Below are 230686 nucleotides of genomic sequence, written 5' to 3'. Positions count from 1 at the left end.
CCCTTAAGACTGTAGAACGTCATTTAGTCGATTTAGACGTCCTCTGATACTACTATCAATAACCATATCGCCCGTACGAATAATAAAACCAGAAATGAGCGATTTATCAATATGACATTTTAGTTTTACTTTTCGTGATAAACGTTTTTCGACAGCGACAGAAATTTTATTAAGTTGTTCTTCGGTTAGCTCATTGGCAGAAATTACATCAACGTCTGCTTGTGCATCTTTATCTAAACAGTATTGCTCAAACAATGTTAACACTTCAGGAAGAAGCGATAAGCGTTTGTTTTCAGCCATAACCTTAATAAAATTAGTGCTATACTCATCAAGTACATCTTTACAGATATTGATGAGTAAGTTAGCCACTGAATCGGTTTTCATGTCAGATGTTAAAACACTTCTGATTTGGGCATCTTTGCTCACTTCAGCGGTTAACACTAACATTTTATGCCATGATTCGATGCTGTTTTTTTCAACAGCAAAGTCGAAAGCGGCTTTAGCATAAGGGCGAGCAATCGTAATTAAGTCAGCCATTGCTCTATTCTCCTTATAGTTCAGCTACGAGTTTATCAATGATGTCGCTGTTAGCGGCTTCATTAACAGAACGTTCAATAATTTTTTCTGCACCGGCAATAGCGAGTGTAGCGACTTGTTGTTTAAGCTCTTCTCTAGCGCGTTTACGCTCAGCTTCAACTTCAGCAAGCCCTTGAGCAACAATCCTTTCTTTTTCACGAGAAGCTTCTTGTTGTGCTTCTTCAAGAATGGCTGCTTTGCGTTTATTCGCTTGCTCAATAATTGCATTAGCCTCAACCTTAGCCTGTTGCATTATGTCAGATGTATTTGCTTTGGCTAATTCCAAATCTTTTTTTGCTGTTTCTGCTGAAGCTAGTCCTTCCGCTATCTCTTTTTGGCGTTTTTCAATCGCTCGGATAACCGGAGGCCAAACAAACTTCATACAGAACCAAACAAACAATACAAATGTAATTGCTTGGCCGAGGAGAGTTGCGTTCATATTCATGAGACAATTCCTCTTAAGTTATTATTAACCAGCAACAGCAAAAATGACATATAACGCAATACCCACACAAATCATAGGGATCGCATCAACTAAGCCCATAACGATAAAGAATTGTGTACGTAACATAGGCATTAATTCTGGTTGGCGAGCAGCACCTTCTAAGAATTTACCACCTAGTAGACCAATACCAACTGCACCACCGATCGCAGCTAATCCCATCATTATGCCAGCGGCTACAAATAACATACTCATACTATCCATTATATACTCCAGTTTATTATCTAAAGAAAAGTTAAAATTAATGATCTTCGGTTGTTGAGGCCATTGCCAAATAGACAATAGTCAATACCATAAAAATAAATGCTTGTAAGGTGATTATCAAAATATGGAAGATAGCCCATGGTAATGATAGTACCCATTGTGACCACCAAGGCAATAATGCTGCTATTAAGATGAAGATAAGTTCACCAGCATACATATTACCGAAGAGTCGTAATCCTAAAGAAACAGGTTTAGCTAATAAGCTAACAAGTTCAAGGACTAAGTTAATTGGCGCAAATGCCCAATGATTAAATGGATGCAAGGTATATTCTTTAATAAATCCTGAAATACCTTTATATTTGATTGAATAAATGATGATGAGTGCAAAGACACCTAATGACATTGACATGGTAATACTAACATCAGCTGTCGGTACGACTCTTAAATGAGATAGACCTAAATATTGCCCTGCGTAAGGTAGAAAATCGACCGGGATAAGATCCATTAAATTCATTAAGAATACCCAGATAAACACAGTAAGTGCTAAAGGGGCGATGAGTTTATTTTGACCAGTAAACATATCTTTGACAGTATTATTAACAAATTCAAAGATCATCTCTACCGCACATTGAAGTTTACTTGGTACACCACTCGTCGCTTTCCTTGCTACACGATGGAAGATCCATAAGAAAAGCACACCCAGTACAATTGAAAAGAACAACGAATCAAGATTAAAGGTCCAAAAACCAGAACCGACTTGCAAGTTCTCCAGATGGTGTTTTATATAAGCTTGCGGTGAAGCTGGAGAGGAAACTGCCATATAACCCTCTTACCTATTTCTAAAAATGAACACTACAGATTTTGTCTTACTTAAAAGGTACGAACAATCACTGCAATAACCGAAGCTATTATTTTAACCCCAATCACCTATAATAAGTCAACAACTGATTAAAAAAATAAAGAATTTAGACACTTTTTCATAATATTGTGTAAATATTGAAAGTATTACTAAATCAGTCCAATAAAGCTATTATTCCTCAATAGCCGAATGAATGATAAAAAAACAGTCTAATTTGAGGCTTCAACTGCACAGGCAATTTGTTCCGCTAATTTTTGCACCTCAGATCGGTTGCTTCCTTCAACCATCACACGAATAAGTGGTTCGGTGCCTGATTTACGAATTAAAACACGCCCTTCATTACCGAGTTGCTTTTCTGCTTGTTCAATTGTAGATTTTACTGTCGCATTAGTTAATGGGTCATGTTTTCCGGCAAAACGGATATTTATTAATACTTGAGGTAGCATTGTCATGCCACTACATAAATCGGCTAATGACATATCATTGCGTATCATGGCAGCGAGCACCTGTAACCCAGCAACAATTCCATCACCAGTAGTGGTTTTATCCAGTAATAGAACATGACCTGAATTTTCTGCGCCTAATCGCCAATTCTTTGCAACCAACATTTCAAGCACATAGCGGTCGCCAACTTTTGCTCTTACAAACGGAATACCAAGATTTTTAAGGGCGATTTCTAACCCCATGTTACTCATTAAGGTACCGACAACACCACCTTTGAGCTGACCTTGCCTTAAAGCTTCACGGGCAATAATGTAAATAATTAAATCACCGTCAACTTTATTCCCTTGATGATCAACCATAATAATACGATCGCCATCACCATCGAGGGCAAAACCTAAATCGGCTTTCTCTTCAAGAACTCGTTTGGTTAATGCTTTTACATCAGTTGCACCACAATTTTCATTAATATTGACGCCATCAGGATCACAGCCAATTTTAATTACTGTCGCACCGAGCTCACGCAGTACTTTGGGGGCGATGTGGTAGGTGGCACCATTGGCACAATCCACCACGATTTTTAAACCTGCTAAACTTAAATCGTGATCAAAGGTACTTTTGCAAAATTCGATATAGCGACCAGCGGCATCAGTAATTCGGCTAGCCCGACCAAGTTGTTTTGATTCAACACAATCGATCTGTTTTTCGAGTTGTGCTTCGATTTCTAACTCAATAGCATCATCGAGTTTGCGACCTTCAGTTGAGAAAAATTTAATGCCATTGTCATAAAAAGGATTGTGGGATGCAGAAATAACCACACCCGCATCAGCGCGAAAGGTACGAGTTAGATAAGCAATGGCTGGCGTTGGCATTGGACCAGTAAAAGCGGCGGCAACCCCGGCTGAGGCAAATCCGGCTTCTAATGCCGATTCAAGCATATAACCTGAAATACGGGTATCTTTACCAATGAGGACTTTTTTAACACCATCTTTAGCTAGTACTCGCCCAGCGGCCCAACCTAATTTGAGCGCAAAATCAGGAGTAATAGGATACTCGCCAACTTTTCCACGAATACCATCTGTACCAAAATATTTCCGATTAGACATGTTATTTCCTCATACTGAAATTGTTTATTTGACCAATTGCCAGTTTTATAATGTTAAGTTATTTTTTATTTTATAAAAAATGCAAGCTAAGTAAACTTATTCTCGATTGTCGTTAGCAAATTTTAATAGCACTTGGCTCTCTTTAATAAAACGTTCGGCATAACGACCAAACCATTGGGTTACTTGATTGAAATTCTCAATGAATTTGGTTTTATCTCTTTGTTCAATTAGTTTAACCATTTGTCCAAAACATTGGTAATAGCGTTTAATTAATTCAATATTATCATCTGACGCCATAATGATATCTGCATAAAGTACCGGATCTTGAGCAAACAAGCGACCAACCATCATTAATTCCAAGCGATAAATAGGTGAAGAGAGGGTAATTAATTGTTCTAGATCTGCGTGTTCTCGTTGTAAATTTACGCCATAGGAAAACGAAGTAAAATGGCGTAATGCTTGAATAAACGACATACATTTATCATGCTCTTTCGCATCAATAGCACATAAGTTGGCTCCCCAAATCCGCATCTGTTCAATTAACCATTGGTACTGTTCAGGATATCGACCTTGGCAGTAAACAATAACTTGTTTGGCTAAATTTGGCACATCGGGACCAAACATCGGGTGCAAGCCAACCACAGGACCGGTATGTTTAGCCAACATCGCTTGTAAAGGTTTAACTTTGATTGAAGTAAAATCAGTTAAAATACAATCTTTAGGTAATGGAGGTAATTGTTCAATAATTTCACATGTTTTGTTGATAGGTACGGTAACAATAACGGCAGCAGCATCAGCAACGACTTCGGCTGCTTGATGCATGGTTTTTGAACCCAAGGTTTTGACTGTATAACCTGACAGGGTAAATAGTCGGGCAAATAGTCTACCCATTTGTCCATTACCACCAATGATGACAATCGATCCTTTGCCAGTGTAAACCTTTTTAAAACCTTTGTCGTTTTCACTTATATAAGATTCACGCATCAAGCGGCGTAAAATATCTTCAATTAACGCTGATGAAATGCCTAAATTTTCAGCTTCTTGTTTGCGTTTAGCTATCATATCCGCTTCACGTTTAGGATCGTAAATCGGAATTCCATGCTCGCTTTTCACTTCGCCCACTTTGGCGACTAATGCTAATCGTTGATTAATTAAAGATAAAATTGATTGATCAACTTCATCAATTTTATCGCGCAATGCAAGTAATTCCTTTGACATATTCGGTTATCTCTTTATCACAAGTTATAGCTTTTACTGTAATTGCTTAACAGTATAACGTATTTTTGGTAGCATGGGTCAATTGCAAAATTAAATCAAATACAATAAATTTATGATTAAAGTTATCTCATTTAATATTAATAGTCTACGCGCTAGGATCCATCAATTAGCCGCGATAATTGATAAGCATCAACCTGATATAATTGGATTACAAGAGACTAAAGTTCACAATGATCAATTTCCAGTTGAGGAACTTGCACACTTTGGTTATCACTTACATTATCACGGTCAAAAAGGACATTATGGCGTAGCATTATTGACTAAGCAAAAACCATTATCGGTACAATGTGGTTTTCCGACCGATGAGGAAGGCGCACAATGTCGATTAATTTTAGCGGAGTTGCCAACTAGCCAAGGTAATTTAATGGTTATTAATGGCTATTTTCCCCAAGGTGAAAGTTTACATCATGAAATTAAATATCCGGCTAAACGCAAATTTTATCGAGATTTAATCGAATATATACAATCTCAACAACTTAATAGTCAATTATCACTTATTATGGGCGATATGAATATATGCCCAACGGATTTAGATATTGGTATTACTGAAGATAGTCGTAAACGATGGTTAAGAACGGGTAAATGTTCATTTTTGCCGGAAGAGCGTGAATGGATAAATAATTTAATGGCATTGGGTTATACCGATACTTATCGCCATGCTAACCCAGATTCACAAAGATATTCATGGTTTGATTATCGTTCGAAAGGTTTTGCTAGCGAAACTGGATTAAGAATTGATTTAATACTAGCTAGCCAAAAGCTTATGCAATATTGTGGTCAAACCGGTATCGATTACGATATTCGAGGAATGGAAAAACCGTCAGATCATGCGCCAATTTGGGCTCAATTTGATTTAGATTAATTTTTTTACCATAAGGATAATAGTATGCAAAGCAACTCGATTTTATCGGTCAAAGATCTTAACCAAATCGTTAAAGATTTGCTTTCTGATGCTATTGGACAGATTTGGTTAGTCGGTGAAATTTCCAATTTTTCTCGCCCAGCTTCAGGCCATTGGTATTTTACCTTAAAAGATGAAGTTGCCCAAGTGCGTTGTGCTATGTTTCGTAATAGCAATTTTCGTACTGGATTTACCCCACAAAATGGTCAACAAGTGTTAGTTAATGCTTCGGTAACACTTTATGAAGCCCGTGGTGACTATCAATTAGTTATTAATCAATTACAACCAGCTGGCGCAGGCTTGTTACAACAAAAATTTGAACAGTTAAAACAAAAACTGTCAGAAGAAGGGTTATTTGATGCGGTTTATAAAAAGGCGTTACCTGATAATATTCGTACAGTCGGTATTATTACCTCATCAACAGGCGCAGCGCTACATGATATTTGTCAGATATTAAACCGCCGCGATCCAAGTTTACAGGTGATTATCTATCCTACGCAGGTACAAGGTAGCGAAGCGCCAGCCCAAATAGCCAGAATGATCCAAATTGCTAATGTTCGCCAAGAATGTGATGTATTAATTGTCGGTCGCGGTGGTGGCTCAATTGAAGATCTTTGGGCATTTAATGAAGAAGTTGTGGCAAGGGCTATTTTTGCAAGCCAGTTACCGATTGTCAGTGCTGTTGGTCATGAAGTTGATTTTACCATTGCTGATTTTGTTGCGGATGTCCGCGCAGCTACACCATCGGCAGCAGCTGAGTTGGTTAGTCGTGATAAATTAGAACAGATTAAAAGTTTACAAGTTCAAGAGCAATATCTATGTATGGCGATTGATTACTATTTAATGCGTCGACGAGAATTTTTAAATAAGCGTTATCAGCGATTACAGGCACAGCACCCACAAGCAAAATTAGCAAAACAATTAAATCGTTTATTAACTGGTCGTCATGCCTTATTTGAAAATATTCAGCAATACTTATTAAGGCAATCTTATCGCCATAATCTACTTGATAAACGTTTGGTCGCGGTTTCACCACAACATAAAATTGTTTACTATGGCCAACGCCTTGAACAAAAACAGCAACAACTGCTTAATTTAATACAAAAAAGGCTGACAGATGCTAAGCATCAATTTGTACTAAAAACATCTCAGCTCAATAGTGTAAGTCCACTTGCGACTTTAGATCGTGGTTACTCAGTAACCACCGATCAGCAACAAAAAGTAATACGCAGTGTTGAACAGGTATCGATTGGTGATTTTATTTCAACGCAATTGAAAACGGGTAGATTAATTAGTCAAGTTGTTGAGATTGACAAAAAGGCTTATTGATAATAATCGTGTTTAAGTTTTAAAAATTAACTCCTGATAATTTAATCGGAAATTAGCGTTTTATTCAGTTATTTTCTTTTTATTAATAATCTACATTTTTAATAAAATTTAATGTTGGAAATTGGATAAAATTGCACCTTAAATAGTATTAAGGATATAATATCCAAAAAATTTATAAAAAATATTAAGAGAATAAAGTGGTTATGCATCCTCCAATAGGTATTGATTTAGGTACTACCAATAGTTTAATTTGTGTTTGGCAAAATGGTCAATCGACGCTTATTCCCAACGCGATCGGCAAAGTGGTTACACCATCGGTAGTCAGCATTGATGAAGATAATTCTATTTTAGTCGGTCATGCTGCTTTATCCCGTTTAACCACGCATCCAAGTCGTAGTGCTGCGGCATTTAAACGTTTTTTAGGATCGAGTAAAGTATTTACGTTAGGTGATCAAAAATTTACGCCAACCGAGCTTTCAGCATTAGTTTTAAAATCACTAAAAGCGGATGCTGAAGCTTTCTTAAAACAAGAAATTCGAGATGTGGTGATTTCAGTTCCCGCCTATTTTAATGACGAGCAACGTAAACAGACCCGCTTTGCTGCCGAGCTTGCGGGATTAAATGCGGTACGTCTAATTAATGAGCCAACGGCTGCTTCAATGGCGTATGGATTACATGAAGAACAATCAGGTAATACCTTAGTTTTTGACTTAGGTGGTGGTACTTTTGATGTGACCGTATTGGAATATGCTATGCCTATCATTGAGGTACATGCATCAGCTGGTGACAACTACTTAGGCGGTGAAGATTTTACCCATGAAATTGTTAAGGCATGCCTAAGCGAATGGCAACTGAAACAAGAAGATATTCCAGTTGATGACTATGCGCGTTTATTAGATTTGGCTGAACAGTTAAAGTGTAAGCTAAGTGGTGAACAGATGCATAATTTGACTTGGTTCTGGCAAGACAAGCAATGGCAATTTTCATTAAACGAAGTAAGAGCTAAATCAATTTGGTTACCTTTGCTTAATCGATTACGAGCACCTGTTGAACAGGCATTAAGTGATGCTCGCTTAAAAGCTAATGAACTTGAACATATTGTCTTAGTTGGCGGTTCATCACAATTGGGTGTGGTTCGTGAGTTAGTGACAAAGTTATTTGGTAAACTCCCTTATCGTCATATCAATCCAACAACTATCGTGGCACAAGGTGCTGCCGTTCAGGCTGCTTGTCGTTTGCGTGATGCTGATGTTGAAGAAGTTATTTTAACCGATGTCTGTCCATATACACTGGGAATTGCAAGTTGTTCTAACAATATTAATGGCTTGTTTTCACCGATTATTGAACGCAATACGGTTGTACCAACTTCAAAAGTAAAAACGTTTTATACTTCAGGCCCACAGCAAAAAAGCATTATGCTTTCGATTTATCAAGGTGAAAATCCTCTAGTTGAAAATAATGTTCTAATTGATCAGTTTGAAGTGCCATTAACTCCTATGGAAAAAATTCAAGGGATTGATGTTCGCTTTAGTTATGATTTAAATGGGTTGCTTGAAGTCGATGTTGTGTTATTGGAAACCGGTGCATTGCATGGCAAAGTGATTGATCATAGTCCGATTGGATTAACCGATAAACAAAAGCAAGAAAGCCATGACAGATTAGCGGCAATTAAAATTCATCCGCGTGATGAAATGCCTAATCGAACCTTATTAGCGCGATTAGAGCGAGCATGGGCTCAGGCATTGGGTGATGAGAGACTACTCATCCAGTCGTATATTGAAGCTTTTCTGGAAGTCCTAGAACAGCAAAATCAAGAAGAAATCGAAAAAATACGTAACGAAATAGAGAAGGATCTTAACGAGCTTAATCGATAAGTTTTGTAAAATTATCCCCTTTATCAATTAGAAAATAGCGTTGTAAAGGGGATATTGAGATATCTTATCTTTGCTTATTATTCTGTTATTGGTGGTCCATAACGGTTGGTCTCATCGACAGATGAAAGCCAACATGGCGACAATAGAATTGGTAGTGCAAGTGAGGCTGATATAAAATAAAAGATGCCGCTATTATAATAACAGTCATTTAAGCGTCGTTTTATCGCAAAAATAATATTGATTATTGCAACTCCCCATAATATATCAGTAATAGTATTATCTAAATTTGTTTGGCTCGCACTTATTAGTAGTAAAAGAATAAGTAAACAAGAAAAGCTCATCTGTTTTAAGAAGCCAATTAAATTGGTTCGACCATTCCAGCGCCAAATTTGCCACCACTTATTGGCTGGAAACGCTTTAGATTTAAGTTTTTTCTGGTGATCCATATTTTTGGCTAGCAGCAATGTTGAGCATAACTTAAGTGTAATATCACTATTATGTTTAATTTCTATAAGTTTTTCGATATCTTCTTTTTCATATATCGCATCATCTTTATTGAGTTTTTGATTTAAATTTTTTAAGGTGTCTATTTTTTGCAATTCATCATTATCTTTTTTGAGAGATGATGGAATAGATATTTTTAACCTAAATGATTCGACGATTTTTTGTAACTGGGTATTATCACCAGCTAGCTTTTGTAGTATTTCTTTTAGTTTTGTTTTTTGATTGGCTTTGTCAAAAACAATTGAATACAGTAACATTAAACCAGCGACAGATTTGTTTGCTAGTTTATTTGCCCATCTTTGTTCAACTATTTGCTCAATTTCATCCCAATTAATTTCATCTGATGCGTAGATAACTGCTTCAATTGAATTTGGGTAATTAACCAACATAGAGCTAATCTGTCGATTATCACTATCGATAAGATTATATAATTCCGTATCATTTTGCCATTGGCCAGACTTAAAGGTATCTATAAGTGACGCAAGAGGATCATTTTCAGAGAGTAAAAATAAGTTATCTTTCTCTCGAATAAAGTTGGCAGCTTTAATTGGTGAATCTGCAATACTGATGATTAATAAACAGTAACGATACCATTGCCAATAGGCATTGTTATCAGCAGCAATAATTGATTGATTAGGTGATTGGGGTAAGGTGTTGTCTCCTCTAAATTCATAGTAGATAGGCCAATCAAACATCTCCATATTTCGATAAGCTACATTGTCATATAAATGTAATTTAGCGATAAATGGGATATCATCGAATCTATCGAGCCATAACCGAGCATATAAAAATAGCTCCCCCTCTTCAACATTCGGATCAAATTCAGTCGGAATAACTGCATTTTCATCACTTTGATACAACCACTCTGTGAACTCTTGTACTGGTGATAGATTGGTTAGCCACTCAAGGTTTTGTCTAGCTTGACGCTGTAAATTTTGTAAAATAAATTGTTCAAATTTATCTTCACATGATTCAGCTAAGATCTCTTGCAATAGTTTTTTATTACCGTGACGTAACATGATTGCATGTCGGTATAAGCGGTATAATCGGCTATTACCATCATCACATAATAAGGCATATATGACTTGTCGATAATTCCAATTATTATCGACAGCCCAGCTTATAACAGCTGCAATTTCATCACTAAAATCTTGTTTGTTTAGTTCCAGTAATCGAAAAAGGGTAGATGGTGTAAGTTGAGGAATACTAAATATATAGTTTTCAGGATTTTCTTTTTTTAAACAATAAGATTGATTTAATGCAAGAATTAATAATGGCAGATATTCAAACTGATTTTTAGCACACCACAACATTAACCAACCGGTAGCTTTTTCTTGATATTGTGGTAGATGATAGAGTTCTAGCCAAAGTAATAAGGCATTATGTTCGTCTTCAAGCAGTGAATATTGCATTGCGGCGACTGCTTTCCACTCTTCCTGCTTTTGTTGGTCTTGATTAGGATCTGCAATACAACTTAAAGCATAGTCTAATAATCCTCTATTTGGGGTTTTACTAAAATAATGCCAATTGGCTAGTTCTTGCATAAATTCGGAATCATCAGGCAAGTAAACCACGCTATGAATAGATAAATATTCGTTTAATTCCTGAGATGGTTTTTCCCAGAAAAGCCATCTAGCACAACGAGCATAATCGATGGTTACATTTTGTACGGTTTTATTCGTTCTTGGTAAGCTGTCATAATCAAAAAAATCACCACGATCAATATGATCAAAAAAATTGGTATACATCTCAATGTTGGTGGGAGAATGATTAATGATTTGCTGACGCCAGCGTAAATTATCTGCTAATACTTTCACACAAGATAGTGATATCGTTAATGTGTCATAACTGATGTCTAACATCTGCCATTTAGCAATTTCCATTATAGACATTGGGTAATCATAAAATGAAGCAACAAATTTATGCCACTCATTAACATTATGACAGCGAAACGGATCGTCGAGTAACGCCTGATAATTATCACAGATTTCTTTGACTTGTCGCTCTTCTTCGGTAAGTGGTGTAATAACTTCTTCAGTAGGCTGTTCTTGATTTAAATCATCAGCCATTGATTCGGGTGATTTTGCATACTGCATAGCTGATTCATAGGCTTCGCGTAGCGCTTTAAAACCATCAGGATCAGTTTCTGGATGATATTCCGGCAGTTTTGCTCGATAAGCTTGTCGAATCAGCGCGATATCGGTAGTTTTCTCAATTGCTAATAATTGCCAAAAATTGTTATTCATGACCAATCATACTCCATTAATGATTCAGGTTTTTCCAATTCTTCTATCTCAATATACCAAGGCAGGTGATGATGAGGGGAATCTTCATTGTTATATAATTTATTCATGGTCCATACTTGTGATGAGCGGCATAATTCACAACGCAATATTTCTAAATTTTCTTTGTTAGAAAGTGATTTCCAATATTGATAACCAATAAACCAGCCAGAATAATAACTTTGCCAGGACGAATAATAGTATTGTGCGCGCAGTGCAATTCGATAAAAAATCCAGAGGGCTTCTTGTTCAGTAATAAATTTATTAGTGGTGCCGTTACGTAATATATAGCCCATACGAGCATAATCCCAACTACGGATGCCACCAACTCCACATTCTAAATAACTCTTTTCAACAAGTTCTAGTAAGACTTTTTGGTAATTAGTATGTTTCTCGGTGTATTTCAACCAATCGATTGCTGATAGGCGAGGGTACATAAAGTAGTGGTTAGATAAAGCTGGTGCATGACCATTGTCGATCATATTAAAGACCATTGCTAATAGCGTTTCTCGCGAATCAATGTCCCAGTCTTTTTTCAAATCGGTATATTTATCCTCAGGAAAAAAAAAGGGTGATGTATAACTAGCGCCACACTCTTTATTTAATGCAACCATTGGTGCCGATAGACCATATAACCAATCGATATAATCTTGATTCATAGTTTTATTCCATTAAATTTTTATACAACTTCTTATTAAAAGATAACAGATTTTATAAAAAAATAAATATTTGTTCTAACAAATAGCCTTATTATTATATTGATATCTATCAATCAAAATTATCGAAAAATTTTTACATTTGCTAACCATAAAATTATGTTGCAAATCACTATCTACAAGGCATAATGACACGTATTCATCAGTGTTTGAATTTTACTGAGCAGTAAATAAAAGGAGTAATAATGAAAAAATTTGTTTTAGTCGCCGCGTTAGTTTCGGGAGCGTTAATGTTGCAAGGTTGTGTTGCTGCCGTTATTGGTGTTGGTGCAGGAGCTACTGCAAAAGTGGCTACCGATCCGCGTACAGCTGGAACGCAAGTTGATGATACAACCCTCAATACCAGAATGAATACAAAATTAAAAGAAAATGCTCCTTTCTTTATCGGTTCCCGTATTTCTTCGAGCACTTATATGGGTAACATTATTTTAACTGGTCAAGCGAATGCTGAGCAAATCGAAAAGGCTGAACGTCTTGCTTATCGAGTCGAAGGTGTTAAAAAAGTTTATAACCAAATCCGCGCCAGTGAGCCAGTTGGTGCAGCAACTATCAGTAATGATATGTGGATCACCACAAAAGTTAAATCTCAATTGGTGATGAATTCCCAAACCAAAGCCCGCAATATTAAAGTTGTTACTGAAGATGGCGAAGTATTTTTAATCGGTATTGTAAGCAGCGAAGAAGGGCAAGAAGCTGCATCGTTGGCAAGTAAAGTTGCTGGTGTGAGGAAAGTGGTAACATTATTTACCCAACGATAATTATTTAGATTTGTTAATAGGGAGAATTTATCCTCCCTTTTCTATGTCATTGACTCTTAATTCGTTCAATCAATTTATCCAACCCTTGTAGCCTAGATTGGCTCAATTCATCAGTGATTTTTAATTGCTTTAATATTGCATGAAAATCAAGCGCTTTAATCTGTTCCGCTGTCTTATTATTGGCAATAATAATTAAAACTGTGAGTAATCCTTTAACAATTCTACCTTCACTATCACCCTGAAAAATAAAAGTATTATCAGATTGTTTATTGGCTGTTAGCCATACCCGGTTTTCACAACCATAAACCTGATTAGTCTCAATTTTTTTTTCATCAGCAAAATCCGGTAATTGTTTTGCTAAAGCTATCAATTGTCGATAACGATCTTGCCAGTTATATTGCTTGGAAAATAATTCAAATAGTGTTTGTTGTGATAGCATAATTAAAACCAGTTATATGTTGAAGATTGGGTTTAAAGATAGTCATTATTAATAGATAGTAGTTACTAATTACTAATATAGTCGTTATTAAAAGATAATCGTTAGCGACTAACATGTTAAGCTACGTTAATAGCTCAATAGCATTTTGTAGTGCGCTAATAAAACTATCAATATCTTGCTGATTATTATATGGCATTAGTGAAATGCGCATAACCCCATGACAACCAAGTTTATCCATCAGAGGCTTGGCACATAATTCACCGGTACGGATAGCGATATTTTGTTCGCTCAATAAAATAGCGATATCATTATGGTGAATATTTTCTATAGTAAAGCTTATTATTGGACTATTTTTAACCTGGTAGAACTGGATATGCTTTAATTGCGCTAATTTTGATTCGGCATAATTTACCAACTGTTTTAAATAACAATCTAATTGTGCTTCATCCCATTTTTTTAACCATGATAACGTTGCTTGAAAGCCGAGGATTCCGGCGATATTTTGTGTACCGGCTTCGAATTTATAAGGCAGTTCTTCAACTTCAAATCCTAAAAATGAGGCGCTTTTCAACATTTTACCGCCACCTTGCCAAACGTCCATCTGCTCAAGCAAATGTTGTTTTCCGTATAGTACGCCAAGCCCCGTTGGGCCATATAACTTATGGGCAGAAAAAGCGTAAAAGTCGATATTTAATGCGGTAACATCAATTGGCTGATGTACCACGCCTTGTGCACCATCTACCACTAAAATCGCATTATATTGGTGGACTAGCTGACTAATTTTCGCTAAATCAGGACAAAAACCAGTAACATTAGACATTTGGGTGATGGCTACGATTTTGGTTCTGCTTGATAGTAATGATGAAAGCTCATTAACCTCAGCAGACCATTTGATGAGTTTTGCCCCAGTTTGTTTGGCGACGATGAGCCAAGGTAATAGATTACTATGGTGCTCTAATTCACTGACAATAATTTCATCATTAACTTGTAGCAAAGGCCTTGCATAGCTCTGAGCAATTATGTTTATTGATTCAGTGGTTCCTCGTGTCCAAATAATTTCATGGCTTGATTGGCTATGAATAAAATCAGCAACACTCTGCCGCGCTTCATCAATAGCGGCTGTCACCTTTAGCGCATCTTGGTGTAAACTACGCTGAGCAGTTGCGGTGTGATGTGCATAATATTCAACGGTTGCATTGATCATGGTTTGCGGTTTTAACGCGGTAGCGGCCGAATCAAGATAGACGTTGTTATCTAGAGCAGGAAAATCTGCTCTAAAAATTTCAGCTAGCGGATGTTTATTGTGTAAGTTCAAGTCCAGCAATCCCATTCCAATAACCATTACAGTCTCGTTTATGTTCAATATGTAGCGGGTTGGTGCCGTCTTCATTAGCTCTAAATTGTTTAACGATATCAAGCGTCTGAATACCAAGTGGTGAAATACGCACAATATCAACTAAGCCATGCATATCCTTTAAATTGTTCCCTAAATTGTAACAATAACCACTTTGCGTTTGAATGCCGTTTAATACAAATACTTTCTGTTGTTCTTGTGAAAATACTTCTCGTCCAACTGGATATTTAATACAGCAAGTTTCACATTTATCTTTTGGTCTATCTTCTGATCTGGCGGTAAAGCAACGCGCAGAGTAAGCTAAGGGTAAATAGCCATAACTAAATACTTCGACCTCAAAATTACGATCAATTTTCAAAGAATCAAATTGTTTTAGCACATTACTCAGCCAATCTCGAGACAGTTCGACCGGCATACACCAACGCACCATACCTTGCTTTTGTAATAATTTTAGCGTTAATGCGTTATAACAGTTTATAGCTGGGCCGGCGACAAACGGTAAGTTATTGTCATGGGCAATATTAATTGCCGCCAAATCATTCGCTTCAACTAGGAAGTCACCATTATTGACTAACTGTCTTAAATCAGTCAGTTCTGAAGGCGCTTCAAGTAACGCAAGAGTAGAAAGTACCACTTGCTTACCTGACTTAGTAATTTCTTTAGCTAAATCTAGCCAATTAGGTACTTTCATTTCACGGCGTTTGGTACAAACTGTTTCGCCCATATAAATAATATCCGCTTCACTTTCCTTAGCGGCTTGATAAAAGGCTTCGGTTTCGATTTTAGGCCAATAATAAAGTATTGGTCCTAATGCGTATTTCATAGTTTTGCTCACTATATTTAAATTTCTAAATAGTCAATTTTTTATAGCTAATCTCTGATACTAATGTGAAAAATCACCTAGATGAGTATCGAGTTTTATTTTGGTTGTAAATTTTAATATTAAAGCTGGTCAATTATTGCCATTTACGGTGATAAGCACCTAATGTTGTTTGGGTCCCTTCGGAAACAGATCCTAAAGTATCCATCCAATTTTTTTCAGCTTGGAAGGCTTGAGGATTCGCTTTATAGCGATCAATAGCTTGTCGCCATACTTTCGTGACCTGTTCAACATAAGCGGGGCTGCGTTGTCTTCCTTCAATTTTAACCGAAGCAATATTGGCCGCAAATAGGTCTGGTAACAGTTCAATGGTATTTAAACTAGTCGGTTCTTCAATCGGATGATAAAGCGCATCGCCAACAAAATAACGCCCTTTACAAAGTGTTGGGTAGCCAGCATTTTCCCCTTTTTTATGGCAATCAATTAAAACATTATTGAGTCGTGATTCGAGCCCTTTATCGGTCTCTTCCCAACGGACAAACTTTGCTGGCGAGCAAGCGCCAACGGTATTGGGTGATTCGCCGGTTAAGTATGACGATAGATAGCAGCGACCTTCAGCCATAATACATAAACTACCAAATGCAAAAACTTCCAAAGGCACAGGCGAAACCTGTGATAATTGTTTTACTTGATGCATAGATAACACCCGAGGTAACACAATACGATGTACTTGAAAGTTATTATGATAAAACTTAATTGATTCTTCATTAGTTGAAGAAGCTTGTACCGAAACATGACGCTCAAGATTTGGATACTTCTGAGCTGCATAATCAAGCATCGCCAAATCAGCAATGATTAAAGCATCAGCGCCAATGTTGGCAGCAGTATCAACAGCATATTGCCAGCGCTCAAAATTTTCGGGGTGAGCAAATGTATTAATAGCGATATGTAACTTTTTACCGCGTTTATGAACATAATCTGCTGCTTCAACTAATCGTTTTTCATTAAAATTTAAACCAGCAAAATGGCGAGCGTTGGTATCATCTTTCAAACCAATATAAACTGCGTCAGCACCATTATCAATCGCCACTTTGAGCGATGGTAATGAACCAGCAGGGCAAAGAAGTTCCATATTTACACCTTTAAATTCTGCATTTTATTCGTTGTGTATTATGCAATAATTCTTATTTTAAAGCGAATAGAAAGCGGTTTGTTTATCGCAAAAAGCAATTAAAAACTAATGAAAATTTGATTAATTACATAATGACAACAAATTGATCGAAATAATTTAGATAACTGTCAAGAAAATCGTGAATAACTCGATAAAGCAACGTATTAATTTCCTTAATATTGTGGTTTAGGTCAGTAAATAAATTCAATGCGCTTTCGAGTTTACTAAGGTTTTTACTTGATTTTAAGTGACTCATACATGCATTTATCGCTTTGGACATTGCATTTTGTAATAATTGGTAATTATTATTTTCCTAGTCAGTATATGGTTTTGGTTTATCGTCTTCAATATATTGTCAGTTTATTTTTTATCCTCAAAATGACTTAAAATATAGTTAAAGACAAACTGATGCAACCTTGAATAACGCTGTTTTTTAGTATGACAGAGTAAGACTTTCCAATAAATTGGATCATCAAAGCGACGTTCAACAATATTTTGGTTAGAGTAAATATCTAAGATTGGTGATGGTAAAATCGTTATAAATTTGGAATTGGTTGCTAAAAGTAATAAAAAGTCCCAAGATGCAGACATCGTATATTTTTGTGGCTGAATATTATATTCGCTAAATTTTTTCATTAATTTATGATGGATCATAAAACTTGGTTCAAAAATTGCTAACATTTGATCATTTAAATCTGACCATGTTAGCGTCTGTTTTTGTGCAAGGGGATGCTCGTGATTAAAAAAGACAGATAACTCACTTTGTTGTATTAGATGTTCATCAATGATAGTTGAACTAATATTAGTCGGGTCGAGCAAAATAGCAAAATCAAGCTCATCAACCATACACATTTGACTTAATTCATAGGCGCCTTTTTCGATAATTTCAACTTCTATATTGGGATGATTAATAATTAAATCAGCGATCACTGAAGAAAATACCACACCTAAAATTAATGGTGGAATACCTATTCTTACTTTGCCTTTCAATTGACCCGCATCCTCACGAATGGCAGTCAACATATCGTTATATTGAGTAATTAGTTTTTGAACTTGTTCGTAAAAAAGCTCACCGGTAGGAGTCAAACCTTGTAAACGACCTTTATATCTCTCAAACAGTTCTACTTTTTCTGATTCCTCAAAAGATTTAATAAATTGACTTAACGCCGGTTGGGATATGTAAAGTCTTTTTGCTGCCAAAGACAAATTAAAATCGGCTTTGATGATTGCAACAAAATACTGAAAATGTCGAATATCCATACGTTTGTTACCTTTAATAATTCCTATTTAATAAAATCTATAAGATTAACTTATAGATTGTATAATAAATCAGACTTGGACAGAGGTAAATCAATCATCTAGCATAAGTTAAATTTATCATATAAGTAAAAGGATGATCTTATGCAAGATGTTGTCATTGTATCAGCGGTACGCACACCAATTGGCAGTTTTGGTGGGGTTTTTAATAATGTCCCTGTAGTTGATTTAGGTGCTATAGCGTTAAAAGAGGCGATGAAAAGAATAAATCTTGATCCTAAAGAGATAGATGAAGTTATATTAGGAAATGTGTTACAAGCAGGACTCGGTCAAAATGTGGCAAGACAGATTGCAATTAAAAGTAGGATACCTGAAGAAGTCTCAAGTTTTACAGTTAACAAAGTCTGTGGTTCAGGATTAAAAACCGTGCAACTTGCGGCACAAGCCATCGCAACAGGTGAAGCCGATGTTGTAATTGCAGGTGGTGCTGAAAATATGAGTTTATCGCCATATGTGATCCCGAATGCTCGCTTTGGCCTAAAAATGGGTAATGCGCAAATGATCGATACAATGATTTGTGATGGATTAACAGACGCCTTTAATCATTACCACATGGGAATCACTGCCGAAAATGTTGCTGAGCAATATGGTATTTCACGGCAAGCTCAGGATGAATTAGCTTTAGCTAGTCAGAAAAAAGCAGCAATAGCATTACAGACTAACCGTTTTAAAGATGAAATTGTTCCGGTAACCATTGCTAATAAAAAAGGCGAAACGACCGTAATTGAAACTGATGAATATCCAAAACCAAATACCACAATGGAAAAATTAGCCTCTTTACGAACTGCCTTCAAAAAAGATGGTACTGTTACCGCAGGTAATGCATCAGGTATTAATGATGGTGCGGCAATTTTAATTTTAATGAGTCGCAAAAAAGCAGAAAAATTAGAACTAGAACCGTTAGTCACAATTAAAAGCTGTGCAGCGGCGGGGGTAGCTCCAGAAGTGATGGGAATTGGCCCAATTCCAGCTACCCGAAAAGCGTTAGATAAAGCTGGTTTGACTATTAATGATATCGATTTATTTGAAGCTAATGAAGCCTTTGCTGCACAAGCATTAGCAGTTTGTAATACCTTAAATATTCCAACAGAAAAAGTGAACGTTAATGGTGGCGCAATAGCACTTGGCCATCCAATTGGTGCCAGTGGAGCTAGAATTTTAGTGTCACTTATTTATGAAATGAAAAAGCGAAAAGTCAAAAATGGCTTAGCCACGCTCTGTATTGGCGGTGGTCAAGGTATTGCGATGGTGGTTTCTCAATAGGGCAAGTTTTATGGATAAAGTAGTAAGTATTGAGCAAGCACTATCATCAATCAAAGATGAAACCACTATGATGGTCGGTGGCTTTATGGCTAGTGGATCACCAGAAACATTGATTGATTATTTATGCCAAACAGCGGTGAAAAACTTAACGTTAATTTGCAATGATACTGGCTTGATTGATCAAGGCGTCGGTAAGATGGTTATGTTAAAAAAGTTCAGAAAAATTATTGCTTCACACATTGGTTTGAATAAAGAAACCGGAAGGCAAATGAATGCCGGCGAAACGCAAGTCGAATTAATTCCGCAAGGTACTCTTGCCGAGCGTATTCGCTGTGCCGGTTATGGATTAGGCGGTGTTTTAACCCCAACTGGGATAGGAACATTAGTAGAAGAAGGTAAGAAAAAAATTGAAGTTGATGGTAAACAATATTTACTAGAAACACCATTATTTGCTGATGTTGCTTTACTTTATGCGGCAAAAGTCGATCGAGCTGGCAATATTGTTTATAAAGGGGCAATGAATAACTTTAATAACGTTATGGCAAGTGCCGCTAAACTGACTATCGTTGAAGCTGGCCAAATTGTGGATATTGGCGAACTAAATCCACAAGAAATTGCGACACCGGGTATTTTCATTGATTATATCGTCAAAGGAAGAGGCTGCTAATGGATAAGGAACAGTTACAAAATTATATTGCATCCCGTGTTGCTAAAGAGTTATCCGATGGCGATATCGTCAATTTAGGTATTGGACTACCAACGCGAGTAGCTAATTTTATTCCTGAAAATATTGAAGTTATTCTTCAATCTGAAAATGGTTTTTTAGGATTAGGCCCTACACCAACGGCGGACAATTATGACCCAAGCATCATTAATGCCGGCGGTCAACCTGTAACCATTTTACCAGGAGGTTGTTTTTTTGATAGTGCAACATCTTTCGGAATTATCCGTGGTGGTCATATTGATGTATCTGTCCTAGGTGCATTACAAGTTGATGAGAAGGGTAATATTGCCAATTATATGATCCCAGGAAAAATGGTGCCAGGCATGGGTGGCGCAATGGACCTTGTTACAGGAGCCAAAAAAGTCATTGTAGCAATGGAACATACAGCTAAGGGCGCACATAAAATATTAAAAGAGTGCTCTTTACCATTGACTGCTGTTAATGCTGTTGACCTAATTATTACAGAAATGGGCGTTATTAAAGTAACCGCAGAAGGACTAAAATTAATTGAAATTAATCCTGAATATACGGTTGAAGATATCAAGGCGGCTACAGAGGCACCTCTAATTATTGAATTATAGTTGTTGATTGCAATTATTATTAATTTTTTACACATCCTAAAGCAAAAATCATTAGTTTCGGCTAATGATTTTTTTATCTTCTATCAATATAAATAACTTTAGCCTTGCTGATAGCAATCTATTGCATAGCATACTTCTCATAATAATGGGTATTAGCTTTATTGAAGGATTTTTCAAATTGTTATTAGCAAGAGTGATTGAGGGGAGATACTGTTCCATTATTGTTTAAACGCTATGAGGGCAAAGATGTCTAATTTGATAACGCATTTTACTATGTAGATTGCTGGAAATTTTTCAAACCAAGTTAATCAAATGACTTTAGGTTGACGCTTTGATTGTAGGGGGATTAAAGATGAGTGTTATCTTTGAGTTTTGCTAGAAAACTCGATACCTTATATCAAAATTAGTAACGTTATTTTTTAAATATTGGTTAGATCAAGTGAGATCTTGGCCATCTTCGTTAATTTTGGTTTAAAATAATCCTAGTGTTACTGCACAAATAAAACCATTATGATTAAATTCAAAAAGTATCGAATAAGATCCCATATCATATAATATCCAACGTTTAATATAGCCAAGAAAATAATTTGGTTTGTCATCATCTATTATTGATGGTTCTCCCAACAAATTGATAAGCATTTGTTTATTATATTCTGGACCAATACCATCAAGTATTTTCCCTTGGCATATAGAATAACTGTCTGTTTTTTCGAAATAAAAACGAATATAACGTATTACTTCACTGCAACCGATAAGAATCCCGGTGTTAAAAAATTTATAATATTTAGTTCTTTCGGGATCATTCCATTCTGTAAGATTTTCTGAAATTTCAGGTTTCTCTTGCATAGATGATAATAAATTTAAAAACTCTGCAGAAATTTCAGTTTTCCCTATAACGTTGATAAATTCTTGCCATTCAATCATTTAATTCATCCTTATTCTCTATTTCTTAATATGATTTTATCTATCACATCTTCAACTTGTTTGGGATGATATCCGGTTTCTATCCTATTTTTTTGAAGGGTTTTTGTATCGCTTTTAATCGTTGCAGAAAGTTTTCTGCATCTTTCTTGATTTGTTCGCGGTATTTTTACCATTATATGTAGGTTCAGCTTTGCGAACATCGTTAGGAACTTTAATTATAGTTGCCAATTATATTGTTTTTTTGTTTCTTCGGAAGTTAATTTCCATCCTTTATCTAATTTCTGTTATTTCGTTAAAGCACCAAATGATGGGGGCATGCTGATTATTAGGATTCAGACGCTGAGCTAAGAACTACAAGCTAAAATAAAATCCTCACGGCTGAGTGAAGTGACTCCCAATAGTTGGACAACCAATTACTGAGGGTCTTTTTATGTCAAAATATAGTCGAGATTTAAAAATTATCATAGCTAATGAATTCTTATCAGGAGAATCATCGAAAATTCTTTCAAAAAAATATGCGATATCTTCTAGTCAGATTCGGTATTGGTCCCAAGTGGTTGCGATTCATGGTGATAACGCCTTTCAACCAACACCTCATTTACGTCATGCCGAAGCAAGATTACAAGCACTAAAATTAATGTGGACAAATAATTGGTCTCTCGGGCACACTAGTGCTATGCTTAATTTAAGTTCCCCCGGTCTTCTATTTGTTTGGCTTGATAGATATCATAAAAAAGGTTTCCGAGGGCTTGAATATCGTTCCAGAGGAAGACCCTGTATGAAGCGAACCCGTATTGAACCCACTCACAGTGATGATGAAAAAACAATTGAAGAATTAAAAGAGGAAATTGCTTATCTACGAGCAGAAATTGCTGTTCTAAAAAAGTTGGAAGAGCTGAAGCAAGCAAAACGTCAACAAACAAAGAAAAAACGTTAGTTGTTTTAGCTCTTAAATATCAGTATTCCTTAAAACATTTACTATCAGCAACAAAACTGGCAAAAAGTGTTTTTTATTATCATGTTAATAGGTTGAAAACCCCGTCTGCTTATGAAAATGAGTTAAAACGTATTGAATCGATTTACCATGAACATAAAGGGCGTTATGGTTATCGGCGAATTCATTTAGCGTTGATAAATGAAGGAATTAAACTCAATCATAAAATGGTACAACGATTAATGGGTCAACTTAATCTCAAATCGACAGTAAGACCTAAAAAATATCGTTCTTATCGTGGAGAGACTGGTAAAACAGTAGCTAATTATCTTAAAAGAGATTTTGAATCATCGAAACCAAATGAAAAATGGGTAACGGATGTCACAGAATTTAAGGTAAATGAACAGAAAATTTACCTATCGCCCATTATCGATTTATATAATCAAGAAGTAATCGCTTATAAAGTAGCTAAAAATGCACGTTTGACCTTGGTGACAGATATGCTTCAAAAAGGGATATCACGATTAAAACAGTGTGAAAAACCGTTACTACATAGTGACCAAGGCTGGCAATATAGAAATCACCATTATCAGAAACTACTAGCTAATAATGGCATCAAACAAAGTATGTCCAGAAAAGGAAATTGTTTAGATAATGCGGTAGCTGAAAACTTTTTTGGTCTATTAAAATCAGAAATGTACCATGGACAATGCTTTCAAGATGCAGATGAATTGATTGAAAAAATAGAAGAATATATAGAATACTACAACACCAAACGGATTAAAGCCAAATTAAAAGGCCTGACTCCGGTTGAATTTCGAAATCAGGCCTTACAAGCCGCTTAATAAAAGTGTCCAACTTTATGGGGTCACTTCATGAGGTGGGATTTATTCATTAGTAGATGGTTTCACACTGTATGCTTGATAGTTTTATTTTTCTTAAAAAAACACCCATTTTTTTTAAATACCAATTGAAATCTGGAATATCTTCCCCAAATAAATACTGACGATTTATTGACAATGACATAGATAAATAGTAAGGGTAAATTAATAAATTACCCCCTGATTCATTCTCATAAACCATCACTATACCGACTTTATCCATAACATTATGAGAGTTTATAAACTCGTCTAAATTGAACAGACTCATGTCTATATTCAACCAGTTATAATCATCAATATCATTTGGCGATAGATAAGTAACCATATTTTGATAATAAATATTCCAGCCACTATTTATTAGGCATTTTAATATCTCTTTAGGAGAATATTCTTGTGCAAAATTTATATCTATGCTGACTTGCATTCCTATATTAATATTCCTTAAAAGTATGTTCTTTGATGTTAACCAGTCTTTAACATGCTGATAGATTAGTGTGTAAAAATACAGAGCTAAATACGTATCATTTCCATTCAATACAAGTTTGTGCATGATCTTACCAATCACTACTCTATTTCATGAGCAGCATATTTATTATTTAATAAATCTTCCGCTTTAGCGACAAGTTTATTAAAAATAGCTAGGAACAAATGCTATTATTTCGTCTTTACTCGCGCACCATTATCATACAAATTTAGAAGAGCATTTACATTAACAGGAGCTATTGCAGAATCAATAATATTAAGTTTTAGAAGATTAAACTGTATCTCTTCATGACGAAGACCTTCTGCTTTCTAAGTATCAATTGTTTAGTATTAAGGTGTATTGCCCGCTTACTATTTTTTAGTATCACGTTGATTATATTTATTATAGGAGTTACTTTGATTTGATTGTGAGCGATTAAAGACTAACATTACTTTTTTATTTTGATTGAATATTCGATACCCTATCTCAAAACTAATAACGCATGTTTTTCAAGTTTCTGTGTAGATTAAGTTAGAACTAATATACTCACATCTAATTTTTTCTTTTATTGGCATAAAATATTCATTAGTAAAAGCTATTTACGGCTGAATAAACTCGGATTCACTACAGATAAGTCCATCACGATTAACACTAAAAAGATAAGTTAATTTTCTAACTTGCTAAGGAGATCACATAATTGACAAATAACTGATCCAGTTCAGTAATAGAGCACAGTAGAACTGAGGCTTAAAGTGAAATTTTATTCACTTAATTCTATGACATTAATATCATTGCATATTAATTTGATCATGTAATCACCATAAATATTTATGATATGACAGGGGGCTCCAGAATTATAACTATAAGGATAAATTTCCAAATCTTTAGGATCAAGTGCTCTATATTCATGAGAAATATCAATAGTATCTCCAATCTCTTGAAGGTCATTATATTGACTCTCTATTGACATAAACAAAATTACATTAAATTCAATTTGAATAATTTTATCTAAAGCAATTGCTTTAACTTTCAACTGATTATTCGATACATTTAATTCACAAATCCAGCTAATTGATAACTTTCCTATATCTAACATAATTTATTAACCTTATTTAAAATTTGTTGTTTCTGTTGGATGTAACTCATGAGATAAATTTCTTGGAATTTCAGAGCCATTTGAATCAAATTTCTGTCCTTCAAATAGTTTTCTTGCTTCATTTGGTGAGCACCGGTACCACTAACACCTTTTTTATCCCCCTTATTATACGAATCATTTTTATCTTTCTTATCATTATCATCAGGTGGTAAATTTGCACTACTACTTGTAGTTGATAAATTACTAGCTGAAGCATAATTATTGGTATTATTTTTTTATAACAAGCTTTATTCTTCAAATATTGATTGTAGTAAAGTTCACAAGTCCTTAATACAGCATTTACATAATTTTCATTACCACCTAGTTCAATTACCTCTAAATCCATTAATTTTTTATTGATTTATGTTTAAACTCTCTAAAAAGGCTCGTGCTTCTTCAGCATTGTCAAATAAACCTTTTGATATAAGTACTTCTTGAACAGTATTGGTAATTGGTTCACCGCCGAGTTTACTTGGGCAAATTATTTGCCAAGTAACCATAGCAACAGAGCGGATGCTAGTTGGGATAGAATACTGATGGTTTGTTTTTCTGCTTCGGTTAAATCTTTGACTTCTTTGCCATATAGTTGTTTGCGGATAATATCTGCTGCAACTTCACCGACCACTGCACCGGCTCCACCAGATAATGCTGAGTTACCTTGTAGTTCAGCCACTACTGCACCAAGTATTGCATGGGCAACTAACCTCGCGGTTTCGTTATCACCGGCTTGTATTTTTATCTGCTCAGCTAACCATGGTGCACTGGCGCCAGCTAAGCCGCCGGTGATAATGCCGGTAATAATTGATACGGCTGAGTCAACGCCTTTACTAAAGTCATTGCCCATTTTGCCATCTTTTGAGACCGGCATCTTTATGAATAGTGCGTTCGAGCTCTTTTACCTGTTCTCCTAACTCTTTTAAGCTAGTGACAATGTTTAATCTGGTCTGCTCATCCTCTTTATTAAAGATTGGTTGGAGTTTGCTATAGGCATTTTCGGTATCATGACTGAGTTCATTAATATCTTGTGTTTGTTTATCTTGGTCTCGAATGATTAACTCACCGACACTGATTGCCGAATGCGTAATATTCGAGAAGTCATAAATGGGGGGGATAGCTTCAACGGCGCGCAAGTCAACCCCAGACCACAACTGACCATTAAAGGCCGCTGGCTGGAAGCCTTCGGCTTTACTAGGTCAGCCAGTCATCATCGATGCGCAGCAAGGGTTGTTGATTATCAGGAGTAAGATGTTGGTATAGACGCCAAAGTAAGATCCCCACGGGTTAGGTGGCAATTTTTACATATTGCGATTAATCGTGCTCATAGCGTTCATCTTGAATAATATAAGACTCTGCTATTTTGCCTTATACAACCTAAGCCATCTTCTGTTATCCTATAGATAAGTTTCCTGATGGTAAGGCTGAAAATAAGTTAGTTCATTTATAAAAAGTGATTTATAGCATTCATTCTTTCCACATCTTCTTTTAATACTATTTTTGCTCTATCACTCAGTCCCCCTGAATTTTTCTCTGCAAAATGTTTAAGTAATAAAAATGTTTCCTTGGTAATATAACCCTTGACCTCATGACCAACCAATATTCCTAAGGCTTCAATTAAAGATTCTTTAGGTTTTAATTTTAATTCTTTAACTAGTTCTGCCTCTGCTTCAGGGGAGATTCTATTTAAAGCAATACAGGCGGCATAAATATAATCTAGTGCATCAATTTCATCACTAATTTCAATGTGCGAATATTTTATTACATTAAGTAAACCAGAAATCATTAATTGCTTTTCTTCAAATGAAAAATCTCTATTTTTATATGCTTTCCATTCAGCGAAATTAAACGCTGGACATTTTAAATAATGTAATGCACATAGTCCTACTAATATGCTGCCAATATCTTCTCTTTCAGGACATAGGGTAAAAATTTGCCCCAAGGACAAATTTGGCATGTCCTCTATAGAATGGAGAATAAAATCAACTTCAGTAATTGCTCCTGGTTTTGAAAGATCTATTTTTTTTAATTTATTAAGAATAATCAATTGAGAACCTCGTTAGTAGTTATGGTTTTAATATTTATATTTGATAAGTGTAATTCTATTACATTTAAATTTAAAAATAAAAAAATAGACCTGTTTTATACTTTATTGCATTATCAACTTGAGTTAATAATTGAATCAACGCTTCGCTATTATTTGATACTATTGAATTTTGAATAATACTTTTAGCCTTTATAAGCTTATCAAGATCGATTATCTTTTCATCTTCATAATCATCAATGTTTATATCTAATTCATTATTAAGTTGATTAATAACATTACTCTCTAACAGATTTGTATAATTATCTTCATCAGGAATTAACTCAATCAAATCACCATCCACACAATTATCCAAATCTAGGCTTTCCATTGCACTTTTATTTACTGGAACGGATATATATTTCATACTATTTATTCTAAGACAATATTTTTGCACTTTTATTCTCTCTGACTAATGATCGTATATTGTTAGTTGAAGCATTAGGCGGTAGTTTAGTCGTCTGGCAAGTCAAAGAACCACTCGTCCCCTTACCAACTAAAAACCACCTCACGCAAAGCACGTAGCTGTGAATCCTACGAACGTTATTATACCGCAGGGCATTAATGCCACCCCAAGCCCCTAACTGACGATTAAAGGCAGTTGACTTAAACAACTCGACTTCTACACCGGACTGCTATTTATCGTAAAAGTGGAGCAGAATAAACTGATTATTGAGCTGGCTGTTGCGGATTTTGTGAAACAAAAAAGATCCCAGTTTTTACGCGGTGATCTTTTAATTAGCCATGTTTAATTAATTTTTACCATGAGCTCTTCTAAAATACGTTTTACTGGTGGGCTGGCTTTTCCTAATAAAGTTTCTATTTTTGATAATAACCAATCTTTCTTTAAATTATCCAAACTTGATAAATTTAAAAACCTTAATGAATCAACACAAGTAATAAATAAATCGTCATCATCTGTATTAATAAGATCTAAAATTATTTCTAATTCGTAAGGGTTATGCAAATCATCTAAACATTCTACAAGTCTCTTTTGCCAAAAAACAGGCTTAGAATTTAATTGCTTTAGTAATAAATCCCAGTCGTTATTATCAAATTGTTTAAGTATTTCAGTGGACTCTAAAATAGCACAATCATACCAATAATCACCTGGTTCACTTTCATGGCTAAAATCAGATATACAAGTATCAAATTTATTATACATATTTTATCTCTTTCATTTTATAGGACTAAAACCTGGCGTTGGTTTTCCTCCAACAGGATAACCGGCCGTGATATTATTACCACTTTTAATCACATCGATTTCCACCCCATTAACTGTTCCTCGATGAAGAGTCTCTCCAGTTGAAGGTCTTACACCAATAGGTTTAGTATTCCCAATTTAATTAATAGAATCGATTATACTTTTATCTGGCCAATTATCAGGGAATAAAGTACTTGTTTTTATTTTTGACAAATTATTAAAGGAAGCAGGCTTGAGCAGCTCGGCTTTACTACTGGCCAAGTGGTTACGATCACCGCTAAAGAAGCTAAGTTAATTATCGAACTTGCGAACTAGACCTAGAAACGGATAAAAATAAGATCCACACTAATTAGGTGGAGATATTGTAGATCTAGTTTATTCAACTTCTTTTTTATAAAAACTAAATTTATTAGATCGTGGAGATTCTTCAATTAATAATCTTTTACAAGATGGACATTCGTATACTTCAATGCTCTCTTGATTAAAAGAATCCATGAACTTTTCAGAAGTAAATTCTTCCTTTTCTGAGAATATATCGATTATGTCCCATAAAACATTTTGTGAAATGAGATCATAAGCAAAGTCTTCATCAAATGAGCCAATATTCATTACGTGCCCACATTTGCATGCAATTTTCGGCATAACTAATCCTAATTATTTTCTATCATAATGATGTATCGTACCTTTTGAATCTTGGAAAAATAGAGTTTTAATATTTTGAGCATTTGGTTTACCTCATAATCTTGAGGCCATACCCTGCATTTCATTTCCAGATAGATTCATTTGTAAAATAACGCCAGCTAGGCCACCAGTTGATCCTCGCCAAAATATTAGACAGAGCCTACCTCTATCATTTTTTCGTTTTGGTAATATTGTTGTTGATATTGCTGCGGTGATACCCAGCCATTGGCTGAATGACGGCGTATCCGATTATAATAGATTTCAATATATTCAAATAGTGCTTTATTAGCCTGCTTCCTCGTTTTGTAGTAACAGTCATGAATAATATGTGTTTTGAGTGTATGAAAAAAACTCTCAACAACCGCATTATCAAAGCAGTTGCCTCTTCGACTCATGCTTTGCCTTAGCCCATATTGTAACAATAATTGCTTGAAATCAGCACTGCAATATTGGCTTCCTTGGTCACTATGAATGAGTACATTTTTAGGAAAGTGACGCCGAAATAAAGCTTGTTTTAATGTATTACACACTAAATGGCGGTCTATGTAGCGACTGGTTTGCCTAGCAATCACTTTTCGTCCATATAAATCGATAATCACCGACAAATATAACCAACCTTCACCCGTTTTAATATAAGTAATATCGGTTACCCATGTTTTATTAGGCTTATCAGGATTAAATTGCCTATCTAACATGTTGGGCGCAATATTGTGATGAGCCTTGTCTGTTTTATGCTTGAATTTACGTGCTGCTTTACTCCGTAATCCCAATTGTTGCAAAACACGGCTAATTGTCCTTTCTGAAACTTGATAGCCTGCTTCTCTTGCATCATGAAGCAGGCTTGGCGCACCCAAACGGGCTTTATGTTGCCAATACTGCTTTTGGATATACTCGCTGAGTTTAGCTGATTTGTTTGCTCTTTTTAACCAAGCATAATAACCCGATGAACTGACACCAAGTAATGAGCATATCCTAGTAACGGGATAGCAGGTTAAATGATTTTTCATATAAGCGTACTTCATCGACTTGGATTGTTGATGAAGTACACATGCGCCTTTTTTAGTATATCATTAGCCATTTTCAGTTCTTTAATCTCTTTTTCTAACGCCATAATCCGCTGTTGCTCAGCGGTTAACTCTCGACGGCTGGTTTTATTCGGGGAAAGTTGCCTAATCCATTTATCTAGGGTTGATTTACCCACACCTAGATGATTGGCAAGTTCGCTGATAGAAAGGTCTGCATTAGATAACGCATAATCCACTGATTGTTGTTTGAATTCGATATTAAATTTTTTGACCATGATATTTGTCTCCTATGATTTTTGTTTATATCATAGAGGCGACTTTTGTCCACTTTTTTGGCGAGGATCAATCTGCTCATCCTCGTTATTCAAGATAGAGAACATGATGACTTCCTTCTAAACTATTATAGAGATCAACCGCCTCTTGCCCCTCGGCAATAAACTCTACATCTATCGGAGCAGGTGGATTATTAGGATCTCTATAGTTCCCTTCTAAAAAGGCTTTATATTGTTCCAGAACATATAAAAGCTGTTCCCTAGTAAGGATAACCTGTTGCCTTTCAACATATTCAGTACCAATAAAAACGTAATCGCCGGTAATTAATACCCAATGAGCATTACCAACACCAAACATGCCGTCCGGTGCTCGACTATTTGCTAAATCGGTTAGATTATTAATCCAGATATTGACTGAGTTAACTGAGTATTGAATTTCATCTGATAGCAAAGATGCAATCTCACATACACCGTAACCTTGTTTAGGTGTATATCGAATATTTTCCTCAGGCAACATTCCTGATGGACAGAATTCATCATAAAAATCCGACCAATATAAATATATTTTTCTATTTTTCATACATTATTTACCTTTATTATAAATCGGCCACGCCGTTGCGCCAGTACCATTTGGCATTTTATAGAAACCTTGCATTTTTATTCCACTTGAAGATATTCCTATCCACCTCTCTTTATTATTAGGATCTGGTTTTGAATTTTCAAAAGCACTTTTTATTTCCTTTTCAATTTGACGTTTAGACCAATGCTTAGGGAAGAATGTTGTTTCAGCCTGCTTTTCATACCACTTACCTGTAGCAGGATCTCTGACCGATATATATCCTGTCGTGACACCATTTGTATCTGCTTCACCTGTCCACTTATCTACTTTAATATTTGGATCTTTTAAATAATGTCCTCCTGTACCAACCTTTTTGCCACTTTCATAAGTCTTAATCTCACCATTTAAAATGTGATCAATATTGATTATTACCTCAGTATCTTTACCTGCTTGTTGTTGAACTAACTCGGTCGGTGTTGGTTGAAGTCTTCGAGATACTTGGGTTTTATCCCGGATTACCTGTCACCATTAAGATTGAGCAGAATAAGTTAATTATTAAACTTGCGAGCCAGATCTAAGATATTAAAAAAGCCCTCTGATTTATCAAAGGGCTTTTGAGTTATTACTACTCTAATTCGGTTATACTTGCCGATCCGGTTTTTATTTCTTTTGGTAATGTATAAACTATTTCCTTTATATTTTTCGGTAGCTCTCTTAAAGATAATGGACTCAGCGGTTTTGCAACTAAAAAATAACTATTATTTTCATAATTAACATCATAACTAAATAAGCCCCTTGAAGCTGCATCAATATAACTTCTTAAATATTGTTCTCTTTTAATTTGATTGAGAAACTCAGGCAAATTATCCTCAATAATTTCAATACCACATCGTTTTTTTAAATCAAAAAAATAATCATATAGTTCTTCATAATTCTTAATCGAATCAGCTACTTTTTCAGGTACCGCGGTTGTACCACCCGAAGTAAAGTGTGCTAGATTGCCATTATAAAATGCAGCAAACCAGTCAAGATCGGTAGTGCTTATAAACTCATCAGTCATTCTCATTATTTTTCAACTCCAAATACGTTTGCACAATTTTCACAACGAGGCACGGGGTTCCCATTACGAGGACGTACAGCTTGATTAAATTGAATATCTTTTAATTTAAGATTAGGATTATTTAATAACAATTCGTTAGCTGCTCCAAATTCAGCACAAGCACCTAATACGTTACCACATGAAGTTTTAACACCTAACCCACCTAATTTATCAGCATAAGCTTATAGTTCTGGCGCTATTTTAGTGGGATCAGTTCCACTTGATGCAGTAACATCAGGATCGGGGATTAAGTTTTCGAACCCACTTTTTATTTCCCTTTCAGTTTTATACTTAAGTTAGATGATAAAGTTAATAAAGATAATTTTTATATTACCTAAATTTTAGTTCTCTATTCTTAAGACCCGTCACTAGCCCCATCATTTGATGGGTTCCCTTTTATATCAAAAGTCCAACGCGCTTCGTGTTTAGTCCACTAATTTAGTTTATTGAGGTGTATTTGTAAAAATAATTGAGGAGTGTATACGGTCTTATTGATATTTGAATATGAATGAACTGGTCATAATTTGGGGGAATTATGCGTAAAAGAATTGACTATGACTAAGGCACATTCTACCCTAAAAATCACCGTTACTAAAATCCAAACGGTAAAACCACCACTGAAGCACTGCATAACGGTCGGTTACAGCCCCAACGGAGGCAATTCACCCTAGACCGCAACTGACCATTAAAGACCGCTGGCTAGAAGCCTTCGGCTTTACTACCGGTCAGCCAGTCATCATCGATGCGCAACAGGGGTTGTTGATTATTAAACTTGAGATGCTGACTTAGAAGTCAAAATAAGATCCCAGTTTAAAATTGGGATCTTAGGTTTTAGATATTGATTAATTCACCATATTGTTCAGGCGTAACTTGAATTTTGTAGTTTCTTGTATCCAAATCAATAGACTTTCTTAGGTATTCATTAAAAGTCCATTGTGTTGTTTCAACCGTTTCTTCATTTTCATCGTAATGATAAACTAAATTTGGATTATCCGATTTTGTAAGTAAAAAATAAAATTGAGTTTCCCATACAATAGAAATGAAAAATGGCTTTTGTTTAGTTAACTCATAATGTTGTAACTTTTTTAACTGATCAGTGAAACCAGCTTGAAATAAGACATGTCCCCGGACACTCCACTGATCTCGATAAAATAATAAGGGAACATCACCAAATAATCCGCCACTACAACGCCCCATACAACGAAGAAAATCATATAGCTGATCTGTGACTTTGATATCATAAAGTCGTTCAATCTTAGCTAGTTCGTCATCTGAATAGCCTTTAATAAAGTTAGTATCAATAGGTAATTCAGGATACACTGAATGTAAATAGGTTATTAGTTTTTCATTAATCATTGATATTTTCCTGTTGTTCCCTGAAAAATATTTATATTAAAATTTTTATTGGCTTCAGCAAAATGTTGAACTAACTCGGTCGGTGTTGGTGATGGTTTAAAGTCTTCGAGATACTCTCCTACTTTACTTTCTGTACTCGTCGTTCCCTTTCCAGCATTCGATTTCCTGAAAACTGGTTAATCTGATCTATGTGGCGGTACTCTGACCACTTTGTTGATGGTTGATGTATTGGGACAAACATATCTTATGGTGGAAATTATAACTACTGTCACCCATACGTATTATTTTGTCTCCTGCTACGGCTAACTCTCTGCCCACATGAGTAAGACCATCGTCAGAAGTAGATATATCGCCCTTCGTCTGAATGGGTTTGTTCAAGAGGTTTAATGTAGAGCAAATTACTAACTGATTCAATATGGGATTTTTAATTAAAAAAATCATACTTAGCAAAAAGATGACGGATATCATTAATAACATATTATTTTCTTATATCTTCCTCAGTAACCCAGACAAGCTACACACCCAGTTTTGAAACTGGAAACTCATGTTTATTTCTTGTACATTCTAGGAAAATATTAGATCCCAGTAATGTAAAGGGATCTAGTTGCTAGGATTGATATATTACGTCGTAATTATTACCTAATTCTATTTGTAATTTTTCTTGTAAACATTTCCCTTTTTCTTTAAAAGCTATTTCTTCATTAATAGTTTTAAATCCAGATTCTAAGGGGGTATATGAATTCAACGTTTTATCATAGTCATCTGACCACTTATTTAACTCATTTTTGAGAGAATCACTGATTAGTAAGGAATCAGGATCAATATTTCCAACTTCATTATCCGAATCAATCCACAATGGATAACATTCATAATCAGCCATTAATTTTATTTTCTTCATTTACTTACTCCCCGAGGATTTGCTCCAACAATAAATCCATTACTTCCAGTTGTAACAGCTATTCTTTATTTTTGTTCATTAATCGTAATTTCATAAATTGGTCGTCCTGTTCCTTTTCCTTGATAACCAATAATCTTTCCTTTGGATACAGTGTCTATAACTACATTAGGTATTTGTGATTCTGAAACCCCTATTTTTGCAAAATCACAGGCATGACGTTCTACAATATGTTGGAGCCCTGCTGATGAATTACCTGTCTCAAGAAAAACTATTTTACCATCAGCTAATTTTTCAACTTTCAAAATATTTTCAGGTGAGAATTTAACGCCATTCTTAGACATTTCTTCCAGATATTGTTGATTTATCGTCCCCTTTCCAGCATTCCCCAAGCCTTTCTCATTTACTACATGTTCATCAAAATTACTATTTTTATTAACCTGTTGATTTGCTGCATGATTATTATTTATATTATCCTTTGTTTCTTTATAATCACCAAATCCTTGCTCAACATTATTTTTACCATACTGATTTTCAAAATATTCTTTGTCTAATTTGTTAACATCAGATAATGCCTCATCCAATTTACCTGCTTTATTGGCATTTGAAATAACTTTATCTGATTTATTAATAATTTTTTCTGTCTTACGTACATTTCCCAATCCTTTAGGCGGTGTAATTATACCAATTAACAATGCCACTGAATTCTCTAGAGCTATCTAATCACCATTAGCAGCTTTAACAAAATTATCTTTAATTGCATCCCATGCTTGGCCGTTAATGATCGCATTTACTGCGTTTGCTACTGTTTGATCTGCTTTTCTTAGTTGGTTATAGCATCAACGGCGGGCAACCCAACACAACTCACCATTAAAGGCCGCTGGCTGGAAGCCTTCGGCTTTACTACCGGTCAGCCAGTCATCATCGATGCGCAACAGGGGTTATTGATTATTAAACTTGAGATGCTGAATTAGAAGTCAAAATAAGATCCCAGTTTAAAATTGAGATCTTAGGTTTTAGATATTGATTAATTCACCAGAATAATCAAATGTCATATTTTGTATATAATGTCGAGTGTCAATATTTACTGAATGTCTTAAATACTCATAAAAAGTTTTATTTGTCTGTTTTATCGTTTCTTCATTTTCATCATAGTGATAAACCAAATTTGGGTTATCTGAATCAGTTAACAAAAAGAAATACTGGGTTTCAGATTCAAATGAAAATGCAAACGGTTTTTGTTTAACTAATTCCCATTGTTGTAATGCACATAGATCTTCACAAAAAGAATATTGAAAAAGAACATGAGAACGTACAGTGTTATTTGGTCGATAAAACATCAAGGGATCATCACCAAAAAATCCACCACTACAACGCCCCATACAGGATAAAAAATGGTAGAGTTGTCCTCTAATCTTAATATCATAAAGGCGTTCTATCTTATTTATTTCGTCATCTAAATACCCTTTTATGTAGCTAATATCAATAGGTAATTCAGGATAAACTGAATGTAAATAATTGATTAGTTCCCGATTAATCATGGCCTTTTTCCTGTTGTTTCTTGATACATATGTATATTGGCATTTTCGCCCATTTCTTCAGCAAACTTAACTCCTGAACCATTACAACCATTACACATGCCAGGTTTTATTTTTGAAGTATTTTCAACTGATACTTTAATATCCACTTTTTGCCCTGCATAGTTATCTTTAGGGTAACTCATTAATTTATGTTCAGCATGGTTAAGGTTAGTTTGTGTTGCTGATGACGGATAATTACGGATGCTTTGCGAGTCTTCAACAATGACTTTGTAATTTACGCCATTAATATTAACAGAAGTTGGAGCATTCCCTTTACAGGATTTACCACTTACAGCCAATACATATTCAGTTTTACCATTTACAGTAATGGAACCTGTGAGATAGAAATATTATCTACTTTATTCCCTTTTACATATGCCCCTAATTGCCCTCTGATTTCGGAAACATTTAATGGCTTATCATCAATTTTTGATAAATCACTAACTTTGTAATTAGGCAAAATATCATTACCTTTTAACGTGCTCGTCCCCTTTCCGGCATTCCCCAAGCCTTTCTCATTTACTACATGTTCATCAAAATTACTATTTTTATTAGCCTGTTGATTTGCTGCATGATTATTATTTATAAATTGATACGGCTGAGTCAACGCCTTTACTAAAGTCATTGCTCATTTTGCCATCTTTTGAGTCTTTACCGGCATCTTTATGAATAGTGCGTTCGAGCTCTTTGACCTGCTCTCCTAACTCTTTTAAGCTAGTAACAATGTTTTATTTGGTCTGCTCATCCACGTTATTCAAGATAGAAAACTTGATGACTTCCTTCTAAGCTATTATAGAGATCAACCGCCTCTTGCTCCTCAGCAATAAACTCTACATCTATCGGAGCGAGTGGATTATTAGGATCTCTATAGTTCCCTTCTAAAAAGGCTTTATATTGTTCCAGAACATATAAAAGCTGTTCTCTAGTAAGGATCACCTGTTGCTCTTCAACATATTCATTACCAATAAAAACGTAATCGCCGGTAATTAATACCCAATGAGCATTACCAACAGCAAACATGCCGTCCGGTGCTTCACTATTTGCTAAATCGGTTAGATTATTAATCCAGATATTGACTGAGTTAACTGAGTATTGGATTTCATCAAATAGAAAACATGCAATCTCACATACACCGTAACCTTGTTTAGGTGTATATCGAATATTTTCCTCAGGCAACATTCCTGATGGACAGAATCCATCATAAAAATCTATCCAATCAAAATATATTTTTCTATTTTTCATACATTATTTACCCTTATTATAAACCGGCCACGCTGTTGCGCCTGTACCATTAGGTTTTTTGTAATATCCTTCCATTGTTACTCCACTTGAAGACTTTCCTATCCACCTTCCTTTATATTTAGGATGTGGTTTTGAATTTTCAAAAGCACTTTTTATTTCCTTTTCAGTTTGACGTTTAGACCAATGCTTAGGGAAGAATGTTGTTTCCCCCTTCTTTTTATACCACTTACCTGTAGCAGGATCTCCGACCTTTATATATCCTTTCGTGACACCATTTGCATCGGCTTCACCTGTCCATTTATATACTTGAATATTTGGATCCTTTAAATAATGCCCTCCTGTTCCAACCTTCGTGCCGTCTCTATAAGTCTTAATCTCACCATTTAAAATGTGATCGGTATTGATTGTTACCTGAGTATCTTTACCTGCTTGTTGTTGAACTAAGTCGGTCGGTGTTGGTTGAAGTCTTCGAGATACTTGGGTTTTATCCCGGATTACCTGTCACCATTAAGATTGAGCAGAATAAGTTAATTATTGAACTTGCTATGCAGCTCTAAAAGATAATAAGTCAGATCCCCACAGGGTGGGGATCTTTTTAATAGAAGTCGGGCTCGACTAAACCTTCTGATTTTATGATTTCAAGGAAACGGTTATAGGCATTCTCGTCTCTTTCTATCAGATTATCTAGTAAAGCTTCTTTGATCAAAGCCCAGTGGTGAATACTTTTTGCATTATTTTCAAAATATACGGAGTTAAAACTTATATCAGACTCAATAATCGAAATTTCATTTGACTTATATGCAATCAATCCACCATAACCTCTTGGAAGCCCATAAAAATAAGTTTCATCATCAAACCAATAAATTGAAAAAATATCAATAATTGTTCCATCTTGCTCTTTTATTTTCATTTAATCTTATCCTTTATTAAATTAATTACATCATTAGGATCTGCTGTAACTCTTTGAGGTGTAGTAATTTTTATATCATAAGCTTTTTCAGTATTAGAGTTATATTGATAATGTATTGTTATTGATGAACCATTTGATAGTTTATGAGTTACTTGCATTTTCTGGAATCCCACATCTGTAGGAAAACGAGGATCAGTATTCATTCCTTGTAATTTTCCACCACTTGCTGGATTCTCCTGAACCTGTTTCCAAAGCACCTGCTCATTCAAATCTCGTGGTTTTGTGACTTGTGTTCCTAGCTTTGCAGTTGAGATATTTTCAGCATTTTTGATTAATTGTTGCTGCTCTACTGTTAAATGAGAGAGATTATTCCCAATCGTCCCCTTTTCAGCTAACTTACTAGGAGTTAACTATGGCTAAGGCACAGTCTAAGCTAAAATCAGGCACTTGCAAAGCTCTGGCACCGCAACCCACCGAACGATTTTACACCATTGGTTACACGCCCCAAGGCATAAAACCCAACCCCAGACCTCAGCTCACCATTAAAGGACGCTGGCTTGAGCAGCTCGGCTTTACCACTGGCCAAGTGGTTACAATCATCGCTAAAGAAGGCAAGTTAATTATCGAACTTGCGAAGTAGATCTAAGAACAGATAAAAAGAGGATCCTAGTTTAAAGCACTAGGATCTTATTTTGTTCAGACTTTATAAGAACTACTAATTTTTATTTAACAGGTTCTAATGAAACGGCCATTTCTAAAGCAATTTGATTATATTTTTGACCAAAATTGAGCATTGCCTCTGGTTTAAGTTCATCAAGAGCATAGACGATACTTGTTATATGCCCCTCTTTAAAAAAATCTGAGTCTTCTTCTTGATTAGTATAAATACCAATAGATTGGATAGTTCCATCATCAAGTAATAGATCAATAGTATTATTAAAATCCGAAGGATCTTGCCTTGTTACATAAGCTCTTTTTATTATCCCAGACAAGAATAACAAGGGCATTTTCCCTCGGTTGATACTATCCCACCATTCTTGTGATCCAAAAAGGCCATAAGTCCCATTCAATCCGACATAAGGCCTTGATCGATCCAGTGTTAAAGCTTGAGTAAGAGAAACATATTCAGGATCAGCCTTTAACTCTTCGGAAAGAAGATATACTAATTTCATGGGTACTTTTGTGTTTTCTAACTTTAATAGCATAATTCTTTCCTCTTATTGAACCTTTTCAAAATGAACAATATTTTTATTAAAAATCTCGATTCCTTTACCTTGTCCAAGCTGGGTTGTCATTTGTCCACCTTCAACCTTAAATCCGGTATTAGTATCCATCCATTTTCCGGTTTGGGTCGACATGTTAGGTAATTCTTTTGCTGCCGCTGAATTCGCTGCAATACCTATTTTTTCAAGCTCAGAGAATGTGCCTGGTTTAACGGTTATTTTTATGGTTACTCCATCGTATTTTGATGAGTAACCTAATACTGGTGAAACAGAGGTTTCTGTTGTGGCTGGCATTACACCGGTATTTAAAAATTTCTCGTATTGTTTTTGCGACATAGTCCGATAAACAATCTCATTTCCATATGCATCATATTGCTGTACTGGATTGAACGGATTTTTAGACTGCGTTGCAGGAACACCAACAGCTTGTTTTCCTGCCTGAGTCGTTCCACTCGTGCCCTTTCCAGCATTCGATTTGCTGAAAAACGGTTAAGCCTACCTATGCGGTGATACTGTGGTTACTTTGCTTATGGTTGATGAACTGGGATAGAGCTATGTTGCGGTAAACAATATGACAACTGGCACCCACACCCTTTATGTTGCCGCCCACCGTGGTTAAGGAACCGCCCTCATCGAGCACACCATTATTGGCAGCAAAAATATCACTGCCCCCAGTATGAGCGTTTTCAGATAGTTTAATTCGTAGTAGGTTATCAATATATTCACTACAGGAGCTTTTGTTACGCACATAAGGCTTATCAAAAGGGTAACTAATGTTAGCAATATCATATGATTTCCTTATGTTTTCAGAAGCGTTCTGATTGAGTTGAACTCCCAACTTTTAGGCTGGGAGTTGGCTTCATTGCTTACGAATAACGTTCTCTTAGCCTCGACATATAATGTTCTACTGTTGCTTTATCCTTGGGATATGCTTCAACATAACTATCTGAAATCACTTGCATGAGTTTGATGAAGTGCTGAGGGGTAATTGTAGCACTCTCATATTCCCCAAGAAAAAAAATAACTTCTACAAATTCGCTAGGATCATCCCAATCTTTATCTAATGAATAGCCTGTTCCTTCTGAAGGAAAAAAACCCGATCCTTCACTAGCCATTTTTACGAATGAAATATAACTCATTTTATCATTCGATAAAGTTGAATAAATTATATCATATAAGTCTCTTCCTTCGTTTTGATATAAGTAATCTTGATTTTGTATCAACCAACTTAATTGTTCATCCTTCATTTTGAACCTCTTGGTGGTATAGTAAGAAATGCTTTATTAATTTTACCTATTTTAGCATATCGAGTTACTTGGAACCAGTAACCATCAACTTTGACAGAATACTGCCTATTATTTGGATTCTGTTTAAAATAGCTTTCTGCTTATTGGGCTGCTTTATTTGACATATTTGTAACTTTTGTTTCAGATAATATGTTAGTGTCATAAGTTGTTTTCCTTTGTACATCTTTATATCCAGTAACTTTTCCCGCATTTGGACCATTTCCAGCTATAGTTGGGATCTGGTATTGATACTCAACTAACCCTGGATAGCTTTTATCTGTATACTTGGGGCCAACAATCTTAGCACCTGTCATTTCTACCGATTCTAAAAATGCGTCTTGCTTATGCGCCCTGAGATTTGTCCCTTAGGACGGTTTAATATACCTAATTGATTATTATGTTTAGTCACATCTGTAATAAAGCTATCTGGTATTAACTGGTTAGCTGTATTTACAGCCTGAGCTGTGTTGCCTGTCCCCTGTCCCCTTTCCAGTATTCCCCAAGCCTTTCTCATTTACTACATGTTCATCAAAATTACTATTTTTATTAACCTGTTGATTTGCTGCATGATTATTATTTATATTATCCTTTGTTTCTTTATAATCACCAAATCCTTGCTCAACATTATTTTTACCATACTGATTTTCAAAATATTCTTTGTCTAATTTGTTAACATCAGATAATGCCTCATCCAATTTACCTGCTTTATTGGCATTTGAAATAACTTTATCTGATTTATTAATAATTTTTTCTGTCTTACGTACATTTCCCAATCCTTTAGGCGCTGTAATTATACCAATTAACAATGCCGCTAAATTCTCTAGGCTATCTGATCACCATTAGCAGCTTTAACAAAATTATCTTTAATTGCATCCCATGCTTGGCCGTTAATGATCGCATTTACGGCGTTTGCTACTGTTTAATTTGCTTTTCTCAGTTGGTTATAGCCTCAACGGTGGGCAACCCAACCCAACCCAAGACCACAGCTCACCATTAAAGGACGCTGGCTGGAACCCTTCGGCTTTACTACCTGTCAGCCAGTCATCATCGATGCGCAGCAAGGGTTGTTGATTATCAGGATTGAGGGGCTGAGCTAAGAGGTAAAATAAAATCCCCATGGGTTAGGTGGGATTTAGCGATCTTAATCAGTAAAACTGATAGACCAGGAGCCCCGCAAACTGCGGGGTATTCTACTGAATATCAAAATTAAACCTTTCCTCTAGACCAGATTTTATATCTTGCTCCCGAACTAATTCAAAAATTTTCACAATTTGATTAAAAGTATCACCTAAATATTTTTTTGAATAATCCGAGTTCTTCCAAATAATTAGAACAGGGCGCTCTACGTCATAACTTAAGCAGTCCCATAAAGCATCCAGATTCTCACCATAATATTTACTAAAGCTCAGTAAAAAAGCTATTTCTTTATGAAAATCAGATTCCGAATGAATATTTTCTCCATTTAATGTTATTAGTTTCATGATTATTTCCATCGTCCAATTTGTGTTGCGGTTTTATAGTGATCGGTCGTTATATACAGTAAACCGTCATTTGAATACAATAGCCTTGTTCCTTGTTGGTTACTTCTGGACATTGTATTACTTAGACCAATATCAGCTTCATACCAAATACGACCAGGGGCAGTAGGTAATACTCCTGTCGTATTATGAAAAATATCTCCACCAATTTGTCCCCCTGGTACAGTATTGTTTAGCGCCTTTCCAGGTGCCCAACCTTGTTGTACAGCCTGAGTTTTATTTACATAATTTGGAGGTAACTGCCCAGTGTTTCTCAAACTTTCAACAACATTATTAGTTGATTCAGTTGTATTAAGATCTAATTTCAATTTTTCGTAGTTTGCAGCATTATGAGCTGATGAACCTAAATTATTAGTAGTAACTTGCTCCGTCGTCCCCTTTCCAGCATTTGAACTATGGGCTTGTCTAATTACATATCTATCCCCCCCCTTTCCTTAAAATTTTGAGGGAAAGGGGTATTAGAGGTAAGCTAATAAAGTATGTATTACACATATAAACTAATGGTATTTAATAACAATCAATTGATACTAAATGTAAAAACCTGACGTCGATCATTTTCTATCAAGGTTAATTCATCTACTTTACTAAAAAATTGTTGATCATTCACAATAGCAATAATTCCCTTAACAATAGCCTTCATAGCATAATAAGCATATTTTCCTCCAACTAAAATCCCAAAAGTTTCATCTTGTTCTATTACTTTAGGAATAATATCTTTTGGTAAGGTTATTATTTTTCCAAAATCACCATCATTGCTATCACTTAAAAAAGCCATCTCATTTATACCACCTAAAATATAAAAATAAGCTTTTAATTCAATAAAACCATCCATTTTCTTTAAAATGGCATCCTCAATTGACAATAACATGCCCCCTCCCTATTTTCATTTAGAATTTGTAAAAATTGCCTGTCCTGTGAATTTACTTTTAAATTCAGCTATTGGAGTAAAATATTGGCGCCCGCCTGCTGGATCTCTGATTGCTACAACTGGCTGCCCATTTCTGACTGTTATTCCATCAACAACAACAGCGTGATAGCCTCTATCTAATTTCATCGCTACAATAGCAGGATTCCCATTAGAAGTTACGGATGAAAGTGTTTCTATTGATGCCTTTGAAATAAACCTAGCATCATTTAGACCTTGTTTATTTAAAGCTGAAACCAAATCAGTCATTCGTGCGCCATCAGATCCGACTTTTGAATCAATTATAAGCTTATTCAGATCATATTCAATTCCTGCTGTATCTAATACCAACGCCGCCACCGTAGCTTTTTTCATCACGGTCACTGTGCTGGGTATTGACCGCACCAATCACATTGACATCGTGATTAGCGGTCAGGTTGATATCATTGCCAGCTTTAACTTCACTGCCTTTTAAGGTGATATCGCCACCTTGTTGATTTTTATCTCCGCTGGCAATGATATTAATATTACGACCGGCTGAAACCCCACTGCTAATTACATTATGTTGTTCCTGATTAACTTCACGCTCAGTACGTTGCGTACCAACCATCGCACTTATACCGATTGATGCCTGTGATTGTCCTTGCTGATTTTTCAATTGCAAATCTTCAATCGCTTCAATGGCACTTAAGGCTGATTTAATCGATTGCAGGGCGAGTATTTTGTCGTTATCTTGATGTTTCGCGTGTTTAACCGCTTGTGCCGCTTCATACATATCGGCAGCCGTTCCGGTTAATGCTACGGTTAACCCCGATTTTTCGTATTTATACTCTTCTTTATAGGTGGTTTTGGCATCTAACGCTTCGATATTAACATTTTCACCTTGTAACTTAATATCTTGTTTAGCGATAACGTCACTGCCTTTAATCGCAATATCTTTCCCTGCTTGAATATTGACACTACCATCGGTGCTACCCACCACACTACCAACATAGGCTTGCTCAGTATCAGTTTGTTTTAGGTTTTCTTTTTCTTTACCTATCGTAAAGCCAATACCACCACTGCCCATTAGCCCCGATTTTTTCTTAATCGTTTGCTCTTTGCGGTAATAGGACTCTTCCGCCGCATCAATCTTAATATCGTTGCCGGCTTTTAAGTTGACGTCATTGGTGCCCACCACTTGGCTGCCAGTCACTGATAGATTGTTACCGGCATTTATTGTTACGCTATCACCATAAAGTTCACTGCTTTTTTGGGTGGCGTTGTCTATCTCAATATGGCTGGTAGTTGATTCTTTACTCAGTAAGCTTTTGCTAGTTGTTTTATGATGGTCGGTTAATTGAAGCCGCTCTTGATCACTAGTGATAGCTATATCATGTTTAGCTCGTAAGTTTAACGATTTATTACAGGAAATCTCGGCCGATTTAATTCTAATATCGTTACCCACTATTAAGTTTAAATCGTTTAGACATTTTGAAATTTTTCAGCCTAGATTAATAAGATATACTTTATATTTTATTCTTTGGTAGTGGTAGTAAAGATGAGCATTACTTTTTTGTTTTGATTCAATATTTGATATCTTATCTCAAAACTAGTAACGCTTTTTTTAATATTGATCAGATTAAGTCGGAACTTATATACTTATACCTAATTTCTTCATTTATTGGCATAAAATATTCATTAGTAAAAGCTACTTACGGCTGAGTGAAGTCGGATTCATTACAGATAAATTCATCACGATTAACACTAAAATGGTAAGCTAATTTTTCAACTTACTAAGTAGGGCACATAATTGAAAAAAAACTATTCCTGTTCTGCGATGGAGATCGCAGAACTGAGACTTTAAAGAAAAAATTTATTCACTTAATTCTATAACATTAATATCATTGCATATTAATTTGATCATGTAATCACCATAAATATTTAGGATATGACAGGGATCGCCGGAATTATAACTATATGGATAAATTTCCATATCTTTAGAATCAAGTGCTCTATATTCATGTGAAATATCAATAGTATCTCCAATCTCTTGAATTTCATTATATTGACTCTCTATTGACATAAACAAAATTACATTAAATTCAATTTGAATAATTTTATCCAAAGCAATTGCTTTAACTTTCAACTGATTATTCGATACATTTAATTCACAAATCCAGCTAATTGATAACTTTCCTATATCTAACATAATTTATTAACCTTATTTAAAATTTATTGTTTCTGTTGGATGTAACTCATGAGATAAATTTCTTGGAATTTCAGAGCCACTTGAATCCAATCTCTGTCCTTTATTTATAGTGGAACCATTCTGACCATATTTTGGTGCTGCAGTTCTAACTACTCGACCAGTATTCCAGTTAATATCAACTTTTGAGCCATCTTTAGCTTTAAATTTTTGCCAACCATTAGGGCTAATTTTACCACTGCTAAAACCCTGTCCTTCAAGTAGTTTTCTTGCTTCTTCTGGTGATTTGCCATTTAAACTAGGGAGTTCCGAAGCAGCACCGTTACCACCGACACCTTTTTTATCATCCTTGTTAGACGAATTATTTTTATCTTTCTTATCATTATCATCATCTGGCTGTAAATTTGCACCACCACTTGCGGTTGATGAATCACCAGCCGAGGCATAATCACTGGTCTTATTTTTTTTATTACTAGCTTTTTTCTTCAAATACTCATTGTAGTAAGTGTCATAAGTCTTTACTACAGCGTTTTCAAAATTTTCATCACCAGTGGGATCAACTAAAGCTAATTCAATTAATTTTCTTTGTTCTAAGGTTAAACCTCCTAAAAAAGCTTCTGCCTCTTCAGTATCAGCAATTAAACCTCTTGCTATTAACACATCTACAGCAGTAATGGTAACTGGCTCGCCGAGTGCACTTGGGCGAATTACTTGCCAAGCAACCCTAGGAATTAGAAGTAAATTATTATTCTCAACCGCATTTTTACTGCTACTAATAGCCGCACTGGCATCGCCAAAATTACCACCGCCAGCAGCTACTGCCAGACCGGACGCTAGTTGAGATAGTGCGCTGATGGTTTGTTTTTCTTCTTCGGTTAAATCTTTGACCTCTTTGCCATACAGTTGTTTGCGGATGATATCTGCTGCAACTTCACCGGCCACTGCACCGGCTCCACCGGCAAGTCCTGAGTTGCCTTGTAGCTCAGCGACTACTGCACCAAGTATTGCATGGGCAATTAAGTTGCTGGCAATATCATCGGTTTGCCATTTACCATCTTCACCCATATGCCCGGTGTGTAGTTTTATCTGCTCAGCCAACCATGGAGCGCTGGCGCCAGCTAGGCCGCCAGTTATATCGCCGGTGATAATGCCGGTAATAATGGCGGTCGCCGTGTCTATGCCTTTACTGACATCACTGCCCATGGTACCAAGATTTTTTTGTGCGTTATTTATGACAATATTATCAACCTCATCATGATAATATTGAGCATAAATTTCATCATAGCTTTTTGGCTGATAATTAGGGTCTTGCTCTGCTCTTGCCTGCTCTTTTATTGCCTCTTCTTTTGCTGCGGCATCTAACTTATCTAGTTTATCTTTATTGTTGTCTAAGTCTTTTTGCGCTTGTATTCGGTCATACTTTTGTGTGATGCTTTTTGCTTGTTGGGCGATATCTTTTATTAGCTCAACGGTTTCTATTTTATCCAGCTCTTTTTGCTTATCAAAAATCTGTTTTAGTGAATTATTGGCACTTTCGGTATCCCGACTTAAATCAGCAATATTTTGTTGTTGTTCATCTTGATTACGGATGATTAATTGACCTTGCTCTACCGCGGATTTGGTAGTGCTCGATGCTGAATCACTGTTTTGGTAAGCTGTCGGCATGCCCGGACCGCCGGTACCGCCACTGACCGATACATGCGTAACGTTAAAGTCGGCTTTGTTTTCGATATCACTAAAGCTTATTGTGCCGGTATCGAGCCTGTTTTTGCGGGTATCGTCTGCCTCAGAGGCAATCACCGCCCCTTTTAAGTCAGTGTTATTGCCCACCGTGATATCATATCCGCCTTTGCCGGCAACATCCCTAATTGGTAATTATATTTTTTAGATAATAGTTATTTTGAGTTGGTTTATTGAGATGTATTGGTAAAAATAATCGGGGTGTGTATACCGTTTCATGACTATTTGAACGCTATGATGAAAAAGGTGCTCATTTGATAGCACCTCTTTATATGTAGACATTTTGAAATTTTCAGCTCAAGTTAATAAGACAAACTTTATGTCTTATTCTTTGGTAGTGTTAGTAAAGATGACCGTTACTTTTTTATTTTGATTGAATATTCGATACTTTATCTCAAAACTAGTAACGCTTTTTTAAATATTGATCAGATTAAGTCGGAACTTATATACTTATACCTAATTCCTTCATTTATTGGCATAAAATATTCATTAGCAAAAGCTACTTACGGCTGAGTGAAGTCGGATTCATTACAGATAAATTCATCACGATTAACACTAAAAAGGTAAGCTAATTTTTCAACTTACTAAGTAAAGCACATAATTAATAAATAATTGCTCCATTTCTGCGATAAAAATCGCAGAAATGGCAAACAGTAAAAAAAGATATTGAGGAATTAGCGACAACGACTAAATGCTAATCTTAGCCCTGCACCAATTTCTTCTAGTGAACTATTGATAGGCAAAACTACATCATCACTTTTGGGCAAACCTCCTCCCCAACCTTCTAGCTTTTCATGAATAGAAGGAGAAATAGTTAAAACGCCATCTCTAATTTCAATTGAGCATTGCATCATCTTTTTAAATAACGCTCGTTTGGTTTTATAACCATATTTGTCCATTAAATTAGCAACCCAATTATTATAGCGTTGATTGACATTATCTCTATCAAAAAAAGTAGCTATCTCACTTTGTTCTATTTTTCGGCTTTTAGACAAAGATAATAGTGTCGCCTGACCCAATTCTTCGTTAGACGCATTTTTTGATAAGCATAGATTTTCACCATCAGGATCTCTAGCTCGTCGATTATATCCAGAAAAAGTACTAATATTGATAAAATCTTGATTTTCATACGCTTCTGCATAAAACCACTCTTGTTTTGTAAAATCCATTATTTCACCTCTGTTACAATAAGTTTAACACCGCGGCTTTTGCCATAATCAATAACGTTGGATATATATGCCCGGTGTGCAGTTTTATCTGCTCAGCCAGCCATGGAGCGCTGGCGCCAGCTAAGCCGCCGGTTATATCGCCGGTGATAATGCCGGTAATAATGGCGGTCGCCGTGTCTATGCCTTTACTGACATCACTGCCCATGGTACCGATATTGTTACCTTTTTGCTTATTTGCTTCTAACTGTGTATCAACAGCCGCGTAATACCAATAATCCTGATTATCCGTATAAAATTTTTCAAAGGAAATTTTTGCCTTGTCTTCATCGCTTAAATCATTATATTGTTTCAATGCTTCTGCTTTGGATAATGCAAGTGTAAAAACGATAAAAATAATATTCCCATTGGTTAAGACGGGAATTGTTTTTAATCTTTTACCAATGGCTCTAATTGTAAAAGGTGATTTTTAGCTCGCTCAATTAATGCCATTAACTCATCATAATTAAATGTTAAAACACGTTGTGGATCGCTTGGATAAATTACAAATTCTAAATTTTGCTTATCTTCAGATAAACAAAGTTCACCCCAAATATCTCCATCATAGAGAAGCTCAGCATTAAAACTATCGCTTTCAATGGAACTCCCAACGCTATAATCCAACATAATATTCATATTCCTTCTATTTTTTATTAGGCTCTCTAAATCCAATTAATTTAGTGCCATCCTCATTAAATCTTAAAGTCCTACCATCTGGAGACGTTGCATGTATTACTTTAATAATTTGTTTGTTTTCTGTTGCTGTTGTTCGAGTTATTATTGTTTTAGGATTTGACAATATATCATCCACAATATTCTGAGCTTCTTTATTTAAAACAGATGCTTTCTGACTTGAATAAGTATAAAGGCTTCCTTCTCGACCACCGTGTTTTTGTAAAGCTCGTCCTGCATCAGTTAGCCCATTTCTATTAACAGAAGCTGCTGCTTGACTCAATTGGTCTACAATTGGGAGCGTTTCTGTTGCATTTGTTGAGGGGTTTGATTATAACATTATCGGCCTGCTCTGTATTTGTTTTTACACCAGTGCCCTTTCCAGCACTTTTAGCGGAAGATCCTTTGGTGACAATATTTGTTTCAGGTGTTTTATTAAGAAACTCTTTTAGTTTTTTAGCTAGTCCAGGCGTAAGTTCTCCACTTTTTTCCATTGCCATTAACGCTGATAGTTCTTTTAATTGCGCTTTAGATAATGACTTAGCCAATTCAGCCGCACTCATTCCCAACCCGGCAGCAGGCATTGCTTCTGCGCCAATAGTTTCCATCACCCAAATTGCTACTTGATTTGCGCATAATACTGGATTAACGGAACAAGCAGCCATTCCAGCTTCTGCTGCTGCAATAGTGGCTGGAGCTACAATAAGCGTTCCCAAAACTATTACTTGTGGCGTACCACCTTCTATTATCATTTCATTATAACTATCTATTCCTTCCTTGATAACCTGCTGTTCACAAGCCGTATCTCCGTTACATGTCGCTTCTGCGACTTTAACAATAGCTAAACCAAAATTATTATTCTCAACCGCATTTTTACTACTACTAATAGCCGCACTGGCATCACCAATATTACCACCGCCGGCAGCTACGGCAAGGCCGGATGCTAGTTGAGATAGTGCGCTGATGGTTTGTTTTTCTTCTTCGGTTAAATCTTTGACTTCTTTGCCATACAGTTGTTTGCGGATGATATCTGCCGCAACTTCACCCACCACAGCACCGGCTCCACCAGATAATGCTGAGTTGCCTTGTAGTTCAGCCACTACCGCACCAAGTATTGCATGGGCAACTAACCTCGCGGTTTCGTTATCACCGGCTTGTATCTTTATCTACTCAGCTAACCATGGTGCACTGGCGCCAGCAAGGCCGCCGGTCATATCGCCGGTGATAATGCCGGTAATAATTGATACGGCTGAGTCAACGCCTTTACTAAAGTCATTGCCCATTTTGCCATCTTGTGAGTCTTTACCGGCATCTTTATGAATAGTGCGTTCGAGCTCTTTAACCTGTTCGCCTAACTCTTTTAAGCTAGTGACAATGTTTAATCTGGTCTGCTCATCTTCTTTATTAAAGATTGGTTTGAGTTTGCTATGGGCATTTTCGGTATCATGACTGAGTTCATTAATATCTTGTATTTGCTTATCTTGGTCACGAATGATTAACTCACCGTCACTGATTGCCGCATGGGTAATATTCGAGGCTTCATCGTTATGGTCATAAATGGTTGGTTGACCACTGGTTGGTGAAAAACCGCCACTATCCTGTCCTTTACTTACCCCAACAGAGCCAGAGATGCTGCTGACATCATATTCCGCTTTGTTCTCAATATCAGTAAAGCCAATAGTGCCGGTATCTAAGCGATTTTTTGACGGGTCAGCTTTTGAGGCTATCACCGCGCCATTTAATTGGGTATGTTCGCCCACGGTAATATCATAACCACCACTGCCGGCAAATATGCCCGATTGCTCGTTAACCGATTCATAATCACTTTTCATTTTATCTTGGGCAAAGTTAGCACTAGCACTACTTGTTCCATAGCAAAATGGTGGTACGCAGATGCTGGCACTTGCACCAACAGAGGTGTGTTTAGCATCGTATTTTTCTTTATCTTGTTCACTACTGATGGTTAAGTGACGGCCTATATCGGCAATAACTTGCTCACCAGATAACTCCGCGCCCGTTAAAATAACATCACGACCACTCTGGATGTTAAGTGTACTACTGGCGGTGATGGTGCTGTTGTGATTGATATCACTGGTACCGTTTTCTTTACCTTTGGATTGACTGGCGGCTAACTCAATTGAAAAACCATTTTGCCCGCCCACTAATCCAAAGCCAACACCGGCTCCGTAGTGACTGCCTGAATCCGTGCTTTTCAATTTTTCAGTGCTGTGGGCGGCATCAAATTTGATATCATTCCCCGCATTGAGATTGATGTTTTGTCCGGTAATATCAACGCCTTTCCCTTCAATGTTCTCTTCTGCATTGATATTCACATTTTGACCCGCATGGATCACCGTGCCAGTTTGGGCATTGTTGTGATACTCTGTTTTTTGTTTTGAGTTATCTGCCGTTACACTTACATTGACTTTAATTAAAGAGGCAGAACCACCATCACCATCATTAGCATTATTTTCAGCATTTACGGTTGGTCGGTTTATTTCCGCTGAGGAATCAGCCGCCGTTAAATTAGCTTGTGCGGCATTCACCCCAGCTTGTGCCATATAAATCGCCGCTAAACGTTTGTCTTCCTTATTTTCAATTGCTTTGGCGGCCTTTTCAATTGACTGTGCCGCTGTAACCGCATAGCCGGAGGTGGAAACCGTGACACCATATTGTTTATTACTGCTCTGCGTTTTTTGGTGCAGACTGTCTTCACTGGTTTCCATAATGACATTTTTACCCGTGAGGTTGACAGATTTACCGGCACTAATATCAACACCCGCCAGTTTGACATCATCACCTGCAACGACATTAATATTGCCTTTCGTACTGTTAAGTCCACTGCGGATATTACTTTGGGTTGCTTTATCTTCTAACTCTTTATATCGTGAATGTTGGTAACCCACTGTGCCACTATAGCCATCGCCACCAAGCTCACCAATCACTTTATGGTAACCTTTATTTTCACTGTGTGATTGATTGGTGCTGGCGCTAATATCTACATGGCCGTTGGCTGCATGTAAATTAATATCATATTGCGAGTTTAATAGGCTTCCTTTTATGTCGATATTGCCTTCACGGCTATTGATGGCAATGTTATTTGCCGTGAGCGTGGAGGCATTTTGACCCACTACATCACTATTACTTCGATTACCAGAACTTTCACTTCCATATGGTAAGATACCCGCACCATGATTTGGACTGCCGTTGATAAATCGTACCGATGAACCCGCTGTCGGTGCCGCTGTCGTGGCACTCCAATTTTTACTCGTTGTTTTACTGTGCTCCGATTGTTTATCTGCCGAGGTTTCAATAGCAACATGACGATTAGCATCGATAATAATTGCTTCTCCTGCGGTTAAGTCACTTCCTTTAATGACAACATCGCCATGCGTTAGTTGCCCTTGTACATCCCTTTCCTGACTATTACACGGTGGGCTATATCAGAATCCGCCATCAGCACAAAGCAACACCCGCCAAAACCCTCTTCAGCAAACACCCAGCAGGCGATTGGCTGGAGGACGCCGGCTTTACCACCGGGCAACCCGTCACCATCACAGCTAAAAAAGGGAAGTTGATTGTTGAAATTGCGAGGTAGATCCAGAGTTGATAAATAATTAATCCAGCTCTGCGAGCTCTGTCGCAGGACTAGATTAATATTCATTATTTTTAATATTTCATTGATATTTTTTAGGTATATTAGCTAACTGTTCATTTAGAGACCAACTATTTGGTTGGCACTTTTTACAATTCCATTTTGCCCCGCCATCTAACCATTTTTTTCTATAACTTTTAATTCCAATCAAAGTACAATCTTCATAACCAAATTCCACGCCACAACAATCACAAATATTATATGTTGGCGTTTGTTCATCAATTCCCCATTGAGGTTCATTTTGCTTAAGGCCGCAAACACGGCAGATATATGCTTCATTATTATTTTTGTGCATTAAAATACTCCAAATTAGTTTTATATCCATGTTCAGCCGGATTAGGCTTAAACATTGTTTTAGGCGTACCATCTGCATTTTTTACAGCAAAAATATTAGAGCTAGGATTGTAAAAAACTGTATCGCCATTTTTTCTAGTAATAACTAGCGTGCCAGCTGGTGGATTATTAACAAAATTATGTGTCGCATCTACATATTGTTTTGCATTTTGGAATTCTGGAAATTCTAACTTATGTTTATCCCAATGACTATAAGCATTTTCGACAGGATCTTTTTTATTGGTTTCTGTCCAAATTTGATCATCTTTTTGCTTTCCTGTACCAACAGTATCACTAGCTTTGTTATTCAAAGAATCAGTTGGTTTTTCCACTCCACTACCAGCTTTAATTTCGGGAATACTCCCTTTTACAGCAATATCATCAACCTTATTAACAATATTACCGGGTTTACCTATATTGGTATTTGGTTGCGTAAAATTTACTCCTCCATACAAACCAGCCAATGAAGATACAATTCCATGTGCAGCCATAACATATTTATACTGTTGAGCAACATCTTTTACATCTCTACCTGTCTCTTTTGCAATTGCTTCAATTGAAATTAAATGAATAATGCTGTTGGGATCTAAACCGACTAATGCTTCGTTAAGATTTTTTGAGTCTTCTCTATATAAATCAACATTTGTTAAACTTCTAGCAACCTCTTTTTCATATTCATTCTGCATTTCCCATGCTTCTTGCAGCAATCCTTTACAAGCTGAGCTTGAGATGTTACCCAATGAACAATTATCCTGTAAAATTTGATCTCGTTCTTTATCTAGTTTATTGAGATTTTCTAATTCTTTCTTTTCATCTTCTGTTAATTCCTCACCTAGATAGTTTGGCTTTATCCAAGTCAAATAAGCTTTTCGCTTAGCTTCATTTACACTCAAATAATTATTCTCAACCGCATTTTTACTACTACTAATAGCTGCACTGGCATCACCAATATTACCACCGCCAGCAGCAACCGCAAGGCCGGATGCTAGTTGAGATAGTGCGCTGATGGTTTGTTTTTCTTCTTCGGTTAAATCTTTGACTTCTTTGCCATACAGTTGTTTGCGGATGATATCTGCTGCAACTTCACCGGCCACTGCACCAACACCTCCTGATAATGCTGAGTTGCCTTGTAGCTCAGCCACTACCGCACCAAGTATTGCATGAGCAACTAACCTCGCGGTTTCGTTATCACCGGCTTGTATCTTTATCTGCTCAGCTAGCCATGGTGCGCTGGCGCCAGCAAGGCCGCCGGTCATATCGCCGGTGATAATGCCGGTAATAATCGATACGGCGGAGTCAACGCCTTTACTAAAGTCATTGCCCATTTTGCCATCTTGTGAGTCTTTACCGGCATCTTTATGAATAGTACGTTCGAGCTCTTTAACCTGTTCTCCTAACTCTTTTAAGCTAGTGACAATGTTTAATCTGGTCTGTTCATCCTCTTTATTAAAGATTGGTTTGAGTTTGCTATGGGCATTTTCGGTATCATGACTGAGTTCATTAATATATTGTGTTTGTTTATCTTGGTCACGAATGATTAACTCACCGTCACTGATTGCCGCATGGGTAATATTCGAGGCTTCATCGTTATGGTCATAAATGGGGGGTTATAGCCTCAACGGCGGGCAACCCAACCCCAGACAACAACTGACCATTAAAGGCCGCTGGCTGGAAGCATTCGGCTTTACTACCGCTCAGCCAGTCATCATCGATGCGCAGCAGGGGTTGTTGATTATCAGGGTTGAGGGGCTGAGCTAAGAGGTAAAATAAGATCCCCGCGGATTAAGGCGGGGATTAAGGAAAAAATATGAGTAAAAAATTAGATATTCGCCGCTTTATTAATAGCAAATTAATCGAGATAGCTCTAGAAGTCCATGCGTAGCATGATTATTGGTAAACATATACGTTATATTATTCTCTATCCTTCTTAACTCAATACCCATAAGTTACATTACCATCGAAGTTAGAGATATCACACTTCGACTGTTTGATTAGGCTTAGCGTATATCTTTATTTCTTATACATTCTCGGAAAGTATTCGTTTATTTTATCATTATCAAGCAATCTATCATTGGTAAAATCAACCGTGTCAGAAACAGCTATTCCATGGCGGATTTCTTCTGGAAAATCCTCAATTGAGGCATATACAGTTGGCATTAAATACCTAAAATAGTCTCCCATTTTAGTTTTGCCATCATAACCAACAGGGTAATCTTCTCCTTCAACACTACCTTCAATTCCATGATAAACAAAAAAACCTTTTCGTGATGGTAAATTAATTTCACTCAATTCTTTGGGCTGTTTAGCATTTACCCAATCTTCAATTTCTTTTCTAGATTTTGTATTCCTATGAACAAGAGAGGAATACAAATCTAGTATTGTTTGACCTCTTTTATTGGGAGGATAGTTAATGAACTTTTCTGATTCTTCCCATTTATATTCATTAAGCTCATCTAATAAGCTTTCAAAATCATCAATTGATAAAAGCGCATTGGGTAACCAGCCCCAACAATTATTGACCATTACTGCAACTCGACCTAATTTATCCATTGCAAACCAAGTAAAAATAGTTCCAAAACCTGGTTCCCAGATGTCTCTAGATATTTTCATTATTTTGTTCCTTTTGGCCATGTAACTTTACAGTTATTACATGTCTCAACAATTACCTTTTCTGAGTTCATATTACCGTTTTCTTGTCGATAAACTTTAGGACGTATAGCTTGTGTGAACTTAATATTTTCAGGTTTAGCTCCTTGTCGTATTAAGGAATCAGCGGCTGACACTTCAGCGCATGCACCCGCTTTGTTTTTACAAAAGCTTGTAAACTCACCTATCTTCACACCTAATTGTTTTTCAATATAATTTACTGTTGTTGGATGTAATGAGTCTGCTGTTATTGTTTTATTACTGAATCCTACAGCTGTTTTTCCTGTCTTTGGATCAAAAGCACCTATCATTGTAGCAACTTTTTCTGCTTGAGTGTTAGATTTAAACTTATTAATTTCACTAATTAATTCCTGTTGAGCCTTATTGGCAAATACTTGTTCTTCTTGTGTTAAATATTTGCCAAAGTTAGAAGACTCATTACCTTTTTGGCTAGTTGCAACATTATCTTTAATTTTATTGGTATCAACAGAATTCCCCTTTCCGGCAATATCATCAACCTTATTAACAATATTACCGGGTTTACCTATATTGGTATTTGGTTGCGTAAAATTTACTCCTCCATACAAACCAGCCAATGAAGATACAATTCCATGTGCAGCCATAACATATTTATACTGTTGAGCAACATCTTTTACATCTCTACCTGTCTCTTTTGCAATTGCTTCAATTGAAATTAAATGAATAATGCTGTTGGGATCTAAACCGACTAATGCTTCGTTAAGATTTTTTGAGTCTTCTCTATATAAATCAGCATTTGTTAAACTTCTAGCAACCTCTTTTTCATATTCATTCTGCATTTCCCATGCTTCTTGCAGCAATCCTTTACAAGCTGAGCTTGAGATGTTACCCAATGAACAATTATCCTGTAAAATTTGATCTCGTTCTTTATCTAGTTTATTGAGATTTTCTAATTCTTTCTTTTCATCTTCTGTTAATTCCTCACCTAGATAGTTTGGCTTTATCCAAGTCAAATAAGCTTTTCGCTTAGCTTCATTTACACTCAAATAATTATTCTCAACCGCATTTTTACCCCCGGCAATAGCGGTATTTACATCTTGAGTATCGCCACCTAAGGCTGCGGTTGCCAGACCAGTGGCAAGCTGGGTTAAGGCACTGATGGTTTGTCTTTCTTCTTGACTTAATTTATCAATATCTTTATCAGGATAGAGTATACCTGCTATTATCTCGGCACCTCGTTCGCTGCCTGCTGCCCCTAAGCCACCGGCGATAGCCGAATTTCCTTGAAGCTGCGCCACCACAGCCCCCAAGATGGCATGACTGATGGTATTGGCCGCATAATCTATTTCTGTTTTTCCTGTTTCCGGATTGTAGTGTTCGGTCGCTTGTTTTATAGCACTCGCAATTTTTGGCGCTAATGCGCCTGCTGCGGCGCCGGTCATATCACCTGAGATAATGCCATTAATTAAGCTTACCGCCATTTCAACACCTTGACGCATGTCACTACCCATGGCTGACATGCCTTCATTCATGGCTTTGTCATAAGCTTTTTTATAAATTTCTTCTTTCTCTTTCTCGGTAAGAATTCCACCATTTTCGTTATTTTTATCTGCTTTCGCTTCTGCTTCCTCAAGCGCTTTTTTCGCTTTGGCGGTGGCTTGTATCTTATCTATATTATTGAGCATCGTCAGCGTTTGACCACCAATCTCACTGACTAACCGTGTTTGGTCAATAATGCTCTGCTCTTTATCTTTGTTAAAGATGTGTTTGAGTTGATGATTTGCATTTTCAGTATCCCGACTTAAGCTATTAATATCTTGCTGTTGACCCTCTTGGTCACGAACAATAAGCGTTCCTTCTGATACCGCTGAGTGAGTGGTTGATTTTTTGTTACCTTCATTGTTATAACTACTTGGTGGCGTAGGCATACCGCTGGTGTTAATCCCTGCGCTACTACTACTGACTTTGAAGTCGGCTTTGTTTTCGATATCACTAAAACTAATGGTGCCGGTATCGAGCCTGTTTTTGCTGGTATCGTCTGCCTCAGAGGCAATCACCGCACCTTTTAAGTCTGTATTATTACCAACAGTAATATCATATCCGCCTTTACCAGCAATTATGCCCGACTGGTCAGTCACGCTTTTCCATTTGCTGTCCATTTTGGTTGAACTACCCGAAGCATTTACACTGCTGGTACCACCATAGGAAAAGCTTCCACCGACTGACGTCGAACTATTTTTTTGATGGTATTCATCACTATCTTGTTGGGAAGTAATGTTTAAGTCATGTCCGATGTTGGCAACAACAGTATCGCCTTTTACTTGACCTGCACTAATGTTAACGTCATTACCCGAGACAATTGTCAGTTTATTACCTGCTTCAACAATACTTTCCGTCCAATCTGTACCGTTACCTTTTTCTCGGGATTTACTTTGACTTGCATTTGCTGATACATTAAATCCATTCTTTTCGCCTCCAAAGTTGTAGCCAACACTTACTGAGCCACTACTACTTTTTTCTTTACGATCAGTTTTTTCAGTATTTTCTTGGCCTATTATGTTTATATCATGCTTAGCATTCAGTGTGGTATCATGCCCAGCTTGTATTTGGCTACCGATAATATTAATATCACCACTATCTTTTTCTCCATTACCGGTCGCAATAATTGTAGCATTATGACCGGCTGATATTGATGAGCTAACCACGGTATGTTGTTCTTGATTAACTGTTCGCTTTGTTTTCTCACTGCCAATACTAACATTGATACCAACTGAGGCACTAGGTGTATTGTTTTGTAAATTTGAAGCGGTTTCAAGGGCAGCATTGCCAGCCTGTAAGCCGGCTTTAATATCCATCAATGCTTTAGTTTTGCTATTCGTTTGTTGGCTTGCTTGTTGTCGCGTTTGATTAGCTTGGTAGATATCACTTGCGGTACCTGTTATCGCAACAGTTACCCCCGTTTTTTTGTATTTGTATTCTTCGTTATAGGTGGTTTTAGCATCTAACGCTTCGATATTAACATTTTCACCTTGTAACTTAATATCTTGTTTAGCGATAACGTCACTGCCTTTAATCGCAATATCTTTCCCTGCTTGAATATTGACACTACCATCGGTGCTACCCACCACACTACCGACATAGGCTTGCTCAGTATCAGTTTGTTTTAGGCTCTCTTTTTCTTTACCTATCGTAAAGCCAATACCACCACTGCCCATTAGCCCCGATTTTTTCTTAATCGTTTGCTCTTTGCGGTAATAGGACTCTTCCGCCGCATCAATCTTAATATCGTTGCCGGCTTTTAAGTTGACGTCATTGGTGCCCACTACTTGGCTGCCGGTCACTGATAGATTGTTACCGGCATTTATTGTTACGCTATCACCATAAAGTTCACTGCCTTTTTGTTTGTTGTTGTCAATAATCGTTCGGGTTTTTTCACTGCTACTTTTCAAGAAACCTTTCGTTTTGCTTTTATGAAATTCATCTAAATCAAAGTGCTCCTGGGACGCTTCAATGCTGATATCGTTTCCTGCTTGTAAGCCGAGATGACCACCGGCGGTTATCCCAACCGTTTTAGCTTTAATATCATTACCTGCCACCAGCTGAATATTGTTGGCCGCCATAATTTCAGTGCCGACCACGCCTTTTTCATCTGTTCTGCGATAATCTTTTTTGCTAGTAATATCAAATTTTTCTTCAATATCGGCAGTGGTTAATCCAATATCATGCCCAGCCTGTAACCATGTAGTTCCCTCTTTACCGCTGTTAACGATATAACCCGCCTTAGCATTAATATCATGTCCAGCATTAATCACAATATTGCCATTGTTGACTTGAATTGTGCTCGCCTGATCGATATTGGTCAGCAGATTTCGCTCGCGGGTTTGTGTGCGGGTGCTTGATAATAAATTGATATCGTTATCGGCGGATAGGTAAACTAATTTGTCACCGACTAATTTGCCATAGTTAATAATGTCATTTTGGGCATCAATTTCAACACGACCACCATAAATCGTCCCTTTATTGGTCACATTATAGCCATCTAATAGCGCATCTTGTTTGGCCGCGATTAATCCAGTGTTATTGAGTTGTTCACCTTTGACAAAAACATTATCACCGGCAATCACCGCCCCATCAGTACCTAATTGCGGGCGGTTTACGATGTAAACTTGGGGCACTAATACCTCGGTTGGTTGACCGTTAACCATAACGGTTTTTTTCACCAACAAGACGATATCGGTTGTTAATGCGCGCATTTGTTCGCCGGTTAACTCAAGTCCGATGGCAATGCCAAATTCTTGAGCAAAACTGACCCCAGCATCCATTAATGCCTGATACTGTTCAAGGTCAGATTGATAACCTTGTAAATAACGGTGACCGGTTAAACCAACAATTTGTTGTTGAATAAGTTGTTGTTCATAGTAACCATCTCCTAACCGTTTTAATACTGAATCAGGATCAGCCGTTAAACGCTTAAGCATATAATCAGAGCTTAACCATTTTTTACGATTAGTAAAACGCGGATCAGTTTCAACAAGATAATTTTTGTTGGTATCTTTATTCACAATCCATAAACTATTGTCCGGTAAGGTTAAGTTTGGCTCATAGACACTAATGGTTTTGCTCGGCGTGATATCATTACTCACTTGCGGTACCGGCTCATTAGTTGCGGTATGCTGACGCTCTTGATTAGTCAGATCTTCTTCAATATTGGTATCAGGTTTGGACTCAATGGTAGTAATTGAGCCTTGCGGATGGTAAGCATCGGCTTTTATTTTATTTTTATCCGATTGATTTGAATTAATGGCAATGCTTTGCGCTGAAACCACTTTCGCTTGTTGGCTAAGGGTATCATTGACCGTTTTATCCACCACAACGGAGTTGTGGCTGTTTTCCACATTAACTTCACTGCGTGGTTGCTCGGTCAGTTTTGTTTTTTCAAATATTTGATGATCGACAATATTTTTATTTAAGGCATTATCAATAAAAATTTCATCGGGTTTTGTATAGTCACCTTTATCTTGAAATGAATATTTATCTTGCTTTAACCTTTTATGCAGATAGACTTTGCCTGAATAAACATATTTAGTTATCGCTTCTTGAGATTGATTATTCAATTGAGCGGCATTAATATTGACAGTTTTGCCGGCAACTATTTTACTGTCTTGATTATTGATGGTTTGTCCACGAATAATCACATTACCCGCAGCACTGATTTTGCTGGGGTCTGTCTCTAATATAACCGTACGATATGTATGTTTAATGACATTATATTCCCATGAATCTCCCTGACCATTTACACCTTTAGAGGGAACACTCATGCGTTGCAAGCGGCCTGTGTGTCTTAAATGCTCAGGAATATCATTCCACCAATAATAACATCTATGATGATGGCCATTACTTTGGCAAGCTATACCGGGCATATATTTTGTATGGATACGATATGTCACTTCATCAGGTGAATATTTTATTTGACCATCCCCGGCTGAAGTTTGGAAGTAGGTTTCGGTTTCTGGTGGTTCATCACTTTTACGCATTTCAGTGACAATATGGTCATTGATATTGTTAAGTTGATTGGCCGCAATAGATAAATCACCATGCGCTTCAATGGTGGCCGAGTGATTATTGATTTGCTTGGCCATGCCTGTCACATTCCAGTTTTCATCAAGGCCGCCACCAATAATAAAATTCCCTAAACTGAGTAATTGTGCATGAGTATAATTATTTAAGGTCTCCACACCTAAATGGAAGTTTTGCCGGGCGGCAATCACCGGCGCGAGGTTGTTTTTTGCTAAGTTATTTAACCAGTTGGCATGAATGGCTAAGTTATCGGCATAAATCCGACCACCGCCTAAGTTATCGAGTTTATTGGTTCGCATCACGGCGGTGGTTGCATCAATTAACCCGTGATTTGTCACATTTTGGTGTTTTAACGCCAGATATTCAGCACTAATTTCCGCTTGTTGCTCATTGGTTAACTGCTGGCTCTCTAAGGAAACTTGCTTACCTGCGGTGATTTTATTTTTGTTGATGATGTCGTTTTGTGTGCGAATCGACAGATGTCCGTTGGCTGACAATTGCGTTTCATTAACAAACGTCTCTTCTAAATCAAGCGATAAATTGTTTTTACTCTGAATGTTTCCATTACCACGATATGCTTTCGTTTTTAAATAGATATCATTGGCCAGTAACTGCCCTTGCGTGTTATCAAAATGTTGGGCATCAATAATGAGTTTTTCATTAGCGGTGAGTTTGCTATGTTGATTATTCAAATTGGGACTGGTCAGTACGATGTCGTTAGCCAGATATTCCGCTTGTTGATTGTTAAGCGAGCCGGCTTTGACGTCAATTAACCCATTGGTTTTTAATGACGCCAATTGATTATCTACATCGGCTGAATTTAATAAAATAGCCCGATTAGTGAGCAAGTTAGCATGTGAGTTATTGATATGATTGCTCGCTTGCATATCAATTACGCCATTTGCCGTTAGCTGCGCATCACGATTATCTAAACTATCGGTTGCCGTTAGTTTGATATCTTGTTCCGATAAAATGGTCGCTTGCTGATTATTTTGCGCCACTGCCTGAAGCGTAAGATTACCTTTAGCCTGCAATTGAGCCTGCTGGTTATTAATCTGCTGGGCATTAATATTGAGTGCTTTTTCAGTTAGAATATTCGCGTGTTGGTTATCAATATATTGGCTATTAAGGATTAAATCCCCTTTGGAAAAGAGTTGCGCCTGCTGATTATTCAGCTGCCCGCTGGTGATATTAAGCCCTTTTTCCCCCGCCAAAAGTAACGCTGATTCATTATTTAACTGATTGGCTTTTACGGTGATTTGTGACTGAGACTGCAACGATGCTTTGCTATTATTCAGTGTGTCAGCCTGAATATCAATAGCATTTTCAGCAACCAAAATCGCATTATTATTATCCATTTGCTGGCTGTTAATGGTGATGGCCTGGTCGGCTTTGATAGTGCCTTCACGATTATTTAACTCGTCGGCAACCAGCGTGACCGATTGATTACTGAATAATTTTCCCTGGCTGTTATCAAGCTTATCAGCATCAATGGTTATAGTTTCTTTTGCACTAAGCACGGCCTGCTGATTGTCAATTTGCTTAGCATGAATCTTGAGTGATTGATGACTGGCTAATTGAGCGGCAATATTGGCGAACTGCTGCGCATTAATGCTGATGGCTTTTTTAGCTACCCATATGGCTTTATTATTGTTAAGTGTTATGGCGCTGACGTTGATATTCCCCTCTGCGCCTATTTCACTCTCAGTTGTATCTATCGTGTCAGCGTGTATGGAGATGTCTTGGTCACTGATGAGTGAGGCGTTATTATTCTTTACGGTTTGTGCGGTAATATCAATATTCCCTAAACTGTAAATGTCTGATGCTGAGCTATTAAGTGTGTTAGCTTTAAGCTGCATCTGCCCCAGTGATGTTAACTGAGCATCTTGCAATGATAATTGCTGGTCACCGGTAATATTCATTTTGCCTTTGCTGGCAATGGTTGCGTTATTCAGGGCGGCTTGTTGGCTGCTGAAAGTGAAATCCCCTTCAGTCACATAATTGGCCCGGTCACTGTCAGCGGATTGCGTTTGGATATCAATCCCTTGTTTAGCTTTGATTTCACTATCTTCATTATTGAAAATTTGGCTTATGAGGTTTATTTTACCGCCGGAAAAAAAGGCACTATATTGGTTATCAAGACGATGGGCATTGATATCAATAGATTGATTGCCGGAAAACTGGGCATGGGTATTGCTCATCTCATCAGCCTGAATATTGATACCCTGTTCGCTGATAAGCAAAGCATTATCATTGCTTAATTGATGTTGAGCATGAATGTCTATGCCGGCTTTGCTCTGCATCTGCGTAGCGTGATTATCAATGTTAGTAGCATCAATAATCAGCCCACCCTCGGTTAACCATGCTGCGTCACGATTATTGAATTGCTCAGCAGTAATATCGATATTTTGTTTGGCTTCAATGGTTGCGTTTTGGTTATTAAACTGTTTAGCAAACAGCGAAATGGCCCCTTCACTTAACCAACTGCCGTTTTGGTTATTTAGCGCATTAACATGCATGCCCATTCCCAATTTGGCATACATCATCGAGCTTGCGCTTTCAGCCTGCCCCGCCACAACCGTTAATATCTGATTCGTCACCAGTTGAGCCCGGTTAAATGCGGCAAAAGCTAACGCTTGAATAGTTAAATCGTTGGCAGATTTGATAACCGCATCATCGGCTTTAAGATTGGTTGCCGATAGCTGAATTTGGCCGTTAGATAAAATTTCACTATGGTTTAATTGCTGCTGCGCACCTTTTAAGGTAATGTCCCCCTTAGCACCGATAGTGGCATTACTCAGGTCAATGTTGTCACTGTCAATAACCATTTGCTGACCTGAATATAAACTAGCGGCGTGTGCAGCAAGTTGCTCGGCTACGTTTAAATTCAGCCCTTGCTCAGCCTGTAATACCCCGTTATGATTACTCAATTGTTTGCTATCAATGGATAACGTCTGGTCAGAAATTAACTGACCATTATCGTTATTCATCGTTAAGGCACGTATGGCTAATTGGCCTTTGGCGATAAGGGTACTGAATTGATTATCAAATAATCCGTTAATAGTAATATTGGTGTGATTACCGCTTTGCCATGTTGCTTGTTGGTTTTGTAAGTTATCACCGGTAAAGGTTAAATCTCGACCACTAATTAAGTGGGCATAGTTGTTATTTAACGAGGTAAACTGGTAGTTAATTGTACCAACAGCATTGATTTTGCTCGATTGGTTGTCGATGTGATTGGCGGTTACGTTGATATCATTATTCGTTAACCAATTTGATTGCTGACTTTGTAGCGCATCAGCAGTAATATCAATATTATTTAACGCCCTGATTTGTGAATGATTTAACTGTAAATTATTCGCCTTGAGTGATAGTGCACCGGTGGTGATGAGTTTAAGATGTTGTGCATAATAGTTATTGGCATTTATAGCAATTGACTGTTTCGCTTGTAAATCAGCCTGATTTGTCGATAACGTTTGGCCGTTAACCTGTAAGGTTTGCTCGGTAACCAGTGCAAGTTCATCCGCATTTACCTTATCCCCAGACAGCAAAATAGCACCTTTAGCACTCAATGTGGCTTTTTGCAGCGCAATATCATTGGCATCAATGGTTAATTTGCCGTTAGTTAAGAGGTTCGCTTCCTGACTTTGTACCTGGTTTGCCTTGAGGTTAATATCTTCTTGCGCAATAAAGGTACCCTTGTTATTGGTTAATTTATCCGTTACTAAGGTAATGCCTTTTTGGGTTTGCAAGGTGGCATGGGAGGTATCAATTGCGGCGGAGTGATTTAAATTAAGTTGTTGCTCGGTTTGTAATTGCGCCGATTTAAGTGAAAGTTGCTCACTGTTGAGTTTTATCTCGTGTGCGTAAGTTTGGCTATTATCCAGATTAACACTCTGCTTGGCATTTAAAGCTAATTTTTGACTGGCTTTATTTTGTCCATTTAAGGCAATCTTGTTGGCATCAGCTTCAATATTGCCAGCTTGGGTTAGTTTACCTTGCGTATCAACCCCAGCGATGATAGCACTTTTTTGGCTACTATTAATCTGCTTGGCATTAAGTTTTATATCATTTTTCGCCATTAATGTGCCATCATTACTGATGGTTTTACCACTACTTAAGGTGACTTTTTGTTTACTGTAAATCTGTTTTTGATTGTCAATATCATTCCGACTACGCAGCTCGATATCTTGCTGAGCCTGTATGGCACCACGGTTGGTGATTTTACCATCTGCACTAATACTAAGCGTACTTACACTGGCGCCCAATTCACCCGCATTATGCACCCCAACCCCTTTTTCGGTCCCCACCATTCGGATGGCGCCGGCATACATGCCGCCTAGCTGTGATACATCAATTGAGACTTCTGGTTTGTCATGCTCACCACTATCTGCCAATGGGGTGATGGTTTTACCATCCTGACTGACCTGATTTTTACCGGTGACCACATTAAGTTCATTCGCCCAAATCGCTGAATTGACCGATACCGTACGGGAAATCAAGTCTGTATAACTTTGCCCGGTGCTATCAAGCCCTTTACCGGTGACCACTATCTGACCTTGCTCGACCCGATAACCAGTTAATTCGCCATTTTGCATGATAGGCTTACCGGTCGTTAACGTTGAACGACTGGCATTAATAAATCCACAACCATTACAGGTTATCCCCGAGGGGTTAGCGATAACCACCTGCGCCTTTTGCCCGGCCACTTCAATCACCCCATTTAATTGGCTAGGGTTGCGTGAATTAACTTCATTTAAGATGATTTTTGCCGGACCACTACTTTTTAAAAACTCATTACCTTGCACATAACCGGCAATTTGTGTCTGACTTATTTTGCCGTTGTTATTTAATATCGCCCCTCTCTCCGATACATCAAATTGCCGGTATTTATTGTGTGATACCCCTTTACTGTTGGGCGTTTGGATATTGACCTGCGTGATACCATTGGCTGTTGAAATAACCTGTGGCCGTTGGTTTTTAGCCGCCTGATTGTCCGCAACAATATCACTGCCGTATGCCGGTAAGCTAAGCGTGACAAAGCCTAAAGATAATGAAACGAATAAGGTTATGGGTTTAAGCGTGGAAAAGCGCCCTTTAACCGTGAGCGGTTTTTCATCGGTTGCAGCTTTTTGATGACCTTTGCTGGTGGTGGCTATTTCTGCAACCACCATTTGCATACCACGTTTTTTATTAAAAATGACACGATATAAATTCTTATTCATAACCTATTCCTTACTGACTTTATACTTCTTATTTTTACTTGATATTCGGTATAGCTAATTGTTAGGACTTACTTTATTTTTAGAAATCTATTGCTGCAGATTGCTTTGTATATCTTTGTATATCTTTATTATTATTTTAATAGTTCCAGTTAACATTAAAGCCTAATGCTAATGGATTGGTGTGGAAACCTTTGGGTTTGTGAATCGGTTTGCCGGCAAAAAGGTCATAATAAAAACCATAATTATTTCCTCGTATGCCTATTACGCCACCGGTTAGGTGTCGACCTAATAAGTATTCACTTTTGGCACCTGAGACTTCACCTGTATCGATGCCTAAGTACGGCTCATGATTAAAGGGGGCTTGCCAGACTAGTTCATTACGGATATACCAACCATGATCTGCTCTTAAGGTTAGCTCGCCATCAAAACCGCGCACCGACCAACGTCCACCAATGGAAAATTGATCCGGTGAAGTTAAATGATCGCCTCGTGTATATTGACCCTGATAGTCAAAACGATAACGAAACGGTTGTTGTTTGATATTGAAAGGAATATTGGCTGAGAAGTTAATGAGAAAAATATTAGCTAAAGCACTGCTGTCATATTCGCCATTATTCTCTTCTGGCGCTTTTTTAGCATTAAACCATCTAACCCCTTTTTGATAAGTTACCCCAGCATCTAAGGTGATATCGTTAATATAATGTCGATGCTGTAAACCTAATTGCCAGTTGGTGGTTTTACGCTGTTGAAGCTCCATTTCAGTATCATTGATATAGTTATGAGACTCACGAAGCGTAATACCATAACTTAAGGTGGTTTTTTGCGACTCATTACGATGAATGACTCGGCTTAATTGAATATTGGCATTGCGACTGCGACCACTATACTCAAAATTTTCATTTTGCCCGGCAATGGTTTGATGATATTTATTGCCTGATAATGAGGTGCTGAGCAACCAATAACCAAACGGGATTGAATAGGATAATAGAAAGTTACGTGAACCATACTTGCCTTTACCATTAATATCATGGCCACCTGAGGCGTAAAAAGAATCACTTAACGATAATAAGTTATCTAAATATAGGGTAGCGCCACCTTGGTCACGCCCAGTGGTTTTGGTGCCCGAATCATCAACTGATAAGCCTAAGCGCCACATTTTACTTTGTCGGCGGGAGATAACTACATCACTTTCACCCGGTTTGTCTCCCGGTACCAGTTCCATTTGTGTCGATACAGTCGGCAAGCGTTGTAAGTTTTCCAGACCTTGCTCAATATCGCGCAGATTAAGTGTGTGATTTTCTCTTACCGGCATAGCGGTATATAACTGCGCATATTTATCGCTATCATCACTGTAGTAGAGCTTTCTGACCTTACCTTCAACCAATAATAGCTGTAATGTTCCGGATGTCAGGTCTTGTTCTGGCACAACTACGCGAGTGGTAATATAACCATAGCTAACCAATCGGTCCTGAATTTTACTCATCAGTAAACTAATACCTTCTGCTCCTAGGCAATGATGGTCTGCCTGACGTGCTAGTTTATTGATAGGAATAAACCAAGGTAACTTATCTCTTTCCAATAATTGCACTTGCTCGATGTTAAAGCATAAAGGTTCAGTTGGAAAAATGATTTCACCGGTTTCGTTGCTGGGAGCTAATAGATGAATGTCGGGTGATGAAGGGGTTAATGTATCTTGAATGGCTTTATCACGCTCTTGTTGATGGATAAGCTGCTGATCACTAACTTGATTGATAAGCTGTCGATTGTTAAGTTGCTGCGTGGGTGGTGGCTCAGCTAACGTAACCATCGTGGGTAAAACTATGAGACTACATGCCAATAAATACCTTTTCATTAATAAATCCATAAAATTAACAATGAAACATCATTACACACAAATCTATACCAAATAATGTTAACATTGAACCGATTCAATGTCGATGCAAAAAATTGAGATTCATCATTTTATGATGATTTTTAATGTTTTATTTAATAGGATTTGCTTTGCTTATTATTTGATCCGCTTGTATTTTAGGCATTTTTAATGCATTTTATAAGTTATTTTTTATTGTCGATTTATTATTAGTGCGAATTTAAAGATAACCATTAATAACTCTGTATTATCTAATTGTTGTTGTTAATCACAACAAAACATTAAATTGATTCTAAATAGATTTTGCGAAAAAGTTTATGTAAAATTGATTTTGTCATTTCCTTTAAGCAACAATGGCTAGCAAAGCTAATACAAAACCTTTATACTATGCGGCAATTTTTAGCGTAAATTTTAGTAAGATTTACGTTTTACTAAATCAACCCGTTCTTTAACATCATCAATTGGAAAAAAATTATGCATCCGATGCTGAATATCGCTATTCGTGCTGCTCGTAAAGCAGGTAATGTGGCCATTAAGGCTTATGAAAATCCAAGTTCAATCGAAATTGACACTAAAGGTGCTAACGATTTTGCTACTAACGCCGATCGTGCTGCTGAAGCTTTAATTATCGAAACGATCAAGAAAGCGTATCCTGATCATACGATTATTGCTGAAGAAAGCGGATTAGCTAAAGGTAATGATGCTGACACGCAATGGATTATCGACCCAATTGATGGTACCACCAATTTTATTAAGAATATTCCTCATTTTGCGGTTTCTATCGCGGCTCGTGTTAAAGGTAAAACGGAAGTTGCTGTCGTTTATAATCCGATGAGTAATGAACTCTTCACGGCTGCTCGCGGTAAAGGTGCGCAGTTAAATGGTTACCGTATTCGAGTAAGTAATGCGAAAGATTTAGAGGGTAGTGTGCTTGCAACAGCTTTTCCTTTTAAAGCTAAACAACACAGTAATTGTTATTTCGCGGTATTGCAAAAGTTATTTACTAAGTGTGGTGATTTTCGTCGTACAGGTTCAGCCGCGTTAGATCTGGCTTATGTAGCATCAGGACGCTTAGATGGCTTTTTTGAAATCGGCCTAAAACCATGGGATATTGCCGCAGGTGAGCTGATTTTACGTGAAGCTGGTGGTGTGGTTACCGATTTTGCGGGCGGTAATAACTATATGGTTTCTGGTAATATTGTGGCTGGAAATCCAAGAATCGTTAAAGATCTGCTTGTTTCTACTCAAAACGATTGGCCAGAAAATTTGCGTAATTAGTTTTACTTTCTTTATCTAAATGCGGGGCTGTCTTATCCCTGCATTTTGTCTTTATACCGTTTATCAAAAAAAATAAATTTGCCATTGGTCATTGTGGATCAGTTATTGCTGTCATGGAACAATTAACTTGTAAGCCTTGATTGTTTAAATAGTCACTACCCCAAGTATACATTGATTCGAGGACTGGTTTGATACTTTTGCCAAAGTTGGTTAAAGAATATTCTACTTTAGGTGGTACGACGGGATAAACGTGTCGATTAATTAGGCCATTTGCTTCAAGTTCACGTAGCTGTTGGGTTAGCATTTTAGGTGTAGCGGTTGGAATTTCTTTCTGTAATTGTGAAAATCTCAAGGTGATTTCGGTCATTAGTTTCCATAAAATGAGCGATTTATATTTACCACCAATCATATTAATTGTGGCATCAACTGGACAACGGGTGATAGATTGATGCTCTTTTTCACAGCAATTTTTGTTTATTGAATCATTTTGCATTTGGTTATCTCAATAGTATCTTTTTGGGTAGTATATATCAAAAAAGTGCATTCTTGTTAAAAGGATAATTATTATTACAATAGCTATCTAAACCAGACCAAAAATTAAGGGATGTGTTAAATGAAAACTGTCGAATACCATTTTTTTGTTGAAGAGATGAGCTGCGCATCATGCGTTAGTCGTGTAGAAAAAGCATTAAGAAAGATTGATGGCGTGATTGATGTTAGTGTTAACCTAGCAACCGAAAAGGCCACCGTTGAGGCCAATGCCAATGTTAAATTAGACACTTTAATGGCTGCGGTAGATAAAGCCGGTTACCACGCGGTGAAGATTACCGAGCCGGAAATTCACGCCAAAGATATAAATAAGCAAGCGTCACTCTGGCCGATTATTATCTCGGTTATCTTAGCGATTCCTTTTGTGTTGCCGATGTTACTTGAGCCATTTGGCATTCATTGGATGATGCCAGCTTGGTTGCAATTAGTGATTGCCTCGGTTGTGCAATTTGGGCTTGGTGCTAAGTTTTATCGTAGTGGTTTTAATGCTGCTAAGGCGTTGTCCGGTAATATGGATCTGTTAGTGGCTATTGGTACCAGTGCGGCTTATGGATTGTCACTTTATCAGCTTATTATTGGTAATAACGATCATCTCTATTTCGAGTCATCGGTGGTTATTATTACGTTAATCTTGATTGGTAAATGGTTAGAGTCAAGAGCTAAACATCAAACGACCCAAGCGATTGAAGCACTTTCCGCGCTGCGCCCGGAAGTTGCATTAGTTCGACAAGGTGATCAAGAGGTAAGTTTGCCGATAAGTCAGGTTAAGGTTGATGATGTGGTTGTGATCAAACCAGGTGAACGAATTCCAGTAGATGGTGTGGTTATTGACGGCGCATCGAGTTGTGATGAATCTATGTTGACGGGGGAAAGTTTCCCGGTTAGTAAAACCCTCAATAGTATCGTAACCGGTGGTACAATTAATGGCGAAGGGTTATTAATGGTAAAAACCACGGCCGTTCAAGCTGATTCTACGTTGTCGAAAATTATTGCTATGGTCGAGTCTGCCCAAGCGAAAAAAGCGCCAATTCAGCGTATTGTGGATCGGATTAGTGCTATTTTTGTTCCCGTGATTTTATTGATTGCACTGATTACACTGCTTGCTTGGGGCTTTATTTCTCATGATTGGCAACAAGCTTTGCTACATGCGGTCGCCGTGTTAGTGATTGCTTGCCCATGTGCATTAGGATTGGCGACACCAACTGCGATAATGGTTGGTACGGGTGTTGCTGCTCGCCATGGTATTTTGATTAAAGATGCCGAGGCGCTTGAAACCTTACATAACATTAATACGGTAGCATTTGATAAAACTGGCACATTAACCATTGGTAAACCAGAATTAGTTGAACTGGATGTGATGGGCAGAGAAACTGCCGATCAAATTCTCGCACTAGCGGCATCAATGCAAGCTGGAAGTGAGCATCCACTCGCTAAAGCAATTTTAGCGAAAGCTAAATCGTATAATTATGCGCAAAATATTACCTCGGTTGCAGGTTCAGGGGTAATGGCAACCATTGATAATCATGAATATTATTTGGGTAGTTTGCGTTGGATGAAATCGTTAAATGCCTATTTTGTGGATATGCAGGATAAAATTAATGAGCTTACCAAAAAAGGCTATACAATCTCATTTTTAGCTAAACAGCAATCGGAAAATGGTGTTGTGATATTAGCCTTATTTGGTTTTGCCGATGTGATTAAATCGGAAGCGAAAAGCGCCATTGATGCATTACATCAATTAAACGTAAATACGGTTATGTTAACTGGTGATAATCAACAAGCGGCTAATTATGTAGCACAGCAATTACATTTAGATAAAGTTATTGCTGAGGTTTTACCACAAGATAAAGCTAATTATATTTATCAATTACAAAAAGAGAGCCAAAACCTTAGCAATAGCAATCATAAAGTGGCAATGGTGGGTGATGGTATTAATGATGCACCAGCTTTAGCAGCAGCTGATATTGGTATTGCTATGGGAACGGGGACTGATGTCGCGATGCATGCAGCAAGTATAACCTTGATGCGCGGCAATCTATTTTTAATTGCTGATGCTATTGATATCTCAAGAAGAACCTACAATAAAATTAAACAAAACTTATTTTGGGCATTTTTCTACAATTTAATTGGCATTCCACTTGCGGCCTTCGGCTTCTTAAATCCAATGATAGCTGGCGCAGCTATGGCACTTAGCAGTGTAAGTGTGGTGACTAATGCTTTATTGTTAAAACGGTGGCAAGCGCGTTCTGAAGCAAAATAGTTTTCTTTTGAATAAATGCACCATAAATGCTTTATGGTGATAAAACAGATCTTAAAACATGCCATCAATTCAAATATTATCTGCATTGATGGAATGATGGCACATCTTTCTAAATTAAAGATAATGACAATTTGCATCTCTACTTTCTAGAGAGTAAGGTCTTAGCATTCCTTAAATCAGTTTTATCAAATGGAGTACCTCGGTTAAGGAAGAGAATGCACATGGTGATCATACTTACTATACAGCAAATGATTATTTTAGGTGATTTGTTGACTGCTTTGGTTGTAGCCATTATTGGAATTATGATGAATGTAGATGCATAAAATTAAAGCAAATGCACTAGTCAAAGCAAGCATTACCACTATTGAGCAGCCAATCACCTCACTATGATTGCGCCGACGAATGGAAGTTGTTGAGTGTTTACACTACAACATGTTTAATAATTATGAACCAAACTGTGGATGATTAACTAAACTAGAATAGGCTATGATGTATTTACTAATGGGAAACGAGTTCTTTTTGATGTTTTTAAAATTAGGAAAAATAAATAAATTCAACAGAGCAAGCTTAAAAAGTATTAAAACTGTTTTAAACAGAAATGAATAAGTGGGAAAGCTATTGGTGTGAGTTACAGTATGCGAATCCAGAAGTTGATTATACCGAAGAACTAAAAAAGAAATTGATGCCATTTACGAAAAATATGTAACGGTAAGATAAGAATAAGAGGTAATTGTGGAAATTTGGCCTATTTTAGAAAATGAATTAATTAGATATCGTGATTTATCTTCGTCTATTAGAAAAATATTGATGAAATATGAGGTTGAGTGTTCAGAACTTATTTTAAAGATGAAAGAAAAGACTTTTGATGAGAGTCAGGAACTCTTTAATAAATTGTATGATATTCAACAAAAATTATCGATAGCTATGTATAAATATGAATTTAATTTAAACGATCGTTTAAAAGACTTTGTCTATCATTTTGATCGAGATGATATTCATTCAAGAAGATATTGGTATGAAAAATTTAATGATGGATTAATTTGGCCTGATGACTGAAGTCAATTGTGACCTAATTATTAAGGATTTTATTTTTATTTATTCCTAGATCTGCATTACAAGTTTAATAATTAACGGATTATCTTCAATTTTGACGACAACCGCTTTCCCAACATAAAAGCCTATCAGCTCAAATAAGTATCCTTTAATACGGTGATCTGGGGTTGGATTTTATCCCTTAGGGCGTGTAACCAATGATGTAAAATAGTTCGGTGAGTTGCCGTGACTTATTTTTGCAAATACATGATTTTAAATTAAATTGTGACTTAACCGTAATTAATATATAGTATTTTAGGTGAAAAACGCTGCAACTCCATAAAGGAAAAAACTGAAGCAATCGGGATTTGGATGTAGTGCAACATTAATGTCTTAAATAGGACAAATGAAAACGATGCTGAAAAACATATTTTTAACAAGTTATCAAAGAATCCTAATGTTGAGATTTTTCATCTAATTTTATGTAAAAAAACAGGCAAAAATAATAACTATTGAGGTTAAATAGGATTATGCTAACGAAACAAAGACTCAAATATTAAAAGATAAAGTTACTCGCTCTGGAAAAGAAAGATAATAAAAATTGATGGCTCGTCTGTTTCAGAACAATATACAATTGATTATTAGTAAAACACATGTATCGCTATGGAAGTTAGGAAAATGAATAAAACACCAAAAGAGGAAGTTATATCCGATATAGCTAAAGTAATTGGACCTTTGTTTGAACAAAAAGGATTTGTGCAAAAGAAAAACATATTTGAATTTCATGATAGTAACACTAACAATATATATCAATATGAAATACTTCTTTCGAAAAGCAAGGGCTATTTTTCACTACATTTATGCCTAAGTGTATTTAATGAACCATTTATGAAAGAAGTGAATGAAATACTTAAAAAGGTATTGTTAGATAAGGATTATGATTATCCTAAAAGTTGGGATGATAAGATGATAAAACAATCAATCAAGCAAAGAATTAGCGATTTTCGTTTAGGGGCGGTAACGGATTGGCGCGATTTTAAAGAGGAAAATGAATCTTTGGCTGACTTTAATGATCGATTTTCTATTTGGGTTACTGCCTTTAATGATATTAATGAAATCCCTAATTGGAAAGCGCAACTAGTGCAAAGTGTTTTATTTACTGAAAAATGGATTTCGGATATTCAATCTAATCAGGAACAATGGATTATTAATAATACATACTATTCTGCTCTGTACCTTTTGAAAAAACAAAACCGAATTATCGAATTAAATGAAAAATATAATTATTTGTTAAAGGGAGGCTTTTATAAAAATGAGCTTATTTTCTTTTATAAGTATTTAACTGAATTGTAAAAGCTAAGCGAAACAGGGAGTTTCGACTCAAATAAGACAATGAATTATTGGGTGCTTTTCATTGTCGTCAATTATTTAAAAATGCATCTTCTACTATGAAAAATGAATAAAATGAATAAAACACCAAAAGACGAAGTTATATCCGATATAGCAAAAGTAATTGGGCCTTTGTTTGAACAAAAAGGATTTGTGCAAAAGAAAAATATATTTGAATTTCATGATAGTAACACTAACAATATATATCAATATGAAATATGGCTTTCGAAAAGTTCGGGATATTTTTCACTACATTTATGCCTAAGTGTATTTAATGAACCATTTATGAAAGAAGTGAATGAAATACTTAAAAAGGTATTGTTAGATAAGGATTATGATTATCCTAAAAGTTGGGATGATAAGATGGTAAAACAATCAATCAAGCAAAGACTTAGCGATTTTCGTTTAGGGGCGGTAACGGATTGGCGCGATTTTAAAGAGGAAAATGAATCTTTGTCTGACTTTAGGGATCGATTTTCTATTTGGGTTACTGCCTTTAATGATATTAATGAAATCCCTAATTGGAAAGCGCAACTAGTGCAAAGTGCTTTATTTACTGAAAAATGGATTTCGGATATTCAATCTAATCCGGAACAATGGATAATTAACCATACAGCATACCCAGCTCTATACCTTTTGAAAAAACAAAACCGAATTATCGAGTTAAATGAAAAATATAATTATTTGTTAAAGAGAAGCTTTTATAAAAATGAGCTTATTTTCTTTTATAAGTATTTAACTGAATCGTAAAAACTAAGTGAAACAGGGAGTTTCGACTCAAGTAAGACAATGAATTATTGGGTGCTTTTCATTGTCGTCAATTATTTAAAAATGCATCTTCTACTATGAAAAATGAATAAAATGAATAAAACACCGAAAGACGAAGTTATATCCGATATAGCAAAAGTAATTGGGCCTTTGTTTGAACAAAAAGGATTTGTGCAAAAGAAAAACATATTTGAATTTCATGATACTAACACTAACAATATATATCAATATGAAATACTACTTTCGAAAAGGAAGGGCTATTTTTCACTGCATTTACGCCTAAATTTATTGAATAAACCATTTATGAAAGAAGTGAATAAAGTTCTTGAAAAGGTATTATTAGATAAGGATTATGATTATCTTGAAGGTTGGGACGATAAATCAAAAAAAAGTACAATAAAATCAAGACTTAGCAATTTTAGGTTAAGAATGTTAACTGATTGGCGCGATTTTAAAGAGGAAAATGAATCTTTGTCTGACTTTTGGGATCGATTTTCTATTTGGTTTTCTGTTTTTGATGATATTAATGAAATCCCTAATTGGAAAGCGCAACTAGTGCAAAGTGTTTTATTTACTGAAAAATGGATTTCGGATATTCAATCTAATCCGGAACAATGGATTATTAATAATACATACTATTCTGCTCTGTACCTTTTGAAAAAACAAAACCGAATTATTGAGTTAAATGAAAAATATAGTTATTTGTTAGCGAAAAATAGCTCAGATGATGAACTTATTTTATTTTATAAATATTTAACTACCTCATAAAAACTAAGTTAAAAATGGAGTAGCTTCCAGATGATAGATTATCAAAGTACTTTGTGATTAACTTTTACTTTTTAAACCGGTGTTAGCGCAAATATTGTGCCCTATTGAATAAGTGGATGCGCTGGGTAATCATACTTACTATTCGATCTGGAAAGGGTGAATTTGGAAAAAAAGCGCCAACTAAAATTGATGGCACGATTCTTTCAAAAGTATTTACAACTGATGTTACTACTAGCGTAACATATGTACCATTATGGAAGTTATGAAAATGAATAAAACAACAAAAGATGAAGTTATATCCGATATAGCTAAAGTAATTGGGCCCTTGTTTGAACAAAAAGGATTTGTGCAAAAGAAAAATATATTTGAATTTCATGATAGTAACACTAACAATATATATCAATATGAAATACTTCTTTCGAAAAGCAAGGGCTATTTTTCACTACATTTACGCCTAAATTTATTGAATAAACCATTTATGAAAGAAGTGAATAAAGTTCTTGAAAAGGTATTATTAGATAAGGATTATGATTATCTTAAAGGTTGGGATGATAAATCAATAAAAAGTACAATAAAATCAAGACTTAGAGATTTTATTTTAGGGATGGTAACAGATTGGCGTGATTTTAAAGAGAAAAATGAATCATTGTCTGATTTTAATGATCGATTTTTTATCTGGGTTACTGCCTTTAATGATATTAATGAAATCCCTAATTGGAAAGCGCAACTAGTGCAAAGTGTTTTATTTACTGAAAAATGGGTTTCGGATATTCAATCTAATCAGGAACAATGGATAATTAACCATACAGCATACCCAGCGCTGTACCTCTTGAAAAAGCAAAACCGAATTATTGAGTTAAATGAAAAATATAATTATTCTTTAACAAGCTATGACGCTGATGATGAGCTTATTTACTTTTATAAGTATTTAACTGAATTGTAAAAGCTAAGCGAAACAGGGAGTTTCGACTCAAATAAGGCAATGAATTATTGGGTGCTTTTCATTGTCGTCAATTATTTAAAAATGCATCTTCTACTATAAGAAATGACTACACAATGAATAAGACAACAAGAGATGAAGTTATATTAGATATGGCTAAAGTAATTGGGCTTTTGTTTGAACAAAAAGGATTTGTGCAAAAGAAAAACATATTTGAATTTCATGATACTAACACTAACAATATATATCAATATGAAATACGCCTTTCGAAAAGGAAGGGCTATTTTTCACTGCATTTACGCCTAAATTTATTTAATAAACCATTTATGAAAGAAGTAAATGAAGTGCTTAAAAAGGTATTATTAGATAAAGATTATGATTATCTTGAAGGTTGGGACGATAAATCAAAAAAAAGTACAATAAAATCAAGACTTAGCGATTTTAGTTTAGGAATGGTAACTGATTGGCGTGATTTTAAAGAGAAAAATGAATCATTGTCTGACTTTAGGGATCGATTTTCTATTTGGATGTGTGTCTTTGATGATATTAATGAAATCCCTAATTGGAAAGCGCAACTAGTGCAAAGTGTTTTATTTACTGAAAAATGGATTTCGGATATTCAATCTAATCAGGAACAATGGATAATTAACCATACAGCATACCCAGCTCTGTACTTTTTGAAAAAACAAAACCGAATTATCGAATTAAATGAAAAATATAATTATTTGTTAAAGGGAAACAATTATAAAGGTGAGCTTATTTTCTTTTATAAGTATTTAACTGAATTGTAAAAGCTAAGCGAAACAGGGAGTTTCGACTCAAATAAGGCAATGAATTATTGGGTGCTTTTCATTGTCGTCAATTATTTAAAAATGCATCTTCTACTATAAGAAATGACTACACAATGAATAAGACAACAAGAGATGAAGTTATATCCGATATAGCAAAAGTAATTGGACCTTTGTTTGAACAAAAAGGATTTGTGCAAAAGAAAAACATATTTGAATTTCATGATAGTAACACTAACAATATATATCAATATGAAATACGCCTTTCGAAAAGGAAGGGCTATTTTTCACTGCATTTACGCCTAAATTTTTTGAATAAACCATTTATGAAAGAAGTGAATGAAGTATCTAAAAAAGAATGGTTAGATGGGGATTTTATTCGTTGTCTAAAAAAAAATCTCACTGATGAAACGATAAAAGAATTGATGAAGGAAAGACTTAGCAATTTTAGGTTAAGAATGTTAACTGATTGGCGCGATTTTAAAGAGGAAAATGAATCTTTGTCTGACTTTAGGGATCGATTTTCTATTTGGATGTGTTTCTTTGATGATATTAATGAAATCCCTAATTGGAAAGCGCAACTAGTGCAAAGTGTTTTATTTACTGAAAAATGGGTTTTGGATATTCAATCTAATCCAGAACAATGGATAATTAACCATACAGCATACCCTGCTTTGTACCTTTTGAAAAAGCAAAACCGAATTATCGAATTAAATGAAAAATATAATTATTTGTTAAAGAGAAGCAATTATAAAGATGAGCTTATGTACTTTTATAAGCATTTAACAGCATCATAAAAACTAAGTTAAAAATGGAGTAGTTTCCAAAGTCAGATTATAAATTATCAAAGTACTTTGTGATTAACTTTCACTTTTTAAACCGGTGTTAGCGCAAATATTGTGACCACTATTGAAGAAGTGGATGCACTGGATAATCACACTTACCAGTCGCTAATCCTCTCACCATGATTGAGCGGGTGGATGGCAGTTGTCAACAGTACAGTTATAATCAAGCTGTCTTAGTGAAAGCGGTACACGATTTTGATGGCACGGTGACTAGGTATCATTATAACGGACGCGGACTGTTACAAGAAAGATTATCCCCTGACAATTATGAGTTCTTTTTGATATTTTTGAAAATTAGGAAAGGTAAATGAATTCTACAGAGCAAGCATTAAAAGTATTAAAACTTTTTTTAACAGAAATGAAGACATGGGAAGATTATTGGCGTGATTTACAGCTTGAGAATCTAGAAATTGATTATTCAAAAGAACAAAAAAAAGAAATTGATGCAATTTATGAAAAATATGTAACGGTTAGAGAAAGAAAACTAGGATTGCAGGTTGCTTTATCTACACAGTTTCCATCGACATTTACTCCTGATGGTGAAATCATTAGTTGTGAATTAAGTGCTAATAATAAAAAAATAGTAATTGAGGTTCATAAAAAATTTGATACGGGAGTTAGATACCAATATCGATATACGCTAATTTTTAAAAATAAGGAATGGCGAGTTGATAGACGAGAGATGTTTCTTTTTAGTGAAAATAAATGGATCAAGGATACTTTATAAATAATAAAGGGGAAGAGGTTTCCCTGCTCTTTCCGAATAGAACGACTATATTCTATGAGGTATTTGATAATGGGGAAAAAGTTTTTTCTGAAGTTTTTAAAAATTAGGAAAAGTAAATGAGTTCTACAGAGCAAGCATTAAAAGTATTAAAACTTTTTTTAACAGAAATGAATAAATGGGAAAGCTATTGGTACGAGGTACAGTATGAAAATCCAGAAGTTGATTATACAGAAGAACTAAAAAAAGAAATTGATGCAATTTATGAAAAATATGTAACGGTAAGAGAAAGAAAACTAGGAAAGCAGGTTGCTTTATCTACGCGGTATCCATCAACATTTACTCCTGATGGTGAAATCATTAGTTGTGAATTAAGTGCTAATAATAAAAAAATAGTAATTGAGGTTCATAAAAAATTTGATACGGGAGTTGTATACGAATATCGATATACATTAATTTTTAAAAATAAAGAATGGCGAGTGGATAGAAGAGAGATGCTTGATTATGACGGTAGATGGATCAAGGATACTTTATAAATGATATAGAAGAGCGCGTGGCTGCTCTCCCCGTATCAATTTTAGCCTGGGTATTAACACACCATTAACTAAATCATATTACACGAAAAAAATGTGTTGATGTATTAAGGATAATTTAGTCAAATAACCTTATCAGCTGATAATTAATTCTGCATTGTAATTTGTTACTATCAAGTATTCACATTAATGATAATTTATCCAACAAGACCCGATAGGACTGGCGGCGGGATTAATCTATACCAATATGCGCCTAATACACTCTCTTGGATTGACCTGTGGGGATTGAGTTGTTATGTAAAAATGCAGTCTTATAAGAATGATGTCCACACTAAAGGACCTCATGCTGATATATTGTAAAAGACAAAAAAGTTGCCGAGGCTGTATTAGGTAATAATGGGAAATGGTATCGCTGGGGTGATTTAACTAAAAATCCGAAAGTATTAACAGATGCGGATAAAGTAATTAAGGGAATGTCTAAAGATACCAAAATAATGACAGAGGAGAGATTTCAGACAAAAAAAGCTATTGCTGAATTTGAACAAATCTTAACTCATGATAATCCAAGTTCAGGAATATATAAGAAAGCTAAACGTGGCTTAGAAAGATTTTAGAAAATATTAGCGGCAATAGAAGAGGATATAAAATGATTTTTGAAAAATTCTTAAAAGGGGAAACATTCCCTGTTACCTTTGGGGAAGATCTAAATACGGTTATTTCTAAACTTGAATACCCCCAAGTATATTTGATCAGTAAAGAAGATGAGTCATACGGTGTGTATTCACAAGGAATAGAATATCTATTTGATATGAATGAATTATGTTTAATACAATTTGAAATTGATCGTCTTAAACAAGTTTACATAAATAAAAATAAGATTACAGAGAATACTAATTATGATGAGTTCAAAGGCTATCTGAAACAAATTAAAGTTGAATATGAAGAAGAAGAGTATATAGATAATCAAAAAATATTACTTATTAAAAATAATATAACAGTTTATTTTGACGGAGTGTCAAATAAATTCACCACAGCAATGAGAACTAGAACTTGGTGAATTAATAATAAGTTTAACAACTAAGTTGAGGAAAACCAGAATTCAGGTCTTATTTTTTTTGTGATTAATTAAATCTGTATCTCAGGCTGAATAATCAGCTTGCCCTACTCAATGGTGACGGTAATAGCCAGACCGGAAAAAATCATAACTGTTCCAGCCAGCGGCCTTTAATATCAATCTGTGATGAGTTGTAACTTAGAATGTGGCTTAGCCATAATTAACTCCATATTAGTTAGTTGTGGTTAGCGGTTTTAGGTATCAAGGTAAAGTCGCATCTGTTTTAGTGTTAAATTGATATTATTTATCCAGAAATTTAATCTGCTTTTTAGTCAATAAAGCATCTAAAAATATCTTAATCACGGTCTGATTTTAGGCGAGTAGCTGCTCAATCGCTTGAGTGGCAATAAGGGACGCAAAAATGGAAAAAAATAGGGAATATTTAGGAAAAATGAACCAAAAGATAAAGATGGAAATCTACTTGCAACTAAAAAAACAAAAGGTATCATCGTTGAAGTAATACAAGTATTGCCATAAGAGTTAGGAAAAAATGAATAAAACAACAAAAGATGAAGTTATATCCGATATAGCTAAAGTAATTGGGCCCTTGTTTGAACAAAAAGGATTTGTGCAAAAGAAAAATATATTTGAATTTCATGATAGTAACACTAACAATATATATCAATATGAAATACTTCTTTCGAAAAGCAAGGGCTATTTTTCACTACATTTACGCCTAAATTTATTGAATAAACCATTTATGAAAGAAGTGAATAAAGTTCTTGAAAAGGTATTATTAGATAAGGATTATGATTATCTTAAAGGTTGGGATGATAAATCAATAAAAAGTACAATAAAATCAAGACTTAGAGATTTTATTTTAGGGATGGTAACAGATTGGCGTGATTTTAAAGAGAAAAATGAATCATTGTCTGATTTTAATGATCGATTTTTTATCTGGGTTACTGCCTTTAATGATATTAATGAAATCCCTAATTGGAAAGCGCAACTAGTGCAAAGTGTTTTATTTACTGAAAAATGGGTTTCGGATATTCAATCTAATCCGGAACAATGGATAATTAACCATACAGCATACCCAGCTCTATACCTTTTGAAAAAACAAAACCGAATTATCGAATTAAATGAAAAATATAATTATTTGTTAAAGGGAAACAATTATAAAGGTGAGCTTATGTGCTTTTATAAGTATTTAACTGAATTGTAAAAGCTAAGCGAAACAGGGAGTTTCGACTCAAATAAGGCAATGAATTATTGGGTGCTTTTCATTGTCGTCAATTATTTAAAAATGCATCTTCTACTATAAGAAATGACTACACAATGAATAAGACAACAAGAGATGAAGTTATATCCGATATAGCAAAAGTAATTGGCCCTTTGTTTGAACAAAAAGGATTTGTGCAAAAGAAAAATATATTTGAATTTCATGATAGTAACACTAACAATATATATCAATATGAAATACTTCTTTCGAAAAGGAAGGGCTATTTTTCACTACATTTACGCCTAAAATTATTGAATAAACCATTTATGAAAGAAGTGAATAAAGTAGCTAAAAAAGTATGGTTAGATGAGGATTTTATTCGTCTAGATGGACGTAGTGATGAAATGATAAAATACGCAATGAAGATAAGACTTAGCGATTATAATTTAGGAATGGTAACTGATTGGCGTAATTTCAAAGAGGAAAAAGAACCTTTGTCTGACTTTAATGATCGATTTTCTATTTGGTTTTCTGTTTTTGATGATATCAATGAAATTCCTAATTGGAAAGCGCAACTAGTGCAAAGTGTTTTATTTACTGAAAAATGGGTTTCGGATATTCAATCTAATCCGGAACAATGGATAATTGACCATACAATATACCAAGCTTTGTACCTTTTGAAAAAACAAAACCGAATTATTGAGTTAAATGAAAAATATAATTATTCTTTAACACTATATAAATCTAATAATGAGCTTATTTTCTTTTATAAGTATTTAACTGCCTCATGAAAATTAAGTTAAAAATGGAGTAGTTTTCAGATGATCGATTATCAAAGTACTTTGTGATTAACTTTTACTTTTTAAACTGGTGTTAGCACAAATATTGTGACCACTATTGAAGAAGTGGATGCACTGGATAATCACACTTACCAGTCGCTAATCCTCTCACCATGATTGAGCGGGTGGATGGCAGTTGTCAACAGTACATTTATAATCAAGCTGTCTTAGTGAAAGCGGTACACGATTTTGATGGCACGGTGACTAGGTATCATTATAACGGACGCGGACTGTTACAAGAAAGATTATCCCCTGACAATAATGAGTTCTTTTTGATATTTTTGAAAATTAGGAAAGGTAAATGAGTTCTACAGAGCAAGCATTAAAAGTATTAAAACTATTTTTAACAGAAATGAAGAAATGGGAAGATTACTGGTTTGAGTTTAGATGTGCGAATTTAGGAGTTAATTTAAATTATAGAAAAGAGCTAAAACAAGAAATTGATGCCATTTATGAAAAATATGTAACGGTTAGAGAAAGAAAACGAGGATTGCAGGTTGCTTTATCTACGCAGTTTCCATCGACATTTACTCCTGATGGTGAAATCATTAGTTGTGAATTAAGTGCTAATAATAAAAAAATAGTAATTGAGGTTCATAAAAAATTTGATACGGGAGTTGTATACGAATATCGATATACGTTAATTTTTAAAAATAAGGAATGGCGAGTTGACAAACGTGAGGTGCTTGAATATGACGGTAGATGGTGTAAGAGTAGTTTATAAATGATATGGAAGAGCGCGTCGCTGCTCTTCCCGTGCCTGAGTATTAATACACCATTAACTAAATCATATTAAACGAAAAAATTGTGTTGATGTATTTAGGATAACTTAATTAAATAACCTTATCAGCTGATAATTAATTCTGCATTGTAATTTGTTACTATCAAGTATTCACATTAATGATAATTTATCCAACAAGACCCGATAGGTTTAATTGGGGATTAACCTTTACCAATATGCGCCTAATACACTTTCTTGGATTGACCCGTGGGGGTTAATAAGTTGTCGCCTAAAATACATGGGAAAGACTCCTGGTAAAAAGAGTAAAACAGGCCGAGAAGTTATAAGAAGTTATAGATCGATTGCGTAAGAAAGATTTTGTTCGTGGTTTCGACGATGAGACGGTGTTTAAAAGTCCAACTGATGGTAAATGGTATGATATTAAATATGCAGATATGGCTCATATAACTGATGCGGTTGTATGGTGGAATGAAAAAGGTAGATTTTACGGGCCTAAATCTAAGGAAGTTAGAGAGTTTATGACAAATGCAGAAAACTATGTATTGGAATATTATTCGCATAACCGTTCTCAAGGGGCGAAATTAGGAGTTACATATCTGCCCCCTGAGGATTCTATCAGACCACCGATAAAACCAGAAAATTATGATTAAAGGAGGATAAGCATGAAAACACTTATTGATAATAAACTTGAGGATGAAATAATATCTATAGTAGAAAGTGGCAATTTAGATCGTATTAAAAAAGATTTTTCTAGTGCTTTAAATAAATATAATCAAGCTTGGAAATTAATTCCTGAACCAAAGTTAGACTGGGAAATGGCTCGTTGGATTTGCTCATGTATATATAGAGTTTATTTTCAGATGACAGATTTTTCCAATGCTAAAAATTGGGCAGAAATATCACTATTGACAAGCGGATCTGATATTGATGTAGGACCAGCGATTAATCTGGGAATGGTGTGCTATGAATTAGGTCAATACGACGAATCATACAAATATTTTGGTGAGGCATATAATTTAGGTCAAGCTCGACCATTTAAAGAAATACCTAAAAAATATTTAGACTTTTATTTAAATAAGAAAAAGATAAAACATAACTGACAAACTGGAACGGCCATTATCCAATGGTTATCACTACGATTATGATGGTTTTGGTCGACTGATTAAACGGCAACGACCGGCTGAAAACATCACGCAGTGGTTCAGTTATAACCATGAACATCAACTTATAGAAGCGAGGGTTGAGAGTTTACAATACCGCTCAATCACCCGATACCAATATGATGCGCTGGGTCGACGAATTAATAAGACGACGGAGCATTACGATAAATACAGTCAGCGATTTACCACAACAGGCACCGATTTTAGTTGGCAGGGAATGCGGTTAAGTGATGAAGCCAATGCGCAACAACATATATTAGTATTACTAATGACATATAAAGAAGAGTCGATGAACATAGAAAAACTGGAAGATTAGATCCAAGATCGGAAATGGTATCTATAGAGGAAAACTTGACATATGGAAAAGTGAGAGGTGTGGAACAACATAATATAGAAAAATATAAAACTCGAACGGGAAAGATAGGTGAAGCGGTATCTTCAATAAACCAAGGTAATAAATATAACTTTTTTGATCACAATCGAATTGACTCTAAGGCAGCTGTGTTTAAAGATAATTACAATAACAGAATAAAAAGGGACAGTTAATGAATAATTTTAAATTTTGGGGATGGGATAAAAAACCTAGGACAATGTTACGTTTTATAAAACCAGGTGATATATTTTGCGTCAAACTGAATGATAAAAAATATATTTTCGGGAGAATTATTTCAAGAGTATTTGTTGGTCGTGTTGCAGAGATTTTTAACTATGTATCATCAACGCCCGAAATAAAGGTCGAATATATTGATTCATCCAAGAGAATGTTTGCACCCATAGTATTAGATAGTTATACACTATTTGATCGAAAGTTTGAAAAAGAAGCGGATTGGCGGATTATAGGACATCAGAATGATTATATACCTACAAATGTAGATGATGTCTATTTTACCTTCGGTGAAGGAGCATATTGTAAAAAGGTTGATATTTGGGATAATAAAACCCTTATATCAGAAAGCGAGGCTAAAAAATTACCTGAATTAACTGCTATGCGTAATTATGGTGTGAAGCAGCTACTAAAAGAATATATAAAGCTTGAATAGTCAAATATCAAGTGTTCAAACTGATTTAAGGAGATATGTGTTTAAAGGGAATGACAATAATAGAATAAAAAGGGACTGTTAATGAATGATTTTAAATTTTGGGGATGGGATAAAAAACCAAGGACAATGTTACGTTTTATAAAACCAGGTGATATATTTTGCGTCAAATTAAATGATAAAAAATATATTTTCGGCAGAATTATTTCAAAATTATTTTTTGGTCGTGTTGCAGAGATTTTTAACTATGTATCATCAACGCCCGAAATAAAGGTCGAATATATTGATTCATCCAAGAGAATGTTTGCACCAATAGTATTAGATAGTTATACGCTATTTGATCGGAAGTTTGAAAAAGAAGCGGATTGGCGGATTATAGGACATCAGAATGATTATATACCTACAAATGTAGATGATGTTTATTTTACCTTCGGTGAAGGAGCATATTGTAAAAAGGTTGATATTTGGGATAATAAAACCCTTATATCAGAAAGCGAGGCTAAAAAATTACCCGAATTAGCTCCTCAGTGTGATTTTGATGTGAAGCAGCTACTAAAAGAATATATAAATGAATAGTCAAATATCAAGTGTTCAAACTGATTTAAGGAGATATGTGTTTAAAGGGAATGACAATAATAGAATAAAAAGGGACTGTTAATGAATAATTTTAAATTTTGGGGATGGGATAAAAAGCCTAGGACAATGTTACGTTTTATAAAATCAGGTGATATATTTTGCGTCAAACTGAATGATAAAAAATATATTTTCGGCAGAATTATTTCAAAATTATTTTTTGGTCGTGTTGCTGAGATTTTTAACTATGTATCATCAACGCCCGAAATAGAAGTCGAATACATTGATTCATCCAAGAGAATGTTTGCACCAATAGTATTAGATAGTTATACGCTATTTGATCGGAAAACCGAAAAAGAAGGGGATTGGCGGATTATAGGACATCAGAATGATTATATACCAACAGATGTAGATGATGTTTATTTTACCTTCGGTGAAGGAGCATATTGTAAAAAGGTTGATATTTGGGATAATAAAACCCTTATATCAGAAAGCGAGGCTAAAAAATTACCCAGATTAGCTCCTCGGTGTGATTTTGATGTGAAGCAGCTACTAAAAAAATATATAAAGCTTGAATAGCAAAAAATGCGACCAAGTTATCGTGATCATACAACCGAACGAGATGCAGTAAGAAATACAATGGACAATAACCTAACTAAATATGCTTTTGATCCCGAGTAATATTTATATTTTAATGAATAAGAAATAGATATGATCTCAAATCCTTATTTACCCCCTGAAGACAATAGAACTAAAAAAACGATAATCCAACAAATCAGAAAATTTGCAAGTAGGTTTAAATTCGATCACTCAGCTATTTGGAGTTGGCACAATAATGGTTCTGATGAAGTTAATTGTCATACCTTTCTATTTTTATTGTTAGGTGAGCTTAAAGTAGCCGATCCGATTATTGCAAAAAAAGAGGATTATCATTTTATAGCCTATTTTTATTATCTCAAAGAAGACTCTAAGATTGCTAATCAAAAACGTATACAGTCATTAACTGATTTACAAGAATTATCATCACGACTTCCTCCTAAAATATTAATTAATGATAATCGCTAGATTAAGGGTGGCTTATGAAAATAGCATTTTTAAAAAAAATACACTTGTTTATTCTAATAAGTTTATTTTATTCAATTTTTGGAATGGCTATCAACAACGATAATTTAACCGATGATATCATCATCGATCAATTAAAAATACAAGGCATTAAACCGCATGTCACTTATATTCACTCTGGAGATATCTACAGTAAATATAAGAATTTTCCAACAAAACCATTTTTAACATTATCTGAGGCTGAAAAAAAATCTCCCAATGATTCAAATAATATCATTCAATTTATTGAGCTAGATGATAATTATCAATATAAACATATTGTTGAGAAGGAAAGAGATCTAATTGATATATTGTTTCCCATTGCCTTATTTGACGATTATTCAGATGGTGAGCATTTCTTTACTCTTGATGAAAAATACCAACTCCATCATTTAAATTCAGTTGAAGAAGCTTGGAAACAAGACTGCTATCTCAAAATAGTGATTGTAAAAGGGAAAGTTGTCAAAATGCAAAAACGCCCCTTAACATATATTACCAAAACAGTATTTTCATATTGGTCAAATGGTAATAAACAACAAGAAATCAGTGAAAAGCTAGATTTGAATAATAATGTGCTTGTTCATGATGAAATTGAATATGATCAAACAGGACAAAGAATAAAATTATTAGAAGATAACTTTATAACCAACTATAAAGTGGTTATGACTTATTTATACACGCAAGACGTTTATGCATTAATGGATATTTTTAATGAGGAAGGGATTAAGGTTAATCATACAATTTTTTATGATAAATTAGGTAATGTGGAAAGCCAATATTTAGATGAGTCTGGACAAATTATACATACCAGCAATTTTGAGCCAAACTTATCAACAGATGCATATTTACCACAATCTGCGATTTATCAATCTATCCCGATGGATATTTTACGAGTACATCCATCCCATGTAGGCAAACTGATTGAACAAATGGCATCTAAGGACAATTATACCTTAGCTGACCAAGAAGCTGTCACACGAGCCAAATTTCTAGGTATACAATCAAATAGTACTTATTATCATCCAACCCCCTTCCCACAATGGGGAAAAGATCGTTATAAAAATTATCCTCACCAATTAACTATGACATTAGCTCAAGCTGAATATCAACACCCCAAAGAACAATATGTTGACTTAGTCAAAGTAACAGTCGGTGACAATTATCAATATCAAACCATTTCCAGAGAAAAATGGCTACAAGTCCCGTTATCAATACCACACGAACAATTTAAACCATTAGAAAATGGCACCTATTTTTTTACTCTAGATAAGCAAGGTCAATTAATACCATTAGATGATATTGAACAGGCAATTATATTGCCTAGCTACGTGCGAGTCGAAAAAGTAATGGGAAAAATTGCTTCAATACTTCAAAAAACACGAATCCAAAAAACGCAACAGGTTTATGAATACAACAAAAATAACCAAATGCACAAAGAGATTTTAACGGTGCTAGAAAGTCCTAGCATGCCATTAATAACCGTTGAAACAATCTATGATGATATTGGTGTTTTTGTCGTATCACAAACGATCAAAGATAGTCAAAACAAACGAATCGCTGTTTTTTCAAAATTTAATGATAATAATATTTATGGCGTGATTGAGCGATTTAATCGGGAAGAGGAGAAAACCAATCATATTACTATTTATCGTAATACCCTTATTGAAAATCGTCATTTAGACAAAACGGGGAATACGCTATTGATTACAGATGATTTGACTAATGAAAATGATCCACAACTTTATGATGAATTACCACTTTATTCGGATAAATTGATTCAACAAATATTCAAACAATCTTTAGATAAATTCAAAACAAATCAAGTAAATTAGACTTTTAAAATCAATTAATAAATAAATTGTAAAATGTGTAAGAGATATTAAAAAATGAATACTCAATCCGTTAAACAGTCTGATAATTGGCAAGAAAGTATAGCTCTAACCGTATCTAAAGGGGCCAGTTATGAACAAAAAATAGTAACTGGTGTTAAAGAATTAACCCGAATCAGGATATGTCGACTACCGATTTTAATACTTGGCGGTCGTGTTGAAGTGGATACTAAATCACCATCAGGTCATTACTGGATCGAAATTATCAACGATTTAAGCAAAATGGACGGTAGTGAACTGTTTATTGAAAGTTATGGCTGGTATCCTCAAGAGCCAGTAACCTTTTCAAACTCTTTTACTGTATTTGGATGCCTGAATAGTGATTGCGTTTATTTTCGAGATATGGATGATAAGGAAAATGAAGATATTTCAAATGAAGTCGGTAGCGTTATAATCAAAGAAGAAGAAAAAATGATCTTATCTGTTTGAGTATTTTGTAGATAAATATATTTTGTATAATCCTCATTTTACTAAATTCTTTTCATCTGCTTTCATTCACAAAGACAAGTATCGTTATGTTCCAACTGATGGAGCAATTATACTCCAAATAGAAAATGATGAAGAAATCAGAAAACAAGCGGATAAGATTTATAAAAGAATGAAATGTGTTAAAGATAGTGCTGAGAAATTTACTAAAAAATAATAGATAAGGATGATAACAATGAAAAAAAAAGTGACATTAACCTTAATGGTGATGACATTGTTAATATATTTATTAGGAGCTATGATGACAGGTTTAATTAATCCATTTGATGTTGCTAAATGTATTGAAATTCGCATCATGGGTATTAAACCTCATGTTCCCTATTATGGTTCCACCAAAACTATTTTCAATCATTACCGAATTCCTAATAATTATCCTGATTTTTCACCAATTACTCTTGAACAGGCAGAAAATGCACCTTATCGGGTTAATAATCCGTTCAGTACAAGACTTAAAATTAATGAAGTCGGTGACAATTATCAATTTAAAATACGTTGGAGTTATGAACGTAAACCCGAATATATTTTACTTAATAATCAACAACAAGCCAGTTTAAAAGAATTGGGAAATGGTTCACATTTTTTTATTTTAAATGACGATTTACAATTGCAACCTATTACCATTGAAAACGCGATTACCTTACCTAATTATATAAAAGTAACAAAAGAGATGGATAAAATTGTAGCGATTGAAAAAAAACCCTTACTTTCCATCAGCAAATGGGAATATGAATACTGGCCACACAGTGCTAAGCTCCATTATTTACGATATTTTAAGTATGCTATTGATAAGAAAACCATATTGCAATCTTTAAATGTGGAATATGACGAAGAGGGTGAAAAGGATCAGCCATTAATATCGGTAACTAAAAACCAAAATAATAAACCGATAAGTATAAGAAAATCCTATCCCAAAGGAAATGAATATTTTTCTGAAACCACATTATTTAATGAGCAAGGTGACAAAACGGAGATCTTTTATACTCCCAGTGTTGGTAATAGTAAAATTGTTCACCTTGATAAAGAAGGAAATATAATTGAAGTTACATATGGTCATGTTCCATCCCATAGAATTGCTAATTTTGAAGAAGAGGAACGTTATAAAAATCTTGAAATTGACACCAGTAAAAAGTACATAATAGATAGAGATTAATTAAAATCAAAAAATAGTTTTCGAAACCATAGAAAGCCTAATACATATAATTGGGAAAAACCATATTCAATTTGTAAATACAGCGGTTATAGAATTAAAGCGAATTCGGTTCTGTTGACTTCCAATAGTTACGAGTCAAAACAATACTCACCATAGGCATTGAAATATACGAAAGGATATACTATTGAATCCGGACCTCCCTACGGTGCAACGCATAAAATTGAATATAACCAACAAATAATAGAATAAGCCACTAATTTTAATATAGAATGAAAAAGTAAAAGATAATGCGCTTATTTGCTTCTATAAGTATTTAACTACCTCATGAAAACTAAGCTAAAAATGGAGTTCCTTTGTTGAAGAAGTGTATGCATTGGGTGAGCACACTTACCAATCGCCTCACCATGATTGAGGTGGCCGTTGTCAAGAGTTTACATTTTTATATTTCAACATGTTGCGTTATTATGCTCCTAACTGTGGACTATTTACCATACAAGCCACCTAAATTCATTAACCTAGGTAAGCTCCTCTGGATTTGTTTACAGTGTCAAACTAAACAGGTAAAAACCAACTAAATTAACTCACTTCCCTGAAACTAGGGAAAACCAGAGAAAATTGCCTGGTTTTTCAGTGTCTAATTAGTGAGAGAAATTAAATGACAAATAAAGTGACAAATAAAGTGACAAATAAAGTGAATCATATTATTCAGTTAATAAAAAAGGGGTATAGACAGCCGCATGATATTGAAGTGGTAGCTTGCGAAATATATTATTCATCAGAATACAATAAGTTAATATGTAAAAATATAGTTAACGATTTTATCAATAGTGTGGTTACCTCTAAGTACAGTAATATTGTTGAAATTACTTATGACTATATGAGCAGATTAATTTACTCTGATGGAGATTTACTCTATGAAGAGTTTTTAAAAGTTCTCCATTTATTTGACTCAATAAATATTTTCTTTTGTTTGGGGATTAATGAATCTCATGATGTGATAGAAAAGTCTGATGTGGATATGGTATTTTTCCTAAAAAAATATAAAAAATGGGGCAAGAACATTGTAACAAGTCATATCGAAAATAAACAATGGTGGCAGCGGGTTATTAATTTAAAAGACATCTAAATAAAGCCGGAAAGATCTCTTCTGATTATTTTTTTATCTGCTATCAAATAGGAAAGAGAATGGAAAATGAAATTCCCTAAGGTATAGTGAATAAAAAATAAGGAATAGAGAATGAAAAACATGAAAGATTATCTAATTGACATATTTAATGAATACAAAAGCAAATATCCAGAGTTGAAAATTTGGTTAAGCGATAATACTGTCAGCCAATCATGGGGGATGGGAGTATTGTCAGCTTACTCTTTAGAACCATATAACTGTGAATTATTGGGGTATAAACCTGGAAGGATGCTTAAAAAAAAGGACTGCTCTCCAGCAGCTAATAGACATAAATATTTTATGGATATTAATAATAATATTATCGGAGAGATAAGCTACGCTAAATTCTCAAATTTGAAAAAAGAATGGCTTGTATACAGGAAATTTTACTTTAGACAAGACAATGAGATAATTGGATTAATATTTGGAGCTACTCTTGAAAGTAAAGATGATGCCAATCTAAATCATGTGATTTTAGTGAAATTAGATGACGGTATAATAACTGATTCTTATTCTTACTCATATGATAATAGGTTTGCAGCAAAGAAATATCTTTACAAAGATAATGTTATCACGAACATAGAACAACGTATGTGGTTGAGTACATATATTGAACGCTATTATAATATAGAAACTGAACCAACGCTAAAAATCACTGAAAACACGCCGAAAGGTCTTATTCAGATATATCCAAGTAATTGATTTTATCTAAAAAACCGGAAGATCGCCTTTTGCTCCTTCCGGTTTTATTTGCTGCTATCATGACGCAATGTCTGCCTCAGCCAATGCTTTATGAATTTTGTTGACTGCCTATTTAATCTCATAAGCTTTATCATCACTGACCCATAGGCACGCAGTTCAGACCAGCTTAAGCACATAATCATTGGTTAGGAAGGAAAATGGAATGAAATTCCCCAAGGCATAGTGAATGAAAAATAAGGAATAGAGAATGAAAAACATGAAAGATTATCTAATAGACATATTTAATGAATACAAAAGCAAATATCCAGAATTGAAAATTTGGTTAAGCGATAATGCTGTCAGCCAATCATGGGGGATGGGAGTATTGTCAGCTTACTCTTTAGAACCATATCGTAGTGAATTATTGGGGTATAAACCTGGAAGGATGCTTAAAAAAAAGGACTGCTCTCCAGCAGTTAATAGACATAAATATTTTATGGATATTAATAATAATATTTTCGGAGAGATAAGCTACGCTAAATTCTCAAATTTGAAAAAAGAATGGCTTGTATACAGGAAATTTTACTTTAGACAAGACAATGAGATAATTGGATTAATATTTGGAGCTACTCTTGAAAGTAAAGATGATGCCAATCTAAATCATGTGATTTTAGTGAAATTAGATGACGGTATAATAACTGATTCTTATTCTTACTCATATGATAATAGGTTTGCAGCAAAGAAATATCTTTACAAAGATAATGTTATCACGAACATAGAACAACGTATGTGGTTGAGTACATATATTGAACGCTATTATAATATAGAAACTGAACCAACGCTAAAAATCACTGAAAACACGCCGAAAGGTCTTATTCAGATATATCCAAGTAATTGATTTTATATAAAAATCGGAAGATCACCTTTTGCTCCTTCCGGTTTTATTTGCTGCTATCATGACGCAATGTCTGCCTCAGCCAATGCTTTATGAATTTTGTTGACTGCCTATTTAATCTCATAAGCTTTATCATCACTGCCCCATAGGCACGCAGTTCAGACTAACTGAAGCGCTTGACCGTTGGTTAAAAAACAAAATGGGAAAGTTGGATATTGGCACATTAATAGGAAAGAAAATGGAAAATGGAATGAAATTCCCCAAGGCATAGTGAATGAAAAATAAGGAATAGAGAATGAAAAACATAAAAGATTATCTAATTGACATATTTAATGAATACAAAAGCAAATATCCAGAATTGAAAATTTGGTTAAGCGATAATGCTGTCAGCCAATCATGGGGAATGGGAGTAATGCCAGCTTACTCTTTAGAACCATATAACTGTGAATTATTGGGGTATAAACCTGGAAGGATGCTTAAAAAAAAGGACTGCTCTCCAGCAGTTCGTAGACAAAGATATTTTATGGATATTAATAATAATATTATTGGAGAGGTAAGATACGCTGAATTCGTAGATGTGCATAAAGAATGGATTGTATACAGGAAATTTTACTTTAGAAAAGACAATGAGGTAATTGGTTTGATATTTGGAAGCGCATTTGAGAATAAAGATAATGCCAATCTAAATCATGTGATTTTAGTGAAATTAGATGACGGTATAATAACTGATTCTTATTTTTACTCATATGATAATAGGTTTGCAGCAAGGAGATATCTTTACAAGGATAATGTTATCACGAACATAGAAGAACGTCTGTGGTTGAGTACATATATTGAACACTATTATAATATAGAAACTGAACCAACGCTAAAAATCACTGAAAATACACCGGAAGGTCTTGTTCAGATATATCCAAGTAATTAATTTTATCTGAAAGAAACCGAAAGATCACCTTTTGCTCCTTCCGGTTTTATTTGCTGCTATCATGACGCAATGTCTGCCTCAGCCAATGTGTTATGGATTTTATTCACTACCTATTTAATCTCATAAGCTTTATCATCACTGATCCATAGGGCGAGCAGTTCAGACCAGCTTAAGCACAGTGAATAAAAAATAAGGAATAGAGAATGAAAAACGTAAAAGATTATCTAATAGAGATATTTAATGAATACAAAAGCAAATATCCAGAGTTGAAAATTTGGTTGAGCGATAATGCTGTTAGCCAATCATGGGGAATGGGAGTATTACCAGCTTACTCTTTAGAACCATATAACTGTGAATTATTGGGGTATAAACCTGGAAGGATGCTTAAAAAAAGGACTGCTCTCCAGCAGTTAATAGACATAAATATTTTATGGATATTAATAATAATATTATTGGAATGGTAATATACAATGAATTCTCAGTTTGGAGAAGAGAATGGATTGTATCAAGAGAATTTTATGTTATAAAAAACAATGAGATAATTGGTTTGATATTTGGCAGCGCTTTTGAGAGTAAAGATGATGCCAATCTAAATCATGTTATTTTAGTGAAATTAGATGGCGGTATAATAACTGATTCTTATACTTACTCAGATGATAATAACTTTTCAGCAAGGAGATATCTTTACAAAGATAATGTTATCACGAACATAGAAGAACGTCTGTGGTTGAGTACATATATTGAACACTATTATAATATAGAAACTGAACCAACGCTAAAAATCACTGAAAATACACCGGAAGGTCTTGTTCAGATATATCCAAGTAATTAATTTTATCGGGAAAATGACAGAAAAAACGATATTATCTAATAAGGAATCAAATTCAAATCATGCTGCTGATGTTCATATTCCAATAAAGCCAATTAGATCTCCTTATGACTGATGAAATTAAGATGCATACCGATATTTATCAACGTTTTGCTTTGATAAAGCAGTCGGTACATTGAAGAATTTAAGACGATGAGTTAGTTGGTAAATATGAGATATTTGATACAACTAGTTTATTATTAAGTAATAATCCTAGTAATGAGTTTATCAGTTATTTAGAAAAAAATTACTATTTTATAAAAATCAAGATTTGAAAAAGGATCTTTACGAACTAATTAATATGATTAAAATGCATCTTTAAAAAGGAAAACTGAAACGGCCATTATCCAATGGTTACCACTACGATTATGATGATTCATTTGACGAATTATTTACTAAGATAAAACAGGCATTGAAACTTAAGCTATCCTATAAAGATGATAAGGGGTGTTTTGAAAATCATATAAAGGGGATCTTAAGTAATAATGCTATACAATGGAAACAATTAGTTTAGGCACCTAGTAAATTGCCTGACTGAATTATGGTTGCCATATAAATAAAATAGCCGAGTAACAAATTAACTTTTTCCGTCTTTTTATTGTTTAATTGTTAAATTCCCTTTTATTTACACAATTTGTTTTAGATTAAAGCTAATTTGTGAGCCCTTACCTTGTTCAGTAACAAATACCCCGACAGCACTAATCAATTGTTCATTATAGTAAATTAATGGAATACGAGTACGCTGCCAAGGGGGAATATGGTGTTCTTGCCACAATTTTTTTATCGATCGTGATCCTTTGCGCTGCACAATTTGAAATTGACCTTGGGCATGAAAACGCACCGAAACGTTTTCCTCTTTTTGTGGTAAACGACAAGTTAACTTGGTTTGATAATTGGACTGTAATATGCCTAAATTATCCGGCAAGCTTAGCGAAGTATTTAGATCCCAAGGCAAGATTTGCTGTTCAATATCTTGATATAGAGGCAATAAATAAAGTTGGTTTTGATAGCGGCGAATCTGTCGATTATGCAAAATAAATTGTGGATTAGCATCTTCTTTCGCTTGAATAACGGTTTGCCAAATTAGTGAGAGTTGCTTTTGACTTGGCATGCCGATATGTTGTTCTTTAAACCACATCCGCAATATTGCATTACGTTTATAATCTGAATAATCACGTAGTGGTTGGATATTAAGTTGTTTGGCATTGCCAATAATTTGCTTAAACTCTGACGATAAAAGCTCATGGATTAATGCTTCTTGCTGTTGACATAACTCGGCACTACGTGCCACCATTTGCGAGAAATGTGGCCAACGCTGATTAAGTGTTGGTAGTACCTTTAAACGTAAAAAATTACGATCGTAATGGTCATCTTGATTACTTTCATCTTCTATCCAAGTTAATTGGTGTTGATTGGCATACTGTTCAATCTCTTGACGAGATATCGTGAGTAGTGGCCGAAGATGTTGGCCATTTTCAAAAGGCATAGCGGATAACCCTGTTGGGCCACTACCACGCTTCAATGCCAGAAAGAAAGTTTCACATTGATCGTCAAGGTGCTGAGCTGTACATAACAACTCATCACTTTTTAAATGTCGATAAATAGCTTGGTAGCGAGCTTCTCTTGCTTGTTCTTCAATATTGCCCGCCGCTCTATCAAGTTTGACTTTTTCAATAATCAAAGGAATTTGCCAAACATTGCATTGTTGCAGGCAATGTTCCGCCCAACTATCAGCGTTTTTGCTTAAACCATGGTGAATATAAATGGCTCTAAGTTGTAAATTTTGTGACTTTTGTCTCAAGTTGACTAATGCTTGCAGTAAAACAGTCGAATCGACACCACCACTAAAAGCAACCAGTAGCGATTGTCGACCGTTTAGATGTTGTAAAATTGTTTGTTCAATAATACTTTTAGTCTTAGCTTGATTTTGATGACTCATCGGTTATCCATTTATACTAAACTTTGTAATGCATTAACTTTGTTTTTATGTAATTTAATTCTATCTAAGCCAGCAGAAAGATCGGCGATTAAATCATCAGGATCTTCAAGACCAATATGTAATCGAATTAATGTACCAGTGAAATCAATGCCCGATACCGGACGTATTTTTGCTAGATCTTCAGGTTGGTTGGCTAAAATTAATGATTCAAATCCACCCCATGAATACGCCATAGAAAAGTGAGTCATATTATCCAAGAAATCAGATAGTTGCACATCGCTTAAATGATCTTTAAGTACAAACGAGAATAGACCACTAGCACCACTAAAATCACGTTTAAAAAACTCATGTCCCTTACAACTTGCCAAAGCCGGATGATTAACAGTTGCCACTTTAGGATGATTAGCTAACCAGTTTGCCACTTTTAAGCTACTTTCGTGATGTTGTTTTAATCTAACCGCTAAGGTTCGCAATCCTCGTGCTGCCATATAAGCGGTATCGGCATCACACATTTGTCCCATTAGATAAGAACGTTCACGTAATTGATCCCAACAACGTTGATTAGCAACAGCAGTTCCTAACATGGCATCGGAGTGGCCGATTAAGTACTTAGTACCTGCTTGAATGGAGATATCAACATCGTGATCTAATGCTTTGAATAAAACGCCAGCACTCCAAGTGTTGTCCATCATAATGACAATTTCCGGATTTACCTTGCGAATCGCTTTAACAATTGCGGGTACATCATGCAGTTCCATCGTGATTGAGCTTGGTGATTCAAGAAATACCACTTTGGTATTTGGTTTAATATGATTCGTGATATAACGACCAATTAACGGAGAAAAATAATCGGTTTCTACACCAAAATCTTTGAGTATATGTTCACAGAATTCCTGTGTTGGCTCGTAACTGGCTTCTGAAACCAGAATATGATCACCAGTTTTTACAAAAGCTAAAATGGCATTTGCAATGGCTGCCGCACCGCAAGGATAGAGATAGCAACCAGCACCACCTTCAATTTCCACCATGGCATCTTGCAGGGCAAAATGAGTTAATGTGCCGCGACGACCGTAAAATAGTGCTCCTTTAGTGCGATTTTCCATCGCTTCTTTTTTGGCCTCAATTGAATCAAAAACCAGCGATGATGCTCGCTGAATAACTGAGTTAACTGCACTTTGGGTATAGCGTTTTTTTCGACCAGCATGAACTAATTTTGTTTGTAATGACATGATGTATCCTTAGTGATCTAATAATTTCGATAACAGTTAGCATAGCATGCTGTTAAAATAGTAAAAAATAATTTTTGTTTAAACTGACTTACACAACATGTTAATTGTCCAACTTGCCCATTTAGATACGATTGAAGTCAACTATTCGCTATTATCACCACAGGTCATTGATGATGCTGAATTATTAAAGGGTACACGTAAAAAACAGTTTTTAGTTTGCCGTTCAATGTTAGCGAGTTTGCTTAAACAGTATTGTCAAATTGATACTTTACCGAGCATGATAGTTGGCGATAATGGCCGACCTCGCTTTTTAGATAACCATTTTCCTGATTTTAATATTAGTCATAGCCAAGATTGGATGGCGGTTGCAATATCGCTAAATGGTCAAGTCGGCCTTGATATTGAAGTTGCTAGGCCTCGTAAAAATTATTTGAATGTCGCTGAAAGTATTTTTGCTAATGATGAATATCAATGGATGTTAAAACAACGTGATACTTTAACCGCGTTTTGGCAACTTTGGACATTAAAAGAGTCAGCTCTTAAATTATATGCCAAAGGCGTTTGGCAAATGAAATCGGTAAAAGTTGATGTCGCAAACCAGTTGATTACTGCGCCATTTGGACAGGATTTTTATTATCAATATCAGCAAGTGGCATCGGTTCATCTTGCCGTTAATCAGAATAAACCAATCAAAAAATTTATCCTGCAAACTTAATCTATTAATAATCTGCTACTAATGTGGTAGCAGATTAATATCATCAATTTACTCTTCGCTTGAGGTCGTTAGGCCTGATTCACTTAACGTTTTATTGAAGTCTTTATCCATAAAGAATAAATCACGTTTGTTTTCACCCACTAATTCGAGTTTATCAACAATGCTTTTGAAAAGTTTTTCTTCCTCATGTTGTTCAGCTACATACCATTGTAAAAAGTTGAAGGTTGAAAAATCTTTTTGGGTTAAAGCATAGTCAACAAGTTCATTAATTTCTTTGGTAATTTTAAGTTCATGTTGATATGCCGCTTTAAACACATCAAGTAGTGATTTATATTCTGATTCTGGCGCTGCAATTTTGCCAATAAGCGCTAACGAACCGCAATCTAACACATAATCAAATAAGCGTTCCATATGTTGCCGCTCTTCTCCAGCATGATCTCTTAAAAATTTTCCGAAAGATGGAAAATTTTGATCATCACACCATGCGCTCATTTGTAGGTAAAGGTTAGAAGAGTAGAATTCTAGATTTAATTGGTCATTAAGTTTTTTGACCATTTGGTTGGTTAACATTTTATTTGCCTCACATTGTTATTTTATTGTTTTCACTTCTCTGTCTTTAAAGATAATCTGATTATAATAAGAGCATGGAGATGACCCATCCCCTTAGGTTATTTATATCAGATAAATATCTTGAAGAATTTTCCTGTTTTTATCATCCAATTGATACTCTTTAGTTAACCAATCGTCGATGGTGGTATAGCGTTTTTTGATTTCATCAAGAGCTGCGGTTAAAAACTCTTGTTTAGCCGCAAAAATGATTTTCTGTTTCTCAAACTCTTCAGCCGATAATTTACTTTCATTTTGGCTGAGTATGGCTTGACGATAATCATTTAAATGGCGCTCGGTAAGTAAGTAATCTTGCATAACTATGTCTTCACTTACCCCCAATGCAAATAGGGTTAAAGCTACGCCAACACCAGTTCTATCTTTACCTACTGCACAATGTTGCACTAAGGGTTTTCCATTAGCACTAAGTAGTAGTGATGTTAACTTTTTATAAGCAAGATTATTAAAAGGTAATAATTGATAAAGTTTAATCATAAAATCAAACGGTGAATATTTTTTCATAACGAAAATATCATCACTGGTTAGGCTTGCTGTAATTTCATCACTTAATGGGTTTGCTGGCACATTAATATATTGACTGTTATTCCAAAGATTATCGGGATGACGATCAATTTCATGTTGATCACGATAATCTAATACATAATGCAAATTAAGCTCATCAGATAAAAAGTTTTTTTCACTATCATTAAGACGTGAAAATTCACCTGAACGATACAACATTCCTGTTCGAATTTGGCGACCATCACTGGTCTTAATGCCACCTAAGTCACGAAAATTGATGCCATTTGGGATTGGTACAACTGATGTCATTATAGGTCCTTATTTACGCTTAACTTTGCTTGCTATCTTAACATGTTTCTGATTAGAATTGATTTATCGTTTTTGCATTTTTATTGCTTGAGGAATTTATTATGTCGAGTTTATCTATATTACTTTCGGAAAAACCTGCACCATCAAAGTGGGGAAAAGAGGCGTTACTTAGTTTTTCAGATGATGCTGTTACCATTCATTATCAACCGGATCATCGACATGGCGCCATTCAGCGAGCAGCAAGAAAATTAGATAATCAAGGTATTAAGTCGGTTAAACTTAGTGGTGACAATTGGGATCTAGAATCGTGTTGGCATTTTTGGCTCGGTTATCGTAATGCCAAAAATAATAATAAAGTGAGTTGGGCAAAACTTAATAGCCAAGATAAACAAGAACTAAAATATCGCTTAGCAATTATTGATTGGTGTCGAGATATTGTTAATCAACAAGCAGAAACATTAAGTCCTCTAGAATTGGCCACGCAAAGTGCAAACTTAATCAGCAATTATTCCTCAGATATTACCTATAACATTATTTCCGGCGAAGCATTAAAAGAACAGGATTATATGGGAATTTATACGGTTGGCAAAGGATCTGATCGGCCGGCAGCGTTACTTGAGCTTGATTATAATCCGACTAACAACCCCAAAGCGCCAATTGTCGCTTGTTTAGTCGGTAAAGGTATCACTTTTGATTCTGGTGGTTATAGCTTAAAGCCAAGCAGTTTTATGGAATCAATGCGATCGGATATGGGGGGCGCGGCATTAGTAACTGGTGCTCTGGCACTTGCTATTGCCCGAGGAGTCAAACATCGTATTAAACTTTACCTATGTTGCGCTGATAATTTGGTGAGTGGTAAGGCATTTAAACTGGGTGATATTATCCGATATCGTAATGGTAAAACAGTTGAAGTGGATAATACCGATGCGGAAGGACGATTAGTTTTAGCTGACGGGTTAATTAGTGCGGACAGTGATAAGCCTCACTATATTATTGATTGCGCAACCCTTACTGGAGCAGCAAAAATTGCAGTAGGTAACGATTATCAATCATTACTCTCATTTGATGACAAATTTGCTAATCAATTATTGGCAAGTAGCCAAGCGGAACATGAAGCTTTTTGGCGATTACCATTAGCTGATTTTCATCGTAGCCAATTTCCATCATCGTTTGCGGATATAGCCAATTCAGGATTACCCAATACCGCTGGTGCCAGCACTGCCGCGGCATTTTTATCTCATTTTATTAAAAATTATAAACAAAATTGGCTACACATTGACTGTTCAGCGACATTCCGCAAAAGTGCCACCGCTTTATGGGCAACTGGTGCAACAGGTATCGGGGTAAGAACTCTGGCTAATTTGTTAACTATATTAAAATGATTAGTAATGATTTTATGATGCATTAAATAGAATTTTAAAAAAAGTTTATAAATATATAAGGAATATCATGAACATAAAAAAGTTACTATTAGTTATGCCCCTCTTGTTTTCTTTATGTTGTTTATGCGAGTGATTGCAAAACAGAAATTTGGCATAAAAATTATGAAAAGGGCTTTATTGCAATTGTATGTGCCCATGAAGCTGAACAAGGTCATTTTTGCGCACAATATAATTTAGCGCTTATATATGATCAAGGTGATGGTGTTGAGTAAAACAAATTATTAGCTAATGAGTATTTTAAACAGTCCTATGAGCAGGGTTTTGAAAAAGCTTGTAATAAATTAAAAAAATAATTTTATGATTTAATAAAAAACGACCTTAAATCATTAAGGTGGTTGCTTGAAGTGTTTAGTAATTCTAGAACAGCTTATTGTTTATCTTCAATTACTGTTGCTTTTTTTATATAGATTGGTTTAACAAAGACATTTTGACGTGATGCCATATGTTTGGTGACTCGTTAACAATTTTATCAACGATGTCCATTCCTTTAATGACTATACCAAAACAGTATAATCATATTGATCTGTTGATTGGTAATTAAGGAAATCAATAATAACGATTACTTTCGATATATATATTGGCAAATAAAAAATAGTAGTGTCTATTTTAACATGCATAGGAAATATAATGAAAAAACTAGTATCTTTAGGGTTATCAATTCTCCGTTTTTTTTCAAATTATGCTGGTCGATGTAAAACAGATGATGAACAAAAATACTATGAAAAATCCTTTACGCCATGTAAAGATGAAGCTGAAATAGGTTATGCTGAAGGCCTATATATTATAGCACTTATGTGTTATGAAGGTAATGGTGTACCACAAGATAAACAAACCGCTGCATTTTGGTATGAAAAATCAGCAGAGCAAGGTCATTTAGACGCCCAATATAATTTGGCACTTATGTATTATAAAGGTGAAGGCATAGCGCAAGATAAACAGAAGGCGGTATATTGGTTTACAAAAGCAGCAGAGCAAAATGATCCTGAAGCCCAATATGGTTTAGCACTTATGTATTATAACGGTGAAGGCATAGAGCAAGATAAACAGAAGGCGGTTTATTTGTTTACAAAAGCAGCAGAACAAGGACTATCCAGCGCACAACATAATTTAGCAGTTATGTACAAATATGGTGAAGGTATAGAGCAAGATAAACAGCAGGCGGTATATTGGTATACAAAAGCAGCAGAGCAAGGTTATTCAAACGCCCAAAATAATTTAGGGAATATGTATTATAACGGTGAAGGCATAGAGCAAGATAAACAGAAGGCGGTATATTGGTATACAAAAGCAGCAGAGCAAGGTTATTCAAACGCCCAAAATAATTTAGGGAATATGTATTATAACGGTGAAGGCATAGAGCAAGATAAACAGAAGGCGGTATATTGGTATACAAAAGCAGCAGAGCAAGGTTATTCAAACGCCCAAAATAATTTAGGGTTTATGTATGATAAAGGTGAAGGCATAGAGCAAGATAAACAAAAGGCGGTATATTGGTATACAAAAGCGGGGGAGCAAGGTGATTCAGGCGCACAACACAATTTAGGGGTTATGTATAATAAAGGTGATGGCATAGAGCAAGATAAGCAAAAGGCGTTTTATTGGTATGAAAAATCGGCGAAGCAAGGTAACCCTAATGCCCAAAATAATTTAGGGTTTATGTATGATAAAGGTGAAGGCATAGAGCAAGATAAACAGCAGGCGGTATATTGGTATACAAAAGCAGCGGAGCAAGGTGAGTCATACGCACAAAATAATTTAGGATTTATGTATGATGAAGGTGAAGGCATAGAGCAAGATAAACAGCAGGCGATATATTGGTATACAAAAGCAGCAGAGCAAGATTACCCTAATGCACAATACAATTTAGCACATATGTATGATGAAGGTGATGGCATAGAGCAAGATAAACAGAAGGCGGTATATTGGTATACAAAAGCAGCGGAGCAAGGTTATTCAGACGCCCAAAATAATTTAGGAAATAGGTATTATAAAGGTGAAGGCATAGAGCAAGATAAACAGAAGGCGGTATATTGGTATACAAAAGCAGCGGAGCAAGGTGAGTCATACGCACAAAATAATTTAGGATTTATGTATGATGAAGGTGAAGGCATAGAGCAAGATAAACAGAAGGCGATATATTGGTATACAAAAGCAGCGGAGCAAGGTTATTTAGACGCCCAAAATAATTTAGGGAATAGGTATTATAAAGGTGAAGGCATAGAGCAAGATAAACAGAAGGCGGTATATTGGTATACAAAAGCAGCGGAGCAAGGCGATTTATACTCCCAAAATAATTTAGGCAATTGGTATTATAAAGGTGAAGGCATAGAGCAAGATAAACAAAAGGCGGTATATTGGTATACAAAAGCAGCAGAGCAAGGTGATTCATTTGCACAAAACTGTTTAGCGCATATGTATGATAAAGGTGATGGTATCGAGCAAGATAAACAGAAGGCGGTATATTGGTATACAAAAGCAGCGGAGCAAGGTGAGTCATACGCCCAAAATAATTTAGGGAATATGTATTATAACGGTGAAGGCATAGAGCAAAATAAACAGAAGGCGGTATATTGGTATACAAAAGCAGCAGAGCAAGATTACCCTAATGCACAATACAATTTAGCGGTTATGTATGATGAAGGTGAAGGCATAGAGCAAGATAAACAGAAGGCGGTATATTGGTATAAAAAAGCAGCGGAGCAAGGTTGTTCTCAAGCACAAAATAATTTAGGGAATAGGTATTATAACGGTGAGAACATAGAGCAAGATAAACAGAAGGCGGTATATTGGTATACAAAAGCAGCGGAACAAGGTGATTTATACGCACAATATAATTTAGGGAATAGGTATTATAACGGTGAAGGCATAGAGCAAGATAAACAAAAGGCGGTATATTGGTATACAAAAGCAGCGGAGCAAGGTTGTTCTCAAGCACAAAATAATTTAGGGAATTGTTATTATAAAGGTGAAGGCATAGAGCAAGATAAACAGAAAGCGGTATATTGGTATACAAAGGCAGCAGAACAAAATGACCCTGAAGCACAATATAAGTTAGGAATTATGTATGATAAGGGAGATGGTGTTGCGCATGATAAATCTTTAGCTAAAGAGTATTTAAAACAGTCTTGTGATCTAGGTTTTGAACTAGCTTGTGAGGAATTAAGAAAATAATCCTATTATTCGATCAAAAACCACCTAAAATCACTAAGGTGGTTAGCTTTAAGTATTTGTTCATTTTATAACAATTTTTGTTTATCTTTAATCATTGTTACTTTTTTAACATAGATTGGCTCAACAGGCACACTTTGATGTTATCCCACGTGTTTGATTGCTACATTCATAATCCTTATTAACAATGTCTATTCCTTTAATGACTTTGCCAAAAACGGCATAACCATATTTTCTGGTAATCAAGAAAATCAATAACAACGACTATTTTGGATACATATATTTATATATAATAAGTAAAATAAAAAAATATTAATGTTTATTTAACATGTATAGGAAATACAATGAAAAAAATATTATCTTCAATAGTAAAAACGCTAAAAAAAACTTTATCTTCTGGTGAACAAAAAAAATATGAAAAAGCGTTTGATATATGTACACAAGAAGCGATGAATGGTGACTCTGACGCACAATTTAATTTAGGGCATATGTATTATAACGGTGAAGGAATCGAGCAAGATAAACAGAAGGCAGTTTATTGGTTTACAAAAGCAGCGGAGCAAGGTCATTCTAGCGCACAATACAATTTAGCGTTGATATATGATAATGGTGAAGGGGTAGAACAAGATAAAATAAAAGCAATAAATTGGTATACAAAAGCAGCGGAGCAGGGTATCTCCAGCGCTCAGTATAATTTAGGGTTTATGTATAATAACGGTGAAGGAATAGAGCAAGATAAACAAAAGGCGGTATATTGGTATACAAAAGCGGCGGAACAAGATCTTATTAATGCACAATATAATTTAGCACTTATGTATGATGAAGGTGATGGAGTAGAGCGAGATATACAAAAAGCTATTGAGTTATATGCCAAAAGCGCAGAACTGGGGCAATCCAATGCACAATATAATTTAGCTGTTATTTATGATGAGGGTGATGGTGTAGAGCAAGATAAGCAAAAGGCTATATATTGGTATACAAAAGCAGCAGAACAAGGCAATCCCGAAGCACAATATAATTTAGCCGTTATGCACAAATATTGTGAAGGTATAGAGCAAGATAGACAAAAGGCGTTATATTGGTATACAAAAGTGGCGGAGCAAGGTAACCCTAATGCACAATACAATTTAGCGGTTATGTATGATGAAGGTGATGGTATAGAGCAAGATAAACAGAGGGCGGTATATTGGTATACAAAAGCGGCAGAACAAGATAATCCTGATGCCCAAAATAATTTAGGGTTTATTTATGGTCATGGTGAAGGTGTAGAACCAGATAATCAAAAATCGGTATATTGGTATACAAAAGCAGCAGAACAAGGTCTATCCAGCGCACAATTTAATTTAGCACTTATGTATAGTGGTGATCATGGTATAGAGCAAGATAAACAAAAGGCGTTATATTGGTATGCAAAATCGGCGAAGCAAGGTAACTCTAATGCACAATACAATTTAGCGGTTATGTATGATGAAGGTGATGGTATAGAGCAAGATAAACAGAGGGCGGTATATTGGTATACAAAAGCGGCAGAACAAGATAATCCTGGTGCCCAAAATAATTTAGGGTTTATGTATGATAACGGTGAAGGCATAGAACAAGATAAACAGAAGGCGGTATATTGGTTTACAAAAGCAGCCGAGCAAGGAGCATCTGAAGCACAATTCAATTTGGCTATTAGATATCATAAAGGTGAAGGCGTAACACCAGATAATCAAAAAGCGATATATTGGTTTACACAAGCAGCGGAGCAAGGATACTTAAACGCACAATTCCATTTAGCGCTTATGTATTATTATGGGGAAGGTATTAAAATAGATAAGGAAAAAGCAGCTTTTTGGTTCATTAAAGCTTCGGAACAAGATTATCCCGATGCACAATCTATTTTAGCACATATGTACCGTAATGGAGACGGTGTAGAAATGGATAAGAAAAAAGCCGAATATTGGTTTACAAAAGCAGCAGGACGAAGTTGTCTTGATGCCCAATTAAGTTTAGCTAATATGTATAAGTATGGTGATGGCATCGAGCAAGATAAATATAAGGCGTTTTATTGGTATGAAAAATCGGCGAAGCAAGGTAACCCTAATGCACAATACAATTTAGCGGTTATGTATGATGAAGGTGATGGTATAGAGCAAGATAAACAGAAGGCGGTATATTGGTATACAAAAGCAGCAGAGCAAGGTGATTTATATGCACAATACAATTTAGCGGCTATATATGATGAAGGTGAAGGCATAGAGCAAGATAAACAGAAGGCGTTATATTGGTATACTGAAGCAGCAGAGCAAGGTTGTTCTCAAGCTCAATATAATTTAGGGAATAGGTATTATAGCGGTGAAGGCATAGAGCAAGATAAACAGAAGGCGGTATATTGGTTTACAAAAGCAGCAGAACAAGATAATCCTTATGCCCAAAATAATTTAGGGTTTATGTATGATAACGGTGAAGGAATAGAGCAAGATAAACAGAAGGCGGTATATTGGTATACAAAAGCAGCAGAGCAAGGTGATTCAGACGCACAACACAATTTAGGGTTTATGTATGATAACGGTGGAGGCATAGAGCAAGATAAACAGAAGGCGGTATATTGGTATGCAAAAGCGGCAGAACAAGATAATCCTGGTGCTCAATATAATTTAGCGGTTATGTATGATAACGGTGAAGGCATAGAGCAAGATAAGCAGAAGGCGGTATATTGGTATACAAAAGCAGCAGAGCAAGGCCATTCAAACGCACAAAATAATTTAGGGTTTATGTATGATAACGGTGGAGGCATAGAGCAAGATAAACAGAAGGCGGTATATTGGTATACAAAAGCAGCAGAGCAAGGTGATTTATATGCACAATACAATTTAGCGGCTATATATGATGAAGGTGAAGGCATAGAGCAAGATAAACAGAAGGCGTTATATTGGTATACTGAAGCAGCAGAGCAAGGTTGTTCTCAAGCTCAATATAATTTAGGGAATAGGTATTATAGCGGTGAAGGCATAGAGCAAGATAAACAGAAGGCGGTATATTGGTATACAAAGGCAGCAGAACAAAATGACCCTGAAGCACAATATAAGTTAGGAATTATGTATGATAAGGGAGATGGTGTTGCGCAGGATAAATCTTTAGCTAAAGAGTATTTTAAACAGTCTTGTGATCAACGTTTTGAAGCAGCTTGTGAAGAGTTAAAAAAATAATCCTATTATTTGATGAAAAACCACCTTAAATCACTAAGGTGGTTTGCTTGAAGTGTTTATTAATTTTACAACAACTTTTGTTTATCTTTAATTATTGTTACTTTTTTAACATAGATTGGCTCAACAGGCACACTTTGATGTTATCCCATGTGTTTGATTGCTACATTCATAATCCTTATTAACAATGTCTATTTCTTTAATGACTTTGCCAAAAACGGCATAACCATATTTTCTGGTAATCAAGAAAATCAATAACAACGACTATTTTGGATACATATATTTATATATAATAAGTAAAATAAAAAAATATTAATGTTTGTTTTAACATGTATAGGAAATACAATGAAAAAAATATTATCTTCAATAATAAACACGCTAAAAAAAACTTTATCTTCTGGTGACCAAGAAAAATATGAAAAAGCGTTTGATATATGTACACAAGAAGCGATGAATGGTGACTCTGATGCACAATTTAATTTAGGGAATGTGTATTATAACGGTGAAGGTGTAAAACAAAATATAATAAAAGCAGTAGATTGGTTTACAAAAGCAGCGGAGCAAGGTCATTCTAGCGCACAATACAATTTAGCGTTGATATATGATAATGGTGAAGGGATAGAACAAGATAAAATAAAAGCAATAAATTGGTATACAAAAGCAGCGGAGCAGGGTATCTCCAGCGCTCAGTATAATTTAGGGTTTATGTATAATAACGGTGATGGTATCGAGCAAGATAAACAAAAGGCGGTATATTGGTATACAAAAGCAGCGGAACATGATCATATTAATGCACAATATAATTTAGCACTTATGTATGATGAAGGTGATGGAGTAGAGCAAGATATACAAAAAGCTATTGAGTTATATACCAAAAGCGCCGAACTGGGGCAATCCGATGCACAATATAATTTAGCTGTTATTTATGATGAGGGTGATGGCGTAGAGCAAGATAAGCAAAAGGCTATATATTGGTATACAAAAGCAGCAGAACAAGGCAATCCCGAAGCACAATATAATTTAGCGTTTAAGTACGATGAGGGGGATGGTATAAAACAAGATAAGTTGAAAGCTATTTTTTGGTATACAAAATCCGCAGAGCAAGGTTATTTCAGAGCACAAAATAATTTAGGGTTTATTTATGGTCATGGTGAAGGTGTAGAACCAGATAATCAAAAATCGGTATATTGGTATACAAAAGCAGCCGAGCAAGGAGCATCTGAAGCACAATTCAATTTGGCTATTAGATATCATAAAGGTGAAGACGTAAAACCAGATAATCAAAAAGCGGTATATTGGTTTACAAAAGCAGCCGAGCAAGGATACTTAAACGCACAATTCCATTTAGCGCTTATGTATTATTATGGGGAAGGTATTAAAATAGATAAGGAAAAAGCAGCTTTTTGGTTCATTAAAGCATCAGAACAAGATTATTCCGATGCACAATCTATTTTAGCACTTATGTACTTCAATGGAGACGGTGTTGAAATGGATAAGAAAAAAGCCGAATATTGGTATACAAAAGCAGCAGAACAAGGTGATTTAACTGCTCAGCACAATTTAGCCGCTATGTATGATAGTGGAGATGGTGTTGAAATAGATAAGAAAAAAGCTGTATACTGGTTTACAGAAGCTGCAGCACAAGGTAATCCTTATTCCCAATATAATTTAGCGGTTATGTATAATGAGGGTGATGGTGTTGAGCAAAACAAATCATTAGCTAAAGAGTATTTTAAACAGTCTTGTGATCTAGGTTTTGAACTAGCTTGTGAGGAATTAAGAAAATAATCCTATTATTCGGTTAAAAACCACCTTAAATCACTAAGGTGGTTTGCTTGAAGTATTTGTTCATTTTAGAACAACTTTTGTTTATCTTTAATCATTGTTGCTTTTTTTACATAGATTGGCTCAACAGGCACACTTTGATGTTATCCCATGTGTTTGATTGCTACATTCATAATCCTTATTAACAATGTCTATTCCTTTAATGACTTTGCCAAAAACGGCATAACCATATTTTCTGGTAATCAAGAAAATCAATAACAACGACTATTTTGGATACATATATTTATATATAATAAGTAAAATAAAAAAATATTAATGTTTGTTTTAACATGTATAGGAAATACAATGAAAAAAATATCATCTTTAGGGTTATCAATTCGCCGTTCTTTTTCAAATTATGCCTGTCCGTGTAAAACAGATTGCCAATAAAAAATCATAAAAAGCCTTTGTTGGATGTGCACAAGAAACCAAACAAGTAAATGCTAATAGGCAAAATTAAATTATTTCGGAAATCACTTTAACCCCCCGTTTTTTATTAATAACACTCAATAATTGCTTTTTTTATTTGCCAATATTAAGAATAAGTTGATGCATTTATAATCTCAATAAAAATATCCATTCTGTTAATGATTTTTTTCAAAAAAACATAGCTATATTTTTCTATTGATTTATTATGAAAATAATATTAATAATTTTGTATCAATTTACTAAATACATTGATAGTTAATATCACTAAAATAATATCGGTAAAATAAACAAGTATTAATGTCTGCTGCAATAGGTATAAGGAAAACCATGAAAAAATATTTATCTTCTGGATTATTAGTTCTATGTTCTTTTTCAATTTATGCAAGCCAGTGCACTACATATATTGAACAAAAAAATTATGATAAAGCATTTGCTAAATGTACAAGAGAGGCGGCGAAAGGTAGTAATAAAGCTCAATACTACCTTGGGATTATGTATGATATTGGTAAAGGCGTCGTACAAGATCAACAAAAAGCCTTATTTTGGTATACAAAAGCAGCAGAGCAAGGTAATTCTAGCGCCCAATATAATTTAGCACTTAGGTATTATGAAGGTGATGGCATAGAGCAAAATAAACAAAAGGCTGCATATTGGTTTACAAAAGCCGCAGACCAGGGGGATGCTAAAGGTCAATATAATCTAGCGTTTATGTATTATAACGGAGATGGTATAGAGCAAGATAAACAAAAAGCTTTTGTTGTTTATAGCAAAAGTGCCGAACAAGGTATCCTCAAAGCACAATATAATTTAGCGATTATGTATGACGAAGGTGATGGCACCGAACAAGATAAACAAAAGGCGGTATATTGGTATACAAAAGCTGCCGAACAAGATCATCCTGGCGCTCAATATAATTTGGCTCTTAAATATTATAACGGTGAAGGTGTAGAGCAAGATAAACAAATAGCAGTATATTGGTATACAAAAGCTGCCGAACAAGGTGAGTCTAACGCCCAAAATAACTTAGCCTTTATGTATTATAAAGGCGATGGCGTAGAGCAAGATAAACAAATGGCGGTATATTGGTATACAAAAGCCGCCGAGCAAGGTTATGCTAACGCCCAAAATAACTTAGCTTTTATGTATAATAACGGAGATGAAGTCGAGCAAGATAAACCAAATGCGGTATATTGGTATACAAAAGCCGCCGAGCAAGGTCATTCTAGCGCACAATATAATTTAGCGCTTATGTATTACAGCGGTGATGGCATTGAACGAGATAAACAAAAAGCGGTATATTGGTATACAAAAGCCGCCGAAGAAGGTCATTCTAAAGCACAATATAATTTAGCGCTTATGTATTATAACGGTGATGGTATCGATCAAGATAAACAAAAGGCGGTTGATTGGTATACAAAAGCAGCAGAACAAGGATACTTAAGCGCACAATACAATTTGGCAACTATGTATGAGAATGGTGATGGAGTCAAACTAAACAAATCATTAGCTAATAAGTATTTTAAACAGTCTTGTGAGCTAGGTTTTGAAACAGCTTGTGATAAATTAAAACAGTAGTCCTATTATTTAATGCAAAATCACCTTAAATCATTAAGGTGATTTTTTGACGTGTTGATAAATGTTAGAGCAATTCATTGTTTATCTTCAATCACCATTACCTTTTTAATATATACAGGTGCATTTTGATATGAACCACCTAGAAGTTTAGTAGCTAGATTTGTAATTTTATCAATGATGTCCATTCCTTTAACATCTTTTCCTTAAACGGAATAACTATTGCTTCTGATAATTGATAATTAAAAAAAATCAATAACAATGGCTATTTACGATACATACATTTATATATAATGAGTAACAAAAAAATTAATGTCTGTTCTAATCTGTATAAGAAATACATTGAAGATAGTGTTATCTTCTGATTGCTAACTATTTTTTATTTATAAATTTAGTTGGGTGATGGAAAACAAAAGCTGCACGAAAATTATAAAAAAGCTTATGATAAATTAAAGCAATTAAACGAATAATTAAATTATTCTGCAAAATTACTTTAAATCACAGTTTTATCAAAATAGTATTCAATGAGTGATTTTTCTGTTTTTACCAAGATCAAAAATGAATTGATACATTTTTAATCTCAATCAAAATATCAATTCTATTAATGAATTTTTCTGAGAAAAAAAGTTATAGTTTTCTTTGATTTTTTTATACTAAATTCTATTAATAATTTTGTATAAATGATTTTAAATATATTGATAGTTAATATTTCAAAAATAACATTCAAATAATATAAATAAGTTTTCATATTGAATATAAGGAAAATTATGAAGAAAGGATTATTAGTCATCTTATCACTTTTATTTTCTACTATTGTTTATGCTAATCAATGCAGTAAATATTGGTATAAGGAAAATTATGAGAAAGCCTTAACTTTATGTAAAGTGGAAGCAGAGCAAGGTAATACTGAATCTCAATATTTTTTAGCGTATATGTATGATGTAGGTAATGGTACAGAGCCAGATAAACAAAAGGCGTTTTATTGGTATAAAAAAGCCGCGGAACAAGGTAACGTAGATGCACAAAACAATTTAGCGGTTATGTACAATGAAGGTGATGTCACCGAGAAAAATATACAAAAGGCGTTTTATTGGTATACAAAAGCGGCGGAGCAAGGTAATTCCATTGCACAAAAAAATTTAGCGCTTATGTATGATAAAGGTGATGGTATAGGGCCTGATAAGCAAAAGGCGTTATATTGGTATACAAAAGCAGCAAAACAAGATAATGCTGATGCACAATATAATTTAGCGCTTATGTATGATGAAGGTGATGGCATAGTGCCTGATAAACAAAAGGCGTTATATTGGTATACAAAAGCGGCAGAACAAGGTGAGTCTTACGCACAAAACAATTTAGCGATTATGTATGATGAAGGAAATGGCGTAAAGCCTGATAAGCAAAAGGCGTTATATTGGTATACAAAAGCGGCAGAACAAGGTAATGTTGACGCTCAATGTAATTTAGCGGCTATGTATGATGAGGGAGACGGCATAAAGCCAGATAAACAAAAAACGGTATATTGGTATACAAAAGCCGCGGAGCGTGGTGATGCTCAAGCCCAATATCTTTTAGCGTATATGTATGATAAAGGTAATGGTATTGAGCAAAATAAATCTTTAGCTAAAAAGTATTACCAACTAGCTTGCGAGCAACATTATGAAAAGTCTTGTGATAAATTAAATCAATTAACAGAATAATTAAATTATTTCAGAAAACATTTTAAATCACCGTTTTTCACAAAAAGCACTCTACGAGTGCTTTTTCTATTTTCCCTTAAGATCAAAAATGAGTTGATGTATTTTTAATCTTAATCAAAATAGCCATTCTATTAATGATTTTTTCTGAAAAACTAGATATAGTTTTCTCTGATTTTTTATAAAAATCCTATTAATAATTTGTATAAATTTCCTAAATATATTGACAGTTAATATCCATAAAATAACATTTAAAAAGCATAAATAAGTTTTCGTAGTGAATATAAGGAAAATCATGAAAAAAGGATTATTAGTCATATTATCAGTCTTATTTTCTTCTGCAGTTTATGCCAATCCATGCAAACTATATTGGTCTATGGAGAGTTATGAAAAAGCCTTTACTCCGTGTAAAGTAAAAGCAGAACAAGGTGATGCCGAAGCTCAATATAATCTGGCATTCATGTATCACGATGGTAAAGGGGTTAAAGAAGATCTACAAAAAGCTTTATTTTGGTATTTTAAGTCAGCTGAACAAGGTAATACTAATGCACAAAATAATTTAGGGAATATGTATTATTACGGTGAAGGAGAACAACAAGATAAAGTAAAAGCGCTAAATTGGTATACAAAAGCCGCCGAGCAAGGTCACATAGATGCACAATATAATTTAGGGTTTATGTATAAAAACGGTGATGGAGTAGAACAAGATAAACAAAAGGCAGTATATTGGTTTACAAAAGCAGCAGAAGAAGGTGATTCCGACTCACAAAACAATTTAGCGGGTATGTATAAACGAGGTGATGGCGTAGAACAAGATAAAGAAAAAGCTGTAAATTTGTATATAAAAGCGGCGGAGCAAGGTAACTTTGCCGCCCAATATAATTTAGCGTTTATGTATTATGAAGGTAATGGCGTAGAACAAGATAAGCAAAAGGCGGTATATTGGTATACAAAAGCAGCAGAACAAGGTCATCCTAGATCACAATATAATTTAGCGCTTATGTATAGTGAAGGTTATGGTATAGAGCAAGATAAACAAAAGGCTGCATATTGGTATATAAAAGCTGCCGAACAAGGTCATTCTACCGCCCAATATAATTTAGCGATTATGTATAAAGAAGGTACAGGCTTAGAACAAGATGAGCAGAAAGCGTTATATTGGTATACAAGATCGGCAGAACAAGGATTTGCTGACGCCCAAAACAATTTGGGGAACGCGTATTATTACGGTAAAGGTGTAAAGCAGGATAAAATAAAAGCGATAAATTGGTATACAAAAGCGGCGGAACAAGGTAATTCTAGTGCCCAATACAATTTAGCACTTATGTATTATGAAGGTGAAGGCGTAAAACAAGATAAGATAAAAGCGATAAATTGGTATACAAAAGCGGCGGAACAAGGTCATTCTAGTGCCCAATACTATTTAGCGCTTATGTATGATGAAGGCGATGGTGTTAAGCAAAATAGATCCTTAGCACAAAAGTATTACCAACAAGCCTGTGATGGAGATTCTCAAGAGGCTTGTAATAAATTAAAGCAATTAACAGAATAATTAAATTATTTCAGAAAACATTTTAAATCACCGTTTTTCACAAAAAGCACTCTACGAGTGCTTTTTCTATTTTCCCTTAAGATCAAAAATGAGTTGAGGTATTTTTAATCTTAATCAAAACATCCATTCTATTAATGATTTTTTCTAAAAAACTAGTTATAGTTTTCTTTGATTTTTTTATAAAAATCCTACTAATAATTTTGTATAAATTATTCTAAATACATCGATAGTTATTATCACTAAAATAACATTTAAAAAGCATAAATGAGTTTTGGTAGGGAATATAAGGAAAATTATGAAAAAAGGATTATTAATCATATTATCACTCTTATTTTCTACTTTATTTTATGCAACCCAATGAAAAATATATTTTTTATGGGAGTGATTAACAAACCTTTACGCCCAATAAAGTAGAATTAGGGTAAGGTAATGCCGATATCCATATATTTTAGCGCTTATGTATGATGAAGGTGATGGTATGGAGCAAGATAAACCAAAGGCGTTATATTGGTATAAAAAAGACGCTGAACAAGGCAATCCTAACGGCTAATATAATTTAGCGTTATGTATAGTGTGATGGTGTTGAGTAAAACAAATCATTAGCTAATGAGTATTTTAAACAGTCTTGTGAGTAAAGTCTTAAAAAATATTTTAATAAATCAAAAAATTAACCATGATTTTTAATGAAAAATCACTTTAGATTATTAAGGTGATTTTCTTTTAATGTTTATGAACATTAGATTAATTTATCTTCGATCACCATTATCTTTTAAATATAGATTGGCAAAATAGGGGGTATTTTGATCTGCACCAGCCATGCGTTTGGTTGCAAGATTGGTAATTTTATCAACGATATCCATTCCTTTAAATGATTTTTCCTAAAATGGTATAACCATTTTTCTGATAATTAAAAAAACCATAATGATGGCTATTTTATATATATATATTTATATATAATCAATAACATAAAAATATTAATGCTGGTTTTAACCAGTATAGGAAATACAATGAAAAAATATTTATCTGCGGGGTTGTTAGTCGTATGTTCTTTTTCAATTTATGCGAGCGAGTGCATTAGCCATATTGAGCAAAAAAATTTTAAAAAAGCGCTTGATAAATGTACACAAGAGGCGACAAAAGGTGATAATAAAGCTCAATACTATCTAGGCGTTATGTACGATGAAGGTGCTGGCGTAGAACAAGATCAACTAAAAGCAGTATATTGGTATACAAAAGCAGCAGAACAAGGTGAGCCTAATGCCCAATATAATTTAGCACTTATGTATAATAACGGTGATGGCATAGAACAAGATAAACAAAAGGCGGTATATTGGTATACTACAGCTGCGGAGCAAGGTCATACTAAAGCACAATACCAGTTAGCGGTTATGTATTATGAAGGTGATAGCGTAAAGCTAGATAAACAAAACGCAGTATATTGGTACACAAGAGCTGCAAAGCAAGGTGATTCTAGATCACAGTATAATTTAGCATTTATGTATAATAATGGCGATGGCATAAAGCCAGATAAACAAAAAGCTATATATTGGTATACTTTAGCTGCGGAGAATGGTCATTCTAAAGCCCAATATAATTTAGCTCTTATGTATAATAATGGTAATGGCATAGAGCCAGATAAACAAAAGGCGCTATATTGGTATACTATAGCTGCGGAGCAAGGTCAATCTAGCGCGCAATACAATTTAGCCCTTATGTATCATCAAGGAGATGGCATAAAACAAGATACGCCAAAGGCTATATATTGGTATACTAGAGCAGCGGAGGAAGGAGAATCCGATGCCCAATTTAATTTAGCGCTTATGTATAGTAATGGTGATGGCATAGAGCAAGATAAACAAAAGGCGGTATATTGGTATACAAAAGCCGCAGAACAAGGTCTCTCCAGAGCACAATATAATTTAGGGAATATGTATTATAAAGGAGATGGCATAGAGCCAGATAAACAAAAGGCAGTTTATTGGTATATAAAATCGGCAAAACAAGATGAGTCTAACGCCCAATATAATTTAGCGCTTATGTATGATATGGGTGTAGGCATAGAGCTAGATAAACAAAAGGCAGTATATTGGTATACAAAAGCCGCAGAACAAGGCCATTATGGTGCACAATTTAGTTTGGCTATTAAATATTATTACGGTGAAAGCGTAGAACAAGATAAAATAAAATCTGTATATTGGTTTACAAAAGCCGCAAAGCAAGGAAATGCTGAAGCACAATACAATTTAGCGCTTATGTATGCTCAAGGTGATGGCGTTGAGCAAAATAAATTTCTAGCTAAAGAGTATTTTAAACAGTCTTGTGAACAGGGGGTTAAAAAAGCTTGTAATAAATTAAAAAAATAATCCTATTAGTTGATGAAAAATCACCTTACATCATTAAGGTGATTTTCTTATAATGTTTATCAACATTAGATTAATTTATCTTAATTTTCAATCACCGTTGCCTGTTAATATAGATCGTCAAAACAGATATATTTTGATGTCTACCCCCATGCGTTTGGTTGCAAGATTAGCAATTTTTCCAATGACGTCCATTCCTTTAATGTTTTTCATAAAACGGCATAACCGTCTTTTTCTGATGATTAGTTAATAAAAAAACAATAATAATGGCTATTTTCTATACACAATTTTATATATAATTAGTAAGATAAAAAAATATCAATCTCTGTTTTAACCTGTATAGGAAATACTATGAAAAAATATATATCTACTGGGTTATTAGTTCTATGTTCTTTTTCAATTTATGCAAATGACTGCACTTCGTATTATGAGCAAAAAAATTATAAAACAGCATTTGATGAATGTACACAAGAGGCGGCGAAAGGCGATAATAAAGCGGAATACTATTTAGGCGTTATGTATAATAAAGGTGCTGGCGTAGAACAAAATGAAGAAAAAGCAGTTTTTTGGTTTACAAAAGCAGCAGAACAAGGTCATCCCGGCGCACAATTTAATTTAGCGGTTAAATATAATGACGGTAAAGGCATAAAGCAAGATAAGCAAAAAGCGTTATATTGGTATACAAAAGCAGCAGAACAAGGTGATTCTAAGTCACAATATAATTTAGCGAGTATATACTATGAAGGTACTGGCGTGGACCAAGATAAGTTGAAAGCAGTATATTGGTTTACAAAATCGGCAGAACAAGGTGAGTCTAGAGCGCAATTTAATTTAGCTCTTATGTATAGTGGTGGCCATGGTATAGAGCAAGATAAACAAAAGGCGATATATTGGTATACAAAAGCAGCAGAGCAAGGTGAGCCTAACGCGCAAAACAATTTAGGGAGTATATATAAAAACGGTGATGGTGTAGAACAAGATAAACTAAAAGCTATAAATTGGTATACAAAGGCAGCAGAACAAGGGCAGTCTACCGCTCAATATAATTTAGCGGATATGTATAATATCGGTGATGGCATAAAACAAGATAAACAAAAGGCGATATATTGGTATACAAAAGCAGCAGAACAAGGTGATTCTATCGCCCAATATAATTTAGCGCTTAAATATTATGAAGGTAATAGCATAAAAAAAGATAAACAAAAGGCGATAGATTGGTTTACAAAAGCGGCAGAACAAGGGATGCCTAGCGCACAATTTAGTCTAGGTTTTTTGTATAGTCATGGTGATGGTATAAAGCAAGATAAGCAAAAAGCGTTATATTGGTATACAAAATCCGCAGAACAAGGTAATGCTGACGCGCAGAACAATTTAGGCAGTGCGTATTATCAAGGAATAGGCGTAACACAAGATAAAATAAAAGCAATAAATTGGTTTAGCAAAGCCGCGGAGCAAGGTCATTTAGATGCCCAATATAATTTAGGGCATATGTATGAGGTAGGAGACGGCATAAAGTCAGATAAACAAAAAGCGGTATATTGGTATACAAAAGCGGCGGACGGAGGAGATGTCGAGGCACAATATAATTTAGCGCTGATATATGAGAAAGGTAATGATATTGAGCAAAACAAATCTTTAGCTAAAAAGTATTACCAACTAGCTTGTGAAGGGCATTATCAAAAGGCTTGCTATAAATTAAGGTAATTAAAAAAATAATTAAATTATTTTCGACAATCATTTTAAATCAACGTTTTCACAAAAGCACTCAAAGTGAAGTGACCCCATAAAGTTGGACACTTTTATTAAGCGGCTTGTAAGGCCTGATTTCGATATTCAACCGGAGTCAGGCCTTTTAATTTGGCCTTAATCCGTTTGGTGTTGTAGTATTCTATATATTCTTCTATTTTTTCAATCAATTCATCTGCATCTTGAAAGCATTGTCCATGGTACATTTCTGATTTTAATAGACCAAAAAAGTTTTCAGCTACCGCATTATCTAAACAATTTCCTTTTCTGGACATACTTTGTTTGATGCCATTATTAGCTAGTAGCTTCTGATAATGGCAATTTCTATATTGCCAGCCTTGGTCACTATGTAGTAACGGTTTTTCACACTGTTTTAATCGTGATATCCCTTTTTTAAGCATATCTGTCACCAAGGTCAAACGTGCATTTTTAGCCACCATATAAGCGATTACTTCTTGATTATATAAATCGATAATGGGCGATAGGTAAATTTTCTGTTCATTTACCTTAAATTCTGTGACATCCGTTACCCATTTTTCATTTGGTCTCGATGATTCAAAATCTCTTTTAAGATAATTAGCTACTGTTTTACCTGTCTCTCCACGATAAGAACGATATTTTTTAGGTCTTACTGTCGATTTGAGATTAAGTTGACCCATTAAGCGTTGTACCGTTTTATGATTGAGCTTAATTCCTTCATTTATCAACGCTAAATGAATTCGGCGATAACCATAACGCCCTTTATGTTCATGGTAAATCGATTCAATACGTTTTAACTCATTTTCATAAGCAGACGGGGTTTTCAACCTATTAACATGATAATAAAAAACACTTTTTGCCAGTTTTGTTGCTGATAGTAAATGTTTTAAGGAATACTGATATTTAAGAGCTAAAACAACTAACGTTTTTTCTTTGTTTGTTGTCGTTTTGCTTGCTTCAGCTCTTCTAACTTTTTTAGAACAGCATTCTCTGCTCGTAGATAAGCAATTTCTTCTTTTAATGCTTCAATTGTTTTTTCATCATCACTGTGAGTGGATTCAATACCGGGGTGCTTCATACAGGGTCTTCCTCTGGAACGATATTCAAGCCCTCGGAAACCTTTTTTATGATATCTATCAAGCCAAACAAATAGAAGCCCGGGGGAACTTAAATTAAGCATAGCACTAGTGTGCCCGAGAGACCAATTATTTGTCCACATTAATTTTAGTGCTTGTAATCTTGCTTCGGCATGACGTAAATGAGGTGTTGGTTGAAAGGCGTTACCCCCATGAATCGCAACCACTTGGGACCAATATCGAATCTGACTAGAAGATATCGCATATTTTTTTGAAAGAATTACTGATGATTCTCCTGATAAGAATTCATTAGCTATGATAATTTTTAAATCTCGACTATATTTTGACATAAAAAGACCCTCAGTAATTGGTTGTCCAACTATTGGGGGTCACTTCAAAGAGTGCTTTTTTATTTTTTCAATATTAAGAATGAATTGATGTCGTTATAATTTTAATAAAGGGTATTTACTTTATATTGATTTTTTCAGAAGAAAATAGCCATATTGTTATGGCACCATTAGTTTGGTTGGTATATTTACCACTGTTACCCACAATATCTCTTTTTTTAATGACTTTAGTCATAACACAATAGCTTCATTTTATGTGATCGGTAATTAAGAAAATCAATATTAATTATTTTACATACTTTTATGTAAAACGTTGGTAAAATAAACAAGTATTAATGTTTGCTGCAATAGGAATAGGAGAAAATGAAAAAATATTTATCTTTTTGGAGTATTAATTCTATTTCCTTTTTAAATTTATGCAAACGAATGCATTACATATATTAATAAGAAAATTATAAAAGGCATTTAATCAATGCATATAAGAGACGAGCAAAGGTAATAATAAAGCTAAATACGATCTAAAGGGAGGTTGTATGAAAAAAGATGACGAAAAAACAGTATCTTGGTATACAAAAGCAGCACAACAGGGTGATAGTAATGCTCAACTTGAGTTAGCTTTTATGTATTATAATGGCGATAACATAGAACAAAGTAAATCTGAAGCGGCATATTGGTTCGCTAAAGCGGCAGAACAAGGTAACCCAAATGCACAATACAATTTAGCGGTTATGTATGATCAAGGTGATGGCATAGAAAAAGATATATCAAAGGCGGTATATTGGTTTACAAAAGTAGCGAATTTCGGTTACTCCAAGGCACAAAATAATTTAGCGGTTAAATATTATAGAGGTGAAGGCGTAGAACAAGATAAACAAAAGGCGGCATATTGGTTTGCGAAAGCAGCTGAGCAAGGTAATTTCCTTTCACAGTTCCATTTAGCGGTTATGTATGATACAGGTGATGGTGTAGAACAAGATAAAACAAAAGCTGCATATTTGTATACAAAATCCGCAGAGCAAGGAAATTCTTACGCACAAAACAATTTAGCGCTTATGTATGAGAAAGGTGATGGCGTAGAACAAGACAAATTAAAAGCTTTAAATTTGTATACCAAAGCTGCGGAGCAAGCTAACCCCAGTGCATGCTACAATTTAGCCGCTATGTATGATAAAGGTGATGGCATAAAACAAGATAAAAAAAAGGCAGTATATTGGTATATAAAAGCTGCAGAAAAGGGGTATGCTAATGCACAATATAACTTAGCGCATAATTATTTTAATGGTAATGGTGTAGAACAAGATAAACAAAAGGCAGCATATTGGTATACAAAAGCAGCTGAGCAGGGATACTTAAGCGCACAATACAATTTGGCGATTATGTATGAGAAAGGTGATGGCGTTGAACAAAACAAATCATTAGCTAAAAAGTATTTTCAACTGGCTTGTGATGGGGGGCTTAAAATAGCTTGTGATAAATAAAAAACAAGCCTATTTTTTGATGAAAACCACCTTAAATCATTAAGGTGGTTTGCTTGAGGTGTTTATTAATTTTAGAACAACTTATTGTTTATCTTCGATCACTGTTGCCTTTTTAATATAGATTGGTTCAACAGGCACATTTTGATGAGGTCCTACGCGTTTGGTTGGTACATTCACAATGTTATCAACGATGTCCATTCCTTTAATAACTTTGCCAAAAACAGCATAACCATATTTTTCCGGACTTTGGTAGTTAAGAGAATCATTATTTACAACATTGATGAAGAATTGGCTAGTTGCACTATTGATTGCATTAGTTCTTGCCATTGCGATAGTTCCGCGATCGTTTTTCAAACCGTTATCAGCTTCATTTTTGATTGGTTGTTTCGCCTCTTTGAATTTTAATTGATCATCAGCACCACCACCTTGAATCATAAATCCAGGAATGACACGATGGAAGGTTAAGTTTTCATAGTAACCGCTATTGACATACTCAAGAAAGTTTTTTGTGGTAATTGGAGCAAGTTGGCTATCTAATTCAACTTCGATATCCCCTACGCTGGTTTGTATTAATACTTTGGTATCAGCTAAAGAGACGGTAGAAAAAAGGCTTAATAACAGCCCTATAAATAACAGTTTGATTTTTCTCATTTTATAAATCCTTATTATTATATTGTCGGCAAATTATACCGAATATTGGTTTAATTGAAATCATTAATATGAAAAATTATCTAAAATTTTGTTTGGCAGATCGCAATACTTTGCTAAATGAGAAAAAAATAATTTTTATTCGCTATAATTGAAAATGTTAATAAAGTTATATTTTATTTAATGACTATTTTATCTCATTTCTTTGAAAAAATTCTGCTCCTCAACTTTTGATGCTGAATAAAGAATTGTTATGCGATGTATTTTATGTAATATGCCATTAATGTTATCTCACCATGGAATTTGTAGTGAGTGTGTTAAAAATTTGCCAAAGCTTAATAAGGTTTGCCATCGATGTTGTCTTCCTCATTCATTAGCAACCAAAGAGTGCTACCGATGTCGCGAAAATAACCCTTATTGGGACGACATGGTTGCCGTGACAGATTATATTGAACCATTAAAAAAATTAATCCAACATTTAAAATTTCATAAAAAAGTAGAGTTAACTAACGCATTAGCCAGATTGATGTTTTTAGCGTGGTATCAACGTCGATTGATCGATAGTCTCGTTAAACCTGATATAGTGACTTGTGTCCCTCTACACCATTTTCGTTATTGGTTTAGAGGTTTTAATCAAGCGGCATTGTTAGCTAAACCAATAGCCAGGTGGTTAAAGCGAGATTTTCAACCGCATCTGTTATCAAGAAAACTAGCCGCACATGATCAAAAGAATCTATCACTCAAGCAGCGAATGAGTAATGTAAAAACACTTTTTAAGTGTCACTCTGATTTAACTAATCAATCGGTAATGCTTATTGATGATATCGTTACTACCGGAAATACGGTAAATGCCATTAGCCAGCAATTAAAAGAGCGTGGAGCAATCCATGTGCAGGTCGTTTGTTTGTGTCGGACAGTCTTGTAAAATCCAAAACACCCCCTATAATAACCAAGAAAGTTAGTCAACTATTATCGATGACATTAGCCGTAATTAATGTCAGTCGTGTCTAAGTGAGGGATTATGTCTATTATTACCATTTCTGAATCAGCTCAACAACATTTTAAAAAATTACTTGCTAATCAGCCGGATGGTACTCAAATTCGGGTTTTTGTTATTAATCCTGGTACACCATCTGCTGAATGTGGCGTTTCCTATTGTCCGGCTGATACTATTGAAGATAGTGATATTGAAGAACAACAACAAGCCGGTTTTTCTGTTTATATTGACGAGATTAGCGCCCCCTTTTTAGAAGAAACCGTGATTGATTATGTCACTGATGAATTAGGTTCGCAATTAACCTTAAAAGCACCTAATTCAAAAATGAGAAGAGTTGCAGATGATGCTCCGTTAATTGAACGGGTCAATTATGTTATTCAAGCCCAAGTGAATCCTCAATTAGCTAGTCATGGTGGTCATGTTAGCTTGGTAGAATTGACTGAAGATAATTATGCAATATTACAATTTGGCGGTGGTTGTAATGGTTGTTCAATGGTTGATTTTACTCTAAAAGAGGGGATTGAAAAGCAGTTGCTCGCTGAATTCCCTGAACTGGCAGGAGTTAAAGATATTACCGAACATCAAGCAGGAAGCCATTCTTATTGTTAAAAAATTTTCGATTTAAACCTTGCTTATTGCTAGGATTAAGTCATAATCGCATGATGTCTGCCAATTCACTTTATGATGGGGTTTTATGAATCAAGTTAGTATTATTTCAGATCTTATCGTTTGGATTGAAAAAAATTTGGAGCAGCCCTTATCCATTGATAATGTTGCCCAAAAATCAGGTTATTCAAAGTGGCATTTACAACGGATGTTTAAAGAAGTAACAGGACAAGTACTTGGTACTTATATTCGTCACCGCAGGTTAACTTATGCGGCATTATCTTTGCGAATGACAAGTAAACCTATTTTAGATATTGCTATGCAATATCGTTTTGATTCACAACAAACTTTTACCCGATCTTTTAAAAAGCAATTTAATGAAACACCTGCAAGTTATCGTCGTGGGGAATTCTGGGATCCAACTGGCTTAACCCCTGCTATTGAATTAAATAAAAATCGGCTTTCTTTACCTGAACCTAAATTTGTTAATATGCCGAAACAAACCTTTTGGGGAATTTCATATAAGAACAATTGTAATTTGAGCCAAATTTTAGATGAGGAAAATAAGTTAAGATCACAGTTTTTTCATAATTATCTATCTCATTATGAGCACAATAGTAACAGTTTGCCAGACAAAATCTTTGCTTTTAGTCGTATTTTAAAAAGTAGAGATAATGCCAATGAACAAGAACTTTTATATACAATTGCTTTAGAGCACAATAATAATCTTGAGCATATCGAACCAATTGTTAGTGATGGTGGTTTGTATCTGTGCTTTAAATATATTGGTTCACCAGAGGATTTTAGTGATTTTATTTCTCAAGTTCATTTAGCGGCGATGCCAGCTTTAAAAGTGAGATTGCGTAGTTCAAGTTGTTTAATTGAAATTCATCACAATCATCATGATGATACCATTAAATGTTTTAAAGATATCCATAGTATGGAATGTGATTATTGTGTTCCGGTAGTGGCTGATGAAGAAGTCAATATTCAATCAAATTTATCGTTATAATATGTTATAACTAGTCATCATGAATATTGACAAGCTTTTAGTCATTGGTATTCAATAGAATCTTTTCTAACCAGGCTTTAAATTCAGGTGTTGCTTCTTTTAAACTATTTGACCCTCGGGTGACGGTGGCAATACCGATTTTTAGTTGATCTTTAAGTTGGCGCTGATTAATTGAACCGTCAAGTAATGAGCGCACAATTTTTACTCTGGTGATTAAAGCATCGCGTTCATCGGCGGTCATCAGTAGTTTTAATATATCTAATGAATAACCGCTATTAAAAGCTTGGTGTAATATTTCAACCGTTTGGTTCCATTCTTTAGTTTTCATGTAATGTACCATTAGTATTGTCTATTAAATTCGTTTTTTGTCAGTATATGAGGTTTCTTTTCACCTAAAATATGCTGATAAATATGATCATATACTAATACACTTTTGACATAATTTCGGGTTTCATTAAAAGGAATACTTTCAATAAATGCGATAGCATCAAGTTTTCCATTACTGTTATTCAACCATTTTTTTACTCGGTTTGGGCCAGCATTATAGGCAGCAGAAGATAAAATACGATTATTATTATTTTGTAAATAAACGTTGTTTAAATAATAAGTGCCTAAATGTACATTAGTTACCGGCTCTAACAGTTGTTTAGGTGAATAATAGGTAATATTGCTGACCTTTTTGGCTGTGTCTTTAGCGGTTGCTGGCATTAATTGCATTAAACCACTGGCGCCCACTGGTGATTTTACTGTGGCGTCAAATGCACTCTCTTGCCGTGTAATGGCTAAAGCGTAAGATAATGGGATCGCTTTATCCTTTAATGCTTCATTATATAAGTTTTTATACATGATAGGTAGGCGTTCTGTCCAATTATCCCATAATTTGCCAGCTATTGTTGCTTGAATACTAAGATCGCCCCAACCTTTATGATAAGCATATTTGGCTAAATCTAAATATTCGCTTTCTTGTGTTTGGTTATTTAGTATATAGCGCCACTCTTGCTTGGATTCAGCTAATAGACCTAAAAGTCTCAACTCTTCAATTCTAATAACAAATGGTTGTTGGTCATATTTGTTTTTTAAAGAACTTACTTCGGCAGTTGGTAGCTTTTTAGATAAATTATTAATTATGTAAGGTTGATTCAGTGTTTGTGCACTGACCATTCCATAAAAACCACGTTTATTGGCTAACGATTTTAGGATTTTTTTGGCTTCATTGGTTTTCTTGTTATTGAGTAATACCCGTGCATGCCAGTATTGCCACTCTTCTTTTAATTGGTCTGCTGGAGGTAATTGTGTTATCCAATACGCAATGTCTTGATAGTTATTGGCATCAATAGCTATACGAATACGTTTTTCAATTAATGGGGTGTCATGACTTTTGGTTAGATAATTGTCTCGCCATTTGCTTTGTTCTTTCGTCACAGAATCACTAAAATAACTATTCGCTAAACTACTTTGTAATCTATTTTGTTCTTCATCAGTTAAATTCTGTTTTTTTATCAGTTGAGGTAGCAATGCTGCCGCAAGATTTTTGTCTGCTTTGACTAAGCGAGGATAAAATGCTAAGACAATTTTTTTTGTAAAAGTGCTAGTATTTATATTTTGCGAAAATTGTTCAAGTTTGCGCGGATCATTAAAAACAGCTAATAAATAACTTTTGGTGGTTTGATAATTATCATCTAATAAACTGGTTAAATGACGTGCTAGTTTTACATTATTTTTTTCAAGTGCAAGTTCAATACGTAACAATATAAGATGAGAAGTGCGTTTTCCACTTTTTGACCATGCGTCTAATAATGGATCACAGGCTGAAGGTAACTCATTTCCCGTTAACCATAGGGACTCGACACTATCTAATGCCGATTTATCATTATTTTTTTGTAATTTGGCATATTGATATCGACAATCAGCGACAGTGGAATTGTCTTTAGGGAAAGAGATAATCGCGTTCCAATCTTGGCGATTAGTTAGTTCGGTTAAATAAGCTTGAGTTAATGATGAAGTTAATGGAAAGTCATCATATTTTTTTACAAATTCACTCACCGATTGTGGTGATACCTTTTTAATATTAGTTTGAAAAAATTGAACAGCAGCATAAGGATAAAGTGGGTAATGCTTCAATTGCTTTAGTAATGCCTGTTGCTCATCAAAACTTAGTGATTGATAAGTGTTTTGCCATTTTTGATAATTTTGTCGCCAATCATTTTGCGATGGGTCTGCAAATACACTATTTGCTAATAAAGTAGTGCTTAATATCAAACACCAACGTATAACTAAATTCATTGCTTAACTCCTTTATCAAATCTGTTTAATAGATTAGCATATTTGCTTATATTTCGTCGATGACCAACTAATAACTTAATTCCCACTAAAATAGTCAAGTAAATACTTGACTAAAACTGAAGGATATATAAAATATTGATTATTAAATATAGGGGAATGAGTAATGAAATTGACATCAAAAGGGCGTTATGCAGTGACAGCTATGTTAGATGTAGCTTTGCATTCAGAATCAGGCCCTGTATCACTTGCTGATATTTCTGAACGTCAGGAGATCTCACTATCTTATTTAGAACAACTATTTTCTCGATTGCGTAAAAATGGTTTAGTTTCGAGTGTTAGAGGTCCTGGTGGCGGTTATGTACTTGGTCGTAGTATGGATCAAATTGCGATTAGTGCAATTGTTAAAGCGGTTAATGAAACTGTTCACGCAACCAAGTGCCATGGACATACTGGATGTCAAAAAGGTGTAAGATGTCTTACTCATAGTTTATGGAATGACTTAAGTGAACGAATTAATGATTTTTTGACCAGTATCACGTTAAGCGAATTAGTTAATCACCAAGAGGTGAGATCCGTAGCTGAGCGACAAAGTCATCTCCATCACAACAGAATTAATTAAAGAAATAAAAGACAGAATTTGTAATTGGGAGTAATTAATGAAATTGCCTATCTATATGGATTATGCAGCTACCACGCCTGTAGATCCAAGAGTAGCGGAAAAAATGATGCAATATTTAACACCGGATGGTGTTTTTGGTAATCCCGCTTCACGTTCCCATAAATTTGGTTGGCAAGCAGAAGAAGCTGTCGACATAGCACGTAACCAAATCGCTGATTTAATTGGTGCCGATTCACGTGAGATTGTTTTTACATCAGGCGCGACAGAAGCTGATAACTTAGCCATTAAAGGTGCCGCACATTTCAATCAAGCTAAAGGTAAACATATTATTACCTGTAAAACGGAACATAAAGCTGTGCTTGATACTTGCCGTCAATTAGAACGAGAAGGCTATGAAGTAACCTATTTAGCGCCTGAATCTGACGGTATTATTGATCTTGATAAACTTGCCGCAGCGATGCGTAGTGATACTACTGTGGTATCGATTATGCATGTTAATAACGAAACCGGCGTCATTCAAGATATCGAAAAAATTGGTGAGATGTGCCGTGAAAGAGGTATTGTATTTCATGTTGATGCAACCCAAAGCGTCGGTAAATTACCTATTGATCTGTCTAAATTAAAAGTCGATCTTATGTCATTTTCAGGCCATAAAATTTATGGGCCTAAAGGGATTGGTGGGCTTTATGTTCGGCGTAAACCTCGCGTGCGTATTGAAGCGCAAATGCATGGTGGTGGACATGAACGTGGTATGCGTTCAGGAACGCTACCGGTTCATCAAATTGTTGGTATGGGCGAAGCTTATCGCCTAGCTAAAGAAGAAATGGCTACCGAAATGCCGCGTCTTTTGGCATTAAAAAACCGTTTATGGAATGGTTTAAAAGATATCGAAGAAGTTTATCTTAATGGTTCTTTAGAACATAGTGTCCCTAATATATTAAATGTAAGCTTTGCTTATATTGAAGGTGAATCACTTATGATGGCTTTAAAAGATTTAGCTGTATCATCAGGTTCAGCCTGTACATCTGCAAGTTTAGAACCATCTTATGTATTACGAGCATTAGGACTTAACGATGAACTAGCACATAGCTCAATTCGATTCTCATTTGGACGATTTAGTACCGAAGAGGAAGTCGATTATGTGATTAAGTTAATTAAAGATTCTATCGATAAATTAAGAGAGCTTTCACCGCTTTGGGAAATGTTTAAAGATGGTGTTGATTTAACTAAAATTAAGTGGTCAGCCCATTAAAATTAGGAGCAAGTTATGGCATACAGTGAAAAAGTCGTTGATCATTATGAAAATCCGCGCAATGTTGGTTCTTTCGATCAGAATGATCCGAATGTTGGTAGTGGAATGGTTGGAGCACCAGCATGTGGTGATGTAATGCGATTGCAAATCAAAGTTAATGATAGCGGTATTATTGAAGATGCCAAATTCAAAACTTATGGTTGTGGTAGCGCTATTGCTTCTAGCTCGTTAGTTACTGAATGGATTAAAGGTAAATCATTAGATGAAGCCGAAGCGATTAAAAATACCGATATCGCTAAAGAGCTTGCGTTGCCACCAGTTAAAATTCACTGTTCGATTTTAGCCGAAGATGCGATTAAAGCGGCAATCGATGATTATAAAACTAAAAAAGGACAACGCTAATGGCAATCACATTAACTAATAGTGCAGCCAATCGAGTACAGGCCTTTTTAACTAATAGAGGAAAAGGTGTTGGACTTAGACTAGGCGTAAAAACATCTGGCTGCTCAGGTATGGCTTATGTTCTTGAGTTTGCTGATGCTATTAATGACGATGATAGTGTTTTTGAAGATAAAGATGTCAAAGTTATCGTTGATAAAAAGAGCTTAGTTTATATTGATGGCACTGAGCTTGATTTTGTTAAAGAAGGTCTCAACGAAGGCTTTAAATTCAATAATCCCAATTCGCACAATGAATGTGGTTGTGGCGAAAGCTTTAATGTTTAATTGGGATATGAATTGTGACTAATTATTTTGAACTATTTCAATTACCGATTAAATTGCCCATTGATAGTGGTCAGTTAACGGTCAACTATCAACAGCTACAACGGCAATATCATCCTGATAATTTTGCTCAGGCAACAGATAATGAAAAAGTGGCTATCATTCAAAAGTCGGCAATGATCAATGATGGCTATCAAACGCTAAAAAATCCGCTAAAAGCGGCTGAATATTTGTTATCTTTACAAGGTGTTGATGTTGCTACCGAACAAAATATTATTCACGATGCCGATTTTTTAATGGAACAATTTAGCTTACGTGAAAAATTGGATGATATTGAAAGCCAAAATAATATTGAACTTTTAGATGATTTTCATTCGGAAATTTCGCAACGAGAAAAACAGGTCTATCAACAGTTATTGGGTGATATTTCACAACAAAATTGGCAAGCCGCACTTAATCAAATCTATAAAATCCGCTATCTGGCTAGGTTGATTGAACAGATCGAAAAGTTACAAGAAAAGCAATTTGCTTTATAATTCAAGATTAAGTAACACATCAATTAGAGATAGATCAAATGGTATTATTACAGATTAGTGAACCAGGACAAACACCAGAACCTCATCAGCGTCGCGTGGCAATTGGCATCGATCTTGGCACAACTAATTCTTTAGTCGCAACTGTTCGCAGTGGAACATCCGAAGTTTTGCCTGATTTAGAAGGCGATGCTTTATTACCTTCAGTCGTGCATTATGGTGTTGATCATGATGATAATACGATTATAACTGTCGGCAAAAATGCTAAAACCAATGCGGCAAGCGATCCATTAAATACCGTCAGTTCAATAAAACGCTTAATGGGTAGAAGTTTATCGGATATTGATCTTACTCGTTTCCCTTATAGTTTTTCACAGACTGATAATGGTGTACCTTTATTAAATTTACCTAATCAACAGGTTAATCCCATACAAGTTTCATCTGAAATTTTGATTGCTTTAGCCGATCGCGCTAAACAGAGTTTAGAAAGTGAAATTGATGGGGTGGTAATAACTGTACCTGCTTATTTTGATGATGCGCAAAGGCAAGCAACTAAAGATGCGGCTAAATTAGCCGGGCTGTACGTTTTAAGATTATTGAATGAACCAACCGCTGCCGCAATCGCTTATGGTTTAGATTCAGGCAAAGAAGGTGTGATTGCGGTTTATGATTTAGGTGGTGGTACGTTTGATATCTCTATTCTGCGCTTACATAAAGGGGTGTTCGAAGTTTTAGCCACCGGTGGCGATTCAGCGCTTGGCGGTGATGATTTTGACCAGTTGCTTGCAGATTATCTAAAAAAACAGTTAGGTTTAGAAAATAATACTGATCCCCATATAAACCAAAAAATTATCGATGAAGCGGTTAAAATTAAAGTTGTATTAAGCCAGCAAGATTCTGCTTTAGTGAATATAGAAGGGCAGTCTTTAACAATAAGCCGTAAACAATTTGAAGACTTAATTGAGCCTTTAATTAAACGAACTTTGGCTGTTTGTCGCCGAGCATTAAAAGACGCGCAAATTGATTTTGACGAAGTGAGTGAAGTTGTGATGGTCGGTGGTTCAACCCGAGTGCCATTAGTAAGACAATTGGTCGGTCATTATTTTAAAACTGAACCTTTAACCTCGATTGATCCAGATAAAGTTGTTGCCATTGGTGCCGCAATACAGGCAGATATACTGGTTGGCAATAAACCTGATTCAGACATGTTATTGCTAGATGTTATTCCTTTATCTTTAGGTATTGAAACAATGGGGGAATTAGTTGAAAAAATTATTCCTCGTAATAGCACCATTCCATGCGCTAGAGCACAAGAGTTTACCACATTTAAAGATGGGCAAACGGCGATGATGATTCATGTTTTACAAGGTGAACGTGAAAGCGTTGCTGATTGCCGATCATTAGCAAAATTTACTTTAAGAGGTATTCCGCCTATGCCTGCAGGTGGTGCGCATATTCGAGTTACCTTTCAAGTCGATGCTGATGGTTTATTGAGTGTCACGGCGATGGAAAAATCGACCGGGGTTGAGGCTGCAATACAAGTTAAACCATCTTATGGACTAACCGAAAATGAAATTGCAACCATGATTCAAGATTCAATCAATTATGCAAATCAAGATAAACAAATAAGAATGCTTGCTGAGCAGAAGGTGGAAGCGGCTAGAGTACTTGAAACATTGCAAACCGCTTTAGATAAAGATGCCGATTTATTAGATGAAGAGGAACTTAATCTCATTTTAAAAGCTCAACATCAATTACGGCAAGCCACTGAATCTAATGATTGTTATTTGATTGAGCAGCAAATTAAACATGTTGATAATGTAACGCAAACTTTTGCTGCAAAACGTATGAATAGATCAATACGTGATGCCTTAACTGGGCATAGCGTTGATGATATTTAACCAATGAGATTATTATGCCAAAAATTACCTTTTTACCAAATGCCGATCTTTGCCCTGAAGGAAAAACTGTAGAGGCAGAAGAAGGCGAATCCATTTTAGAAGTTGCTTTGCGCAATGATATCGAAATAGAGCACGCTTGTGAGATGTCTTGTGCTTGCTCAACTTGTCACTGTATTGTCCGAAAAGGATTTGATTCGCTAGAAGAAAGCGATGAACAAGAAGATGATATGCTAGATAAAGCTTGGGGAGTTGAACCACATAGTCGTTTGAGTTGCCAAGCTCGAGTAGCCGAGGAAGATCTTGAAGTCGAAATTCCAAGATATAGCCTTAATCACGCCAAAGAAGATCATTAATCAGTCGCCTTTATGGCGACATAATTTTGTTTAAAAACCTCATCTCTCAACTTTTTCTTGTGATAATTATCACATTTCAGCTATCAAGTGTATTTGCTTGCTTTTAACTTGATCATGATTCTGCTATAGTCAAAGACTAAACATGTGCTTAAAAATAAACAGGTGTTTATGAATCAAAGAGAAAAGCAGATCCTTACGATTATTCGCCAAGATCCTTTCATTCAACAACATGTGATTGCTGAAATGTTAGGCATTACCCGTTCAAGTGTAGCAGGTTACATTATGACATTGACTCAAAAAGGTTACATAAAAGGCAAAGGTTATCTTTTATCTGAAAATAATCATGTGGTTGTCGTTGGCTCTTGTAACATGGATGTTACTGGATATTCAGATAAAAAATTGGTTTATGAAGATTCTAACCCCGGTAAAATTCGTTGTACACCTGGTGGTGTGGGGCGAAATATAGCTGAAAATTTAGCGCTTTTAGGACTTGATACCTATCTTGTTTCAATGATTGGTGATGATTTTTATGGTGCTCAGCTTATTGAACATACTCGAAAAGCGGGTGTTAATATGGATCATTGCCATGTGATAAAAGGCGATTCTACTTCAACCTACCTCTCTCTGCTTGATCAATCAGGCGAAATGGTGATTGCTATTAATGATATGGATATTATTAACAAGCTAACGCCAAGTTTATTAAATGAATCCAAACAGCTAATTCAACATGCTAAATTACTGATTATTGACTGTAATTTACAACAAGATGCATTGACGTGGTTGTTTAACAATGCTGGAACAGTACCTATTTTTGTTGATACGGTATCTGCGTTTAAATCTCACAAGATTAAAAATTGGTTGTCATATATTCATACTTTAAAACCTAATCGACTAGAGGCAGAGATTTTAAGTGGGATAAAAATCACGACCAATGGTGATATTCCTAAAGTAGTCGACTGGTTCCATCAGCAAGGCGTGCAGCGGATCGCAATTAGTGCTGGGGCTGATGGTGTTTATTATAGTGAAATCGATGGTGATCGTGGTTGGTCTGCCCCAATTCCAACAGATATTATCAGTGTTACTGGCGCTGGAGATGCTATGCTAGCAGGACTGGTACAAGGTTATTTGGATGGGCTTAGCTTTTATCAAAGTGTGAGATTTGGCCAAGCTTGTTCAGCATTAACATTATCATCTGAATTCACTAATAATCCTAATTTATCAATTAATTGTGTTCAAAATATTTTGGAGTCCCTTTCATGAACAATGTGTCTAAATATAATCAATATCTTGATATTTCGCCTGAAGTTAAACAAGCGCTTGAAAATAATCTACCGGTTGTGGCTTTAGAGTCTACCATTATTTCACATGGTATGCCTTATCCACAAAATGTTGAAACAGCATTAAAAGTAGAAGAAATTGTCAGACAAAATGGCGCGATACCTGCCACTATTGCGGTAATTAATGGTCGTTTAAAAGCGGGTTTGTCAAAAGAAGAGATAACGATTCTGGGTAAAGAAGGATTAAATGTAACCAAAGTGAGTCGTCGAGATTTACCAGTAGTTGTTGCCAATAAACAAAATGGTGCAACTACCGTCGCTGCAACCATGATTATCGCTGAATTAGCTGGTATTCGTGTGTTTGCAACCGGTGGATTAGGTGGTGTTCATCGTGGGGCAGAACATACATTTGATATTTCTGCCGATCTTCAAGAACTTGCCAATACCAGTGTTGCCGTTGTTTGCGCTGGTGCTAAATCAATTTTAGACTTAGGTTTAACGATGGAATATCTAGAAACATTTGGTGTTCCTGTGGTTGGTTATCAAACTGAAAAACTACCGTCATTCTTTAGTCGAACTAGCCCATTTGATGTTAGTGTTAAACTAGATAGTGCCAAACAGATAGCTGAAATGATTAAAGTAAAATGGGATTTAGGCTTAAATGGTGGGGTTGTGGTTGCTAATCCTATTCCAACACAATATGCAATGGATGAAGAGTTAATTTCAGCAGCAATTGAAAAAGCCTTAACAGAATCAGTTGAGCAAGGCATTAAAGGTAAAGAAACTACCCCATTCTTGTTAGCTAAAGTGGTTGAGTTAACCGGTGGTGATAGTTTAGAAGCAAATATTAATCTTGTCTTTAATAATGCAAAATTAGCTTCTGAAATTGCGATGAGTTATTGCAATATTAAATAACAGTAATGTATTGAGTCATATAGTCACTTAAGTGGTTAAACTTAAGTGACTGATGATACTCTCGATATCGAGATTTCGAAAAAATATCTATATTATATATACCAAAGAAGCTCAGTAATCGGTCGCCTTTAATGGCAACATAATCTGATTAAAAAAATCTCCATTTCTTAACTTTTTTGCAACTATCAATTATCGGATTTTCTCTATCTATATGATAATTAATGCTTGATGTTAGTTAACTATCAGGGTATAATCCCGCCACTTTGTTTATTGTATTTATGTAAGCAAATGCGTAAAAAGATATAATCTTTATGTAAAAATATTGAATTATATCAACAATATTCCCGATTTGGGGATTACGAAAAGAACGGATTACACTCTCCTGTCAATCGAAACAGGGCAAGAGGAGTAATCTTTTGTTATAACTTTTAAATAGTGGAGCTCTGGTCTCATGTCGAACCAAAGAATCCGTATCCGGTTAAAAGCGTTTGATCATCGTTTGATTGATCAATCAACTGCTGAAATTGTAGAAACTGCGAAGCGCACAGGCGCACAAGTTCGTGGTCCTATTCCATTACCGACACGCAAAGAGCGTTTCACAGTATTGATTTCTCCGCATGTAAATAAAGATGCGCGTGATCAATATGAGATTCGTACTCATAAACGTCTAGTTGATATTGTTGAGCCAACTGAAAAAACAGTTGATGCTTTAATGCGTCTAGATCTTGCTGCCGGTGTTGATGTGCAGATCAGTTTAGGTTAATCCTAAGCTGAATGATTGAGAGGTCGAAACAATGATTGGTTTAATCGGTCGTAAAGTAGGAATGACACGAATCTTCACCGAAGAGGGTGTTTCTATTCCTGTCACCGTAGTTGAAGTTCAAAGCAACCGCATTACTCAAGTTAAAACACTTGAAAATGACGGTTATCAAGCTATTCAGGTTACTACTGGCAGCAAAAAAGCAAGCCGTGTAAACAAACCTGAAGCAGGTCATTTCGCTAAGGCTGGCGTTGAAGCTGGTCGTGGTCTATGGGAATTCCGTTTTGAAGAAGGCGAATACACTGTAGGTCAAAGCATTAACGTTGATATTTTTACAGACGTTAAAAAAGTTGATGTTACTGGAACATCTAAAGGTAAAGGTTTTGCTGGCGTAACTAAACGTTGGAATTTCCGTACTCAAGATGCTACTCATGGTAACTCTTTGGCACACCGTGGTCATGGCTCAATTGGTCAGAACCAAACTCCAGGTAAAGTGTTCAAAGGTCGTAAAATGGCAGGTCACCTAGGTAATGAACGTGTAACTGTTCAAAACTTAGATATTGTACGTGTTGATGCTGAACGTAACCTTTTATTAATTAAAGGTGCAGTACCAGGCGCAATCAATAGTGACGTAATTGTTAAACCGGCAATCAAGGCTTAACGTCGAGGAGATAGAGATGGAATTAGTAGTAAAAGACGCGCAAGCGCTTTCTGTTTCCGAAACTACCTTCGGACGTGAGTTTAATGAAGCGTTAGTTCACCAAGTAGTTGTTGCTTATGCATCTGCTGCTCGTCAAGGCTCTCGCGCACAAAAAACTCGTGCAGAAATCGCTGGTTCAGGCAAAAAACCATGGCGTCAAAAAGGCACCGGTCGTGCTCGTTCAGGTTCTATTAAGAGCCCAATCTGGCGTAGTGGTGGTGTAACATTTGCAGCAAAACCACAAGATCATAGCCAAAAAGTTAACCGTAAAATGTATCGTGGTGCATTAAAGAGTATTTTCTCTGAATTAGTGCGTCAAGAACGTTTAATCGTGGTTGAAACATTTACTGTTGAAGCACCTAAGACTAAATTATTAACTCAGAAATTAAATGATATGAATCTAAAAGATGTACTAATCATTACTTCTGAAGTTGATGAAAATCTTTTCTTAGCAGCACGTAACTTATATAAAGTTGATGTGCGTGATGTGGCAGGTATTGATCCAGTTAGTTTGATTGCATTTGACAAAGTGGTTATCACTGTTGATGCCGTTAAACAAGTAGAGGAGATGTTAGCATGATTCGTGAAGAGCGTCTGCTTAAAGTCCTGCGAGCACCACATGTTTCTGAAAAAGCATCTATTTCAATGGAAAAAACAAATACATTAGTATTGAAAGTTGCTAAAGATGCTACTAAGAGAGAGATTAAAGCCGCAGTTGAACAACTATTTGAAGTTAAAGTAGATGACGTGAATACTCTTGTTGTTAAAGGCAAAGTAAAACGTCGTGGTCAACAAATCGGTCGCCGTAGCGACTGGAAAAAAGCTTACGTTACTTTAGCAGAAGGTCAAAACTTAGACCTTGCTGGCGTCGCTGAGTAATTCGGAGGAGTAAGAACAATGGCAGTTGTTAAGTGTAAACCTACATCTCCGGGTCGTCGCCACGTTGTTAAAGTGGTTAACCCAGAGTTGCATAAAGGTAAGCCTTATGCACCGTTGCTTGATTCAAAAAGCAAAACTGGTGGTCGCAATAATAATGGTCGTATCACTACCCGTCATATCGGTGGTGGTCATAAACAGCATTATCGTATTGTCGACTTTAAGCGTAATAAAGATGGTATTCCAGCAGTTGTTGAACGTTTGGAATATGATCCGAACCGTAGTGCAAATATTGCATTGGTTCTATATAAAGACGGTGAACGTCGTTATATTTTAGCGCCTAAAGGCTTAAAAGCAGGTGATCAGATCCAATCTGGTGTTGATGCAGCGATTAAAACAGGTAACTGTTTACCGATGCGTAATATTCCAGTAGGTTCTACCGTGCATAATATTGAAATGAAACCAGGTAAAGGCGGACAACTTGCTCGCTCTGCTGGTAGTTATGTTCAAATCGTTGCGCGTGATGGTGCATATGTAACATTACGTCTACGTTCAGGTGAAATGCGTAAAGTATTATCTGATTGCCGCGCCACTATTGGTGAAGTGGGTAATTCAGAACATATGCTTCGCGTACTAGGTAAAGCGGGTGCAACGCGTTGGCGTGGTGTTCGTCCTACTGTTCGTGGTACAGCAATGAACCCGGTAGACCATCCACATGGTGGTGGTGAAGGTCGTAACTTTGGTAAACATCCTGTGTCTCCATGGGGTCAAAAAGCCAAAGGGTTGAAAACGCGTAGCAACAAACGTACTGATAAGTATATTGTTCGCCGTCGCAATAAGAAATAATTAATATAGAGGATTAGCTATGCCACGTTCTCTCAAGAAGGGTCCTTTTATTGACCTACACTTGCTGAAGAAGGTAGAGAAAGCGGTGGAAAGCGGGGACAAGAAACCAATTCGTACTTGGTCCCGTCGTTCAACGATCTTTCCTAACATGATCGGATTGACCATCGCTGTCCATAATGGTCGTCAGCACGTTCCTGTTTATGTTTCCGACGAAATGGTTGGTCATAAATTAGGTGAATTCGCGCCGACTCGTACTTATCGCGGCCACGCTGCGGATAAGAAAGCTAAGAAGAAATAAGTAGGAGAAAGAGATGGAAACAATTGCAAAGTACCGCCACGCTCGTTCTTCTGCACAAAAAGTTCGCTTAGTTGCAGATCTTGTTCGCGGTAAAAAAGTGTCTCAGGCACTTGATATTTTAACGTACACCAATAAAAAAGCGGCTGTACTTGTTAAAAAAGTATTAGAGTCTGCTATTGCTAATGCAGAGCATAACGATGGTGCTGATATTGATGATCTAAAAGTTGCGAAAATTTTCGTAGACGAAGGCCCAACCATGAAGCGTATTATGCCTCGTGCAAAAGGTCGTGCAGATCGAATTTTGAAGCGTACGAGTCACATCACCGTGATCGTCTCAGATCGCTAGGCTGGAGAATAGCAATGGGTCAAAAAGTAAATCCAAATGGTATCCGACTAGGCATCGTCAAGCCTTGGACATCTACATGGTATTCGGGTACAAAGACATTCGCTGATAATTTAGAAAGTGATTTTAGAGTGCGTGAATTCTTAAATAAAGAGTTAGCACAAGCATCAATCTCTAAAATTGTTATCGACCGTTCAGCAGAAACTAACGTTCGCATTACTATTCACACTGCTCGTCCAGGTATTGTGATTGGTAAAAAAGGTGAGGACGTCGAAAAATTACGTAATGCCGTAGCTTCTATTGTCAATAAATACAAAGACAAAAAAGAGAAACGTGATGTTGCAGTACAAATTAATATTGCTGAAGTTCGTAAACCAGAACTAGACGCAAAATTAGTTGCTGACAGTATTACCTCTCAGTTAGAACGCCGTGTTATGTTCCGTCGTGCAATGAAACGTGCGGTACAAAATGCAATGAAGGCGGGTGCTAAAGGTATCAAAGTTGAAGTAAGTGGTCGTTTAGGCGGCGCTGAAATTGCTCGTAGTGAGTGGTATCGTGAAGGTCGCGTACCATTACATACATTAAGAGCAGACATCGACTATGGTTTATCAGAAGCATTGACAACCTATGGTATTATTGGTGTTAAAGTGTGGATCTTCAAAGGTGAGATCCTTGGTGGTATGGCTGCCGTTGAACAAGCAGAAAAACAACCTGCTGCTCAACCGAAAAAGCAGCGCAAAGGCCGAAAACAATAAGGAGCGTCGCTGATGTTACAACCAAAGCGTACAAAATTCCGTAAAGTGCACAAGGGCCGCAATCGTGGTCTTGCTGTGAGTACTGATGTAAGTTTCGGTACATTCGGTCTTAAGGCTGTGGGTCGTGGTCGTTTGACTGCGCGCCAGATCGAAGCAGCACGTCGTGCAATGACTCGTGCAGTTAAGCGTCAAGGTAAAATCTGGATTCGAGTTTTCCCTGATAAACCGATTACTGAAAAACCACTTGAAGTGCGTATGGGTAAAGGTAAGGGTAACGTTGAATACTGGGTTGCTCAGATTCAACCAGGTAAAGTCCTTTATGAAATGGACGGAGTACCGGAAGAAGTTGCTCGTGAAGCATTTGCGTTGGCAGCTGCAAAACTGCCAATTAAAACCACCTTTGTGATTAAGACGGTGATGTAAATGAAAGCAAAAGAGCTACGCGAAAAAAGCGTTGAAGAGTTAAATACTGAACTTCTTAATTTATTACGTGAGCAATTTAACTTACGTATGCAATTAGCTGGGGGGCAGTTGAAACAAACTCATATGTTAAAACAAGTGCGTCGTAATATTGCACGAGTTAAAACGTTATTAACTGAGAAGGCGGGTGCGTAATATGACTACTGAAGTAAAAATTCGTACTCAGCAAGGTCGTGTTATTAGCGACAAAATGGATAAATCTATTACTGTAGCTATTGAACGTAAAGTGAAGCATCCGTTATATGGTAAGTTCATTAAACGTACGACTAAATTGCATGTACATGATGAAAACAACGAGTGTGGTATTGGTGATACTGTAGAAATTAAAGAGTGTCGTCCATTATCAAAAACCAAATCTTGGACTCTTGTTCGAATCGTTGAAAAAGCAGTTAGCTAATCAAATTTGATTAAAAACTGTACATAATATAATAAACGGCTCACCGGCCGTTTATTTTATGCTATCCATTTTATTTGAGTGGTGTTATACTATGCGCCCTCACGTAAGTGGGTTTTTGGTTGTCTATTCTTATCCATGGTAGTTGAGGTGGATGAAGGTAGATTAGACAATAATTAATTTATACGGAGCATTAAAATGATCCAAGAACAGACTAGGCTCGATGTTGCTGACAACTCTGGCGCACGTAGCGTAATGTGTATCAAGGTTCTCGGTGGATCGCATCGTCGTTATGCAGCGGTTGGTGATATCATCAAAGTTACCATTAAAGAAGCTATTCCACGTGGTAAAGTTAAAAAAGGTGATGTACTTAAAGCTGTAGTGGTGCGCACTAGAAAAGGTGTTCGTCGTCCTGATGGATCTGTCATTCGTTTCGATCGCAATGCTTGTGTTATTTTAAATAATAACAGTGAGCAACCGATTGGTACGCGTATTTTTGGACCGGTCACTCGTGAACTTCGTTCTGAGAAGTTCATGAAGATCATTTCATTAGCACCAGAAGTACTGTAAGGAGCGGGTAATGGCAGCTAAAATCCGTCGAGAAGATGAAGTTATCGTGTTAGCCGGTAAAGATAAAGGTAAACGCGGTAAAGTAAAAAGTGTTTTGTCTACTGGTAAAGTGATTGTTGAAGGTATTAACTTGGTGAAAAAACACCAAAAACCAGTACCTGCATTAAATCAAGAAGGTGGAATTGTTGAGAAAGAAGCGCCAATTAACGTTTCTAACGTAGCAATTTTTAACCAAGATACAGGCAAAGCAGATCGCGTAGGCTTTCGTTTTGAAGATGGAAAAAAAGTCCGTTTTTACAAGTCTACTAATAAATTAATCAATTAAGTAATTTGGAGTGTACGATGGCGAAACTGCATGATTACTACAAAGCACAGGTAGTAAATAAACTGCAAGAACAGTTTGGCTACAAATCTGTCATGCAAGTCCCTCGGATCGAAAAGATCACCTTGAATATGGGTGTGGGTGAAGCAATTACTGATAAGAAATTATTAGATAATGCGGTTGCTGATTTAGCAGCAATCAGTGGTCAAAAACCACTAGTCACTAAAGCACGCAAATCAGTTGCTGGTTTTAAAATCCGTCAAGGGTATCCTATTGGTTGTAAAGTCACTTTACGTGGCGAACGTATGTGGGAATTTTTTGAACGTCTAGTTTATATTGCTCTTCCTCGTACTCGAGATTTTCGTGGTTTAAGCGCAAAATCATTCGATGGTCGTGGTAACTATAGCATGGGTGTTCGTGAACAAATCGTTTTCCCTGAAATCGATTATGATAAAGTTGATCGTGTTCGTGGTTTAGATATCACTATCACAACAACAGCACAATCAGATGAAGAAGGCCGAGCTTTATTATCTGCCTTTAACTTCCCATTTCGTAAGTAAGGTAGGGCATAATGGCTAAACAATCAATGATTGAACGCGATAAGAAACGCGTAAAGCTAGCAGAAAAATATTTTGCAAAGCGTCAAGAATTAAAAGCGATTATCTCTGATCTTAATGCATCAGATGAAGATCGTTGGAATGCAGTGCTTAAATTGCAAACGCTTCCTCGTGATTCTAGTCCATCACGTCAACGTCGTCGTTGTCGTCAAACCGGTCGTCCTCATGGCGTCCTTCGTAAATTTGGTTTAAGCCGTATTAAGGTTCGTGAGTCAGCCATGCGTGGTGAGATTCCTGGTCTTAAAAAGGCAAGTTGGTAATCAGGGGAGTGTTATAGATGAGCATGCAAGATCCTATAGCAGATATGTTGACCCGTATTCGTAACGGTCAAGCTGCGAATAAAGTTGCAGTCACCATGCCTTCCTCTAAGCTAAAAGTGGCAATTGCCAATGTGCTAAAAGAAGAAGGTTATATCGGCGACTATAAAGTAGTTGGTGACACTAAACCAGAATTGGAAATCACTTTAAAATATTTCCAAGGTAAGGCTGTAGTAGAAAGTATTAAACGTGTTAGCCGTCCAGGTTTACGTATTTATAAACGTAAAGATGAATTACCAAAAGTAATGGCTGGATTAGGTATTGCAGTTATTTCTACTTCTAAAGGTGTTATGACTGATCGTGCAGCACGCCAAGCAGGTCTTGGTGGTGAAATTATCTGCTACGTAGCGTAAGGGAGAAAAAAATGTCTCGTGTTGCAAAAGCACCTGTCGTTGTTCCTGCTGGCGTAGAGGTAAAACTCAATGGTCAGGTAATTACGATTAAAGGTAAAAATGGCGAGTTATCTCGCACTATAAATAAAGCTGTTGTAATTAATCAAGAAGAAGGTCAAATTAAATTTGCACCTCGTGACGGTTTTGCTGATGCTTGGGCGCAAGCAGGTACAGCTCGTGCATTGATTAATGCAATGGTAATTGGTGTTACTGAAGGTTTTACTAAAAAACTTCAGCTAGTTGGTGTCGGTTATCGTGCACAAGTTAAAGGTAATACAATTGGTTTATCTCTTGGATATTCACATCCAATTGATCATCAATTACCTGCAGGTGTAACAGCTGAATGTCCTTCGCAAACTGAAATCATCCTGAAAAGTGCTGATAAACAGTTAATCGGACAAGTAGCTGCTGATCTCCGTGCTTATCGTCGTCCTGAACCTTATAAAGGTAAAGGTGTTCGTTACGCAGATGAAGTTGTGCGTACTAAAGAAGCTAAGAAAAAGTAAGGTAACACTATGGATAAGAAATCAGCTCGTATCCGTCGTGCAACTAAAGCGCGTCGCAAGATGCATGAACTACTTGCAACTCGCTTAGTAGTTCACCGTACTCCGCGTCATATTTATGCGCAGATTATCGCACCAAACGGATCAGAAGTACTGGCAGCGGCTTCAACATTAGAAAAAGCTATCAGTGAAAGTTTAAAATACACTGGAAACAAAGATGCAGCAGCAGCAGTTGGTAAAGCAATTGCAGAGCGCGCATTAGCGAAAGATATCAAAGAAGTTTCTTTTGATCGTTCAGGTTTCCAATATCATGGTCGAGTTCAGGCGCTAGCAGATGCTGCTCGCGAAGCTGGCCTACAGTTCTAAGGTAGGAGTTAAAGATGTCAAACATCGAAAAACAAGCTGGTGAACTGCAGGAAAAACTAATCGCAGTTAACCGAGTTTCTAAAACCGTAAAAGGTGGTCGTATTTTTAGTTTTTCTGCACTAACAGTGGTTGGTGACGGTAATGGCCGCGTTGGTTTTGGATATGGTAAAGCACGTGAAGTGCCAGCAGCAATCCAAAAAGCAATGGAAAAAGCACGTCGTAATATGATTAACGTTGCATTAAATAACGATACTTTACAGCATCCAGTTAAAGGTGCTCACACAGGTTCTCGTGTCTATATGCAACCAGCATCAGAAGGTACTGGTATTATCGCCGGTGGTGCAATGCGTGCTGTATTAGAAGTTGCTGGTGTTCGTAACGTTCTAGCTAAAGCATATGGTTCTACAAACCCAATTAATGTGGTTCGTGCAACGATTGATGGCTTAGAAAATATGAAATCTCCAGAAATGGTTGCTGCTAAGCGTGGTAAAACCATCGAAGAAATTTTGGGGTAATTAGCCATGGCAAAGACAATTAAAATTACACAAACTCGTAGTTCTATTGGTCGTCTACCGAAGCATAAAGCAACGTTAGTTGGTCTAGGATTACGTCGTATTGGTCATACTGTTGAGCGTGAAGATACACCAGCAATTCGCGGTATGGTAAACCAAGTTTATTACATGGTTAAAGTTGAGGAGTAATAGTAATGCGTTTAAATACTTTATCTCCTGCTGAAGGTTCAAAGCATGCACCTAAACGCGTAGGCCGTGGAATCGGTTCTGGGCTAGGTAAAACAGGTACTCGTGGTATCAAAGGTCAAAAATCTCGTTCAGGTGGCGGCGTTCGTCGTGGCTTTGAAGGTGGTCAAATGCCTTTATATCGTCGTTTACCAAAATTTGGTTTTACCTCACGTAAAGCTATGGTAACAGCGCAAGTTCGTCTTTCAGATTTAATGAAAGTTGAAGGCGATATTGTTGACCTAAATAGCTTAAAAGTTGCTAATGTGATTAATTCACAAATTGAATATGCGAAAATCATGTTATCTGGAGAAGTGACTAAACCAGTAACCGTTCGTGGTATTCGAGTAACTAAAGGTGCTAAAGCTGCAATTGAAGCTGCTGGCGGAAAAATTGAGGAATAATTAGAAAGATGGCAAAGCAACCAGGATTAGATTTTCAAAGCACTCGAGGCGGTAGTGGTGAGCTTAAAAGACGATTATTATTTGTGCTTTTAGCGCTTATTGTTTTCCGTCTTGGTTCTTATGTTCCGGTTCCTGGTATTGATACTAAAGCGTTAGCGAAATTACTACAAGAATCATCTAATGGTATTGTTGGTATGTTCAATATGTTTTCTGGTGGTGCTTTAAGCCGTGCTTCAATTTTTGCTTTAGGGATAATGCCTTATATATCTTCATCTATTATTGTGCAGTTATTAACGGCGATTAATCCTAAATTAGCAGAATTGAAGAAAGAAGGTGAATCTGGTCGTAAAAAAATCAGTCAGTATACTCGTTATGGCACATTAGCTTTAGCGTTGGTACAAGCTGTTGGTATTGCGACAGGTTTACCAAATATTCCTGGTTATAGTCAAGTTGTGATTAATCCAGGTTTTTCTTTCTATTTTATTGCATCGATTAGCTTAGTTACTGGCACTATGTTTCTTATGTGGTTGGGTGAACAGATCACAGAACGCGGTGTAGGTAATGGTATTTCTATCATTATCTTTGCGGGGATTGTGGCAAGTCTTCCTCATGCTATATATGAAACAATTGAACAAGCTCGTTCTGGTTCATTGCATCCGATTTTATTATTAGTAGTCGCAGCATTAGTGGTTGGTGTGACTTACTTTGTCGTTTTTGTTGAACGTGGTCAACGACGTATTGTTGTTAATTACGCACAAAGACAACAAGGTCGTCGTGTGTATGCCGCACAAAGTACACATTTACCATTAAAAATTAATATGGCGGGTGTTATTCCTGCTATATTTGCTTCAACAATCGTTATGTTACCATCAATGATGGCTTCTTGGTTCCAAGGAAATGGTGAAGGTTGGAGATATATCTTTGTTCTTATCGGACAATATTTCTCTCATGATCAACCGTTATACATAATCTTTTTTGCAGCCGCGATTATTTTCTTCTGTTTCTTCTATACGGCATTGGTTTTCAATCCTAGAGAGACAGCGGATCAATTAAAAAAATCTGGCGCATTTATTCCAGGTATCCGTCCAGGTGAACAAACATCGAAGTATATAGACAAAGTAATGACACGTTTAACGCTAATTGGCGCTATTTACATTACTCTTGTATGTTTGGTACCAATGTTTATGACAAGTGCAATGAAAGTTCCAGTCCAATTTGGTGGGACATCATTATTAATTGTAGTTGTTGTAATCATGGATTTTATGGCACAAGTACAGACTTTAATGATGCCAAATCGTTATGAGTCAGTGTTAAAGAAAGCGAATCTTAAAGGCTACGGTCGATAAGTTAGCCAGAAGTTACGGAGAAAAACATGAAAGTTCGTGCTTCAGTCAAGAAATTATGCAGAAATTGTAAAATCATCAAACGCAATGGCATCGTTCGTGTTATTTGCATTGAAGGTAAACACAAACAACGTCAAGGTTAATATTATTTAACTGCGAAATTGAACTTTTGCATATTTTACTTGCCAAAGTATAGTAAAGCTGGCTAGAATAGCCAGCCTAAATTTTTTTTGTAGATCCACCGTTTGAGTATCCTGAAAACGGGCTTTTCAGTATGGTGGATTTGCTGAACATTAACAATAAAGGAGTGCATAGTGGCCCGTATAGCAGGCATTAACATTCCTGATCAACAACATACTGTGATTGCTTTACAAGCAATCTATGGTATCGGTAATACTCGTGCTAAGACAATTTGTGCTGAAGCCGGTATTCCTGAACATGTTAAGATCAGAGAACTATCTGAAGATCAGATTGAGAAGTTACGTGAACAAGTCGCTAAATTCACTGTAGAAGGTGATTTACGTCGTGAAGTAACTATGAGTATCAAGCGTTTATTAGACCTTGGTTGTTATCGTGGTGTGCGTCACCGTCGTGGACTTCCTGTCCGTGGTCAACGCACTAAGACTAACGCTCGTACCCGTAAGGGACCGCGTAAGCCAATCAAGAAATAATTGAGGTGATAATAAATGGCAAAGACACCTGTTCGTACACGTAAACGTGTTAAAAAGCAAGTTTCTGATGGTATAGCTCATATTCATGCATCATTTAACAATACAATCGTAACAATTACCGATCGTCAAGGTAATGCGTTGGGTTGGGCAACCGCTGGTGGTTCTGGTTTCCGCGGCTCTCGTAAGTCAACTCCGTTTGCAGCTCAAGTAGCAGCAGAACGTTGTGCTGAAGCCGTAAAAGATTACGGAATTAAGAATCTGGAAGTTATGGTTAAAGGACCTGGTCCTGGTCGTGAGTCAACAATTCGTGCATTAAATGCAGCGGGTTATCGCATCACTAATATTACTGATGTTACTCCGATTCCTCATAACGGTTGTCGTCCACCAAAGAAACGTCGTGTTTAATTTTTTATTAAACATTGAATGTTTATAGGATTATTGGAGAAAAAAAATGGCAAGATATTTGGGACCAAAGCTCAAATTAAGTCGTCGTGAAGGTACAGATTTATTCCTTAAATCTGGTGTCCGAGCGGTTGATAGTAAATGTAAATTAGATCAAGCTCCTGGACAACATGGTGCGCGCAAACCGCGTTTATCAGATTATGGTGTTCAGTTACGCGAAAAACAAAAAGTTAGACGTATTTATGGAATTCTAGAACGTCAATTCCGTAATTACTACAAAAATGCAGCACGTATTAAAGGTAACACTGGTGAAAACCTACTTGCTCTTTTAGAACGTCGCTTAGATAACGTTGTTTATCGTATGGGATTTGGTGCAACTCGCGCTGAAGCTCGTCAATTAGTTAGTCATAAAGCTGTTCTTGTTAATGGTCACGTAGTGAACATCGCATCTTATCAAGTTTCACCTGAAGATGTGATTAGTGTTCGTGAGAAATCTAAAAAACAAGCACGTATTAAAGCCGCTTTAGAGTTAGCTGAACAACGTGAAAAACCAACATGGTTAGAAGTTGATGCTAGCAAAATGGAAGGTGTATTTAAACGCTTACCAGAACGTTCAGATTTATCTGCTGACATCAACGAACATTTGATCGTCGAACTTTACTCTAAGTAAAGTTTAGCACTTAAGAGAGGACATAATGCAGGGTTCTGTAACAGAGTTTTTAAAACCTCACCTAGTTGACGTTGTTCAATACAGCCCAACTCATGCAAAAGTGACTTTAGAGCCACTAGAGCGTGGTTTTGGACATACTTTAGGTAATGCACTACGCCGCATTTTATTATCATCTATGCCGGGACATGCAGTAACCGAAGTTGAAATTGACGGTGTTCTGCATGAGTACAGTACTAAAGAAGGCGTCCAAGAAGATGTGCTTGATATTCTGCTTAATTTGAAAAAATTAGCAGTACGCGTACATACTAAAGATGATGTTATGCTGACATTAACTAAATCAGGCGTAGGTGCAGTAACCGCATCAGATATCACTCATGATGGTGATGTTGAAATTGTTAATCCTGATTTAGTGATCTGTCATCTTACTGATGCCAATGCTTCAATTAGTATGCGTATTCGTGTACAACGAGGACGTGGTTATGTCCCTGCTTCTGCTCGCGTTAAGTCAGAAGATGAAGAGCGACCAATTGGTCGTCTATTAGTTGATGCATGTTATAGTCCAGTTGAGCGTATCGCCTATTCGGTCGATGCTGCTCGTGTGGAACAACGCACTGACTTAGATAAACTGGTGATTGATATGGAAACCAATGGTACTATCGATCCAGAAGAGTCTATTCGTCGCGCATCAACTATTTTGGCTGAACAACTTGAAGCTTTTGTTGATTTACGTGATGTACGTCAACCAGAAGTCAAAGAAGATAAACCGGAATTTGATCCAATTCTTTTACGTCCAGTAGATGATTTGGAATTAACTGTTCGGTCTGCTAATTGCTTAAAAGCAGAAGCAGTTCATTATATTGGTGATTTAGTGCAACGTACTGAAGTCGAGTTACTTAAAACCCCTAATCTTGGTAAAAAATCTCTTACTGAAATTAAGGACGTGCTCGCCTCTCGTGGTTTATCTTTAGGCATGCGTCTTGAGAACTGGCCACCAGCAAGTATTGTTGAAGACTAAAATAAAATTTATATAAGAAGGATAAAGTTATGCGCCATCGTAAAAGTGGTCGTCAACTGAACCGAAATAGCAGCCATCGTCAAGCAATGTTTCGTAATATGACAAGTTCATTAGTTGAACATGAAATCATCAAAACAACATTGCCTAAAGCTAAAGAGTTGCGTCGTGTTGTTGAGCCGTTAATTACGTTAGCTAAAAGCGATAGTGTAGCTAATCGCCGTCTGGCTTTCGCTCGTATCCGTGATAAAGATACAGTAAAAAAATTATTTTCTGATTTAGGTCCACGTTTTGCTACCCGTCCAGGTGGTTATGTTCGCATTCTAAAATGTGGTTTCCGTGATGGAGATAATGCTCCAATGGCTTATATCGAATTAGTTGATCGCCCTGCAGTTGAAGCAGAAGCAGCAGCTGAATAAATAATTAAAGCTTAAATTGAAACCGGCTAAATAGCCGGTTTTTTTATTATCTTGATATTATCAACCTAAGTATTTTTATATTTAACTACCATATATAAATCATCGTTCATAGAATTTTTAAAACTTAAGATAAGTTATTGTCGATATTTACTCAGTTAAATTATAGTTTTAAAATTAACAGATTAATCCTAAGTAATGTAGTAGTATCAAGATGATAGATGTTAAACGAAATGGTGAATGGATTTTAGTACTAGTAACCATTTTAGCCGCTGTTGGTTGGGTTTCTTCAAAAGAAACCATTTTAGAAATGCCTCCTTTAGCTTTTATGGGATTAAGATTTCTCTCTTCCGCTTTTATTTTATTTACGGTCTGTTTAAGTACTCAACAACGAATCAATATGACAGATGTACCTAAAGCAATAATAACCGGCTGTTTGCAATCAACTAATGTCATTTTATGGATATTAGCAATAAGCATTGGTGGGCAATTAGGTGAAGGTTCATTTATTATGAGTTTATCGGTATTAATGGCACCAATTGTTGGCTGGTTCTTTTTTAAAGAAAAGCCATTGGTAATATTTTGGCTCTCATTACCAATTGCTGTTGTTGGTCTTGCCTTTTTGTCTTTATCAAATGGCTGGCACTTAAGCGTCAATCAACTCTGGTTTTTAATTTCTGCACTAGCTCAAGCAATATTTTTTGTTTTTAATAGTCGATTAGTTCAAAAAATAGCAATTTTGCCGTTAATTTGCATACAAATGTTTTGTACCGGCACAGCAAGCCTAATTATTTCTGTATTTACTGAAAGTTGGCCGTCAAGCATCAGCTTCATCACTTTAATATGGCTTATCGTTAGTATTTTTATTGCTACAATTTTAAGATTTGCTTTACAATTTGTTGGACAGAAATATGTCCCTGTAAGCAATGCAGCAATAATCATGATTTTAGAGCCGGTATTTACAACTTTGGCTGGCGTAATTGTTTATTTGGAACCTATGCCATGGACAAAATGGATCGGTTGCTTCTTGATTTTGATTTCTCTGCTTTCTTATAGAGGGTATAATTTTATTCATAAAAAGTAGAATTTAGAATTCCTCGAATCATTAAACATTTAGTTAATAATGTGGTGGCGGAGTTTCTTCTGATAAATTAGCAATATTTGAGGTTTGGGTAGCCTGTAATTTTTGTGACAATAACATTAATTGTTCTTTAAGTTTGCTGATATCTGCTTGTAGCTTAACCACCATTTGATTTAATTCTTCAATGGTCATCTCTTGAAATGCAACTTTTGTTTCTAATAATTCCAGTTGTTGGTTCATCGTCTGTTTCTTAATGGCTAGTTAATTCTATATTGTAAGTAAAAATTATTATAAAATCCATCCTCGTTCGGCAAAAGAGACATACTCTCCTTTACCAATGACCAGATGATCGACAATGCGGACATCAATGAGCTCACATACTTGCTCGATTTTTTTGGTTAATATCCGATCAGCTTGACTTGGTTCAGCTAAGCCAGAGGGATGATTATGAGCCAAAATTAACGCTGCTGCATTGTATTGTAATGCACGTCTTGCTACTTCTCTTGGATGAACTTCTACGCAGTTATACGTTCCGATAAACATCTCTTCGGAATTAATGACGTGATTTTGATTATCTAGAAATATCACCATAAAAATTTCCCGATCTTTATCCATTAAACGATTGGCGAGATAGTGATGCGTTAAACTTGGTGATGTAAGATAATTTTCATTGGTCATTTTAACTTTTAAATATCGGTGAGAAAGTTCGACTACTGCCTTTAATTGAGTATATTTTGCGGTACCAAGTCCTGGTTTTTGGCAAAACTCATCATAGCTTGCATTTATTATGTGGTAAAAGGAACCGAATTCATTTAATAGTTTTTGAGATAATTTTAATACCGGTAAATTACGCGTACCAGTACGCAAAAAAAGTGCAAGTAACTCAGCGTCGGATAGCGCTTCAACCCCAAATTGTAATAATTTTTCTCGTGGCATTAAGGGCATACTTTGTATTGACATAAATAGAAATTCTCATTAAATAAAAATGAGATTATTGATTAAACTTCATCCATTAATAACTTGAGAGATGAAAAATTGTGAAATGGATCGTAAAGATAAAAGATTTTTTACTAAAAAATAAAAAAGCGCTAATCTGAAGTGACCCCCAATAGTTGGACAACCAATTACAGGGGGTCTTTTTATGTCAAAATATAGTCGAGATTTAAAAATTATCATAGCTAATGAATTCTTATCAGGAGAATCATCGGAAATTCTTTCAAAAAAATATGCGATATCTTCTAGTCAGATTCGATATTGGTCCCAAGTGGTTGCAATTCATGGTGATAACGCCTTTCAACTAACACCTCATTTACGTCATGCCGAAGCAAGATTACAAGCACTAAAATTAATGTGGACAAATAATTGGTCTCTCGGGCACACTAGTGCTATGCTTAATTTAAGTTCCCCCGGGCTTCTATTTGTTTGGCTTGATAGATATCATAAAAAAGGTTTCCGAGGGCTTGAATATCGTTCCAGAGGAAGACCATGTATGAAGCGAACCCGTATTGAACCCACTCACAGTGATGACGAAAAAACAATTGAAGCATTAAAAGAGGAAATTGCTTATTTACGAGCAGAAAATGCTGTTCTAAAAAAGTTCGAAGAGCTGAAGCAAGCAAAACGACAACAAACAAAGAAAAAACGTTAGTTGTTTTAGCTCTTAAATATCAGTATTCTTTAAAACATTTGCTATCAGCAACAAAACTGGCAAAAAGTGTTTTTTATTATCATGTTAATAGGTTGAAAAACCCGTCTGCTTATGAAAATGAGTTAAAACGTATAGAATCGATTTACCATGAACATAAAGGGCGTTATGGTTATCGGCGAATTCATTTAGCGTTGATAAATGAAGGCATTAAGCTCAATCATAAAACGGTACAACGCTTAATGGGTCAGCTTAATCTCAAATCGACAGTAAGACCTAAAAAATATCGTTCTTATCGAGGAGAGACAGGTAAAACAGTAGCTAATTATCTTAAAAGAGATTTTGAATCATCGAGACCAAATGAAAAATGGGTAACGGATGTCACAGAATTTAAGGTAAATGAACAGAAAATTTACCTATCGCCCATTATCGATTTATATAATCAAGAAGTAATCGCTTATAAAGTGGCTAAAAATGCACGCAGATATGCTTCAAAAAGGGATATCACGATTAAAACAGTGTGAAAAACCGTTACTACATAGTGACCAAGGCTGGCAATATAGAAATTGCCATTATCAGAAGCTACTAGCTAATAATGGCATCAAACAAAGTATGTCCAGAAAAGGAAATTGTTTAGATAATGCGGTAGCTGAAAACTTTTTTGGTCTATTAAAATCAGAAATGTATCATGGACAATGTTTTAAAAATGCAGATGAATTGATTGAAAAAATAGAAGAATATATAGAATACTACAACACCAAACGGATTAAAGCCAAATTAAAAGGCCTGACTCCGGTTGAATATCGAAATCAGGCCTTACAAGCCGCTTAATCAAAGTGTCCAACTTTATGGGGTCACTTCAAATTCAGCGCTTTTCAAATTGTGTTATGTAAAAGATTAATGGCATCCGCAACTACCGTGACCACCGCCACAACAACCACTTTCTTCCTCATCTTCATGATCGTGTCCATGACCGCCACAACCACAGCCACCATGTCCATGATCGTGTCCATGGCCATGTGCACCATGAATATGACCATGAGATATTTCCTCAGGTGTTGCTTCACGAATTGCAAGCACTTCAACATTAAAGTTTAAATCTTGACCTGCTAGCATGTGATTACCATCAATAGTAACGGTATCGCCATCAATAGCTGTGATTTCAACCGGTAATGAACCTTGATCGGTATCAGCAAAAAAACGCATACCCACTTCAAGTTCATCCACGCCGACAAAAACGTCACGGGGTACGTTTTGTACAAGGGCATCATTAAAGTCACCATAAGGATTAACTAACTCAACGTCAAATTTATCACCAACTTGATGACCTTCTAAAGCATTTTCTAGGTCTTGTAACAAGTTTCCTGCACCTTGTAAATATTCAAGTGGTGCAACTGCGGTGGCTTCATCAACTAATACGCCATCTTTAGTACGAACTTTATACGCTAAACTTACCACTGTATTTTTTGCTATTTTCATGTTTTCTCCAACAAACTGTTACTGAGCAAATAATGTTAAATTTTAACGGAAAAAAGTCCATCTGTATGCTATTTTCTTCGTAATTTAGAAAGTTTTAATATTGTTTTATTATTTGCTGCAATTTTTGTTTAGAGATAGTTTTTAAATTATAAATAATGGTTGGATAGCTAATTGAAATCAATTAAGCTGATAAGGTGATATATTATACAAAGTTTCGGTATAACTTAAATAACACGTTTACTCTATACAAAATGTCAGGAAAGGAGCTTTTATGTTGAAAATTAATGATTATTTTGATGGCAAAGTTAAGTCAATAGGTTTTGAAAATGGCTCTACCGGTAAAGTTTCTATTGGTGTGATGTTGCCTGGTGAATATGTTTTTAGCACCAATAATCCAGAAGAAATGACGGTCATTACTGGTTCACTTAAAGTCTTATTACCTACGGCTAATGATTGGCAAATTTTCGAAGCAGGGCAAGTTTTTCATGTGGCCAAAGAGAGCCAATTTGATGTGCAGGTTGTCGAACCGACGGCTTATTTATGTCGATATTTAGCAAAATAGCAATGATATTTAAAATTAAACCCAAAAATATTATCGTTGAGATACCTGCATTGATGTAATAAAAAGGGCCAATTTTACAATTAGCCCTTTATAAAAAATGTTCTACTCAATTATTTAAGTTCTAATTCATTCATTGCTGCGATGCTAAATCCACCATCAACATGAATAACTTCACCAGTAATACCTGAAGATAAGTTTGAACATAAAAATGCGGCTGAATTACCCACATCTTCGATGGTTACTGTACGGCGAATAGGAGTGACTGATTCACAGTGTGATAACATCTTTTTGAAATCTTTGATACCTGATGCCGCTAAGGTACGAATAGGACCAGCAGAAATTGCATTTACACGAATACCTTCAGGCCCCATAGCATTTGCCATGTAACGTACATTTGCTTCTAGAGATGCTTTAGCTAGACCCATCACATTATAGTTAGGAATTGCACGCTCAGCACCTAGGTAAGAAAGGGTAACTAATGCTGAATCAGGATTAAGCATTGAACGACAAGCTTTAGCCATCGCAACAAAGCTATAAGAGCTGATATCGTGGGCAATTGCAAAACCTTCACGCGTTACTGCATTAACATAGTCACCATCTAGTTGATCTCCTGGCGCAAAAGCAATAGCGTGTACAAAACCATCAAATTTATCCCATGTTTTTGCTAACTCAGTAAATAACGATGTGATACTGTCATCATGTGCCACATCGCAAGGTAAAACGATTTTAGAATTAAAATCAGCAGCAAACTCTTCAACGCGGCCTTTTAATTTTTCGCTTTGATAAGTAAAAGCTAATTCAGCCCCTTCTCGGTGCATCGCTTTAGCAATACCGTAAGCAATAGAACGATTACTTGCCACGCCGGTAACCAGTATGCGTTTACCCGTTAAAAATCCCATAAATTATTCCTCTAATATTTTTTACTATATATTCTAGAATGTTGATGATTATATGTTGATATAGTTAACTTCGCTACTATAAATTCATTTTTACCTATTTAATTGCCATTTTATTTTTAAAAAAGAAGTTGTTTATTGGGTTAATAGTTGACTATAATACTCAACTATTAAATAGCTTAGTTTGGTAAATAGTGATGAAAGATTTAGTTTGCTATAAAACGCTACCAGTTTGGGATGTAACAACTCTACCGAAAATGTTTTGTGAAAAGCATAATACCCAAGTAGGTACATGGGCAAAATTAAACATTATTAAAGGTCGTGTGAATTTTGATATGTTAACCGAGCAAGGCGAGATCATTTCGCAACATGTTTTTGATGTTGAGCATCAACCGCCTTTTATTGAGCCTCAACAATGGCATCGTATAGCTAATGTATCCGATGATTTACAGTGCCAACTGGCTTTTTATTGCCAACCAGAGGATTATACACATAAAAAATATCAAATGACGCAAACCCATTCTGACGTGTCAGAAATCTGTCAAATGATTCAAGCCGGAAAAGCGTTAGATTTAGGTTGTGGTTCAGGGCGTAATTCACTCTATTTACAGTTACTTGGTTTTGATGTTGATGCCGTTGATAAGTCAGAGATGAGCATTAATAATTTACAGCAAATTATTGCCAACGATCATTTAGCGCATATCAATGCATCTATTTATGATATAAACCAAGCTAATTTAACAGGTAATTACGATTTAATTATTTCAACCGTTGTGATGATGTTTTTACAACCTGATAGAATTCCCGATATTATTCACAATATGCAAACGATAACTAAATCAGGCGGTTATAATTTAATTGTTTGTGCTATGTCAACGGATGATTTTCCTTGTACAGTTGGCTTTTCGTTTACGTTTAAAGAGAATGAACTACGTAATTATTATCAAGATTGGCAGATTATAAAATATAATGAGGATGTTGGCGAATTGCATAAAACGGATATCCATGGCAACCGAATAAAACTCCGTTTTGCGACACTATTCGCCAAGAAACCATAATATTACAGGATACTTCCTGTAATATATTTTTTTACTATTGGTTATTACCCAGTATTTTACCAACTTCAAACCACGCTTTTCGAGAGTTTAATAAATCTTGGGCTGACATTGGTTTTTTACCTGCTGGTTGTAATACTGTCATATTTAACGCCCCATCGCTAGTGGCAATACAGATGCCTTTTTTATCAGCCTGCAAAATGGTACCGTTGGGTTGATTATGTTCAACAGTAATAACTTGAGCTTGCCAAACTTTTACCGGTTCACCATTTACTTCAAAGTAACTAACTGGCCACGGGTTAAATGCCCGCACACATCGTTCCAATTGTTTCGCTGATAAATTCCAATCTAATTTAGCCTCTTGTTTAGATAATTTTTCGGCATAAGTGGCTTGTGATTGTTGTTGCTTTTCTGGTTTAACTTTTCCTTGGTTAATTAGTGTTAGCGTATCAAGTAATGCTTGAGGACCTAATTTAGCCAATTTTTCATATAATGTTGCACTAGTATCATTCGCTTCAATTGGGCAAGCTAATTTATACAGCATATCCCCAGTATCAAGGCCAGCATCCATTTGCATAATGGTGATGCCGGTTTCGCTATCACCAGCCCAACAGGCGCGCTGAATTGGTGCTGCACCTCGCCATCGAGGTAATAAAGAACCGTGAACATTTAAGCATCCTAGTTTTGGCATATCAAGCACAGTTTGAGGTAAAATCAATCCATAAGCAACCACAATCATAATATCAGCATTTAGATCGGCAATAATTTTTTGAATCTCTTCAGTTTTGAGCGTCGCCGGTTGATAAACAGGTAGATTGTGTTCGACTGCTAATTGTTTTACTGGGCTGGCTGTTAACTTATTTCCTCGACCCGCTGGTCTATCGGGTTGACTAAAGACAGCAATGACATTATGGCTGGAATCAATCAAAGCTTTTAAATGAGTAGCTGCAAAATCAGGTGTGCCGGCAAAAATAATATTTAAGGAGTTAGTAGTTTGTGACATGTGCAATTTATCCATAATCAAAAATATTATGGATATTATACTTTAAATTAAATTAAGAATCTTTAATACACAAAAGTGTATCCTTTATTGATATCACTTTTGTATTTTATGAAGGGTATTTGATAGGCTATAGTGGTAGATTTCGTTGAATCATTCCTTCTTTATAAGCATCAAAGGTACAATTTTGAAATTTAATAAACGATTTAAAAAATATTCCACAAATCAAAATAGCTATAATCTTACTATCTTTTGATTTTTTAAATTTATTATAATTACGAATAAGAGCCTTATCGCTCATCTTTCCAGATTGGATTTTTTTTGACACGCGCTTATATGACCATTTACCTAATAAACCCATATATAACGACATTAAAAAGTAAATAAATATTACAAATAAAATTGCACTTATAAGTTGTAATAACATAGACATTTCTTATGTATCCTTTATCTTATATCCCATTGATATTTTTAGTTTTTGAAGGGAAATGATTATAACATTATTTTCAACTATGACAAATATTATATATTTAAAATGGAATAGTATTGCCATTATAGCAACAATGATAATAAAAAAGGTTGATGATAAACTAGACTACTAAAGTTATATCCACCTAGCGCAATAATCATTCTTTTTTGTAAAGTTCAAAACTGTTTGAGAAAAGTTTTTTGTATTGCTTAAAATGGAAAAAAGATTGGAACTAATGCTATATCAACAGCCATTACCAGAAAAGTTAATGGAACGCCAATCTTAACAAAATCACTAAAGCTATATCCCCCAGGCGCGACTACCATTGTTTTAACCGGTGATGAAACAGGAGTAATAAATGAAGCCGATGTTGCAATAGCAACAGTCATTGCAAATGGATAGGGTGAATAACCAAATTTTATCGCTAAATCAATCGCAATAGGGGCAATCAAAATTGCTGTTGCAGTATTGGAAATAAACAATCCTACCGTTGAGCATAACAAAAAGATAAAAGTTAACACGATATAAGGACCAAAGGAGCGTAAATGGATCTCAAGCCATTGTGATATGAGTGAAATCCCTCCCGTTTTATTTAACGCGACCGCGAAAGGCATCATACCAATAATGAGAATTAACGTTGGCCAATGAATCGATTTATAAGCATTAGCCATATCGATACAGCGGGTAGCGCCCATTAATAAACAAGCAATAAGTGCCGCAACGACATTTGGGACAAGCCCGGTTACCATTAAAATAATCATTACCGCCAGATTAAATAGTGCCACGAAAGCTTGTGAGCTTGCTGGTGCAACATCATCAATATCTGATGGATAATCTAATACTACAAAGTCACTAGTACGGGTTTGTAGTTTTTGTATTGATCCCCAATCGCCACACACCAAAAGAGTATCACTCATTTCTAACCGTTCTTGGAATAAGTTATTGGTCTCAACGGGGGCATGATTTCGCCAAATTCCAATAACTGTCAGAAAATATTTTTCCCTAAAATCAATTTCATTGAGTGTTTTTCCACATAATGATGATTCTGGTAGTAGTGCGACTTCAGCCATGCCAACTTCTTTGACTTGCTCTGAAAAATATTCACCACGTAGTACTTTTGGCTCAAGATTATTGGTGGTTAGGAAGGTACGGTAGTCAGCTTCGGAATGCGACATATCCAACAAAAGAATGTCGTTTTCCCGAAATTCGGTACTACCATTAACCGGGATAAGTACTTTGTGAAATTTTCGCCAACGTTCAATACCAATGACATTTACCCCATGTTCACTGCGTAAATGTAATCCATCAATGGTTCGCCCAACAAAAGGTGAACCGGCAAGAATTTGGGCTCGATGCGCTCGGCCAATTAATTTATAATCTCTAATTAAATCGGTAATTTTACGTCGTTGCGGTTGACTATTGTTGGCGGTAACTTGGTCAGCGGTTAGTAACCAATTACGGGTTAATAAGCAATAACCCACCCCTACAATTAATACTCCTAAGCCAATTGGGGTAATTGAAAAGAAACCAAATTCAGTCAAGGACGCTCGGCTAAGTTCACTATTTACTACTAGGTTTGGTGCTGTGGCGACAAGGGTCATCATGCCACTAATCAAGGCGGCAATACACAGTGGCATCATGAGTTTTTTAACATGAATACCTGTATGGTTAGCAATACTGATAGCGACTGGAATAAAGATTGCAACAACTCCGGTTGAACTCATGATGGAACCCAATAAAGCCACCCCTAACATGATGAATGTAATTATCCGTATATCATTTTTACCGGCTGCTTTTAAGATATATTCACTCATTTTATAAGAGATGCCTGTTCTGACTAAGCTTTCTCCTATTACAAATAACAGAGCAATGAGAATAATATTGGGATCACTAAATCCCGAAAGTGCTTCAGCTGGGGTTAATACACCAGTAACGGTGATTGCTGCTATCGTCAGTAGCGCAATAATATCCATTCTCAATTTACTGAATGAAAACAATAAAATAGCAATAAAAAGTAAAAAACAGACAGTAATGAGTGGATAATATTCGATGATATAATTAGGTAAATAAGTAGACATTAATGATAAAAAACTATGCCCAGATGACGAATGTTCCACAAAAGGTAGCTCATGAAGTTGATTGGATTTTCGACATAATACCTTGATTTATTGTAATAGGGAATATTTTGAAATAAAGATTATTGCTTACCACCTCTAGTTAATATGATATTTTTAACATTTTCTGCTGTTTTATTTTTATACTATTCGCATTCACAAAACTTAGGTGTAATTTAGACAACTTAAGCTGTTTAATCTGAAAACCATGTTGAGGAGACAGTATGTCATCAAAAAAGTCAGTTGCACAAATTGTTGTTGATGTTTTATCTCAAGCCGGTGTTAAACATTGTTATGGTATTGTTGGTGATACCTTAAATCAAATCACCTCAGCTATCAAAAAAAGTGATATTGAGTGGGTGCATGTTCGTCATGAAGAAGTTGGTGCCTTTGCCGCAGGCGCTGAAGCCTATCTTACCGATCAAATAACTGCTTGTGCTGGTTCTTGTGGACCCGGTAGCTTACATTTTATCAATGGTATTTATGAAGCCCAACGTAATAAAGTACCACTGATTTTATTGGCTAGTCAGTTAGTTACTTCCCAACAAGGCACTGATTTTCCGCAAGAAGTTGACTTTGAAGCTGTCTATAAAAACTGTTCTGTCTTTTGTCAACAAATTACCGATCCCACTCAAGCAAGACGAATCACCACAGCGGCGGTACAAGCGGCGATAAATGAGCGAGGCGTTGCGGTTTTAGTGATTCCTTACAATATTAGCCTAGCTAAAGTAGAAGATAATAATGGGCATAAAATTTATCACCCCAAACCGGTTATTCGACCATCTGATGAAGAGCTGGCACAAATCTCTGAAATTTTAAATAAAAACAGTAAAGTGGCAATTTTTGCTGGTCATGGGGTATCTGAAGCTCATGATGAGTTAGTTGCCTTAGCCCATAAATTAAAATCACCGGTAGTTCATACTTCAAGAGCTAAGGATTTTGTAGAATATGACAATCCTTATAATGTTGGTATGACCGGTATGTTTGGTATGGCGTCTGGAGAAACCGCCATTAAAGAGTGTGATGTACTTTTGATGTTCGGTGTTGATTTTGCTTGGTCACAATTTTATCCTGATAACGCATTAATTATTCAGGTAGATATTGATGCAACTCATCTTGGTCACCGTCACAATGTAGATATTGGTGTAGTCGGTGCAAGTAAACCAACCTTAGCGGCTTTATTACCATTGGTTGATGAAAAAACAGATAGCGAATTTTTAGACAAATGCCGTGGATTACACACTAAAGCAATCGATAAATTAAATAAAAAAGCGATACCATCAAAAGCCGTTATTCATCCACAATATTTAACCGAATTAATTGATAAACATGCTAATGATGATGCCGTGCTTTGTGCTGATGTTGGCTCCGCCATGGTTTGGGCGTGTCGGCACTTTTCAACTAATGGTAAAAGACGTACCGTCATTAGCTTAAAACACGGCACTATGGCCAATGCAATGCCACAAGCATTAGGCGTACAAAAAGCCTTTCCTCATCGTCAAGTAATTACCTTATCAGGGGATGGTGGTATTAGTATGTTGTTAGGTGATTTATTGACCACTGTCCAAGAGAATTTACCCATCAAAGTTATCGTACTAAATAATAGTTCACTTAACTTTGTCGAATTAGAACAAAAATCAGAAGGGTTGGTTGATCACTATACTGATTTAAAAAATCCTGATTTTGCTAAAGTAGCTAGTGCGATGGGATTATTTGCTATTCGTGTTGAGAGTTCTGATTTACTTGAAGCAGCAGTGCAATCATTTCTAGCTCACTCTGGACCTGCATTATTAGATGTTAAGACGAGCGAATATGAATTGGTTATGCCACCGGAAATTCATACCTCACAAGTAATGGGAATGGCACTTTATAGTGTAAGAGCATCATTGAGTGGCAAAATGAAAGATGTGGTTAATTTGTTGATGGATAATTTCGTAAAGAAATAAATTAACTACTTATATTTTTATCTTAGAAAAAATTGGGGAAGTAGTTTTGCGGGCTGTTTAACCATATCTGCCGCATTTAGCGGCAGATAAATTGGATTAAAAACTAACTGCACCTTCTTCAGCTGATCTAAGATTTTCTCGAATAATGCTATAAAGCTCTCGCCCAAAGCCTTGGTGTGAATTGGTTAAATCAATTGGCTCAACTTTTCGTGCTGCCAGTTCGGCCTCATCAACCAGTAAAGTTATTTCGCCGGTTTGACCGTTGACACGAATCATATCACCTTGTTGAACTTTGCTTAATAACCCACCGGCATAGGCTTCCGGTGTTACATGAATAGCCGCAGGCACTTTACCTGAGGCGCCAGATAGTCGTCCGTCAGTTAATAAAGCAACTTTATAACCACGATCTTGTAAAACGCCCAATGGTGTTATTAATTTATGCAATTCTGGCATCCCGATAGCTTTTGGCCCTTGATAACGCACCACTACAACACAATCTTTGTTAAGATTGCCGGCTTTATATTCTGCATCTAAATCATACTGACTATTAAATACCACGGCTGGTGCTTCAATTATTTGGTGCTCAGCCGTAACCGCTGATGTTTTCATTATGGCGCGACCTAAATTACCCGACATCACCTTTAATCCACCATGCGAGTTGAAAGGTTTGTTAATTGAAGCAATCACATTTTCATCTAAGGATTTGCTTGGGCCTTCACGGAAGATGAGTTTACCGTTTTCCAAAATAGGTTCTTTAGTATAACGGCTTAGTCCACGACCAACTACCGTTTCAACATCTTCATGTAATAAACCACCTGATAATAATTCTCTAACCAATAAAGAAGTACCACCAGCTGCTTGGAAGTAGTTGATATCAGCTGGGCCATTTGGGTATATTCGGCATAATAACGGCACAACAGTGGATAGGTCTGAAATATCATCCCAATTAATAATAATACCGGCCGCTTTAGCCATAGCGACGATATGCATAGTCAGATTGGTTGAACCGCCTGTAGCTAAGAGTGCAACTAAACCATTAACTATCACTTTTTCATCAACCATTTTACCAACTGGCATATAGTTACCGGATTGATTAGTTAACCGAGTGATCTGTTTTGCCGCGGCATTGGTGAGTTCATAACGTAATGTGGTCTCAGGATGAACAAAGGCCGCTCCAGGTAGATGTAATCCCATTAGCTCAATGACCATTTGATTACTATTTGCGGTGCCATAGAAAGTACAAGTTCCACTGGTATGGTATGAGGCTGATTCAGATTCTAATAGATCTTCGCGTGAGGCTTTTCCTTCCGAATAAAGTTGACGAATACGTACCTTTTCTTTATTTGGTAACCCTGAAGGCATCGGTCCAGAAGGAACAAAGATTGCCGGTAAATGGCCAAATGATAAGGCGCCAATAAATAACCCGGGTAAGATTTTATCGCAGACCCCTAAATAAAGTGCGCCATCAAACATATTATGTGATAACCCAACAGCAACTGACATGGCAATCACATCTCGGCTCATTAGCGAAATTTCCATGCCTGGTTCGCCTTGGGTTACTCCATCACACATAGCAGGTACACCACCAGCCATTTGTCCAACAGCACCTATTTCGTGTAATACTTTGCGAATTTGTTCTGGATAAAATTCATAAGGTTTATGTGCTGATAACATATCGTTATAAGAACTGATAATGCCAATATTACTTTTTAATATGTTTTTAAGATCATTTTTTTCATCAAGACAGCAAGCGGCAAACCCATGAGCTAAGTTACTACATGGTAAGCTTGCCCGCGTGACTTTTTTTAACATCGCGTGTTCTATTTTTTGCAGATAAGCTTCACGTGTTGCTTTAGACCGATCAATAATGCGCTGAGTTACAGCTAAAATAGTGGAATTCACATTAACCTCTGGATTATATTTATTATAATTTTAGTTACAATCAATTTATTCACAATGACATATTGAATTAATCACCTTTGTGGCATCGTGAATAACATCGTTTAGCGACTGTTCAATATTGATAGCATAGACATCTTTTTCATCAGCTGATGGTTCTTCTAATGCGTCAAATTGCGACTGTAACATGCCGGTTTTTTGATAATGTCCTTGACGTTTGGCTAAACGCTGGGCAATAACATCAAAACTTCCTTTTAAATAAATAAAGTGCACATTTTCATTTTCGCCACGGATAATATCGCGATACTGTCTTTTTAGTGCCGAACAAATAATGATCGAAATGTTATTCACATTACTCATTGCAAATGCAGCATTACTAATTAAATTTAACCAAGGCATCCTATCCTCATCATTTAGTGGCGTACCACTGCGCATTTTCAATATATTGGCTTTTGGATGTAAAAAGTCACCATCCAAAAAAGCGGCATTTAGGTTATCGGCTATCTGTTTTGCCACAGCCGATTTACCACTACCTGATACTCCCATGAAAACGAAAACATGTTTCTTTTGTTGCGTCATTGCTTCTTTCTCCTAATTATCTGTTACGGGTAACATTTTGTCACTATAATCCTTTATTGCAATATAAAAAAGTTTTTTTTGTGATTTAGATCATATTTTTGTTAATCAGTTAACTAGCGATTTTTTGGATAACTATAAGCTAAAATAAATCTAAAAATAACTAACTTACTAATTTATATATATCTTTTAATAAAGTGTATTTTAGCTATCACCGCCAATTCTTGAAATTAAAAAATAAATTCATTCTTATCTTACAGCACAACCAATCCCTACCTTATTGCATCAACTTTCGCTTTTTAACTTTTTTTTAAAAAATAGATTTCGATCACAAAAACAATATTTGTCATTTGCTTTTAATTTCGAAAGGAAATAATCTTTCGTCATGGTTTTTGATTTCGAAAGATAACGAAAGTCAAATGTAAAGTGATAATGGAGATCAAACATGAATGAATGTCAATTTTTGCTAGAAGACAATATCAAGTTTAAAGATGAGCGTGATGCCTTAACATTTATTAGTGAACAATTACAACAAAAGAATATTGTTAAAAAAAGTCATCTAAAAGCGTTAATAGAGAGAGAAGCTCTATTTCCTACCGGTATTGCACTTGATGGTTATGCCGTGGCTATCCCTCATTGTGAAGCTGAACACGCTATTAGTCCTGCTATTTATATAATTCGTCCTCAATCTCCAGTTGTTTTCAATCGTGCTGATGAAGATAGCACGGTTGAAGTTTCATTAATCATTTCACTGGTTGTTACTTCTCCGGAAGATCAACTGAATCTATTGAAAGCACTTTTTTCAAATTTACAAAATAAAGAGTTTTATCACTTTTTAATTAGTGCTGAAGCGAATGAAGTCGCTGAGCATTTTAAAAAAGTGATTATTAACCAATAAATTGACTAGGAGGCATTATGAAAAAAAAGATTATTGTGGCATGTGGAGGAGCTGTTGCGACTTCAACACTGGCAGCAGAAGAAATAAAAGAGTTGTGCCAAGAAAATAGTATAGATCTCGATCTGGTTCAATGTCGTATTAATGAAATTAATACATTTATTGATGATGTTGATTTGATCTGCACTACAGCAAGGATGGATCAAACCTTTGGGAATATTCCTATCGTTCATGGTATGCCTTTTGTTTCAGGCGTTGGGATTGAGCAGCTAAAAGATAAAATATTATCGATTTTAAAAGGATGAGTATATGTTTACTGAAATTATGCAGTACATTTTGGATCTTGGCCCATCAGTAATGTTGCCGATTGTTATTATTCTATTTTCATTAGTATTAAGAATGAAAATTGGTGATGCATTAAAAGCAGGTATTCATATTGGTATTGGATTTGTTGGTATTGGCTTAGTGGTTGGATTGCTAACTAGTTCGGTAGGACCGGCAGCGCAAGCCATGGCGGAAAGATTTGATATCAGTTTAAAAGTGGTTGATGTTGGTTGGCCGGGCGCAGCGCCAATGACATGGGCTTCGCAAATTGCTTTAGTTGCAATACCGATTGCTATTGCGGTTAATATCCTGATGTTAGTTCTGCGATTAACAAGAGTTGTCAATGTGGATATATGGAATATCTGGCATATGACCTTTACTGGTGCACTTGTCTATATTGCTACCAATTCTTACTACTTAGGTATAGTTGGCGTCATTGTGCACGCGGTTATCGCTTATAAATTGGGAGACTGGTTCGCTAAAGATACTAAAGAATTTTTTGAACTTGATGGTATAGCTGTACCTCATGGTACCTCAGCTTATTGTGGACCTATAGCGGTATTTGTTGATGCAGTTATTGAAAAAATCCCCGGTGTTAACAAAATTAATTTTAACGCTGTCGATATGCAAAAGAAATTTGGTGCTTTTGGTGAGCCGGTAACCGTTGGTTTATTTATGGGGATCTTATTAGGTTTATTGGCAGGGTATGGCGTGAAGGAAACATTACAACTTGCTATTCAAACCGCCGCGGTGATGTTACTCATGCCACGAGTAATCAAACCAATTATGGATGGATTGACACCAATATCCAAACAAGCTCGCAAACATTTACAATCTAAATTTGGCGGACAAGATTTTCTTATTGGTTTAGATCCGGCCTTATTATTAGGCCACTCAACAGTCGTTTCGGCAAGTTTAATCTTTATTCCTTTAAGTATTTTTATTGCCATTATCCTTCCTGGTAATGAGGTTTTACCATTCGGTGACTTAGCAACCATTGGCTTTTTTGTTGCTATGGGGGTGGCTATCCATCAAGGCAACTTATTTAGAATTGTTATATCGGGGGCAATCATTATTGCCATTACATTATGGATTGCGACACAAATGATCCCATTAACCACACAATTGGCAGTTAATGCCGGCACGATTGCGGCAGATAACAATATTTTGGTTGGGGCAATGGATCAAGGCGGGTCACCAATTACTTACCTTATGGTTCAGTTGGTTAATTTAAAACAACCTATAGGTTTTGTTCTTATTGGATTGTTTTATCTATTCTGCTTATTTTTGACATGGAAAAGAGCACGTAGATATCAATTATCAGTTAAAGAATAAATAGATTAAAAATTAACAACAATCAGTAAGTATTTCATTTGCAAGCTTTCACTGGAAAGCCAGTGAAAGCCATAAATAAACATCATTTATTAGCTATAAGGAAAAAAGATGAAAGTAGTTATCGTTAATGATGGGGGTAATTTATCTGTTACAGAAATGGAAAAACCCAAAATAACATCTTCAGATCAAATTTTAGTTAAAGTGGCTTATTCTGGACTATGTGGTTCAGATATTCCAAGAATATTTCATCAAGGCGCTCACTATTATCCAATAACCCTTGGTCATGAGTTTAGTGGTACGGTAACGGAAATTGGCAATGATGTTACAGAATTTGCTATTGGTGATTTAATCTCTTGTGTACCTTTATTACCTTGTTTTAAATGTGATGAGTGCCGAAAACATTACTACTCACTTTGTAAAAATTATACCTTTGTTGGTTCAAGAATCAGTGGTGGCTTTGCTGAATATATAGTATTAAATAAAAAAAATGCCTTCAAATTACCCAAAGGTGTAACTCCTCTTGAGGGGGCCTTCTTTGAACCAATGACTGTTGGGATGCACGCGCTATTATTAGCAGATGGTTGCAGAGATAAAAATGTCATTATAGTCGGCGGCGGAACAATTGGATTACTTGCCATGCAATGTGCCAAAGCCATGGGGGCTAAATCAATAGCTGTTATTGATATTAATGACACGCGTTTAAATCTTGCTAAATCATTAGGTGCCGATCAAGTTTACAACTCTAAAAATCTTAGTCCAGAAGAAATATCTCAGGCGTTATCAATAAATCGATTTGAGCAGATTGTTCTAGAAACAGCGGGCTCACCGGTTACCGTTAAGTTAGCCATTGAGATAGCCGGACCTAGAGCAAAAATTGGTTTAGTTGGTACTTTACATAATGACATTACACTTTCTGAAAAAACTTTCAGCTTAATTTTACGAAAAGAATTACACATTTTGGGTAGTTGGATGAATTATTCTGCACCATGGCCGGGAGAGGAATGGCAACTTGTGAGCCAATTTTTCCTTGAAGGAAAAATAAAACTTGAACCACTTATTACCAGTATTGGTGACTTTCATACATTTATTGCACAAGTTACCGAATTAAATGGTCATCCTATGAATGGGAAGATTTTACTAAATTGCATGTAGTTTTTGATTTAATTTAATCGTTGAAAATGAAAACTTATCTTTTGATTTTGTTTGTTATACACTGCTGAAATAATTTCGAAAAAGGAAATATTATGAATGCAAGTGAAAGACGCCAAGAAATAATAGAGCTTCTTAATATGAACAGTACCGTGTTAGTGTGTGATTTATCCAAGAAATATGATGTTTCTGAAGTCACCATACGGACAGATCTTCGATTATTAGAAAAGCAAGGAGTGCTTACTCGATTTCATGGTGGTGCAACCAAAATTATAGATAACGATGACATTAAATCATTTAAAGAGCTGCAATTAGAAGAACGTTATCAGCGATTTATTGAGGCTAAAAAACGTATTGCTATTGAGGCAGTTAAACAAGTGAAAGAGGGTGATATTATTATTTTAGATAGTGGTAGTACAACTATGTTGATAGCAGAAGAGTTGGTAAAACTTAAACACATTACAGTTATTACCAATAGTCTTACCTCTGCTTTTATCCTATCTGATAATAGTGACATTATGTTATTAATTTGTGGTGGTACACTTAGACACAAAACCCGCTCTTTTCATGGAAAAATTGCCGAGCAATCTTTAGATGGTATCTCTGCTGATATTTTATTTGTTGGTGCTGATGGTATTGATGCACAAAGAGGAATAACAACATTTAATGAAGGTTATACAATTAGCAGTGTAATGGCGAATGTCGCAAAGAAAGTCGTTGCAGTTTTGGATTCATCTAAATTTGGGCGTAATGGTATTAATATTGTATTACCATTGAATAAACTTGATGTCATCATCACAGATACCAATGTAGATAATAAATACAAGCAAGAGTTTGCAAAGCAAGGCATTAATTTAATAGCGGTTTAATCGTGTCACTGTCGATTTTTAAACTTTATTTAATATTGATCTCAAATAGTTGGCGAGATAATAAATTGTAATTCATTGCAATATGAAATTTTTTCATAGTTGTCGATGAATTCAAGCATATTGGCAAATGAAGATCATTTAAGATTGTTATTTCTCACAATGATGTAAATGCATAGGTGAGAAAATGATATTAACAATTACGATGAATCCATCAGTCGATATTTCATACTCTTTAGATAAATTAGTTATTAATGATGTCAATCGGGTATCAAATACAAGAAAAACCGCTGGTGGTAAAGGTCTTAATGTTACGCGAGGAATAAATTTTTCAAATATTCCTGTTTTAGCGACAGGAATTATTGGTGGCACTACCGGTAAATTTATTCAAGAGCAGTTAGATGAAGATAATATAGCTTATAACTTTTATGTAACCCAAAAAGAATCAAGAAATTGCATAGCAATTTTACATCAGGGTAATCAAACCGAGATTCTTGAGGCCGGTCCTCGGTTAAATAATGATGATGTTGAACAATTCTTACAACACTATAAAAAGCTACTCAATCATGTAAAAATTATTACGATTTCCGGATCATTACCTCTTGGTTTTCCCGTCAATTTCTATGTGAATTTAATTGAGCTAGCAGGTGAATATCAAATCCCGGTTTTGCTTGATTCTTCGGGGCAAATGTTACTAACCACCCTCAAATCTCAATATAAACCTTATTTAATAAAGCCCAATCAAGAAGAGTTAAAACAGATTATTCAGATGGATATAGATGTTAATGATAGCCATTCATTAATAAAAGCACTCAAACACGACTCTCTTGATGATATCCCCTTGATTGTTATTTCATTAGGTAAAAATGGTGCTTTTGCTCGTTGTTTTAATCACTATTATCAGGTTTCCATCCCGAAAATCAATGTTGTTAATCCAGTAGGCTCTGGTGATATCACTTTAGCAGGGCTTGCGGTCAGTCTACATGAAAATGAATCAATAGAGGTTATGTTAAAACGTGCCATGACTATGGGAATGTTAAATGCCATGGAGGCTCAAACTGGGTTTGTTAATATGAATAACTATCATGAATATTATCAACAAGTTGAGATTAAAGAAATTATTTAAAATTTTAATTAGGAGTAAATTATGTATCTTATTTCCAGCCAAGAAATGTTAAAAAAAGCTCAACGTGAGCAGTACGCTGTTCCTGCGTTTAATATTCATAATCTTGAAACAATTCAAGTTGTGGTTGATACCGCTAAAGAGTTAGGTTCACCAGTTATACTTGCGGCAACGCCTGCTACCTATAGTTATGCCGGTACACCATATTTAATTAGTATCTGTAAACAAGCCGCTGAGATTCATCATTTCCCATTTGCTTTGCATTTAGATCATCATGAAAATTTGAGCGATATTAAATCTAAGATCGAAGCAGGTATTCGTTCAATTATGATTGATGCTTCTCATTATCCATTTGAAGAAAATATTGATATAGTAAGAGAAATGGTTGTTTTCAGTCATAAATATAATGCAAGTGTTGAAGCTGAACTTGGTCGTCTAGGTGGGCAAGAAGATGATTTGATTGTCGATGATAAACAAAGCGCTTTTACCGATCCTGATGCTGCTAAAGAGTATGTTGAAAGAACCGGCATTGATTCATTAGCGGTAGCGATTGGTTCTGCTCATGGATTATATAAAGGAGAACCTAAACTTGATTTTCAACGATTAGCAAAAATTCGAGATAAAGTTGATATTCCTTTAGTTTTACATGGTGCTTCCGGTATTCCTGCGGAAATGGTCAAAAAATCTATCTCATTAGGAATTTGTAAAGTAAATGTCGCAACAGAATTAAAAATTGCGTTTTCTGATGCTTTAAAACAAGACTTTAATATACATCCAGATGCTAATGATCCAAGACACTATATGCAACCGGCTAAAGCAGCGATGAAGAAAATAGTTGAAGAAAAAATTCGCATTTGTGGCAGTGCAGGTAAATTATAATATGCAAGCAAAGGGTATTCTATTTGATTTAGATGGCACATTAGTTAACTCATTACCAGCAGTTGAACGCTGCTGGTTAGGCTTTGCCGAGCGCCACCAACTTAATCATTCCTATGTATTAAAAACCATTCATGGCCGTAAAGCTATCGATAATATAAAACTATTCTTACCGAATAAGCCAGAAAGTTTTATCGCACAAGAGTATCATTGGCTGGAACAATTAGAGGCTCAAGATATCAAAGATATTGATGAAATATCTGGTGCAAGTCATTTCTTACAACAGTTATCTTCACTTAATATTCCTTGGGGAGTTGTAACCTCTGGTACCAAAAAAGTAGCGGATTCTCGCTTTGCTATTCTCAATGTAGCTAAACCGAAAGTTTTTATTACCGGTGAAATGGTTTTTAAAACAAAGCCTGCGCCTGATGGCTATCTACAAGGTGCAGATTTACTTGGATTACCTGCTGATGAGTGTATTGTTTTTGAAGATTCTAAAGCGGGCATTGAATCAGCATTGAATGCGCATTGTCAAATTATTACAGTTAACACTCCTAACTCACTTGATAATAATCATATGTTAAATATCAATTCTTTTGACGAGTTAGTCATCAATAAATTAAACCAGAACAATTTTGAAATTTTAAAAATTAAGGTATGAAGTATGATTAGTAAATTTATTACTTTATTTAATCACATCTGAATCGGCAAATATCTTATGGAGTAATTGTTGATAATATGTTCAATATCTGCTTGATTTGAACATATTATCAACGGTGTTATCCATTATTAATTTATATTACCGATGATCTGTTTAAAGGTTGAAAATGAACAAAAGGCAGGTATTAATTTGACCGCTTATTAATCCTAATGTTATTTTTAACAAAATATATTCAATAATCATAGATGCTCTATCACTATGATTATAGTACCATTTTGGGGCTCTATTTTTACCATTGGTAGTTTTTCTTTAAACTATATACCATTTTTCTTTTATTCTACTTGGCTATTTTTAATGCGATTAACAAATAGCATCACGATAAAAGCGATAACTGTTAAATAAATAATAAAGATCCCATATGTTGATAGCATATCGACAAATGAGCGTCCGCGTATGCCGATATCACGGAAGAAGCGAAATAGCCAAACTAATGGAAAAGCATGGCTGGCATAAAATGTCCAGATTGGCATAATACCTACCGCCATGGTTGAACCACCCATGATGAATCCTGGTGGCACAAGGAAAATCATTCTGCTCGCCCCTTCTCCTGGATGATGAGTATTCCAAGATAATAAGAAACCTAACCAACCAAAAGCCAGTCCAGTCATAAATATGCTAGGTACGAAAACAAAATAATTACCATCAAAACGTAGTTGTCCAAATAAAACCAGTATTGCGGTAATTAAGGTTAACGCAGTGGTATAAAATAGGGCATAAGGAACGGTTCTAGCTAATAACGGTAGCAAACCACGTTCTATAACGGTATTCCACATTCCCATGGTTTTTAAGCGACCAACTATCATCAAAGAGGTCAATCCATAGGTTAATGACGAAAAAAAGTAAACGAAATAGATAATCGTGGATATTGTTGATGAACTAGCCGGATTAAACATAGTTCTTGTTTTTAATTGCATCGGCGATAGCGTTGCTTCAGTTGCTTCTCTTCCCAGTCCTAATGCTGCTACTTTTCCAGCACTCAATTCGGCACCGGATTCAGGGATAATTTCATTGAGGCTCTGCATCACCTTGGCATTTTGTGCATCATTTGAATCATCAGCAAAATAACCCAATTTAACGGTTTGATCGCCTTTCTTCAATGACTTTTCCAATCCTTTGGGAATATATAACACGCCTAAATTACGATCGTGCGAAACTAAAGTAATTGGATTAACTGGTGACCGAATCACTTCCGTTATTTCGATAAATGGTGAAGTATTTACCTTGCTGATTAATTCAGTTGAATAATTTGAACCATCAAGATCAATAACCGCGATCTTTCCTTCGAAAACCGAACCATGGCTTAGTACTATTGAAAAAACAAGCGATACGATAGCGGCTAAACCTAAGCACACTTTATAATAAGGGATGAAGTGGCCTGATAACATAGCATCAAGCTCTTCAAGCATAGATTTAATGATGTTTTGTCGCATCATTGATCCACCTCAATTGTCATACCGGTTAATAGGTTTGCAATAGGCTCCATATAAATTCTGACTTGGTAAGAGGTTAAATCGGCTTGACCTCGTTCACGAGTCATGCGTAAGTCAGCAAATGAAGGCGCAGCTGTGGCAAAGCGAACTGTACCGTTTACGGTTTTGTCCAGAGCGATGACATTAGCTTTTACTTTGGTACCCGGTTGATAGTCATTAACCATTTTTTCATTAACATAAATATCGACATATTTACGATCAGTTTCTAACAGTACTGCTGGCGCGCCGGCTGGAGCCATTTCACCATCTTCAAACATGAGTTTTAGCACTTTGCCATCTTCGGGGGCAACTAAGGTAAGCCGACTGTAATTCACTTTCAGTTGTTTTAAATCAGCTTCGGCTTGTGCTAGTTGAGCTTTGATTTGAGCTAGTTGATTTTGGCGATTTTGCAGTTTTTGTCTAGCAATCGTGATGGACTGCAATGTCATACCTGTTGCATTTCTTGTTTGTTCGAATTGGGCGATTTGTTCTGGTGTTGCACCAATCATCAAGGTTGAAAGTTGACTTTCAATTTGAACAACGAGCATTTTCGAATTAATGTAGGCATTACGGGCAGCGTCAAGTTGTGATTGTGACGCGCCACCGGTTTTTCTTAATTGAGTATGACGTTGAAATTCAGTATTAGCTAAATCTCGAGAAGAGATTGCTGCTTCTAAATTAGCTTTGACTTCTTCTATTTTGCGCCATGTAGATAATTCATTAAGATTCGTTTCATTTTCAGTGATTTCAATGGCCGCTTGTTCTTGTTTAACGGCGGCGGTTTGACTATCAACTAGCGCTTGTAAGCGATCTATTGATAGCTGAGTATCAATGTCTTCAAGTTGCATTAATGGATCGCCTTTTTTGACAAATTGTGATTCTTGGACAAAGCGTTTAACAACTTTGCCGCCTACATTTTGGAAGGCAACATTGATTTCATCAGCAGTTAATACCCCTGATTTGATACTTTTAGCCACAGATACTGCATCGTTTCTTGAACCAAGACAAATTAACGTTGATCCAACTAAAAGTAGTAACAAGAATATGGCTGGAATTTTAATGTTTTTGGGTAAATTTGAAATTAAGTTTAGTTTATTTTTCATTTATTTAGTCAGCTAAGTATATGGTTAAAACATTATGATGATTGGTGCTTAATGGCAATTATTTGCGCAATAGCTTGCGTAACATTGCAATTAAGGATTCCTGCTCTTGTGGATTTAAAACCTGAGCAAAAGCACGAATCGATTTTAAGTGATTAGGTAATGCTTTTTGGATAAGCGTTACACCGGTTGCGGTAAGGGTGATTAGTCGAGAACGACCATCTTCTCCACTTTTGGTCATGGATATCAAGGGATCTGGTGCGGCTAACATTCGTTTTACCATTACCGAAACGGTTGCAGGCGTCACCCCCACTCTCAATGCTAGCTCGCTAGCGCAGGTCTCACCTTCACTATACAGTGACATGAGTAACGCAAATTTTCCTTCGGATACATCATAATCTTTTGCCAGTTGCGCATAGATATTTGAACGAATTAAATCGGCGGTCGTGATTAAACTTAAGACCAGATCAACGCCTGAAACCTCGATAATTTCATCATTAAGTCTTTGAGCTTTTGCTAAAGTTTCGCGTGAAGGAAGTATTCTTGAATTGTAGTTCAATTGTTATTACCTAATTTATTTAGTCGGCTAATTATACTAGTTTAACCCTAATTGGCAATCCTTTTTTATTAGGGATTTGAGATGTTTATCACATTAATCTACTAATATATTTTTGATATCAAAATGGTGAAAATGGATAACTTATTGTTTTCAAAATTATAATTTTCACTACCACTAAAGTGGTAATCCTTGAGGGTAATTATATTCTGTTTAAAGTTCCTTAAAATATCAAATAGATAAAAATTAAATAATTGAATTAAAAATATATTTGGAGCTTTTTATGAGTAAAACCAATCTCGTCATTATTGGCAATGGGATGGTTGGACATCGTTTTGTCGAAGAAATTATCGACAAAATGCAGGCAGATAAGTTCAACATCACTATTTTTTGCCAAGAACCAAGAGTTGCTTACGATCGTGTTCATCTCTCTTCCTATTTCTCAGGCCACAGCGCAGAAGCATTGTCTTTAGTTCGAGAAGGTTTATATCAAGAAAATGATATAAATATCTTACTTAATGAGCCGGTTACTTTAATTAACCGACAATGTAAAGAAGTGCATTCACAAACAGGGCGTATAGTTCCCTATGATAAGTTGATTATTGCAACTGGATCTTATCCATGGGTACCACCAATTAAAGGTGCCGATGGTGCGAATTGTTTTGTTTATCGTACTATTGAAGATCTTGATGCTATTCGTGATTGTGCTAGCAATTGTAAAACCGGCGCTGTTGTTGGTGGTGGGTTGCTCGGGCTAGAAGCTGCCGGAGCGCTTAAGAATTTAGGTATTGAGACACATGTCGTTGAATTTGCACCAGTACTCATGGCGGAACAACTTGATGCGATGGGTGGTGAGCAGTTACGTCGGAAGATTGAGGCGATGGGGGTTGGTGTTCATACCAGTAAAAATACCCAAGAAATTATTCATACTCCATCAGGTAAAATTATGCAATTTGCTGATGGTTCATCACTTGAAATTGATTTTATTGTTTTTTCAACCGGTATTAGACCTAGCGATCAATTAGCTAAAGCATGTGAGCTCGATATTGGCCCGCGTGGCGGGATTGTTGTTAATGATTATTGCCAAACATCCGATCCGGATATTTATGCTATTGGCGAATGCGCTTGTTGGCAAGGTAAAGTTTATGGCCTTGTAGCCCCAGGATACAAAATGGCACAGGTCGCTTTAGCCCATTTGAATGGCGAAAATGCTAAATTTGAAGGCGCTGATATGAGCGCTAAACTTAAATTATTGGGCGTCGATGTTGGCAGTATTGGTGATGCCAAAGCGAAGACGCTCGGTTGCCGGAGTTATGTTTACTTAGACGAAAATATTCCGGTCTATAAAAAATTAGTGGTTTCAAATGATAATAGTAAATTGCTTGGTGCTGTATTGGTCGGTGATACATCAGACTATAGTAATTTATTACAATTAATGCTTAATAATATGGATCTGCCAGAACATCCAGATAGCTTAATTTTACCTTCTCATGCCGGCGCTAAACCTGCATTAGGCGCAGATGCATTACCGGATAGCGCACAAATTTGTTCATGTTTTGATGTGACGAAAGCGAAAATTGTTCAGGCTATTCATGCTGGTTGTCATACTGTCGCTGCAATTAAAGCTGAAACCAAAGCGGGGACTGGTTGTGGTGGTTGTATTCCATTAGTAACACAAATCCTCAATTTGGAGTTAGCGAAACAAGGAATCGAAGTAAGCCATGCGCTTTGTGAACATTTTAACTATTCTCGCCAAGAACTTTTTCATTTAGTTCGGGTGGAAGGATTAACATCTTTTGATCAAGTGATAAAAAAACATGGTAGCGGTTATGGCTGTGAAGTTTGTAAACCAACAGTCGGTTCCATATTAGCGTCATGTTGGAATAATTATATTCTTAAACCTGATCTTGTGCCGTTACAAGATAGTAATGATATCTTTTTAGGTAATATCCAAAAAAATGGTACTTATTCAGTTATTCCGCGTAGTGCTGGTGGGGAAATTACCCCTGAAGGCTTAATTGCCATAGGGCAAATTGCTAGGAAATACAATCTGTATTCGAAAATTACCGGGTCTCAACGGATTGGTTTATTTGGTGCGCAAAAAGACGATCTTCCGGCGATTTGGAAAGAACTCATTGCCGCTGGTTTTGAAAGTGGTCATGCCTATGCTAAGGCGTTGCGTATGGCTAAAACTTGCGTAGGTAGTACTTGGTGCCGTTTTGGGGTTGGCGATAGTGTTGGTTTAGGTGTTGAATTAGAAAATCGTTATAAAGGTATTCGTTCTCCGCATAAATTTAAACTTGGTGTTTCAGGCTGTACCCGTGAATGTGCAGAAGCACAAGGTAAAGATATTGGGGTTATTGCCACTGAAAAAGGTTGGAATCTCTATGTCTGTGGTAATGGTGGTATGAAGCCTCGTCATGCAGATTTACTTGCTGCCGATTTAGATAAAGAGACACTTATACGCTATTTGGATCGTTTTATCATGTTCTATATTCGTACCGCCGATAAATTACAACGGACTTCGGTCTGGTTTGAAAATCTTGAAGGAGGAATCGATTATTTACGTAGCGTGATTATTGATGACAAGTTAGGTATTAATGCCGAACTAGAAAAAGAGATGGCACGGATTCGCAAATTAGTTGTCTGTGAATGGAAAGAAACCGTAGATAACCCTGAAGCACAAATCCGTTTTGCCCATTTTGTTAATAGTTCTAAACGTGATGATAATGTTCAATTTGTGCCTGAGCGCGATCAACATCGCCCTGCTACTTTTGAAGAACGTCAAGCTATGTTAGGAGAATAGATCATGAGCCAATGGATTACTATCTGTAAATTAGAAGATATTTTGCCGGAAACAGGTATCTGTGCGCTAATCGGTAAAGAGCATGTTGCAGTTTTTCGTCCTTATGATACTAATGAGCTTTATGCCATTAGTAATATTGACCCTTTTGCTAATGCTAGCGTTCTTTCTCGAGGTATTATTGCTGAACATGAAAATGAGTTGTGGGTTGCTAGTCCTTTGAAAAAACAGCGTTTTCGTTTAAAGGATGGTTATTGTCTTGAAAATGAAAATTATTCTGTTGCTCATTATGAGGTCAAAGTAGATAACGAAGATTTTGTACAAATAAAATCTAATTAATTAATTGCCTAAGGAATAGAAAATGTATACAGAAACAATTAACAAATGTGCGGCTAATGCTGCTCGTATCGTTCGACTAGCTAAAACCAACCCAATCGGATTTTGGTTAAGTTCTGCAATGGCAGGAGCTTACGTCGGTCTAGGGATTATCTTAATTTTTACGCTAGGTAATTTACTTGATCCATCGGTTAGGCCTTTAGTTATGGGCGCAACCTTTGGTATTGCATTAACCTTAGTTGTGATTGCCGGCTCAGAGTTATTTACTGGCCATACCATGTTTTTAACTTTTGGCGTTCAGGCAAAAAAAATTACCCATTGCCAAATGTGGTGTGTATTACCACAAACATGGTTAGGCAATTTGCTAGGATCAATTTTTGTCGCTGCGCTATTTTATTGGGGGGCAAGTCCGTTATTGGCAACCGATACTTCTCTGGTGCATGCCGCGGCATTAGCAAAAACATCTGCACCGGCAACGGCACTATTTTTCCGAGGAATCTTATGTAATTGGTTAGTTTGTTTGGCTATTTGGATGGCAAATCGAGTTGAAGGTTCGGCTAAATTTATTGCCATCTGGTGGTGCTTACTGGCATTTATTGCTTGTGGTTATGAACACAGTGTCGCTAATATGACGTTATTTTCACTCTCTTGGTTTGGCAATCATTCTAATGCCTACACGTTAGGCGGAATCGGTCATAACTTATTATGGGTTTCATTAGGTAATTTGGTGTCAGGAGCACTATTTATGGGCTTAGGATATTGGTTTTCAACACCTAAGGCAGAGCGACCTTAATTAGTATAGAATAGGATTTTAATTGCGCAAATTGCTGGTTTTTAATCGTTGTTGGATTGCTAACCGTAAATTTTTTTAGTTCAATAAGATATTAATATGAATGGTTGTTTTAAAAGTCTATGGATTATTTACCTTTATTTTGTAAATTAGAAAACCGTGATTGCTTGTTAGTTGGTGGTGGAGAAATAGCCGAGCGTAAAGCTCGGTTATTACTTGAGGCCGGCGCAAAGTTAACGGTTAATGCACTCGAATTTACTCAGCAGTTTCTCTGTTGGCAGGAACAGAAGCAACTAGTTTTAGTGCAAGGTGAATTTATTACCCAACTGCTTGATAATAAATGGTTAGTTATTGCTGCCACCGATTGCCCACAAACCAATCAACAAGTCAGCACTGAATCAGAAAAACGTCGGATATTTTGTAATGTTGTCGATTCACCTAAAGGCGCTAGTTTTATTATGCCGTCTATTATTGATCGTTCACCTATAATGGTCGCGATATCTTCCGAAGGTCATGCTCCCGTATTAGCACGCTTATTACGCGAAAAATTAGAGGCGATATTGCCGCAAAATATTGGCAAATTAGCCAAATATGCGGGTTATCTACGTAATAAAGTAAAAGCAACTTACCAAAGTATGACTGAACGGCGACGATTTTGGGAAAAGCTATTTACCCATGATAGATTAGCGCAAGCTGTAGCTAATAATGATTCAGAAAATGTTGAAAGGCTAACTAATCAATTATTTGCAGAGCCGGTTGATTATCGCGGTGAAGTGGTTTTGGTTGGTGCCGGTCCTGGTGATCCTGGATTATTGACATTAAAAGGTCTGCAACAAATTCAACAAGCCGATATTATTGTTTATGACCGATTAGTATCCAATGAAATAATGAATCTTGCTCGGCGAGATGCTCAACGCATTTTTGTTGGTAAACGTCCCGGTTTTCACTGCGTGCCCCAAGAACAAATTAACCAAATATTATTAGAGCAAGCGCAGAAAGGGTTGCGAGTAGTCAGACTGAAAGGAGGTGATCCCTTTATTTTTGGTCGGGGAGGAGAGGAGCTAGAAACATTATTTAATGCGAATATTCCTTTTTCAGTAATACCAGGGATCACCGCTGCTTCAGGATGCTCAGCCTATAGTGGTATACCGTTAACTCATCGTGATTATGCCCATAGTGTTCGTTTAATTACCGGTCATTTGAAAGATGGTACTCAGCTAGATTGGCATAGTTTAGCGGCTGAAAAACAGACACTGGTTTTTTACATGGGATTATCACAAGCAGAAAATATTAAAGCAAATTTAATTAAACACGGTATGAATGGTGATACACCGGTTGCTATTGTTGAAGAAGGCACCACAACCAAGCAAAAAGTCATCGATGGTTTATTATCCGAGCTAGATGAGCTAGCTTTACAAGCTTGTAGCCCGAGTTTAATTATTGTTGGTCCGGTAGTGGCATTACGAGAAAAACTCAACTGGTTTTCTCACAATTAGCAGCAATTGGCAAGAAAAGGATAAGGTAAACGATTCTTTATTTTCTTGCCTTTTGTAACCAAGCAATTTGCCTAAATAATATTGTTTAAAAGTATTTTATAACAATATGCACTTTGCCTTTTTTATCAAAAGTTTAGGTTGGAGTATCGACATCATCCCAATCGGCATTTTCAAAATTCGTTAGCCAATTTAAAGCATATTGTCTCTCTTGAATGACGCCTTCCATTATTTTTATCGGTAACGATTTATTGTTAAGACGATAATCTCTTGCTAGCCAATGTAAGCGGTAATTTAAATCTAATGCATCTAGCAGTTCACTTGTTGGTCTTAAGGTTAAGGTAGAGAGTTCGGGATTACTATTTTCTGGTAATATTGATTGCCAATTTAGTGCCCATTGTAGTGGTAATAAGGCTTCATAGCGCCAACTCATATTCATAACATCTTGTTCTTGCGGTTGAGGATCGTGAATAAAATCATATTCAATATTTGATAAAGCGGCAAAACCCAACGGACAACGCGTTTTGAATTCTTCGGGATCTAATGGGTCATTTTCTCGAAAGCTTTCGGCTTGAATGCCGGTTAACATTAGTGCCAAGGCACGTTTTACTACTTCATCAGGGGTTCTAAGTATCACTTCAGATTCAGCCACAACAGGTGGTAAACTTGCAAGTGGCTGTAACCCTAATGTTGCTAAATACTGCTCGGTTTTTGCTTTGCGTTGTAATGCTTCTGACGGATAAGGCATTTTAACATTGATATCAAATTTTCCATCTGGATGTTGTAGTACCTCCATGTTAGGATTGCGAATCGTACCGTCGGGCATAAATAAAATAACATTAGCCTGCTCAGCCCAAATCGTTAGTTCATCAAATTGATTCTCTTCTACCTCAAACGTAAACTGATGTTTAGTTTTTTGAATATGTCGATACAGTTCATAACGGCGGGAATTCATTTCACCGTCACCAGCTTGCATAACATAGCCAATAAAACCATTAAGGTGATCTGTAAAATTTAGTGAGTTCAATCCACGCTGATTTAATTTTTTACAACTAAAATTAATTGCTATTGGATTTGTGAGTGTAGAGTAAGCATTGACTAATAGAGACATTTACAACTTCATCCTATTTTTTCTTAATTTTGGTTAATAAATCAATTCAATTGATTTAAATAATTATAAATATTGTTTTTCAATTGAATCAAGTAAAAGAAAACGGTTTTTATGGAAGATTTTTAATGATTAGGATTAGATATTCTATCCAATTAAAAGCGTAAGCTGATATATGATATAAATCGGCATTAATACATTGCCAAAGTTATTCTTTACTCTGCAAATACCATACCGTCATTTCCATACGTGACTTAAAGTTTAGCTTTTTAAAAATACTTTTTATATGAACTTTAACCGTGCTTTCGACAATATCTAACTCTTTAGCGATTAATTTATTGGATAATCCTTGGACTAATAAATTAAATATTTCATGTTCTCTTGGGGTAAGTAAATTAATATCATGGCTCTGATTGGTAGTCGTGCCGCCACCATGACGCATATAATCAAGAATAATATGTGAAATTGCTTCATCCATGATGATTTTACCTTCGGAAATATCTTTTAATGCTTTAAGAAGATTTTCCGGCTCCATATCTTTTAATAAATAACCATCAGCCCCAGTTTTGAGCGCGGTAACGATATCTTCCTTGGCATCAGATACGGTAAACATAATGATTCGTGCAGAAATATTCTTTTCTCGTAAATAACGTAAAATTTCTAAACCACTGACATCGTTCATATTGATATCTAACAAAATAATGTCAGGGTCAAGCGTTTGTGCAAGCTTAACGCCTTCTATACCAGAGCCTGTCTCGCCAATAACTTCAAAATCATTGATGGTGTTAATCAGCTGTTTTACCCCATTTCTCAACATGGGATGATCATCAATAAGCAATATTGAACTTTTAATGTTTTCCATTTGTTACTCTTCTATCCTTCTAACAGGGATCATTGTCGTTGCTTTAAACGTTACTACAATTTCGGTACCCAAATTAGGTTTACTATTAATGGTTAAATTGCCATTTAATATTTCAACTCTATCACGCATAATGATTAATCCATAATGATTATCTTGATTAGTATTATTTTGTAAACCAACTCCATTATCTTTTATGCTGACAGTAATAATTTGATTCTCATCAATAGTTAAACTTATTTTGACTTGTGTGGCATTGGCATGTTTATAAATATTATTTAGAGATTCGCGAACACACTGCAATAGATGGAATGCATATTTGCTATTAATAAGATTAAGCGGTAATTGATATTCAGTTTGTATGATAAATTTTAATTTTTGATTAAATTCTTCGATCAATTCCATTAAGCTAGCATAAAAACCGGTCTGGTTAAGACGTAAACGAAAAGAGGTTATTAATTCTCTTAATTGAGAGTAGGTAATATTAACCTCTTTACGCATCGTCGCTAGCAAATCAATACTTGTGTGTGAGGTTAAATCGGGTTGCATCTGTAGGCAGCTAAGATGAATTTTTAAACAGGAAAGCGATTGTGCTATCGAGTCATGTAACTCTCTTGCCATGGCTGAACGCTCTTTCATTAATAGATATTGTTTTTGTTGTTCTATTTGTCTATCAAGCATGAGTGCCGTTGTCATTTGCTCAACTAAGGCGGTAATTAAATTTTCTTGTTCTGCACTTAGATGCATTTTTGAGGGTTGTACAGCGAATAAAATACCAAATTTCTCTCCTTTTTCCTGAAGATACCAATAACGCTGAAATCCATTTTCTTGATAGGATTTTGCTGGAATAAGGCAAGCATTACATTCTGAATTTTGGCAATAAGGGAGTTTTTGTTGGTTGGCATAACTGATTTGCTGATAATGTTCAATATTATCTGACTCATAAAACCGAATTTGAAACTGTGTTAATGGCACTAACTCTTCAAGTTTCCGCAGTATTATTAAAAAGCGTTCACACAAGGGATCCGATGTATGCAGCTGTTTGATAGCTTGATACTGAAACGATAAAATTTTATTGATTTGTTGTAATTCAGCGGTTTTTTCTGTGACGCGTTCTTCTAGTAATTGGTACTGTAATTCAATCTGTTCAGCCATTTTATTGAAAGCTTGTCCCAACAGATCAAATTCGTTTTTTTTACTTTTTTTACTGTTGAATCGTTGGCTAAAGTTATGTTGAGAAATCGATTCTGCCATACTAATTAATTTGCGCCATGGCGCAAGAAGATAGCGACGCAAATAGTAAGTTTGCACAAGAAGAAATAGTGCAATGAGAATGATAAAAACAAGTTGTAATTGTGAAATATAATGGATTTGATTTTCTGTTTTTTGATCAATTTGATTAACTAATTTATCGGTCTGAGCAACAAAATCATCAATTTCATTTTTTATTTCATGTATATTGCTTGCCTGTTTAATTTTCGGAGCAATAGCTGTAACCCACAAAGACTGCAATTGGTTAAGCTCAGCAATTAAATGGTAACGTTCAAATAATTTTAATTGCTCAGAAGATGGCATATCATTAAAAATATTAAGTTGGTCATAGTGCTGTTTTTCAATGGGGATCATTGATAAAAGTTGGTAACTTTTCATTCTGATCAAGCCCAATTGATTTATCATATAAGCGCTACCTTTGGTTTCATTCGCGACTTGTATTGATAAAGACAAAGCTAATAACGCCATAGCACCTAAAAAAAACATTAAAAGTGTTAAACGATTAATAATGGATGCACTGTAGCGAAATTTTCTTTTTAACATATTAATACTCAATATTTTGCTATTAAATATTGTTTAAATAAATAATAATTTAGGTCTATTGTAACGTGAAAATTGCTAGCCTAAGATCTTTTTTATGACTTTTTGCGATCTTTTATTAAACAGCGCTTGCAACAAGCATAAATTTTGCGTAAAATTCACGCCCTATAAGATTAATCAATGCAGACATATATTTTTAATCAGGAATCGTCTGCTTTTTATTGCGGAGTTAAGTATGTACGCAGTTTTCCAAAGTGGTGGTAAACAACACCGAGTTAGCGAAGGACAAGTCGTTCGCTTGGAAAAAATTGAAGTCGAAACAGGCGCAGAAGTTGTTTTCGATAAAGTTTTAATGGTAGCAAATGGTGAAGACATCAAAGTTGGTGCTCCGTTTGTTGAAGGTGCAACAATTAAAGCAGAAATTGTTGAGCACGGTCGTGGCGAGAAAGTGAAAATTGTTAAATTCCGTCGTCGTAAACACTATCGTAAACAACAAGGTCACCGTCAGTGGTTTACTGATGTGAAGATCACTGCAATCGCTTAATAGGAGTATCGAACAATGGCACATAAGAAGGCTGGTGGTTCATCACGTAATGGTCGTGATTCCCAGAGTAAACGTTTAGGTGTTAAACGCTATGGTTCTCAAGAAGTTCTTGCGGGTAACATTTTAGTTCGTCAACGTGGAACTCAATTCCACCCAGGCACTAACGTAGGTTGTGGTCGTGATCATACCCTATTCGCTTTAGTTGATGGACAAGTAAAATTCGAAGTTAAAGGACCTAAAAACCGCCGTTATGTTAGTGTAGTTGCTAACAGCTAATAGACTAGCGGTTCATAAGTTATAGAAGCCTCACAGTTATTGTGGGGCTTTTTTCATTTCTTGAAATTTATATAAAGTAATTCATTATGATAAAACAGCAAAATGTCAAATTAGGTTTTGCACTAGCCATGTTAACCGCAGTGATGTGGGGACTGGTGCCAATTGCCATGAAATATGCATTAGTTGTTATTGATCCCTTAACATTAGCTTGGTCTCGTTTAAGTATATCGGCAGTGGGGATCACGCTTTGGCTAGCTTATAAAAAGCAGTTTCCTAATTTAGCCATGTTCAAAAAACGTCGCCGTTTTATTTTATTGATGATTGCTGGATTTGGTTTATTAGGTAATTTTGCACTTTTTGCCACAGCTGTGCAGTATTTATCTGCAACTACTGCGCAAGTTGTTGGCCAAACCGGTATTGTTATATTTATGATTTCAAGTGCTTTTATTTTCAAGGAGAAATTAAGACCCACTCAAATTATTGGTATTACTATATTGTTAATTGGGTTAGGGCTATTTTTCAATGAAAATCTAGCCGATCTCTTTGCTAATATGTCTTCATACGGTAAAGGGGTGTGGTTGGCTTTATTAGCTTCGGTTTCATGGGCATGTTATGCATTAGCACAGAAAGTATTATTAAGAAAATTACGTGCAGAACAGCTACTTTGGTTGATTTATCTTATATGTAGTATCTTTTTATGGCCACTAGCATCACCGACTAAAATTGCTAATGCTGATTTTAGTCAATTGTTTGCAATTATTTTTTGTGGGTTAAATACCATTATTGCCTATGGTGCTTTAGTGATGGCAATGGAACGTTGGCAAGCGGCGCAAGTAAGTGCTATAACAACATTAACCCCACTTTTTGCGCTGATTTTTTCAGATCTATTTGCTCTACTATGGCCAGAAAAGTTTGCAATGCAATATTTAAATATTATAGGTTATATTGGCGCGGTATCGGTGGTGGCAGGTGCTATGTTTGCAACAGTTGGACACCATTTATGGCAACCAAGAAAAGGCTGGCTAATTAACCGCAATAAAGAGGACAAATAATGAAATTTGTAGATGAAGCTTCAATTCGCGTCGAAGCTGGTGACGGTGGTAATGGCTGTGTTGGTTTCCGCCGTGAGAAATATATACCTAAAGGCGGTCCTGATGGTGGTGATGGCGGCGATGGTGGTGATGTATTTTTTATTGCTGATGAAAATCTAAATACACTTGTTGATTTTCAATTTGAAAAAAACTATCGCGCTGAACGTGGTCAAAATGGCCAAGGTTCAGATTGTACCGGTAAAAGAGGTAAAGATATTACCGTTAAAGTACCAGTTGGCACACGTATAACCGATAAATATACCGGCGAAATTATTGGTGATCTCACTCATCATCAACAAAAAGTTCTGGTTGCTAAAGGTGGTTTTCATGGACTGGGTAATGCCCGTTTTAAATCCTCAGTCAACCGTGCGCCAAGACAAAAAACCGATGGTACGCCAGGTGAAAAACGCGATGTTTTATTAGAACTGTTATTACTTGCCGATGTTGGTATGTTAGGTCTACCTAATGCAGGTAAATCAACGTTTATTCGTAGCGTTTCAGCAGCAAAACCAAAAGTAGCTGATTATCCATTCACAACGTTAGTACCGAGTTTAGGTGTGGTAAGAATGGATAATGAACAGAGTTTTGTGGTTGCCGATATCCCCGGGTTGATAGAAGGCGCATCAGATGGTGCAGGGCTTGGAATTCGTTTTTTAAAACACCTTGAACGTTGCCGTGTGTTAGTGCATTTAATTGATATTGCACCAATTGACGGTTCAGATCCGATTGAAAACGCCAAAGTTATCATCCAAGAATTACATCAATATAGTGAAAAGTTAGCCAATAAACCGCGTTGGTTAGTGTTTAATAAGATGGATGTATTAGGCAGCGAAGAGAGTGAAAAACGAGCAGCCGAAATTGCCCAAGCTTTAAATTGGGATGATAAATATTATGTTATTTCGGCAGTTAACCGTGAAGGTGTAAAAGCACTATGCTGGGATTTAATGGAGTATATCAATGCGCATCCTCGGGAGACCGAAGAAGAGAATAATTCCCCTGAAAAAGTAGAATTTATGTGGGATGATTACCATCAACAAGTGATGGATGAGGCTTTGGATGATGATGATTTTGATGATTGGGATGAAAGTGATGAAGAGGGTGTCGAATTTATCTACCAAAAATAAAAATATCATCAATCAGCTTTGAAATTTCATTGATAGCAAACATATCAAAATAGCAGGATGATATTATCCTGCTCCTTTTCTGTCTATTCTTTACATAAAAACAATAAGTTAATATTATAGCGGTTTTAAAATTGCCAAGCTTTTGTGATTATTTTGAAAAAAGTCAAAAAATATCTTGCATTCAAGAATGAGAATGATTATCATTCAATTGTACTTTATTAGAGCTCGAAAGACTTCTGAAAAAGTATGACATTGCTCACATTGCTTCCAATGTTTGCCAGCCTAGTTAAACTAAGCTGGCTTTTTTATTGCTTAATTTAAAGATTATCTTAAATTAACTGCTGGGTTATCGATATCAAATAAAACCAGTAATGCCGCAGTACCACCAAACTCTTTAGGTGCTTGATGAAAGCATATTACATGTGGATGTTGTGCTAGCCACATGGGGGTTTGTTTTTTTAAGATGTTTTTACCATGTCCATACATAATGCACGCGCAATTGGCATTTTCTTTTAAACAAGCAGCAATCAAAGCAGCGATCTCTTTTTTTGCTTCTTGTTGTGTTAAACCATGTAAGTCTAAAAAGAATTCAGGTGTATAAAATCCTCGGCGTAATTTTTTTAATTCATTGGGATCTGAATCTTCACGACTATAACGGATAGGATCTTCTTGTAATAGCGGTTGGTAATCATCAGAAAAGTAAAATTCATTATTTATTTTTTCATGTTGAATTTTTTGCTTTTCTATTAGTTTTTGAGATCGCTTTTGTGGTTTATGAATCACAGTATCTTGTTTAAGTTGTTTGGTTTTACCAATACTACTTTTAAATAAGTCTATGTCTTCATGATCTAATATAAATTTATTCGACATTGATTCTCACTCTGGATAAACTTTTTCTTTGAATTCACACAAATCTTCAATAACGCAAGAACCACAACGTGGCTTTCGAGCAATACAGGTATATCTACCGTGTAAAATTAACCAATGGTGACAATTTATTTTGTACTCTTTAGGTACTACTTTGAGTAATTTTTCTTCAACAGCTTCAACGGTTTTACCTGGAGCAAAACCAGTTCGGTTACTTACCCTAAAGATATGCGTATCGACAGCAATAGTTGGCCAACCAAACGCGGTATTTAAAACAACATTAGCTGTTTTTCTACCTACACCAGGAAGAGCTATTAATGAATCAAAATTTTCAGGCACTTCACCTTGGTATTTATCAACCAAAATCTGACAAGTTTTGATGATATTTTCAGCTTTACTATTATATAAACCGATGGTTCGAATATAATCTTTTAATTTATTGACGCCTAACGCCAAAATTTGTTCAGCCGTGTTGGCAACCGCAAATAACGGTTTAGTTGCTTTATTAACACTAACATCGGTAGCTTGGGCTGAAAGTACAACAGCTATAAGTAACTCAAATGGGGTTTGATATACCAATTCTGTTGTCGGATCCTTAATGTGATCTTTTAACCTTTCTAAAATTTGTATACGAGTTGATTGTTTCACAATATATTATAAACATAAAATGGTTAGTTAATATTATATACTTTATTTAAAATTTAACCGTAGGATATCTTAAGTTTTTATATAGGTTAAAACTATTAAAAATCTATTTATATAAAAAATTATAAAATATTTTTACTAGGTGACTGGAATTATTTTTCTTTCTTTTGCATATTATATTGATCAGCAAAAATCGCCTGCTTTTTAGCATTCGCTTTTTATGATAAGCTAGCCAACTATTTTTTAATTTCATCATTCAAGGTTTATTATTAAAATGTCATTACCAATGATTGTCACCTTCGCTGTTTACATATTAGGAATGATTGCTATCGGTTTCTTTGCATTCCGAGCAACCCGTAATTTTGGTGATTACATATTAGGTGGACGTCGTATTGGCAGTGTGGTGACGGCACTTTCTGCTGGCGCTTCTGATATGAGTGGCTGGTTATTAATGGGATTACCAGGTGCCGTCTTTTTATTTGGTATTTCACAAAGTTGGATCGCAATTGGTTTAATTATAGGTGCTTATTTAAATTGGTTACTGATTGCCGGTAGACTAAGAGTTTTTACTGAAATAAATCATAATTCATTAACTTTACCTGATTATTTCTCTCGTCGATTTGATGATAACAGTTCATTATTAAAAATTATTTCGGCGGTAATAATTTTAATTTTTTTCACCATTTATTGTGCTTCAGGTGTGGTTGCCGGCGCTAAATTATTTGAAAGCACCTTTGGGCTTAGTTATGACTGGGCTATGCTTGCGGGTGCAGGAGCAACTATTGCTTATACGTTTATCGGTGGTTTCTTAGCCGTGAGTTGGACCGATACGATTCAAGCTAGTTTGATGATGTTTGCCCTTATCTTAACGCCAATTATGGTTATGGTGAATGCCGGTGGTTTTACCGATGCACTAGCTAATATTCAATCATTAAACCCTGACTATACAAATATCTTTGCACATATGGATCTGATTGCTATTATCTCTTTATTAGGTTGGGGGCTTGGTTATTTTGGTCAACCGCATATTTTAGCCAGATTTATGGCCGCTGATTCGCATGAAGTCATGAAAAACGCGCGTCGAATTAGTATGACTTGGATGATTTTGTGCTTAGCGGGTGCGATTACAGTTGGTTTCTTTGGTATTGCTTTTTTTGCTAATAATCCTAATTTAGCTTATTTAATTGATAATGGTAAGCATGAACGGATTTTTATTGAGTTATCCAAATTACTGTTTAATCCATGGATCGCAGGTATCTTGCTTGCCGCTATTCTAGCGGCAGTAATGAGCACCTTAAGTTGTCAATTATTGGTTTGTTCAAGTGCATTAACTGAAGATTTTTATCGTGCCTTTATCAGACCAAAGGCTAAGCAGAGAGAATTAGTTTGGGTTGGCCGTATAATGGTTTTACTTGTTTCTGTTATTGCTATTTTGTTAGCGATCAATCCTAATAACAGTGTGCTCGATTTAGTTAGCCATGCATGGGCAGGATTTGGTGCAGCATTTGGTCCTATTGTCGTATTTTCGGTTTTTTGGGCAAGAATGACGCGTAATGGCGCTTTAGCTGGAATGATAACCGGCGCAATTACGGTCTTACTTTGGATTAACTTTAACTGGTTTGAGTTATACTCACTTATTCCTGGTTTTTTATTTGCGTCAATAGCGATAATTATTTTTAGTTTATTAGACAAAAAACCAAATGAAATAATCGAAGACCATTTTAAACAAGCGCATCAAAGATATCATAATAAAACAGAATAAGTTTAATTAAGTAGAATATAAACGTAACAAATTTAATAGGTAAAATATCATGACAAAAAATGTGATCAAACAACTGCAAGAGCGAGGACTGATAGCTCAACTTACTGATGAAAAAGCGTTAATGGAATTAATCGAACAAAATCCTATTGCGCTATATTGTGGGTTTGATCCAACAGCTGACAGTTTGCATCTTGGTCATTTAGTTCCGTTACTTTGTTTAAAACGTTTTCAATTGGCTGGTCATAAACCAATTGCGTTAGTTGGTGGTGCAACAGGACTAATTGGTGATCCAAGTTTCAAAGCGGTTGAGCGTAAACTTAACACCGAAGATACCGTGATAGAGTGGAGTGAGAAAATCAAGCAACAAGTTTCACCGTTCTTGGATTTTACATGTGGTGATAACGCCGCTATTGTTGCCAACAACTATGATTGGTTTGGTGGTATGAATGTTTTATCTTTTTTACGTGATATTGGTAAATATTTTTCTGTTAATGCCATGATTAACAAGGAATCGGTTAAACAACGGATTGACCGCGATGAGTCAGGTATTTCATTTACTGAGTTCTCTTATAGTTTGTTACAGTCTTATGACTTTGCAAGTCTTAATAAAGCACATAATGTTGTATTACAAATTGGTGGTTCTGATCAGTGGGGTAATATTACTGCTGGTATCGATTTAACCCGTCGTTTACATCAGAAACAAGTTTATGGTTTGACTGTACCTTTAATTACCAAATCGGATGGAACCAAATTCGGTAAAACCGAAAGCGGTGCGGTATGGTTAGATCCGAAAAAGACCAGTCCATATAAATTTTACCAATTTTGGATTAATACTGCTGATGCTGATGTTTATCGCTTCCTTAAATTCTTTACTTTTATGTCATTGGAAGAAATTGATGCATTGGAAGAAGAAGATAAGAATAGTGGCGTAGCGCCAAGAGCTCAATATGTGCTAGCTGAGCAAGTGACTCGCCTAGTTCATGGTGAAGAAGGTTTAACCGCGGCCAAACGTATCACTGAAAGTTTATTTTCAGGTAAATTAACTGATTTATCTGAGGCTGATTTAGAGCAACTAGCTCAAGATGGTATGCCAACTTTAACCGTTGAAGAAGATCTCGATTTACAACAAGCAATTGTTAATGCCGAGTTCGCACCGTCAAGAGGTCAGGCAAGAACCATGATCGAATCAAATGCTATTTCCGTTAATGGTGAACGTAACGCAACAACGGATTATCGTTTCTCTGATGGTGATAAACTCTTTAATCGTTATACCTTATTGCGTCGAGGTAAAAAATACTATTGCTTACTTATTTGGAGATGATTTCATGAAAAATATATTATCGATTCAGTCGCATGTTGTCTTCGGTCATGCGGGGAATAGTGCAGCAGTATTCCCTATGCGCCGTTTGGGGGTGAATGTTTGGCCGTTAAATACGGTTCAATTTTCCAATCATACTCAATATCATCAATGGACTGGAACGGTAATGCCAGCATCTCATTTAACCGATATCGCCGATGGGATTAATGCTATTGGCGAATTGCAACGCTGTAATGCCGTATTAAGTGGCTATATGGGCTCAGCAGAACAAGGTAATGCAATTATTGAAATTGTGAAAAAAGTAAAAGCTGAAAATCCAGAAGCAATTTATCTTTGTGATCCAGTAATGGGTCATCCTGAAAAAGGCTGTTTTGTCGCCCCCGGCGTATCAGAGTTTTTATGTAACACTGCTTTGCCTGTTGCAGATATCATGGCGCCTAATGTTTTAGAACTCGAGGAACTCAATGGCAAACAAGCCATTAGTAATGTTAATGAAGCCGTTTTAGCATGCCGTGCAATTTGTCAAAAAGGACCTAAAGCGATTTTAGTTAAACATTTGAGTCGTGCGGGTTATCAAAAAGATCGTTTTGAAATGTTGTTAGTCACTCAAGATGAAGCTTGGCATATTCATCGTCCGTTAGTCGATTTTGGTGTTAAACAACCGGTAGGTGTGGGTGATATGACAAGTGGACTATTCTTAGCGAATATAATGCTTGGTAAATCAATGGTCGAAGCTTTAGAGCACACCACCTCAGCAGTTTATGCGGTCATGCTTGAAACCTTAAAACAAAATGAATATGAATTGCAATTAATTGCGGCACAAAATGAAATCGAAAAACCAAAATTAAGGTTTAATGCAAAAAGAATTGATTAATTTCCAAAATATGTAAAAATGTACGAAAAATATAATAATAAGTAAATGTAATGTAAATTTACGGAATGTGAAGTATAGAGGGAATGATGGAAGATAGTATTTCATTGGGTAAAATGCTTTCCGATTTAAGGGGTAATATGGGGTTGACCCAGAAAGATATTGCCGCTCAAATTCATGTTAGAACAGAAGTTATTTCAGAAATTGAAAACAACAAGTTAGTTCATGCCCCTTTTGTTCTTGTTAAAAGTTATATTCGCAATTATGCAAACATTGTTGGTTTACCTAATGAAGAATGTCAATCCTATCTTAACGAATTAGAAAAAGAATATTTTGCATCACAACCTTTCAAACTCAAATCAATAATCAAACAAAAAAAGCATAGTAAAAAAGGGTTCTATTTTGTTTTATTCATTCTAGTCTGCTTGTTAGGTTTTGGGTTATATTATAATAACTATCAAACTAAAAACAGTTATGTTGAAGTTAGCCATTATATTTCGCCGAGCTCTGCAGATCGCGTTAACGGTTAGCAAATTTTCGAATTCACTTACAGACATTTGCCTCAAATCTTGTTAAGATTGCGACCTAGTTATTTTGTAACATGATTAGGCATCTTATGAGTCATCAAGAATCACCAATTATTAGGCGAGAATCAACCCGAATTTATGTCGGGGATGTGCCTATTGGCGGTGGTGCACCAATTGCTGTCCAATCAATGACGAATACTCGAACAACCGATGTTGAAAAGACAGTAGCACAAATTCAAGCACTTGAACGGGTAGGGGTTGATATTGTACGAGTCTCTATTCCTACGATGGATGCCGCTGAAGCATTTAAATTTATTAAGCAGCAAGTTAAAGTGCCTTTGATTGCCGATATTCATTTTGATTATCGCATAGCCTTAAAAGTTGCTGAATATGGTGTTAATTGTCTAAGAATTAACCCTGGAAATATTGGTAATGAATCGCGGATTCGTTCAGTTGTTGATTGTGCTAAGGATAAGAATATTCCGATACGCATTGGCGTTAATTCTGGTTCACTTGAAAAAGATATTCAAGAAAAGTATGGTGAGCCGACACCTGAAGCGATAGTTGAATCTGCGATGCGCCATGTGGATATCCTTGATCGACTTGATTTTGACCAATTTAAGGTAAGTGTTAAGGCATCAGATGTATTTACTGCGGTTGATTCATATCGATTATTGGCAAAACAAATTAAGCAACCATTGCATTTAGGGATTACCGAAGCTGGTGGCGTTCGAAGTGGTGCAGTAAAATCAGCAATAGGGCTTGGTTTATTATTATCTGAAGGTATCGGCGATACATTAAGAGTTTCATTAGCCGCTGATCCAACTGAAGAAGTCAAAGTCGGATTTGATATTTTGAAATCTTTACGCATCCGAGCCAGAGGGATTAATTTTATTGCTTGCCCAACTTGTTCTAGGCAAGAATTTGATGTAATTAGTACCGTTAACACGCTAGAGCAGCGACTTGAAGATATTATAACACCAATGGATGTCTCAATTATTGGCTGCGTTGTTAATGGTCCCGGCGAAGCCTTAGCTTCCACTATGGGGGTTGCTGGAGGGCACAATAAAAGCGGTTTTTATGAAGATGGTGTGCGCATAGGGCGTATTGATAATGAACAAATGATAGATGAGTTGGAAGCGAAAATACGCGCTAAAGCCTTAATATTGAAAAACAGAATTACAACGATTGAACTATAATTTTATTAGATAGCGAATAAAAAAATGACAGAAAAAAAAATCCAATCAATACGGGGAATGAATGATTTACTCCCGAGTGATAGTGCAACATGGCAACAAATTGAAAAAATTGTTAAAAATGTACTAAATAGTTACGGTTATAATGAAATTAGAACACCGATTGTTGAAGAAACGGCATTATTTAAACGCGCAGTTGGTGAGGTTACCGATATTGTTGAAAAAGAGATGTATACTTTCAACAATCGTAGTGATGAAAGTCTTACACTGCGACCAGAAATTACAGCTGGTTGTGCGCGCGCTGGTATTGAACATGGTCTGTTTTATAATCAAGAACAACGTTTATGGTATTTAGGACCAGCATTTCGTTATGAAAAACCGCAAAAAGGTCGTTATCGCCAATTCCATCAATTTGGTGTTGAAGTATTTGGGCTTGAAGGTCCTAATATCGATGCAGAGCTTATATTACTAACCGCTCGTTTTTGGAAAGCACTTGGTATTGAAAAACATACTACCCTTGAGCTCAACTCAATAGGCTCAGTTGAAGCCCGCGGCAATTATCGTAATGCTTTAGTTAGCTTCTTAGAACAACATAAAGATAAATTAGATGAAGACTGTTTACGTAGAATGTATACTAATCCATTACGGGTGTTAGATTCCAAAAATCCTGTTGTTCAAGAATTACTTAATCAGGCACCAAAATTATTTGATTATTTAGATGAAGAGTCTAAAAATCATTTTGATGGGTTGTGTCATTTATTGGATAAAGCAGGGATTAAATATAGCATTAATCAACGATTAGTCCGTGGTTTAGATTATTATAATCGAACCGTTTTTGAATGGGTTACTACAAGCTTAGGCGCTCAAGGTACTGTTTGTGGTGGTGGACGTTATGATGGACTTGTCAGTCAGCTGGGCGGGCAACCCACTCCTGCGGTTGGTTTTGCCATGGGCGTTGAACGTTTAGTATTACTGGTACAAGCGGTTAATCCTTCATTAAATCGTGATAGTTCAATTGATATTTATATGATATCTTCCGGCAATGAGCAGACAATATCTGCCGCCCAACTTATGGCGGAAACATTACGTGATGGTTTACCTAACAGACGAATTGTGACCAATTACGGCAGTAGCAATTTTAAGAAACAATTTGCCAAAGCTGACAAATTAGGTGCTAAAATAGCTGTAATCATTGGTGAAAATGAAATAGCTAATCAATCAGTAACGATTAAAAATTTACAAACAGGCGAACAAGTCGAAGTTGCCCAAAAAGAGATTGTGCAAACTTGTTTGGCAATATTGTAAATTAAGGAAAATAGGAGAAAAACGTGAGTCATCAATTATCTGGCGAAGAACAATTTTCAGAGATAAAAGAATTTCTTGCTAAAAAGTGGAAAATCATTGTTGCGGTTATTGTAATTGGGTTACTGGCTTTTTATGGCTGGCGTTATTGGCAATCTCATAAATTAGCAAAAACAATAGAATCTTCAGAACGATATGAACAATTAATTGCTAATTTAGACAAAAATAATCCAGATTCAGTAAATGAGTTAGTCTCTTTCGCGGAAAGTGATGATACTATTTATAGTGTTTTCGCTAATTTAAAAGCTGCTAAATTTTATGTTGAGGAAATAAAAGATTATCCTAAAGCTGAAAAGTTACTTACTGATACATTAAGTAAAACCGATTCAGACATTATTAAATCAATCAGCTATATTCGTATTGCAAAAATACAATATCAACTTGAACGTTATCAAGACACTTTAGCAACATTAAACAAAGTTACTGAAAAAAGTTGGACGCCGGTAGTTAATGATATTCGTGGTGACGTCTATATGAAAATGAATAACTACACGCAAGCCGTTGCTGCTTATACTGTTGCATTGACACCTACTCCTATTGATGGTTCAGATGAAAATATTGTTAAAGCTTCATTACCAACTGAACAGTTAGATGAAAATATCAAAATGAAGTTAAATCAGGCTCAATATCTTAAAGATAAGCAACAAGCTGAACAAGAAGCTGAAGCCGCCAAAGAAAAAGCTAAGCAAGAAGCTGAAGCTAAGAAAAACGCCGCACAAGAAAATAAAAATTAATTTATCCTGATATAAGGGTCTATACAATGAAGTTATCAAAAAGTCTTTTTATTAGTGTTTTTATGTTTTCACTTGTTGGATGTTCATTGTTTGGTAAAGAGGAAGAAATCGTACAAGTTTCACCTTCACCAACCGTAAACAACCAATTTTCAATACAACAAGTATGGCGAAATAGTACAGCAGGCAATACACATATTTATTCATTATTAGGGCCTATTAATTATGATAATGCCGTTTATGTTGCTAGCCGTAGCGGACAAGTTAAAGCTGTTGATTTATCTAATGGTCATACAATCTGGGATAAAAATTTATCACAAAGTACATTATTCAGTAGTAAAACAGCGCTATTTTCCGGTGGTGTAAGCGCTGATGATAAATATGTTTATATTGGTAGTGAACGTGCTGTGGTATATGCGCTAGATCGTAACGATGGTAATGTTATCTGGGAAAAACCGGTAAGAGGTGAAGTTCTTGCTCGTCCAGTATCATCTGCCGATAAACTCATTATCCATACCGCTAATGGTAATTTACAAGCCTTGAACCGTAACAATGGTGCTGATGAATGGGATGTCATGCTTGAAGTTCCTCCTCTTTCACTAAGAGGTAATTCAACTCCAACAATTGCACATGGTGCGGCAATATTTGGTGATGATACCGGGCATGTAAATGCTTACTACATCAATAATGGCCAATTGATTTGGCAACAACGTGTTTCGCAACCAAGTGGATCGACAGAAATTGCAAAATTGAATGATGTAGATTCAACGCCGGTAATAGAAGGTAATTTAGCTTATGCTATCGGCTATAATGGTAATGTTGTAGCGCTTGATTTAAGTAATGGTCAGATTGTCTGGCGTAAAGAGATGGGTTCAACACATAGCTTTGTGGTTGACTCACAACAATTATTTGTTGTAGACCAAAATGACAATGTACGAGCAGTAAGCAAAAATGGCGGAACAATTCTCTGGACTCAAGCTGGTTTGTTACATCGTCAATTAACCGATCCGGTTATCTACGAAAACTATATTGTGGTTGGCGATTTCGAAGGTTATCTTTATTGGTTAGACAAAGATAAGGGTGAAATCGTTGCTAAAACCCAAGTTAGTAGCAGTGGATTAATTTCGAAACCATTAGTTGTCGACAATAAAATTGTTGTCCAAGCTAAAAATGGTGATATTTACGCTTTCACAAAAAAATAAGGTAATTAGAGAATAAATATGGTACCTGTTGTCGCACTAGTTGGTCGTCCGAATGTAGGAAAGTCGACTTTATTTAATCGATTAACTCGAACACGAGACGCCTTAGTAGCTGATTTTCCGGGATTAACTCGTGACCGTAAGTACGGGCGAGCCGAAATCAAAGGGCATGAATATATTGTCATTGATACTGGTGGTATTGATGGCACTGAAGATGGGGTTGAAAGCTTTATGGCGGAACAATCCCTACAAGCAATAGAAGAAGCAGACATTGTCCTTTTTTTAGTTGATGCCAGAGCAGGTGCCATGCCTGCTGATCATGCTATTGCTAAGCATCTCCGATCTCGCCAAAAAGCAACATTTTTAGTTGCTAACAAAATTGATGGTATTGATGCCGATAGCGCAATCTCTGATTTTTACAGTTTAGGATTAGGTAACATTCACCCGATTGCCGCCAGTCATGGTCGTGGGGTAAATGTATTAATCGAAACGGTGCTCGATCCTATTTTTCATTTTGCCAATGATCAAAATGAGGCCTTATCAGAGGATGAGCCAGATGACGTTCTTCCTGAATCTTATGATGATATTGAAGATGAAGCCGAGTCACTTATCAACCAACCAATCAAAGTTGCTATTGTTGGCAGACCAAATGTTGGTAAGTCAACACTAACTAATCGAATATTAGGCGAAGAAAGGGTTGTGGTTTATGATATGCCCGGTACAACACGTGACAGTATTTATATACCAATGACACGCGATGATCGTGAATATATCATGATTGATACTGCAGGTGTACGTAAACGAGGCAAAGTAACCGAAACAGTTGAAAAATTTTCGGTTATCAAAACGCTGCAAGCAATTGAAGATGCTAATGTGGTGATTTTAGTGATAGATGCCCGAGAAGGTATATCCGATCAAGATTTGTCCTTACTTGGTTTTATCATTAATAGTGGGCGCTCACTGGTTATCGCAGTTAATAAATGGGATGGATTATCACAAGATATCAAAGAACAAGTGAAAACCACGTTAGATGATCGACTTGATTTTATCGATTTTGCCCGTTTACATTTTATTTCGGCACTTCATGGTAGTGGCGTAGGTAACTTATTTGATTCAATTCAAGAAGCATACGATTGTGCAACTCGTCGGGTTAATACGGCACTGTTGACCAAGATAATGCAAATGGCGCAAGATGATCATCAACCACCATTGGTGAGAGGACGTCGCGTAAAATTAAAATATGCTCATGCAGGTGGATATAACCCGCCAATTGTGGTTATTCATGGTAATCAAGTTGAGGATTTACCAGATTCTTACAAACGTTATCTAATGAACTATTTTAGACGCTCATTAAAAATTATGGGTTCACCAATACGGATTCAATTTAAAGAAGGCGCTAATCCATTTGAAGGTCGAAAAAATAGTTTAACGGCTTCGCAACAACGTAAGCGTCGTCGGTTAATGAAACATGTACGAGGTCGTAAATAACTTATGACAAACCAAAAGATGATCGCCGGTGGACAAGAGGGTATTTGTCCTAAATGCCATAATAAAATGAGTATTGTAGCACCACAACATTATGACTGTCCTCATTGCCAACAACATTATTTAGAGCAGTATATCTGTCCAATTTGTCAGCAGAGCGCTCAAATGGTTAAAGGTTGCGGGGCTATAAACTATATTTGTCCGACTGATGGCTTAATATCCAGCAGTAAAGTGATATTTCAGTATTTATCAGAGTAGAAAATTGTATCTATATTCAAAGCCATAAGAGGTTATTTTATGCGAATTATTTTATTAGGCGCACCAGGAGCAGGAAAAGGAACTCAAGCACAATTCATTATGCAAAAATATGGTATTCCGCAAATTTCAACGGGGGATATGTTACGTGCAGCAGTAAAAGCAGGAAGTCCATTAGGTCTACAAGCAAAAGAGCTTATGGATCATGGTAAGCTTGTTACTGATGAATTAGTTATCGCTTTAGTTAAAGAGCGTATTGCGCAAAGCGATTGTAAAAATGGCTTTTTACTAGATGGTTTTCCACGTACCGTTCCACAAGCGGATGCAATGAAAGAAGCAGAAATCAATGTTGATTATGTCCTTGAGTTTGATGTACCCGATGAAGTTATTATTGATCGCATGAGTGGTCGCCGTATTCATGCAGGTTCAGGTCGTGTATACCATATTCGCCATAATCCACCAAAAGTGGAAAATATTGATGATGTAACAGGTGAACCATTAACTATTCGTAAAGATGATAATGAAGAGATTGTTCGTAAACGTCTTATTGAATATCATGATTTAACCAAACCATTAATCAACTATTATCAACATGAAGCCAAAGAAGGTCGTACTCAATATTTCCGTATTGACGGAACACAGGCTGTTTCAGCTGTAACCAATGAATTGACTAAAATTTTAGGCTAATTGCAAAAAAGAGGGATGATAGACTTTTCATCCCTCATCTTATTCAATCTATTATTTTGCTAAATTAAGTGATTGTTCTAAATCAGCAATAATATCATCAATATGTTCAATGCCAATTGATAGGCGTATCATTTCTTGGCTAACTCCAGCTTTTTGCAACTCTTCATCATTAAGTTGTCGATGGGTAGTTGATGCCGGATGACAAGCTAATGAGCGGGTATCACCAATATTGACTAAACGAATAATCAATTTCAGGGCATCGATAAATTTAGCTCCAGCTTGTTTACCGCCTTTGATACCAAAGGATAAAATGCCAGCAGGTAGACCATTGTCCATCTGTTTTATTGCTAAATAATGTTCTGGATGATTAGCCAATCCAGCATAATTGACCCATTCAACTTGAGGGTGTGATGCCAAATAATTGGCAACCTTAATGGTATTTTGGCAATGTCGCTCAATGCGTAAAGAGAGTGTTTCGAGACCTTGTAATAATAAAAAGGTATTAAATGGTGATAAAGCTGCTCCCATGTTACGCAGTGGTATTACTCGGCAACGAGCAATATAGGCTGCCTCTCCAAAGCTTTGAGTATATGAAACACCATGATAAGAAGGATCGGGTAGATTGAGCATAGGAAATTTATCGGCGTGCTCTTTCCAAGGAAATTTACCAGAATCAACTATCATTCCACCTAAACTATTACCATGTCCACCAATATATTTAGTTAATGAATGCACCACTATATCAGCACCAAATTCAAATGGTCGGCAAAGCGCTGGACTAGCAACGGTATTATCAACAATTAAGGGGATACCATGTCGATGGGCAATATCAGCCAGTGCTGCTAAATCAACAATATTGCCAGCTGGATTACCGATACTTTCACAGTAGATGGCTTTAGTTTTATCATCAATTTGTTTTTCGATAGTGTGCAGATCATTATGTGGCGCAAATTTAGTTGTGATACCAAAATTAGGTAATGTATGAGCCAGTAAATTATAAGTTCCACCATAGAGTTTGGAGACGGAAACAATATTCTCACCAGCAAATGTGATGGCTTGTATTGCATAAGTAATTGCCGCCATTCCAGAAGCTACCGCTAATGCTCCTATACCGCCTTCAAGTGCAGCAATACGCGCTTCAAGTACCGCATTAGTTGGATTGGTTATTCGAGTATAGATGTTTCCAGCAACTTTTAAATCAAATAAATCAGCGCCATGTTGGGTGTCATCAAAGGCATAAGAAGTGGTTTGGTAGATCGGAACCGCCACAGCATGGGTTGTTGGTTCAGGCGTATAGCCAGTGTGCAGAGCAATTGTCTCTGGTTTCATATTAGAGCCTCATATTTACAACGATAAGGCTCTTATTTTGTGCAAAAAATTATCAAAAAGTAAAGAGTTATAAAACCATTCGTACTATATCGATTTCACCTAACTCTTTGTATAAACTTTCAACTTGATCAATATGTGTTGCATTAATCGTAATTGAAACGGAATGATAATTACCCTTGCTACTTGGTTTGATCGACGGCGTATAATCCCCCGGGGCATGGCGCTGGATAACTGATACTACTTTATCAACCAACTCCGGTTTTGCTTCCCCCATTACTTTATAGGTAAAAGAACAAGGGAAATCTAATAATTCATTTAATTTTGTTTGTTGCATAACGGTTTTTTCTCGTTTTATCAATGAATCCACTAACATGATCTAGTATATATAGTCAATTTATTATTCTTCAAGCCTTAAAACAATAAACATTACTTTTTAAAGCTTATAATTTGATCTATGATAAACAAATTCTAACATAGCTTAGTAAAACCTACCTGACTATTATTCTAAAAGGCTAAAATAACATGTTATCCCAATCTGCTAGTAAAGAACCTTTTGGTACATTACTTGGTTATGCACCAGGTGGTGTAGCAATTTATTCATCTGATTATGAAAATTTAGATCCTGAACAATTTCCTAATGATGCTTCATTTCGCAGCTATTCCGGTCATGAATATATGGGCTATAAGTGGCAATGTGTTGAATTTGCTAGAAGATTTCTATTTTTAAATTATGGGATTGTGTTTACCGATGTCGGTATGGCGCATGAGATTTTTTCGTTAAGATTTCTTCGCCAAGTGATCAATGAGGCCATTTTACCATTACAAGCTTTTGCTAACGGTAGCAAAAGAAAGCCAGAGGCAGGTGCCTTGTTGATATGGGATGACGGCGGTATGTTTGATAGAACTGGTCATGTGGCTATTATCACCGAAGTTTTTGACAACAAAATTCGAATTGCCGAACAAAATGTTATTCATACGCGACTTCCTATTGGTCAACAATGGACGCGCGAGTTAGCTATGACGGTATCTGATGAGGGTTATTATTTACATGATACTTTTGATGATACTAAAATTTTAGGTTGGATGATTCAAACAGACGATACACTTCACAGTTTACCGCAACCTAATGCAGATAAGCACTTACTTGATATCCATAGCGTACATATTAAAAACCATGGTCAATTTGATGGTAAATGGCTAGATGAAAACGATCCTTTAGAAAGTGCTTATGTGTCAGCAACTGGTCATGCCATTAGTCATGATGATCAGTATCGCTATTTCACTATTTCTGAAAGTGCGGAACAAGAGCTTATTCGTGCCACAAACGAGCTCCATTTAATGTATTTGCATGCGACAGATAAAGTGTTAAAAGATGATAATTTGTTATGTAATTTCAATATACCGGAAATCCTTTGGCCAAGACTTAGATTATCTTGGCAACAACGTCGTTATCAAATGATCACCGGCCGATTAGATTTTTGTATGGATGAACGAGGTTTTAAAGTTTATGAGTATAATGCTGATTCGGCATCATGTCATACCGAAGCCGGCAAAATTTTGGAAAATTGGGCCATACAAGCTGAATTAAATGTTGGCGTAAACCCGAGTGCAGGATTGCTTAATGCATTGGCTAACTGTTGGAAGCATAGCGACGCCAAAGCGTTTATCCACATTATGCAAGATAATGACAGCGAGGAAAATTATCACGCATTATTTATGCAAAAAGCCCTAACGCAAGCTGGATTTAAAAGCAAAATCTTACGCGGACTAACAGGACTTAGATGGGATAAAAGAGGGCGTTTAGTTGATGATGAAGATCGTCAAGTTACCTGTGTTTGGAAAACTTGGGCATGGGAAACTGTACTTGAACAACTACGCCAAGAAAGTGAGGCGCAAACCGCTGGATTACCGATCCGAACATGGCATCCTGAAAATGCGGTTAGATTAATTGATGTATTACTGCGACCTGAAGTTTCGGTTTTTGAGCCTTTATGGACGGTCATCCCAAGTAACAAAGCTATTTTACCTGTATTATGGTCGCTATTTCCAAACCATCGTTATTTGCTGGAATCTACATTTGAACTCAATGACAACTTAATCAAAAAAGGTTATGCCATTAAGCCGATTGCCGGGCGTCGTGGTAGTGATATTGAGTTAGTTGGTAGTCATGAACAAGTTTTGGATAAAACGGTTGGTCGATTCGCAAAACAAGAAAATATTTATCAAGAACTGTGGTGTTTACCCAAAGTTGATGATCGTTATTTGCAACTTTGTACTTTTACTGTTGGAGGTCATTATGGTGGCGCATGTTTACGTTCAGATCCCTCTTTGGTTATAAAAGGCGAAAGTGATATGCAACCACTCCGTGTGCTAACTGATGAAGAATTTTTAAAAGAAATATCGAAAAAAAAATGAAGAACAGGGGCTTTGAGGTCTAGTTTGACAAATCTATCATTAAATTTCATGATGATAAATGTTTTGCAACTGATTTAACAATTTGATTAATTGTCACTTAAATGATTTTTTTTGAATTATAAATGACAAAAAAATCATTTTATCTTTAGGGACGCAATGACAACTGGTTAATATTTCTGATAGAATTGATTTTATTAAAAAATAATTATAAAAAATATAAGTAATTTCAAGGAATATCAGGAAATATATGGCAAACACATTACTTCGAAGTGGTGATATAAAAGATTTTAAAATGCTCGGGCATGATGGCAAAGTGGCTTATCTGGTCGCTTCGCAAATTCGTGAAATGTTCCGAGTCAAATTAGGCCGTCAATACTCTGATTGTTTAGCTATCCCACAACGTAATGATCAGGGCAATCTTGTTGATTGGTATATTCCTTTCGATTCAGACTTACCTGATGGGGAATATGATATTATTCCATGGACATCGGCAAGTGAATCAGAACAAGAATCCGCTCTAATTTTGCTCAAGGAATTTGAAAACAAAGTTATCGAATTAGGCAAAAAATTATCCCAAAATCCTAATCTAGAAGGTGATCAACTGCTTTTTAGTCGCCTCATTTACGATCCAAAACAGAGTTCAGATAGTCTTGAACCTAATTTAATGACATTACGTTTTCCTAGTAATCAGTTTGTCTATATTGTTAATGGTAAACCGGTTATTACTTTTTGGGGATTTATTAATCCCCAAACACCACAAGCGACCTCGCCATTTTATTGTTTAGAACCAGTTAGAAATCCAACGCCACAACCAGAAGTAGTTGCTCCACCTCCTGTTCAAGAGGTGCCCGCTGTCGTTAGCAAACCTTGGTGGAAGCGATGGTGGATCTGGTTATTAGGATTATTACCACTATTATTATTACTGCTAGCTATATTCTGGTTGAAAGGTTGTTGGTTTAAACCAAGTTTGTCTTTTAATCCAAATCTATCATTAGATGGTAATGTTAATCTTCCTGTAGCAACTGATAACCAAGATGATAAGTTAGATATCAACGCTCCAGAGCTGAAACCTAAAGAGGTTATTATAGATAATAAACCTGTGGGTGTGGTTAATGGCGTTGCGCCTAATGGAACAGTTGCCGGCGATGATACCCCAACTAATTCGGCTCAAGTTGACACTCCAGCTATACCATCAACACCGGATGAAGGCGTGGAAAATAGTGCCAATCCGCAAGATGATCAACTTAGCCCTCCAGAGGTAAATACTCCCGATGATAAAGGTAATAACGGCGATCAAGGGGATAAGAAAGATAACGGTGATAACCCAAATAATCTTAGTACACCTGAGGATAAAGACAAACAAAACGTGCAGAATACAGATGACAAAAATAGTCAAATGGTACCTCCTACACCTGATTTAGCCAGTAATCCTGACGCTAACAATACAGATCAAGGCAATGGTGCTAATACCGCCCAATCCAACCATTTAACTTTACCGGCGGATGTATTAAAACAAGGCTCAACAAACTTCTTAAACGGTCAATGGTCTGTTGGTGCAGGTATTCAAGATAAAGCAACGGGGAAACCATTACAATTAAGTTATAACTTTAATCAAGGTAATGGTGACGTGACGCTTACTCGCAGTGATGGCGTTAAATGTACTGGTAATGTCGGTAGCGGCATCCAAAATGGCAATTTAAATATTGCCGGTAATAACGAAGCTATCTGCAGTGATAATACTAAATATAAATTACCAAGTATTCAGTGCAAACCAGGCAAAAATAATCAAGCTGATTGTCAGGGAATGTATGATAACGGGACTTCGTTCCCAATTACGATGAAAAAACAATAGGGTTGTATATGCTTCCAGAAATACGCAACTATGGTCAAGAAGTTACTCTTATCATGAATAGTGGTATTCAATTTCTTGATTTTGCATTAAAAATAGATTGGAAAGATAATCAATGGCGTAGTAAAGTTAATGGTTGTTTTATTAATCCATCAGAAAGCGGAGCACTAGTTAGGCTAATTGAAGATGTCGATAGTGGTAAATTTTTTGCGCCGGATAATCTCTCTTTTGCGGTCACACCAACTCAAGAGATTGGTGTCGACCAATCATTAAAACTATTTGATGGTATTTGGTTGCCGGTGCCAGTTTTAAGATCCATACCGCCTGAGCGCTTTGATAAAGGTCCACATAACTGGAGTCGTGTTCGAATTGTAAGTATTCCCGAGGGTGAAGATCCAGATGGCAATACACATCGTATTACCTTTGCCTTTGATACCAAAATTTTCACCAATATGCAGGATGTGGCTTATTTGGCTCCGACTGATAATGATGTTAAAACTGGGGCTGTATTTAGCTTAGCTCATCGTTCAGATCACGTTTCCTGGTATTTAGAGCAAAAGTGGATCACCAGTTGGTTAATTGATCTATTTCAGGAGTTAGCGCCGCAACCAGAACGATTAAAAATTCATAAAGATGATATAGATCTAGAAATAGGTAATAAAGCTTATTATGGTCATTATTTAAATGTTCTTAATTTGCTTGCCGATTCATTGCAGTTACCAAAAATTAAAATTGTCTCTAATAATCGCGATGATGTGGTTAAATCCATTCCGGTTGATATGATTTTAGATGTTGGTAATTCAAGAACATGTGGCATCTTAATTGAAGACCATGTACAAGATAAAGATAGCTTGAATCGTCGTTATGAACTTGAAATTCGTGATTTAACTCAACCTGAACATATCTATAATGAACCGTTTGAAAGTCGAGTAGAATTTGCACAAACCTTTTTTGGTAAAGAGCACTTTTCTCTGCAAAGTGGGCGACGTGATACTTTCCGCTGGCCAAGTATTGTTCGTGTTGGCAAAGAAGCGAGTCGCTTAGCGAGTCGTCGTGAAGGAAATGAAGGCGCAACTGGTCTTTCAAGCCCGAAACGCTATTTGTGGGATCAGGAGAAGTATGAGCAAGGTTGGCGATTTAATTCTCATTATGTCAAGAGTGACCATGAACCCTTCGCAACGGCTGAACCCTTTTCTAGTTTAATCAATGAGTATGGTGAAGCTTTGCATATCCTCAGGAATGACATTGAGGAGGAATATGATCGAAAAATGCCAGTTTTCCATCCCAAATATTCACGTAGCTCATTAATGACATTTATGCTATGTGAAGTATTAATGCATGCATTGATGCAAATTAATAGTGTTGCTCAACGTAATAAACTTGAACATGCAAGAACACCGCGTAATTTACGTTCAATTATTCTTACCATCCCTCCAGCAATGCCAAAACCAGAACAAGCTATTTTTAAAAGCTGTGTTTATCAAGCTATTGGCTTGGTTTGGAAAAGCTTAGGTTGGGATAGTTCTGATGACGATATCGATTTTGATAACCCTAATCAGTTAAAAAGTATTTGGCCAAATATTCCTGAAGTTTATATCCAGTGGGATGAAGCAACCTGTGGTCAAGTAGTTTATCTCTTTAATGAGACGCAAAACAATTACAATGGCCGATCAGAAGAGTTTATTGCTTCAATGGTACGACCAGATAAAAATAATAAACAAAAACTAACGATTGCTACCGTCGATATTGGCGGAGGTACCACTGATTTAGTCATTAATGATTATGAACTTGATTATGGCACCAATAAACAACTTAGTGGTAGTAATGCTTATCTTGTGCCTACACAACGTTTTCGCGATGGGTTTAAAGTCGCTGGTGATGATATTCTACTTGATATTATTCAAGATACCGTTTTATCTTCATTAATTAATGGACTAAAACAAGCGGGGCTTGCCGATCCTAATCCGATTTTATCCACCATTATTGGTTCGCAACAGGTATCAATACAAGATGCGGTATTGCGTCAACAATTAACTTTACAGCTGTTTACACCAGTAGGCTTGCATGTATTAAAACTCTATGAGCTTTATGATCCATTACATGCAGAGCAACATGTTTATAATCTGACTTTTGGTGAATTACTACAGAATAATATGATGACAGCTAATGTCCTCAATTTTATCAATGAACCTATTAGTCGGACATTAAATAATCCTGAATTTTCGGTTCTTGATTTAAATGTTGAGATTAACCTTAAACGTATTCACTACTTATTTATCCGTGGAGATTATTACAATATTTGCAAAACGTTTGATGCGTTATCTGAAATTATTAGCTGTTATCAATGTGATGTACTGTTATTAACTGGTCGTCCTTCGCGATTACCTGGAGTACAAAGCTACTTCCGTTCACGATTATCAATACCTGCAGGACGTATTTTACCATTGCATGGTTATTATACAGGGGGATGGTATCCATTCCATAAACAAGAACGTATTGATGATCCAAAAACAACGGCGGCTGTAGGTGCGATGTTATGTTTTCTAAGTAAAAACTTAAGATTAGCCAATTTCTATTTTAGATCAGCCAATATGGATTTGTATTCAACGGTCAAATACATTGGTTTGCTAGATAATCTAAATATGATAAAGCAAGAAAATATTTATTATCGAGACATTGATTTAGATGATCCTGACTATGATTTTCCTGATCTCTCTTTTGAAATCCGAGGCACAACGAGGCTTGGTTTTAAACAGCTAGAGATCGATCGTTGGCCGGCATCACCAATTTATATTTTAACGATTGAAAATAGTGAAGTAGCTAAAAGGTTGAGTGCCGATGGGGCGGTTTTAGAGGTAACTTTAGGCATCAAAAATCGCCAAAAAACGGTTGAGAATTTCTATATTAAAGATGTCAAAGCTTCAGATGGACGTACTTGCGATAAAACCAAAGATATAAAGCTTAATTTAAACACAATGGTAAATTCAGGTTTAATTAGCACACAATATTGGCTTGATAGTGGAATGATAAAACGATGAAAAATTTAAACGAACAACTTCCTCAATCTTGGGAACAGGTTTATCAGGCATCAGAACAGGCAATTGATTGGGTGCAACAAACCCGAGATTCATCAAAGCGTTTGAATAGTGAGGCTGATAATTTAATTCTTGATCTACGCCGGTTGCGTAATAGCGCTAAACGATTGGGAGATGTGGCAACTAAATCGGTTGCAGTAGGCTTTTTTGGATTATCGCAAGCTGGTAAATCCTATCTTATCTCAGCGTTAGCCGCAGGTGAGAATGGTAAACTTGAAACCGTGGTTGATAATCAAACCTTAGATTTTATTGATCACGTTAACCCGGTTGGCGGTGGTAAAGAAGCAACAGGACTCGTTACCCGATTTAGCCGAACTGCTAAAGGAGGCATTGCTAACTACCCACTCGAACTAAAACTCTTTCAAGAAATCGAAATTGTTAAAATTCTAATTAATGCCTATTTTAAAGATTTTGATCAACAAAAAGTGGTGAATAAGATTGAGTTTTCGGAATTAAATCAACTTATTGCCCGTGCTGAAAGTAAAAAACAAGTCGATTATACTGGAGGTATAACTGAAGATGATATCGTGGATCTTTATGATTATTTATCGGAAAACTTTGGTAATTCACTGGAAGGATTAAAAGGCGGGTACTGGGAAAAAGCAGTATCTTTACTACCTTATCTTGCTACTGTTGATCGCGGTATATTATTTTCTGTTTTGTGGGGAGGTATTAATGAACTCACCGCAATTTATGTGCAATTAGCCACAACCTTGTCAAGCTTAAATCATGTTAATACGGTTTATGCACCACTTTCAGTATTAGTGAAGGAAAATGATGGTAAAAAGTCACAAATTGATAGCATCATGAATGTGGATATGCTTGAAAGGTTAAATACTGAAAAGGATTCATCGGTATCGGTTACCCCCGTAAACGGTGTACCAACCTCAATATCATTAGCTCAATTGGCTTTTTTAACAGCAGAATTAATCTTCCCATTAGTAAATCAAACTCGTGTTCCTACTTTTGAGAAGGTCGATCTGCTTGATTTTCCGGGATATCGTGGTCGATTAAATTTAATTTCTATCTCTGATGTTAAAGAAGGTAATCCGATTGCTCAGCTGTTATTGCGAGGAAAAGTCGCTTATCTATTTGAAAAATACACCGATAGCCAAGAGATGAATGTTCTTGTTGTTTGTACTCCATCCGATAAACAATCTGATGTGAATGACGTTGGCCCAGTGTTAGAACGTTGGATTGATAAAACACAAGGTGAAACTGCCGAAAAGAGAGCAACCAAAAAAGCGGGATTGCTGTGGGCGATTACCATGTTTGATAAACGAATCGGAGCATCGTTGCATCAATCAGAAGATAACCTGAGCAATACTTGGGGTAAAGGTGGTTTATTACAGCAAACTATTTTAGAGCGATTTGGTAGTTATGATTGGTTATCCAATTGGTCAAATAATGGTAAATTTAATAACGTATTTTTGGTGCGTAAACCAGGATTTGATGTGCCGTTTTTAAATGTCGATGCTAAGGCAAACCTTGAATTATCTTACAATGATAATTATCAACAAGAAATGTCAGTGTTGAAAAAGACATTTGTTGAAAATTCTGATATCAAAGAGTATGTCAATACTCCAGATCAAGCTTGGGATGCGATGTTGAAATTAAATGATGGTGGGATAGGTCGAATAAGCCACTATTTAGAACAAGTCGCGATAACGGAAGTTAAGCAACAACGGATTGTTGAGCAACTTAATGAGAAAATCGATTATATTATCAATATGCGTTTTGATACATGGTATCAAGCCGGTAGTGATGAAGAACTTGGTAAGAAAAAACAAGTTATTAGTGGCGTTGTTAAAGAACTACAAGGAAAAGCGTTATTATTAGGTGAATTACTGAAAGTTTTAGAGTTACCAGATCAAACTATTCGGGCGCTTTATCATTCTAGCCATTTGAGTAATGATGCTAGCAATAGTGATGAGGTAGTAGATAACTCATCAAACGATTTTGGTTTAAATACTGAATTTGAACTTTTTCCTGATTCAAGCTCACCTTTAGAACCTAAAGTGGTAGCAACCTTACCTACTGAATCAAAATTTGCCAAAAATATATTTAGCGCATGGCTGGAACATTTAAGAAATATTGTATTAGATAAGCATATTTTACAATTTTTTGGACTTGAACAAAAATCACTCTCTTTCATCGTTGAAGAGTTGATTACTGCCGCCAATCGTTTAAAAATTGAAGCAAGTTTAACTCAGAAAATTTTAGATAATGAAAATACCGGTAGTAAACGTGATGATCTTGAGTCTCGACAAATTAGCTCAATTCATCTGTTGTTGACCGACTTTATTGCATGGCTTGGTTTTATCTCTGGGCAAGCAAGTGAAATACCTGCAAGCCGAGTTAATCAAGGTAAGCCTATATTTTCTTCACCTGTGAGTGATTTCTCAAATCAATTATCACATCCACTCCCGGTGCTTGATGATAAGACTAAAAGTTATTCTCAATTTGCAATATTTGATTGGTTTATTGCATTTGCTATGCTTGCTCAAGAAAATGTTGGTCATCATGCTGGTCGTGAAATAAGTCAAGAACAAAACGCTCGACTTGGTGAGGTTTTAACGGTATTTAAGCAATCAAAAATAGAATAATGGCTTGTCAATAGAGTAAATGGACAATCATTAATAGTATTAATAAAAATAAGGTAGCCATAACGCTACCTTACATTATGCAACGTTTATCAACACATATTGGTAAAATCACAATGGTGAAATAGAGGATATCATGGCATTAAGAATCGAATTAGAAGGCTATAAACCTGGTATTGCTAAATTTTTAGCGCAAAAATGGAGTGGTAGTGCTGATATTGATATACTTATTCAACGTAATCAGGATGGTTATTATTTATTAGGTCTCAATCAATGGGGACCGGAAAAGCATTGGCATACATTAACTAATCTGTCAGTAGATAATCAACAATTAAGTGGTCTAGTTGAGGAATGGTTAGTTGATTCCTTAATAATTCAAGGAACACAGGTTAGATTCCTTATTGAAATTCGCGATAGACAGAATGACAACAATAAAGACCGAGGTGTGGTAAATATTGCGGATAATGTATTCCCTTCAGCTGCTTTAAATACCGAAACTGTACCTGATGAAATTGAACAAAATAGATCACAGCCAGCTCAAGAGGCTGCTAATCTTAATAAACCTGATGACTCTAAATCTCCAGAACCAGAAGAAGCGACAATTGAAGCAGAAAATCAGCCTGAAATTGACAGAGAAGCTGCGCCAGAACCAGCAATTGTCCAAGAAGTGGTTTCGACTCCAGAACCAACTAAATCAAAAAGCAAATTGGGGACATTTATCCTAATTTTGATAATATTGCTGATTTTAGCTGGAATTGGTGGCGCTGTATGGTACTTCTTATTCTCTAAAGATAACAATCCACTTATTGCGACCACACAAACCAATAGCCAATGTAATGTAAGCAATGCAACCAGTGATGATTTATCCTTTATTCAACAATGTTTACAGTCGAAACCTGACACGGATGCGTTAATTGAGGTAATAAATCAAGCAAAACAGGCTAATAAATGTGATATTGCTCAGCGTTTATATGCAAATCAATCTATGTTGAATGCTAAAATAGCCTTGCTTTATGCTAAAGAGTACGATGAAAAATTTTATCAAGATAATCGGTGTTTTAAGGTTGATAAAGGAACCGCTATTTATTGGTATGAAACATCATTAAACAATGACCCTAATAATGCTTTAGCTAAAGAACGTTTGGTTGAATTGCAAAAATAAAAAGGTGTGGGTATGAAAAAAACAGTACTGTCAACATTGCTTATCGGATTTAGCCTTACTTGCTTACCTTTGGTTAGTTCGGCTTTAGAGCCATTAAAGCAAGCGGGAAAAACAACACTTTACCAACGAGTTCTTAGCACGCCGACTTGTGAGCTGAAAAAGAATATTAATGACGCCACTGGTCAACCTGTACCAGCTTTTTCTCGTTATTATGTTTATGAACGTAAAAATGAAAGTAATCAAGAGTGGTTGAATGTGGGGCCGGATTCTTATGGTAAAACGGTTGGTTGGATTAACAATTCATGTGCGATTGCTTGGAATATGCAGTTGACTTTAGTGTTCACTAATCCCGTTGATCGTGATCCTCTGTTATTTTTTAAAGATAAAGCCTCATTATCTTCAATTGTTGATGCAGACAAACCGGAAACTTTATTAAAACCGATTCGAGATGCGTTAAAAGAGAATAAACCTTCTGCGCAAATTTTGGCACAAGAACCGAAGGAATTTGTTGATTTCAAAAGTAATTTTTATTTATTACCGATTTTACAAGGTGAAGAGGTAATGAATGGTCAAGGTTTTTACGAACGAATTCTCGAGGTTGCTTCGGTTAGTAAACAACAGACTATCATTAACAAAAATAACCAACCATCAACTTCAACTTCATCTTCATCTTCTGATGACAATACTAATCAAGTCGCTCCGTTTAAGGCGGCAATTGTATTTGTTATTGATTCAACTATCTCTATGGATCCTTATATTTCCAGAACAAAAGAGGCGATTGAACGAGTTTATCAGCGTATTGAAAAAGAGCATTTACAAGATCAAGTTAAATTTGGTTTGGTCTCCTTTCGCTCAAGCTTAAAAGCGTCGGATAAATTGGAATTCGTCAGTAAGGTGTTTGCTGATCCTAATCAAGTCAAAAATAAAGATGAGTTCAAAAAACTTAGTGCCTCGCTAAAACAAGCCTCTGTCTCAACCGCTTATTATGCTGAAGATTCTTATGCGGGCGTTGCACAAGCATTGAATGATATTAATTGGAATAGTTTCGGTGCTCGTTATATGATTTTAATCACTGATGCCAGCGCTATTCCTGGTGATGATAAACTCTCAAGCACTGGTATGGATGCGGCCCAATTGCGACTGGAAGCACAACATAAAGGTGTGGCAATTTATGCGCTACATTTAAAAACACCTAGTGGAGAAAAAGATCATCAGGTGGCTGCAAGCCAATATTCTGATCTGACTTATAACGATTTTATTCATAAATCACTCTATTATCCTGTTGATGCTGGTGATGTGAATGAATTTGGTAAAAAAGTCGATTTATTAGCCCAAGCATTATCTGAGCAGGTTAAATTAGCCTATAAAGGCGAATCTTCTGTTGGCAATGCGCTTAATGCTAAAGATGATAATAACTCTAATATGTTAAATGATGCTTTGCTACTAAGTAAAGCAATGCAGCTGGCTTATTTAGGTGATACCAAAGGAACTAAAGCGCCGTCAGTGTTTAAAGCATGGATTGCGGATAAAGACTTTATCAAACCGACTATACCAACCGCAGAACCGCGAATTTTATTAACTAAATCACAATTAAGTGATTTAAGCGATATTGTGACTAAAATCGCTAATGCCGCTAACGATGGCTTGATTTCTGCTGATGATATGTTTTCACAATTACGTTCAGTTGCTGCCGCGATGGGGCAAGATCCAAGCAAATTAAAATCCGATTCTGTCACCAAAATTGCTGATTTAGGTTTACTGGGTGAATATTTAAATAATATTCCCTATAAAAGTGATGTAACTGGTCTGGATCAAGAAACATGGAAAAGCATGAGTGGAATTGAACAAGAAAAATTCATTCGTAATTTAAATAGTAAAGTACGATATTATCAAAAATGTAACGCTGATGTTGATCGTTGGATCTCATTATCTGAAGGTAGTGATCCTCGAGAAAATGTTTATCCTATACCATTAGAAATGTTGCCATAAGATATGTTAACTATAAATAATTTGGTGATTTCTAGACCGATAGGTAAATCTTTTTTTAGAGTTTGTTTACCAGAACTTTTGGTGAAAGCCGGGCAAGTGGTTGTTATTAAGGGTGATAGTGGTTGCGGTAAAAGTACTTTACTTGAAATGATAGGCTTGATTCTTAAGCCAGATGAAGTCGCTCGTTATGATCTGATGGTTGATAATCAAACTTATGATATTGCTAATGTGATTAATCAAAACAATATCAACCAATTGGCCAATATTCGAGCGCAATATTTGGGGTTTATGTTACAAACGGGTGGATTGTTGCCGTTTTTAAATATTAAGAATAATATTTTATTATCAGCTAAATTATTACAAAAAAATATTGATTCCCAACGATTTGATTATTTAGTCAATAAACTTAATATTGCTCATTTATTAAATAAATACCCAAAACAGCTCTCAATAGGGGAAAGACAACGAGCATCTTTCATACGCTCGATTATTCATAAACCTGCGTTACTGTTAGCCGACGAACCAACCTCTGCGCTTGATCCTTATAATGCTAATTTGTTATTTGATTTAATCATAGAACAAGCTCAACAAGATAATATTGCCGCGATGATTGTCACTCATGATTGGCAACGCATTGAAAGTAAAGGGTTGTTCACGTTATCGGCAAAATTAACTTCAACCCAGTCATCAGAATTTCTACCGTTATAGAGTAAGGTATAAGAGATGGATAAAGTAACAGCAAAATGGGGATTCATTACTCGATTATCATTGGCCGATTTATGCTATGACAAGAAAGTATCATTTTGTATAATTGCCGCGGTAATATCGGTTATTACCCCTTTGTTACTATTGTTTAGTTTAAAATATGGTGTTGTTGCTCAACTGCGTCATCAATTACTTAATGATCCACAAAATTTAGAAATAAAAATTGTCGGTAATTTACAATTTGATCAACAAATGTTGGATTGGATTAAAAATCAGCCGGAAACCGCATTTGTTATTCCTCTTACTCGTTCTTTAAACACCCAAGCGGATATGCTTAAAGATTCAGGACATTTTGTTAATAATGCTGAAGTTATTCCCACTTCAAAAGGTGATCCTATAACCAAGGATATGCCATTAATAAACCAAAAAAATCAAGTTTTATTGAGTTCATTAGCCGCTGAAAAAATGCAAATAAAAACCGGTAGCCGCATCAAGATGGTTATGACTAGGCAATTAGATGGCAAGCTGGAAAAAGGGATAACAGAATTAGAGGTTATTGGCATTATTCCTGAAGTTTATTATAGTCGAGCCGCTGGTTTTATCAGTTTAGACCTTTTGATTGAAATGGAACATTTCTATGATGGTTATCAAAGTGAAACTTTTCCAACTGGAACTGGTTTAGCTAATTCTACCTATCCTGATTCATTTGCTAGAGCGCGAATTTATGCTAAATCTCTGGATGATGTTGCCCCCTTAGCCTTAAAGTTACGAGAGAAAAATATTGAAACTCGCACACAAGCAATGGCGATTGAAAATATGCAAGCTATTGATAGAGTACTGAGCTTTATTTTCGGTGTGATCGCCATTACAGCAATTTTTGGTTGTATATTATCCTTTAGTGGTTCATTCTTATCTAATATTGAACGAAAACGCAAAGATATTGCTTTTATGCGGCTTATTGGATTTAAGTCTAAGGAAGTGATGGTTTATTTGCTTACTCAGGCGATGGCATTAAGTTGTTTGGCTTTTCTCGTGTCATGCCTACTTTTTTTATTAGGTAATTGTGCATTTAATCTGGTTTTAGGTAAAAATTTAGTTTCACAACCGATTGTTAGTCAATTACAATTTTATCATTTTATTATCGCATTTATATTAACCTTATTTATATCATTTGTTGTTGTTGCGATAGGAGGACGAGGTGCAGTCAAAATTCAACCCGCAGAAAGCTTACGTGAAGCGTAATAGTCGATCTGCTCTCTGGCTAATTGTACTTGGTTTAATTCCTGGCTTAAGTCATGCTGAGCCATGGGATAGTAAATTTTATAATCCAAAACCGGCAAATGATGACGTTATTCTACCCATGCCATGCGAAGGCAGTTTGGTGATGAAAAAAGTCTTTACTCCAACACGTAAACCACTTGATGATGTTAAGATTGTTTTAGGTAGTAATAATAAAGAACTTGGTTTCGCCGAGTATGCTACCCCTAATTATATATCGGGCAGTTTTTCAGATGCTGGGAAAGAGAGATATTATCTGATTGGTAAATATGAAATTACTCTACTTCAATATCAAGCCGTTATGAATGATAAGTGCCCAACGGCTAAAGCAAATCTGGCTTTTCCAATCACTGATATTAGTTGGTTTGATGCTGTCGCTTTCACTGACAAATATAATCAATGGTTACTCAAGCAAGCAAAAGTTAAACCAAATGATTTACCTAAAGGCTATGTTCGCTTACCGAATAATAATGAGTGGGAATATGCTGCCCGAGGTGGCTCGAAAGTTACCGAATCAGAATTTCGTGAATTAAGATTTCCTATGAAAAATAATTTAGAAAATTATGCTTGGTTTTCTGGCGCAAAATCTGCAAATGGTAAATTACAGCTAATTGGACGATTAGAAGCAAATCCTCTTGATATTTATGATATTTTAGGAAATGCTAGTGAAATGATGTTTGATTCATTTAGAATGAATAAGCTTGATCGCTATCATGGTCAACAAGGCGGTATAATTGTTCGTGGCGGTAGTTATTTAACACCTGAATCATCAATGACAACAGCATTTAGAACCGAAAAACCCTATTATGATGGGCAAAGTGTTTATAAAAGCAAAGATGTTGGTTTTCGCTTAGTTTATACCAGTGAAGTTATCCGGTCGAATGATCTGGTAAAACAGTTGGATAAAGAGTGGCAGGAGTTAGGTAATGAAGCCGGTGTGTCAAAAAACGATAATGTTGTTAGTGAACTTGAGAAAATCACCCAACAAGTAGATGATGAAAAAACCAAGAAAGAATTGAACCAACTTAATGCGCTTTTACGCAGTGCTAATCAAGCCCGAGATGAGCAAAGAGATCGTTCCATCCAATCTGCTTTACAATTAGGTGCTTTTTTATGTGCTAATGTATCCGATTTGAATGGTAAATTTGAATACAATAATAATTTGTATCAAACCATGAGCGAAGAAATCTGTGATCCAAATGAAACAGATTCTTTAGATGATGAAAATATGTGTTCTAAAGCAAAACTCACTAATTTAAAAAATGTTCTCGATGAATCTAAATCGGCGCGTGATTTTATATTAAAATACTATTCGGATACGATTGTAAATACGGCAACAAATTATGAAAAGGAAACGATTAATCAGCAATCTAAACCTACCCTATTTATATTAGAAAATAGTGGTAAAGCAAATATGAGTGATTATTTAAAACTCTATTTTAAACATATAAATCAATATATTGAATCAGGAAAGATAGAACGTAATCTATGGCTTGAAACATGTAATGAAATAAAAGGAAGAAAATAATGAATAAAATTATAGTAACGATAACCCTATGTATCTCGATGATTTTAACTGGTTGTCAAAATTCTGGTGGCGCAAGTTCTAAGGATGTCGATCCTACCTTAACTAAAAGTAATAGTGCCAAATTTTTTAGTAAATCAGCATGGCAATCTTGTGCTGTAGGTGCTGGAATAGGCGGTATTGGCTGTGTATTATTGGGGGGTAAAACTGGCACATGTCTTGCTTCTGCCGCTGTCGGTTGTGGCGTATTGATGGGAGCAAATTACTATCTTGATACTAAACGTGCTGAATTTGCCGATGCTGAAATGCGACTTGACGCTTATATTCAAGATGTTCAGCAAAATACCTATGAGGTTCAAGCGGTAACCGAAACAGCTAAAGCAGTATTAGATAAAAATTTAGCGACACTTAAGACTTTAAATAAACAGATTAAGTCGCAAACGGTGAATCAAACGCAAGCTAAGAATGAGTTAACCCAAATTGATGCCAATATTGCTTATTTGAAAGATAAATTATCCCGTATGCAAAAAGTCGAAAAAGATTGGGTTTCAATTGCGGCTCAAGAAAAACAATCAGGGGTAAATGTTTCAAAACTTGATAAACAAATTAACCAATTACACAAACAAATTGCCGTGCTTGAAAAGCAAGTCAATCTTGTTTCTCAACAACGTTCAGCAGTGAAGGTAAGCTAATATGAAGAAGATATCCCTTATTTTGTTACTCAGCCCACTGGTTTTATTAACCGGTTGTACAACAACGCCAGAACAATGTGATCCAACCAATACCAATATCGGTATTATGGATAAAATTAGCTGTAACTATTCTGGAAATTATCAAGCGCGTATTGATAAAAAAGAACAGATATTAGCGGACGAAAAACGAGCTAATGCACAGTTCCGAGAAATTTATGCAACCATTGAGAAACAGAAAAACTCAACGTCACTGAGTGTAAAACAAAAACAAGCTCAGTTGCAAAAATTAAAAACTGAATTAACCAAGCTCACCAAAGAAGTCAAAGATAAAGCAAAAAATCGTGATGATTTACAAGCTCAAGTTAAAGACATTGAACAGCAGATGAATAAAGTTAACAATTCAAATGCGTCTGACATGGAAAAACAAGTTGAGTTAGATAAGTTAAATAAAAAACTTCAACAGCTACAGAAAGCTTTGAATATTTAAAGATAATCTGATTGTTGAATTAAATAACAGATTTAGTTAAACATAGGGAAATACAGAAACAATGCAGCGAATAGCAAGAATTATATTTGATAATGGAGATTCTAATAAGCTCTCTTTATTAGAACAATATAATTCTTTGTTAGCATTGCTAAGAAAAAATTTAACAGAACGAACCTTTTCAATTTTAGGACAACCTAAGTTAATTGATAATAATCAATATATTGGTTGGTATAGTCACCTTGAAGGGCAACCTATTTTACTTAATAATATTGAAAACGAAGAGCATAAACAGCAGATAGAAAAAACCTTGCATACTCGCATTAATGATATTGAATTAGCGATTAAATCGATGTCTTTAACCAACGAGGAACAGGCTTTAATATCCAGTTGGTTACCAAGAATTAAAAGTTTAGGTAATAGCATTTATGTGATCAATGATGAACCTGTTATTGTAAATACTTTAGAAGAACCTATTTTACCTAAATCTCCTGTAACACCGCCGCCACCGCCAAAATCATTCTGGCGATGGTGGTATTGGCTACTACTTGCATTATTTATAATTGGATTGCTTGCTTTACTTTGGTATTTCTTCTACCCATACGGAAAAGAAAAAACGCCAGAACCAATAGTAGTTCAAAATATTGAAGAGCCTCAAACTGTAGCAAATCCACTAGTTGAACTACCGAAAGAGCCAGAAATAAAGCCGGTACCGCAAGAGGTTGAACCCGTTGTTGAACCTAAATCTGAACCTGCGCCGGCACCCGTTGAGGAAGTTAAAAATTGTATACCTAAAGAAAATGTCACCAATAATAAAGACGCGCCTAAAATGGTAATGATATTTGATAATTCAGCTTCAATGACGATAACATTAATGGAGTCTCAGGCAAGTATTAATAAGTATTTAAATGCTAATTTTGATGCGATGAGTGAAGAAGAAGCGGATGCTTATGAAAGAAGGATGACACGTTTACCTAATCGTTTATCAAAGAGTAAAGAAGTGGCATTATCTAGCATTGATAAAATACAACAAAACATAGATATTTCACTTGTGACCTTAACCAGTTGTCCTGCAGCACAAACAACGCCATTTTACGGTTATCAAAATAGAAATAAACTAAAAAATAAAATTAAACGATTAAGTCCGTTGGAGTATAACAGTGCGACCCCATTATACAATGGGATTAAACAGGCAAGTAAACTACTTGATGGCGTCAATCGAGATGATTATATTTTAATTATTAGTGATGGCGAGGATAATTGTACTCGTGCCAATATTTGTACTCTTGCTAATAAAATTGCTAAAGAAAAACCACGTCTTAAAATCAATATTGTTGATATTGCAGGTGAACATAAAATAGATTGCGTTGCCAAAAGTACAGGTGGAAATGTTTACATCGCTAAAAACCCAACACAGCTTATTAATCAAATGAATAGTGCAGTTTCAAATATGGATATTAGTAAGCCTATTTGTGAATAAAATATTATAGTAATTTTTTCAAACTACCGGTTTAGTAATAAGGAATAAGTTTAAAGATGCAAAGAATAACGCGCATTGCTTTTGATCATAATAGCTTAAATAAGATACAGTTATTAGAACAGTATGGTTCTTTGCTTTCAATACTTAAACCCCACCTGACTGCACGGACTTATTCAATTTTTGCTGTGCCAAAGTTAATTGAAAACAACCAGTACCTAGGTTGGTACACCAATCTTGAAGGACAACCTGTCTTACTCAATGATATAAGCAATGCATCTCATAAAGTTAAAATTGAACAAATTTTAACGACTCGGATTAATGATATTGAAACTACAGTAAAATTAATTCCTTTAACTGATGAACAAAAAACGGTAGTTTCTTCTTGGTTAACAAGGATCAAACATTCCAAGGATCATGTCTATGTGATTAATGATGAGCCCGTCATTGTCGATACCTTTGAGCCGGTAATATTACCTCAAACTCCTGTTGCACCAGCAATAGTGCCAAAACCTTTTTGGAAATGGTGGTATACCTTAATTTTAGCTCTACTTTTATTAGCCGTGTTAGGATTAGTATGGTACTTTTTTAATCCTTTTAAAGAGCCTAAAAAAGTAGAACCGCTAATTGTACCGGCTGTTACAAAGCCAGTGGAAGAGATACAACCTGTTGAAGAAAAAAAACCGGAACCGATTGTTGAGTTACCAAAAGAACCTGAACCGGTTGCTCAGCCACAACCAGAGCCTGAAGTAAAACCACAGCCGCAGGTTCCTGAACCTCAACCACCTGCGGTTACCCCTGAACCGAAACCAAAAGTAAAAAATCCAGCGAATTGTATTACTAAAGAAGAATTAGTAAAAAATAGTAATCCATCTAAAATGGCCTTAATATTCGATAATTCATTATCGATGACGGTAACTTTAGCCGAATCGCCATTAGAAGTTGGGAAATATTTCAATTATTTAACTTATGGTTATCCAAGAAGTATGTCTCAGCTAGAAAAAATTAATTATGACAAACGAATGACGCGCTTGCCAACTCGTTTATCAACTAGCAAAAAAGTTGCACTTTCAAGTATTGATAAAATACAGCAAAATATTAATATTTCACTGGTTGCGCTTAATGGTTGCCCAGCAGCCGATACAACCCCTTTTTATAGTTATTCAAATAGATCGGCTTTAAAAAGTAAAATTAATCGATTAACGCCAAGTGGAGCTGGTGGTGGCGGAACACCGCTTTACAGCGGGTTACAAAAAGCCAGCCAGATGCTTGATGGGGTAAAACGTAATGATTACATTCTTATAATTAGTGATGGGGATGATAACTGTACTCGAGCAAATATTTGTACCCTTGCTAATCATATAGCAGCTAAACAACCTCGTTTAAAGATCAATATTGTAGATATTGCTGGAGAGCACAAAATAGATTGTATCGCTAATGCTACAGGAGGCAAAGTGTATATTGCTCAAAGCCCTAACGATATGATTAAACAAATGAATAAAGCTGTTGCTGATCTCAAGATTAATCGACCGGTTTGCCAATAACTAACTGTCACTTATGAAATCAAAGTATAATCAGTAGTGGCTCGGTCTTAATCAGGCAAAAAGTTGGTCAAAAAGTCATTCAGGCTAAAATAGTAGTCGGTATTTATGGCATTTATCTATTTAAACAGCCGAGTTAATAACCTTACGGTATTATGGCCTATATTGTTATCGTTTTTCTTATTAACGTCTAACTGTAATCAATTGCTGATTTAAACCGATAATGTCTTGTTTTAGGTCAGGATGATTTTAGATTGCCGATAACCTTTACTTTGTTTTTGATTATTGGGATTTGGCGGTAAAAATAATTGAGAAGTCTATATCGTCTCACGGCTATTTGAAGTGACCCCCAATAGTTGGACAACCAATTACAGGGGGTCTTTTTATGTCAAAATATAGTCGAGAATTAAAAATTATCATAGCTAATGAATTCTTATCAGGAGAATCATCGAAAATTCTTTCAAAAAAATATGCGATATCTGCTCGTCAGATTCGATATTGGTCCCAAGTGGTTGCGATTCATGGTGATAACGCCTTTTAACCAACACCTCATTTACGTCATGCCGAAGCAAGATTACAAGCACTAAAATTAATGTGGACAAATAATTGGTCTCTCGGGCACACTAGTGCTATGCTTAATTTAAGTTCCCCCGGTCTTCTATTTGTTTGGCTTGATAGATATCATAAAAAAGGTTTCCGAGGGCTTGAATATCGTTCCAGAGGAAGACCCTGTATGAAGCACCCCCGTATTGAACCCACTCACAGTGATGATGAAAAAACAATTGAAGAATTAAAAGAGGAAATTGCTTATCTACGAGCAGAAAATGCTGTTCTAAAAAAGTTCGAAGAGCTGAAGCAAGCAAAACGTCAACAAACAAAGAAAAAACGTTAGTTGTTTTAGCTCTTAAATATCAGTATTCTTTAAAACATTTGCTATCAGCAACAAAACTGGCAAAAAGTGTTTTTTATTATCATGTTAATAGGTTGAAAATGCCGTCTGCTTATGAAAATGAGTTAAAACGTATAGAATCGATTTACCATGAACATAAAGGGCGTTATGGTTATCGGCGAATTCATTTAACGTTGATAAATGAAGGCATTAAGCTCAATCATAAAACGGTACAACGCTTAATGGGTCAGCTTAATCTCAAATCGACAGTAAGACCTAAAAAATATCGTTCTTATCGTGGAGAGACAGGTAAAACAGTAGCTAATTATCTTAAAAGAGATTTTGAATCATCGAGACCAAATGAAAAATGGGTAACGGATGTCACAGAATTTAAGGTAAATGAACAGAAAATTTACCTATCGCCCATTATCGATTTATATAATCAAGAAGTAATCGCTTATAAAGTGGCTAAAAATGCACGTTTGACCTTGGTGACAGATATGCTTCAAAAAGGGATATCACGATTAAAACAGTATGAAAAACCGTTACTACATAGTGACCAAGGCTGGCAATATAGAAATTGCCATTATCAGAAGCTACTAGCTAATAATGGCATCAAACAAAGTATGTCCAGAAAAGGAAATTGTTTAGATAATGCGATAGCTGAAAACTTTTTTTGTCTATTAAAATCAGAAATGTATCATGGACAATGCTTTCAAGATGCAGATGAATTGATTGAAAAAATAGAAGAATATATAGAATACTACAACACCAAACGGATTAAAGCCAAATTAAAAGGCCTGACTCCGGTTGAATATCGAAATCAGGCCTTACAAGCCGCTTAATCAAAGTGTCCAACTTTATGGGGTCACTTCATGTGTCTGGTTTTTTTGTTTAATTTACTAGAAGTCTAAGTTGGCTGCTTTTAAGGCATTTTCTTCAATAAATAACCTACGAGGTTCAACTTCGTCACCCATTAAGGTAGTAAACAATTGATCTGCTTCAATAGCATCTTTAATGGTAACTTGTAACATCCTTCGACTAGTTGGATCCATGGTGGTTTCCCATAATTGTTCTGGGTTCATTTCACCTAAACCTTTATAACGTTGGATAGTTAGTCCTCGGCGAGATTCACGAATTAACCAATCAACCGCATCCTCGAATGAATTAACTGGCTGTTTTCTCTCACCACGTTGTATAAATGCGCCTTCCTCAAGTAAATCTTTCAATTGTGCACCTAAATGGCAGATATTTCGATATTCATTACTATGAATAAATACTTGATCTAGCGCGTAATTGGTATCAACACCGTGTGTTCTTACTTTAATAACCGGTATGTATAACGCTGCTTTCTCGTTGTAATCGGCACTATAAAGATAGGTACTACCATGCTGTTCTTTATTAGATAATTTTTCAACAATTGATTTAGCCCAGTTTTCAGCTTTTTGTTGATCTTTTAAGATATTTTCATCCAATACATCTTGATAGACTAATTCAGATAATAACGCTTTTGGATAGCGGCGTTCCATTTTAGAAATTAATTTTTCGACTTTCTGATATTCGGCAATTAATTTTTCTAAAGCTTCACCAGCTAAAGCAGGAGCATGATCATTGACATGTAATGAAGCATCTTCTAATGCCAAAGCAATTTGGAACTGCGTCATGGCATCATCATCTTTGATATATTGCTCTTGTTTGCCTTTTTTAACTTTATAAAGCGGAGGTTGGGCAATATAGACATAACCTCGTTCAATGATCTCAGGCATTTGACGATAAAAGAAAGTTAACAATAACGTTCTAATATGCGAACCATCAACATCCGCATCGGTCATGATGATAATGCTATGATAACGCATTTTATCTGGATTATATTCATCTCGACCAATACCACAACCTAGAGCAGTAATTAGTGTCGCCACTTCTTGAGAGGAGAGCATTTTGTCAAAACGGGCTTTTTCAACATTTAGGATCTTACCTTTTAACGGTAAAATTGCTTGGTTTCTACGGTTACGCCCTTGTTTTGCCGAGCCACCCGCAGAGTCCCCTTCCACTAAGTAAAGTTCCGATAATGCCGGATCTTTTTCTTGGCAATCAGCAAGTTTACCCGGTAAACCACCTAGATCCAATGCACCTTTACGACGAGTCATTTCACGCGCTTTTCTCGCTGCCTCACGCGCTCTGGCTGCATCAATAATTTTACCCACCACAATTTTGGCATCAGATGGATTTTCTAATAAATATTCAGCTAATTTTTCACCCATCACTGATTCAACTGCAGATTTAACTTCAGATGAAACTAATTTATCTTTGGTTTGTGAGGAAAACTTAGGGTCTGGTACTTTGACTGATACTACCGCAATTAATCCTTCTCGTGCATCATCGCCCGTGGCACTGATTTTCGCTTTTTTGCTATAGCCTTCGGTTTCCATGTAGTTATTTAATGTACGAGTCATCGCTCCACGGAAGCCAGCTAAGTGGGTTCCGCCATCGCGTTGAGGAATATTATTGGTAAAACAGTAGATATTTTCTTGGTAACCGTCGTTCCATTGTAAAGCAACTTCGACGCCAATATTATCTTTCTCAGTACTAAAATAAAAAATCTTTGGATGGATTGGGTTTTTATTTTTATTTAAATATTCAACAAAAGCTTGAATACCACCTTCGTAGTGGTAGTGTTCACTTTTACCAGTACGTTCATCATTAAGTTTAATAGAGACGCCAGAATTTAAGAATGATAGTTCGCGCAATCTTTTGGCTAAATGCTCATAGACAAATTCGATGTTAGAGAATGTTTCTGGGCTTGGCCAGAAGCGCACATAAGTTCCAGATTCAGTTGTTTCACCAATGATTTTTAGTGGCTCTTCAGGTACGCCTAAATGATAAATTTGCTTATGAATTTTACCTTCACGATAGATAACTAATTCTAATTTATCTGATAATGCATTGACCACGGAAACACCAACGCCATGTAAACCACCAGATACTTTGTAAGAATTATCATCAAATTTACCACCAGCATGCAAAACGGTCATAATAACTTCGGCAGCAGAAATACCTTCTTCTTGGTGAATTCCAGTAGGTATACCGCGACCATCATCTCGTACCGAAACGGAATTATCAGGATGGATGGTAACTTCAATATGGTGACAATAACCTGCTAATGCTTCATCAATGGCATTATCTACCACTTCAAAAACCATATGGTGAAGTCCTGTTCCATCATCAGTATCACCAATATACATACCTGGACGTTTTCGGACAGCATCAAGCCCTTTAAGCACTTTAATGCTGGAAGAATCATAAGAGTTAGACATGGATTTCTCGACTTATTTGGTTATTTATAGCATTTTTTTATTTAAGAAATTATACCAGAATTTATGTGGAAAATCTTATCATTTTCATCGATCATATGGGTAATTTGCGCCTGATTAACCGCGGTAATAAAAACTTGAGAATTGGCTGATTTTAATCGTTTAGCTAATAAGTTTCGTTTATTTTGATCGAGCTCAGAAGCAAAGTCATCAATTAAATAAATACAGGATTGCCCCGTTTTTTCTGAAAAGTATTCACCTTGAGACAATCGTAATGCGCACATAACTAATTTTAACTGTCCTCGAGATAATAAATCTTCTACTGGAATATTATCTACTCGTAATTTTAGATCTGCTTTGTGGGGACCTAACGAGGTATAATTAATAAACTTATCTCTTTCAAATTGTCTATATAATATATCTGCATAAGGGGTACCATATTCCCAACCTTGATAATATTGGCAGTTTAGTTGATATTCAGGGAGAAAATCATGGCAAGTCTCTATAATTTGAGGAAATATATTTTGGCAATAATTGGCTCTAAGATCGCCGATCTTTTCGGCTATTGGAGCCAACTCTTTGTCCCAAGGTAATAATTGGTTATAGTTTGATGACTGTTTTAATAAGGCATTACGCTGTTTAAAAAGACGCTTTAAATTATTCCAAAGTGATACAAATTCAGGATAATGATGAAAACAGCCCCAATCTATAAAAGAACGACGATATTTTGGCCCACCAGTAAGTAAATCAAATCCTTCTGGCGTAATTAGTTGAATCGGTAATAACTTCGCTAAGTCTGTTAAGCGAAATCCTTCATCTCCATCAATTTTTATCGTATTCTCGTTATGGCGTGTTTTTGATAAACCAATTGTTCGCGTTTGTTGTGAAGATTCAATTTGGCTAAACAATACTAACTCTGGTTTTTCATGTTGTATAATTCGATTAGATTGTATATGTCTAAAAGCTCGACCATGGCCAAGCATATAAATTGCCTCAAGCAGGCTGGTTTTTCCACTACCATTATCGCCAACTATATAATTAAAGTGATTGGATAATGATAATTCAGCATAATCAATATTTCGAAAGTGATGAATTTTGATTTGAGAAAGTGTCATGTTGCTAAAGTTTCCGGCCTAAGCCGGAAGTTTTAAATGGTTAGTAATTATAAGCGCATTGGCATAACAACATAAGTTGCCGATTGATTGTTAATATCTTCAATTTGCACACTTGATGTGGCGTCGGTTAACAATAATTGAACACAATCACATTTTAAAGTGTTTAATATATCCAACAAATAAGTTACATTAAAACCAATTTCCAACTCTTGCGATTCATATTTTACATCAATCACTTCTTCAGCTTCTTCTTGCTCAGGGTTGTTAGCCGTAATCTTTATCTGATTGCTATGTACATATAATCTTATGCCTCGAAATTTTTCATTTGAAAGAATGGCAACTCGGGATAATGCATTTCTCAGTTCTTCACATGATACTTCCAGTGGTTTATCCGGATTTCGTGGCATTACACGTTTATAATCAGGAAATTTGCCATCAATGAGTTTTGAGGTAAAAGTGAAATCGCCAAGACTAACGCGTAAATTATTATTACCAATTTGCATGTTAACGAGTTCATCATTATCAGCCACAAGTTTGGCAAGCTCAATTACCCCTTTTCTTGGTAAAATCACTGAACAGGTTTCAGATATGTCTTGACCAACTGGTTGAGCACATACCGCTAATCGATGCCCATCGGTGGCAACTGTTTTTAATAAACCATCTTCAATCTCGAATAGCATACCATTTAAATAATATCTTACATCCTGATTAGCCATTGAGAATTGCACTGCATCAATAAGTCGTTTGATGGTTTTTTGCGGTATAGAAAGTTCAACATCACTTTGCCAATTTTCTAAATTAGGAAAATCAGAAGCCGGTAATGTGGCTAATGAAAATTTACTTCGACCAGATTGAATAATTAATCGATTATCATCAACACTTATCGATATTTGCGCATCATTAGGAAGATTTCGACAGATATCAAGAAACTTTCTCGCGGGAACAGTCGTTGCACCCGCTTCACAAGGTTCGGTTAAAAGAATGTGAGATATCATTTCAATTTCTAGATCTGTCCCCGTCATGGATAGCGTGTTTTCACTCACTTGTAGTAATAAATTACCTAAAATGGGCAAAGTAGGGCGACTACCTAATGGTGCACTAACCAGTTGCAATGGTTTGATAAGTTTTTCACGATCTATAATAAATTTCATAGTGTTAATTCTTTTTTAGGTTGATAATGTTCGAATTAAATTGGAATAATCCTCTTTAATATCATTGCTTTCTTCTTTTAACTCTGCGATCTTCCGGCATGCATGTAATACTGTTGTATGATCTCTTCCACCAAAACCGTCGCCAATTTCTGGAAGGCTTTTATTGGTTAGCTCTTTGGCTAACGCCATCGCAACTTGCCTTGGTCTTGCCACAGAACGAGAACGACGTTTAGATAGTAAGTCAGAAACTTTAATTTTATAATATTCAGCTACTGTTTTTTGGATATTTTCAATAGTAATCAATTTTTCTTGTAAGGCAAGCAAATCTTTCAAGGCATCTTTGACAAAATCAATAGTGATAGATTTACCGGTAAAATTGGCATTGGCAATAACCCGATTAAGCGCACCTTCTAATTCTCGGACGTTTGATCGTAATCGTTTAGCGATGAAAAAAGCGACCTCTTCAGGTAGTTTTATTTTATTTCCCTCTGCTTTTTTCATTAAAATCGCAACACGAGTTTCAAGCTCTGGTGGTTCAATAGCAATGGTTAATCCCCAGCCGAATCTTGACTTCAAACGATCTTCAACTCCATCAATTTCTTTCGGATAACGATCAGAGGTTAAGATAATTTGTTGGTTACCTTCTAATAAAGCGTTAAATGTATGAAAAAACTCTTCTTGTGAACGCTCTTTATTTGCAAAAAATTGGATATCATCAATAAGTAGAGCATCAACGGAGCGATAATAATTTTTAAATTCTTCAATAGCATTATTTTGTAAAGCTTTTACCATATCTTGAACGAAACGTTCGGAATGCATATAAACCACTTTAGCATTAGCTTTAACCGCCATAATTTCATTGCCAACGGCATGTAATAAATGTGTTTTACCTAAACCAGTGGAACCATATAAAAAAAGAGGATTATAAGCTTTACCTGGATTTTCGGCGACTTGTTTAGCTGCTGCCACTGCTAGTTGATTGGATTTACCCTCAACAAAACTATCGAATGTATGTTTATGATTAATACCTGAATAATAAGTGTGATTATTACTCTCTTTGGTTGTCTTCCAAGAAGGTACAATATCGGATTTAGATTGGTTAATTTCGGATTTATTTTCTTCAGATAAAGTTGAACCGACTTCCAATGATAACTTTAATGAATCATTATCTAACAGTTTATTTAACAATTGAGAAATTGTAGTTAGATATTTATTTTTAACCCAATCTAATACGAATCTGTTTGGCGCATAAATATAGAGTTTGTTCTCAACCATCTCCACTTGCAACGGTCGAATCCACAGATTGAATTCCGTTGTAGGTAGTACTTCTTGTAATTGAGAAATACAATCTTGCCAAATAGCGTTAGGCAC

General features: G+C 35.8%; 240 protein-coding genes and 5 pseudogenes. 151 read left to right on the top strand and 94 right to left on the bottom strand.

The window, feature by feature from the left end; translation table 11 throughout:
• Positions 1 to 3: 3 nt before the first annotated feature.
• The 6 genes from atpH to tyrA all read right to left on the bottom strand — a co-directional run bounded on the left by atpH (position 4) and on the right by tyrA (position 4906).
• On the bottom strand, positions 4 to 537 hold the full coding sequence (gene atpH, locus AC5LXV_RS01225) for a F0F1 ATP synthase subunit delta (RefSeq protein ID WP_493445576.1): 534 nt from the start codon (positions 535 to 537) through the stop codon (positions 4 to 6).
• A gap of 13 nt (positions 538 to 550) precedes the next feature.
• Positions 551 to 1021: a F0F1 ATP synthase subunit B gene (gene atpF / locus AC5LXV_RS01220; RefSeq protein WP_034883242.1), complete on the bottom strand. Its 471-nt coding sequence runs from the start codon at positions 1019 to 1021 to the stop codon at positions 551 to 553.
• A 24-nt stretch (positions 1022 to 1045) separates the two neighbouring features.
• Positions 1046 to 1282: a F0F1 ATP synthase subunit C gene (atpE, locus tag AC5LXV_RS01215; protein ID WP_065563772.1), complete on the bottom strand. Its 237-nt coding sequence runs from the start codon at positions 1280 to 1282 to the stop codon at positions 1046 to 1048.
• A 37-nt stretch (positions 1283 to 1319) separates the two neighbouring features.
• Positions 1320 to 2102, bottom strand: coding sequence for a F0F1 ATP synthase subunit A (gene atpB / locus AC5LXV_RS01210; RefSeq protein ID WP_110432290.1), 783 nt, complete (start codon positions 2100 to 2102; stop codon positions 1320 to 1322).
• A gap of 248 nt (positions 2103 to 2350) precedes the next feature.
• Positions 2351 to 3688, bottom strand: coding sequence for a phosphoglucosamine mutase (gene glmM, locus AC5LXV_RS01205; RefSeq protein WP_110432291.1), 1338 nt, complete (start codon positions 3686 to 3688; stop codon positions 2351 to 2353).
• A 96-nt stretch (positions 3689 to 3784) separates the two neighbouring features.
• Positions 3785 to 4906, bottom strand: a complete 1122-nt coding sequence (gene tyrA, locus AC5LXV_RS01200) for a bifunctional chorismate mutase/prephenate dehydrogenase (protein ID WP_110432292.1) — start codon at positions 4904 to 4906, stop codon at positions 3785 to 3787.
• 115 nt (positions 4907 to 5021) lie between these two features.
• On the opposite strand from tyrA, the gene xthA reads away from it, so the two are divergent.
• From xthA to AC5LXV_RS01185, 3 genes are all read left to right on the top strand, one after another.
• On the top strand, positions 5022 to 5828 hold the full coding sequence (gene xthA, locus AC5LXV_RS01195) for an exodeoxyribonuclease III (RefSeq protein WP_493446493.1): 807 nt from the start codon (positions 5022 to 5024) through the stop codon (positions 5826 to 5828).
• Positions 5829 to 5852: 24 nt separating this feature from the next.
• Positions 5853 to 7196 carry an exodeoxyribonuclease VII large subunit gene (xseA, locus tag AC5LXV_RS01190; RefSeq protein WP_493467171.1) on the top strand — a complete coding sequence of 448 codons (1344 nt, stop codon included), beginning with the start codon at positions 5853 to 5855 and terminating at the stop codon, positions 7194 to 7196.
• 203 nt (positions 7197 to 7399) lie between these two features.
• Positions 7400 to 9070, top strand: coding sequence for an Hsp70 family protein (locus tag AC5LXV_RS01185; RefSeq protein WP_493445574.1), 1671 nt, complete (start codon positions 7400 to 7402; stop codon positions 9068 to 9070).
• A 77-nt stretch (positions 9071 to 9147) separates the two neighbouring features.
• On the opposite strand, the gene AC5LXV_RS01180 is transcribed toward AC5LXV_RS01185, so the two are convergent.
• Positions 9148 to 11820 carry a hypothetical protein gene (locus AC5LXV_RS01180; protein WP_493467170.1) on the bottom strand — a complete coding sequence of 891 codons (2673 nt, stop codon included), beginning with the start codon at positions 11818 to 11820 and terminating at the stop codon, positions 9148 to 9150.
• Positions 11817 to 12515 carry a DUF1266 domain-containing protein gene (locus AC5LXV_RS01175; protein WP_110432295.1) on the bottom strand — a complete coding sequence of 233 codons (699 nt, stop codon included), beginning with the start codon at positions 12513 to 12515 and terminating at the stop codon, positions 11817 to 11819. The genes AC5LXV_RS01180 and AC5LXV_RS01175 overlap by 4 nt, the downstream gene beginning before the upstream one ends.
• A 242-nt stretch (positions 12516 to 12757) precedes the next feature.
• Between AC5LXV_RS01175 and dolP the strand changes: the two genes are divergently transcribed.
• On the top strand, positions 12758 to 13330 hold the full coding sequence (gene dolP / locus AC5LXV_RS01170; RefSeq protein ID WP_110432296.1) for a division/outer membrane stress-associated lipid-binding lipoprotein: 573 nt from the start codon (positions 12758 to 12760) through the stop codon (positions 13328 to 13330).
• A gap of 46 nt (positions 13331 to 13376) precedes the next feature.
• Here the strand turns inward: dolP and AC5LXV_RS01165 are convergent, their stop codons facing one another.
• The 6 genes from AC5LXV_RS01165 to AC5LXV_RS01140 all read right to left on the bottom strand — a co-directional run bounded on the left by AC5LXV_RS01165 (position 13377) and on the right by AC5LXV_RS01140 (position 18374).
• The gene (locus tag AC5LXV_RS01165; protein WP_493467169.1) at positions 13377 to 13769 is read right to left on the bottom strand and encodes a SufE family protein; all 393 of its coding nucleotides are present in this window, start codon (positions 13767 to 13769) and stop codon (positions 13377 to 13379) included.
• 121 nt (positions 13770 to 13890) lie between these two features.
• The gene (gene csdA, locus AC5LXV_RS01160; protein ID WP_493467168.1) at positions 13891 to 15084 is read right to left on the bottom strand and encodes a cysteine desulfurase CsdA; all 1194 of its coding nucleotides are present in this window, start codon (positions 15082 to 15084) and stop codon (positions 13891 to 13893) included.
• Positions 15068 to 15946: a U32 family peptidase gene (locus AC5LXV_RS01155; protein WP_493467167.1), complete on the bottom strand. Its 879-nt coding sequence runs from the start codon at positions 15944 to 15946 to the stop codon at positions 15068 to 15070. Before AC5LXV_RS01155 ends, csdA begins: the two co-directional genes overlap by 17 nt.
• Positions 15947 to 16079: 133 nt before the next feature.
• On the bottom strand, positions 16080 to 17075 hold the full coding sequence (gene ubiU / locus AC5LXV_RS01150) for a ubiquinone anaerobic biosynthesis protein UbiU (RefSeq protein WP_110432299.1): 996 nt from the start codon (positions 17073 to 17075) through the stop codon (positions 16080 to 16082).
• Between the two features lie 124 nt (positions 17076 to 17199).
• A complete protein-coding gene (locus AC5LXV_RS01145) occupies positions 17200 to 17370 on the bottom strand; it encodes a hypothetical protein (protein WP_493467166.1) in 171 nt (56 codons plus the stop codon).
• A 104-nt stretch (positions 17371 to 17474) separates the two neighbouring features.
• Positions 17475 to 18374, bottom strand: a complete 900-nt coding sequence (locus tag AC5LXV_RS01140) for a LysR family transcriptional regulator (protein WP_110432300.1) — start codon at positions 18372 to 18374, stop codon at positions 17475 to 17477.
• A gap of 141 nt (positions 18375 to 18515) precedes the next feature.
• On the opposite strand from AC5LXV_RS01140, the gene AC5LXV_RS01135 reads away from it, so the two are divergent.
• Genes AC5LXV_RS01135 through AC5LXV_RS01125 form a run of 3 tightly spaced genes read left to right on the top strand, consistent with a single transcriptional unit; the run spans position 18516 to position 20999 of the window.
• Positions 18516 to 19694 carry an acetyl-CoA C-acetyltransferase gene (locus AC5LXV_RS01135; protein ID WP_493467165.1) on the top strand — a complete coding sequence of 393 codons (1179 nt, stop codon included), beginning with the start codon at positions 18516 to 18518 and terminating at the stop codon, positions 19692 to 19694.
• Positions 19695 to 19704: 10 nt separating this feature from the next.
• Positions 19705 to 20361, top strand: a complete 657-nt coding sequence (locus AC5LXV_RS01130; protein WP_493467164.1) for a CoA transferase subunit A — start codon at positions 19705 to 19707, stop codon at positions 20359 to 20361.
• Positions 20361 to 20999, top strand: coding sequence for a 3-oxoacid CoA-transferase subunit B (locus tag AC5LXV_RS01125; protein WP_493467163.1), 639 nt, complete (start codon positions 20361 to 20363; stop codon positions 20997 to 20999). The genes AC5LXV_RS01130 and AC5LXV_RS01125 overlap by 1 nt, the downstream gene beginning before the upstream one ends.
• A 471-nt stretch (positions 21000 to 21470) precedes the next feature.
• Here the strand turns inward: AC5LXV_RS01125 and AC5LXV_RS01120 are convergent, their stop codons facing one another.
• Positions 21471 to 21923 carry a DUF6392 family protein gene (locus tag AC5LXV_RS01120; protein ID WP_493467162.1) on the bottom strand — a complete coding sequence of 151 codons (453 nt, stop codon included), beginning with the start codon at positions 21921 to 21923 and terminating at the stop codon, positions 21471 to 21473.
• A 430-nt stretch (positions 21924 to 22353) separates the two neighbouring features.
• Between AC5LXV_RS01120 and AC5LXV_RS01115 the strand changes: the two genes are divergently transcribed.
• Positions 22354 to 22860, top strand: a complete 507-nt coding sequence (locus tag AC5LXV_RS01115; protein ID WP_493467161.1) for a helix-turn-helix domain-containing protein — start codon at positions 22354 to 22356, stop codon at positions 22858 to 22860.
• A complete protein-coding gene (locus AC5LXV_RS01110; protein WP_493468026.1) occupies positions 22758 to 23702 on the top strand; it encodes an IS3 family transposase in 945 nt (314 codons plus the stop codon). The genes AC5LXV_RS01115 and AC5LXV_RS01110 overlap by 103 nt, the downstream gene beginning before the upstream one ends.
• A gap of 49 nt (positions 23703 to 23751) precedes the next feature.
• Here AC5LXV_RS01110 and AC5LXV_RS01105 read toward each other — a convergent pair whose 3' ends face one another.
• From AC5LXV_RS01105 to AC5LXV_RS01075, 7 genes are all read right to left on the bottom strand, one after another.
• A complete protein-coding gene (locus tag AC5LXV_RS01105) occupies positions 23752 to 24288 on the bottom strand; it encodes a hypothetical protein (protein WP_493467160.1) in 537 nt (178 codons plus the stop codon).
• Between the two features lie 673 nt (positions 24289 to 24961).
• Positions 24962 to 25297: a hypothetical protein gene (locus AC5LXV_RS01100; RefSeq protein WP_493467159.1), complete on the bottom strand. Its 336-nt coding sequence runs from the start codon at positions 25295 to 25297 to the stop codon at positions 24962 to 24964.
• A 520-nt stretch (positions 25298 to 25817) separates the two neighbouring features.
• Complete coding sequence (locus AC5LXV_RS01095) at positions 25818 to 26204, bottom strand: hypothetical protein (RefSeq protein WP_493467158.1); 387 nt, start codon at positions 26202 to 26204, stop codon at positions 25818 to 25820.
• The gene (locus AC5LXV_RS01090; protein ID WP_493467157.1) at positions 26170 to 26466 is read right to left on the bottom strand and encodes a hypothetical protein; all 297 of its coding nucleotides are present in this window, start codon (positions 26464 to 26466) and stop codon (positions 26170 to 26172) included. The genes AC5LXV_RS01095 and AC5LXV_RS01090 overlap by 35 nt, the downstream gene beginning before the upstream one ends.
• Positions 26467 to 26774: 308 nt before the next feature.
• A complete protein-coding gene (locus AC5LXV_RS01085; RefSeq protein ID WP_493467156.1) occupies positions 26775 to 27377 on the bottom strand; it encodes a hypothetical protein in 603 nt (200 codons plus the stop codon).
• A gap of 70 nt (positions 27378 to 27447) precedes the next feature.
• Positions 27448 to 27780, bottom strand: a complete 333-nt coding sequence (locus AC5LXV_RS01080; RefSeq protein ID WP_493467155.1) for a hypothetical protein — start codon at positions 27778 to 27780, stop codon at positions 27448 to 27450.
• Positions 27781 to 28161: 381 nt separating this feature from the next.
• Positions 28162 to 28578, bottom strand: coding sequence for a hypothetical protein (locus AC5LXV_RS01075; protein WP_493467154.1), 417 nt, complete (start codon positions 28576 to 28578; stop codon positions 28162 to 28164).
• 252 nt (positions 28579 to 28830) lie between these two features.
• Here AC5LXV_RS01075 and AC5LXV_RS01070 point away from each other — a divergent pair, with 252 nt between their 5' ends.
• A complete protein-coding gene (locus AC5LXV_RS01070; protein WP_493468025.1) occupies positions 28831 to 28932 on the top strand; it encodes a SymE family type I addiction module toxin in 102 nt (33 codons plus the stop codon).
• Between the two features lie 60 nt (positions 28933 to 28992).
• On the opposite strand, the gene AC5LXV_RS01065 is transcribed toward AC5LXV_RS01070, so the two are convergent.
• The 5 genes from AC5LXV_RS01065 to AC5LXV_RS01045 form a co-directional block, all read right to left on the bottom strand.
• On the bottom strand, positions 28993 to 29259 hold the full coding sequence (locus AC5LXV_RS01065; protein ID WP_110432319.1) for a DUF8617 domain-containing protein: 267 nt from the start codon (positions 29257 to 29259) through the stop codon (positions 28993 to 28995).
• Positions 29260 to 29447: 188 nt separating this feature from the next.
• Positions 29448 to 30598, bottom strand: a protein-coding gene (locus AC5LXV_RS01060) for an IS3 family transposase (RefSeq protein ID WP_493467153.1) whose coding sequence is annotated in 2 segments (ribosomal slippage) — positions 29448 to 30352 and positions 30352 to 30598 — 1152 coding nt in all. Because the reading frame shifts where the segments join, the coding sequence is not laid out codon by codon here.
• An 85-nt stretch (positions 30599 to 30683) separates the two neighbouring features.
• Positions 30684 to 31175 (bottom strand): hypothetical protein, encoded by a 492-nt coding sequence (locus AC5LXV_RS01055; protein ID WP_493467152.1) that lies wholly within the window; start codon positions 31173 to 31175, stop codon positions 30684 to 30686.
• A gap of 3 nt (positions 31176 to 31178) precedes the next feature.
• Positions 31179 to 31565, bottom strand: coding sequence for an EndoU domain-containing protein (locus AC5LXV_RS01050; protein WP_493468024.1), 387 nt, complete (start codon positions 31563 to 31565; stop codon positions 31179 to 31181).
• A gap of 214 nt (positions 31566 to 31779) precedes the next feature.
• Positions 31780 to 32220: a hypothetical protein gene (locus tag AC5LXV_RS01045; RefSeq protein ID WP_493452415.1), complete on the bottom strand. Its 441-nt coding sequence runs from the start codon at positions 32218 to 32220 to the stop codon at positions 31780 to 31782.
• Between the two features lie 693 nt (positions 32221 to 32913).
• Here AC5LXV_RS01045 and AC5LXV_RS01040 point away from each other — a divergent pair.
• Complete coding sequence (locus tag AC5LXV_RS01040; RefSeq protein ID WP_493468023.1) at positions 32914 to 33042, top strand: SymE family type I addiction module toxin; 129 nt, start codon at positions 32914 to 32916, stop codon at positions 33040 to 33042.
• 42 nt (positions 33043 to 33084) lie between these two features.
• Here the strand turns inward: AC5LXV_RS01040 and AC5LXV_RS01035 are convergent, their stop codons facing one another.
• The 3 genes from AC5LXV_RS01035 to AC5LXV_RS01025 form a co-directional block, all read right to left on the bottom strand.
• Entirely contained in the window at positions 33085 to 33609 is a 525-nt protein-coding gene (locus AC5LXV_RS01035; protein WP_493467151.1) for a hypothetical protein, read from the bottom strand.
• 607 nt (positions 33610 to 34216) lie between these two features.
• Entirely contained in the window at positions 34217 to 34507 is a 291-nt protein-coding gene (locus AC5LXV_RS01030; protein WP_493467150.1) for an immunity protein CdiI family protein, read from the bottom strand.
• A gap of 65 nt (positions 34508 to 34572) precedes the next feature.
• The gene (locus tag AC5LXV_RS01025) at positions 34573 to 35205 is read right to left on the bottom strand and encodes a hypothetical protein (RefSeq protein ID WP_493467149.1); all 633 of its coding nucleotides are present in this window, start codon (positions 35203 to 35205) and stop codon (positions 34573 to 34575) included.
• 126 nt (positions 35206 to 35331) lie between these two features.
• Between AC5LXV_RS01025 and AC5LXV_RS01020 the strand changes: the two genes are divergently transcribed.
• Entirely contained in the window at positions 35332 to 35478 is a 147-nt protein-coding gene (locus tag AC5LXV_RS01020) for a SymE family type I addiction module toxin (RefSeq protein ID WP_493467148.1), read from the top strand.
• Between the two features lie 42 nt (positions 35479 to 35520).
• Here the strand turns inward: AC5LXV_RS01020 and AC5LXV_RS01015 are convergent, their stop codons facing one another.
• The 7 genes from AC5LXV_RS01015 to AC5LXV_RS00985 all read right to left on the bottom strand — a co-directional run bounded on the left by AC5LXV_RS01015 (position 35521) and on the right by AC5LXV_RS00985 (position 38505).
• Positions 35521 to 36045, bottom strand: a complete 525-nt coding sequence (locus tag AC5LXV_RS01015) for an SMI1/KNR4 family protein (RefSeq protein WP_493452421.1) — start codon at positions 36043 to 36045, stop codon at positions 35521 to 35523.
• Entirely contained in the window at positions 36042 to 36383 is a 342-nt protein-coding gene (locus AC5LXV_RS01010) for a hypothetical protein (RefSeq protein WP_493467147.1), read from the bottom strand. The genes AC5LXV_RS01015 and AC5LXV_RS01010 overlap by 4 nt, the downstream gene beginning before the upstream one ends.
• A gap of 20 nt (positions 36384 to 36403) precedes the next feature.
• Positions 36404 to 36709 carry a hypothetical protein gene (locus AC5LXV_RS01005; protein ID WP_493467146.1) on the bottom strand — a complete coding sequence of 102 codons (306 nt, stop codon included), beginning with the start codon at positions 36707 to 36709 and terminating at the stop codon, positions 36404 to 36406.
• 125 nt (positions 36710 to 36834) lie between these two features.
• The gene (locus AC5LXV_RS01000; RefSeq protein WP_493467145.1) at positions 36835 to 37326 is read right to left on the bottom strand and encodes a hypothetical protein; all 492 of its coding nucleotides are present in this window, start codon (positions 37324 to 37326) and stop codon (positions 36835 to 36837) included.
• A 3-nt stretch (positions 37327 to 37329) separates the two neighbouring features.
• Positions 37330 to 37716 (bottom strand): EndoU domain-containing protein, encoded by a 387-nt coding sequence (locus AC5LXV_RS00995; protein ID WP_493468022.1) that lies wholly within the window; start codon positions 37714 to 37716, stop codon positions 37330 to 37332.
• A gap of 205 nt (positions 37717 to 37921) precedes the next feature.
• The gene (locus AC5LXV_RS00990; RefSeq protein WP_493467144.1) at positions 37922 to 38236 is read right to left on the bottom strand and encodes a hypothetical protein; all 315 of its coding nucleotides are present in this window, start codon (positions 38234 to 38236) and stop codon (positions 37922 to 37924) included.
• On the bottom strand, positions 38233 to 38505 hold the full coding sequence (locus AC5LXV_RS00985; RefSeq protein WP_493467143.1) for a hypothetical protein: 273 nt from the start codon (positions 38503 to 38505) through the stop codon (positions 38233 to 38235). Before AC5LXV_RS00985 ends, AC5LXV_RS00990 begins: the two co-directional genes overlap by 4 nt.
• A gap of 143 nt (positions 38506 to 38648) precedes the next feature.
• Here AC5LXV_RS00985 and AC5LXV_RS00980 point away from each other — a divergent pair, with 143 nt between their 5' ends.
• A complete protein-coding gene (locus AC5LXV_RS00980; RefSeq protein ID WP_110443037.1) occupies positions 38649 to 38876 on the top strand; it encodes a SymE family type I addiction module toxin in 228 nt (75 codons plus the stop codon).
• Positions 38877 to 38958: 82 nt separating this feature from the next.
• Here AC5LXV_RS00980 and AC5LXV_RS00975 read toward each other — a convergent pair whose 3' ends face one another.
• The 5 genes from AC5LXV_RS00975 to AC5LXV_RS00955 all read right to left on the bottom strand — a co-directional run bounded on the left by AC5LXV_RS00975 (position 38959) and on the right by AC5LXV_RS00955 (position 41551).
• Positions 38959 to 39441 carry an immunity protein RhsI2 family protein gene (locus tag AC5LXV_RS00975; protein WP_493467142.1) on the bottom strand — a complete coding sequence of 161 codons (483 nt, stop codon included), beginning with the start codon at positions 39439 to 39441 and terminating at the stop codon, positions 38959 to 38961.
• Between the two features lie 12 nt (positions 39442 to 39453).
• A complete protein-coding gene (locus AC5LXV_RS00970) occupies positions 39454 to 39810 on the bottom strand; it encodes a hypothetical protein (RefSeq protein WP_493468021.1) in 357 nt (118 codons plus the stop codon).
• Positions 39811 to 40325: 515 nt separating this feature from the next.
• On the bottom strand, positions 40326 to 40706 hold the full coding sequence (gene cdiI, locus AC5LXV_RS00965; protein WP_493467141.1) for a ribonuclease toxin immunity protein CdiI: 381 nt from the start codon (positions 40704 to 40706) through the stop codon (positions 40326 to 40328).
• A 140-nt stretch (positions 40707 to 40846) separates the two neighbouring features.
• On the bottom strand, positions 40847 to 41059 hold the full coding sequence (locus tag AC5LXV_RS00960; protein WP_493445548.1) for a hypothetical protein: 213 nt from the start codon (positions 41057 to 41059) through the stop codon (positions 40847 to 40849).
• A gap of 126 nt (positions 41060 to 41185) precedes the next feature.
• Positions 41186 to 41551, bottom strand: coding sequence for a hypothetical protein (locus AC5LXV_RS00955; protein ID WP_493467140.1), 366 nt, complete (start codon positions 41549 to 41551; stop codon positions 41186 to 41188).
• Positions 41552 to 41722: 171 nt separating this feature from the next.
• On the opposite strand from AC5LXV_RS00955, the pseudogene AC5LXV_RS00950 reads away from it, so the two are divergent.
• Positions 41723 to 41842: pseudogene (locus AC5LXV_RS00950) on the top strand (SymE family type I addiction module toxin); the annotation flags it as partial.
• Between the two features lie 93 nt (positions 41843 to 41935).
• Here AC5LXV_RS00950 and AC5LXV_RS00945 read toward each other — a convergent pair.
• The 14 genes and pseudogenes from AC5LXV_RS00945 to AC5LXV_RS00880 form a co-directional block, all read right to left on the bottom strand.
• Entirely contained in the window at positions 41936 to 42226 is a 291-nt protein-coding gene (locus AC5LXV_RS00945; protein WP_039130051.1) for a barstar family protein, read from the bottom strand.
• A gap of 2 nt (positions 42227 to 42228) precedes the next feature.
• A complete protein-coding gene (locus tag AC5LXV_RS00940) occupies positions 42229 to 42591 on the bottom strand; it encodes a ribonuclease domain-containing protein (protein ID WP_493467139.1) in 363 nt (120 codons plus the stop codon).
• Between the two features lie 209 nt (positions 42592 to 42800).
• Positions 42801 to 43151 (bottom strand): hypothetical protein, encoded by a 351-nt coding sequence (locus AC5LXV_RS00935; RefSeq protein ID WP_493467138.1) that lies wholly within the window; start codon positions 43149 to 43151, stop codon positions 42801 to 42803.
• Positions 43152 to 43166: 15 nt separating this feature from the next.
• Positions 43167 to 43562 carry a cysteine peptidase family C39 domain-containing protein gene (locus tag AC5LXV_RS00930; protein WP_493467137.1) on the bottom strand — a complete coding sequence of 132 codons (396 nt, stop codon included), beginning with the start codon at positions 43560 to 43562 and terminating at the stop codon, positions 43167 to 43169.
• A complete protein-coding gene (locus AC5LXV_RS00925; protein WP_493467136.1) occupies positions 43513 to 44634 on the bottom strand; it encodes a hemagglutinin repeat-containing protein in 1122 nt (373 codons plus the stop codon). Before AC5LXV_RS00925 ends, AC5LXV_RS00930 begins: the two co-directional genes overlap by 50 nt.
• Before the next feature lie 408 nt (positions 44635 to 45042).
• Positions 45043 to 45378 (bottom strand): hypothetical protein, encoded by a 336-nt coding sequence (locus AC5LXV_RS00920; RefSeq protein WP_110422434.1) that lies wholly within the window; start codon positions 45376 to 45378, stop codon positions 45043 to 45045.
• Between the two features lie 12 nt (positions 45379 to 45390).
• On the bottom strand, positions 45391 to 47205 hold the full coding sequence (locus tag AC5LXV_RS00915) for a VENN motif pre-toxin domain-containing protein (RefSeq protein ID WP_493467135.1): 1815 nt from the start codon (positions 47203 to 47205) through the stop codon (positions 45391 to 45393).
• Between the two features lie 584 nt (positions 47206 to 47789).
• Positions 47790 to 48284 (bottom strand): contact-dependent growth inhibition system immunity protein, encoded by a 495-nt coding sequence (locus tag AC5LXV_RS00910; protein WP_493467134.1) that lies wholly within the window; start codon positions 48282 to 48284, stop codon positions 47790 to 47792.
• A 13-nt stretch (positions 48285 to 48297) separates the two neighbouring features.
• On the bottom strand, positions 48298 to 48636 hold the full coding sequence (locus AC5LXV_RS00905) for a hypothetical protein (protein WP_493467133.1): 339 nt from the start codon (positions 48634 to 48636) through the stop codon (positions 48298 to 48300).
• Between the two features lie 74 nt (positions 48637 to 48710).
• Positions 48711 to 48947 carry a hypothetical protein gene (locus AC5LXV_RS00900; protein ID WP_493467132.1) on the bottom strand — a complete coding sequence of 79 codons (237 nt, stop codon included), beginning with the start codon at positions 48945 to 48947 and terminating at the stop codon, positions 48711 to 48713.
• A 16-nt stretch (positions 48948 to 48963) separates the two neighbouring features.
• On the bottom strand, positions 48964 to 49275 hold the full coding sequence (locus AC5LXV_RS00895) for a tRNase toxin domain-containing protein (protein WP_493467131.1): 312 nt from the start codon (positions 49273 to 49275) through the stop codon (positions 48964 to 48966).
• Entirely contained in the window at positions 49250 to 50092 is an 843-nt protein-coding gene (locus tag AC5LXV_RS00890; protein ID WP_493467130.1) for a VENN motif pre-toxin domain-containing protein, read from the bottom strand. Before AC5LXV_RS00890 ends, AC5LXV_RS00895 begins: the two co-directional genes overlap by 26 nt.
• 66 nt (positions 50093 to 50158) lie before the next feature.
• Positions 50159 to 52174, bottom strand: coding sequence for a hemagglutinin repeat-containing protein (locus tag AC5LXV_RS00885; RefSeq protein WP_493468020.1), 2016 nt, complete (start codon positions 52172 to 52174; stop codon positions 50159 to 50161).
• Between the two features lie 51 nt (positions 52175 to 52225).
• A pseudogene (locus AC5LXV_RS00880) lies at positions 52226 to 52381 on the bottom strand (hemagglutinin repeat-containing protein); the annotation flags it as partial.
• A 44-nt stretch (positions 52382 to 52425) separates the two neighbouring features.
• Between AC5LXV_RS00880 and AC5LXV_RS00875 the strand changes: the two are divergent.
• Complete coding sequence (locus tag AC5LXV_RS00875) at positions 52426 to 52590, top strand: SymE family type I addiction module toxin (protein ID WP_425319444.1); 165 nt, start codon at positions 52426 to 52428, stop codon at positions 52588 to 52590.
• Positions 52591 to 52669: 79 nt separating this feature from the next.
• On the opposite strand, the gene AC5LXV_RS00870 is transcribed toward AC5LXV_RS00875, so the two are convergent.
• Positions 52670 to 52942 carry a hypothetical protein gene (locus tag AC5LXV_RS00870; RefSeq protein WP_198195950.1) on the bottom strand — a complete coding sequence of 91 codons (273 nt, stop codon included), beginning with the start codon at positions 52940 to 52942 and terminating at the stop codon, positions 52670 to 52672.
• Positions 52929 to 54305 (bottom strand): VENN motif pre-toxin domain-containing protein, encoded by a 1377-nt coding sequence (locus AC5LXV_RS00865; RefSeq protein ID WP_493467129.1) that lies wholly within the window; start codon positions 54303 to 54305, stop codon positions 52929 to 52931. The genes AC5LXV_RS00870 and AC5LXV_RS00865 overlap by 14 nt, the downstream gene beginning before the upstream one ends.
• Positions 54306 to 54579: 274 nt before the next feature.
• On the opposite strand from AC5LXV_RS00865, the gene AC5LXV_RS00860 reads away from it, so the two are divergent.
• Positions 54580 to 54738: a SymE family type I addiction module toxin gene (locus AC5LXV_RS00860; RefSeq protein WP_493467128.1), complete on the top strand. Its 159-nt coding sequence runs from the start codon at positions 54580 to 54582 to the stop codon at positions 54736 to 54738.
• Between the two features lie 252 nt (positions 54739 to 54990).
• Here the strand turns inward: AC5LXV_RS00860 and AC5LXV_RS00855 are convergent, their stop codons facing one another.
• The 3 genes from AC5LXV_RS00855 to AC5LXV_RS00845 all read right to left on the bottom strand — a co-directional run bounded on the left by AC5LXV_RS00855 (position 54991) and on the right by AC5LXV_RS00845 (position 68259).
• Complete coding sequence (locus AC5LXV_RS00855; RefSeq protein ID WP_065651363.1) at positions 54991 to 55590, bottom strand: hypothetical protein; 600 nt, start codon at positions 55588 to 55590, stop codon at positions 54991 to 54993.
• A complete protein-coding gene (locus AC5LXV_RS00850; RefSeq protein WP_493467127.1) occupies positions 55590 to 66407 on the bottom strand; it encodes a hemagglutinin repeat-containing protein in 10818 nt (3605 codons plus the stop codon). Before AC5LXV_RS00850 ends, AC5LXV_RS00855 begins: the two co-directional genes overlap by 1 nt.
• A 136-nt stretch (positions 66408 to 66543) precedes the next feature.
• Positions 66544 to 68259 carry a ShlB/FhaC/HecB family hemolysin secretion/activation protein gene (locus AC5LXV_RS00845; RefSeq protein ID WP_493467126.1) on the bottom strand — a complete coding sequence of 572 codons (1716 nt, stop codon included), beginning with the start codon at positions 68257 to 68259 and terminating at the stop codon, positions 66544 to 66546.
• 492 nt (positions 68260 to 68751) lie between these two features.
• On the opposite strand from AC5LXV_RS00845, the gene suhB reads away from it, so the two are divergent.
• Positions 68752 to 69555: an inositol-1-monophosphatase gene (suhB, locus tag AC5LXV_RS00840; protein WP_065577905.1), complete on the top strand. Its 804-nt coding sequence runs from the start codon at positions 68752 to 68754 to the stop codon at positions 69553 to 69555.
• 88 nt (positions 69556 to 69643) lie between these two features.
• Here the strand turns inward: suhB and AC5LXV_RS00835 are convergent, their stop codons facing one another.
• Positions 69644 to 70048 (bottom strand): winged helix-turn-helix transcriptional regulator, encoded by a 405-nt coding sequence (locus AC5LXV_RS00835; protein ID WP_493467125.1) that lies wholly within the window; start codon positions 70046 to 70048, stop codon positions 69644 to 69646.
• Between the two features lie 120 nt (positions 70049 to 70168).
• Between AC5LXV_RS00835 and AC5LXV_RS00830 the strand changes: the two genes are divergently transcribed.
• From AC5LXV_RS00830 to AC5LXV_RS00675, 32 genes and pseudogenes are all read left to right on the top strand, one after another.
• Entirely contained in the window at positions 70169 to 72364 is a 2196-nt protein-coding gene (locus AC5LXV_RS00830) for a heavy metal translocating P-type ATPase (RefSeq protein ID WP_493467124.1), read from the top strand.
• Positions 72365 to 73096: 732 nt separating this feature from the next.
• Positions 73097 to 73420, top strand: a complete 324-nt coding sequence (locus AC5LXV_RS00825; RefSeq protein WP_493445534.1) for a hypothetical protein — start codon at positions 73097 to 73099, stop codon at positions 73418 to 73420.
• A 654-nt stretch (positions 73421 to 74074) separates the two neighbouring features.
• Positions 74075 to 74749, top strand: a complete 675-nt coding sequence (locus AC5LXV_RS00820) for a hypothetical protein (protein ID WP_493467123.1) — start codon at positions 74075 to 74077, stop codon at positions 74747 to 74749.
• Positions 74750 to 74860: 111 nt separating this feature from the next.
• Positions 74861 to 75535, top strand: coding sequence for a hypothetical protein (locus AC5LXV_RS00815; RefSeq protein WP_493467122.1), 675 nt, complete (start codon positions 74861 to 74863; stop codon positions 75533 to 75535).
• A gap of 111 nt (positions 75536 to 75646) precedes the next feature.
• Positions 75647 to 76321, top strand: a complete 675-nt coding sequence (locus tag AC5LXV_RS00810; RefSeq protein WP_493467121.1) for a hypothetical protein — start codon at positions 75647 to 75649, stop codon at positions 76319 to 76321.
• Between the two features lie 268 nt (positions 76322 to 76589).
• Positions 76590 to 77264, top strand: a complete 675-nt coding sequence (locus tag AC5LXV_RS00805; RefSeq protein WP_493467120.1) for a hypothetical protein — start codon at positions 76590 to 76592, stop codon at positions 77262 to 77264.
• Between the two features lie 113 nt (positions 77265 to 77377).
• Positions 77378 to 78052, top strand: coding sequence for a hypothetical protein (locus AC5LXV_RS00800; RefSeq protein WP_493467119.1), 675 nt, complete (start codon positions 77378 to 77380; stop codon positions 78050 to 78052).
• Positions 78053 to 78165: 113 nt separating this feature from the next.
• Positions 78166 to 78846, top strand: a complete 681-nt coding sequence (locus AC5LXV_RS00795) for a hypothetical protein (protein WP_493467118.1) — start codon at positions 78166 to 78168, stop codon at positions 78844 to 78846.
• Between the two features lie 355 nt (positions 78847 to 79201).
• The gene (locus AC5LXV_RS00790; protein ID WP_493467117.1) at positions 79202 to 79621 is read left to right on the top strand and encodes an NTF2 fold immunity protein; all 420 of its coding nucleotides are present in this window, start codon (positions 79202 to 79204) and stop codon (positions 79619 to 79621) included.
• Between the two features lie 116 nt (positions 79622 to 79737).
• Entirely contained in the window at positions 79738 to 80154 is a 417-nt protein-coding gene (locus tag AC5LXV_RS00785; RefSeq protein WP_493467116.1) for an NTF2 fold immunity protein, read from the top strand.
• Positions 80155 to 80624: 470 nt separating this feature from the next.
• Positions 80625 to 80765 (top strand): hypothetical protein, encoded by a 141-nt coding sequence (locus tag AC5LXV_RS00780; RefSeq protein WP_493467115.1) that lies wholly within the window; start codon positions 80625 to 80627, stop codon positions 80763 to 80765.
• Positions 80766 to 80797: 32 nt separating this feature from the next.
• A complete protein-coding gene (locus tag AC5LXV_RS00775) occupies positions 80798 to 81208 on the top strand; it encodes a hypothetical protein (RefSeq protein WP_493467114.1) in 411 nt (136 codons plus the stop codon).
• A 547-nt stretch (positions 81209 to 81755) separates the two neighbouring features.
• Positions 81756 to 82430 (top strand): hypothetical protein, encoded by a 675-nt coding sequence (locus AC5LXV_RS00770; RefSeq protein ID WP_493467113.1) that lies wholly within the window; start codon positions 81756 to 81758, stop codon positions 82428 to 82430.
• A 113-nt stretch (positions 82431 to 82543) separates the two neighbouring features.
• Positions 82544 to 83218 carry a hypothetical protein gene (locus tag AC5LXV_RS00765; protein WP_493467112.1) on the top strand — a complete coding sequence of 225 codons (675 nt, stop codon included), beginning with the start codon at positions 82544 to 82546 and terminating at the stop codon, positions 83216 to 83218.
• Between the two features lie 349 nt (positions 83219 to 83567).
• Positions 83568 to 83990 (top strand): NTF2 fold immunity protein, encoded by a 423-nt coding sequence (locus tag AC5LXV_RS00760; RefSeq protein WP_493467111.1) that lies wholly within the window; start codon positions 83568 to 83570, stop codon positions 83988 to 83990.
• Between the two features lie 359 nt (positions 83991 to 84349).
• The gene (locus AC5LXV_RS00755) at positions 84350 to 84658 is read left to right on the top strand and encodes a hypothetical protein (RefSeq protein ID WP_493467110.1); all 309 of its coding nucleotides are present in this window, start codon (positions 84350 to 84352) and stop codon (positions 84656 to 84658) included.
• A gap of 12 nt (positions 84659 to 84670) precedes the next feature.
• Positions 84671 to 85108 carry a tetratricopeptide repeat protein gene (locus tag AC5LXV_RS00750; protein WP_493467109.1) on the top strand — a complete coding sequence of 146 codons (438 nt, stop codon included), beginning with the start codon at positions 84671 to 84673 and terminating at the stop codon, positions 85106 to 85108.
• Positions 85101 to 85340: pseudogene (locus AC5LXV_RS00745) on the top strand (hypothetical protein); the annotation flags it as partial. The gene AC5LXV_RS00750 and the pseudogene AC5LXV_RS00745, both read left to right, overlap by 8 nt.
• Positions 85341 to 85498: 158 nt before the next feature.
• Entirely contained in the window at positions 85499 to 85714 is a 216-nt protein-coding gene (locus AC5LXV_RS00740) for a hypothetical protein (protein ID WP_110432370.1), read from the top strand.
• Positions 85714 to 86208, top strand: coding sequence for an immunity 26/phosphotriesterase HocA family protein (locus AC5LXV_RS00735; RefSeq protein WP_493467108.1), 495 nt, complete (start codon positions 85714 to 85716; stop codon positions 86206 to 86208). Before AC5LXV_RS00740 ends, AC5LXV_RS00735 begins: the two co-directional genes overlap by 1 nt.
• Positions 86209 to 86289: 81 nt before the next feature.
• Entirely contained in the window at positions 86290 to 86781 is a 492-nt protein-coding gene (locus AC5LXV_RS00730; RefSeq protein ID WP_493467107.1) for an immunity 26/phosphotriesterase HocA family protein, read from the top strand.
• A gap of 81 nt (positions 86782 to 86862) precedes the next feature.
• Complete coding sequence (locus tag AC5LXV_RS00725) at positions 86863 to 87357, top strand: immunity 26/phosphotriesterase HocA family protein (RefSeq protein WP_493467106.1); 495 nt, start codon at positions 86863 to 86865, stop codon at positions 87355 to 87357.
• Between the two features lie 132 nt (positions 87358 to 87489).
• Positions 87490 to 87843: a hypothetical protein gene (locus AC5LXV_RS00720; RefSeq protein WP_493467105.1), complete on the top strand. Its 354-nt coding sequence runs from the start codon at positions 87490 to 87492 to the stop codon at positions 87841 to 87843.
• 14 nt (positions 87844 to 87857) lie between these two features.
• Entirely contained in the window at positions 87858 to 89711 is a 1854-nt protein-coding gene (locus AC5LXV_RS00715) for a hypothetical protein (RefSeq protein WP_493467104.1), read from the top strand.
• Positions 89712 to 89765: 54 nt separating this feature from the next.
• A complete protein-coding gene (locus AC5LXV_RS00710; RefSeq protein ID WP_493453205.1) occupies positions 89766 to 90197 on the top strand; it encodes a hypothetical protein in 432 nt (143 codons plus the stop codon).
• 232 nt (positions 90198 to 90429) lie between these two features.
• On the top strand, positions 90430 to 91404 hold the full coding sequence (locus AC5LXV_RS00705; protein ID WP_493467103.1) for a hypothetical protein: 975 nt from the start codon (positions 90430 to 90432) through the stop codon (positions 91402 to 91404).
• A 655-nt stretch (positions 91405 to 92059) separates the two neighbouring features.
• Positions 92060 to 92530, top strand: coding sequence for a hypothetical protein (locus AC5LXV_RS00700; RefSeq protein ID WP_493467102.1), 471 nt, complete (start codon positions 92060 to 92062; stop codon positions 92528 to 92530).
• A gap of 111 nt (positions 92531 to 92641) precedes the next feature.
• A complete protein-coding gene (locus AC5LXV_RS00695) occupies positions 92642 to 93271 on the top strand; it encodes a hypothetical protein (RefSeq protein ID WP_493467101.1) in 630 nt (209 codons plus the stop codon).
• A 247-nt stretch (positions 93272 to 93518) separates the two neighbouring features.
• Entirely contained in the window at positions 93519 to 94148 is a 630-nt protein-coding gene (locus tag AC5LXV_RS00690; protein ID WP_493467100.1) for a hypothetical protein, read from the top strand.
• Positions 94149 to 94440: 292 nt separating this feature from the next.
• Positions 94441 to 95070 (top strand): hypothetical protein, encoded by a 630-nt coding sequence (locus tag AC5LXV_RS00685; protein ID WP_493467099.1) that lies wholly within the window; start codon positions 94441 to 94443, stop codon positions 95068 to 95070.
• A gap of 203 nt (positions 95071 to 95273) precedes the next feature.
• Positions 95274 to 95534, top strand: a complete 261-nt coding sequence (locus AC5LXV_RS00680) for a hypothetical protein (RefSeq protein ID WP_493467098.1) — start codon at positions 95274 to 95276, stop codon at positions 95532 to 95534.
• The gene (locus tag AC5LXV_RS00675; RefSeq protein ID WP_493467097.1) at positions 95501 to 95902 is read left to right on the top strand and encodes a hypothetical protein; all 402 of its coding nucleotides are present in this window, start codon (positions 95501 to 95503) and stop codon (positions 95900 to 95902) included. Before AC5LXV_RS00680 ends, AC5LXV_RS00675 begins: the two co-directional genes overlap by 34 nt.
• 661 nt (positions 95903 to 96563) lie before the next feature.
• On the opposite strand, the gene tilS is transcribed toward AC5LXV_RS00675, so the two are convergent.
• Both tilS and metC read right to left on the bottom strand, forming a co-directional pair.
• Positions 96564 to 97877 carry a tRNA lysidine(34) synthetase TilS gene (gene tilS, locus AC5LXV_RS00670; protein WP_493467096.1) on the bottom strand — a complete coding sequence of 438 codons (1314 nt, stop codon included), beginning with the start codon at positions 97875 to 97877 and terminating at the stop codon, positions 96564 to 96566.
• Between the two features lie 11 nt (positions 97878 to 97888).
• Positions 97889 to 99106 (bottom strand): cystathionine beta-lyase, encoded by a 1218-nt coding sequence (metC, locus tag AC5LXV_RS00665; protein ID WP_493467095.1) that lies wholly within the window; start codon positions 99104 to 99106, stop codon positions 97889 to 97891.
• Positions 99107 to 99203: 97 nt separating this feature from the next.
• Between metC and AC5LXV_RS00660 the strand changes: the two genes are divergently transcribed.
• Complete coding sequence (locus tag AC5LXV_RS00660; RefSeq protein WP_493467094.1) at positions 99204 to 99821, top strand: 4'-phosphopantetheinyl transferase family protein; 618 nt, start codon at positions 99204 to 99206, stop codon at positions 99819 to 99821.
• 48 nt (positions 99822 to 99869) lie between these two features.
• Here AC5LXV_RS00660 and ftnA read toward each other — a convergent pair whose 3' ends face one another.
• Both ftnA and AC5LXV_RS00650 read right to left on the bottom strand, forming a co-directional pair.
• Positions 99870 to 100391 carry a non-heme ferritin gene (ftnA, locus tag AC5LXV_RS00655; protein ID WP_034884515.1) on the bottom strand — a complete coding sequence of 174 codons (522 nt, stop codon included), beginning with the start codon at positions 100389 to 100391 and terminating at the stop codon, positions 99870 to 99872.
• Positions 100392 to 100493: 102 nt separating this feature from the next.
• Positions 100494 to 101258 (bottom strand): tyrosine-protein phosphatase, encoded by a 765-nt coding sequence (locus tag AC5LXV_RS00650; RefSeq protein WP_493467093.1) that lies wholly within the window; start codon positions 101256 to 101258, stop codon positions 100494 to 100496.
• Positions 101259 to 101359: 101 nt separating this feature from the next.
• Here AC5LXV_RS00650 and pepB point away from each other — a divergent pair, with 101 nt between their 5' ends.
• From pepB to AC5LXV_RS00600, 10 genes are all read left to right on the top strand, one after another.
• Positions 101360 to 102640, top strand: a complete 1281-nt coding sequence (gene pepB, locus AC5LXV_RS00645) for an aminopeptidase PepB (protein WP_034901472.1) — start codon at positions 101360 to 101362, stop codon at positions 102638 to 102640.
• Between the two features lie 687 nt (positions 102641 to 103327).
• A complete protein-coding gene (locus AC5LXV_RS00640; protein WP_493467092.1) occupies positions 103328 to 105871 on the top strand; it encodes an SEL1-like repeat protein in 2544 nt (847 codons plus the stop codon).
• Positions 105872 to 106212: 341 nt separating this feature from the next.
• A complete protein-coding gene (locus AC5LXV_RS00635; protein WP_493467091.1) occupies positions 106213 to 109059 on the top strand; it encodes a tetratricopeptide repeat protein in 2847 nt (948 codons plus the stop codon).
• Positions 109060 to 109401: 342 nt separating this feature from the next.
• Positions 109402 to 110844, top strand: coding sequence for an SEL1-like repeat protein (locus AC5LXV_RS00630; protein WP_493467090.1), 1443 nt, complete (start codon positions 109402 to 109404; stop codon positions 110842 to 110844).
• A gap of 792 nt (positions 110845 to 111636) precedes the next feature.
• A complete protein-coding gene (locus AC5LXV_RS00625; protein WP_181415880.1) occupies positions 111637 to 112884 on the top strand; it encodes an SEL1-like repeat protein in 1248 nt (415 codons plus the stop codon).
• 764 nt (positions 112885 to 113648) lie between these two features.
• Positions 113649 to 114581 (top strand): SEL1-like repeat protein, encoded by a 933-nt coding sequence (locus AC5LXV_RS00620; RefSeq protein ID WP_110432389.1) that lies wholly within the window; start codon positions 113649 to 113651, stop codon positions 114579 to 114581.
• 292 nt (positions 114582 to 114873) lie between these two features.
• Positions 114874 to 116130 carry an SEL1-like repeat protein gene (locus tag AC5LXV_RS00615; RefSeq protein WP_493467089.1) on the top strand — a complete coding sequence of 419 codons (1257 nt, stop codon included), beginning with the start codon at positions 114874 to 114876 and terminating at the stop codon, positions 116128 to 116130.
• Positions 116131 to 116575: 445 nt separating this feature from the next.
• Positions 116576 to 116680 (top strand): SEL1-like repeat protein, encoded by a 105-nt coding sequence (locus AC5LXV_RS00610; RefSeq protein WP_258363889.1) that lies wholly within the window; start codon positions 116576 to 116578, stop codon positions 116678 to 116680.
• Between the two features lie 457 nt (positions 116681 to 117137).
• Complete coding sequence (locus AC5LXV_RS00605) at positions 117138 to 118493, top strand: tetratricopeptide repeat protein (RefSeq protein WP_493467088.1); 1356 nt, start codon at positions 117138 to 117140, stop codon at positions 118491 to 118493.
• 348 nt (positions 118494 to 118841) lie between these two features.
• Entirely contained in the window at positions 118842 to 120194 is a 1353-nt protein-coding gene (locus tag AC5LXV_RS00600; RefSeq protein WP_493467087.1) for an SEL1-like repeat protein, read from the top strand.
• Between the two features lie 98 nt (positions 120195 to 120292).
• Here the strand turns inward: AC5LXV_RS00600 and AC5LXV_RS00595 are convergent, their stop codons facing one another.
• Positions 120293 to 121237: an IS3 family transposase gene (locus AC5LXV_RS00595; RefSeq protein WP_493468019.1), complete on the bottom strand. Its 945-nt coding sequence runs from the start codon at positions 121235 to 121237 to the stop codon at positions 120293 to 120295.
• A complete protein-coding gene (locus tag AC5LXV_RS00590; RefSeq protein ID WP_493467086.1) occupies positions 121135 to 121641 on the bottom strand; it encodes a helix-turn-helix domain-containing protein in 507 nt (168 codons plus the stop codon). The genes AC5LXV_RS00595 and AC5LXV_RS00590 overlap by 103 nt, the downstream gene beginning before the upstream one ends.
• Positions 121642 to 122168: 527 nt before the next feature.
• Between AC5LXV_RS00590 and AC5LXV_RS00585 the strand changes: the two are divergent.
• Both AC5LXV_RS00585 and AC5LXV_RS00580 read left to right on the top strand, forming a co-directional pair.
• Positions 122169 to 122651 (top strand): annotated as a pseudogene (locus AC5LXV_RS00585) (tetratricopeptide repeat protein); the annotation flags it as partial.
• Positions 122634 to 123116 (top strand): tetratricopeptide repeat protein, encoded by a 483-nt coding sequence (locus tag AC5LXV_RS00580; RefSeq protein WP_493446484.1) that lies wholly within the window; start codon positions 122634 to 122636, stop codon positions 123114 to 123116. The pseudogene AC5LXV_RS00585 and the gene AC5LXV_RS00580, both read left to right, overlap by 18 nt.
• Positions 123117 to 123197: 81 nt before the next feature.
• Here the strand turns inward: AC5LXV_RS00580 and AC5LXV_RS00575 are convergent, their stop codons facing one another.
• Complete coding sequence (locus AC5LXV_RS00575) at positions 123198 to 123767, bottom strand: peptidylprolyl isomerase (protein WP_110432396.1); 570 nt, start codon at positions 123765 to 123767, stop codon at positions 123198 to 123200.
• Between the two features lie 250 nt (positions 123768 to 124017).
• Here AC5LXV_RS00575 and AC5LXV_RS00570 point away from each other — a divergent pair, with 250 nt between their 5' ends.
• From AC5LXV_RS00570 to robA, 3 genes are all read left to right on the top strand, one after another.
• Positions 124018 to 124689 carry a phosphoribosyltransferase family protein gene (locus AC5LXV_RS00570; RefSeq protein WP_110432397.1) on the top strand — a complete coding sequence of 224 codons (672 nt, stop codon included), beginning with the start codon at positions 124018 to 124020 and terminating at the stop codon, positions 124687 to 124689.
• 102 nt (positions 124690 to 124791) lie between these two features.
• Positions 124792 to 125370, top strand: a complete 579-nt coding sequence (gene nfuA, locus AC5LXV_RS00565) for a Fe-S biogenesis protein NfuA (RefSeq protein ID WP_493453104.1) — start codon at positions 124792 to 124794, stop codon at positions 125368 to 125370.
• A gap of 85 nt (positions 125371 to 125455) precedes the next feature.
• Complete coding sequence (gene robA / locus AC5LXV_RS00560) at positions 125456 to 126379, top strand: MDR efflux pump AcrAB transcriptional activator RobA (RefSeq protein WP_110432398.1); 924 nt, start codon at positions 125456 to 125458, stop codon at positions 126377 to 126379.
• A 37-nt stretch (positions 126380 to 126416) separates the two neighbouring features.
• Here robA and trpR read toward each other — a convergent pair whose 3' ends face one another.
• Both trpR and sltY read right to left on the bottom strand, forming a co-directional pair.
• Positions 126417 to 126707, bottom strand: coding sequence for a trp operon repressor (gene trpR, locus AC5LXV_RS00555; RefSeq protein ID WP_219999643.1), 291 nt, complete (start codon positions 126705 to 126707; stop codon positions 126417 to 126419).
• Positions 126708 to 126718: 11 nt separating this feature from the next.
• Positions 126719 to 128662 (bottom strand): murein transglycosylase, encoded by a 1944-nt coding sequence (gene sltY, locus AC5LXV_RS00550; RefSeq protein WP_493467085.1) that lies wholly within the window; start codon positions 128660 to 128662, stop codon positions 126719 to 126721.
• A gap of 163 nt (positions 128663 to 128825) precedes the next feature.
• On the opposite strand from sltY, the gene iscR reads away from it, so the two are divergent.
• From iscR to AC5LXV_RS00360, 38 genes are all read left to right on the top strand, one after another.
• A complete protein-coding gene (gene iscR / locus AC5LXV_RS00545; protein WP_110432401.1) occupies positions 128826 to 129281 on the top strand; it encodes a Fe-S cluster assembly transcriptional regulator IscR in 456 nt (151 codons plus the stop codon).
• A 37-nt stretch (positions 129282 to 129318) separates the two neighbouring features.
• A complete protein-coding gene (locus tag AC5LXV_RS00540; RefSeq protein ID WP_110432402.1) occupies positions 129319 to 130533 on the top strand; it encodes an IscS subfamily cysteine desulfurase in 1215 nt (404 codons plus the stop codon).
• A 15-nt stretch (positions 130534 to 130548) separates the two neighbouring features.
• On the top strand, positions 130549 to 130935 hold the full coding sequence (iscU, locus tag AC5LXV_RS00535) for a Fe-S cluster assembly scaffold IscU (RefSeq protein ID WP_493460997.1): 387 nt from the start codon (positions 130549 to 130551) through the stop codon (positions 130933 to 130935).
• Entirely contained in the window at positions 130935 to 131258 is a 324-nt protein-coding gene (iscA, locus tag AC5LXV_RS00530; RefSeq protein ID WP_110432403.1) for an iron-sulfur cluster assembly protein IscA, read from the top strand. The genes iscU and iscA overlap by 1 nt, the downstream gene beginning before the upstream one ends.
• A 14-nt stretch (positions 131259 to 131272) precedes the next feature.
• Positions 131273 to 131791: a co-chaperone HscB gene (hscB, locus tag AC5LXV_RS00525; RefSeq protein ID WP_493467084.1), complete on the top strand. Its 519-nt coding sequence runs from the start codon at positions 131273 to 131275 to the stop codon at positions 131789 to 131791.
• 38 nt (positions 131792 to 131829) lie between these two features.
• Positions 131830 to 133689, top strand: a complete 1860-nt coding sequence (gene hscA / locus AC5LXV_RS00520; RefSeq protein ID WP_493467083.1) for a Fe-S protein assembly chaperone HscA — start codon at positions 131830 to 131832, stop codon at positions 133687 to 133689.
• Between the two features lie 14 nt (positions 133690 to 133703).
• Positions 133704 to 134042 carry an ISC system 2Fe-2S type ferredoxin gene (gene fdx / locus AC5LXV_RS00515; protein WP_493467082.1) on the top strand — a complete coding sequence of 113 codons (339 nt, stop codon included), beginning with the start codon at positions 133704 to 133706 and terminating at the stop codon, positions 134040 to 134042.
• Positions 134043 to 134210: 168 nt separating this feature from the next.
• Positions 134211 to 135302: a PfkB family carbohydrate kinase gene (locus tag AC5LXV_RS00510; protein WP_493467081.1), complete on the top strand. Its 1092-nt coding sequence runs from the start codon at positions 134211 to 134213 to the stop codon at positions 135300 to 135302.
• A complete protein-coding gene (locus AC5LXV_RS00505) occupies positions 135299 to 136234 on the top strand; it encodes a pseudouridine-5'-phosphate glycosidase (protein WP_493467080.1) in 936 nt (311 codons plus the stop codon). The genes AC5LXV_RS00510 and AC5LXV_RS00505 overlap by 4 nt, the downstream gene beginning before the upstream one ends.
• Positions 136235 to 136685: 451 nt before the next feature.
• The gene (rpsJ, locus tag AC5LXV_RS00500; RefSeq protein ID WP_006120582.1) at positions 136686 to 136997 is read left to right on the top strand and encodes a 30S ribosomal protein S10; all 312 of its coding nucleotides are present in this window, start codon (positions 136686 to 136688) and stop codon (positions 136995 to 136997) included.
• Between the two features lie 31 nt (positions 136998 to 137028).
• Positions 137029 to 137655 carry a 50S ribosomal protein L3 gene (rplC, locus tag AC5LXV_RS00495; RefSeq protein WP_034884715.1) on the top strand — a complete coding sequence of 209 codons (627 nt, stop codon included), beginning with the start codon at positions 137029 to 137031 and terminating at the stop codon, positions 137653 to 137655.
• Positions 137656 to 137671: 16 nt separating this feature from the next.
• Entirely contained in the window at positions 137672 to 138274 is a 603-nt protein-coding gene (gene rplD, locus AC5LXV_RS00490) for a 50S ribosomal protein L4 (protein WP_034902381.1), read from the top strand.
• Positions 138271 to 138573, top strand: coding sequence for a 50S ribosomal protein L23 (rplW, locus tag AC5LXV_RS00485; RefSeq protein WP_034885052.1), 303 nt, complete (start codon positions 138271 to 138273; stop codon positions 138571 to 138573). The genes rplD and rplW overlap by 4 nt, the downstream gene beginning before the upstream one ends.
• 18 nt (positions 138574 to 138591) lie before the next feature.
• A complete protein-coding gene (rplB, locus tag AC5LXV_RS00480; protein WP_065561019.1) occupies positions 138592 to 139416 on the top strand; it encodes a 50S ribosomal protein L2 in 825 nt (274 codons plus the stop codon).
• A 19-nt stretch (positions 139417 to 139435) separates the two neighbouring features.
• Complete coding sequence (gene rpsS, locus AC5LXV_RS00475; RefSeq protein WP_024496505.1) at positions 139436 to 139714, top strand: 30S ribosomal protein S19; 279 nt, start codon at positions 139436 to 139438, stop codon at positions 139712 to 139714.
• Positions 139715 to 139727: 13 nt separating this feature from the next.
• On the top strand, positions 139728 to 140060 hold the full coding sequence (rplV, locus tag AC5LXV_RS00470; protein ID WP_034884235.1) for a 50S ribosomal protein L22: 333 nt from the start codon (positions 139728 to 139730) through the stop codon (positions 140058 to 140060).
• Positions 140061 to 140074: 14 nt separating this feature from the next.
• A complete protein-coding gene (rpsC, locus tag AC5LXV_RS00465; RefSeq protein ID WP_034884234.1) occupies positions 140075 to 140812 on the top strand; it encodes a 30S ribosomal protein S3 in 738 nt (245 codons plus the stop codon).
• 12 nt (positions 140813 to 140824) lie between these two features.
• Positions 140825 to 141235, top strand: coding sequence for a 50S ribosomal protein L16 (gene rplP, locus AC5LXV_RS00460; RefSeq protein WP_025314389.1), 411 nt, complete (start codon positions 140825 to 140827; stop codon positions 141233 to 141235).
• Positions 141236 to 141427, top strand: a complete 192-nt coding sequence (gene rpmC / locus AC5LXV_RS00455; RefSeq protein ID WP_034884233.1) for a 50S ribosomal protein L29 — start codon at positions 141236 to 141238, stop codon at positions 141425 to 141427.
• Position 141428: 1 nt separating this feature from the next.
• Positions 141429 to 141689 carry a 30S ribosomal protein S17 gene (gene rpsQ / locus AC5LXV_RS00450; RefSeq protein ID WP_025314391.1) on the top strand — a complete coding sequence of 87 codons (261 nt, stop codon included), beginning with the start codon at positions 141429 to 141431 and terminating at the stop codon, positions 141687 to 141689.
• Between the two features lie 195 nt (positions 141690 to 141884).
• Positions 141885 to 142256 (top strand): 50S ribosomal protein L14, encoded by a 372-nt coding sequence (gene rplN, locus AC5LXV_RS00445; RefSeq protein ID WP_025314392.1) that lies wholly within the window; start codon positions 141885 to 141887, stop codon positions 142254 to 142256.
• 10 nt (positions 142257 to 142266) lie between these two features.
• Positions 142267 to 142581 (top strand): 50S ribosomal protein L24, encoded by a 315-nt coding sequence (rplX, locus tag AC5LXV_RS00440; RefSeq protein ID WP_034884230.1) that lies wholly within the window; start codon positions 142267 to 142269, stop codon positions 142579 to 142581.
• Between the two features lie 17 nt (positions 142582 to 142598).
• Positions 142599 to 143138 (top strand): 50S ribosomal protein L5, encoded by a 540-nt coding sequence (gene rplE, locus AC5LXV_RS00435; RefSeq protein WP_025314394.1) that lies wholly within the window; start codon positions 142599 to 142601, stop codon positions 143136 to 143138.
• Between the two features lie 11 nt (positions 143139 to 143149).
• Positions 143150 to 143455, top strand: a complete 306-nt coding sequence (gene rpsN / locus AC5LXV_RS00430) for a 30S ribosomal protein S14 (RefSeq protein ID WP_025314395.1) — start codon at positions 143150 to 143152, stop codon at positions 143453 to 143455.
• A gap of 17 nt (positions 143456 to 143472) precedes the next feature.
• On the top strand, positions 143473 to 143865 hold the full coding sequence (gene rpsH, locus AC5LXV_RS00425) for a 30S ribosomal protein S8 (protein WP_034884228.1): 393 nt from the start codon (positions 143473 to 143475) through the stop codon (positions 143863 to 143865).
• Positions 143866 to 143876: 11 nt separating this feature from the next.
• Positions 143877 to 144410 carry a 50S ribosomal protein L6 gene (rplF, locus tag AC5LXV_RS00420; RefSeq protein WP_110432409.1) on the top strand — a complete coding sequence of 178 codons (534 nt, stop codon included), beginning with the start codon at positions 143877 to 143879 and terminating at the stop codon, positions 144408 to 144410.
• Between the two features lie 9 nt (positions 144411 to 144419).
• On the top strand, positions 144420 to 144773 hold the full coding sequence (gene rplR, locus AC5LXV_RS00415; protein WP_025314398.1) for a 50S ribosomal protein L18: 354 nt from the start codon (positions 144420 to 144422) through the stop codon (positions 144771 to 144773).
• Between the two features lie 14 nt (positions 144774 to 144787).
• Positions 144788 to 145288: a 30S ribosomal protein S5 gene (rpsE, locus tag AC5LXV_RS00410; RefSeq protein WP_034884224.1), complete on the top strand. Its 501-nt coding sequence runs from the start codon at positions 144788 to 144790 to the stop codon at positions 145286 to 145288.
• A 6-nt stretch (positions 145289 to 145294) separates the two neighbouring features.
• Complete coding sequence (gene rpmD / locus AC5LXV_RS00405; protein ID WP_025314400.1) at positions 145295 to 145474, top strand: 50S ribosomal protein L30; 180 nt, start codon at positions 145295 to 145297, stop codon at positions 145472 to 145474.
• 5 nt (positions 145475 to 145479) lie between these two features.
• Entirely contained in the window at positions 145480 to 145914 is a 435-nt protein-coding gene (rplO, locus tag AC5LXV_RS00400) for a 50S ribosomal protein L15 (protein WP_110432410.1), read from the top strand.
• An 8-nt stretch (positions 145915 to 145922) separates the two neighbouring features.
• Complete coding sequence (secY, locus tag AC5LXV_RS00395) at positions 145923 to 147260, top strand: preprotein translocase subunit SecY (protein ID WP_110432411.1); 1338 nt, start codon at positions 145923 to 145925, stop codon at positions 147258 to 147260.
• A 26-nt stretch (positions 147261 to 147286) separates the two neighbouring features.
• Positions 147287 to 147400 (top strand): 50S ribosomal protein L36, encoded by a 114-nt coding sequence (gene rpmJ / locus AC5LXV_RS00390; RefSeq protein WP_034884218.1) that lies wholly within the window; start codon positions 147287 to 147289, stop codon positions 147398 to 147400.
• Between the two features lie 171 nt (positions 147401 to 147571).
• Positions 147572 to 147928: a 30S ribosomal protein S13 gene (gene rpsM / locus AC5LXV_RS00385; RefSeq protein WP_034884217.1), complete on the top strand. Its 357-nt coding sequence runs from the start codon at positions 147572 to 147574 to the stop codon at positions 147926 to 147928.
• Between the two features lie 15 nt (positions 147929 to 147943).
• The gene (gene rpsK, locus AC5LXV_RS00380) at positions 147944 to 148333 is read left to right on the top strand and encodes a 30S ribosomal protein S11 (RefSeq protein WP_025314405.1); all 390 of its coding nucleotides are present in this window, start codon (positions 147944 to 147946) and stop codon (positions 148331 to 148333) included.
• A gap of 46 nt (positions 148334 to 148379) precedes the next feature.
• The gene (gene rpsD, locus AC5LXV_RS00375; RefSeq protein ID WP_034884213.1) at positions 148380 to 149000 is read left to right on the top strand and encodes a 30S ribosomal protein S4; all 621 of its coding nucleotides are present in this window, start codon (positions 148380 to 148382) and stop codon (positions 148998 to 149000) included.
• A gap of 25 nt (positions 149001 to 149025) precedes the next feature.
• Positions 149026 to 150015, top strand: coding sequence for a DNA-directed RNA polymerase subunit alpha (locus tag AC5LXV_RS00370; RefSeq protein WP_034884212.1), 990 nt, complete (start codon positions 149026 to 149028; stop codon positions 150013 to 150015).
• Between the two features lie 29 nt (positions 150016 to 150044).
• The gene (gene rplQ / locus AC5LXV_RS00365) at positions 150045 to 150431 is read left to right on the top strand and encodes a 50S ribosomal protein L17 (protein WP_034884211.1); all 387 of its coding nucleotides are present in this window, start codon (positions 150045 to 150047) and stop codon (positions 150429 to 150431) included.
• A 211-nt stretch (positions 150432 to 150642) separates the two neighbouring features.
• Positions 150643 to 151512 (top strand): DMT family transporter, encoded by an 870-nt coding sequence (locus tag AC5LXV_RS00360; protein ID WP_493445495.1) that lies wholly within the window; start codon positions 150643 to 150645, stop codon positions 151510 to 151512.
• Between the two features lie 33 nt (positions 151513 to 151545).
• Here the strand turns inward: AC5LXV_RS00360 and AC5LXV_RS00355 are convergent, their stop codons facing one another.
• Both AC5LXV_RS00355 and radC read right to left on the bottom strand, forming a co-directional pair.
• Positions 151546 to 151749: a SlyX family protein gene (locus AC5LXV_RS00355; RefSeq protein ID WP_110432413.1), complete on the bottom strand. Its 204-nt coding sequence runs from the start codon at positions 151747 to 151749 to the stop codon at positions 151546 to 151548.
• A 48-nt stretch (positions 151750 to 151797) separates the two neighbouring features.
• Positions 151798 to 152469 (bottom strand): RadC family protein, encoded by a 672-nt coding sequence (gene radC, locus AC5LXV_RS00350; protein WP_110432414.1) that lies wholly within the window; start codon positions 152467 to 152469, stop codon positions 151798 to 151800.
• Positions 152470 to 152650: 181 nt separating this feature from the next.
• Between radC and AC5LXV_RS00345 the strand changes: the two genes are divergently transcribed.
• From AC5LXV_RS00345 to AC5LXV_RS00335, 3 genes are read left to right on the top strand one after another with little or no spacing between them, the layout of a single operon-like run.
• Positions 152651 to 153157, top strand: a complete 507-nt coding sequence (locus AC5LXV_RS00345) for a helix-turn-helix domain-containing protein (RefSeq protein WP_493467079.1) — start codon at positions 152651 to 152653, stop codon at positions 153155 to 153157.
• Positions 153055 to 153678, top strand: a complete 624-nt coding sequence (locus AC5LXV_RS00340) for an IS3 family transposase (protein ID WP_493468018.1) — start codon at positions 153055 to 153057, stop codon at positions 153676 to 153678. Before AC5LXV_RS00345 ends, AC5LXV_RS00340 begins: the two co-directional genes overlap by 103 nt.
• Complete coding sequence (locus AC5LXV_RS00335) at positions 153629 to 153985, top strand: transposase (RefSeq protein WP_493467078.1); 357 nt, start codon at positions 153629 to 153631, stop codon at positions 153983 to 153985. The genes AC5LXV_RS00340 and AC5LXV_RS00335 overlap by 50 nt, the downstream gene beginning before the upstream one ends.
• Positions 153986 to 154051: 66 nt before the next feature.
• On the opposite strand, the gene slyD is transcribed toward AC5LXV_RS00335, so the two are convergent.
• Positions 154052 to 154633 carry a peptidylprolyl isomerase gene (slyD, locus tag AC5LXV_RS00330; RefSeq protein ID WP_110432415.1) on the bottom strand — a complete coding sequence of 194 codons (582 nt, stop codon included), beginning with the start codon at positions 154631 to 154633 and terminating at the stop codon, positions 154052 to 154054.
• A gap of 271 nt (positions 154634 to 154904) precedes the next feature.
• On the opposite strand from slyD, the gene ppnP reads away from it, so the two are divergent.
• Positions 154905 to 155195, top strand: coding sequence for a pyrimidine/purine nucleoside phosphorylase (gene ppnP, locus AC5LXV_RS00325; RefSeq protein WP_110432416.1), 291 nt, complete (start codon positions 154905 to 154907; stop codon positions 155193 to 155195).
• A gap of 110 nt (positions 155196 to 155305) precedes the next feature.
• On the opposite strand, the gene fabI is transcribed toward ppnP, so the two are convergent.
• Complete coding sequence (gene fabI / locus AC5LXV_RS00320) at positions 155306 to 156094, bottom strand: enoyl-ACP reductase FabI (RefSeq protein WP_034902336.1); 789 nt, start codon at positions 156092 to 156094, stop codon at positions 155306 to 155308.
• A 194-nt stretch (positions 156095 to 156288) separates the two neighbouring features.
• Here fabI and tehB point away from each other — a divergent pair, with 194 nt between their 5' ends.
• Positions 156289 to 157149, top strand: a complete 861-nt coding sequence (gene tehB / locus AC5LXV_RS00315) for an SAM-dependent methyltransferase TehB (protein ID WP_493445493.1) — start codon at positions 156289 to 156291, stop codon at positions 157147 to 157149.
• Positions 157150 to 157183: 34 nt separating this feature from the next.
• On the opposite strand, the gene fmt is transcribed toward tehB, so the two are convergent.
• The 3 genes from fmt to AC5LXV_RS00300 form a co-directional block, all read right to left on the bottom strand.
• Positions 157184 to 158149 (bottom strand): methionyl-tRNA formyltransferase, encoded by a 966-nt coding sequence (gene fmt / locus AC5LXV_RS00310; protein WP_493458067.1) that lies wholly within the window; start codon positions 158147 to 158149, stop codon positions 157184 to 157186.
• Positions 158150 to 158276: 127 nt separating this feature from the next.
• Positions 158277 to 158579: a hypothetical protein gene (locus AC5LXV_RS00305; RefSeq protein ID WP_279084473.1), complete on the bottom strand. Its 303-nt coding sequence runs from the start codon at positions 158577 to 158579 to the stop codon at positions 158277 to 158279.
• 245 nt (positions 158580 to 158824) lie between these two features.
• The gene (locus AC5LXV_RS00300) at positions 158825 to 160693 is read right to left on the bottom strand and encodes an SLC13 family permease (RefSeq protein ID WP_493458076.1); all 1869 of its coding nucleotides are present in this window, start codon (positions 160691 to 160693) and stop codon (positions 158825 to 158827) included.
• Between the two features lie 260 nt (positions 160694 to 160953).
• Here AC5LXV_RS00300 and AC5LXV_RS00295 point away from each other — a divergent pair, with 260 nt between their 5' ends.
• Positions 160954 to 162675, top strand: a complete 1722-nt coding sequence (locus tag AC5LXV_RS00295; protein WP_493467077.1) for a thiamine pyrophosphate-dependent enzyme — start codon at positions 160954 to 160956, stop codon at positions 162673 to 162675.
• Between the two features lie 96 nt (positions 162676 to 162771).
• On the opposite strand, the gene edd is transcribed toward AC5LXV_RS00295, so the two are convergent.
• Entirely contained in the window at positions 162772 to 164577 is a 1806-nt protein-coding gene (gene edd, locus AC5LXV_RS00290; RefSeq protein ID WP_493467076.1) for a phosphogluconate dehydratase, read from the bottom strand.
• A 45-nt stretch (positions 164578 to 164622) separates the two neighbouring features.
• The gene (locus AC5LXV_RS00285; RefSeq protein ID WP_144190057.1) at positions 164623 to 165153 is read right to left on the bottom strand and encodes a gluconokinase, GntK/IdnK-type; all 531 of its coding nucleotides are present in this window, start codon (positions 165151 to 165153) and stop codon (positions 164623 to 164625) included.
• Between the two features lie 442 nt (positions 165154 to 165595).
• On the opposite strand from AC5LXV_RS00285, the gene gatA reads away from it, so the two are divergent.
• The 8 genes from gatA to AC5LXV_RS00245 all read left to right on the top strand — a co-directional run bounded on the left by gatA (position 165596) and on the right by AC5LXV_RS00245 (position 172379).
• A complete protein-coding gene (gene gatA / locus AC5LXV_RS00280; RefSeq protein WP_110432424.1) occupies positions 165596 to 166048 on the top strand; it encodes a PTS galactitol transporter subunit IIA in 453 nt (150 codons plus the stop codon).
• Positions 166049 to 166065: 17 nt separating this feature from the next.
• Positions 166066 to 166350 (top strand): PTS galactitol transporter subunit IIB, encoded by a 285-nt coding sequence (gene gatB, locus AC5LXV_RS00275; protein ID WP_086359401.1) that lies wholly within the window; start codon positions 166066 to 166068, stop codon positions 166348 to 166350.
• 4 nt (positions 166351 to 166354) lie between these two features.
• Positions 166355 to 167704 (top strand): PTS galactitol transporter subunit IIC, encoded by a 1350-nt coding sequence (locus tag AC5LXV_RS00270; protein ID WP_493467075.1) that lies wholly within the window; start codon positions 166355 to 166357, stop codon positions 167702 to 167704.
• Positions 167705 to 167812: 108 nt separating this feature from the next.
• On the top strand, positions 167813 to 168856 hold the full coding sequence (locus tag AC5LXV_RS00265; protein WP_493467074.1) for an alcohol dehydrogenase catalytic domain-containing protein: 1044 nt from the start codon (positions 167813 to 167815) through the stop codon (positions 168854 to 168856).
• 92 nt (positions 168857 to 168948) lie between these two features.
• On the top strand, positions 168949 to 169722 hold the full coding sequence (locus AC5LXV_RS00260) for a DeoR/GlpR family DNA-binding transcription regulator (RefSeq protein ID WP_493460990.1): 774 nt from the start codon (positions 168949 to 168951) through the stop codon (positions 169720 to 169722).
• A 184-nt stretch (positions 169723 to 169906) separates the two neighbouring features.
• Positions 169907 to 170845 (top strand): hexose kinase, encoded by a 939-nt coding sequence (locus AC5LXV_RS00255; RefSeq protein ID WP_493467073.1) that lies wholly within the window; start codon positions 169907 to 169909, stop codon positions 170843 to 170845.
• Positions 170846 to 170866: 21 nt separating this feature from the next.
• Positions 170867 to 171721, top strand: a complete 855-nt coding sequence (locus AC5LXV_RS00250) for a tagatose bisphosphate family class II aldolase (protein ID WP_086359396.1) — start codon at positions 170867 to 170869, stop codon at positions 171719 to 171721.
• 1 nt (position 171722) lies between these two features.
• A complete protein-coding gene (locus tag AC5LXV_RS00245) occupies positions 171723 to 172379 on the top strand; it encodes an HAD-IA family hydrolase (protein WP_493467072.1) in 657 nt (218 codons plus the stop codon).
• Positions 172380 to 172711: 332 nt separating this feature from the next.
• Here the strand turns inward: AC5LXV_RS00245 and AC5LXV_RS00240 are convergent, their stop codons facing one another.
• Genes AC5LXV_RS00240 through AC5LXV_RS00230 form a run of 3 tightly spaced genes read right to left on the bottom strand, consistent with a single transcriptional unit; the run spans position 172712 to position 175567 of the window.
• Positions 172712 to 173872: an ABC transporter permease gene (locus tag AC5LXV_RS00240; protein ID WP_493467071.1), complete on the bottom strand. Its 1161-nt coding sequence runs from the start codon at positions 173870 to 173872 to the stop codon at positions 172712 to 172714.
• The gene (locus tag AC5LXV_RS00235; protein WP_181415884.1) at positions 173869 to 175011 is read right to left on the bottom strand and encodes an HlyD family secretion protein; all 1143 of its coding nucleotides are present in this window, start codon (positions 175009 to 175011) and stop codon (positions 173869 to 173871) included. Before AC5LXV_RS00235 ends, AC5LXV_RS00240 begins: the two co-directional genes overlap by 4 nt.
• A 58-nt stretch (positions 175012 to 175069) precedes the next feature.
• The gene (locus tag AC5LXV_RS00230; RefSeq protein ID WP_034883728.1) at positions 175070 to 175567 is read right to left on the bottom strand and encodes a MarR family winged helix-turn-helix transcriptional regulator; all 498 of its coding nucleotides are present in this window, start codon (positions 175565 to 175567) and stop codon (positions 175070 to 175072) included.
• A 280-nt stretch (positions 175568 to 175847) separates the two neighbouring features.
• On the opposite strand from AC5LXV_RS00230, the gene nirB reads away from it, so the two are divergent.
• The 4 genes from nirB (at position 175848) to cysG (ending at position 180989) form a co-directional block, all read left to right on the top strand.
• Positions 175848 to 178370: a nitrite reductase large subunit NirB gene (gene nirB, locus AC5LXV_RS00225; protein WP_493445479.1), complete on the top strand. Its 2523-nt coding sequence runs from the start codon at positions 175848 to 175850 to the stop codon at positions 178368 to 178370.
• Between the two features lie 3 nt (positions 178371 to 178373).
• Positions 178374 to 178706 (top strand): nitrite reductase small subunit NirD, encoded by a 333-nt coding sequence (gene nirD, locus AC5LXV_RS00220; RefSeq protein ID WP_110422477.1) that lies wholly within the window; start codon positions 178374 to 178376, stop codon positions 178704 to 178706.
• 22 nt (positions 178707 to 178728) lie between these two features.
• Positions 178729 to 179496: a nitrite transporter NirC gene (gene nirC / locus AC5LXV_RS00215; protein WP_493467070.1), complete on the top strand. Its 768-nt coding sequence runs from the start codon at positions 178729 to 178731 to the stop codon at positions 179494 to 179496.
• 119 nt (positions 179497 to 179615) lie between these two features.
• Positions 179616 to 180989, top strand: coding sequence for a siroheme synthase CysG (gene cysG, locus AC5LXV_RS00210; RefSeq protein WP_110432438.1), 1374 nt, complete (start codon positions 179616 to 179618; stop codon positions 180987 to 180989).
• A 133-nt stretch (positions 180990 to 181122) separates the two neighbouring features.
• Here the strand turns inward: cysG and AC5LXV_RS00205 are convergent, their stop codons facing one another.
• The 3 genes from AC5LXV_RS00205 to narX form a co-directional block, all read right to left on the bottom strand.
• The gene (locus AC5LXV_RS00205; protein ID WP_493467069.1) at positions 181123 to 182097 is read right to left on the bottom strand and encodes a DUF4272 domain-containing protein; all 975 of its coding nucleotides are present in this window, start codon (positions 182095 to 182097) and stop codon (positions 181123 to 181125) included.
• 205 nt (positions 182098 to 182302) lie between these two features.
• Positions 182303 to 182956 carry a two-component system response regulator NarL gene (gene narL, locus AC5LXV_RS00200; protein WP_110432440.1) on the bottom strand — a complete coding sequence of 218 codons (654 nt, stop codon included), beginning with the start codon at positions 182954 to 182956 and terminating at the stop codon, positions 182303 to 182305.
• A 3-nt stretch (positions 182957 to 182959) separates the two neighbouring features.
• Entirely contained in the window at positions 182960 to 184768 is a 1809-nt protein-coding gene (gene narX, locus AC5LXV_RS00195; protein ID WP_493467068.1) for a nitrate/nitrite two-component system sensor histidine kinase NarX, read from the bottom strand.
• A gap of 232 nt (positions 184769 to 185000) precedes the next feature.
• Between narX and rplU the strand changes: the two genes are divergently transcribed.
• From rplU to cgtA, 4 genes are all read left to right on the top strand, one after another.
• Positions 185001 to 185309 carry a 50S ribosomal protein L21 gene (gene rplU / locus AC5LXV_RS00190; RefSeq protein ID WP_034883717.1) on the top strand — a complete coding sequence of 103 codons (309 nt, stop codon included), beginning with the start codon at positions 185001 to 185003 and terminating at the stop codon, positions 185307 to 185309.
• Positions 185310 to 185324: 15 nt separating this feature from the next.
• Positions 185325 to 185585, top strand: coding sequence for a 50S ribosomal protein L27 (gene rpmA, locus AC5LXV_RS00185; protein ID WP_034883716.1), 261 nt, complete (start codon positions 185325 to 185327; stop codon positions 185583 to 185585).
• 86 nt (positions 185586 to 185671) lie between these two features.
• Positions 185672 to 186637 (top strand): DMT family transporter, encoded by a 966-nt coding sequence (locus tag AC5LXV_RS00180; RefSeq protein WP_110432442.1) that lies wholly within the window; start codon positions 185672 to 185674, stop codon positions 186635 to 186637.
• Positions 186637 to 187800, top strand: coding sequence for an Obg family GTPase CgtA (gene cgtA / locus AC5LXV_RS00175; protein ID WP_034883711.1), 1164 nt, complete (start codon positions 186637 to 186639; stop codon positions 187798 to 187800). Before AC5LXV_RS00180 ends, cgtA begins: the two co-directional genes overlap by 1 nt.
• A 324-nt stretch (positions 187801 to 188124) precedes the next feature.
• Here the strand turns inward: cgtA and smrB are convergent, their stop codons facing one another.
• Both smrB and nth read right to left on the bottom strand, forming a co-directional pair.
• Positions 188125 to 188670: an endonuclease SmrB gene (gene smrB / locus AC5LXV_RS00170; RefSeq protein ID WP_110422485.1), complete on the bottom strand. Its 546-nt coding sequence runs from the start codon at positions 188668 to 188670 to the stop codon at positions 188125 to 188127.
• A gap of 6 nt (positions 188671 to 188676) precedes the next feature.
• On the bottom strand, positions 188677 to 189315 hold the full coding sequence (nth, locus tag AC5LXV_RS00165) for an endonuclease III (RefSeq protein WP_110432444.1): 639 nt from the start codon (positions 189313 to 189315) through the stop codon (positions 188677 to 188679).
• A gap of 265 nt (positions 189316 to 189580) precedes the next feature.
• On the opposite strand from nth, the gene putP reads away from it, so the two are divergent.
• The 11 genes from putP to adk all read left to right on the top strand — a co-directional run bounded on the left by putP (position 189581) and on the right by adk (position 200705).
• The gene (gene putP / locus AC5LXV_RS00160) at positions 189581 to 191074 is read left to right on the top strand and encodes a sodium/proline symporter PutP (RefSeq protein ID WP_493468017.1); all 1494 of its coding nucleotides are present in this window, start codon (positions 189581 to 189583) and stop codon (positions 191072 to 191074) included.
• Positions 191075 to 191123: 49 nt separating this feature from the next.
• A complete protein-coding gene (tyrS, locus tag AC5LXV_RS00155; protein WP_219999647.1) occupies positions 191124 to 192395 on the top strand; it encodes a tyrosine--tRNA ligase in 1272 nt (423 codons plus the stop codon).
• Positions 192396 to 192399: 4 nt separating this feature from the next.
• Positions 192400 to 193266 (top strand): pyridoxal kinase PdxY, encoded by an 867-nt coding sequence (pdxY, locus tag AC5LXV_RS00150; RefSeq protein WP_110422489.1) that lies wholly within the window; start codon positions 192400 to 192402, stop codon positions 193264 to 193266.
• Positions 193267 to 193352: 86 nt separating this feature from the next.
• Positions 193353 to 193793 carry a helix-turn-helix domain-containing protein gene (locus AC5LXV_RS00145; protein ID WP_493452580.1) on the top strand — a complete coding sequence of 147 codons (441 nt, stop codon included), beginning with the start codon at positions 193353 to 193355 and terminating at the stop codon, positions 193791 to 193793.
• Positions 193794 to 193879: 86 nt separating this feature from the next.
• Positions 193880 to 194989 carry a flavodoxin-dependent (E)-4-hydroxy-3-methylbut-2-enyl-diphosphate synthase gene (ispG, locus tag AC5LXV_RS00140; protein WP_493467067.1) on the top strand — a complete coding sequence of 370 codons (1110 nt, stop codon included), beginning with the start codon at positions 193880 to 193882 and terminating at the stop codon, positions 194987 to 194989.
• 24 nt (positions 194990 to 195013) lie between these two features.
• The gene (gene hisS / locus AC5LXV_RS00135) at positions 195014 to 196291 is read left to right on the top strand and encodes a histidine--tRNA ligase (RefSeq protein ID WP_493467066.1); all 1278 of its coding nucleotides are present in this window, start codon (positions 195014 to 195016) and stop codon (positions 196289 to 196291) included.
• 23 nt (positions 196292 to 196314) lie between these two features.
• Positions 196315 to 197082, top strand: a complete 768-nt coding sequence (locus AC5LXV_RS00130) for a YfgM family protein (RefSeq protein WP_493467065.1) — start codon at positions 196315 to 196317, stop codon at positions 197080 to 197082.
• A 26-nt stretch (positions 197083 to 197108) separates the two neighbouring features.
• A complete protein-coding gene (gene bamB / locus AC5LXV_RS00125) occupies positions 197109 to 198281 on the top strand; it encodes an outer membrane protein assembly factor BamB (protein ID WP_493467064.1) in 1173 nt (390 codons plus the stop codon).
• An 18-nt stretch (positions 198282 to 198299) separates the two neighbouring features.
• Positions 198300 to 199766, top strand: a complete 1467-nt coding sequence (gene der / locus AC5LXV_RS00120; RefSeq protein ID WP_493467063.1) for a ribosome biogenesis GTPase Der — start codon at positions 198300 to 198302, stop codon at positions 199764 to 199766.
• A 3-nt stretch (positions 199767 to 199769) separates the two neighbouring features.
• Positions 199770 to 200021, top strand: a complete 252-nt coding sequence (locus AC5LXV_RS00115) for a YfgJ family double zinc ribbon protein (RefSeq protein ID WP_110422495.1) — start codon at positions 199770 to 199772, stop codon at positions 200019 to 200021.
• Between the two features lie 39 nt (positions 200022 to 200060).
• Positions 200061 to 200705: an adenylate kinase gene (adk, locus tag AC5LXV_RS00110; protein ID WP_493467062.1), complete on the top strand. Its 645-nt coding sequence runs from the start codon at positions 200061 to 200063 to the stop codon at positions 200703 to 200705.
• 51 nt (positions 200706 to 200756) lie between these two features.
• Here the strand turns inward: adk and AC5LXV_RS00105 are convergent, their stop codons facing one another.
• Both AC5LXV_RS00105 and ybeD read right to left on the bottom strand, forming a co-directional pair.
• Positions 200757 to 202034 (bottom strand): bifunctional O-acetylhomoserine aminocarboxypropyltransferase/cysteine synthase, encoded by a 1278-nt coding sequence (locus AC5LXV_RS00105; RefSeq protein ID WP_493467061.1) that lies wholly within the window; start codon positions 202032 to 202034, stop codon positions 200757 to 200759.
• Positions 202035 to 202101: 67 nt separating this feature from the next.
• Positions 202102 to 202368: a DUF493 family protein YbeD gene (gene ybeD / locus AC5LXV_RS00100; protein ID WP_034883735.1), complete on the bottom strand. Its 267-nt coding sequence runs from the start codon at positions 202366 to 202368 to the stop codon at positions 202102 to 202104.
• Between the two features lie 188 nt (positions 202369 to 202556).
• Here ybeD and gss point away from each other — a divergent pair, with 188 nt between their 5' ends.
• From gss to AC5LXV_RS00025, 15 genes and pseudogenes are all read left to right on the top strand, one after another.
• On the top strand, positions 202557 to 204449 hold the full coding sequence (gss, locus tag AC5LXV_RS00095; RefSeq protein ID WP_493467060.1) for a bifunctional glutathionylspermidine amidase/synthase: 1893 nt from the start codon (positions 202557 to 202559) through the stop codon (positions 204447 to 204449).
• A 247-nt stretch (positions 204450 to 204696) separates the two neighbouring features.
• The gene (locus AC5LXV_RS00090) at positions 204697 to 206301 is read left to right on the top strand and encodes an SrfA family protein (protein ID WP_493467059.1); all 1605 of its coding nucleotides are present in this window, start codon (positions 204697 to 204699) and stop codon (positions 206299 to 206301) included.
• Between the two features lie 8 nt (positions 206302 to 206309).
• A complete protein-coding gene (locus AC5LXV_RS00085) occupies positions 206310 to 209336 on the top strand; it encodes a virulence factor SrfB (RefSeq protein ID WP_493467058.1) in 3027 nt (1008 codons plus the stop codon).
• Complete coding sequence (locus tag AC5LXV_RS00080; protein WP_493467057.1) at positions 209333 to 211999, top strand: putative virulence factor; 2667 nt, start codon at positions 209333 to 209335, stop codon at positions 211997 to 211999. Before AC5LXV_RS00085 ends, AC5LXV_RS00080 begins: the two co-directional genes overlap by 4 nt.
• 133 nt (positions 212000 to 212132) lie before the next feature.
• On the top strand, positions 212133 to 213158 hold the full coding sequence (locus AC5LXV_RS00075) for an SPOR domain-containing protein (protein ID WP_493467056.1): 1026 nt from the start codon (positions 212133 to 212135) through the stop codon (positions 213156 to 213158).
• 12 nt (positions 213159 to 213170) lie between these two features.
• On the top strand, positions 213171 to 215147 hold the full coding sequence (locus AC5LXV_RS00070; protein WP_493467055.1) for a vWA domain-containing protein: 1977 nt from the start codon (positions 213171 to 213173) through the stop codon (positions 215145 to 215147).
• 3 nt (positions 215148 to 215150) lie between these two features.
• On the top strand, positions 215151 to 215855 hold the full coding sequence (locus AC5LXV_RS00065) for an ABC transporter ATP-binding protein (protein WP_493445466.1): 705 nt from the start codon (positions 215151 to 215153) through the stop codon (positions 215853 to 215855).
• Positions 215856 to 215870: 15 nt separating this feature from the next.
• Positions 215871 to 217094 carry an ABC transporter permease gene (locus AC5LXV_RS00060; RefSeq protein WP_493467054.1) on the top strand — a complete coding sequence of 408 codons (1224 nt, stop codon included), beginning with the start codon at positions 215871 to 215873 and terminating at the stop codon, positions 217092 to 217094.
• Entirely contained in the window at positions 217051 to 218658 is a 1608-nt protein-coding gene (locus AC5LXV_RS00055; protein ID WP_493467053.1) for an SUMF1/EgtB/PvdO family nonheme iron enzyme, read from the top strand. The genes AC5LXV_RS00060 and AC5LXV_RS00055 overlap by 44 nt, the downstream gene beginning before the upstream one ends.
• Positions 218658 to 219347: a PspA/IM30 family protein gene (locus tag AC5LXV_RS00050; protein ID WP_110432460.1), complete on the top strand. Its 690-nt coding sequence runs from the start codon at positions 218658 to 218660 to the stop codon at positions 219345 to 219347. The genes AC5LXV_RS00055 and AC5LXV_RS00050 overlap by 1 nt, the downstream gene beginning before the upstream one ends.
• Before the next feature lies 1 nt (position 219348).
• Entirely contained in the window at positions 219349 to 219834 is a 486-nt protein-coding gene (locus tag AC5LXV_RS00045) for a hypothetical protein (RefSeq protein ID WP_110432461.1), read from the top strand.
• A 61-nt stretch (positions 219835 to 219895) separates the two neighbouring features.
• Entirely contained in the window at positions 219896 to 221311 is a 1416-nt protein-coding gene (locus AC5LXV_RS00040) for a hypothetical protein (protein ID WP_493467052.1), read from the top strand.
• Positions 221312 to 221367: 56 nt separating this feature from the next.
• A complete protein-coding gene (locus AC5LXV_RS00035) occupies positions 221368 to 222852 on the top strand; it encodes a vWA domain-containing protein (RefSeq protein ID WP_493467051.1) in 1485 nt (494 codons plus the stop codon).
• A 382-nt stretch (positions 222853 to 223234) separates the two neighbouring features.
• Positions 223235 to 223741 (top strand): annotated as a pseudogene (locus AC5LXV_RS00030) (helix-turn-helix domain-containing protein).
• Positions 223639 to 224583, top strand: coding sequence for an IS3 family transposase (locus AC5LXV_RS00025; RefSeq protein ID WP_493468016.1), 945 nt, complete (start codon positions 223639 to 223641; stop codon positions 224581 to 224583). The pseudogene AC5LXV_RS00030 and the gene AC5LXV_RS00025 overlap by 103 nt, the downstream one beginning before the upstream one ends.
• A gap of 57 nt (positions 224584 to 224640) precedes the next feature.
• On the opposite strand, the gene gyrB is transcribed toward AC5LXV_RS00025, so the two are convergent.
• Genes gyrB through dnaA form a run of 4 tightly spaced genes read right to left on the bottom strand, consistent with a single transcriptional unit; the run spans position 224641 to position 230686 of the window.
• Positions 224641 to 227052 carry a DNA topoisomerase (ATP-hydrolyzing) subunit B gene (gene gyrB, locus AC5LXV_RS00020; protein ID WP_110432464.1) on the bottom strand — a complete coding sequence of 804 codons (2412 nt, stop codon included), beginning with the start codon at positions 227050 to 227052 and terminating at the stop codon, positions 224641 to 224643.
• A 41-nt stretch (positions 227053 to 227093) separates the two neighbouring features.
• On the bottom strand, positions 227094 to 228164 hold the full coding sequence (recF, locus tag AC5LXV_RS00015; protein ID WP_110432465.1) for a DNA replication/repair protein RecF: 1071 nt from the start codon (positions 228162 to 228164) through the stop codon (positions 227094 to 227096).
• A 47-nt stretch (positions 228165 to 228211) separates the two neighbouring features.
• Positions 228212 to 229315, bottom strand: a complete 1104-nt coding sequence (gene dnaN / locus AC5LXV_RS00010; RefSeq protein ID WP_110422509.1) for a DNA polymerase III subunit beta — start codon at positions 229313 to 229315, stop codon at positions 228212 to 228214.
• 15 nt (positions 229316 to 229330) lie between these two features.
• Positions 229331 to 230686, bottom strand: a complete 1356-nt coding sequence (dnaA, locus tag AC5LXV_RS00005; protein WP_110432467.1) for a chromosomal replication initiator protein DnaA — start codon at positions 230684 to 230686, stop codon at positions 229331 to 229333.

Source organism: Gilliamella sp. LMG 34359 (assembly GCF_984569085.1).
Note: the sequence above shows the minus strand (reverse complement) of the source record. Positions and strands in the feature narration are given on the sequence as shown.

What these genes read in the sequence shown, in the direction of transcription:
- iscR (WP_110432401.1), top strand. Translation starts at nt 128,826, where the DNA reads ATGAAATTGACATCAAAAGGGCGTTATGCAGTGACAGCTATGTTAGAT.
- cgtA (WP_034883711.1), top strand. Translation starts at nt 186,637, where the DNA reads ATGAAATTTGTAGATGAAGCTTCAATTCGCGTCGAAGCTGGTGACGGT.
- AC5LXV_RS00810 (WP_493467121.1), top strand. Translation starts at nt 75,647, where the DNA reads ATGAATAAAACACCGAAAGACGAAGTTATATCCGATATAGCAAAAGTA.
- ispG (WP_493467067.1), top strand. Translation starts at nt 193,880, where the DNA reads ATGAGTCATCAAGAATCACCAATTATTAGGCGAGAATCAACCCGAATT.
- rpsS (WP_024496505.1), top strand. Translation starts at nt 139,436, where the DNA reads ATGCCACGTTCTCTCAAGAAGGGTCCTTTTATTGACCTACACTTGCTG.
- tyrS (WP_219999647.1), top strand. Translation starts at nt 191,124, where the DNA reads ATGACAAAAAATGTGATCAAACAACTGCAAGAGCGAGGACTGATAGCT.
- AC5LXV_RS00700 (WP_493467102.1), top strand. Translation starts at nt 92,060, where the DNA reads ATGACAAATAAAGTGACAAATAAAGTGACAAATAAAGTGAATCATATT.
- nirB (WP_493445479.1), top strand. Translation starts at nt 175,848, where the DNA reads ATGAGTAAAACCAATCTCGTCATTATTGGCAATGGGATGGTTGGACAT.
- AC5LXV_RS00035 (WP_493467051.1), top strand. Translation starts at nt 221,368, where the DNA reads ATGCAAAGAATAACGCGCATTGCTTTTGATCATAATAGCTTAAATAAG.
- rpsK (WP_025314405.1), top strand. Translation starts at nt 147,944, where the DNA reads ATGGCAAAGACACCTGTTCGTACACGTAAACGTGTTAAAAAGCAAGTT.
- rplP (WP_025314389.1), top strand. Translation starts at nt 140,825, where the DNA reads ATGTTACAACCAAAGCGTACAAAATTCCGTAAAGTGCACAAGGGCCGC.
- AC5LXV_RS00115 (WP_110422495.1), top strand. Translation starts at nt 199,770, where the DNA reads ATGACAAACCAAAAGATGATCGCCGGTGGACAAGAGGGTATTTGTCCT.
- AC5LXV_RS00685 (WP_493467099.1), top strand. Translation starts at nt 94,441, where the DNA reads ATGAAAAACATAAAAGATTATCTAATTGACATATTTAATGAATACAAA.
- bamB (WP_493467064.1), top strand. Translation starts at nt 197,109, where the DNA reads ATGAAGTTATCAAAAAGTCTTTTTATTAGTGTTTTTATGTTTTCACTT.
- AC5LXV_RS00505 (WP_493467080.1), top strand. Translation starts at nt 135,299, where the DNA reads ATGAACAATGTGTCTAAATATAATCAATATCTTGATATTTCGCCTGAA.
- AC5LXV_RS00370 (WP_034884212.1), top strand. Translation starts at nt 149,026, where the DNA reads ATGCAGGGTTCTGTAACAGAGTTTTTAAAACCTCACCTAGTTGACGTT.
- AC5LXV_RS01165 (WP_493467169.1), bottom strand. Translation starts at nt 13,769, where the DNA reads ATGCTATCACAACAAACACTATTTGAATTATTTTCCAAGCAATATAAC.
- dnaN (WP_110422509.1), bottom strand. Translation starts at nt 229,315, where the DNA reads ATGAAATTTATTATAGATCGTGAAAAACTTATCAAACCATTGCAACTG.
- AC5LXV_RS01135 (WP_493467165.1), top strand. Translation starts at nt 18,516, where the DNA reads ATGCAAGATGTTGTCATTGTATCAGCGGTACGCACACCAATTGGCAGT.
- AC5LXV_RS00850 (WP_493467127.1), bottom strand. Translation starts at nt 66,407, where the DNA reads ATGAATAAGAATTTATATCGTGTCATTTTTAATAAAAAACGTGGTATG.
- rplB (WP_065561019.1), top strand. Translation starts at nt 138,592, where the DNA reads ATGGCAGTTGTTAAGTGTAAACCTACATCTCCGGGTCGTCGCCACGTT.
- rpsJ (WP_006120582.1), top strand. Translation starts at nt 136,686, where the DNA reads ATGTCGAACCAAAGAATCCGTATCCGGTTAAAAGCGTTTGATCATCGT.
- atpB (WP_110432290.1), bottom strand. Translation starts at nt 2,102, where the DNA reads ATGGCAGTTTCCTCTCCAGCTTCACCGCAAGCTTATATAAAACACCAT.
- AC5LXV_RS01030 (WP_493467150.1), bottom strand. Translation starts at nt 34,507, where the DNA reads ATGAAGAAAATAAAATTAATGGCTGATTATGAATGTTATCCATTGTGG.
- cdiI (WP_493467141.1), bottom strand. Translation starts at nt 40,706, where the DNA reads ATGAAGGATGAACAATTAAGTTGGTTGATACAAAATCAAGATTACTTA.
- atpH (WP_493445576.1), bottom strand. Translation starts at nt 537, where the DNA reads ATGGCTGACTTAATTACGATTGCTCGCCCTTATGCTAAAGCCGCTTTC.
- AC5LXV_RS01000 (WP_493467145.1), bottom strand. Translation starts at nt 37,326, where the DNA reads ATGAAAAATAGAAAAATATATTTTGATTGGATAGATTTTTATGATGGA.
- tyrA (WP_110432292.1), bottom strand. Translation starts at nt 4,906, where the DNA reads ATGTCAAAGGAATTACTTGCATTGCGCGATAAAATTGATGAAGTTGAT.
- AC5LXV_RS00080 (WP_493467057.1), top strand. Translation starts at nt 209,333, where the DNA reads ATGAAAAATTTAAACGAACAACTTCCTCAATCTTGGGAACAGGTTTAT.
- AC5LXV_RS00920 (WP_110422434.1), bottom strand. Translation starts at nt 45,378, where the DNA reads ATGTTAGATATAGGAAAGTTATCAATTAGCTGGATTTGTGAATTAAAT.
- AC5LXV_RS00680 (WP_493467098.1), top strand. Translation starts at nt 95,274, where the DNA reads ATGAAAAACGTAAAAGATTATCTAATAGAGATATTTAATGAATACAAA.
- AC5LXV_RS00270 (WP_493467075.1), top strand. Translation starts at nt 166,355, where the DNA reads ATGTTTACTGAAATTATGCAGTACATTTTGGATCTTGGCCCATCAGTA.
- metC (WP_493467095.1), bottom strand. Translation starts at nt 99,106, where the DNA reads ATGTCATTACAAACAAAATTAGTTCATGCTGGTCGAAAAAAACGCTAT.
- rplC (WP_034884715.1), top strand. Translation starts at nt 137,029, where the DNA reads ATGATTGGTTTAATCGGTCGTAAAGTAGGAATGACACGAATCTTCACC.
- AC5LXV_RS00845 (WP_493467126.1), bottom strand. Translation starts at nt 68,259, where the DNA reads ATGAAAAGGTATTTATTGGCATGTAGTCTCATAGTTTTACCCACGATG.
- AC5LXV_RS00300 (WP_493458076.1), bottom strand. Translation starts at nt 160,693, where the DNA reads ATGTCTACTTATTTACCTAATTATATCATCGAATATTATCCACTCATT.
- AC5LXV_RS01125 (WP_493467163.1), top strand. Translation starts at nt 20,361, where the DNA reads ATGGATAAGGAACAGTTACAAAATTATATTGCATCCCGTGTTGCTAAA.
- AC5LXV_RS01005 (WP_493467146.1), bottom strand. Translation starts at nt 36,709, where the DNA reads ATGACTTTAGTAAAGGCGTTGACTCAGCCGTATCAATTTATAAATAAT.
- rpsE (WP_034884224.1), top strand. Translation starts at nt 144,788, where the DNA reads ATGTCAAACATCGAAAAACAAGCTGGTGAACTGCAGGAAAAACTAATC.
- rplV (WP_034884235.1), top strand. Translation starts at nt 139,728, where the DNA reads ATGGAAACAATTGCAAAGTACCGCCACGCTCGTTCTTCTGCACAAAAA.
- gyrB (WP_110432464.1), bottom strand. Translation starts at nt 227,052, where the DNA reads ATGTCTAACTCTTATGATTCTTCCAGCATTAAAGTGCTTAAAGGGCTT.
- narX (WP_493467068.1), bottom strand. Translation starts at nt 184,768, where the DNA reads ATGTTAAAAAGAAAATTTCGCTACAGTGCATCCATTATTAATCGTTTA.
- rplW (WP_034885052.1), top strand. Translation starts at nt 138,271, where the DNA reads ATGATTCGTGAAGAGCGTCTGCTTAAAGTCCTGCGAGCACCACATGTT.
- smrB (WP_110422485.1), bottom strand. Translation starts at nt 188,670, where the DNA reads ATGTCGAATAAATTTATATTAGATCATGAAGACATAGACTTATTTAAA.
- rpmD (WP_025314400.1), top strand. Translation starts at nt 145,295, where the DNA reads ATGGCAAAGACAATTAAAATTACACAAACTCGTAGTTCTATTGGTCGT.
- AC5LXV_RS00660 (WP_493467094.1), top strand. Translation starts at nt 99,204, where the DNA reads ATGTTAATTGTCCAACTTGCCCATTTAGATACGATTGAAGTCAACTAT.
- rplR (WP_025314398.1), top strand. Translation starts at nt 144,420, where the DNA reads ATGGATAAGAAATCAGCTCGTATCCGTCGTGCAACTAAAGCGCGTCGC.
- AC5LXV_RS00730 (WP_493467107.1), top strand. Translation starts at nt 86,290, where the DNA reads ATGAATGATTTTAAATTTTGGGGATGGGATAAAAAACCAAGGACAATG.
- AC5LXV_RS00935 (WP_493467138.1), bottom strand. Translation starts at nt 43,151, where the DNA reads ATGTTATTGTCAATTGAGGATGCCATTTTAAAGAAAATGGATGGTTTT.
- AC5LXV_RS00040 (WP_493467052.1), top strand. Translation starts at nt 219,896, where the DNA reads ATGCAGCGAATAGCAAGAATTATATTTGATAATGGAGATTCTAATAAG.
- rplD (WP_034902381.1), top strand. Translation starts at nt 137,672, where the DNA reads ATGGAATTAGTAGTAAAAGACGCGCAAGCGCTTTCTGTTTCCGAAACT.
- tehB (WP_493445493.1), top strand. Translation starts at nt 156,289, where the DNA reads ATGAAAGATTTAGTTTGCTATAAAACGCTACCAGTTTGGGATGTAACA.
- AC5LXV_RS00070 (WP_493467055.1), top strand. Translation starts at nt 213,171, where the DNA reads ATGAAAAAAACAGTACTGTCAACATTGCTTATCGGATTTAGCCTTACT.
- gss (WP_493467060.1), top strand. Translation starts at nt 202,557, where the DNA reads ATGTTATCCCAATCTGCTAGTAAAGAACCTTTTGGTACATTACTTGGT.
- hscA (WP_493467083.1), top strand. Translation starts at nt 131,830, where the DNA reads ATGGTATTATTACAGATTAGTGAACCAGGACAAACACCAGAACCTCAT.
- AC5LXV_RS00045 (WP_110432461.1), top strand. Translation starts at nt 219,349, where the DNA reads ATGAAGAAGATATCCCTTATTTTGTTACTCAGCCCACTGGTTTTATTA.
- AC5LXV_RS00605 (WP_493467088.1), top strand. Translation starts at nt 117,138, where the DNA reads ATGAAAAAATATTTATCTGCGGGGTTGTTAGTCGTATGTTCTTTTTCA.
- ftnA (WP_034884515.1), bottom strand. Translation starts at nt 100,391, where the DNA reads ATGTTAACCAACCAAATGGTCAAAAAACTTAATGACCAATTAAATCTA.
- AC5LXV_RS00715 (WP_493467104.1), top strand. Translation starts at nt 87,858, where the DNA reads ATGAAAATAGCATTTTTAAAAAAAATACACTTGTTTATTCTAATAAGT.
- ppnP (WP_110432416.1), top strand. Translation starts at nt 154,905, where the DNA reads ATGTTGAAAATTAATGATTATTTTGATGGCAAAGTTAAGTCAATAGGT.
- ybeD (WP_034883735.1), bottom strand. Translation starts at nt 202,368, where the DNA reads ATGCAACAAACAAAATTAAATGAATTATTAGATTTCCCTTGTTCTTTT.
- fdx (WP_493467082.1), top strand. Translation starts at nt 133,704, where the DNA reads ATGCCAAAAATTACCTTTTTACCAAATGCCGATCTTTGCCCTGAAGGA.
- ubiU (WP_110432299.1), bottom strand. Translation starts at nt 17,075, where the DNA reads ATGGAACTTCTTTGCCCTGCTGGTTCATTACCATCGCTCAAAGTGGCG.
- AC5LXV_RS01055 (WP_493467152.1), bottom strand. Translation starts at nt 31,175, where the DNA reads ATGAAAAATAGAAAAATATATTTATATTGGTCGGATTTTTATGATGAA.
- AC5LXV_RS00245 (WP_493467072.1), top strand. Translation starts at nt 171,723, where the DNA reads ATGCAAGCAAAGGGTATTCTATTTGATTTAGATGGCACATTAGTTAAC.
- radC (WP_110432414.1), bottom strand. Translation starts at nt 152,469, where the DNA reads ATGTCAATACAAAGTATGCCCTTAATGCCACGAGAAAAATTATTACAA.
- rplN (WP_025314392.1), top strand. Translation starts at nt 141,885, where the DNA reads ATGATCCAAGAACAGACTAGGCTCGATGTTGCTGACAACTCTGGCGCA.
- rpsQ (WP_025314391.1), top strand. Translation starts at nt 141,429, where the DNA reads ATGACTACTGAAGTAAAAATTCGTACTCAGCAAGGTCGTGTTATTAGC.
- nirC (WP_493467070.1), top strand. Translation starts at nt 178,729, where the DNA reads ATGTATACAGAAACAATTAACAAATGTGCGGCTAATGCTGCTCGTATC.
- AC5LXV_RS00260 (WP_493460990.1), top strand. Translation starts at nt 168,949, where the DNA reads ATGAATGCAAGTGAAAGACGCCAAGAAATAATAGAGCTTCTTAATATG.
- AC5LXV_RS00510 (WP_493467081.1), top strand. Translation starts at nt 134,211, where the DNA reads ATGAATCAAAGAGAAAAGCAGATCCTTACGATTATTCGCCAAGATCCT.
- atpE (WP_065563772.1), bottom strand. Translation starts at nt 1,282, where the DNA reads ATGGATAGTATGAGTATGTTATTTGTAGCCGCTGGCATAATGATGGGA.
- suhB (WP_065577905.1), top strand. Translation starts at nt 68,752, where the DNA reads ATGCATCCGATGCTGAATATCGCTATTCGTGCTGCTCGTAAAGCAGGT.
- AC5LXV_RS01015 (WP_493452421.1), bottom strand. Translation starts at nt 36,045, where the DNA reads ATGATTAATCGGGAACTAATCAATTATTTACATTCAGTTTATCCTGAA.
- AC5LXV_RS00860 (WP_493467128.1), top strand. Translation starts at nt 54,580, where the DNA reads ATGGGGGGTTATAGCCTCAACGGCGGGCAACCCAACCCCAGACAACAA.
- AC5LXV_RS00075 (WP_493467056.1), top strand. Translation starts at nt 212,133, where the DNA reads ATGGCATTAAGAATCGAATTAGAAGGCTATAAACCTGGTATTGCTAAA.
- AC5LXV_RS01175 (WP_110432295.1), bottom strand. Translation starts at nt 12,515, where the DNA reads ATGAATCAAGATTATATCGATTGGTTATATGGTCTATCGGCACCAATG.
- AC5LXV_RS00180 (WP_110432442.1), top strand. Translation starts at nt 185,672, where the DNA reads ATGATAAAACAGCAAAATGTCAAATTAGGTTTTGCACTAGCCATGTTA.
- der (WP_493467063.1), top strand. Translation starts at nt 198,300, where the DNA reads ATGGTACCTGTTGTCGCACTAGTTGGTCGTCCGAATGTAGGAAAGTCG.
- AC5LXV_RS00615 (WP_493467089.1), top strand. Translation starts at nt 114,874, where the DNA reads ATGAAAAAAGGATTATTAGTCATATTATCAGTCTTATTTTCTTCTGCA.
- AC5LXV_RS00675 (WP_493467097.1), top strand. Translation starts at nt 95,501, where the DNA reads ATGGATATTAATAATAATATTATTGGAATGGTAATATACAATGAATTC.
- AC5LXV_RS00780 (WP_493467115.1), top strand. Translation starts at nt 80,625, where the DNA reads ATGTCTAAAGATACCAAAATAATGACAGAGGAGAGATTTCAGACAAAA.
- AC5LXV_RS00910 (WP_493467134.1), bottom strand. Translation starts at nt 48,284, where the DNA reads ATGGATTTTACAAAACAAGAGTGGTTTTATGCAGAAGCGTATGAAAAT.
- AC5LXV_RS01100 (WP_493467159.1), bottom strand. Translation starts at nt 25,297, where the DNA reads ATGTTAGATATAGGAAAGTTATCAATTAGCTGGATTTGTGAATTAAAT.
- AC5LXV_RS01120 (WP_493467162.1), bottom strand. Translation starts at nt 21,923, where the DNA reads ATGATTGAATGGCAAGAATTTATCAACGTTATAGGGAAAACTGAAATT.
- narL (WP_110432440.1), bottom strand. Translation starts at nt 182,956, where the DNA reads ATGGAAAACATTAAAAGTTCAATATTGCTTATTGATGATCATCCCATG.
- AC5LXV_RS00090 (WP_493467059.1), top strand. Translation starts at nt 204,697, where the DNA reads ATGGCAAACACATTACTTCGAAGTGGTGATATAAAAGATTTTAAAATG.
- rpmJ (WP_034884218.1), top strand. Translation starts at nt 147,287, where the DNA reads ATGAAAGTTCGTGCTTCAGTCAAGAAATTATGCAGAAATTGTAAAATC.
- iscU (WP_493460997.1), top strand. Translation starts at nt 130,549, where the DNA reads ATGGCATACAGTGAAAAAGTCGTTGATCATTATGAAAATCCGCGCAAT.
- AC5LXV_RS00980 (WP_110443037.1), top strand. Translation starts at nt 38,649, where the DNA reads ATGGCTAAGGCACAGTCTAAGCTAAAATCAGGCACTTGCAAAGCTCTG.
- AC5LXV_RS00345 (WP_493467079.1), top strand. Translation starts at nt 152,651, where the DNA reads ATGTCAAAATATAGTCGAGATTTAAAAATTATCATAGCTAATGAATTC.
- AC5LXV_RS00785 (WP_493467116.1), top strand. Translation starts at nt 79,738, where the DNA reads ATGAGTTCTACAGAGCAAGCATTAAAAGTATTAAAACTTTTTTTAACA.
- AC5LXV_RS00570 (WP_110432397.1), top strand. Translation starts at nt 124,018, where the DNA reads ATGCGATGTATTTTATGTAATATGCCATTAATGTTATCTCACCATGGA.
- AC5LXV_RS00815 (WP_493467122.1), top strand. Translation starts at nt 74,861, where the DNA reads ATGAATAAAACACCAAAAGACGAAGTTATATCCGATATAGCAAAAGTA.
- AC5LXV_RS00650 (WP_493467093.1), bottom strand. Translation starts at nt 101,258, where the DNA reads ATGACATCAGTTGTACCAATCCCAAATGGCATCAATTTTCGTGACTTA.
- AC5LXV_RS01140 (WP_110432300.1), bottom strand. Translation starts at nt 18,374, where the DNA reads ATGGATATTCGACATTTTCAGTATTTTGTTGCAATCATCAAAGCCGAT.
- AC5LXV_RS00695 (WP_493467101.1), top strand. Translation starts at nt 92,642, where the DNA reads ATGAAAAACATGAAAGATTATCTAATTGACATATTTAATGAATACAAA.
- tilS (WP_493467096.1), bottom strand. Translation starts at nt 97,877, where the DNA reads ATGAGTCATCAAAATCAAGCTAAGACTAAAAGTATTATTGAACAAACA.
- AC5LXV_RS00255 (WP_493467073.1), top strand. Translation starts at nt 169,907, where the DNA reads ATGATATTAACAATTACGATGAATCCATCAGTCGATATTTCATACTCT.
- AC5LXV_RS00335 (WP_493467078.1), top strand. Translation starts at nt 153,629, where the DNA reads ATGCACGCAGATATGCTTCAAAAAGGGATATCACGATTAAAACAGTGT.
- AC5LXV_RS00205 (WP_493467069.1), bottom strand. Translation starts at nt 182,097, where the DNA reads ATGTCTCTATTAGTCAATGCTTACTCTACACTCACAAATCCAATAGCA.
- AC5LXV_RS00740 (WP_110432370.1), top strand. Translation starts at nt 85,499, where the DNA reads ATGGTATCTATAGAGGAAAACTTGACATATGGAAAAGTGAGAGGTGTG.
- AC5LXV_RS00805 (WP_493467120.1), top strand. Translation starts at nt 76,590, where the DNA reads ATGAATAAAACAACAAAAGATGAAGTTATATCCGATATAGCTAAAGTA.
- AC5LXV_RS00105 (WP_493467061.1), bottom strand. Translation starts at nt 202,034, where the DNA reads ATGAAACCAGAGACAATTGCTCTGCACACTGGCTATACGCCTGAACCA.
- AC5LXV_RS00640 (WP_493467092.1), top strand. Translation starts at nt 103,328, where the DNA reads ATGAAAAAACTAGTATCTTTAGGGTTATCAATTCTCCGTTTTTTTTCA.
- AC5LXV_RS00630 (WP_493467090.1), top strand. Translation starts at nt 109,402, where the DNA reads ATGAAAAAAATATTATCTTCAATAATAAACACGCTAAAAAAAACTTTA.
- AC5LXV_RS00540 (WP_110432402.1), top strand. Translation starts at nt 129,319, where the DNA reads ATGAAATTGCCTATCTATATGGATTATGCAGCTACCACGCCTGTAGAT.
- AC5LXV_RS00930 (WP_493467137.1), bottom strand. Translation starts at nt 43,562, where the DNA reads ATGAAAAAAGCTACGGTGGCGGCGTTGGTATTAGATACAGCAGGAATT.
- gatB (WP_086359401.1), top strand. Translation starts at nt 166,066, where the DNA reads ATGAAAAAAAAGATTATTGTGGCATGTGGAGGAGCTGTTGCGACTTCA.
- rpmC (WP_034884233.1), top strand. Translation starts at nt 141,236, where the DNA reads ATGAAAGCAAAAGAGCTACGCGAAAAAAGCGTTGAAGAGTTAAATACT.
- pdxY (WP_110422489.1), top strand. Translation starts at nt 192,400, where the DNA reads ATGAAAAATATATTATCGATTCAGTCGCATGTTGTCTTCGGTCATGCG.
- AC5LXV_RS00790 (WP_493467117.1), top strand. Translation starts at nt 79,202, where the DNA reads ATGAATTCTACAGAGCAAGCATTAAAAGTATTAAAACTTTTTTTAACA.
- AC5LXV_RS00770 (WP_493467113.1), top strand. Translation starts at nt 81,756, where the DNA reads ATGAATAAAACAACAAAAGATGAAGTTATATCCGATATAGCTAAAGTA.
- AC5LXV_RS00360 (WP_493445495.1), top strand. Translation starts at nt 150,643, where the DNA reads ATGATAGATGTTAAACGAAATGGTGAATGGATTTTAGTACTAGTAACC.
- AC5LXV_RS01065 (WP_110432319.1), bottom strand. Translation starts at nt 29,259, where the DNA reads ATGCCGAAAATTGCATGCAAATGTGGGCACGTAATGAATATTGGCTCA.
- AC5LXV_RS00830 (WP_493467124.1), top strand. Translation starts at nt 70,169, where the DNA reads ATGAAAACTGTCGAATACCATTTTTTTGTTGAAGAGATGAGCTGCGCA.
- AC5LXV_RS00265 (WP_493467074.1), top strand. Translation starts at nt 167,813, where the DNA reads ATGAAAGTAGTTATCGTTAATGATGGGGGTAATTTATCTGTTACAGAA.
- AC5LXV_RS00065 (WP_493445466.1), top strand. Translation starts at nt 215,151, where the DNA reads ATGTTAACTATAAATAATTTGGTGATTTCTAGACCGATAGGTAAATCT.
- AC5LXV_RS00975 (WP_493467142.1), bottom strand. Translation starts at nt 39,441, where the DNA reads ATGCTATTAAAGTTAGAAAACACAAAAGTACCCATGAAATTAGTATAT.
- AC5LXV_RS00710 (WP_493453205.1), top strand. Translation starts at nt 89,766, where the DNA reads ATGAATACTCAATCCGTTAAACAGTCTGATAATTGGCAAGAAAGTATA.
- cysG (WP_110432438.1), top strand. Translation starts at nt 179,616, where the DNA reads ATGGATTATTTACCTTTATTTTGTAAATTAGAAAACCGTGATTGCTTG.
- AC5LXV_RS01095 (WP_493467158.1), bottom strand. Translation starts at nt 26,204, where the DNA reads ATGCCGGTCTCAAAAGATGGCAAAATGGGCAATGACTTTAGTAAAGGC.
- AC5LXV_RS00625 (WP_181415880.1), top strand. Translation starts at nt 111,637, where the DNA reads ATGAAAAAATATTTATCTTCTGGATTATTAGTTCTATGTTCTTTTTCA.
- slyD (WP_110432415.1), bottom strand. Translation starts at nt 154,633, where the DNA reads ATGAAAATAGCAAAAAATACAGTGGTAAGTTTAGCGTATAAAGTTCGT.
- AC5LXV_RS00765 (WP_493467112.1), top strand. Translation starts at nt 82,544, where the DNA reads ATGAATAAGACAACAAGAGATGAAGTTATATCCGATATAGCAAAAGTA.
- rplO (WP_110432410.1), top strand. Translation starts at nt 145,480, where the DNA reads ATGCGTTTAAATACTTTATCTCCTGCTGAAGGTTCAAAGCATGCACCT.
- recF (WP_110432465.1), bottom strand. Translation starts at nt 228,164, where the DNA reads ATGACACTTTCTCAAATCAAAATTCATCACTTTCGAAATATTGATTAT.
- AC5LXV_RS00835 (WP_493467125.1), bottom strand. Translation starts at nt 70,048, where the DNA reads ATGCAAAATGATTCAATAAACAAAAATTGCTGTGAAAAAGAGCATCAA.
- AC5LXV_RS00945 (WP_039130051.1), bottom strand. Translation starts at nt 42,226, where the DNA reads ATGAAACTAATAACATTAAATGGAGAAAATATTCATTCGGAATCTGAT.
- AC5LXV_RS00235 (WP_181415884.1), bottom strand. Translation starts at nt 175,011, where the DNA reads ATGAAAAATAAACTAAACTTAATTTCAAATTTACCCAAAAACATTAAA.
- AC5LXV_RS00775 (WP_493467114.1), top strand. Translation starts at nt 80,798, where the DNA reads ATGATTTTTGAAAAATTCTTAAAAGGGGAAACATTCCCTGTTACCTTT.
- rpmA (WP_034883716.1), top strand. Translation starts at nt 185,325, where the DNA reads ATGGCACATAAGAAGGCTGGTGGTTCATCACGTAATGGTCGTGATTCC.
- AC5LXV_RS01115 (WP_493467161.1), top strand. Translation starts at nt 22,354, where the DNA reads ATGTCAAAATATAGTCGAGATTTAAAAATTATCATAGCTAATGAATTC.
- AC5LXV_RS00855 (WP_065651363.1), bottom strand. Translation starts at nt 55,590, where the DNA reads ATGAAAATATCTAGAGACATCTGGGAACCAGGTTTTGGAACTATTTTT.
- rplQ (WP_034884211.1), top strand. Translation starts at nt 150,045, where the DNA reads ATGCGCCATCGTAAAAGTGGTCGTCAACTGAACCGAAATAGCAGCCAT.
- gatA (WP_110432424.1), top strand. Translation starts at nt 165,596, where the DNA reads ATGAATGAATGTCAATTTTTGCTAGAAGACAATATCAAGTTTAAAGAT.
- pepB (WP_034901472.1), top strand. Translation starts at nt 101,360, where the DNA reads ATGTCGAGTTTATCTATATTACTTTCGGAAAAACCTGCACCATCAAAG.
- rplU (WP_034883717.1), top strand. Translation starts at nt 185,001, where the DNA reads ATGTACGCAGTTTTCCAAAGTGGTGGTAAACAACACCGAGTTAGCGAA.
- AC5LXV_RS01105 (WP_493467160.1), bottom strand. Translation starts at nt 24,288, where the DNA reads ATGCACAAACTTGTATTGAATGGAAATGATACGTATTTAGCTCTGTAT.
- AC5LXV_RS00720 (WP_493467105.1), top strand. Translation starts at nt 87,490, where the DNA reads ATGATCTCAAATCCTTATTTACCCCCTGAAGACAATAGAACTAAAAAA.
- rplX (WP_034884230.1), top strand. Translation starts at nt 142,267, where the DNA reads ATGGCAGCTAAAATCCGTCGAGAAGATGAAGTTATCGTGTTAGCCGGT.
- AC5LXV_RS01075 (WP_493467154.1), bottom strand. Translation starts at nt 28,578, where the DNA reads ATGTATAATAAATTTGATACTTGTATATCTGATTTTAGCCATGAAAGT.
- iscA (WP_110432403.1), top strand. Translation starts at nt 130,935, where the DNA reads ATGGCAATCACATTAACTAATAGTGCAGCCAATCGAGTACAGGCCTTT.
- nirD (WP_110422477.1), top strand. Translation starts at nt 178,374, where the DNA reads ATGAGCCAATGGATTACTATCTGTAAATTAGAAGATATTTTGCCGGAA.
- AC5LXV_RS00295 (WP_493467077.1), top strand. Translation starts at nt 160,954, where the DNA reads ATGTCATCAAAAAAGTCAGTTGCACAAATTGTTGTTGATGTTTTATCT.
- AC5LXV_RS00600 (WP_493467087.1), top strand. Translation starts at nt 118,842, where the DNA reads ATGAAAAAATATATATCTACTGGGTTATTAGTTCTATGTTCTTTTTCA.
- fmt (WP_493458067.1), bottom strand. Translation starts at nt 158,149, where the DNA reads ATGTCACAAACTACTAACTCCTTAAATATTATTTTTGCCGGCACACCT.
- dolP (WP_110432296.1), top strand. Translation starts at nt 12,758, where the DNA reads ATGAAAAAATTTGTTTTAGTCGCCGCGTTAGTTTCGGGAGCGTTAATG.
- AC5LXV_RS00990 (WP_493467144.1), bottom strand. Translation starts at nt 38,236, where the DNA reads ATGAAAATAAAAGAGCAAGATGGAACAATTATTGATATTTTTTCAATT.
- AC5LXV_RS01145 (WP_493467166.1), bottom strand. Translation starts at nt 17,370, where the DNA reads ATGAGTCACTTAAAATCAAGTAAAAACCTTAGTAAACTCGAAAGCGCA.
- atpF (WP_034883242.1), bottom strand. Translation starts at nt 1,021, where the DNA reads ATGAATATGAACGCAACTCTCCTCGGCCAAGCAATTACATTTGTATTG.
- AC5LXV_RS00635 (WP_493467091.1), top strand. Translation starts at nt 106,213, where the DNA reads ATGAAAAAAATATTATCTTCAATAGTAAAAACGCTAAAAAAAACTTTA.
- rplE (WP_025314394.1), top strand. Translation starts at nt 142,599, where the DNA reads ATGGCGAAACTGCATGATTACTACAAAGCACAGGTAGTAAATAAACTG.
- AC5LXV_RS00750 (WP_493467109.1), top strand. Translation starts at nt 84,671, where the DNA reads ATGAAAACACTTATTGATAATAAACTTGAGGATGAAATAATATCTATA.
- AC5LXV_RS01185 (WP_493445574.1), top strand. Translation starts at nt 7,400, where the DNA reads ATGCATCCTCCAATAGGTATTGATTTAGGTACTACCAATAGTTTAATT.
- AC5LXV_RS00870 (WP_198195950.1), bottom strand. Translation starts at nt 52,942, where the DNA reads ATGCACAAAAATAATAATGAAGCATATATCTGCCGTGTTTGCGGCCTT.
- AC5LXV_RS01035 (WP_493467151.1), bottom strand. Translation starts at nt 33,609, where the DNA reads ATGATTAATGAAAAACTAATAACCTATTTACATTCAGTGTATCCTGAA.
- xseA (WP_493467171.1), top strand. Translation starts at nt 5,853, where the DNA reads ATGCAAAGCAACTCGATTTTATCGGTCAAAGATCTTAACCAAATCGTT.
- rpsC (WP_034884234.1), top strand. Translation starts at nt 140,075, where the DNA reads ATGGGTCAAAAAGTAAATCCAAATGGTATCCGACTAGGCATCGTCAAG.
- sltY (WP_493467085.1), bottom strand. Translation starts at nt 128,662, where the DNA reads ATGAATTTAGTTATACGTTGGTGTTTGATATTAAGCACTACTTTATTA.
- AC5LXV_RS00575 (WP_110432396.1), bottom strand. Translation starts at nt 123,767, where the DNA reads ATGAGAAAAATCAAACTGTTATTTATAGGGCTGTTATTAAGCCTTTTT.
- AC5LXV_RS01130 (WP_493467164.1), top strand. Translation starts at nt 19,705, where the DNA reads ATGGATAAAGTAGTAAGTATTGAGCAAGCACTATCATCAATCAAAGAT.
- AC5LXV_RS00590 (WP_493467086.1), bottom strand. Translation starts at nt 121,641, where the DNA reads ATGTCAAAATATAGTCGAGATTTAAAAATTATCATAGCTAATGAATTC.
- rpsH (WP_034884228.1), top strand. Translation starts at nt 143,473, where the DNA reads ATGAGCATGCAAGATCCTATAGCAGATATGTTGACCCGTATTCGTAAC.
- AC5LXV_RS01155 (WP_493467167.1), bottom strand. Translation starts at nt 15,946, where the DNA reads ATGAAATACGCATTAGGACCAATACTTTATTATTGGCCTAAAATCGAA.
- secY (WP_110432411.1), top strand. Translation starts at nt 145,923, where the DNA reads ATGGCAAAGCAACCAGGATTAGATTTTCAAAGCACTCGAGGCGGTAGT.
- AC5LXV_RS00800 (WP_493467119.1), top strand. Translation starts at nt 77,378, where the DNA reads ATGAATAAGACAACAAGAGATGAAGTTATATTAGATATGGCTAAAGTA.
- AC5LXV_RS00620 (WP_110432389.1), top strand. Translation starts at nt 113,649, where the DNA reads ATGAAGAAAGGATTATTAGTCATCTTATCACTTTTATTTTCTACTATT.
- trpR (WP_219999643.1), bottom strand. Translation starts at nt 126,707, where the DNA reads ATGAAAACTAAAGAATGGAACCAAACGGTTGAAATATTACACCAAGCT.
- AC5LXV_RS00690 (WP_493467100.1), top strand. Translation starts at nt 93,519, where the DNA reads ATGAAAAACATGAAAGATTATCTAATAGACATATTTAATGAATACAAA.
- glmM (WP_110432291.1), bottom strand. Translation starts at nt 3,688, where the DNA reads ATGTCTAATCGGAAATATTTTGGTACAGATGGTATTCGTGGAAAAGTT.
- AC5LXV_RS00285 (WP_144190057.1), bottom strand. Translation starts at nt 165,153, where the DNA reads ATGACGCAACAAAAGAAACATGTTTTCGTTTTCATGGGAGTATCAGGT.
- AC5LXV_RS01045 (WP_493452415.1), bottom strand. Translation starts at nt 32,220, where the DNA reads ATGAGAATGACTGATGAGTTTATAAGCACTACCGATCTTGACTGGTTT.
- AC5LXV_RS00865 (WP_493467129.1), bottom strand. Translation starts at nt 54,305, where the DNA reads ATGGGCAATGACTTTAGTAAAGGCGTTGACTCCGCCGTATCGATTATT.
- AC5LXV_RS00240 (WP_493467071.1), bottom strand. Translation starts at nt 173,872, where the DNA reads ATGATGCGACAAAACATCATTAAATCTATGCTTGAAGAGCTTGATGCT.
- AC5LXV_RS00725 (WP_493467106.1), top strand. Translation starts at nt 86,863, where the DNA reads ATGAATAATTTTAAATTTTGGGGATGGGATAAAAAGCCTAGGACAATG.
- fabI (WP_034902336.1), bottom strand. Translation starts at nt 156,094, where the DNA reads ATGGGATTTTTAACGGGTAAACGCATACTGGTTACCGGCGTGGCAAGT.
- AC5LXV_RS00355 (WP_110432413.1), bottom strand. Translation starts at nt 151,749, where the DNA reads ATGAACCAACAACTGGAATTATTAGAAACAAAAGTTGCATTTCAAGAG.
- AC5LXV_RS00705 (WP_493467103.1), top strand. Translation starts at nt 90,430, where the DNA reads ATGAAAAAAAAAGTGACATTAACCTTAATGGTGATGACATTGTTAATA.
- rpsN (WP_025314395.1), top strand. Translation starts at nt 143,150, where the DNA reads ATGGCTAAACAATCAATGATTGAACGCGATAAGAAACGCGTAAAGCTA.
- AC5LXV_RS00085 (WP_493467058.1), top strand. Translation starts at nt 206,310, where the DNA reads ATGCTTCCAGAAATACGCAACTATGGTCAAGAAGTTACTCTTATCATG.
- AC5LXV_RS00060 (WP_493467054.1), top strand. Translation starts at nt 215,871, where the DNA reads ATGGATAAAGTAACAGCAAAATGGGGATTCATTACTCGATTATCATTG.
- AC5LXV_RS00145 (WP_493452580.1), top strand. Translation starts at nt 193,353, where the DNA reads ATGGAAGATAGTATTTCATTGGGTAAAATGCTTTCCGATTTAAGGGGT.
- rpsD (WP_034884213.1), top strand. Translation starts at nt 148,380, where the DNA reads ATGGCAAGATATTTGGGACCAAAGCTCAAATTAAGTCGTCGTGAAGGT.
- AC5LXV_RS00820 (WP_493467123.1), top strand. Translation starts at nt 74,075, where the DNA reads ATGAATAAAACACCAAAAGAGGAAGTTATATCCGATATAGCTAAAGTA.
- AC5LXV_RS00735 (WP_493467108.1), top strand. Translation starts at nt 85,714, where the DNA reads ATGAATAATTTTAAATTTTGGGGATGGGATAAAAAACCTAGGACAATG.
- AC5LXV_RS01080 (WP_493467155.1), bottom strand. Translation starts at nt 27,780, where the DNA reads ATGAAATATATATCCGTTCCAGTAAATAAAAGTGCAATGGAAAGCCTA.
- hisS (WP_493467066.1), top strand. Translation starts at nt 195,014, where the DNA reads ATGACAGAAAAAAAAATCCAATCAATACGGGGAATGAATGATTTACTC.
- AC5LXV_RS01180 (WP_493467170.1), bottom strand. Translation starts at nt 11,820, where the DNA reads ATGAATAACAATTTTTGGCAATTATTAGCAATTGAGAAAACTACCGAT.
- robA (WP_110432398.1), top strand. Translation starts at nt 125,456, where the DNA reads ATGAATCAAGTTAGTATTATTTCAGATCTTATCGTTTGGATTGAAAAA.
- AC5LXV_RS00050 (WP_110432460.1), top strand. Translation starts at nt 218,658, where the DNA reads ATGAATAAAATTATAGTAACGATAACCCTATGTATCTCGATGATTTTA.
- AC5LXV_RS00250 (WP_086359396.1), top strand. Translation starts at nt 170,867, where the DNA reads ATGTATCTTATTTCCAGCCAAGAAATGTTAAAAAAAGCTCAACGTGAG.
- adk (WP_493467062.1), top strand. Translation starts at nt 200,061, where the DNA reads ATGCGAATTATTTTATTAGGCGCACCAGGAGCAGGAAAAGGAACTCAA.
- AC5LXV_RS00900 (WP_493467132.1), bottom strand. Translation starts at nt 48,947, where the DNA reads ATGTTGGATTATAGCGTTGGGAGTTCCATTGAAAGCGATAGTTTTAAT.
- AC5LXV_RS00960 (WP_493445548.1), bottom strand. Translation starts at nt 41,059, where the DNA reads ATGACAGGTGCTAAGATTGTTGGCCCCAAGTATACAGATAAAAGCTAT.
- AC5LXV_RS00305 (WP_279084473.1), bottom strand. Translation starts at nt 158,579, where the DNA reads ATGTCTATGTTATTACAACTTATAAGTGCAATTTTATTTGTAATATTT.
- AC5LXV_RS00795 (WP_493467118.1), top strand. Translation starts at nt 78,166, where the DNA reads ATGAATAAGACAACAAGAGATGAAGTTATATCCGATATAGCAAAAGTA.
- AC5LXV_RS00760 (WP_493467111.1), top strand. Translation starts at nt 83,568, where the DNA reads ATGAGTTCTACAGAGCAAGCATTAAAAGTATTAAAACTATTTTTAACA.
- rplF (WP_110432409.1), top strand. Translation starts at nt 143,877, where the DNA reads ATGTCTCGTGTTGCAAAAGCACCTGTCGTTGTTCCTGCTGGCGTAGAG.